The 230,686-nt window shown below is 63.6% G+C and carries 182 protein-coding genes, 9 tRNA genes, 9 rRNA genes and 3 pseudogenes (2 of these 203 only partly in view); 120 read left to right on the top strand and 83 right to left on the bottom strand.

The features are described from left to right. The 3 genes in view from AC1MEM_RS01275 to AC1MEM_RS01265 are tightly spaced (at most 9 nt apart) and all read left to right on the top strand, a layout consistent with a single transcriptional unit that may run on beyond the window. Positions 1-2,414, top strand: the 3' portion of a protein-coding gene (locus AC1MEM_RS01275) for a DUF3683 domain-containing protein (RefSeq protein WP_499474887.1). It extends 1,597 nt beyond the left edge of the window; 2,414 of the gene's 4,011 nt are visible here — the last part of the coding sequence; its start codon lies off the left edge, out of view; the stop codon is at positions 2,412-2,414. Further along, entirely contained in the window at positions 2,411-2,854 is a 444-nt protein-coding gene (locus AC1MEM_RS01270; protein WP_499474886.1) for an HIT family protein, read from the top strand. Before AC1MEM_RS01275 ends, AC1MEM_RS01270 begins: the two co-directional genes overlap by 4 nt. Positions 2,855-2,863: 9 nt before the next feature. Beyond that, positions 2,864-3,289, top strand: a complete 426-nt coding sequence (locus tag AC1MEM_RS01265) for a gamma-butyrobetaine hydroxylase family protein (RefSeq protein ID WP_499474885.1) — start codon at positions 2,864-2,866, stop codon at positions 3,287-3,289. Between the two features lie 225 nt (positions 3,290-3,514). Here the strand turns inward: AC1MEM_RS01265 and AC1MEM_RS01260 are convergent, their stop codons facing one another. Continuing rightward, positions 3,515-3,718, bottom strand: a complete 204-nt coding sequence (locus AC1MEM_RS01260) for a cold-shock protein (protein WP_435760705.1) — start codon at positions 3,716-3,718, stop codon at positions 3,515-3,517. A gap of 240 nt (positions 3,719-3,958) precedes the next feature. Next, positions 3,959-6,169 carry a hybrid sensor histidine kinase/response regulator gene (locus AC1MEM_RS01255; protein ID WP_499474884.1) on the bottom strand — a complete coding sequence of 737 codons (2,211 nt, stop codon included), beginning with the start codon at positions 6,167-6,169 and terminating at the stop codon, positions 3,959-3,961. Between the two features lie 152 nt (positions 6,170-6,321). Here AC1MEM_RS01255 and ubiE point away from each other — a divergent pair, with 152 nt between their 5' ends. The 5 genes from ubiE (at position 6,322) to AC1MEM_RS01230 (ending at position 11,035) form a co-directional block, all read left to right on the top strand. Continuing rightward, positions 6,322-7,056 carry a bifunctional demethylmenaquinone methyltransferase/2-methoxy-6-polyprenyl-1,4-benzoquinol methylase UbiE gene (gene ubiE, locus AC1MEM_RS01250; protein ID WP_499474883.1) on the top strand — a complete coding sequence of 245 codons (735 nt, stop codon included), beginning with the start codon at positions 6,322-6,324 and terminating at the stop codon, positions 7,054-7,056. 10 nt (positions 7,057-7,066) lie between these two features. Next, positions 7,067-8,071: a Tim44 domain-containing protein gene (locus tag AC1MEM_RS01245; protein WP_499474882.1), complete on the top strand. Its 1,005-nt coding sequence runs from the start codon at positions 7,067-7,069 to the stop codon at positions 8,069-8,071. Between the two features lie 105 nt (positions 8,072-8,176). After that, entirely contained in the window at positions 8,177-8,866 is a 690-nt protein-coding gene (locus AC1MEM_RS01240) for a ubiquinone biosynthesis accessory factor UbiJ (RefSeq protein WP_499474881.1), read from the top strand. After that, complete coding sequence (gene ubiB, locus AC1MEM_RS01235; RefSeq protein ID WP_499474880.1) at positions 8,866-10,437, top strand: ubiquinone biosynthesis regulatory protein kinase UbiB; 1,572 nt, start codon at positions 8,866-8,868, stop codon at positions 10,435-10,437. Before AC1MEM_RS01240 ends, ubiB begins: the two co-directional genes overlap by 1 nt. Then, entirely contained in the window at positions 10,421-11,035 is a 615-nt protein-coding gene (locus AC1MEM_RS01230; RefSeq protein ID WP_499474879.1) for a methyltransferase domain-containing protein, read from the top strand. The genes ubiB and AC1MEM_RS01230 overlap by 17 nt, the downstream gene beginning before the upstream one ends. A gap of 41 nt (positions 11,036-11,076) precedes the next feature. Here the strand turns inward: AC1MEM_RS01230 and AC1MEM_RS01225 are convergent, their stop codons facing one another. Continuing rightward, on the bottom strand, positions 11,077-11,334 hold the full coding sequence (locus AC1MEM_RS01225) for a Txe/YoeB family addiction module toxin (protein ID WP_499474878.1): 258 nt from the start codon (positions 11,332-11,334) through the stop codon (positions 11,077-11,079). Further along, on the bottom strand, positions 11,309-11,608 hold the full coding sequence (locus tag AC1MEM_RS01220) for a type II toxin-antitoxin system Phd/YefM family antitoxin (RefSeq protein ID WP_499474877.1): 300 nt from the start codon (positions 11,606-11,608) through the stop codon (positions 11,309-11,311). The genes AC1MEM_RS01225 and AC1MEM_RS01220 overlap by 26 nt, the downstream gene beginning before the upstream one ends. Positions 11,609-12,096: 488 nt before the next feature. Between AC1MEM_RS01220 and AC1MEM_RS01215 the strand changes: the two genes are divergently transcribed. From AC1MEM_RS01215 to nudB, 4 genes are all read left to right on the top strand, one after another. Beyond that, on the top strand, positions 12,097-12,417 hold the full coding sequence (locus AC1MEM_RS01215; protein WP_499474876.1) for an FmdB family zinc ribbon protein: 321 nt from the start codon (positions 12,097-12,099) through the stop codon (positions 12,415-12,417). 55 nt (positions 12,418-12,472) lie between these two features. After that, positions 12,473-13,060, top strand: coding sequence for a DUF502 domain-containing protein (locus AC1MEM_RS01210; RefSeq protein WP_499474875.1), 588 nt, complete (start codon positions 12,473-12,475; stop codon positions 13,058-13,060). 103 nt (positions 13,061-13,163) lie between these two features. Continuing rightward, positions 13,164-14,957, top strand: coding sequence for an aspartate--tRNA ligase (gene aspS / locus AC1MEM_RS01205; RefSeq protein ID WP_499477535.1), 1,794 nt, complete (start codon positions 13,164-13,166; stop codon positions 14,955-14,957). Positions 14,958-15,098: 141 nt separating this feature from the next. Further along, entirely contained in the window at positions 15,099-15,500 is a 402-nt protein-coding gene (gene nudB, locus AC1MEM_RS01200; protein ID WP_499477534.1) for a dihydroneopterin triphosphate diphosphatase, read from the top strand. 143 nt (positions 15,501-15,643) lie between these two features. On the opposite strand, the gene AC1MEM_RS01195 is transcribed toward nudB, so the two are convergent. From AC1MEM_RS01195 to AC1MEM_RS01185, 3 genes are read right to left on the bottom strand one after another with little or no spacing between them, the layout of a single operon-like run. Then, positions 15,644-16,327, bottom strand: coding sequence for an ABC transporter ATP-binding protein (locus tag AC1MEM_RS01195; protein WP_499474874.1), 684 nt, complete (start codon positions 16,325-16,327; stop codon positions 15,644-15,646). Then, positions 16,320-17,537 (bottom strand): ABC transporter permease, encoded by a 1,218-nt coding sequence (locus AC1MEM_RS01190; protein WP_499474873.1) that lies wholly within the window; start codon positions 17,535-17,537, stop codon positions 16,320-16,322. Before AC1MEM_RS01190 ends, AC1MEM_RS01195 begins: the two co-directional genes overlap by 8 nt. Before the next feature lies 1 nt (position 17,538). Continuing rightward, complete coding sequence (locus AC1MEM_RS01185) at positions 17,539-18,789, bottom strand: efflux RND transporter periplasmic adaptor subunit (protein ID WP_499474872.1); 1,251 nt, start codon at positions 18,787-18,789, stop codon at positions 17,539-17,541. 303 nt (positions 18,790-19,092) lie between these two features. On the opposite strand from AC1MEM_RS01185, the gene epsC reads away from it, so the two are divergent. From epsC to AC1MEM_RS01135, 10 genes are all read left to right on the top strand, one after another. Then, entirely contained in the window at positions 19,093-20,010 is a 918-nt protein-coding gene (gene epsC, locus AC1MEM_RS01180; RefSeq protein WP_499474871.1) for a serine O-acetyltransferase EpsC, read from the top strand. Between the two features lie 556 nt (positions 20,011-20,566). Continuing rightward, positions 20,567-20,770, top strand: coding sequence for a hypothetical protein (locus tag AC1MEM_RS01175; protein ID WP_499474870.1), 204 nt, complete (start codon positions 20,567-20,569; stop codon positions 20,768-20,770). A gap of 99 nt (positions 20,771-20,869) precedes the next feature. Continuing rightward, the gene (locus AC1MEM_RS01170) at positions 20,870-21,682 is read left to right on the top strand and encodes an endonuclease/exonuclease/phosphatase family protein (RefSeq protein ID WP_499474869.1); all 813 of its coding nucleotides are present in this window, start codon (positions 20,870-20,872) and stop codon (positions 21,680-21,682) included. A gap of 4 nt (positions 21,683-21,686) precedes the next feature. Further along, complete coding sequence (clsB, locus tag AC1MEM_RS01165) at positions 21,687-22,847, top strand: cardiolipin synthase ClsB (protein WP_499474868.1); 1,161 nt, start codon at positions 21,687-21,689, stop codon at positions 22,845-22,847. An 8-nt stretch (positions 22,848-22,855) separates the two neighbouring features. Beyond that, positions 22,856-23,242, top strand: coding sequence for an RNA-binding S4 domain-containing protein (locus tag AC1MEM_RS01160; RefSeq protein ID WP_499474867.1), 387 nt, complete (start codon positions 22,856-22,858; stop codon positions 23,240-23,242). 321 nt (positions 23,243-23,563) lie between these two features. Then, positions 23,564-24,178 carry a TetR/AcrR family transcriptional regulator gene (locus tag AC1MEM_RS01155; protein ID WP_499474866.1) on the top strand — a complete coding sequence of 205 codons (615 nt, stop codon included), beginning with the start codon at positions 23,564-23,566 and terminating at the stop codon, positions 24,176-24,178. A gap of 59 nt (positions 24,179-24,237) precedes the next feature. Further along, on the top strand, positions 24,238-26,028 hold the full coding sequence (locus AC1MEM_RS01150) for an acyl-CoA dehydrogenase C-terminal domain-containing protein (RefSeq protein ID WP_499474865.1): 1,791 nt from the start codon (positions 24,238-24,240) through the stop codon (positions 26,026-26,028). 16 nt (positions 26,029-26,044) lie between these two features. Beyond that, positions 26,045-28,441, top strand: a complete 2,397-nt coding sequence (locus AC1MEM_RS01145) for a 3-hydroxyacyl-CoA dehydrogenase/enoyl-CoA hydratase family protein (RefSeq protein WP_499474864.1) — start codon at positions 26,045-26,047, stop codon at positions 28,439-28,441. Between the two features lie 25 nt (positions 28,442-28,466). After that, on the top strand, positions 28,467-29,663 hold the full coding sequence (locus AC1MEM_RS01140) for an acetyl-CoA C-acyltransferase (RefSeq protein WP_499474863.1): 1,197 nt from the start codon (positions 28,467-28,469) through the stop codon (positions 29,661-29,663). A 148-nt stretch (positions 29,664-29,811) separates the two neighbouring features. Further along, the gene (locus tag AC1MEM_RS01135; RefSeq protein ID WP_499474862.1) at positions 29,812-30,585 is read left to right on the top strand and encodes an enoyl-CoA hydratase; all 774 of its coding nucleotides are present in this window, start codon (positions 29,812-29,814) and stop codon (positions 30,583-30,585) included. A 241-nt stretch (positions 30,586-30,826) separates the two neighbouring features. On the opposite strand, the gene AC1MEM_RS01130 is transcribed toward AC1MEM_RS01135, so the two are convergent. After that, complete coding sequence (locus AC1MEM_RS01130) at positions 30,827-32,857, bottom strand: MHYT domain-containing protein (protein ID WP_499474861.1); 2,031 nt, start codon at positions 32,855-32,857, stop codon at positions 30,827-30,829. A 165-nt stretch (positions 32,858-33,022) separates the two neighbouring features. Next, positions 33,023-33,421, bottom strand: coding sequence for a hypothetical protein (locus AC1MEM_RS01125; protein WP_499474860.1), 399 nt, complete (start codon positions 33,419-33,421; stop codon positions 33,023-33,025). 269 nt (positions 33,422-33,690) lie between these two features. On the opposite strand from AC1MEM_RS01125, the gene AC1MEM_RS01120 reads away from it, so the two are divergent. The 7 genes from AC1MEM_RS01120 to AC1MEM_RS01090 all read left to right on the top strand — a co-directional run bounded on the left by AC1MEM_RS01120 (position 33,691) and on the right by AC1MEM_RS01090 (position 44,110). Next, a complete protein-coding gene (locus tag AC1MEM_RS01120) occupies positions 33,691-36,102 on the top strand; it encodes a sensor domain-containing protein (RefSeq protein WP_499477533.1) in 2,412 nt (803 codons plus the stop codon). A 199-nt stretch (positions 36,103-36,301) separates the two neighbouring features. Continuing rightward, positions 36,302-37,948 carry an acid phosphatase gene (gene acpA, locus AC1MEM_RS01115; RefSeq protein ID WP_499474859.1) on the top strand — a complete coding sequence of 549 codons (1,647 nt, stop codon included), beginning with the start codon at positions 36,302-36,304 and terminating at the stop codon, positions 37,946-37,948. Between the two features lie 381 nt (positions 37,949-38,329). Then, the gene (locus AC1MEM_RS01110; protein WP_499474858.1) at positions 38,330-39,088 is read left to right on the top strand and encodes a DUF4142 domain-containing protein; all 759 of its coding nucleotides are present in this window, start codon (positions 38,330-38,332) and stop codon (positions 39,086-39,088) included. Positions 39,089-39,321: 233 nt separating this feature from the next. Then, a complete protein-coding gene (locus AC1MEM_RS01105; RefSeq protein ID WP_499474857.1) occupies positions 39,322-39,897 on the top strand; it encodes a DNA-3-methyladenine glycosylase I in 576 nt (191 codons plus the stop codon). Then, positions 39,894-41,549, top strand: coding sequence for an FAD-dependent 5-carboxymethylaminomethyl-2-thiouridine(34) oxidoreductase MnmC1 (mnmC1, locus tag AC1MEM_RS01100; RefSeq protein WP_499474856.1), 1,656 nt, complete (start codon positions 39,894-39,896; stop codon positions 41,547-41,549). Before AC1MEM_RS01105 ends, mnmC1 begins: the two co-directional genes overlap by 4 nt. Positions 41,550-41,645: 96 nt before the next feature. Further along, on the top strand, positions 41,646-42,383 hold the full coding sequence (locus AC1MEM_RS01095; RefSeq protein WP_499474855.1) for a sensor histidine kinase: 738 nt from the start codon (positions 41,646-41,648) through the stop codon (positions 42,381-42,383). Then, positions 42,380-44,110: a tetratricopeptide repeat protein gene (locus AC1MEM_RS01090; protein WP_499474854.1), complete on the top strand. Its 1,731-nt coding sequence runs from the start codon at positions 42,380-42,382 to the stop codon at positions 44,108-44,110. Before AC1MEM_RS01095 ends, AC1MEM_RS01090 begins: the two co-directional genes overlap by 4 nt. Before the next feature lie 181 nt (positions 44,111-44,291). Here AC1MEM_RS01090 and AC1MEM_RS01085 read toward each other — a convergent pair whose 3' ends face one another. Next, positions 44,292-47,579: a patatin-like phospholipase family protein gene (locus AC1MEM_RS01085; protein WP_499474853.1), complete on the bottom strand. Its 3,288-nt coding sequence runs from the start codon at positions 47,577-47,579 to the stop codon at positions 44,292-44,294. Between the two features lie 130 nt (positions 47,580-47,709). Beyond that, entirely contained in the window at positions 47,710-48,390 is a 681-nt protein-coding gene (locus tag AC1MEM_RS01080; protein WP_499474852.1) for a PhaM family polyhydroxyalkanoate granule multifunctional regulatory protein, read from the bottom strand. Between the two features lie 161 nt (positions 48,391-48,551). Between AC1MEM_RS01080 and AC1MEM_RS01075 the strand changes: the two genes are divergently transcribed. The 5 genes from AC1MEM_RS01075 to AC1MEM_RS01055 all read left to right on the top strand — a co-directional run bounded on the left by AC1MEM_RS01075 (position 48,552) and on the right by AC1MEM_RS01055 (position 55,586). Next, positions 48,552-49,616: a DUF3108 domain-containing protein gene (locus AC1MEM_RS01075; protein WP_499474851.1), complete on the top strand. Its 1,065-nt coding sequence runs from the start codon at positions 48,552-48,554 to the stop codon at positions 49,614-49,616. Positions 49,617-49,618: 2 nt separating this feature from the next. Continuing rightward, the gene (locus tag AC1MEM_RS01070) at positions 49,619-50,362 is read left to right on the top strand and encodes a DUF3108 domain-containing protein (protein WP_499474850.1); all 744 of its coding nucleotides are present in this window, start codon (positions 49,619-49,621) and stop codon (positions 50,360-50,362) included. 321 nt (positions 50,363-50,683) lie between these two features. Continuing rightward, complete coding sequence (locus AC1MEM_RS01065; RefSeq protein WP_499474849.1) at positions 50,684-52,054, top strand: hypothetical protein; 1,371 nt, start codon at positions 50,684-50,686, stop codon at positions 52,052-52,054. Beyond that, entirely contained in the window at positions 52,047-52,757 is a 711-nt protein-coding gene (locus AC1MEM_RS01060; RefSeq protein WP_499474848.1) for a hypothetical protein, read from the top strand. The genes AC1MEM_RS01065 and AC1MEM_RS01060 overlap by 8 nt, the downstream gene beginning before the upstream one ends. A gap of 6 nt (positions 52,758-52,763) precedes the next feature. Next, on the top strand, positions 52,764-55,586 hold the full coding sequence (locus tag AC1MEM_RS01055) for an ATP-binding protein (protein WP_499474847.1): 2,823 nt from the start codon (positions 52,764-52,766) through the stop codon (positions 55,584-55,586). A 175-nt stretch (positions 55,587-55,761) separates the two neighbouring features. Here AC1MEM_RS01055 and AC1MEM_RS01050 read toward each other — a convergent pair whose 3' ends face one another. Beyond that, complete coding sequence (locus AC1MEM_RS01050) at positions 55,762-56,277, bottom strand: CcdC protein domain-containing protein (protein WP_499474846.1); 516 nt, start codon at positions 56,275-56,277, stop codon at positions 55,762-55,764. Positions 56,278-56,380: 103 nt separating this feature from the next. Here AC1MEM_RS01050 and AC1MEM_RS01045 point away from each other — a divergent pair, with 103 nt between their 5' ends. After that, a complete protein-coding gene (locus AC1MEM_RS01045; RefSeq protein ID WP_499474845.1) occupies positions 56,381-56,548 on the top strand; it encodes a hypothetical protein in 168 nt (55 codons plus the stop codon). A 32-nt stretch (positions 56,549-56,580) separates the two neighbouring features. Here AC1MEM_RS01045 and AC1MEM_RS01040 read toward each other — a convergent pair whose 3' ends face one another. Next, positions 56,581-61,020 (bottom strand): translocation/assembly module TamB domain-containing protein, encoded by a 4,440-nt coding sequence (locus tag AC1MEM_RS01040; protein ID WP_499474844.1) that lies wholly within the window; start codon positions 61,018-61,020, stop codon positions 56,581-56,583. Continuing rightward, a complete protein-coding gene (locus tag AC1MEM_RS01035) occupies positions 61,020-62,942 on the bottom strand; it encodes an autotransporter assembly complex protein TamA (protein ID WP_499474843.1) in 1,923 nt (640 codons plus the stop codon). Before AC1MEM_RS01035 ends, AC1MEM_RS01040 begins: the two co-directional genes overlap by 1 nt. A 162-nt stretch (positions 62,943-63,104) precedes the next feature. Between AC1MEM_RS01035 and queC the strand changes: the two genes are divergently transcribed. After that, the gene (gene queC, locus AC1MEM_RS01030; RefSeq protein WP_499474842.1) at positions 63,105-63,815 is read left to right on the top strand and encodes a 7-cyano-7-deazaguanine synthase QueC; all 711 of its coding nucleotides are present in this window, start codon (positions 63,105-63,107) and stop codon (positions 63,813-63,815) included. Here queC and AC1MEM_RS01025 read toward each other — a convergent pair. Further along, positions 63,808-64,185, bottom strand: a complete 378-nt coding sequence (locus tag AC1MEM_RS01025; protein WP_499474841.1) for a hypothetical protein — start codon at positions 64,183-64,185, stop codon at positions 63,808-63,810. The two genes, queC and AC1MEM_RS01025, sit on opposite strands and share 8 nt — an antisense overlap. A gap of 194 nt (positions 64,186-64,379) precedes the next feature. On the opposite strand from AC1MEM_RS01025, the gene AC1MEM_RS01020 reads away from it, so the two are divergent. From AC1MEM_RS01020 to AC1MEM_RS01010, 3 genes are all read left to right on the top strand, one after another. Continuing rightward, the gene (locus AC1MEM_RS01020) at positions 64,380-64,613 is read left to right on the top strand and encodes a hypothetical protein (RefSeq protein ID WP_499474840.1); all 234 of its coding nucleotides are present in this window, start codon (positions 64,380-64,382) and stop codon (positions 64,611-64,613) included. A 132-nt stretch (positions 64,614-64,745) separates the two neighbouring features. Further along, positions 64,746-65,246, top strand: coding sequence for a hypothetical protein (locus AC1MEM_RS01015; RefSeq protein ID WP_499474839.1), 501 nt, complete (start codon positions 64,746-64,748; stop codon positions 65,244-65,246). Positions 65,247-65,498: 252 nt separating this feature from the next. After that, positions 65,499-66,884 carry an ATP-binding protein gene (locus AC1MEM_RS01010; RefSeq protein ID WP_499474838.1) on the top strand — a complete coding sequence of 462 codons (1,386 nt, stop codon included), beginning with the start codon at positions 65,499-65,501 and terminating at the stop codon, positions 66,882-66,884. A gap of 189 nt (positions 66,885-67,073) precedes the next feature. Here AC1MEM_RS01010 and AC1MEM_RS01005 read toward each other — a convergent pair whose 3' ends face one another. From AC1MEM_RS01005 to AC1MEM_RS00995, 3 genes are all read right to left on the bottom strand, one after another. Then, positions 67,074-67,520: a hypothetical protein gene (locus tag AC1MEM_RS01005; RefSeq protein WP_499474837.1), complete on the bottom strand. Its 447-nt coding sequence runs from the start codon at positions 67,518-67,520 to the stop codon at positions 67,074-67,076. A gap of 70 nt (positions 67,521-67,590) precedes the next feature. Further along, a complete protein-coding gene (locus AC1MEM_RS01000; RefSeq protein WP_499474836.1) occupies positions 67,591-69,093 on the bottom strand; it encodes an HD domain-containing phosphohydrolase in 1,503 nt (500 codons plus the stop codon). 195 nt (positions 69,094-69,288) lie between these two features. Next, positions 69,289-70,029, bottom strand: coding sequence for a DNA-formamidopyrimidine glycosylase family protein (locus AC1MEM_RS00995; protein WP_499474835.1), 741 nt, complete (start codon positions 70,027-70,029; stop codon positions 69,289-69,291). A 193-nt stretch (positions 70,030-70,222) separates the two neighbouring features. Between AC1MEM_RS00995 and AC1MEM_RS00990 the strand changes: the two genes are divergently transcribed. After that, positions 70,223-70,720: a DUF3016 domain-containing protein gene (locus AC1MEM_RS00990; RefSeq protein WP_499474834.1), complete on the top strand. Its 498-nt coding sequence runs from the start codon at positions 70,223-70,225 to the stop codon at positions 70,718-70,720. A gap of 293 nt (positions 70,721-71,013) precedes the next feature. After that, complete coding sequence (locus tag AC1MEM_RS00985) at positions 71,014-71,511, top strand: DUF3016 domain-containing protein (RefSeq protein ID WP_499474833.1); 498 nt, start codon at positions 71,014-71,016, stop codon at positions 71,509-71,511. Between the two features lie 40 nt (positions 71,512-71,551). Here the strand turns inward: AC1MEM_RS00985 and AC1MEM_RS00980 are convergent, their stop codons facing one another. The 5 genes from AC1MEM_RS00980 to mepK form a co-directional block, all read right to left on the bottom strand. After that, positions 71,552-71,995 carry a thioesterase family protein gene (locus tag AC1MEM_RS00980; protein ID WP_499474832.1) on the bottom strand — a complete coding sequence of 148 codons (444 nt, stop codon included), beginning with the start codon at positions 71,993-71,995 and terminating at the stop codon, positions 71,552-71,554. Between the two features lie 19 nt (positions 71,996-72,014). Then, entirely contained in the window at positions 72,015-73,463 is a 1,449-nt protein-coding gene (locus AC1MEM_RS00975; RefSeq protein WP_499474831.1) for a PQQ-dependent sugar dehydrogenase, read from the bottom strand. 82 nt (positions 73,464-73,545) lie between these two features. Continuing rightward, the gene (locus AC1MEM_RS00970; RefSeq protein WP_499474830.1) at positions 73,546-73,848 is read right to left on the bottom strand and encodes a hypothetical protein; all 303 of its coding nucleotides are present in this window, start codon (positions 73,846-73,848) and stop codon (positions 73,546-73,548) included. Beyond that, positions 73,845-74,663, bottom strand: coding sequence for a hypothetical protein (locus AC1MEM_RS00965; protein ID WP_499474829.1), 819 nt, complete (start codon positions 74,661-74,663; stop codon positions 73,845-73,847). The genes AC1MEM_RS00970 and AC1MEM_RS00965 overlap by 4 nt, the downstream gene beginning before the upstream one ends. Positions 74,664-74,668: 5 nt before the next feature. Further along, positions 74,669-75,205 carry a peptidoglycan L,D-endopeptidase MepK gene (mepK, locus tag AC1MEM_RS00960; protein ID WP_499474828.1) on the bottom strand — a complete coding sequence of 179 codons (537 nt, stop codon included), beginning with the start codon at positions 75,203-75,205 and terminating at the stop codon, positions 74,669-74,671. Positions 75,206-75,431: 226 nt separating this feature from the next. Here mepK and AC1MEM_RS00955 point away from each other — a divergent pair, with 226 nt between their 5' ends. After that, entirely contained in the window at positions 75,432-76,022 is a 591-nt protein-coding gene (locus AC1MEM_RS00955; RefSeq protein ID WP_499474827.1) for an isochorismatase family protein, read from the top strand. Positions 76,023-76,205: 183 nt separating this feature from the next. Here AC1MEM_RS00955 and AC1MEM_RS00950 read toward each other — a convergent pair whose 3' ends face one another. Further along, entirely contained in the window at positions 76,206-77,192 is a 987-nt protein-coding gene (locus AC1MEM_RS00950; RefSeq protein WP_499474826.1) for an LLM class flavin-dependent oxidoreductase, read from the bottom strand. A gap of 154 nt (positions 77,193-77,346) precedes the next feature. Here AC1MEM_RS00950 and AC1MEM_RS00945 point away from each other — a divergent pair, with 154 nt between their 5' ends. Continuing rightward, complete coding sequence (locus AC1MEM_RS00945; RefSeq protein WP_499474825.1) at positions 77,347-78,615, top strand: serine hydrolase domain-containing protein; 1,269 nt, start codon at positions 77,347-77,349, stop codon at positions 78,613-78,615. A 138-nt stretch (positions 78,616-78,753) separates the two neighbouring features. Further along, positions 78,754-79,416: a hypothetical protein gene (locus AC1MEM_RS00940; RefSeq protein WP_499474824.1), complete on the top strand. Its 663-nt coding sequence runs from the start codon at positions 78,754-78,756 to the stop codon at positions 79,414-79,416. A gap of 329 nt (positions 79,417-79,745) precedes the next feature. Here AC1MEM_RS00940 and AC1MEM_RS00935 read toward each other — a convergent pair whose 3' ends face one another. From AC1MEM_RS00935 to AC1MEM_RS00920, 4 genes are all read right to left on the bottom strand, one after another. Continuing rightward, on the bottom strand, positions 79,746-80,084 hold the full coding sequence (locus AC1MEM_RS00935) for a zinc ribbon domain-containing protein YjdM (protein ID WP_499474823.1): 339 nt from the start codon (positions 80,082-80,084) through the stop codon (positions 79,746-79,748). 77 nt (positions 80,085-80,161) lie between these two features. Next, entirely contained in the window at positions 80,162-81,106 is a 945-nt protein-coding gene (locus AC1MEM_RS00930; protein WP_499474822.1) for a bestrophin family protein, read from the bottom strand. Positions 81,107-81,336: 230 nt separating this feature from the next. Continuing rightward, complete coding sequence (locus AC1MEM_RS00925) at positions 81,337-81,915, bottom strand: lipocalin family protein (RefSeq protein WP_499474821.1); 579 nt, start codon at positions 81,913-81,915, stop codon at positions 81,337-81,339. Between the two features lie 147 nt (positions 81,916-82,062). Continuing rightward, a complete protein-coding gene (locus AC1MEM_RS00920) occupies positions 82,063-82,572 on the bottom strand; it encodes a host attachment protein (RefSeq protein WP_499474820.1) in 510 nt (169 codons plus the stop codon). A gap of 486 nt (positions 82,573-83,058) precedes the next feature. Here AC1MEM_RS00920 and AC1MEM_RS00915 point away from each other — a divergent pair, with 486 nt between their 5' ends. Further along, complete coding sequence (locus AC1MEM_RS00915; RefSeq protein WP_499474819.1) at positions 83,059-83,259, top strand: DUF2905 domain-containing protein; 201 nt, start codon at positions 83,059-83,061, stop codon at positions 83,257-83,259. Positions 83,260-83,393: 134 nt separating this feature from the next. Further along, entirely contained in the window at positions 83,394-84,554 is a 1,161-nt protein-coding gene (locus AC1MEM_RS00910) for an alpha/beta hydrolase family protein (RefSeq protein WP_499474818.1), read from the top strand. On the opposite strand, the gene AC1MEM_RS00905 is transcribed toward AC1MEM_RS00910, so the two are convergent. Further along, complete coding sequence (locus tag AC1MEM_RS00905; RefSeq protein ID WP_499474817.1) at positions 84,493-85,359, bottom strand: CAP domain-containing protein; 867 nt, start codon at positions 85,357-85,359, stop codon at positions 84,493-84,495. The genes AC1MEM_RS00910 and AC1MEM_RS00905 overlap by 62 nt on opposite strands. Before the next feature lie 76 nt (positions 85,360-85,435). Next, complete coding sequence (locus AC1MEM_RS00900; RefSeq protein ID WP_499474816.1) at positions 85,436-86,416, bottom strand: LysR family transcriptional regulator; 981 nt, start codon at positions 86,414-86,416, stop codon at positions 85,436-85,438. Between the two features lie 174 nt (positions 86,417-86,590). Here AC1MEM_RS00900 and AC1MEM_RS00895 point away from each other — a divergent pair, with 174 nt between their 5' ends. The 4 genes from AC1MEM_RS00895 (at position 86,591) to AC1MEM_RS00880 (ending at position 93,885) form a co-directional block, all read left to right on the top strand. Next, positions 86,591-87,682, top strand: coding sequence for an alkene reductase (locus AC1MEM_RS00895; RefSeq protein ID WP_499474815.1), 1,092 nt, complete (start codon positions 86,591-86,593; stop codon positions 87,680-87,682). 217 nt (positions 87,683-87,899) lie between these two features. After that, positions 87,900-89,051, top strand: a complete 1,152-nt coding sequence (locus AC1MEM_RS00890; protein ID WP_499474814.1) for a branched-chain amino acid ABC transporter substrate-binding protein — start codon at positions 87,900-87,902, stop codon at positions 89,049-89,051. Between the two features lie 247 nt (positions 89,052-89,298). Continuing rightward, positions 89,299-90,438, top strand: coding sequence for a glutathione-independent formaldehyde dehydrogenase (locus AC1MEM_RS00885; RefSeq protein WP_499474813.1), 1,140 nt, complete (start codon positions 89,299-89,301; stop codon positions 90,436-90,438). Positions 90,439-90,576: 138 nt separating this feature from the next. Next, positions 90,577-93,885, top strand: a complete 3,309-nt coding sequence (locus AC1MEM_RS00880; RefSeq protein WP_499474812.1) for a DEAD/DEAH box helicase — start codon at positions 90,577-90,579, stop codon at positions 93,883-93,885. A gap of 21 nt (positions 93,886-93,906) precedes the next feature. On the opposite strand, the gene AC1MEM_RS00875 is transcribed toward AC1MEM_RS00880, so the two are convergent. The 3 genes from AC1MEM_RS00875 to AC1MEM_RS00865 form a co-directional block, all read right to left on the bottom strand. After that, the gene (locus AC1MEM_RS00875) at positions 93,907-94,389 is read right to left on the bottom strand and encodes a hypothetical protein (protein WP_499474811.1); all 483 of its coding nucleotides are present in this window, start codon (positions 94,387-94,389) and stop codon (positions 93,907-93,909) included. A 50-nt stretch (positions 94,390-94,439) separates the two neighbouring features. Next, positions 94,440-94,901 carry a nuclear transport factor 2 family protein gene (locus tag AC1MEM_RS00870; protein WP_499474810.1) on the bottom strand — a complete coding sequence of 154 codons (462 nt, stop codon included), beginning with the start codon at positions 94,899-94,901 and terminating at the stop codon, positions 94,440-94,442. A gap of 79 nt (positions 94,902-94,980) precedes the next feature. Next, positions 94,981-97,281, bottom strand: coding sequence for a putative bifunctional diguanylate cyclase/phosphodiesterase (locus tag AC1MEM_RS00865; protein WP_499474809.1), 2,301 nt, complete (start codon positions 97,279-97,281; stop codon positions 94,981-94,983). A gap of 270 nt (positions 97,282-97,551) precedes the next feature. On the opposite strand from AC1MEM_RS00865, the gene AC1MEM_RS00860 reads away from it, so the two are divergent. The 6 genes from AC1MEM_RS00860 (at position 97,552) to AC1MEM_RS00835 (ending at position 106,121) form a co-directional block, all read left to right on the top strand. Beyond that, the gene (locus AC1MEM_RS00860; RefSeq protein ID WP_499474808.1) at positions 97,552-100,515 is read left to right on the top strand and encodes a bifunctional diguanylate cyclase/phosphodiesterase; all 2,964 of its coding nucleotides are present in this window, start codon (positions 97,552-97,554) and stop codon (positions 100,513-100,515) included. 295 nt (positions 100,516-100,810) lie between these two features. Then, on the top strand, positions 100,811-102,778 hold the full coding sequence (locus AC1MEM_RS00855; protein ID WP_499474807.1) for a PKD domain-containing protein: 1,968 nt from the start codon (positions 100,811-100,813) through the stop codon (positions 102,776-102,778). 225 nt (positions 102,779-103,003) lie between these two features. Further along, positions 103,004-104,113, top strand: a complete 1,110-nt coding sequence (locus AC1MEM_RS00850; protein WP_499474806.1) for a toxic anion resistance protein — start codon at positions 103,004-103,006, stop codon at positions 104,111-104,113. Positions 104,114-104,145: 32 nt separating this feature from the next. Further along, entirely contained in the window at positions 104,146-104,733 is a 588-nt protein-coding gene (locus AC1MEM_RS00845; RefSeq protein ID WP_499474805.1) for a TerD family protein, read from the top strand. Positions 104,734-104,771: 38 nt separating this feature from the next. Then, positions 104,772-105,662, top strand: coding sequence for a hypothetical protein (locus AC1MEM_RS00840; RefSeq protein ID WP_499474804.1), 891 nt, complete (start codon positions 104,772-104,774; stop codon positions 105,660-105,662). 72 nt (positions 105,663-105,734) lie between these two features. After that, positions 105,735-106,121 carry a hypothetical protein gene (locus AC1MEM_RS00835; protein ID WP_499474803.1) on the top strand — a complete coding sequence of 129 codons (387 nt, stop codon included), beginning with the start codon at positions 105,735-105,737 and terminating at the stop codon, positions 106,119-106,121. A 105-nt stretch (positions 106,122-106,226) separates the two neighbouring features. On the opposite strand, the gene AC1MEM_RS00830 is transcribed toward AC1MEM_RS00835, so the two are convergent. After that, on the bottom strand, positions 106,227-107,357 hold the full coding sequence (locus AC1MEM_RS00830) for a GGDEF domain-containing protein (RefSeq protein ID WP_499474802.1): 1,131 nt from the start codon (positions 107,355-107,357) through the stop codon (positions 106,227-106,229). A gap of 403 nt (positions 107,358-107,760) precedes the next feature. On the opposite strand from AC1MEM_RS00830, the gene AC1MEM_RS00825 reads away from it, so the two are divergent. Continuing rightward, the gene (locus AC1MEM_RS00825; protein WP_499474801.1) at positions 107,761-109,212 is read left to right on the top strand and encodes an amidase family protein; all 1,452 of its coding nucleotides are present in this window, start codon (positions 107,761-107,763) and stop codon (positions 109,210-109,212) included. A gap of 12 nt (positions 109,213-109,224) precedes the next feature. Here AC1MEM_RS00825 and AC1MEM_RS00820 read toward each other — a convergent pair whose 3' ends face one another. Continuing rightward, positions 109,225-109,971: a helix-turn-helix transcriptional regulator gene (locus tag AC1MEM_RS00820; protein WP_499474800.1), complete on the bottom strand. Its 747-nt coding sequence runs from the start codon at positions 109,969-109,971 to the stop codon at positions 109,225-109,227. A gap of 698 nt (positions 109,972-110,669) precedes the next feature. Here AC1MEM_RS00820 and AC1MEM_RS00815 point away from each other — a divergent pair. Then, positions 110,670-111,893, top strand: coding sequence for a gluzincin family metallopeptidase (locus AC1MEM_RS00815; RefSeq protein WP_499474799.1), 1,224 nt, complete (start codon positions 110,670-110,672; stop codon positions 111,891-111,893). 128 nt (positions 111,894-112,021) lie between these two features. Here the strand turns inward: AC1MEM_RS00815 and AC1MEM_RS00810 are convergent. Continuing rightward, a tRNA-Phe gene (locus tag AC1MEM_RS00810) sits at positions 112,022-112,097 on the bottom strand. Positions 112,098-112,106: 9 nt separating this feature from the next. Continuing rightward, positions 112,107-112,622 (bottom strand): peptide-methionine (S)-S-oxide reductase MsrA, encoded by a 516-nt coding sequence (gene msrA, locus AC1MEM_RS00805; protein ID WP_499474798.1) that lies wholly within the window; start codon positions 112,620-112,622, stop codon positions 112,107-112,109. Positions 112,623-112,864: 242 nt separating this feature from the next. Here msrA and AC1MEM_RS00800 point away from each other — a divergent pair, with 242 nt between their 5' ends. Continuing rightward, positions 112,865-113,302, top strand: coding sequence for a hypothetical protein (locus tag AC1MEM_RS00800; RefSeq protein WP_499474797.1), 438 nt, complete (start codon positions 112,865-112,867; stop codon positions 113,300-113,302). 83 nt (positions 113,303-113,385) lie between these two features. Here AC1MEM_RS00800 and AC1MEM_RS00795 read toward each other — a convergent pair whose 3' ends face one another. From AC1MEM_RS00795 to AC1MEM_RS00775, 5 genes are all read right to left on the bottom strand, one after another. Beyond that, complete coding sequence (locus tag AC1MEM_RS00795; RefSeq protein ID WP_499474796.1) at positions 113,386-114,270, bottom strand: alpha/beta fold hydrolase; 885 nt, start codon at positions 114,268-114,270, stop codon at positions 113,386-113,388. Positions 114,271-115,138: 868 nt separating this feature from the next. Then, on the bottom strand, positions 115,139-115,783 hold the full coding sequence (locus AC1MEM_RS00790) for an MAE_28990/MAE_18760 family HEPN-like nuclease (protein ID WP_499474795.1): 645 nt from the start codon (positions 115,781-115,783) through the stop codon (positions 115,139-115,141). Positions 115,784-115,791: 8 nt separating this feature from the next. Beyond that, the gene (locus AC1MEM_RS00785) at positions 115,792-116,895 is read right to left on the bottom strand and encodes a DUF262 domain-containing protein (RefSeq protein ID WP_499474794.1); all 1,104 of its coding nucleotides are present in this window, start codon (positions 116,893-116,895) and stop codon (positions 115,792-115,794) included. 1,010 nt (positions 116,896-117,905) lie between these two features. Next, positions 117,906-117,981 (bottom strand) — tRNA-Phe (locus tag AC1MEM_RS00780). Positions 117,982-118,042: 61 nt separating this feature from the next. Next, positions 118,043-119,038 carry an AraC family transcriptional regulator gene (locus tag AC1MEM_RS00775; RefSeq protein ID WP_499474793.1) on the bottom strand — a complete coding sequence of 332 codons (996 nt, stop codon included), beginning with the start codon at positions 119,036-119,038 and terminating at the stop codon, positions 118,043-118,045. Between the two features lie 160 nt (positions 119,039-119,198). Between AC1MEM_RS00775 and AC1MEM_RS00770 the strand changes: the two genes are divergently transcribed. Further along, positions 119,199-120,062, top strand: coding sequence for a class I SAM-dependent methyltransferase (locus tag AC1MEM_RS00770; protein WP_499474792.1), 864 nt, complete (start codon positions 119,199-119,201; stop codon positions 120,060-120,062). 78 nt (positions 120,063-120,140) lie between these two features. On the opposite strand, the gene AC1MEM_RS00765 is transcribed toward AC1MEM_RS00770, so the two are convergent. From AC1MEM_RS00765 to uvsE, 4 genes are all read right to left on the bottom strand, one after another. Beyond that, positions 120,141-121,628 carry a PA domain-containing protein gene (locus AC1MEM_RS00765; protein WP_499474791.1) on the bottom strand — a complete coding sequence of 496 codons (1,488 nt, stop codon included), beginning with the start codon at positions 121,626-121,628 and terminating at the stop codon, positions 120,141-120,143. Between the two features lie 2 nt (positions 121,629-121,630). Next, the gene (locus tag AC1MEM_RS00760) at positions 121,631-122,077 is read right to left on the bottom strand and encodes a post-PEP-CTERM-1 domain-containing protein (RefSeq protein WP_499474790.1); all 447 of its coding nucleotides are present in this window, start codon (positions 122,075-122,077) and stop codon (positions 121,631-121,633) included. Positions 122,078-122,143: 66 nt separating this feature from the next. Further along, positions 122,144-122,737, bottom strand: coding sequence for a choice-of-anchor J domain-containing protein (locus AC1MEM_RS00755; RefSeq protein WP_499474789.1), 594 nt, complete (start codon positions 122,735-122,737; stop codon positions 122,144-122,146). Between the two features lie 313 nt (positions 122,738-123,050). Then, the gene (gene uvsE, locus AC1MEM_RS00750; RefSeq protein ID WP_499474788.1) at positions 123,051-123,932 is read right to left on the bottom strand and encodes a UV DNA damage repair endonuclease UvsE; all 882 of its coding nucleotides are present in this window, start codon (positions 123,930-123,932) and stop codon (positions 123,051-123,053) included. A 182-nt stretch (positions 123,933-124,114) separates the two neighbouring features. On the opposite strand from uvsE, the gene AC1MEM_RS00745 reads away from it, so the two are divergent. Both AC1MEM_RS00745 and AC1MEM_RS00740 read left to right on the top strand, forming a co-directional pair. Then, positions 124,115-125,077: a MerR family transcriptional regulator gene (locus AC1MEM_RS00745; protein WP_499474787.1), complete on the top strand. Its 963-nt coding sequence runs from the start codon at positions 124,115-124,117 to the stop codon at positions 125,075-125,077. Positions 125,078-125,185: 108 nt separating this feature from the next. Further along, positions 125,186-125,722: a DUF2058 domain-containing protein gene (locus tag AC1MEM_RS00740; protein ID WP_499474786.1), complete on the top strand. Its 537-nt coding sequence runs from the start codon at positions 125,186-125,188 to the stop codon at positions 125,720-125,722. A gap of 362 nt (positions 125,723-126,084) precedes the next feature. Here AC1MEM_RS00740 and AC1MEM_RS00735 read toward each other — a convergent pair whose 3' ends face one another. Together AC1MEM_RS00735 and AC1MEM_RS00730 are read right to left on the bottom strand one after the other, a co-directional pair. Then, positions 126,085-126,528 carry a nuclear transport factor 2 family protein gene (locus tag AC1MEM_RS00735; RefSeq protein ID WP_499474785.1) on the bottom strand — a complete coding sequence of 148 codons (444 nt, stop codon included), beginning with the start codon at positions 126,526-126,528 and terminating at the stop codon, positions 126,085-126,087. A gap of 126 nt (positions 126,529-126,654) precedes the next feature. Next, complete coding sequence (locus tag AC1MEM_RS00730) at positions 126,655-127,098, bottom strand: EAL domain-containing protein (RefSeq protein WP_499474784.1); 444 nt, start codon at positions 127,096-127,098, stop codon at positions 126,655-126,657. 331 nt (positions 127,099-127,429) lie between these two features. Here AC1MEM_RS00730 and AC1MEM_RS00725 point away from each other — a divergent pair, with 331 nt between their 5' ends. After that, a complete protein-coding gene (locus AC1MEM_RS00725; RefSeq protein WP_499474783.1) occupies positions 127,430-128,263 on the top strand; it encodes an aldo/keto reductase in 834 nt (277 codons plus the stop codon). A gap of 16 nt (positions 128,264-128,279) precedes the next feature. Here the strand turns inward: AC1MEM_RS00725 and hpaR are convergent, their stop codons facing one another. Further along, positions 128,280-128,789, bottom strand: a complete 510-nt coding sequence (hpaR, locus tag AC1MEM_RS00720) for a homoprotocatechuate degradation operon regulator HpaR (protein ID WP_499474782.1) — start codon at positions 128,787-128,789, stop codon at positions 128,280-128,282. 240 nt (positions 128,790-129,029) lie between these two features. On the opposite strand from hpaR, the gene scpC reads away from it, so the two are divergent. After that, the gene (gene scpC, locus AC1MEM_RS00715) at positions 129,030-130,568 is read left to right on the top strand and encodes a succinyl-CoA:acetate CoA-transferase ScpC (RefSeq protein ID WP_499474781.1); all 1,539 of its coding nucleotides are present in this window, start codon (positions 129,030-129,032) and stop codon (positions 130,566-130,568) included. Positions 130,569-130,657: 89 nt separating this feature from the next. Here scpC and AC1MEM_RS00710 read toward each other — a convergent pair whose 3' ends face one another. The 4 genes from AC1MEM_RS00710 to AC1MEM_RS00695 all read right to left on the bottom strand — a co-directional run bounded on the left by AC1MEM_RS00710 (position 130,658) and on the right by AC1MEM_RS00695 (position 134,603). Beyond that, positions 130,658-131,428, bottom strand: a complete 771-nt coding sequence (locus AC1MEM_RS00710) for a hypothetical protein (protein WP_499474780.1) — start codon at positions 131,426-131,428, stop codon at positions 130,658-130,660. Between the two features lie 123 nt (positions 131,429-131,551). Next, positions 131,552-132,886, bottom strand: a complete 1,335-nt coding sequence (locus tag AC1MEM_RS00705) for a metal-dependent hydrolase family protein (RefSeq protein ID WP_499474779.1) — start codon at positions 132,884-132,886, stop codon at positions 131,552-131,554. Positions 132,887-132,916: 30 nt separating this feature from the next. After that, on the bottom strand, positions 132,917-133,714 hold the full coding sequence (locus tag AC1MEM_RS00700) for an alpha/beta fold hydrolase (protein WP_499474778.1): 798 nt from the start codon (positions 133,712-133,714) through the stop codon (positions 132,917-132,919). A gap of 16 nt (positions 133,715-133,730) precedes the next feature. Further along, positions 133,731-134,603 carry a fumarylacetoacetate hydrolase family protein gene (locus AC1MEM_RS00695; protein ID WP_499474777.1) on the bottom strand — a complete coding sequence of 291 codons (873 nt, stop codon included), beginning with the start codon at positions 134,601-134,603 and terminating at the stop codon, positions 133,731-133,733. 201 nt (positions 134,604-134,804) lie between these two features. Between AC1MEM_RS00695 and AC1MEM_RS00690 the strand changes: the two genes are divergently transcribed. Further along, the gene (locus AC1MEM_RS00690; RefSeq protein WP_499474776.1) at positions 134,805-135,689 is read left to right on the top strand and encodes a helix-turn-helix domain-containing protein; all 885 of its coding nucleotides are present in this window, start codon (positions 134,805-134,807) and stop codon (positions 135,687-135,689) included. Positions 135,690-135,795: 106 nt separating this feature from the next. On the opposite strand, the gene AC1MEM_RS00685 is transcribed toward AC1MEM_RS00690, so the two are convergent. Beyond that, a tRNA-Phe gene (locus AC1MEM_RS00685) sits at positions 135,796-135,871 on the bottom strand. 120 nt (positions 135,872-135,991) lie between these two features. Between AC1MEM_RS00685 and AC1MEM_RS00680 the strand changes: the two genes are divergently transcribed. From AC1MEM_RS00680 to AC1MEM_RS00655, 6 genes are all read left to right on the top strand, one after another. Then, the gene (locus AC1MEM_RS00680) at positions 135,992-137,221 is read left to right on the top strand and encodes an FAD-dependent monooxygenase (RefSeq protein ID WP_499474775.1); all 1,230 of its coding nucleotides are present in this window, start codon (positions 135,992-135,994) and stop codon (positions 137,219-137,221) included. Positions 137,222-137,242: 21 nt separating this feature from the next. Continuing rightward, positions 137,243-137,962, top strand: a complete 720-nt coding sequence (locus AC1MEM_RS00675) for a DsbC family protein (RefSeq protein ID WP_499477531.1) — start codon at positions 137,243-137,245, stop codon at positions 137,960-137,962. Positions 137,963-137,965: 3 nt separating this feature from the next. Further along, positions 137,966-138,424, top strand: coding sequence for a (2Fe-2S)-binding protein (locus AC1MEM_RS00670; RefSeq protein WP_499474774.1), 459 nt, complete (start codon positions 137,966-137,968; stop codon positions 138,422-138,424). Between the two features lie 12 nt (positions 138,425-138,436). Continuing rightward, complete coding sequence (locus tag AC1MEM_RS00665; RefSeq protein ID WP_499474773.1) at positions 138,437-139,054, top strand: nucleotidyltransferase family protein; 618 nt, start codon at positions 138,437-138,439, stop codon at positions 139,052-139,054. Positions 139,055-139,114: 60 nt separating this feature from the next. Then, on the top strand, positions 139,115-140,935 hold the full coding sequence (locus AC1MEM_RS00660) for a M61 family metallopeptidase (protein ID WP_499474772.1): 1,821 nt from the start codon (positions 139,115-139,117) through the stop codon (positions 140,933-140,935). A gap of 72 nt (positions 140,936-141,007) precedes the next feature. Then, positions 141,008-142,312 carry an amidohydrolase gene (locus AC1MEM_RS00655; RefSeq protein WP_499474771.1) on the top strand — a complete coding sequence of 435 codons (1,305 nt, stop codon included), beginning with the start codon at positions 141,008-141,010 and terminating at the stop codon, positions 142,310-142,312. A 172-nt stretch (positions 142,313-142,484) separates the two neighbouring features. Here AC1MEM_RS00655 and AC1MEM_RS00650 read toward each other — a convergent pair whose 3' ends face one another. From AC1MEM_RS00650 to rpe, 8 genes are all read right to left on the bottom strand, one after another. Further along, complete coding sequence (locus tag AC1MEM_RS00650; RefSeq protein ID WP_499474770.1) at positions 142,485-142,976, bottom strand: hypothetical protein; 492 nt, start codon at positions 142,974-142,976, stop codon at positions 142,485-142,487. Between the two features lie 2 nt (positions 142,977-142,978). Further along, on the bottom strand, positions 142,979-143,779 hold the full coding sequence (gene trpC, locus AC1MEM_RS00645; protein ID WP_499474769.1) for an indole-3-glycerol phosphate synthase TrpC: 801 nt from the start codon (positions 143,777-143,779) through the stop codon (positions 142,979-142,981). Between the two features lie 12 nt (positions 143,780-143,791). Then, entirely contained in the window at positions 143,792-144,427 is a 636-nt protein-coding gene (locus tag AC1MEM_RS00640) for a LysE family translocator (RefSeq protein WP_499474768.1), read from the bottom strand. A 10-nt stretch (positions 144,428-144,437) separates the two neighbouring features. Further along, positions 144,438-145,475: an anthranilate phosphoribosyltransferase gene (gene trpD, locus AC1MEM_RS00635; RefSeq protein ID WP_499474767.1), complete on the bottom strand. Its 1,038-nt coding sequence runs from the start codon at positions 145,473-145,475 to the stop codon at positions 144,438-144,440. Positions 145,476-145,534: 59 nt separating this feature from the next. Then, positions 145,535-146,101 (bottom strand): anthranilate synthase component II, encoded by a 567-nt coding sequence (locus AC1MEM_RS00630; protein WP_499474766.1) that lies wholly within the window; start codon positions 146,099-146,101, stop codon positions 145,535-145,537. Position 146,102: 1 nt separating this feature from the next. After that, positions 146,103-147,599 (bottom strand): anthranilate synthase component I, encoded by a 1,497-nt coding sequence (gene trpE / locus AC1MEM_RS00625; RefSeq protein ID WP_499474765.1) that lies wholly within the window; start codon positions 147,597-147,599, stop codon positions 146,103-146,105. Positions 147,600-147,796: 197 nt separating this feature from the next. Continuing rightward, the gene (locus tag AC1MEM_RS00620; protein ID WP_499474764.1) at positions 147,797-148,495 is read right to left on the bottom strand and encodes a phosphoglycolate phosphatase; all 699 of its coding nucleotides are present in this window, start codon (positions 148,493-148,495) and stop codon (positions 147,797-147,799) included. Beyond that, positions 148,495-149,166, bottom strand: a complete 672-nt coding sequence (rpe, locus tag AC1MEM_RS00615; protein ID WP_192051504.1) for a ribulose-phosphate 3-epimerase — start codon at positions 149,164-149,166, stop codon at positions 148,495-148,497. Before rpe ends, AC1MEM_RS00620 begins: the two co-directional genes overlap by 1 nt. A gap of 171 nt (positions 149,167-149,337) precedes the next feature. Between rpe and apaG the strand changes: the two genes are divergently transcribed. The 4 genes from apaG to AC1MEM_RS00595 all read left to right on the top strand — a co-directional run bounded on the left by apaG (position 149,338) and on the right by AC1MEM_RS00595 (position 152,780). Then, positions 149,338-149,712: a Co2+/Mg2+ efflux facilitator ApaG/CorD gene (gene apaG / locus AC1MEM_RS00610; RefSeq protein ID WP_499474763.1), complete on the top strand. Its 375-nt coding sequence runs from the start codon at positions 149,338-149,340 to the stop codon at positions 149,710-149,712. A 181-nt stretch (positions 149,713-149,893) separates the two neighbouring features. Then, positions 149,894-151,123, top strand: a complete 1,230-nt coding sequence (gene mltA / locus AC1MEM_RS00605) for a murein transglycosylase A (protein WP_499474762.1) — start codon at positions 149,894-149,896, stop codon at positions 151,121-151,123. 783 nt (positions 151,124-151,906) lie between these two features. After that, a complete protein-coding gene (locus AC1MEM_RS00600) occupies positions 151,907-152,188 on the top strand; it encodes a hypothetical protein (protein ID WP_499474761.1) in 282 nt (93 codons plus the stop codon). A 328-nt stretch (positions 152,189-152,516) separates the two neighbouring features. After that, positions 152,517-152,780, top strand: coding sequence for a hypothetical protein (locus AC1MEM_RS00595; RefSeq protein WP_499474760.1), 264 nt, complete (start codon positions 152,517-152,519; stop codon positions 152,778-152,780). A gap of 102 nt (positions 152,781-152,882) precedes the next feature. On the opposite strand, the gene AC1MEM_RS00590 is transcribed toward AC1MEM_RS00595, so the two are convergent. Continuing rightward, entirely contained in the window at positions 152,883-154,103 is a 1,221-nt protein-coding gene (locus tag AC1MEM_RS00590; protein WP_499474759.1) for an MFS transporter, read from the bottom strand. Positions 154,104-154,269: 166 nt separating this feature from the next. Here AC1MEM_RS00590 and AC1MEM_RS00585 point away from each other — a divergent pair, with 166 nt between their 5' ends. The 22 genes and pseudogenes from AC1MEM_RS00585 to rrf (AC1MEM_RS00480) all read left to right on the top strand — a co-directional run bounded on the left by AC1MEM_RS00585 (position 154,270) and on the right by rrf (AC1MEM_RS00480) (position 184,371). Further along, positions 154,270-155,046 (top strand): enoyl-CoA hydratase, encoded by a 777-nt coding sequence (locus AC1MEM_RS00585; protein ID WP_499474758.1) that lies wholly within the window; start codon positions 154,270-154,272, stop codon positions 155,044-155,046. A 488-nt stretch (positions 155,047-155,534) separates the two neighbouring features. After that, positions 155,535-157,069: ribosomal RNA gene (locus AC1MEM_RS00580) — 16S ribosomal RNA — on the top strand. Positions 157,070-157,145: 76 nt separating this feature from the next. After that, positions 157,146-157,222, top strand: a tRNA-Ile gene (locus AC1MEM_RS00575). A gap of 21 nt (positions 157,223-157,243) precedes the next feature. After that, a tRNA-Ala gene (locus AC1MEM_RS00570) sits at positions 157,244-157,319 on the top strand. 256 nt (positions 157,320-157,575) lie between these two features. After that, positions 157,576-160,451 (top strand): 23S ribosomal RNA (locus AC1MEM_RS00565). A gap of 126 nt (positions 160,452-160,577) precedes the next feature. Beyond that, a 5S ribosomal RNA gene (gene rrf / locus AC1MEM_RS00560) occupies positions 160,578-160,690 on the top strand. The 16S, 23S and 5S rRNA genes sit together here with 2 tRNA genes alongside, the layout of an rRNA operon. A 159-nt stretch (positions 160,691-160,849) precedes the next feature. Then, positions 160,850-162,385: a TIGR02677 family protein gene (locus AC1MEM_RS00555; protein ID WP_499474757.1), complete on the top strand. Its 1,536-nt coding sequence runs from the start codon at positions 160,850-160,852 to the stop codon at positions 162,383-162,385. Next, entirely contained in the window at positions 162,375-163,649 is a 1,275-nt protein-coding gene (locus AC1MEM_RS00550) for a TIGR02678 family protein (RefSeq protein WP_499474756.1), read from the top strand. Before AC1MEM_RS00555 ends, AC1MEM_RS00550 begins: the two co-directional genes overlap by 11 nt. Beyond that, the gene (locus AC1MEM_RS00545) at positions 163,649-167,812 is read left to right on the top strand and encodes a TIGR02680 family protein (RefSeq protein WP_499474755.1); all 4,164 of its coding nucleotides are present in this window, start codon (positions 163,649-163,651) and stop codon (positions 167,810-167,812) included. Before AC1MEM_RS00550 ends, AC1MEM_RS00545 begins: the two co-directional genes overlap by 1 nt. 20 nt (positions 167,813-167,832) lie before the next feature. Then, entirely contained in the window at positions 167,833-169,092 is a 1,260-nt protein-coding gene (locus tag AC1MEM_RS00540; RefSeq protein WP_499474754.1) for a TIGR02679 family protein, read from the top strand. Positions 169,093-169,440: 348 nt separating this feature from the next. Further along, positions 169,441-170,975, top strand: a 16S ribosomal RNA gene (locus AC1MEM_RS00535). Positions 170,976-171,051: 76 nt separating this feature from the next. After that, positions 171,052-171,128, top strand: a tRNA-Ile gene (locus AC1MEM_RS00530). Between the two features lie 21 nt (positions 171,129-171,149). Continuing rightward, positions 171,150-171,225 (top strand) — tRNA-Ala (locus AC1MEM_RS00525). Positions 171,226-171,481: 256 nt separating this feature from the next. Continuing rightward, positions 171,482-174,357: ribosomal RNA gene (locus AC1MEM_RS00520) — 23S ribosomal RNA — on the top strand. Between the two features lie 126 nt (positions 174,358-174,483). Then, positions 174,484-174,596, top strand: a 5S ribosomal RNA gene (gene rrf / locus AC1MEM_RS00515). 233 nt (positions 174,597-174,829) lie between these two features. Then, positions 174,830-176,473, top strand: coding sequence for a DUF418 domain-containing protein (locus AC1MEM_RS00510; protein ID WP_499474753.1), 1,644 nt, complete (start codon positions 174,830-174,832; stop codon positions 176,471-176,473). Continuing rightward, positions 176,383-178,829 (top strand): annotated as a pseudogene (locus AC1MEM_RS00505) (penicillin acylase family protein). Before AC1MEM_RS00510 ends, AC1MEM_RS00505 begins: the two are co-directional and overlap by 91 nt. Positions 178,830-179,255: 426 nt before the next feature. Then, a 16S ribosomal RNA gene (locus AC1MEM_RS00500) occupies positions 179,256-180,790 on the top strand. 76 nt (positions 180,791-180,866) lie between these two features. Next, positions 180,867-180,943, top strand: a tRNA-Ile gene (locus tag AC1MEM_RS00495). Between the two features lie 11 nt (positions 180,944-180,954). Next, positions 180,955-181,030 (top strand) — tRNA-Ala (locus AC1MEM_RS00490). Positions 181,031-181,256: 226 nt separating this feature from the next. Continuing rightward, positions 181,257-184,132 (top strand): 23S ribosomal RNA (locus AC1MEM_RS00485). Positions 184,133-184,258: 126 nt separating this feature from the next. After that, positions 184,259-184,371, top strand: a 5S ribosomal RNA gene (gene rrf / locus AC1MEM_RS00480). A gap of 196 nt (positions 184,372-184,567) precedes the next feature. Here rrf (AC1MEM_RS00480) and AC1MEM_RS00475 read toward each other — a convergent pair. From AC1MEM_RS00475 to AC1MEM_RS00445, 7 genes are all read right to left on the bottom strand, one after another. Beyond that, positions 184,568-184,912 carry a DUF1840 domain-containing protein gene (locus AC1MEM_RS00475; RefSeq protein ID WP_499474752.1) on the bottom strand — a complete coding sequence of 115 codons (345 nt, stop codon included), beginning with the start codon at positions 184,910-184,912 and terminating at the stop codon, positions 184,568-184,570. Between the two features lie 75 nt (positions 184,913-184,987). Further along, positions 184,988-186,538 (bottom strand): putative ABC transporter permease subunit, encoded by a 1,551-nt coding sequence (locus tag AC1MEM_RS00470; RefSeq protein ID WP_499474751.1) that lies wholly within the window; start codon positions 186,536-186,538, stop codon positions 184,988-184,990. Continuing rightward, positions 186,535-187,266, bottom strand: coding sequence for an ABC transporter ATP-binding protein (locus AC1MEM_RS00465; RefSeq protein ID WP_499474750.1), 732 nt, complete (start codon positions 187,264-187,266; stop codon positions 186,535-186,537). The genes AC1MEM_RS00470 and AC1MEM_RS00465 overlap by 4 nt, the downstream gene beginning before the upstream one ends. Further along, positions 187,266-187,781 (bottom strand): hypothetical protein, encoded by a 516-nt coding sequence (locus AC1MEM_RS00460; protein WP_499474749.1) that lies wholly within the window; start codon positions 187,779-187,781, stop codon positions 187,266-187,268. The genes AC1MEM_RS00465 and AC1MEM_RS00460 overlap by 1 nt, the downstream gene beginning before the upstream one ends. 51 nt (positions 187,782-187,832) lie before the next feature. Beyond that, positions 187,833-189,350 carry a YifB family Mg chelatase-like AAA ATPase gene (locus AC1MEM_RS00455; protein ID WP_499474748.1) on the bottom strand — a complete coding sequence of 506 codons (1,518 nt, stop codon included), beginning with the start codon at positions 189,348-189,350 and terminating at the stop codon, positions 187,833-187,835. Positions 189,351-189,460: 110 nt separating this feature from the next. Next, positions 189,461-189,973 carry an adenine phosphoribosyltransferase gene (locus AC1MEM_RS00450; protein WP_499474747.1) on the bottom strand — a complete coding sequence of 171 codons (513 nt, stop codon included), beginning with the start codon at positions 189,971-189,973 and terminating at the stop codon, positions 189,461-189,463. A gap of 329 nt (positions 189,974-190,302) precedes the next feature. Beyond that, complete coding sequence (locus AC1MEM_RS00445; protein WP_499474746.1) at positions 190,303-190,638, bottom strand: hypothetical protein; 336 nt, start codon at positions 190,636-190,638, stop codon at positions 190,303-190,305. Between the two features lie 500 nt (positions 190,639-191,138). Here AC1MEM_RS00445 and AC1MEM_RS00440 point away from each other — a divergent pair, with 500 nt between their 5' ends. Then, complete coding sequence (locus AC1MEM_RS00440) at positions 191,139-193,949, top strand: M16 family metallopeptidase (protein WP_499474745.1); 2,811 nt, start codon at positions 191,139-191,141, stop codon at positions 193,947-193,949. 290 nt (positions 193,950-194,239) lie between these two features. On the opposite strand, the gene AC1MEM_RS00435 is transcribed toward AC1MEM_RS00440, so the two are convergent. The 3 genes from AC1MEM_RS00435 to AC1MEM_RS00425 form a co-directional block, all read right to left on the bottom strand. Beyond that, positions 194,240-194,815 carry a DUF2239 family protein gene (locus tag AC1MEM_RS00435; protein WP_499474744.1) on the bottom strand — a complete coding sequence of 192 codons (576 nt, stop codon included), beginning with the start codon at positions 194,813-194,815 and terminating at the stop codon, positions 194,240-194,242. 125 nt (positions 194,816-194,940) lie between these two features. Then, the gene (locus AC1MEM_RS00430) at positions 194,941-195,465 is read right to left on the bottom strand and encodes an OmpH/Skp family outer membrane protein (protein WP_499474743.1); all 525 of its coding nucleotides are present in this window, start codon (positions 195,463-195,465) and stop codon (positions 194,941-194,943) included. 191 nt (positions 195,466-195,656) lie between these two features. Beyond that, a complete protein-coding gene (locus AC1MEM_RS00425; protein ID WP_499474742.1) occupies positions 195,657-196,208 on the bottom strand; it encodes a gamma carbonic anhydrase family protein in 552 nt (183 codons plus the stop codon). A gap of 219 nt (positions 196,209-196,427) precedes the next feature. Here AC1MEM_RS00425 and AC1MEM_RS00420 point away from each other — a divergent pair, with 219 nt between their 5' ends. The 4 genes and pseudogenes from AC1MEM_RS00420 (at position 196,428) to AC1MEM_RS00405 (ending at position 200,376) form a co-directional block, all read left to right on the top strand. After that, positions 196,428-197,357 (top strand): dihydrodipicolinate synthase family protein, encoded by a 930-nt coding sequence (locus tag AC1MEM_RS00420; protein WP_499474741.1) that lies wholly within the window; start codon positions 196,428-196,430, stop codon positions 197,355-197,357. Positions 197,358-197,418: 61 nt separating this feature from the next. Further along, positions 197,419-198,423, top strand: a complete 1,005-nt coding sequence (locus AC1MEM_RS00415) for a Bug family tripartite tricarboxylate transporter substrate binding protein (RefSeq protein ID WP_499474740.1) — start codon at positions 197,419-197,421, stop codon at positions 198,421-198,423. 74 nt (positions 198,424-198,497) lie between these two features. Next, positions 198,498-200,065: pseudogene (locus AC1MEM_RS00410) on the top strand (IS3 family transposase). Positions 200,066-200,244: 179 nt separating this feature from the next. Further along, positions 200,245-200,376 carry a hypothetical protein gene (locus AC1MEM_RS00405; protein WP_499474739.1) on the top strand — a complete coding sequence of 44 codons (132 nt, stop codon included), beginning with the start codon at positions 200,245-200,247 and terminating at the stop codon, positions 200,374-200,376. A gap of 64 nt (positions 200,377-200,440) precedes the next feature. Here the strand turns inward: AC1MEM_RS00405 and AC1MEM_RS00400 are convergent. Continuing rightward, positions 200,441-202,008: pseudogene (locus tag AC1MEM_RS00400) on the bottom strand (IS3 family transposase). Positions 202,009-202,139: 131 nt separating this feature from the next. Next, the gene (locus tag AC1MEM_RS00395) at positions 202,140-203,021 is read right to left on the bottom strand and encodes a LysR family transcriptional regulator (protein WP_499474738.1); all 882 of its coding nucleotides are present in this window, start codon (positions 203,019-203,021) and stop codon (positions 202,140-202,142) included. Between the two features lie 120 nt (positions 203,022-203,141). On the opposite strand from AC1MEM_RS00395, the gene AC1MEM_RS00390 reads away from it, so the two are divergent. Genes AC1MEM_RS00390 through AC1MEM_RS00380 form a run of 3 tightly spaced genes read left to right on the top strand, consistent with a single transcriptional unit; the run spans position 203,142 to position 205,580 of the window. Further along, the gene (locus AC1MEM_RS00390; RefSeq protein ID WP_499474737.1) at positions 203,142-204,365 is read left to right on the top strand and encodes an alpha-hydroxy acid oxidase; all 1,224 of its coding nucleotides are present in this window, start codon (positions 203,142-203,144) and stop codon (positions 204,363-204,365) included. Positions 204,366-204,423: 58 nt separating this feature from the next. Continuing rightward, the gene (locus AC1MEM_RS00385) at positions 204,424-204,846 is read left to right on the top strand and encodes a VOC family protein (RefSeq protein ID WP_499474736.1); all 423 of its coding nucleotides are present in this window, start codon (positions 204,424-204,426) and stop codon (positions 204,844-204,846) included. 32 nt (positions 204,847-204,878) lie between these two features. Beyond that, positions 204,879-205,580, top strand: a complete 702-nt coding sequence (locus AC1MEM_RS00380) for a fumarylacetoacetate hydrolase family protein (RefSeq protein ID WP_499474735.1) — start codon at positions 204,879-204,881, stop codon at positions 205,578-205,580. A gap of 27 nt (positions 205,581-205,607) precedes the next feature. Here AC1MEM_RS00380 and AC1MEM_RS00375 read toward each other — a convergent pair whose 3' ends face one another. Both AC1MEM_RS00375 and AC1MEM_RS00370 read right to left on the bottom strand, forming a co-directional pair. Further along, entirely contained in the window at positions 205,608-208,076 is a 2,469-nt protein-coding gene (locus AC1MEM_RS00375; RefSeq protein ID WP_499474734.1) for an adenosylcobalamin-dependent ribonucleoside-diphosphate reductase, read from the bottom strand. Positions 208,077-208,116: 40 nt separating this feature from the next. Continuing rightward, positions 208,117-208,365 carry an accessory factor UbiK family protein gene (locus tag AC1MEM_RS00370; RefSeq protein ID WP_499474733.1) on the bottom strand — a complete coding sequence of 83 codons (249 nt, stop codon included), beginning with the start codon at positions 208,363-208,365 and terminating at the stop codon, positions 208,117-208,119. Positions 208,366-208,617: 252 nt separating this feature from the next. Between AC1MEM_RS00370 and AC1MEM_RS00365 the strand changes: the two genes are divergently transcribed. The 4 genes from AC1MEM_RS00365 (at position 208,618) to gshA (ending at position 212,611) form a co-directional block, all read left to right on the top strand. Continuing rightward, positions 208,618-209,373, top strand: a complete 756-nt coding sequence (locus tag AC1MEM_RS00365) for a TorF family putative porin (protein ID WP_499474732.1) — start codon at positions 208,618-208,620, stop codon at positions 209,371-209,373. A gap of 13 nt (positions 209,374-209,386) precedes the next feature. Further along, positions 209,387-209,725 (top strand): P-II family nitrogen regulator, encoded by a 339-nt coding sequence (gene glnK, locus AC1MEM_RS00360; RefSeq protein WP_193687218.1) that lies wholly within the window; start codon positions 209,387-209,389, stop codon positions 209,723-209,725. 67 nt (positions 209,726-209,792) lie between these two features. Continuing rightward, complete coding sequence (amt, locus tag AC1MEM_RS00355; protein WP_499477764.1) at positions 209,793-211,154, top strand: ammonium transporter; 1,362 nt, start codon at positions 209,793-209,795, stop codon at positions 211,152-211,154. A 155-nt stretch (positions 211,155-211,309) separates the two neighbouring features. Further along, positions 211,310-212,611 carry a glutamate--cysteine ligase gene (gene gshA / locus AC1MEM_RS00350; RefSeq protein WP_499474731.1) on the top strand — a complete coding sequence of 434 codons (1,302 nt, stop codon included), beginning with the start codon at positions 211,310-211,312 and terminating at the stop codon, positions 212,609-212,611. A 177-nt stretch (positions 212,612-212,788) separates the two neighbouring features. Here the strand turns inward: gshA and AC1MEM_RS00345 are convergent, their stop codons facing one another. Next, the gene (locus AC1MEM_RS00345; protein WP_499474730.1) at positions 212,789-213,502 is read right to left on the bottom strand and encodes a class I SAM-dependent methyltransferase; all 714 of its coding nucleotides are present in this window, start codon (positions 213,500-213,502) and stop codon (positions 212,789-212,791) included. 180 nt (positions 213,503-213,682) lie between these two features. Here AC1MEM_RS00345 and gshB point away from each other — a divergent pair, with 180 nt between their 5' ends. The 8 genes from gshB to AC1MEM_RS00305 all read left to right on the top strand — a co-directional run bounded on the left by gshB (position 213,683) and on the right by AC1MEM_RS00305 (position 220,978). Continuing rightward, a complete protein-coding gene (gene gshB, locus AC1MEM_RS00340; RefSeq protein WP_499474729.1) occupies positions 213,683-214,627 on the top strand; it encodes a glutathione synthase in 945 nt (314 codons plus the stop codon). 1 nt (position 214,628) lies between these two features. Continuing rightward, positions 214,629-215,030 carry a PTS sugar transporter subunit IIA gene (locus AC1MEM_RS00335; RefSeq protein WP_499474728.1) on the top strand — a complete coding sequence of 134 codons (402 nt, stop codon included), beginning with the start codon at positions 214,629-214,631 and terminating at the stop codon, positions 215,028-215,030. An 89-nt stretch (positions 215,031-215,119) separates the two neighbouring features. Beyond that, entirely contained in the window at positions 215,120-215,389 is a 270-nt protein-coding gene (locus tag AC1MEM_RS00330) for an HPr family phosphocarrier protein (protein WP_499474727.1), read from the top strand. Between the two features lie 35 nt (positions 215,390-215,424). Next, positions 215,425-217,179 (top strand): phosphoenolpyruvate--protein phosphotransferase, encoded by a 1,755-nt coding sequence (ptsP, locus tag AC1MEM_RS00325; RefSeq protein WP_499477762.1) that lies wholly within the window; start codon positions 215,425-215,427, stop codon positions 217,177-217,179. Between the two features lie 100 nt (positions 217,180-217,279). After that, positions 217,280-218,398, top strand: a complete 1,119-nt coding sequence (metX, locus tag AC1MEM_RS00320) for a homoserine O-succinyltransferase MetX (RefSeq protein WP_499477760.1) — start codon at positions 217,280-217,282, stop codon at positions 218,396-218,398. Beyond that, positions 218,395-219,009, top strand: a complete 615-nt coding sequence (metW, locus tag AC1MEM_RS00315) for a methionine biosynthesis protein MetW (protein ID WP_499474726.1) — start codon at positions 218,395-218,397, stop codon at positions 219,007-219,009. Before metX ends, metW begins: the two co-directional genes overlap by 4 nt. 113 nt (positions 219,010-219,122) lie before the next feature. Beyond that, a complete protein-coding gene (locus AC1MEM_RS00310) occupies positions 219,123-220,016 on the top strand; it encodes a M48 family metallopeptidase (protein WP_499474725.1) in 894 nt (297 codons plus the stop codon). Between the two features lie 38 nt (positions 220,017-220,054). Next, the gene (locus tag AC1MEM_RS00305; RefSeq protein WP_499474724.1) at positions 220,055-220,978 is read left to right on the top strand and encodes a pseudouridine synthase; all 924 of its coding nucleotides are present in this window, start codon (positions 220,055-220,057) and stop codon (positions 220,976-220,978) included. A 1-nt stretch (position 220,979) separates the two neighbouring features. Here AC1MEM_RS00305 and AC1MEM_RS00300 read toward each other — a convergent pair whose 3' ends face one another. Further along, a complete protein-coding gene (locus AC1MEM_RS00300) occupies positions 220,980-221,750 on the bottom strand; it encodes an exodeoxyribonuclease III (RefSeq protein ID WP_499474723.1) in 771 nt (256 codons plus the stop codon). Between the two features lie 290 nt (positions 221,751-222,040). Here AC1MEM_RS00300 and AC1MEM_RS00295 point away from each other — a divergent pair, with 290 nt between their 5' ends. The 3 genes from AC1MEM_RS00295 (at position 222,041) to AC1MEM_RS00285 (ending at position 225,997) form a co-directional block, all read left to right on the top strand. Further along, a complete protein-coding gene (locus AC1MEM_RS00295) occupies positions 222,041-224,584 on the top strand; it encodes an ATP-binding protein (RefSeq protein ID WP_499474722.1) in 2,544 nt (847 codons plus the stop codon). 71 nt (positions 224,585-224,655) lie between these two features. Further along, a complete protein-coding gene (gene pyrE, locus AC1MEM_RS00290; RefSeq protein WP_499474721.1) occupies positions 224,656-225,318 on the top strand; it encodes an orotate phosphoribosyltransferase in 663 nt (220 codons plus the stop codon). A gap of 4 nt (positions 225,319-225,322) precedes the next feature. After that, positions 225,323-225,997 (top strand): DUF6624 domain-containing protein, encoded by a 675-nt coding sequence (locus tag AC1MEM_RS00285; RefSeq protein WP_499474720.1) that lies wholly within the window; start codon positions 225,323-225,325, stop codon positions 225,995-225,997. Between the two features lie 10 nt (positions 225,998-226,007). Here the strand turns inward: AC1MEM_RS00285 and AC1MEM_RS00280 are convergent, their stop codons facing one another. The 4 genes from AC1MEM_RS00280 to gatA all read right to left on the bottom strand — a co-directional run. After that, positions 226,008-227,363: a HipA domain-containing protein gene (locus AC1MEM_RS00280; protein ID WP_499474719.1), complete on the bottom strand. Its 1,356-nt coding sequence runs from the start codon at positions 227,361-227,363 to the stop codon at positions 226,008-226,010. Continuing rightward, entirely contained in the window at positions 227,360-227,647 is a 288-nt protein-coding gene (locus AC1MEM_RS00275; RefSeq protein ID WP_499474718.1) for a helix-turn-helix domain-containing protein, read from the bottom strand. Before AC1MEM_RS00275 ends, AC1MEM_RS00280 begins: the two co-directional genes overlap by 4 nt. Before the next feature lie 611 nt (positions 227,648-228,258). Then, the gene (gene gatB, locus AC1MEM_RS00270; protein WP_499474717.1) at positions 228,259-229,719 is read right to left on the bottom strand and encodes an Asp-tRNA(Asn)/Glu-tRNA(Gln) amidotransferase subunit GatB; all 1,461 of its coding nucleotides are present in this window, start codon (positions 229,717-229,719) and stop codon (positions 228,259-228,261) included. Between the two features lie 101 nt (positions 229,720-229,820). Further along, on the bottom strand, positions 229,821-230,686 hold the 3' portion of the coding sequence (gatA, locus tag AC1MEM_RS00265) for an Asp-tRNA(Asn)/Glu-tRNA(Gln) amidotransferase subunit GatA (RefSeq protein WP_499474716.1). The gene runs 610 nt beyond the window's last position; the window shows 866 of its 1,476 coding nt (coding positions 611-1,476); its start codon lies off the right edge, out of view; the stop codon is at positions 229,821-229,823.

Genomic DNA, 230,686 nt, shown 5'->3' with positions numbered 1-230,686 from the left:
TCGCCGTCAGCGCCGAAGCGCGTAAGAAATTCTGGCTCGATCGCGCCCGCACCGCGGCGATCGCGCGCCACACCAACGCCTTTAAAATCAACGAGGACGTCGTCATCCCGCTGAACCGGATGGGCGAATACACCGACGGCATCGAGCGCATCAACGTCGAGCTGTCGATCAAAAATAAACTGCAACTGGCCGGCGAACTGCACACGTATTTGTCGGGCGGCCACCTGCCGCTGGAAAAAAGCGACGACGCCACCGGCGATACCGTCGCGCGCGACGAAATCATGGGAGACAGGCCGGAGCAGGCCGTGGCCCTGGTCGACAGCGTGCAGGCGCGCTGGACCTATGTGCTGGCGAACCTCGACCAGAAGCTGGTCGATATCCATCACCAGCTCGATGAACTCGGCCTCGGTCATTTATCCAGCACCTTCGACCTGCGCATCGGCAGCCAGCCCGACGCCACCCTGTTCGACGTGGTGCAGGACCACACGCTGCGCATCTCGTGGAAAGCAGATTTGCGCGCGCCGCTGCGCCAGATCTTCAACGGTGCGGCTTATAAATGCATCCTCGACGAGACGACCGCGATCCACAAGCGGGTACTGCGCTCGCGCGTCTTCGTGGCGCTGCACATGCACGCCGGCGACGGCAACGTGCACACGAACCTGCCGGTGAATTCGGACGATTACGCGATGCTGCAGGACGCGCATAAAGCCGTCGAGCGCATCATGAAGCTGGCGCGCTCGCTGGACGGCGTGATCTCGGGCGAGCACGGCATCGGCATCACCAAGCTGGAGTTTTTGACGGACGACGAGATCCAGGAATTCCGCGACTACAAACTGCGGGTCGACCCGGAAGGCCGCTTCAACAAGGGCAAGCTGCTCAACCTGAAGGAAGCCCACGCCGACCTGCGCAACGCCTACACGCCTTCGTTTGGCCTGATGGGCCACGAATCGCTGATCATGCAGCAGAGCGATATCGGCGAGATCGCGAACAGCATCAAGGACTGCCTGCGCTGCGGTAAGTGCAAGCCGGTCTGCACGACGCACGTGCCGCAGTCGAACCTGCTGTATTCGCCACGCGACAAGATTCTCGCCACCTCGGCCCTGATCGAAGCCTTCCTGTACGAAGAGCAGACCCGCCGCGGCGTGTCGATCCGCCACTGGGAAGAGTTCGAGGACGTGTCGGACCACTGCACCGTGTGCCACAAGTGCGTGACGCCGTGCCCGGTGAACATCGACTTCGGCGACGTCTCGATGAACATGCGCAATTTGCTGCGCAAGATGGACAAGCGCAGCTTCAAACCGGCCAACCGCGCCGCCATGTTCTTCCTGAACGCGACCGATCCGACCACGATCAACGCCACGCGCAAGGCGATGGTCGGCGTCGGCTTCAAGGCGCAGCGCCTGGGCAACCAGCTCCTGCGCAAATTCGCGAAGGACCAGACCGCGGCGCCGCCGCCGACCACCGGCAAGGCGCCGGTGCGCGAGCAGGTGATCCACTTCATCAACAAGAAGATGCCGGGGAATTTGCCGAAGAAGACGGCGCGCGCGCTGCTCGATATCGAGGACGACAAGGTCATCCCGATCATCCGCAATCCGAAGGCAACGAATGCCGACAGCGAAGCGGTGTTCTACTTCCCTGGCTGCGGTTCCGAGCGCCTGTTCTCGCAGGTGGGCCTCGCGACCCAGGCGATGTTGTGGGAAGTCGGCGTGCAAACCGTGCTGCCGCCGGGTTACCTGTGCTGCGGCTATCCGCAACGCGGCGCCGGCCAGTACGACAAGGCCGACAAGATGATGACGGATAACCGCGTGCTGTTCCACCGCATGGCGAACACCCTGAACTACCTCGACATCAAGACGGTCCTCGTTTCGTGTGGCACCTGCTACGATCAATTGGCGACCTATGAATTCGACAAGATCTTCCCGGGCTGCCGCATCATGGACATCCACGAATACCTGCTCGAGAAGGGCGTGAAGCTCGAAGGCGTCGAAGGTACGCGTTACATGTACCACGACCCTTGCCACACGCCGATGAAGATGCAGGATTCGATCAAGACCGTGAACGAGCTGGTGTCCACTTTCGACAATGTGAAGATCGAAAAGAACGACCGCTGCTGCGGCGAGTCCGGTACCTTTGCCGTGACGCGTCCGGACATCGCGACCCAGGTCCGCTACCGCAAGGAAAGCGAGATGGAAAAGGGCGCCGCGAAACTGCGTGAAGACGGCTTCGAAGGCGAGGTCAAGATCCTGACCAGCTGCCCATCCTGCCTGCAGGGCCTGTCGCGCTACGACAATGACGCGAATACGTCGAGCGATTACATCGTCGTCGAAATCGCGAAGCACCTGCTGGGCGAGAACTGGCTGCCGGATTACGTGGCGCGCGCCAACAACGGCGGCATCGAGCGGGTGCTGGTATGAGCCTTGGGAACGGCGTCGTGCAGGACTGCGAGCTGTGCGCATTGCGCGTGCCGACCGTGGCCGAGAACGACAAGTTCTCGGTGATCATCGTGGACGATGCGCACTACCCGGGCTTTTGCCGCGTCATCTGGCGTGCGCACGTGCGCGAGATGAGCGACCTTTCACGCGCGGACCGCTCCCTGCTGAACGATGCCGTGATCGAAGTCGAGCAGGCGCTGCGCGAGGTGATGGCGCCCACCAAAATCAACGTCGCCAGCCTGGGCAACGTCGTGCCGCACATGCACTGGCACGTCATCCCGCGCTACACTGACGACGCGCACTTCCCGGCGCCCGTGTGGGCGAACGCGGTGCGCGAAACCGACGCCGCCGTGCTCGACGCACGGCGTGCGCTGTTGCCGCAACTAGCCGACGCCATCGCGCGGCGTTTGAATAAAGCCTGAAGACCCGCCATGCCGATTCCAACCGAACTGACCGTCCACCAGAAGTCCCGCCTGCTCGACATCGCCTTCGATGACGGCCGCGCCTTCTCGATTCCTTTCGAACTGATGCGCGTGTATTCGCCATCGGCCGAAGTGAAAGGCCACGGCCCAGGCCAGGAAACCCTGCAAGTGGGCAAACGCGACGTCGGCATCCGCGGCGTCGAGCCGGTCGGGAACTATGCGGTAAAACCGCTGTTCACCGATGGCCACGAAAGCGGCATTTTTACCTGGGATTATTTGTACAAGCTGGGCAGCGAGCATGAGGCGCTATGGCTCGATTACATGAATCGCCTGCACGCCGCCGGGTTCGAGGGCGACAGCGGGCGCGCGCCGGGTACGGTGTTGCCGGGCGCGCTGGTGCGTGGGGGTGTTTGCGGGAGTGGCCACAGCCACTGAGCTGCAGCGGATACGTACGACCCGCGCGGGCATGCCCGCCCTACGGTGCACCACTGCCCATTGCTAGTTGACGGAACCGCTGTGTAACGTAGGGCGGGCATGCCCGCGCGTTGCAACGCCACCGCATTCGCGCTCCATCAATTACCCATAAAAAAAGCGCCCCAAGAGGCGCTTTTTTATGACTCAAACCGCGTCAGCCGCCGAAGCAGCCACGCCGTCCGAACATCACTGCGGCTGGATATTGGCAGCCTGTTTGCCCTTCGGGCCAGTGGTGATCTCGAAGCTCACGCGCTGATTTTCGGCCAGGGATTTGAAGCCCGGGGCGTTGATTGCCGAGAAGTGCGCGAACAGGTCTTCACCGCCGCCGTCAGGCGTGATGAAACCAAAACCTTTTGCATCGTTGAACCACTTAACAGTGCCAGTCGTCATTTTATTCCCCAAGAGTTTATTGTAATGTGCCTTGTTTCAGCTTGTCGGGAACCACGAATGACGCCTGCGACTGTCTTAACAAAGCGAAATGATTATAGGCATAATTTCATCGATGTGAAGCACAATTCGGTGATCATTTTTACTGTCGCGTTGGAGTGGAACGACAGAAAAATGCCCTCGATACCGAGCCCGTTCTGAAGCGCAATAATAGTTGCCGGAAGCCGAGCAATTCGCCTCGAATCAGGCCTTCGCTGTCGCCTTCGACAGGATCGCCACCAGCGCTTCGATCGCATACGGTTTCGGTAGCACCTGCACGTCGGGCAGTGCGACCTGCTGCTCCGTGTAGCCGGTCGCCAGGATCACCGGCAGGCCGGGATGGCGCTCGCGCAGGATGCCGGCGAGGTCGATCCCGCTCACCTGGCCCGGCATGACGATATCCGAAAACACCACGTCCGGACGGCGCATGCCGTCGTCGAGCAGGCGCAGCGCCGCTTCGCCATCCTCGGCGACCAGTACCTCGAACCCGCTCTCCATCAGCGCGCGCATCACGGCCTCGCGCACCAGGGCGTCGTCTTCCACGAACAGGACGGTGCCGCTACCGTGCGCGAGCGTGGCGCCGCCGTCGACCTCAAGCGCGGTGGCGACCTCGTCGCGGGCGCGCGCCAGGTAGAGGTCGACACGGGTGCCGATGCCGGGAATGCTGTCGAGGACCAGGGTGCCGCCGGCCTGAGTCGCAAAGGCGTAGGCCTGCGGCAGCCCCAGGCCCGTGCCCTGGCCCGGCGGCTTGGTCGTGAAGAAGGGGTCGAGGGCGCGGCCCATGATCGCCGGCGTCATGCCGCTGCCGCTGTCGACCATGCTGACCAGCACATAGTCGCCGCGTTCGAGCGTGTCGTGGGCGCCGTCGATGGCGACGTTGCGCGCTTCCAGGCGCAGCAGGCCGCCGGCCGGCATCGCGTCGCGCGCATTCAGCGCCAGGTTCAGCAGCGCGACGTCGAACTGCAGCGGTTCGAGCGTCACCGGCCAGACATCGTCCGCACAATGGACTTCGACGGCGACGTCCCCGCGCAGCGAACCTTTCATCAGCTGGACGGCGCTGCGCAACTGCTCGCAGACGTCGACCGTGGTGAGTCTCGCTTCCTGCAGCCGGCCGAAGGAGCCGAGCTGGCCGGTGAGGGTGGTCGCGCGCGCCACCGTGCGCTGGCAGGTCTGGATCAGGCTGCGCGTCTTTTCCTCGCGCGTCGAAAATCCGGCCAGCTGCAGCGCCGTGGTCAGCGTCTGCAGCAGGTTGTTGTACTCGTGGGCGATGCCGCCGGTGAGGCGGCCGAGGGCTTCGAGCTTCTGGTTTTTCAGGAGCGCGCTCTGGGCCCGCTCGGTGGCGGCGATCGCCGCGGCGACGCGCGCTTCCATCTCGGCCTGGCCATGGCGGATGCGGGTGCTGGCCTCGGCCAGGTGGTGCGCCACGCTGTCGAGCTCGGCCCAGCCGGCCGGCGCATAGCGCACCTCGGCGCCGTCGCCCAGCGCCTTCGCACTGTGCCCGAGCGCTTCGATCGGTGCGATGGCGCGGTTGGCGAAGCGGTGCGCCGCGGCCAGGCCGGCGATCAGCAGCAGCGCCATCAGGCCACCGAGCAGGGCGGCCCCGCGCAGGGGCGCGGCCCGCAGTTCGCTGCTCGGGATGCTGAGCAGGATTTTCCAGCCGGCCGACGGGACGGTGCTGGCGAACACACGCGAGTCGATGCCGTCGAGCGTGCGCGATTCGTACACCTGGTCGCCGGGCACGCCCAGGCGCGCCAGCGTTGCCGCGCGCACCAGCTTGCCCATGAACAGGTCGGAATCGCGCGAGCGCGCAATCACGATGCCCTGGCGGTCGACCACGGTGGCGAGCCATTTCTCGGGCAGGCGCTGGCGCATCAGCATGCGCTGCAGCGCGCTGGCGTTCACGCCCGAGGCCAGCAGGTAGCGGATCCGCTCGCCCGACATGACCGGTACCTGCACCGCGAAATCGTAACGCCCGCCCACCTGCGACATGAACAGGTCCGACACCAGCGTGCGCCTGGCGCCGTAGCGTGCCGTCAGCTGTGCCAGGTTCGAACCGCTGCGCCCCGGCAGTGGGGCGCCGTAGGGCCGACGGGTATTGAGCAGGGGCCGTCCGTCCAGGCCGAACAGGATCACGGCCAATCCCGGCGGCGGCGCGGCGCGGCGCGCATGTTCGTAGAATTCAGGCAGGTCGCCGCGTTCGAGCGAGGGCGCCCTGGCCAGGGCCCGCAGCAGCGTTTCCTCCGTCTCGAGCTCGTTATCGATCAGCAGCGCCATCGCCCGCGCGGTCTCGGCCATGCTGCGGTTCTGCGCTTCCTGGGCATCGTGATAGACGTAGGCAACCGCAAGCGCCGCCGCGATGAACGAGGGGACCAGTATCGACAGCACAAGCAGCAGGAAGCGGGTCCGCGTTCGCATCGAAAATAGTTATTGCCGTAAGGTAAATGTATTGCGCAGGAAGGGATTATACAAGAGGCAACAAACTTCCGTCGCACCGATGCACGGGCGCGGCGGGCGCCCCGTGGCGGGCACGCTTGTATAATGTGGCAAGATCAAACAGCCATCGCCATATGACCAATACCACCCATTTCGGCTACAAGACCGTTTCCGAGGACGAGAAGGTCCACGAGGTCGCCAAGGTTTTCCATTCCGTCGCGGCCAAGTACGACGTCATGAACGACCTCATGTCCGGCGGCCTGCACCGCATCTGGAAGACTTTTACCATCGCCCAGGCGGGCGTGCGTCCGGGCTTCAAGGTGCTCGACATCGCCGGCGGCACCGGGGACTTGTCGAAGGCCTTCGCGAAGCAGGCGGGGCCGAGCGGGGAGGTCTGGCTGACCGACATCAACGAGTCGATGCTGCGCGTGGGCCGCGACCGTCTATTGAATAAGGGTCTCGTCACCCCCACCTTGCTGTGTGACGCCGAAAAGCTGCCTTTCCCGGACAATTATTTCGACCGGGTCAGCGTGGCCTTCGGCCTGCGCAACATGACGCACAAGGACCAGGCGCTGGCGGAAATGCGCCGCGTGCTGAAACCCGGCGGCAAGCTGCTGGTGCTGGAGTTCTCGAAAGTGGCTTCTCCGCTGCAAAAACCGTATGACGTGTATTCGTTCTCGGTGCTGCCATGGCTGGGCCAGCGCATCGCCGGCGACGCCGAAAGCTACCGTTACCTGGCCGAGTCGATCCGCATGCACCCGGACCAGGAAACCTTGAAAGGCATGATGGAAACCGCGGGCCTGGAGCGCGTGCAGTACTTCAACCTGACGGCGGGTGTGGCGGCATTGCACACCGGTATCAAACTTTAAGGGGACGATAATGAAGAAATTCCTGGTCACGATGGTGCTGGCACTGACCGCCACCGCAATGATGTCGGAGGCCATTGCGCGTCCGATGGGCGGCCGCCGCTCGTTCGGCCGCCAGTCGCAGACGGTGCGCCAGATGCCGGCCCCGGCGCCGGCCCCGATGACGCCGATGAATCGCCAGGCGGCCCAGCCGTCGCCCGCCGGGCCGATGGCCGGCGCCGCAGGTGCGCGTGCCATGCAGCCGAAGCGCCCGAGCATGTGGAAGGGCCTGCTGGGCGGCGCGCTGCTCGGCCTCGGCCTTGGCGCCCTGTTCTCGCACCTCGGCATCGGCGGCGCCATGGCCTCGATGCTGTCGACCCTGCTGATGCTGGCGCTGCTCGCCTTTGCCGTGATGTTTGTCGTGCGCATGTTCCGCCGCAAGGACACGCCGGCCAACGCCCCCTTCCAGGGCGGCGGTTTCAACCAGCCGGTACCGGCTGGCGGCACGCCTGAAATCGGGTCCGGCCTGCAGCAGCAATACCAGCCGCAGCACTACGAACCGCAGCAGTACCAGCCTCAGTCGCAGTCGTTCGGCCATTCCCAGCCTGCGTCGGGCATTTCGCTGGACAAGGGCGGCGTCGCTGCGCCGCACACCCCATGGGGCGTGCCGGCCGACTTCGATACCGAGTCCTTCCTGCGCCACGCGAAATCCTCCTTCATCCGCATGCAGGCCGCGTGGGACAAGGGCGACGTCGCCGACCTGCGCGAGTTCACCACGCCGGAAGTATTCGCCGAACTCAAGATGCAGATCGTCGAACGCGGCGGCACAGCCGACTTCACCGATGTCGTATCGGTCGACGCCCAGCTGCTCGGCATCGAATCGACGGCCACCGACTACCTGGCCAGCGTCCAGTTCAACGCCATGATCCGCACCGCCCCGAACGCCCCGGCCGAGCCCATGGCCGAAGTCTGGAACATGGAAAAGCCGCTGTCGGGCAGCACCGGTTGGGTGTTGGCTGGCATTCAGCAACTGGCGTGATTTTTTTGTAAAGTTTCCCGTGCGCTCGGGTTTGTCCCCGGCAAACTGGTAAGATCGAAACCGCCCGCGTAACAACCGGGCGGTTTTGTTTTTTAGCGACCCCTTATGTTCCCGAGCCCCTTACTCCTGACGCCGCAACGCGCCCTGACGGCCTCCGCCGTCGCCACGATCAACCACTTGCTGGCGGACGAGGCCTGGGCGCGCGCGTCGCTGCAGCGCCATGCCGGCAAGATCGCCGTCATCGATACCGGCCACCTGGCGCTGCGCCTGCGCGTGGCGGCCGACGGCCTGCTCGAAGCAGCAACGCCTCAAGCCGTGTCGAGCGTCACCATCCACGTCAAGCTGGCGGATTTGCCGCTGATCGCCCAGAACCGCGAGCGCGCCTTTTCCTATGTGCGCATCGAGGGCGACGCCGAGTTCGCCAACGCGATTTCCCAGCTGAGCCGTAGCCTGCGCTGGGAGCCCGAGCACGACCTGGAACGCCTGTTCGGGCCGATCGGCGCCAACCGGCTGGCCGGCGGCGCGCGCAGCGCCTTGAATAACGTCAACGCCACCGGGCGCCGCCTGGCCGAGAACCTGGCCGAATTCCTGGTCGAGGAACAGCCGGTGCTGATCCGCCCCGGCGAAGTCGATGTGTTCGGCGCCGATGTGGTGCGCCTGCGCGACGACCTCGAGCGCACGGCCAAGCGCATTTCGCGGCTCGAGCAATTGCTCAGGCAAGCCCCCACGCAAGCCCCCCAGCAAGCCCCCATTCCGACAACCCGCCCGAGCGGGGACCACACCCTGGATAGCTGATGATATTGAAATTCCTGCGCCTGCTTAAAATTTTCACGGTCGCAACCAAGTACGGTCTCGATGAAATTGCAATGTCCGGCTTCGATGCGCCGCGCACCGCACGCTTCGTCAGCGGAATGTTTTTCTGGCGCAAGCGGATCACCACCCCGCGTGCGATCCGCCTGCGTCTCGCCCTCGAAGAACTGGGGCCGATCTTCATCAAGTTCGGCCAGGTGCTGTCGACCCGGCGCGACCTGATGCCGCAGGACATCGCGGACGAGCTCTCCCTGCTGCAGGACCGCGTTCCCCCCTTTCCATCCGACCAGGCCATCGCCCAGATCACGGCCTCGCTCGGCGCCCATCCGGACCAGCTGTTCGCGAATTTCGATCCGGTGCCGGTGGCCTCGGCCTCGATTGCCCAGGTTCACTTCGCGACGCTGAAGAACGGCAAGGAAGTAGCGATCAAGGTGCTGCGTCCGGGCATGAAAAAGACGATCGACGAAGACATCGCGCTGATGTACATGGCGACCGGGTTGATCGAGCGCGTCTGGGCCGAAAGCCGGCGCCTGAAACCGCGCGAAGTCGTCGCCGAGTTCGACAAATACCTGCACGACGAACTCGACCTGATGCGCGAAGCGGCGAATGCGGCCCAGCTGCGCCGCAATTTCGCCGACTCCGAATTGCTGATGGTCCCGGAAATGTACTGGGACTATTGCTCCAGCAGCGTGATCGTCATGGAGCGCATGAACGGCATCCCGGTGTCGCAGATCGACCGCCTGGCAGCCGCGGGCGTCGACCTGAAAAAGCTCTCGAGCGACGGCGTCGAAATCTTTTTCACGCAAGTCTTCCGCGACGGTTTCTTCCACGCCGATATGCACCCGGGTAACATCCTGGTCTCGGTCGCGCCGGAAACCTTTGGCCGCTATATCGCGCTCGACTTCGGCATCGTCGGCACGCTGAACGACTTCGACAAGGATTATTTGTCGCAGAATTTCCTGGCCTTCTTCCGGCGCGACTATAAACGTGTCGCCGAGGCCCACATCGAATCGGGCTGGGCGCCGAGGAATACCCGCGTCGACGAACTCGAATCGGCCGTGCGCGCCTGCTGCGAGCCGATCTTCGACCGTCCATTGAAGGACATTTCCTTCGGTCAGATTTTATTGCGCCTGTTCCAGACCTCGCGCCGCTTCAATGTCGAGGTGCAGCCGCAACTCGTGCTGCTGCAAAAGACCCTCCTGAACATCGAAGGTCTCGGGCGCCAGCTCGATCCCGAGCTGGACTTGTGGAAGACTGCGAAACCGTATCTGGAGCGCTGGATGGGCGAGCAGATCGGCTGGCGCGGCCTGATCGAGAAGTTGAAAGCCGAAGCGCCGCGCTACGCCCATATCTTCCCGCAACTGCCGCGCCTGGCGCACCGCGCGCTCGAACACCAGGCCCAGCCGCATGCGGCCACGCAGGATTTATTGACCATGCTGGTGCTGGAGCAGCGCCGCACGAATCGCCTGATCGGCTTCGTTGCCTGGCTTGCCGGCGGCATCGCCTCGGGCATCATCTGCGCCGCTTTATTCGCACGCTATGGCCACGCGCTCTGAGCCGCCCACGTTCGCCAGCCGCGATCCGCTCACGCCCGGGTTCTGGGATGAGCGCTTCGAGCGCGACTTCACACCCTGGGATCTGAAAGGCGTGCCGCAGGGGCTGCGCGATTACGTGGAACGCGATCGCTCGCCACGCACGGTGTTGATACCCGGATGCGGCAACGGCTACGAACTTGCCTTCCTGGCGGATGCCGGCTGGGACGCGACGGCGATCGATTTTTCGCCGGCCGCGGTGAGCCGTGCACGTGCGCTGGTCGGGCAGTGGGCGCCGCGCGTGGTCGAAGCCGATTTCTTTGCCTGGCAACCGCAGGGAACCCTCGACCTGGTCTACGAACGCGCTTTCCTGTGTTCGATGCCCGCGGCCATGCGGCCGCGGGTGGCGGCGCGCTGGGCGGAACTGCTGGCGCCGGACGGCCAGTTGGCTGGTTTCTTCTTTTTTGGCACCTCACCGAAAGGGCCGCCATTCGGCATCGCGCGTGGGGGACTGGAGGAGTTGCTGACGCCCCATTTCGCGCTGGTCGAAGAAGGGGAGGTCGTCGATTCGCTGCCCGTCTTCGGCGGTCAGGAGCGCTGGATGGTGTGGCGTCGCCGCTGAGCGGGGACCAGGAAAAGGGAGCAAGGTACTCCCTTTGCCATTCAGTAGTGGTAACGGCAGGAGATAAAGAACAATTCTTCGTCGACAACCGTATAGACCAGACGGTTGGTTTCGTCGATGCGCCGCGACCAGCAACCGGCGAGGCCGTGTTTCAAGGGCTCAGGCTTGCCGATCCCGGCAAAGGGATCGCGCTGGGCGTCCTTGATCAGGTCATTGATGCGCCGGAGCGTCTTTTTGTCCGGTGTTTGCCAATAGACGTAATCGGTCCATGACTCATCCGTGAACTTCAGGCTGCGCATCTTGCTGTTTCTCAGTTTCAGGGATATCTACCAAATCACGTTGCCGGGCTTGACCGGCGCGCGCCTGGGCAAGTGATTTTGCCAGATGCGCCGCATTTGCTGGCGAGCTCAGCAAATGAACGGTTTCCATCAGGCTGCTGTAGTGATCGAAGGACATGACAACTGCATCGGGCGCGTCGCGCCGCGAGATCACGGTGACGTCCGCATCCTCAACCACCTGGTCGATGACAGTACGGAGACTGTTGCGTGCGTCTGAAAAGTTTATGATTCTCATTTTTCACTCCGGTTCGCTGTGCAGGGACATTGGTTGTGCAACTGGCGTTGCCTGTATCCGCAGTTGAGGCAGGGGATGATGGATTTGTACAGTATATTGTACATGTATGGGTATAGCGCGGAATGTACGAAGCGCAAGCGAAGTGGCGGTGCTGCTCGTTCAGTCAAAAAAAATGCCCGCATAAGCGGGCTTTGAACTGCAGCATTCTTGTACGGCCAGGCGGCGATGCGACATCGCGCCAACTTCTGTTTCTTGGACCCAGTCCCACGCGCCGGAGCACGTGGCAGCTTGCGCTGTCGAAGATGCTATTTAAACAGGCGTGTTGATTTTCGGCAAATGGAACCGCATAAAGGGTGATTAAAAACAACACTTCACCGAGCTGCTTCTTTCGCAGGCAGTGTCGCATCTTCCGGCAGGGCCATCATTCCGTCAGAGCCCGCCAAAACCTTTATAATTCAGGGTTTTGAAGATTTTTGCGGAGTCTCACAATGCCGATTTACGCTTACCGCTGCGACGAATGCGGTTTTTCCAAAGATGTACTGCAAAAAATTTCCGACCCGGTCCTGACGACCTGCCTGTCCTGCGGCAAGCCCGCGTTCAAGAAGCAGGTCACGGCGGCGGGTTTCCAGCTCAAGGGTTCGGGCTGGTATGTCACCGATTTCCGCGGCGGCAAGGCACCGGCGACGGGTACCGCGCCGGCTGCCGGCGCGCCAGCGGCCGACGCTCCGGCTGCGGCCAGTTCCTCGACCGAGAGCAGCACGCCTGCGGCTCCCGCGCCGGCGCCGAAGAGCGACACCAGCACCTCCTGATGCCGCTCCCTGCGAGCCCTCATCAAGCCGCAGTAATAACAACAATGAGAATGTGATGCGCAAATATTTCCTGACTGGCTTGCTGATCCTCGTACCGCTGGCGATTACCGCCTGGGTGCTGAGCATGGTCATCGGCACCCTCGACCAGTCGCTGCTGTTCGTGCCCGAGCGCTGGCAGCCACGCAACGTCATCGGCTTCGACATCCCCGGTATCGGCGCGATCCTGACCCTGGCGATCGTGTTCGTCACGGGCCTGCTGACGAATAACCTGGTCGGCAAGTACATCGTGCGCATCGGCGAGCGGCTGCTCAAGCGCATCCCGGTCGTCAGCTCGCTCTACGGCAGCGTGAAGCAGGTGTCCGATACGCTGTTCTCGTCGTCCGGCAACGCTTTCCGCCAGGCGGTGCTGATCCCGTATCCGCATGCACACTCGTACACCATCGCCTTCCTGACCGGCATTCCCGGCGGCGACGTCAAGAACCACCTGGTCGGCGAATACGTCAGCGTCTACGTGCCGACCACCCCGAACCCGACCTCGGGCTTTTTCCTGATGATGGAACGCAGCAGGGTCGTCGAGCTGGACATGACGGTCGACGCCGCGCTCAAGTACATCGTCTCGATGGGCGTCGTGGCGCCTGAATAACGCGCGAATAAGCCGAGACCCGAGCGGACTACAATAGCAAGAATCAAAGCCGCTGCACGCGGCAACCGATACACCAACCTGGAATAGAGAAAATATGTCCTCCATGCGTACCAACTATTGCGGCCTCGTCACCGAAGAATTGCTGGGCCAAACTGTCAGCCTGTGCGGCTGGGTACACCGCCGCCGCGACCACGGTGGCGTCATCTTCATCGACCTGCGCGACCGCGAAGGCCTGGTGCAGGTCGTCTGCCATCCGGACAATGCCGATGTGTTCAAGGCCGCCGAGCACGTGCGTAACGAGTACTGCCTGCGCATCACCGGCACCGTGACCAACCGCCTGGAAGGTACCGTCAACGCCAACCTGAAGTCGGGCAAGATCGAAATCAACGCGTCGCAAGTCGAAGTGCTGAACCCGTCGGTGCCGGTCCCGTTCCAGCTGGACGACGACAACCTGTCGGAAACCACCCGCCTGACGCACCGCGTGCTCGACCTGCGCCGCGGCCAGATGCAGCGCAACCTGCGCCTGCGCTACAAGGTGACGATGGAAGTGCGCAAGTACCTCGACAACCTGGGCTTCATCGACATCGAGACCCCGATGCTGACCAAGTCGACCCCGGAAGGCGCACGCGACTATCTCGTCCCATCGCGCGTCAACCCAGGCAACTTCTTCGCGCTGCCGCAGTCGCCGCAGCTGTTCAAGCAGCTGCTGATGGTGTCGAACTTCGACCGTTACTACCAGATTACCAAGTGCTTCCGCGACGAAGACCTGCGTGCCGACCGCCAGCCGGAATTCACGCAGATCGACTGCGAAACCTCGTTCCTGACCGAGCAGGAAATCCGTGACCTGTTCGAAGACATGATGCGCGTCGTGTTTAAAAACGCCGCCGGCATCGACCTGCCGAACCCGTTCCCGGTCATGGATTTCGCGACCGCCATGGGCATGTATGGTTCGGACAAGCCGGACATGCGCGTCAAGCTGGAATTCACCGAATTGACCGAGCTGATGAAGTCGGTCGAATTCAAAGTCTTCAACAGCGCCGCCAACATGGCCGGCGGCCGCGTGGTCGGCCTGCGCGTGCCGCAGGGGGGCTCGATGCCGCGTTCGGAAATCGACGCCTACACCCAGTTCGTCGCGATCTACGGCGCCAAGGGCCTGGCCTACATCAAGGTCAACGAGAAGGCAAAAGGCCGTGAAGGCCTGCAGTCGCCGATCGTGAAAAACCTGTCCGACGAGGTGCTGGCCCAGATCCTGGAACTGACGGGCGCGCAAGACGGCGACCTGATCTTCTTCGGCGCCGACAAGGCGAAAGTCGTCAACGACGCCATCGGCGCGCTGCGCGTGAAAATCGGCCACTCGGAATTCGGCAAGAAGGCCGGCCTGTTCGAAGACACCTGGAGCCCGCTGTGGGTGATCGACTTCCCGATGTTCGAGCACGACGAAGAATCGAACCGCTGGACCGCGACCCACCACCCGTTCACGGCCCCGAAAGACGGCCATGAAGACATGCTGGAAACCAATCCGGGCGGATGCATCGCCAAGGCCTACGACATGGTCCTGAACGGCTGGGAAATGGGTGGCGGCTCGATTCGTATCCACCGCGAAGAAGTCCAGAGCAAAGTCTTCCGCGCACTGAAGATCGACGCCGAAGAAGCGCAATTGAAATTCGGCTTCCTGCTCGACGCCCTGCAATACGGCGCGCCGCCGCATGGTGGCCTGGCCTTCGGCCTGGACCGCCTGGTCACGCTGATGACCGGCTCGGAATCGATCCGCGACGTGATCGCTTTCCCGAAGACCCAGCGCGCGCAGGATCTGCTGACCAATGCACCGTCCGAAGTCGACGAGAAGCAACTCAAGGAACTGCACATCCGCCTGCGCAACGAGCCGAAGGTGGGCTAAGTACGCTCGGCCGTATGGCTGGGTAGAATAGGGGCCGGAGTGTCGTCGTTGACGATGCTCCGGCCCTTTTTATTTGTTTCGGAGAAGCCCCGCGTGCACAAGATTCCTGAATCGGTCCTCGTTGTCATTCACACGGTGGACATGGACGTGCTGCTGATCGAGCGTGCCGACCGGCCCGGCTTTTGGCAATCGGTCACCGGCTCGCTCGACGCGCCCGACGAGCCGCTGCTGGAGACGGCGAAGCGCGAACTGTTCGAGGAAACGGGGATCGTGGCCGATGGCGAACAGATTCGCCTGCACGACTGGAACCTGTCGAACGTCTACGAGATCTACCCGAGCTGGCGCCACCGCTACGCGCCTGGCGTCACGCACAACACCGAGCACGTGTTTTCCGTCTGCGTGCCGCGCGGTATCCCGATTACGCTCAGTCCGCGCGAACACGTGCAGTACTTGTGGCTGCCGCTATTGGAAGCGGCCGACAAGTGCTTTTCGTCGTCGAATGCGGAGGCGGTGCTGCAGCTGCCGCGCCATTTTCCTGATTGAAAGCTGGGCTGGCGAAGCGGCTGGAGTGGCTGGGGTCAGGTCTGACATATGGACACGGCCTCAGCCTTGTTTACCTGGCTATTGTTGAGGTCGTGTCTAAATGTCAGACCTGACCCCCGTCGTTTGTGACCCCAGTCGTTTGATCAGGCCACGATGCGGCCGTCGACGAGTTCGACGATGCGGTCGCAGCGCTGTGCCAGCGTCAGGTTGTGGGTGACGAACAGGAAAGCGGTGCCGCCCTCGGCGCTCACGCGCCGCATCAGCTCGAACACGGCGGCGGCGGACCGGGTGTCGAGATTGCCGGTCGGCTCGTCGGCCAGCACCAGCGCCGGACGCAGTGCCAGCGCGCGTGCGATCGCCACGCGCTGCTGTTGTCCCCCGGAGAGATTGTTGGCCAGGTGATCGCGCCATTGTGCCAGGCCGACGTGCTCGAGCAGCTGCCGCGCATGCGCGCGCATTGCCTCGTCGGGACGGCCGCGGGCGAGCAGCTCGGGCATCATGACGTTCTCGAGCGCGGTAAAGGCCGAGATCAGGTAGTGGTACTGGAAAACGAAGCCAATGCTGTGCCCGCGCAGCCGGGTCAGGCTGTTTTCGTCCAGCATGCTGGTGTCGCGGCCGTCGATGAAAAGCTTGCCGCCGCTCGGGCGGTCGAGCAGTCCGATGATGTTGAGGAGCGTGCTCTTGCCTGACCCGGAGGGGCCCATCAGGGCGACGAATTCGCCGCGCCCCAGACGCAGGTCGATCCCGTGCAGCACCTCGGTAGCGGCCGCGGTGCCCACGCCGTAGGATTTGGTGATGCCTTCCAGGCGCAGGACGTCCTCAGCCACGAATCGCCTCCACCGGTTGCAGCCTGGCCGCGCGCAGTGCCGGGATCACCGCCGCCACCAGCCCGGTCAGGGTCGCCACCAGCGCCGCCAGCAAATACAGGCCCGGCCCGATCTGGAGGACAAACATGGGCGTGCCGTCCGGATTCCTGGCCGCCAGGCGCCAGCCGGCCACCAGCAGCGTCGCCATGACGGAGCCGAGGATCGAGCCGAGCAGGCCGACGATAGCGCCCTGCAGCAGGAAGATGCGCATGACCTGGCCGCGCGAACCGCCCATCGCGCGCAAGATACCGATTTCCTTCGAACGTTGGACTACCGACACCACCAATACGCTGGCGATGCCGGCCGCGACCGACATGCCGACGAACACGCGGATCAGCTGGCTGGTGAATTTCTGCGCATTCAGGCCGAGGAAGAACTGGTTGTTGGTGGCGATCCAGCTGAGCGCATCGAGCCCGGTCTGGCTGGCGATCGAGCGCGCGATCGTTTCGGCGTCGAAGGGATCGGGCACCGTCAGGTTGATGCTCGACACGCCGCCGGTCAGGCGCAGCAGGTTCTGCGCGGTCGCCAGCAGCACGTAGACGGCGCGCTGGTTGGCGCCGCGGCTGCCGAGGTCGACGATGCCGGAAATGTTGAGCGTGACGGCGCCGCCGGCGGCCGCCTGCAGGCGCAGCTTGTCTCCCAGTCGCAGGCCGAGGTCGCTCGCCAGCGTCTGCCCGATCAGCACGTCGGTGGTGGTCATGCGGTAGCTGCCGGCAATGATCTTGTCGGGCAGGGGGACGATCCGGGCGTATTGCTCGGGATCGATGCCGGTCACCGAGACCGACTGGCTGCTGGCGCCGCGCAGCACGAAGGCCGGCCCGCTGACGGTGGGCGCCACCGCCACGATGTCGCTGCGCATGCGCATCTCGTCGCGCACCTTCTGCCACTGGTCGATCACGTTCGGGCGCTGGGTCGGCGTCTGCAGGATGGCCACGCTGGCCTGCCCATCCCGCGCCGGGCGCAACGGACGCGCCACATCCTTCGGTCGCTCGAGCACGATGTGCGGCTGCGAGCTGAGTACGCGGCGAAACAGGTTCGCCTGCATCCCGCTCAACAGCGCCGACATGAACACGATGACCGCCACGCCGATCGCCGCGGCGACGATGATGAACAGCGATTGCATGCGGCCTTCACGCAGGAAGCGCACGGCGGCAATCCATTCGAAGGGCATGTCAGTTCCCGGCGCGCCGGCCGCCGGGCGGGCTCACGGTCGCGCGTATGCGGCTGCCGTCGGCGAGCGTGCCGGAGGCGGGCGCCACCAGGTCGCCCGGCCGCAGGCCGGACAGGATTTCGGTATTGCCGCCGCCGCTGATGCCGACCGTGACCGGCTGGCGGCGCAGGTGGCGGCCCGCCACCTTCAGGACCCAGGGCGATCGCCCCCCGCTGTCGTGCACGGTTTCAGCCGCCACCACCACGGCAGCGGGGCGCTGCGCGACGTCGATGTCGATCGATACCGTCATGTCCTGGCGCAGGTAGGGAGGAGGGCGGCCAACGTCGAACTTGACCTCGACCGAACCGCGCTGCGGATCGACGGCCGGGTTGATGTAGGCGAGCCGGGCAGTGAAGCGGTCGCGCGGGTAGGCATCCGCCGATGCGAGCGCGTCCTGGCCGATGCGCAACAGGGCAATGTTCTTTTCGTCGATGTCGACAACCAGCTGGGTCGGGCCGGCGGGCGACAGCACCATCAGCACCTTTCCCGGCTGTACGACATCGCCGCGCTCGGCCGCGCGGGCAATGAGCACGCCGCCGACGGGCGCGGCGATCGTGGTGTAGCCGAGCCTGACCTGCACCATGCGCAGGCTGGCGGCGGCCTGCTCGAGGGCAGCCCTGGCAGAGAGCAGCTCGCTTCCCTGTTCGCCAACGCTGGCCAGCTGGGAACGGGCGCTGGCAGCCTGGCTCTCGGCCACAAGCAGGCCGCGCTCGGCCTCGTCGAACACAGCCTGGCCGACGAAACCGCGCGCGAGCAAGGCCTTGTTGCGCTCGTACTGGCGGCGTGCATTGCCGAGATTCGTCTCGGCCTGGCGCAAGGCCTGCGCGGCCACCGGCAGCCCGACCTGGCGCACTTGCAGCAGGCGTGCCTGCGCCTGGCTGAAGGCGGCGCGTGCCTGCTCGAGCGCCGCGCGCGCTTCGGCGTGCTCAAGCTCGATCAAGACCTGTCCCGCCTTCACCGCTTGCCCTTCGGACACGGGAATCGCGGCGATGGTGCCGCTGACCTGGCTGCCGATGTCGACCCGCAGCGGTGTCTCGACGCGGCCGGTAGCAACCACGGTCTGGGTCAGCGCGCGCCGCTCGACGCGGTACACCGTCACCTCGGGGCCGAGCAGCAGGTCGCGGGCGGCGTAGGCCGTGCCCAGCACCATTGCGAGCACCAGTACGACGGTGCCCAGGTGCTTGATATGACCGGGTCGCTCGCTACCCCACATCGCTTTTTCCCGAACATCCGGCAATCCCGGCGATGCTCGGCATCGCATGGTCCAGAACGCAGGCTAGGCCAAGTCCCACGAATTTTATTTGCGGCAGATCAAATCGCTCACTGATGTGGTCCCTTGACCGCATTCCCGACGACGGCTTTCGACATCACGCTGCGGCGGCGGCGCCCGCCATGTCCCCGAACTTTCGAGACAAGCTGCGTCGCAATGTTGAAGCCTGCCGCCGCAAGCCGGCCTCTATAAAGAACTGTGATTAAAATCGTTCGCTTTTCTCCGACCTTCGGTTAGGCTGATCAAATGGACAACAATATCACGGAGCAGGCCGGCTCCAGCCACTGGCAACTCGGCCCCGTCATCGACGCCTTGCGCACCTCGCGCGAATCGACCCATAACATCCGCCACCAGGGACGCGTACGCGAACTGCCTTCGCGCGCGGTGCTGCAGCAGGTGATCGAAGGCGTCTCGGCGGCGCTGTTCCCGACGCATTACGGGCGCCCCGACCTGAACGACGAGAGCATCGATTATTTCGTTGGCGACACCCTGAACGTCGCGCTCGACCGCCTGGTTGAGCAGGTACGGCGCGCGCTGCGCTTTAATCCCGACCTGGAAAGCATCGGCGAACCGGAGCTGAAGGAGCGCGCGCGGGCGATCACGCACTGCTTCGCCGGCAACCTGCCCGAGATCCGCGCCTTATTGGTGTCGGACGTGCAGGCGGCGCTCGCCGGCGATCCGGCCGCCAGTTCGGTGGCGGAAATCATGCTCTGCTATCCGGGCACGATTGCCGTGCTGTACCACCGCCTGGCGCACTGCCTGCACCGCCTCGGCACGCCTTTCCTGGCGCGCCTGGCGGCCGACATTGCCCATACGCTGACCGGGATCGACATCCACCCGGCGGCGCAGATCGGCGCCAGCTTCTTCATCGACCACGGGACCGGCGTCGTCATCGGCGAAACCGCCATCATCGGCAAACACGTGCGTCTGTACCAGGCCGTGACGCTCGGCGCGCGCCGCTTCCCGACGGACGAAAGCGGGGCGCTGGTCAAGGGCGCGCCCAGGCATCCGATCGTCGAGGACGATGTCGTCATCTATGCCGGCGCGACCATTCTCGGGCGCATTACGGTGGGGGCAGGGTCTACCATCGGCGGCAATGTCTGGCTGACGCAAAGCGTGGGGCCGGGCAGCAATGTCAGCCAGGCGCAGATGCGTAACGGGTAGGCGGGGGCTTGGAGCGGCCCTTTGCACAGCGCAGGTTCAGAGGCGCCGCATCGAGGAATTGGTGCGGCGCCTGTATTTTTAGGCAGCGAGCGTTCATTGAGCTGTTGTTTGGCGTTTATCTTTTGTAAGCCAACATGTCAAAATTTTTTAATTATTCGGCAAAAATACAACAGTCACCTCCTTTTGTCTTACAAATCAGGCGCGCGAATTCGTACAAAAAGTTGCAATTTTGTATTAAAAGTATCTTTTAGATACCAAAAGACATTAATGATCGGGTGAAAGTTCGTTAGACCGTCGGGAAACCTCGGCTAACGTGCATACAAATTGATACAAATATGCGGGCAAGCTAAACAAATTATGTATGGAAACATTTCCTGTTACATATTGAAACAAGTTCCGCAAGGAAAAATTACTGAAGGAAATTCGCTATGTTAGGTGGCGCACAATAGAATCGGCGTTTGACAATCAGATACCAGTCGCCTATCGTCCGTGGTTCGCGTCAAGCGAGTTTGTGAACTGCAACACGTCCAACCAACGGATTCTGGGAGAAAAAAAGATGAAGCAATTCAAACCGAAGCACGAGGAAACAGTGAAAGCAGTGAGCGTGGATGACGATTGTTTTTACATCGACCTGCTCTGCGGAATGCGCCTGAGCGGCCCGCGTCTGGTATCCGTTCCCTTGTCCGAGGCCGAACACCTGGCGCCGCCACGCAATGCGGCCTTGCGCCAGCATTGGGAAGCAGCCCCTGCGTTCGAATAAGCTGCTGACGGGGTAGCGGTTCCCAGAGACTGCACCCCGTTCCGCACGATTGGAAATCTTATAAAAATGAACACGGACTGATGGGGTTAGAATATTCCCATGAAGATTCGTGTCGCAACTTACAATATCCACAAAGGTGTCTCCTCGCTGCGCAGTACCCCCCGGGTGCTGGCGCTGAAGAAGGCGATCGCCGAATTCCACGCCGATATCGTCTTCCTGCAGGAAGTGCAGGGGCGGCACGACCGCCATCACGCGCGCTACGGCCAGCACAAACGCGAGACCCGCATCTGGCCTGAAGCGGCCCAGCACGAATACTTCGCCGGCGATTCGCATCAATCCGCCTATGGCATGAACGCGGTTTACGACCACGGCCACCACGGCAATGCCCTGCTCAGCAGTTTTCCGATCGAAAACAGCCAGAACCACGACATCTCGGACCACGCCTATGAACAGCGCGGCATCCTGCACTGCGTGCTGGAAACCCCAGCCGGCAAGGTGCATTGTTATGTGGTCCACCTCGGCCTGTTCGAAGGCGGACGCGGGCGCCAGGCCGAGCAACTGATCGAAGCGGTCAACAAGTCCGCGCCGAACGGCGAACCCGTCATCATCGCCGGCGACTTCAACGACTGGCGCAATACCCTGAGCGAGCGCCTGCGCAATGCGCTCGGCGTGGTCGAGGTGTTCGACGAACTCGGGCCCAAATCGGCCCTCGGCGACATGGTGCGCAGTTGGGCCGGCCGCCAGCCGCGCCTGGCCCCGGCGCGCACCTTCCCGGCCGCGCTGCCCTGGTTCCGCCTCGACCGCATCTACGTGCGCGGCTTCAAGATCGACAATGCGCAGGTGATGGCCGGCCCGATCTGGGCCAAGCTGTCCGACCACGCACCGATCGTTGCCGAATTGCAGTTGGCCTGAAGCGATGCGCAGCGTTACCTATGTAGCGAACAACGACATCACCCTGCTGGAAACCGGACAACAGCTGTTCCCGGCAATGGTCGCGGCGATCGACGCCGCGGCGCACGACATCCTGTTCGAAACCTATATCTTTGCCGAGGATGAGGTTGCGCGCGGCATCGAAGCGGCGCTGATCCGCGCTGCCGGCCGCGGCGTCAAGGTGCGCGTGCTGGTCGACTGGTTCGGCACCGGCCACCGCGCCTGTTGCCGCCGCGCCGAAGCCTTTGCCGCCGCCGGCGTGCACTACCGCGTCTTCAATCCCTGGTTCAGGCGCGGCATCGCCCGCACCCATCGCAAGATCACGGTGGTCGATAACGAAGTCGCCTTTGTCGGCGGCATCAACATTAACGACGACCTGCTGTGCGACTACGAGCCGCACCGCCCCCTGCCGGCTCCGCGCTGGGATTTCGCGGTGCGCGTACGCGGGCCGCTGGTGGCGCAGATCCATTTCGAGGCGCAAGCCCAATGGATGCGGGCCGGCCGCCTCGACCTGTTCAGCCGCATCGAGCTGTTTCGCGAGGCCCGCCGCGCGCCGCCGACCGAAGGCGCCCGCCCGATGCGCGCCGCTTTTGTCGTGCGCGACAATTTACGTAACCGGCGCACCATCCAGCGCGCCTACCTGCAGGCAATCGGCCAGGCGAAGAAGAGCGTGCTGCTGGCCAATCCGTATTTCGCACCGGGCCGTAAATTCCGCGAGGCGCTGGCCCAGGCCGCGGGACGCGGCGTCGATGTCACGCTCCTGATCGGCGTCGGCGAATTCCGCCTGCAGGATGCGGTCGCGCGCTCCTTTTATCCGAAGCTGCTGGCCGCGGGCATCAAGGTCGTGGAATACCGCAAGACCCAGCTGCACGCCAAGATCGCCGTGGTCGACGACGACTGGTCGACGGTGGGCTCGAGCAATTGCGACGGGCTCTCCTTGTTCCTGAACCAGGAAGCGAACATCGTGGTGAAAAACGCCGCCTTTGCGCGTGCCGTGCGTGCCCATATCGAGCGCGGCATTGCCGACGGGGAAGCGGTGCACATGGCGGAATTCGAGGGCATCGGATGGGTGCGCCGTGTGCGCTATGAAATGGCTTACCTTCTCTATAAACTGACCATGAGAATTTTCGCGATTGGTTACGCTTAAGGATGGGTATGGACAAGGACAACGGCAGTGTGCGCATCGACAAGTGGCTGTGGGCGGCGCGTTTCTTCAAAACCCGGTCGATGGCGGCCGATGCGGTCGAGCGCGGGCGGGTGCGTATCGGCGGCGAGCCGGTGAAGCCGGCGCGGGCCGTGAAGGTGGACGACATGATTGCCATCGATAACGGGTCGGATCGCTGGGAAGTGGTGGTGCTCGGGATTTCCGATAAACGCGGCGCGGCGCCCATTGCGCGCCTGTTGTACAGCGAGACGGAAGAAAGCATCGCCAAGCGCGAGAACGATTCGGAGGCTCGCCGCTTGTTTCCGGAGCCGGGGAGTACGATCAAGGGGCGGCCGACCAAGCGGGACCGGCGGGCGATATCGAAGGCGGCGGGGTGATGCCAGTTACGGTGGATCGTCGTTTCGTAGGGTGGGCCGGGCCGCGATCGGACCCCGTGCCCACGCGGAACGCGATGTCATCGGCGGCGTCGGCATGGCAAGCATCGAGCCACGTGTACGTTAAAGCAAGTCAACACAGCTCACCCGTCCGCGTGGGCACGGGGCGCCCACCCTACCGTTCCGCGTGGGCACCGGCCGCCTCCACAATAGAACCCCACCTCTAGATTCCCGTTTGACATTCAACGCCCGATAGATAATAGTACGCTCGTTCGGATTTTTCGATTCACGCAGGGGAAACGTATCAACACTTCAGCAAAATTCATGCGCAAGGGCGAGCAGACGCGGGCAGCAATTCTCGACGTCGCGCTCGAGCTCGCCAGCCGTAACGGCCTGGAGGGCCTGACCATCGGCTTGCTGGCGGATCGCATGAACATGAGCAAGTCCGGCGTGTTTGCCCACTTCGGCTCGCGCGAAGACTTGCAGATGGAAGTACTCAAGCTCTACCACCACCGTTTCGAGCAGGAAGTCTTCTTTCCCAGCGTGAAAGAAGCACGCGGCTTGCCGCGCCTGGAATCGATGTTCGCGCGCTGGGTCAAGCGGGTATCGGTCGAAATCGCGTCGGGCTGCATTTATATCAGCGGCGCAGTGGAGTACGATGACCGGCCGGGCCCGATCCGCGAGTCGCTGGTGTCGATGGTGCGTGCCTGGCAGGGCGCCCTGCTGCGCGCCGTGCAGCAAAGCATCGACCACGGCGCCTTGCTGCCGGATACCGACCCGCAGCAGCTGGTCTACGAGATGTACGGGTTGATCCTGGCCCTGCACCACGACGCACGTTTCCTGCGCGTCCCCGGCGCGCTCGAACGCGCCAACCGCGGCTTCGCGCGGCTGATCGAGAACTACCGCAAGCCCGTTCAAAGCAATCATCAACGCAACTGAGCCGGCCTCGCGCCTGCTCTTCAGTTCCAAATAAATATCACCTTCATCAGGAGAACACCATGGGTCAGTACGTCGCGCCACTTCGGGATATGCAGTTTGTGCTGCACGAATTCCTCAACGTCACCGAAGAGTTCAAGAACCTGCCTGCATATCAGGAAATCGACGCCGACATCATCAACCAGGTGCTGGAAGAAGGTGCGAAATTCACCCAGGAAGTGCTGTTCCCGCTGAACCATTCGGGCGACCGCGAAGGCTGCCATTTCGACGCGGCCACCAAGACCGTGACCACCCCGAAGGGCTTTAAAGAAGCGTATAAACAGTATGTCGAAGGCGGCTGGGCGGCGCTGGCCTGCGATCCGGAATACGGCGGCCAGGGCCTGCCGGTCTCTCTGAACAATTCGTTCTACGAGATGCTGAACTCGGCCAACCAGGCCTGGACCATGTACCCCGGCCTGTCGCACGGCGCCTACGAGTGCCTGAAGGAACACGGCACCGACGACCAGAAGAAGTTTTATCTTCCAAAACTGGTCTCGGGCGAGTGGACCGGCACCATGTGCCTGACCGAAGCGCATTGCGGCACCGACCTCGGCCTGCTGCGCTCGAAGGCGGAACCGCAGGGCGACGGCACCTATAAAATTACCGGCTCCAAGATCTTCATCTCGGCCGGCGAACACGATGTCGCCGAAAACATCATCCACCTGGTGCTGGCGCGCCTGCCGGACGCACCAGAAGGCTCGAAGGGCATCTCGCTGTTCCTGGTCCCCAAATTCCTGCCGAACGCCGATGGCTCGCTCGGTGAGCGCAACCCGATCTTCTGCGGCGCCATCGAAGAGAAGATGGGCATCCACGGCAACGCCACCTGCCAGATGAACCTGGACGGCGCCGTCGGCACCCTGATCGGCCAGCCCCATAAAGGCCTGAACGCGATGTTCGTGTTCATGAACGCCGCCCGCCTCGGCGTCGGCATGCAGTCGCTCGGCCTGACCGAAGTCGCTTACCAGAACGCCCTGGTCTACGCCAAGGACCGCATCCAGATGCGCAGCCTGTCGGGCCCGAAAGCACCGGACAAGCCAGCCGACCCGATCATCGTGCACCCGGACGTGCGCCGGATGCTGCTGACCGCCAAGGCTTACGCCGAAGGCGCCCGTGCAGTGTGCTCGTATGTCGCGCTGCAGATCGACCGCGAACTGAACCACCCGGACGAAGATGTCCGGAAAGAGGCCGCCGGCGAGATCACGCTGCTGACCCCGATTGTGAAAGCCTTCATTACCGACAATGGCTGGATCGCGACTTCGGAAGCGATGCAGGTCTACGGTGGCCACGGCTACATCAGCGAGTGGGGCATGGAGCAGTACGTGCGCGATGCGCGCATCAACATGATCTACGAAGGCACCAACACGATCCAGTCGCTCGATCTGCTGGGCCGCAAGATCCTGATGGACAACGGCGCCAAGCTGCGCGCCTTCGGCGAGAAGATCAAAGCCTTCGTCGAAGAAAACGGCCTCGATGAATCGATGTCCGAATTCGTGACCCCGCTGGGCGAACTGGGCGACAAGGTCGGCAAACTGACCATGGAAATCGGCATGAAGGCCTTCACCAACCAGGACGAAGTGGGCGCCGCCGCCGTGCCTTACCTGCGTGTCGTCGGCCATATGGTGTTCTCGTACTTCTTCGCGCAGATGGCGAAGATCGCGCTGGCCAAGAAAGACTCGGACGACAAGTTCTATGAGTCGAAGCTGGCCACCGCACGCTTCTACTTTGCCCGCCTGTACCCGGAAACCGCGATGCTGATCCGCCAGGCACGCTCGGGTTCCGCCAACCTGATGGCGCTCGACGCCGACCTGTTCTAAGCAAGGGATAAAAACCATGACCAATTTCACCGTCAAGAAAGTCGCCGTGCTGGGCGCGGGCGTGATGGGCGCGCAGATCGCTGCGCACTGCGTCAACGCCAAGGTGCCTGTCGTGCTGTTCGACCTGCCTGCAAAGGAAGGAGCAAAGAACGGCATCGTCCTGCGCGCCATCGAGAACCTGAAAAAACTCTCGCCTGCACCGCTCGGCAACAAGGACGACGCCTCGCTGATCGAAGTGGCGAACTACGAAGACAACCTCGACGTGCTGGCTGGCTGCGACCTGATCATCGAAGCGATCGCCGAGCGCATGGACTGGAAACACGACCTGTACGCCAAGGTCGCGCCGCACATCGGCGCCAACGCCATCTTCGCCTCGAACACCTCGGGCCTGTCGATCAACAAGCTGGCCGAAGGGTTTAACGAAGAACTGAAGGCGCGCTTCTGCGGCGTCCATTTCTTCAACCCGCCGCGCTACATGCACCTGGTCGAACTGATCCCGACCACTAGCACAAGCCCGGAAATCCTTGACCAGCTCGAGACCTTCCTGACCTCGGTGCTGGGCAAGGGCGTCGTGCGCGCCAAGGACACGCCGAACTTCATCGCCAACCGCGTCGGCATCTTCGGCATGCTGGCCACCATCCACGAAGCCGAGAAATTCGGCCTGTCGGTGGACGTGGTCGACGATCTCACCGGCGCCAAGCTGGGCCGCGCCAAGTCGGGTACCTTCCGTACCGCCGACGTCGTCGGCCTGGACACGATGGGCCACGTCATCAAGACCATGCAGGACACCCTGCAGGACGACCCGTTCTTCAGCCTCTATAAAACGCCGGACGTGCTGGCCAAGCTGATCGAGAAGGGCGCCCTGGGCCAGAAAACCGGCGGCGGCTTCTACAAGAAGGTCGGCAAGGACATCCAGCGCCTCGACTTCGCCACCGGAGAGTATGTCGCCGGCGGCGGCAAGGCAGCCGACATCATTGCGCGCATCCTGAAGGAAAAGGACCCGGTCAAGAAGTTCAAGGCGCTGCGCGAATCGACCAATCCGCAGGCGCAGTTCCTGTGGGCGATCTACCGCGACGCTTTCCACTACATCGCCGTCCACCTCGACACCATCGCCGACAACGCGCGCGACATCGATTTCGCGATGCGCTGGGGCTTCGGCTGGAGCGTCGGCCCGTTCGAGACCTGGCAAGCCGCAGGCTGGACGCAGATCGCCCAGTGGGTCAAGGAAGACATCGACGCCGGCAAGGCGCTGACGAATACCCCGCTGCCAGCCTGGGTCTTCGAGGGACAAGTCGCCGAGAAGGGCGTCCACACCGTCGAGGGTTCCTACTCGGCCGCATCGAACAGCTATGTGCCGCGTTCCAACCTGGCCGTGTACGAGCGCCAGGCCTTCCGCGCACCGGTGCTGGGCGCAGGCGTGACGGATGCAAAAACCGCCGGCACCACCGTGTTCGAGGACGACTCGGTGCGCCTGTGGCACTCGGGCGATGAAGTACTCGTCATCTCGCTCAAGACCAAGATGCACGTCATCGGCGACGGCGTGATCCAGGGCCTGAAACGCGGCCTGGCGGAAGCCGAAAAGAACTTCAAAGGCCTGGTCATCTGGAATACGGATGCGACCGAAGGCGGTGCCTTCTCGGCCGGCGCCGACCTGCAATCGGCCCTTCCTGCCTTCATGGCCGGTGGCGCGAAAGCGATGGACCCGATCGTCAAGGAACTGCAAGACACCTTCATGCAGATGAAGTACTCGAACGTGCCGGTGGTGGCCGCAGTGGCCGGCCTGGCGCTGGGCGGCGGCTGCGAGATGGCCCTGCATGCCTCCAAGCGTGTGGCGGCGATCGAGTCCTACATCGGTCTCGTCGAAGTCGGCGTCGGCCTGGTGCCGGCCGGCGGCGGCCTGAAGGAAGCGGCGGTGCGCGCCTTTACGGAAGCGAAGGGCAACGACATCCTGCAATTCCTGAAGACCGGTTTCACCAACGCCGCCACCGCGCAAGTGTCGAAGTCGGCGCTGGAAGCCAAAGCCATGGGCTACCTGAAGGAAGACGACATCATCGTCTTCAACGCCTACGAGCTGCTGCACGTGGCGAAGGTGCAGGCGCGCGCGATGTTCGACGCCGGCTACCGCGCACCGTTGCAGCGTCCGGTGACCGTCACCGGCCGCTACGGCTGGGCGACGATCCGCGGCCAGCTGGTCAACATGCGCGACGGCGGCTTCATCTCGGCCCACGACTACAAACTGGGCGACATGATCGCCGAGATCGTGACCGGCGGCGACGTCGACCAGGGCAGCGTCGTGTCCGAGCAGTGGCTGCTCGACATGGAACGTAAAGCCTTCATCGAACTGCTGAACAACCCGAAGACGCAAGAGCGGATCATGGGCATGATGCAGACCGGCAAACCAGTGCGTAACTAAGCCGCGACAGAACAGGACTACTGACATGAGCAAACAACTTCAAGACGCATACATCGTCGCAGCGACCCGCACCCCGATCGGCAAGGCGCCGCGCGGCATGTTCAAGACCACCCGCCCGGACGACCTGCTGGTCGCCGCGATCCGCGGTGCGATGGCCGCCGTGCCGAACCTGGACCCGGCACTGATCATCGACGCCATCGTCGGCTGCTCGTTCCCGGAAGCCGAGCAGGGCTTCAATATCGCCCGTAACTCGGTGATCCTGGCCGGCCTGCCGAACACGGTCGGCGGCGTCACCGTCAACCGCTACTGCGCCTCGGGCATCACGGCGCTGGCCATGGCGGCGGACCGCATCCGCGTCGGCGAAGCCGACGTCATGATCGCCGGCGGTGTCGAATCGATGTCGATGGTGCCGATGATGGGCCACCACCCATCGATCAACATGGACACCTTCAAGGACGAAAACGTCGGCCTCGCCTACGGCATGGGCCTGACGGCAGAAAAAGTAGCCCAGCAGTGGAAAGTGTCGCGCGAAGACCAGGACGCATTCGGCCTGGAATCGCACCGCCGCGCCATCGCCGCCCAGCAGGCGGGCTTCTTCAAGGACGAGATCACGCCGGTCGAGATCGTCACCCGCACGCCGGACCTGGCCACTGGCGAGATCTCGGTCACGCGCCGTACCGTGGACCTGGACGAAGGCCCGCGCGCCGATGCCAACCCTGAGGGCATGGCCAAGCTGAAGCCGGTCTTCGCCGCGAAAGGCACCGTCACCGCTGCGACCTCGTCGCAGATGTCGGACGGCGCCGGCGCGCTGATCGTCGTCAGCGAAAAGATCCTGCGTGAGCACAACCTGACCCCGCTGGCCAAATTCTCCTCGTTCGCCGTGCGCGGCGTGCCGCCGGAGATCATGGGTATCGGCCCGAAGGTCGCGATTCCAGCGGCGCTGGCTGCGGCCGGCATCACCCAGGATCAATTGGACTGGATCGAGCTGAACGAAGCCTTTGCCGCGCAGGCGCTGGCCGTGATCCGCGACCTGGGCCTGGATACGTCGAAGGTCAATCCGATGGGCGGCGCGATTGCGCTGGGCCACCCGCTGGGCGCCACCGGTGCCATCCGCGCCGCGACCGTCGTGCACGCACTGCGCCGCAACAATCTGAAGTACGGCATGGTGACGATGTGCGTTGGCGCCGGCATGGGCGCGGCCGGTATCATCGAGCGCGTTTAATTGAGATGGTGGCCGTGTCAGCCTTCGCGTTGACTCGGCCGGTGCGTATCACCGCGTGGGCACAGGGCGCCCACCCTACGATTTGGTAGGGTGGGCGCCCCGTGCCCACCGTCTTTCGTGCCCCCGAAAACCCTGGAGACAAAAAATCATGAGCATTCAAACGACCAAGACCAACGGCATCCTCACCATCGAATTCAACCGCCTCGAGCGCAAGAACGCCATCACCGGCGCCATGTACCAGACGATGGCCGACGCCCTCTTGGAGGCCGAGCAAGACCCCGCCGTGCGCGCCGTCCTCATCACCGGCAAGCCCGAAATCTTCACCGCCGGTAACGACCTGGACGACTTCCTGAACAACGCCGGCGAAGGCGCCATGACCGAAGACCGTCCCGTCTTCCAGTTCATGAAAGCGCTGGAGGGCTGCACCAAGCCGGTCGTCGCGGCCGTCGCCGGCGCCGCCGTCGGCATCGGCACCACGATGCTGATGCACTGCGACCTGGTCTACGCGGCCGACAACGCCAAATTCTCGATGCCGTTTACGCAGCTCGGCCTGTGCCCGGAATTCGCCTCCTCGCTGCTGGTCGCGCAAGCCGCCGGCTACACCCGCGCCGCCGAAAAGCTGATGCTGGGCGAGGCGTTTACGGCCCAGGAAGCCTTCGAGATGGGCATCGTCGCGCGCGTGGTCCCAAGCGCCGAGCTGCTGGCCTTCGCCCAGGGCCAGGCCGCCAAACTGGTGGCCCTGCCGGCCGCCTCGATCCGCGCCACCAAGGCCCTCATGCGCCGTCCACGCGCAGCCGTTGTCGCCGAGACGATGGCAGTCGAAAATAAACAGTTCGGCGCGATGCTGGTCGGCGCCGAAGCGAAGGAAGCGTTTACGGCCTTCTTCCAGAAGCGCAAGCCGGACTTTTCGAAGTTCGATTGAAGGCAATCCGCCGCGGCGCCCACCGCGGACGATCGCCAGGAGTGCGGTTGCTCAGCGCGGCGACGGCACCGGTTGCATGCCCGCGGCGGAAATCGGCGCTGATGTGATGAGGAAATTGGTGCCGGTATATTTCCCGACCGCCGACGCCGGTAGGGCAGCGAAGCTGCCGTGTCCTTGCGAACGAGACCATCTTCGCTCGCCCGTATGACAGGCGTTTGACCGCTCCGTGACAGGCGGGTGACTACTGGACCCGCTTCGGCTCCGGCAGCGGCTGCGGCACCCGGCTGTCGCACAGCGTCAGCACCGCGCGCACCAGTTCGGCCGGCGCCACCGGTTTCGACAGGTATTCGTCGAAACCCGCTTCCAGCGAGCGCAGGCGGTCTTCGCGGCGCGAGAAGGCGGTCAGGGCCAGGGCGCGCACGCTGGCCACCTGCGGGTTGCCCGACGCACGCACGCGGCGGATCAGTTCCATCCCGTCCATGCCCGGCATGCCGATGTCGCTGACCATCAGGTCCGGTTTCAGGCGGTCGATCATCTGCAGGGCTTCGTAGGCGGTCGAAGCGGTGACGATGGTGGCGGCCATGTCGGCCAGCACGTAGTGCACGATGTCGAGCGAATCGCGTTCGTCGTCGACCACCAGGATCGTCCGCCCGGCCAGCGCGCCGCTGCTGGCGCGCACGGCGTCGAGGTCGTGCGGCTTGAGCAGGCAGTCGGGTAGGCCCGGGACGTCGGCGTCGCTGCCCGGCAGCGGCATGGTCAGCGTGAACGTGGCGCCGTGCCCTTCGCCGGCGCTGGCCGCGGTGAGCTGCCCGCCCTGGAGTTCGACCAGTTGCTGGGCGATCGACAGGCCCAGGCCAAGCCCGCCGTGGCGCCGCGTGGACGAGGAATCGGCCTGGCGAAAGCGGTCGAAGACATAGGACAGGAATTCCGGCTTGATGCCGATGCCGGTGTCGGCGACCTCGATGACGATGGCATCCTGCACCCGCTTCGAGCTGACGCGCACGGCGCCGCCGGCGGGCGTGAACTTGATTGCATTCGACAGCAGGTTCGTCATCACCTGCTGCAGGCGCCCGGCGTCCGCCGCCAGCGGGCCGGCATGGCTTTCGATCAGCATGTCGAGGCGCACGCCCTTGGCCAGGGCGATCGGGCGCACGGTTTCGACGGCGGCGGCGATGAAGTCGGACGGCCAGGTGCGGTCGACCTCGATGCGCACCTTGCCGGCGATCAGGCGGCTCATGTCGAGCATGTCTTCGATCAGTTGCGACTGCGCGCGCGCATTGCGTTCGATCGTCTGCAAGCCGCGCAGCAGCATCTTTTCGTCCTTGCCGCCGTCCATCAGCAATTGCGCCCAGCCGAGCATGGCGTTGAGCGGCGTGCGCAGTTCGTGCGACAGCGTCGAGAGGAATTCGTCCTTCATGTCGGACAGGCGCTCGGCCTCCACGCGCGCCTTCTGCTCGTGCAGGTACAGGGTCTGGCGTTCGGCCGAGGTGGCCAGCGAGGCGGCCAGGATGCGCGAGCGGTCCGCCAGGCGCGAGTCGTAGACGGCGACCAGGGTGGCGATCGTCAGCAGCAGCAGGGCCGTGACCGTCACCATTGCGGCCAGTAAATCCTGGCTGATGCCGATGTTCGCTTCGAGGCAGATGCTGCCCGGGTTGAAATGCGCCGCTTCCATGCCGGTGTAGTGCATGCCGACGATGGCGCCGCCCATCACGACGGCGGCGGCAATCTGGGCCAGCTTGCCGTGCTGCATGCGATGGCGCAGGTGGAAGGCCAGCCACAGGGCGCCGGCCGAGGCGCCGATCGCGATCAGGACCGAGAGCGCAAACAGCAGCGGGTCGTAGTCGATGCCCGGACGCATGCGCATGGCCGCCATGCCGGTGTAGTGCATGGCATTGATGCCGATCCCCATCAACACGGCGCTGAGCGCAAGGTGGGTGACCTGAGGGGTGGCTTGAGGACTGGACTGGGACGCCGGACCGCTGATCTGCGACAGCGCCAGCAGCGAGGCCAGCACCGGCAACAGCCAGGAAACGAAGGTCATTGCCACGTCATAGCCGACCGGGAAGGGAAGGCGGAAGGCCTGCATGCCGATGAAGTGCATCGCCCAGATGCCGCTGCCCATGGCAAAGGCGCCCCCGGCCATCCACCAGCAGGTGGCGCGGCCGTGCGAGTGGCGCACGCGTTCGGCCAGGCTCAGCGCGGTGTACGAGGCATACACCGCGACCAGGATCGACACCACGACAAGGGTGGGTTCGTAATGCCCAAGAGACATGGCAAATTGAAGAAAACGACGAGGGAACCAGTCTACACGGCGACGGCTCAGGACGCATTAGATTTCCCCTCGGCAACTTGCGCTTGGGGCGAGGACACAACAGGTGGTGGAATGGAGCGGTCCAGCTCGGGGAAACAGCGCCTTGCCTGGCGCGCGGGGGAAGGACTAGTGACGCAGGATCAGGGTTGCCATCGCCGCCACCAGGCCGGCCGCCGCCAGGGCCCAGGGACCGATGCGCATGATCTCGCCGGAATGCCCGGCCCGTAAGGCCAGTGGACCGTCGAGCGGGCGCCACCCTTCCTGCTTGGCGGCAGCGGCGCGTGCGGCGGCCGCTTCCTGTTCGTAGAGGGTCGAGAAGCGTTCGAGGTCGAGCGGATTGAGCGTCGCCATGTAGGCAACGACCTGGTCGTGCTGGTCGAGCCGCACCTGGTACCGGTTGCGTCCGTTTGCCACCGCATTGCGCAGGTGGGCGGCTTCGGTTTCGACCAGGTCGCGCACGCTTTCGCGCGTGATCGCGGCCAGCGCGATCCTCGGTCGTTCAACGCTTCGTCTGTCAGCTTGCACGTGCTGTCTCTCTTGGCATTTCCATCTGGAGGAACAGTCTACGCCGGCGCCCGCCAGCCTGCCAACACGCTTGGCTTGTTGGCCTGTGAGCAAGACGGCAACGATGCGTGAGGAAGCGTCTCAAAATTTCTACAAAGAAAGGAATATTTCGTCCGATTACCAGAATACCATTTAGTCCCCGCGCCAGGTGCGCTAACCTGAGCGGCTTGCCGCATTCGGCCGGACAGACGTGGTGGATACGGCAACACATGGAAACTGAATTGAACGACATGACAAAGACGGCGGACCTGGCGCGGCTGGCCGAAGAAAACACCGCCCTGATCGAAAATTCCCTGGACCTGATCGCCCTCATCGACGCCGATGGCCGTTTCCTGCGCCTGAACGCGGCGACCTTCGACATCCTCGGCTATCGGCCTGAGGAGCTCGTGGGGCGGTGCTACTTCGAATTGCTGGGCGTGGAAGAACGCGGCCTGTTCGAGAACCTGCGTTCCGAGCTGCGCGCCGGGATGTCGACCCGTCACGACCTGCAGAGCCGCTGGACGCGCAAGGACGGGCGCGCGATCATGATGTCGATCTCGGTGCGCTGGTGCGCGCTCAGCCAGGTGACCTATGCGACGGGACGCGACATCACCGAACAGCATGCCGCGCGCGCGGCGCTGGACAAATCGCAGCAGCAGATGCAGGTGATGCTGGAGAGCATCGGCGACGCCTTCTTCGCCGTCGACCGCAACTGGCGCGTCACCTATGCCAACCGCAAGGCCGGCAACTTCGTCAACGTCGACGCCGCCGTCGTCATCGGGCGCGACCTGCTCGAGGTCGCGCCCGACCTGCGCTACTCTCCCTCGCTCGGCTACTACCGGCAAGCCATGGAAACGGGCGTCGCCTGCGCCTTCGAGACTTATTGGGAACCGTCCGGCACCTGGATCGAGGCCCGTGCCTACCCGAGCGAGGACGGCCTGTCGGTGTACTTCCACGACATCAGTTTCAAGCACCACGCCGAACAGGCGCTGAGGAAGAGCGAGCAGCGCTTTCGCAGCCTGTTCCAGCAGGCCGCCGACAGCATCGTGATCGCCGACCGCGACCTGTTCATCGTCGCCGCCAACAGCCGTGCCTGCACTGTGTTCGGGTATACGGAAGAAGAGTTCCTGCGCCTGCGCGTGCCCGACATCGACAGCGGCTGCACCTACTCGACGGACCTGGCCCTCGCACTCGAAGATGGGCAGACGCAACTGCTGCGCATCAACAAGCGGCGCAAGGACGGCACGACCTTCCCGGCCGACGTGCACGTCTCGCGCTTCGAAGATAACGGGCAGGTGTACTTCCAGGCCATCATCCGCGACGTCACCGAGCGCGAGGAAACGCAAAACCGGCTGCGCGAACTGGCCACCCACGACACGCTGACCGGCTTGCCGAACCGCGCACTCCTGAACGAGCGCGTGCAGCACCTGCTCGATACCTGTCCGCACGAGGGCACGGTGGCGACGATGTTCCTCGACCTCGACCGCTTCAAGGAAGTGAACGACTCCTTCGGGCACGAGTTCGGCGACATCCTGTTGTGCGAAGTGGCGGCCCGGCTGCGCCGCGTGATCCGCCCGGGAGACGTGATTGCCCGCCTCGGCGGCGACGAATTCGTGATCGCCGCCCATTGCGGCAGCGGCCGCGCGGCAGCCGCGCGCATCGGCGAGAAACTGCTCGACGTGCTGACCGCGCCGATCACCATCGCCGGGCAGGACGTGATCATCGGCGCCTCGATCGGCATCAGCCTGTTCCCCGCCGATGGCCGCACGAAGGAACATTTGTTCCAGGCGGCGGACACGGCGATGTACCGCGCCAAGGCGGCGGGGCGCAACCGCACCCGCTTTTTCGAACCCGAAATGGCCTTCGCCACCCGCGAACGGATGGCGCTGGAAACCTCGCTGCGTCCGGCGCTGGCGCGCGGCGAGTTCGAACTGCATTACCAGCCGCGCATCAACTTGCGCAGCATGGACATGGTCGGCATGGAAGCGCTGATCCGCTGGAACCATCCCGAGCGCGGGCTGGTTTCGCCGGCGCAGTTCATTCCGATCGCCGAAGAGACGGGGCTGATCGCGCCGATCGGACGCTGGGTGCTGATGGAGGCCTGCATGCAGACGCAGCGCCTGATGACGGAGTTCAGGCGCGAGATCTGCGTCTCGGTGAATGTCTCGGCGCGCCAGCTGGCGCATGCGACCTTTGTCGGCGAAGTGCGCCAGGCTTTGCAGGAGTCCGGCATCGCGCCGCATTGCCTCGAGCTGGAACTGACGGAAAGCGCCCTGATCGCCGACATCGAGCGCACCGCGCTGATGCTGCAGGAACTGCACGAGCTGGGCGTGAAGCTGGCGGTCGACGATTTCGGGACCGGTTATTCGGGCCTGGCCTACCTGCGCAGCTTCCCGATCGACGTCCTGAAACTCGACCGCTCCTTCGTGCTGCAGGACGACGAGCGGATCAGCGCCTTCGACTTCGTCAAGGCCTTCGTCGACATGGCGCACGCCCTGAAGCTGGCGGTCGTGGCGGAGGGCGTGGAGACGGCGGAAGTGGTCGAGTTCCTGCGCTCGGCCGCCTGCGACGAAGCCCAGGGGTATCACTTTGCGCGGCCGCTGCCCTTGGCGGCATTGCGCGAGCGACTCGCGGCCGAAGCGCACCGTAGGGTGGGCTCTTGAGCCCACGCGTTCACGGCATGCGTCGTGCAGACCTTGCACGAAGCGCTACCTTCGCCGTCTCCATATTGCCGCGTTGACGCTACCGTCGCAACGCGTGGGCTCGAGAGCCCACCCTACGTTACGCAGCTGCCGTCAATATTTTCAGTGGGCAAGAAAAAAGAGATAATCGCGGCCTTACTCCTGGCAACGAAAGCATCCCATGCACGACCGCGACTCCGCCGACCCCTCCGCGCAAGCGCCCGCCAGCCCATCGCGCCGGCGCATCTTCCAGGCGGCCGCGGCCGTTGGTCTCGGCGCCGGGCTGGCGCCGGCCGCCGAGTCCGCGCCGCGCCATGCCGGCAAGCCGGCGTCCTCGCTCGATGCCAAGCTCAAGGCGCACGTGAAAAACGTGGTCGTGATTTATCTCGAGAACCGCAGTTTCAACAACCTGTTCGCCGATTTCCCCGGCCTGGCGGCGCCCTTGCCGGCCAGCGCGCCGCAGGTCGACCGCGACGGTTCCAGGCTGCCCGTGCTGCCGAAGATCTGGGGCGGCATGGTGCCGGGGCGCCAGGATGTCGGCGGCAAGGATTACCTGATCGGCGAAGACAAGATCGTCAACCTGCCGAACGGACCCTGGAAACTGAGCGACGGGGAGGGCAAGCCGCTGCCCGAAGCGCTCGTCACGCGCGACCTGGTGCACAATTTTTATCACAACCAGATGCAGATCAACGGCGGCCGGAACGACGGTTTCGTCGCTTGGGGCGATTCCGGCGCGCTGGTGATGGGCCATTACGGCGAGACGGGTAAAAACCTGGGCCTGTGGCAGATCGCGCGCGACTACACGCTGTGCGACAACTTCTTCATGGGCGCCTTCGGCGGCTCCTACCTGAACCACCAGTTCCTGATCAGCGGTCGCACGCCGGAATTCTTCAACGCACGCGAGACGCCGGCGAAGAAAAAGATCGCCGTGCTGGAGGACGGTCCGCTGGGCAAGCGCCTGGCGGTGGCGCCGGACTCGCCGAAGTCCGCGTTGGACGGCAAGCCGAAATTCGTCAACAACGGCCCGATCACGCCCGATGGCTATGCGGTCAACACGATGGCCCCGCCTTACCAGCCGAGCTGGGTGCGCCCGGCCGCGGGCGGCGACCTCCACGCCGCCGATCCGCTCGACCCCTCGGTACTGCCGCCGCAAAATTACGACACGATCGGCGATTTACTTTCGCGCGCGAAAGTGAGCTGGGCCTGGTATGGCGGCGCCTGGCAGGCGGCGATCGACGGGCGCGGCGCCGGCCAGCGCCCGAACTTCCAGCACCACCACCAGCCCTTCAATTATTTCCGCCAGTTCGCACCCGGCACCGACGCGCGCGCGCAGCACCTGCGCGACGGCGGCCTCGGCGACAGCCCGATCTCGAACCGCTTCATTGCCGACGTGGTTGCCGGCAAGCTGCCGGCCGTCGCCTTCTACAAGCCCCAGGGCAACCTGAACCTGCACGCGGGCTATTCCGACATCGAATCGGGCGACGCCCACGTGGCCAACGTGATCGAGCACCTGAAAAAATCGCCGCAGTGGAAGGATATGGTGGTCGTCATCACCTTCGACGAAAACGGCGGCTGGTGGGACCACGTGGCGCCGCCCGAGGGCGACCGCTGGGGCCCGGGTTCACGCATTCCGGCGATCATCGTCTCGCCGCATGCGAAGAAGGGAGCAGTGGACCACAATTTCTACGACACCACCTCGATCCTGCGCTTCATCACCCGCCTGCACGGCTTGCCGCGCCTCGAAGGTCTGGCCGCGCGCGACGCCGCGTTTGCGGCACGCGGCGCGCGCGGACCGGGCGACCTGACGGCTGCGCTCAGCTTCCGCTGATAAAGGCTGGGGTCAGGTCTGACATTTAGACACGGCCTCAACGATAAAGGCTGGGGTCAGGTCTGACATTTAGACACGGCCTCAACGATACCAGGTCGAGTAAGGCAGAGTTCGTGTCCGAATGTCAGACCTGACCCCAGGTCTGCAAAGCCGGCCCCTGCGCCGGTTTTTTTGCGCCTGTTGTTTTGTTGATATTGCCAAAAGGCTACCGCGCGCTAGGTTCCGGAACCCGGCGATACACTGCCCTTTGGCTCGAATGCGCAGCCAGGTCGCTGCTGTCTTCACGGCGCGGCAGTTGCGCAGAGTTGCCGAAGTCATTGAACAGGAGCGGCGCATCGGAGACGTGGCGCTGGTTCCTTCCCCAACCCCCAGGAGAGCATCATGCAAAAAAATAAAGCGTTGAAAGGACTGCTCGCCGTTTCGGCCGCAGCCGCCATGTTCGCCACCTTTGGCGTACAGGCCCAGACCCCTGTCGTCGGAACCAAGGCCGGCTCTGAAAAAATGACCGATGGCCGCCAGTCCGACATGGCCGGTAAAAACAGCGCGGGCATGGCAGGTCACTCGACGTCGGGCCAGAGCGGCGCCGGCATGAGCGGCAGCACCGGCACCCACGCAACCGGCATGGCGGAAACCTCGTCGGGCCAGTCGGGCACCGCGGGCGCCACCGCTTCCGGCGCCACGAAGATGAGCAAGACCGACAACAAGGCCATCATGGACATGGCGATGGTGAACATGGCCGAAGTCGAGATGGGCAAGATGGCGCAAAGCAAGAGCCAGAATGCCGAAGTCAAAACCTTCGCCCAGCAAATGATCGACGATCACACCAAGGGCCTGAGCGAAGTGCAAGCCGTGGCGCAAGCCAAGGGCATCACCCTGCCGACCGAACTCGACGCCAAGCACAAGGCCATGTCGGCCAAGCTGGCCAAGCTGGAAGGCGAGAAGTTCGACCGCGAATACATGAAGGTGGGCGGCACGTCCGGCCACAAGGAAGCGCTCGCGATGCTCAAGAAGAACGAGAAGAACGCCAAGGACGCCGACGTCAAGGGCCTGGCAACGAAGATGATGCCGACGGTGGAACAGCACCTGAAATCTGCCGAGCAAATGCCGGCGAAAAAGTCGGGCACGACCTCGGGCAAATAAGCGTAGGGTGGGCGGCTCCGCCCTGCTACTCGCGCATTGTTGGCGCGAACGCCGCCCACGCGTTCAACGCACGGATGAAATGGCGAGGCGTGTCACGAAGCCGCCGTGAAGTGCGGTGTCGTGATACATCGCGCCATGTCCGCGTGCGTTGAACGCTTGGGCGGCGCTGACGCAGCGTCAATTCGCATCGCCGGGTGGAGCCGACCACCCTACGTCTGACGTATACTTGCGCCATGACGACCCACCGCTGCAGCTGGGCCAACCCGGCCAATCCCCGCTACCTCGACTACCACGACCACGAATGGGGCGTGCCCTGCCATGACGAGCGGCGCCTGTTCGAAATGCTCAACCTGGAAGGCGCCCAGGCCGGCCTGTCCTGGGAAACCATCCTTAACAAGCGCGACAGCTACCGCGCCGCCTTCGACGACTGGGATCCCGAGAAAATCGCACGCTACGACGACGCCAAGGTGGCCGAGCTGCTGGCCAATCCCGGCATCGTGCGCAACCGCCTGAAAGTGGCGGCGGCGATTGCCAATGCGCGCGCCTACCTGGTCTTGCGTGCCGAAGGCCAGACGCTCGACAGTTACCTGTGGGCCCATGTCGATGGCGAGCCGCTGGTCGCGCACTGGCCGGACGGCACCCGTCCAACGAAAACGGCGCTGTCGGACCGCCTCTCGAAAGACCTGTCCAAACGCGGTTTTAAATTCGTCGGCTCGACCATCGTCTACGCCTACATGCAGGGCATCGGCATGGTCGACGACCACGCTCCGCAGTGCTTCCGTTTTTCGCATCCTGCAGGGCCGGCGTGAACCCGACGCGTCTCTGGCAGGGCCGCGAACGCTACACGGTATTCGATACGGCATATGGCGACGGGACGCGTGCCGCCGCGCTGATCAGGGCCTGGCGTAACGATGACGAGCGGCCCGCGCACCTGCACATCGTGGCCCTCGCCGACGGACTGCTGCCGGGCTTTCACCGCATTCCGCAGGCGCAAGAGGGTGTCACGCTCGACTTGCTGAGCGCGCCGTTGGACGCGGCGTTAACCCAGCTGGCGGCGCGCCTCGATTTCGTCCAATTGTCCGGCTTGCGCGGGCCGAACGCCGGTTTTGCGCGCGGCCTGGCGCGCCTGGCCGCGCCGGATGCCCGTCTCGCCTTCGACTGGCTCGAGCAGGAACAGGTGGCGGCCCTGATGGCGCAAGGCTTCGTGTTCGAAGCTGGCGGCGCGCGCTTTGCCAGCCGCAAGCCGCGCCAGCCCCTGGCGCCGGTGCCTGCACGCGAAGCCATCGTGATCGGCGCCGGCCTTGCCGGCTGCGCGGTGGCCGAGCGCCTGTGCGCGCGCGGCTGGCAGGTGACGCTGATCGAACGCCATGCCGGCCCGGCCCGTGAAGCATCCGGCAACCTGGCCGGCACCTTCATGCCGCTGCTCTCGAAAGACGACAACATCCCGACGCGCCTGACGCGCGCCGCCTACCTGTACGCGCTGCGCTACTGGGACCTGCTCGGCGGCGTCGGCACGGCCATCGAAGGCGCCGCCTGCGGCGTGATGCAGCTTGCGCGCGACGCCCAGCACGCCGCGGCTTCGCGCGCGATCGCCGCCGCCGGGCACTATCCGCGCGGGTTTGCCGAATGGCTGGAAGCGGAGCCGGCGGCGGCGCTGCTCGGCCTGCCGGCGCCGGATGGCGCCTGGCTGTTCCGCCAGGGCGGCTGGGCGCGTCCCGGCAGCGTGTGCGAGGCGATGCTCGCTGCCTGCGGCGAGCGCCTGACCCGGCGTTTCGGCGCCGGCAACGTGACGCTCGAACGGGTTGGCGACGAGTGGGAAGTGCGCGGCGCCGGCGGCACGATCGCGCGCGCGGCCACCGTGGTGCTGGCGGGCGGCGCGGCCTCGACGCAGATCGCACAGGCGTCGCGCCTGCCGCTGTCCGCACTGCGCGGGCAGGTGACGCACCTGGATGCCGCGACGCTGCCGCAGGTCCCCTTCGTGCTGTGCCGCGAAGCCTACCTGACACCGGCGGCCAAGGGCATCGCCTGTGCCGGCGCCACCTACGACCTGGATGACGATCCGGGGCTGCGCGCGTCGAGCCACCAGGAAAACCTGGAGCGCTTGCGCGCACTGGTTTCAAATCCGGCGGCGGGGCAGGGCGCGCCCTTGCGCGGGCGTGTCGGTTTTCGCAGCGTGGCGCCGGACCGGCTGCCGCTGGTCGGCGCGCTGCCGGACTTCGACGCCGCCGGCGGCGCCGAGCGCCTGCGCGACCTGCCGCGCCATCCCGGTGTATATAGCCTGCTCGGCTATGCCTCGCGCGGCCTGATCTGGGCGCCGCTGTGCGCCGAACTCCTCGTGGCGCGCCTGGAAAACGAGCCGCTGCCGCTGGAGGCAACACTGGTCGACGCCCTCGATCCGGCCCGCTTCGTGTTGCGTGCACGCCGCACCGGACGGGTTCCACCAATATTTGCGCCCGATTAAGCGGATTCGCGCCGGCGCAAGCCAAACCTCCGCCCAAGGTGTGCGTATAATTAACGCAAGGCAACTTTTCGCGCCACTTGATGGCGCCCCGCATGGATGAGACCCGTGGACGACACCGCACACTCCCAGGACTTGCTCCTGTTCCTGGCCTCGACTGCCCACGACATGAAGAACTCGATCAGCGTGCTCTCCGGGACACTGGAGCGCCTGCTGGCCGACGCCGGGCCACGGACCGAAGGGACGCACGTCCACGCCGATGCAGCCTATCCGCAAATGGCGCAGATGCTGTACCAGACGCGCCGCCTGAACGACAACCTGATGCAGCTGCTGGCGCTGTATAAACGGGTCGGGACGCCCGAATACCCGTTCGACGTGCAGCCGATCGAGGCCGGCCAGCTGCTCGACCAGGTCGTCGCGCTGGGCGGCGTACTGCTGGACGCCAAGGGCATCGTGCTCGAGGTCGAGGCGGACCGTGACCTGATCTGGCATCTCGACGAAGACCTGATCGTCGGCGTCGTCTCGCACGCGGTCAACAATGCCATGCACTACACGCGCGACCGCATCCGGCTGTCGCTGCGCGAGGTCGACGGCCAGCTTGACATCCGGGTCGAGGACAATGGCGCCGGATATCCGCAGCCGCTGCTGGCGGCCGGCGCGGCGGGCTTGCACGGCGCCGCCAGCGGCATCGACTTCCGCACCAACAGCGCGGGCCTCGGCCTGTATTTTTCGCGTGAAGTCGCGCGCATGCACCGCCACCGCGGCCGCGAGGGCAGCGTACGCCTCGAAAACGGCGGCGCGTTTGGCGGCGGCTGTTTCATACTGAGCCTGCCATGAACGCGCCCGGCACAAGCTCGCTCATCACGAACACGCCCGCCCAAACGAAGGCCGAGCCGATCGACTGGGCCGGCAAGAACTACCTGGTGGTCGACGACTTCATCGGCGTGCGCCAGCTGCTGCGCGAAAGCCTGCGCAGCCTGGGCGCCAGGAACATCGACCAGGCCGCGAGCGGCGGCGAGGCCATCGGCCTGCTGGCGAAGACCCGCTACGACGTCGTCCTGTGCGATTTTAATTTAGGCGACGGCAAGAACGGCCAGCAGGTGCTGGAAGAAGCGCGCGTGCGCAACCTGCTGCTGCCCTCGAGCGTGTGGATGATGGTGTCGGCCGAAAAAAGCGTCGAGTCGGTGATGGGCGCGGCCGAACACCAGCCCGACGCGTATCTCGTCAAGCCGATCACCGAAGGCGTGCTGCTCACGCGCCTGAACCGCGCCTGGCACCGCAAGCAGGTGTTCCGTCCGATCGACCAGGCATTCGCCGAGAGGGACTACCTGCGCGCGGCGCGCCTCTGCGACGAACAGATCGAAGCGAGCCGCGTGCACGAAGTCGAGCTGCTGCGCATGAAGGCGCGCCTGATGGAGAAGAGCGGCGAGCCGGAAAAGGCGCGTGAAGCCTATGAACGCGTGCTGGCCCAGCGCGAATACCAGTGGGCGCGCGCGGGCCTGGCCAAGATCCGCCTCGCGAACGGGGAGTTCGAGGCGGCGCGCCAGATGTTCCAGGGCGTGATCGCCGAGAACCGCTATTACATCGACGCCTACGACCAGCTGGCGCTGGCCTACCAGGGCATGGGCAAGTTTGAGGAAGCCTGCTCGATCCTCGAGCGCGCTGCAAAACTGTCGCCCAATTCCGTGCCGCGCCAGCGCAGCCTGGGGCAGATCTGCCTGAAGCTGGGGAACATCGGGCTGGCCGAAAAGGCCTTCCGCAAATGCATCGCGGTCGGCGAGTACTCGGTGCGGCGCACGCCCGACGCCTACCTGGGCCTGGCGCGCGTCTGCGGCCTGAAAAACGATCCGAAGGAAGCGCAGGCCTGGCTGGCGGCCGCGCAGCGCATGTTTGGTGAACTGAGCGGCGAAGCCCACCCCGACATCGACCTGCGCGCCAAGATCACCGAAGGCCTGGTGTATCACGAGAGCGGGGATTATCGCCGCGCACGCAAGGCCGGCGACGAACTCGAGGCCTTGCTCGGCGCCCGCGAAGAGCGTCCCGACACGGCGACCTGCCTCGAGATGGCGACCCTGCTGTTCGCGGTCGGCGTCAAGGAAGCACCGAGCGAGCTGCTTTGCTACGTCATCCGCAACAACCACGACAACGCGCTGCTGCTCGATGAGGTGCAGGCGATCTTCGACAAGGCGAGACTGGCCGACGAGGGCGGGGACTTGATCCGGGCCTCGAAGAAGGAAGCGGCGGATTTGATGAACCAGGGCGTGCTGCTCTGGAAGACCGGCAAGCTGCAGGAAGCCGTGGACTGGATGCGCGAAGCGCGCGCCAGGCTGCCGAACAACCAGCGCATCCTGTTCAACGCCGCCCAAGTGCTGATCTCCCACATGCGCGAGCAGGGCCATGACGAAGCGTTAGCGCTCGAAGCGAACGCCGTGCTGACCCACGTCGACCGCCTGCAGCCGGGGCAGCAGCGCTTTGCGCAGCTGATGGAGCAGCTGGTGGCGCTGGCGCCGAAGGAAGCGGCGGAGCCGGAGGCGGCCGACGCGCCGGTCGATACGACGGCGTAGGTGGGCGCCCCGCGCCCACGCGGTTACGTGCGCATCATGTGGACTCGTGCGGTGAAGCGTCGCTCGAAACGCCACGCCCGGCTGCGGGGCCGTTGCATACGCCGCGGAGCGAAAAATCCCCGCCGGTGGCAAATGGATACGTGCGTCCCGCGTGGGCGCGGGGGCGCCCACCCTGCAAAACCTAACGGAACTGATCGCGCATCTCGCGCTGCGGAACGGTGATCGGCGTCACCGGCTCTCCAGACAACCCCGCCGCCACCCCATGCTCGCGCAGCAGATGAGCGCACAGCTTCGCTACATCATGCCCGCCGCCGGCACGGCTTGAGGCCGCCGCCGCCTTTGCCAGCGCCGCCTTCGTGATGTGGTAGCCGAGCGCGCGGTAGCTCTCGAACTGCGCCTCGTCGAACCACTGGTCGGCCGTGCCCTGATGCGGGTAGTCCGGGTTCGCCTTGCGGTAATTGAGTACATCGGCGTTCTCGGAGCCGACGATCGCCGGCTTGATGTACAGGAGGGTGCCATCGAGGCCGTCCGGGTCCACATGGCTGTAGCGGATCGCGCCGACCGCGCAGCTGGCGCCGCACAGGCCCGTGGTTTTCACGATGTCCATCTTCGTCACATCGACCTCGATGCTCACGTGCAGGTCGGTCGCGCATTTGCGGATCGCGTTGCCGAGGTCCTCGAAGGCCATCGTCTTGTCGCTGGCGACATCGACCGCGACGATCAGGCGGCAGCGGCGGCGCACCAGTTCGTAGATGCCCAGGTTTTCGAAATGGCCGCCGTCCGACAGGTAGACGTAGTTGGCATCGGCATTCGTCATGCCGAACAGTTCCGCGATGAGGCTGAACAGGCCGATGCCGGGCGAGGAACGGGTCCAGTTCGATTTCAAGGGATTCGGGCACCAGCGCCCGAGGCGCACGTTAAACATCGTCATCAGGAAGTTCAGTGGCGGCGACGAGTGGGTGCCCATGTTCGGGCTGGCGGCGGCGCCGGACAGGGCGACCGCCATGCCGAGCCGCACGTGGGCGTCGTCGTCGCCGGCGTTGGGCCCCGAAGCGTATTCGCGCGTCGGCCGGTAGATGCCGCGGCGAGCGTCGTGCAGGCCGCTGCTTGCGCCCTGCGCCGGCATGCGCGGCATCTCGAAGCCGCAAAAGCGCGGCGTCAGCACGAACGAAGCGGCCTTCCGCGTCTGCCAGGCCAGTTCCTCGCCGCTGACCAGGTTCAGGGCCGTGTTGACGATGTGGTAGGGACGCTGGTTTTCCATCTCGGCCAGCTGCGGGTCGTCCGCGGGATCGAAACCGGTAAAGGGATGGGGTTTGCGGTGCGCGCTGCTGGCGCCGAAATAGGCGCGCACCAGGCGGTTCCGGTACAGCATGTAGAGCGAGAATTTGTTGATGTCGACGCGCCAGCCCAGCAGCAGGGCCGCGCCCAGGAAGCAGCAAAAGGCGACCACCAGCGTGGTGCCGTCCGTCGCCAGGGTCGCGTTGGCGTGGGCGGCGTAGACGCAGCGCAGCGAGACCGGCTCGGGGCAGGCGATCCGCGGGGTGGCGACCACCAGCTGCACCAGGTTCGACAACAGGGCGAAGATGCCGATCGTGAAAAAGTAGGGCGCCAGGCGCGCGGCGATCTCGCGCTTGGCGCAGTTGCCGTCGCGCGAACCGGTGGCGCTGCCGCTGCCGGCCTTCAGGCCGATCAGGGTCATCACCAGCCAGCCGATCGCGGTGCCGGCGTTGGCGATCGGATCGTAGGTCAGCCAGGCCCAGTGCAGCAGCGGGGCAAAAAAGAAGGCGACGCCGAACATGATCAGCCAGGCCAGCGAGAAGATCGAGGACCAGGCGCCTTGCCGGCTCCACCATTCGCGGCTGGCGTCGCTGTACAGGGACCCGATCAGGCCGATCATCAGCGTCATCGTCACCGAGAACAGCGTCATCATCAGCGGCATGCCGAAGGTGCCGAGCGCGATGGCGTTGTTGAGGATCGGGTGTTCCTGGGGATTGGGCAGCAGCGCCAGGCCGACCAGCAGCAGCAGGGTGCCGGCCGCAAGGGCGCCGATCGCGCAGGCGAAGTGGCTCAGGCCCTCGATCAGCTCGTTGCGCGAGATGTCGGGACTCGGGCGATGCAGGCGCAGCCGCTGTTCGAGCGCCAGCGCGGCACCGCACACCACCATGAACGCACACAGCGCCGGGCAGATGCGCCAGGCCAGCAGCTGCCCGACCTCGAGCGTCAGCAGGTGCGCCACCGCAGCGGGCGCGAACTCGAGCGCCGCCGCCAGCGACAGCCCCGTCACCAGGGCCGCGCCGGCACCGCACAGCACATAACCGGCCCCGCGATAGGGACTGGTGCGGTCGTGCGCCAGGTACCAGCCGCTGGCCCAGACGACGAAATACACCAGGCCCGGCACCAGCAGCCAGCCGGCGCCCCAGCCGCGAAAGCGCACCGGCAAGCCTTCTTCCCACAGCACCGGCACCACGCCGCCATGGCGCCACAGGCCGATGCTGACCAGGAAGCCGGCGGCGAGCAGCGGCAAATTAATGCAGCGCAGGACGGCGCCCTGCTCGAGCGGAAAACGGCGCAGGCCGCGCGAGCTTTCCGGTTTGCTCGAGATGGACAGCGCGATGCAGAACACGGCAAACAGGAACAAGCCCGTGCCGCCCAGCCAGATCGCGTCCGACCAGCTTGCCCACGGACCGCCCGGCTTGACGACGCGGTGTACGGCCCAGACCGCGAAGCGCGGCAGGATCAACAGGGCGCACAGCCAGGCCACCAGCATCGCGAGGTTCAGGCAGGTGTTGCGCACATAGGTGCCGATCAGGGTCCAGGTGTCGGCGCTGAAGGTGCCGCTTTTCGGCGACAAATAATTGCTGTACTGGCGCAGGAACTGGATTTCGACGGGTTCGGCCGCCACCGCCTGGCCGGCCGCGCCGGGCGTCAGCAAGGCTTCGACGGCGGCGACGTCGCCGCGCCGTTCGCGGATGCATTTGGAGAGCCAGCCGCCGATAAAACCGCCGCCCGAGACGGTCGACAGGTAATCGAAGTCGCGCAGCAGGCGCAGTTCGGCGAGCGCCTGCAGGGCGCCAAGATTGAACGTGGCGCTGCGCACGCCGCCGCCCGAGAGTGCCAGGCCGGCCAGGTGCGCCCCATGGGCCTGGGTCAGGAGGGCGCAGGTGGCGGCCGGCTGCACGTCTTCCGGGCCGCCGCTGGCACCCCCTGGGCCGGGGCGCAGCAGGCCGAGTTCATTTTGAAAGACTTCGCTGAAGACGCTGCCGCCGCAGGCGTTCAGGCGGCGCCAGGTCGCCTCGTCGAGCGGGCCGCCACATGGCAGGCCTTGCTGGCGGCGGAAGGCGGCGATGGCGCCGGTCAGTTCGTCGAGCCGGTTGGCGCCAGGGGGGACCGGGCAACCGGCGCTGTCGAGCTTGCGCCGCAGGTCGGCAACCTGCTCGGCTTTAAGACGGGAAAAATCGATGGTGGACATGCCGGTCTCCAACAGGGAACGCGGCGGCCGGCTGCCCCGGCCGCGCTCTCAAGTTCAGCACGGCGAGGGCGGGTGTGATGCCCGTCAAATCAAGACATGGGCTCGGCAGGAAGGTTTTCCTGCCGCGGGGTTACGCTTTGTCGGATTTCGTACGGGAAGGTTTCTGCGAGGAAGTGCCGGACGTGCCGCCGATGTCGCCGGTCGTGGCGCTGGCGGCCGGGTCCGCTGAGGGGCCCCTGGAAGCGTTCGCCGTATTGGCGTTTCCATTGTCCTTGTCGCCGGCCGTGCTGTCAGGCGTCCCGGCGCCTGCCGGTATGGCGCTGGCAACGGCCTGGCGGAACTGGTCCTGCAGAACATTCCACCACGCGACGGCGGCCGGCATCATCGCGTCGGGTGTGGGCGCCGCAGCGGCCGCCTGCGCGCCTGCTGGCGGCGGCGTGCCCGCCTGCTGCACGCCCGCTGCGTTGAAGAAGGCCGCGAAGGGCGGCAGCGAGGCGGTCTGGTCGCCTTTCTGGCCCATGGCCTGCGCCATGCTTTCGCTCATCGATTTCAGGGTCGCGAGCGTGCCGCGCTGCACCTCCATCGCCTGGATCGAGGTGCGCAGCATCGACAGGTTCAGGTTGAGCCAGCTTTCGACGGCTTTGAGATCGGTAATGCGCTTGTCGAGCTCGTCGGTGGAGAGGGTGGGGGTGCCGAGGCCCGGCGTGGCGGCCCCGGACATGCCGGGCACGCCCATGCCGCCCCAGAGATTCTTCACGAATTCGAGCGTATCCGTCATGCCGGGCACATTCTGCGAGGGAGGTTTGAGCATGGTGGTCTCCATTGACGATATTGGTTGTCGGCCTAGCGTAGCAGATAATTAACACGCGCAGCAAACATGGCCGCGGCGCGGCTGAGCAGCAAGCGTGCACGTGGGCGAGTACACTAGGCGGCATGGGTATTGTTGCCACTATCTCACGACAGCGGCGCGCCGTGCTGCTTGGCGCACTGGTTGTCCTGTTGCACGCCGCGCTGTTTTCCTTCGTCGAAGGGAAAGTCGCGCTGCCGCGCATGGCTGCCCCGCCGGCCATGGATTTCGTGCAGGCGCGGCTACTGCCCGCGCCGCCGCCGGTGGCGCCCGCCCCGCTGGCCTTGCCCGAGCCGGCGCCATTGCCGCCGCCCCCCTTGCCGACGCTCGCCCAGGACAGTGCCCCGCTCCTGAACGCGGATGCGGTCGGGCCGTCAACCGAACCGGGCAGCGGCGGCGCGGGCGAGGGGCCGCCTGCCGAAACGCCGGCCCCCGTCGCCGTCGCGGCCGCCGATCCGCCGCCCGCGCCGGCGCCCGCGGAACCGACGCCGCCGCCGGTCCCGCAAGCGCGCCGCTACAAGGTCGACGTGCCGCCGCCCGCCAACATCACGATGGACGTGGCCCGGGTCGACGCCGACGGCACACGCTGGAACGGCGAAGCGCAGCTGAGCTGGCTATTTCACGACGACAGCTACCGGATCGACTTCGAGGCCGGCATCCGCATCGTCTTCACGCGCGTGAACCTGGCGGTGCTGACCAGCGAAGGCGCGCTGGGCGCCACCGGGTTCGTGCCCGTCAAAATGACGGAAAAACGGCGCGGGCGGGCGCTGACCGCCACCCATTTCGACTGGTCGCACGACAAGATCAGCTTCTCGTCGGCGCAAAAGACGGTACCGTTGACGCCAGGCGCCCAGGACAAGGCCAGCGTCCCGCTGCAACTGGCGGCGATCGCCCGCGGCGACCAGGGGCAGCTGAGCGGCGACATCGACATCCAGGTCGGCGAAGACCGCGACGCCGTCGTGTTCCGCTTCGTCGTGGTCGGGCAGGAAGAGATCGATACCAAACTCGGCAAGCTGCAGACGGTGCACCTGTCGCGCCCGCCGAAAGAGGGCTCCTACCGCTCGCGCCTGGACGTCTGGCTGGCGCCGGGACGGGGCTGGTATCCGGTGCAGATTCGCAATACGGAGGCCAACGGTGCAGTGACCACGCAAACCGTGAATAATATAGCCCTTACCGATACAGGAAAATGATAATGCGAAGCAATCTTCTGAAGGGCGGCGTGCTGGCCGCCGTGCTGGCCCTGGGCCCCGCCGCCCACGCGGCGGCGCCTGTCAAACACGCGGTCGAGCTGCCGCCGCCGGCCGACATCGCCTACGAATTGAATGCCCAGCAGCGTGGCTTCGGCCTGAAGGGCGAGGCCCTGATCGCCTGGCGCGGCGGCGACGGCAAGTACGAGGTGAATGTCGAAGCGCGCGTGCCGCTGATCGGCAAGCTGACCGAATACCGCAGCCGCGGCGCAGTCGACCCCTACGGCCTCGCGCCCGACGAATTCTACGAAAAGCGCTACCGCAAGGACGCCACCACCACCGCGTTCAATCGCGACAGCAAGACGATCACCTTCACCGACGCCAAGGAGCCCTACGCCATGAAGGGCGGCGAGCAGGACCGCGCTTCGGTAACCTGGCAACTGGCCTCGGTGGCGCGCGCCGCGGGCGAAGCGAAGTTCAAGCCCGGCAGCGAGTGGAATTTCATCGTCGCCGGCCGGCGCGATGCCGAGCCCTGGACTTTCAAGGTCATGAAACGCGAAAAGATCCAGACCGGGATGGGCGAGCTCGACACGGTGCTGGTGACGCGCCAGCCGCGGGGCGAGGGCAAGACCGAGGGCGTCGATATCTGGCTGGCGCCGGGGCAGGAGTGGTATCCGGTCAAGTTGCGTTTCCGCGACGACGACCGGGAGGCGATCGAGCAGACGGTGACCAGGATTATGCGCAAGTAGAGGGCGCGCGGTTACGACAATTCGAATGGCAGCGATCACCGCGTGGACGGCGGAGCCGTCCACCCTACGGCCGATGCGTAACGTAGGGTGGGCCTCGGCGGCCCCGCGGTCCCCCGCCCACGCGGTGATACGCGACGCCCGCCCCTCGAAAACGCACCGCGACCGAATTGCAAGCCCGATCCAGCAACTGTGTCATTCCCGCCAAGCCGTCCGCTTCCCCTCCTAGTTGCCGGTTCTTAACTGTTATACTTGGCGCCCTCGCGGAAAAGCAGGGCCATCACAGGCCACCTGATATTCCGCGCTCGCAAACTGGTATCCCCTATGATCGACATACAGGCAGGCGCGGCCCTTGCCGCTGAATCCCATGGCACGGCGCAGGATGACGACCCGCTCGCCGCGCACTTCCAGCACGGCATCGCGCCGGACGAAATCGAGCAGGTGTTCCACCTCAAGCGCGCGCAGCCGATGCTGTCCGCGTTCACGGCCCTGTTCCACGGCACCCAGGACGGCGTTCTCGTGCGCCTGCTGGTGCTGCGCGAACTGGCGGCCGACACCGGCAGCTCGGCGTTTTCGCGCGCCGACATCAATACCAAACTGGCTTACCTCATCCCGGAAAGCCTGGAAACGGTGCTGAACCGCCTGCGTACCCACGGCCTGCTGGCCTGGGACGCGCCGAGCGCCGTCTACCGCATCACGCCGCTGGCCCGCAACGTGTTGTCCGCGCTGGACACCCTGATCGCGCTCGCCAAGCCGGAAGAAGACGATGCCGAGATGGGCTTCCTGCTGTCGCAGGTGGCCGGTGCCCAGGCGGTCGGCGGCGTCACGGTCGAACAGTTGCGGCACCTGCTGGGACGCCTGATCGAACTGACCGAGGAGTTCCGCGATGCGATCGCTTCCGGTTCCGAATTCAAGCTGCGCAATTCGCAGGCGAAGTGGCACATGGCCTGTGATTGGGTCGAGAAGGGCTCCGTGATCCTGCGCGCGATCACGTCGGACGAACGCGCGGATTCCGCGACCCACAAGGCGGCGCAGGCGATCGGCCGCGCCCAGAGTGCGCTCCTGAACATGCAGGGCATGTTCTCGCGCGCCCTGAACCAGATCGAGCGCCAGCGCGTGCACCTCGGCCAGTCCGGCCTGTCGACCACCGACGTCAAACGCTGGCTGCTGGCGCACGAAGACCTGGCCAGCCTGGCGGCGGACGCGATCGACCGCCCGGTGGTGCCGCTGTTCGGCACGCCGGCCGAGATGATCGACGTCGCCGAAACCGAACTGCTCACCGAGCGCGTGACCGTCATCGGGCCGAAGGGCCTGCCGAACGGCGAGGACGCGCCGCTGACGATCAACGACAACCCGGCGATGCAGGCCGAACTCGACGACTGGATCAACAAGCTGGCCGACTTCGCCAATCTCGGCAACTTCCCCGAGTTTTCCGAGACCGGCCCGAAGAAAGTGCAACTGCACGAGTCGCTGCTGCCGGCCGGCTTCGCGGTCGCTTCCTACCGCGCCTCGCTCTTGCCGCTGCTGGGCGACGCCTCCGAGGCGAGCCTGCAGGGCGCGACGGCCGAACTGGCGCGCCTGCCGATCCGCTTCGAGCCGCTTGATGAGATGGTCCAGCTGGACGATCCGGAAGTCGCGGCGATGTCGTTTGCAACCCTCTCACTGAACCTGGAACTGGGCCCGGAACATGAATGACGATGCACAAATCCTGATCGCGCGCCTGCTGACGCACCAGACGCTGCGCCGCGACGACAAGATGGTCAAGCGCGCGCTGTCGGACGAGCAGTTCCGCATCGAAGTCGACAAGCGCCTGCTGGAATGCGGCCTGAAACTGCTCGACAACGTGTATGCCGACCACGTGACGATCGCGCTGCACCGCAATGTCGAGCCGAAGATCTTCGGCGCCAAGGACATCTGGCAGAACAATAATTTCGGTCTGACGCGCGACGGCGTGGCCTTGTTGGTCGTGCTGTGGGCGCAGATCATTCTCCCGAAGCGCGAGCGCCAGGAGACCCACACCACGGTCATCGACGACCAGAACGACCTGTTCGACAAGGACAGCCCGATCCCGCGCGCCGAAGACACCTCGATCGGCATCTCGTACACGGCGCTGCTGTCGGACTTCGGCGACAAGCTGGGCAAGAAGACGCGCATGGACATGAACCTGGGCCAGCTCTCGAAACTCGGCTTCATCGAGCGCCGCGGCGACGTGATCCTGGAGGGCCCGCTGCTCGACCTGATGATGGACACCGACGTGCTCAAGGAACGCATCATCAACGGTGCCCTGTCCGACGTGTTCAAGCGCGCGCCGCTGGCCGTGGCGCCGCGCAAGGTCGCAGCTGCCAACGACTCCGCCAACGACGCAGACGCTGTAGAGCCTCTCGAACCATCGAACTGAGACACTATGTTCCACATCAAATCACTCGAACTGGTCCACTGGGATTACTGGCAGCGGATCAAGAACATCCCGCTCGACGCCAAGATCATCACCATCGCCGGCCAGAACGGCTCCGGCAAGACGACCCTGCTCGACGCGCTGCGCACCCTGTTCGGCCTCGATTGCTCGATGGGCCGCACCTATAAACACTATGCGCGCCACTCGGGCCAGCAAAGCGCCTGGATTCGCGCCGTGGTCGACAACAAGCCGGTCGGCCGCCAGCTGTCGAACCGGCCCTTCCGCCATTCCGGCTTTTTCGCCGACGACGAAGTCACGCTCTTCTGCCAGGTGCAGAAGAACGGCGGCGACTGGAAACGCCAGTACCTGATGCGTCCCGGGAACGTCAACATCGAGGAAGTGACCGAAGCGACTGACTGGCTCGGCGTCGAGAATTATCGCAAGCGCCTGGCCTCGGCAGGCCTGTCGCCGGCGATGTCGAAAGTGCTGGCGCTGGAGCAGGGCGAGACGGATAAACTGTGCGAATACGCGCCGCGCCAGCTGCTGGACCTGGTGTTCCAGGTCTTCGGCGACAAGGAAGTGCTGGACGCCTATGACGAAGCGAAGCGCCACCAGCGCGACACCGAGACGGAACTGAAGCGCTTCGAAGCCGAACTGGAAACCTCGCGCGTCAACCTCGAGGGCCTGCGCCTGCGCGTGGCCAACTACCACCAGTGGGAAGGGTTGCACAAGGAAAGGCGCGACCTGAAAGAAGAAGTGCTGCCCAGCCTCGAGTACCACGAGGCGCGCGAAAAGGCCGCCAACATCAGCCGCGCGCTGCACGAGCAGAGGAAACCACTGGCGCAGGTCGACAGCGTGCTGGCCGAGAAACGCCAGGCGCTCGCGCTTCAGCAGCGCGCGCTGACCGAGGCGCAGCAGCAGGAAACCCTGCTGGAACAGGAAGGCACCGCGCTGGCCAGCCGCCTCACCCAGATCAACAGCCGGATCAAACCGCTGGAAAACCTGGTCGAGCAAAAGGAACGCCTGCAAAAGCTGGCGGCGGAAGCCGGCGCCGACATGGCGCAAGTGGCGACCCAGCTGGAAGAAAAGGAAGCGGAGCTGGCGCGCCAGAAGGCCGCACGCGAAGCGCTGGGCGCAAAGATCGCCGCGGAGATGGCGACCATCTCCGCGCTGCAGGGCAAGAGCGCGATGCCGGAGCCGGAAGCCCAGCGCCTGATGCGCCGCGCGCTGCGCGACGAAGGCATCCCGCACGCCATGCTGTCCGATATCGTCGAAGTGACGGATCCGAAGTGGCAGGGGGCAGTCGAGGGTGTGCTGGGCGGTTACGCCTCGGTCGTGCTGCTCGAGCGCGCCAAGGATGCGCCGGCGGCGTATCGCCTGGCGGAGAAGGAGCGCTATCGCCACTTCATCGTCCCGGACTGCGTCGAAGCACCGAAGATGAAGGACGACAGCCTGCTGTCGGTCGTGCACTTCTCGGCCCCGGCGCCGGGCTGGCTGATCGATCAGCTGGCGCGCATCGACCGCGTCGACTCGGTCGATGCCGGCTTCAAATCGGGCACCGAAGAGTGGATCACCCCGGACGCCTATCACCGCGAACGCCGCGGTGGCCGCTCGCTGTTCGTCGAGCCCTCGCGCTACCGCTTCGGCGCCGCCGGTAAAACCCAACGTTTGGAAGCGATCCAGAAATCGCTGCCGGCACTGGAAGCGAAAGAGGACGCGCTGACGCTCACGATCAGCAAGCTGGCCGCCGAAGTGGGCGCGCTCAAAGCCCGTATCGCGGGTGTCGACGCAGCCAAGGAATTGGCGGCACGCCAGGCCGAGTTCGAGGAAGCGGCACGCTCGATCGCACCGATCAAGGCCGAGCGCCTGGAAGTCGGCGCGCGCCTGGGCGAGCTGCAGACGCTGACGAAAAACGCGACGGTCGCGCGCACCCGGGCCGACACCGTCTGGCAGAACGCGCGCATGGCGCTGTCGGAAGCGGAAGCGGGCCTGCGCCTGAACCACCGCCGCCAGATCGAGCAGCGCAGCGAGCACGCGCAGGCGCTGCTGGCGCTGCGCCGCGGCTGGAAGAATATTCCGGCGGCCTGGAAGCGCCCGGCACGCCGCGCGGCTTTGGTCGCGCAGCACCAGAACGCGCACCAGGTCAATTTGCGCGTCTCCTCGCTCGAGCACGCGCTGGCGCGCGACGACTGGGAACTCGACGCCACCGTGATCGACCAGTATGCGCGCCTGAACGACCAGCTCTCCGGGCGCCAGGTAGAAACGGAAGAACGCCGCTACCAGAACAACCGCGCGATCGAAGCGACGAGCAATGCGCGCGGCGCCTACATCGAGCGCCTGCGCTACACGATCAAGACCTATTCGAAGAACATCAAGGACCTGGGCGGCCTGGCCGGCATCGACGTGCAAGCCGACCCGGTGCGCCTCGAGAACGACGACGTGCAACTGGCGCAGGCCGGCCTGCACGTGCGTTTCAAGTTCGACGGCAAGGACCAGATCGGCATGAACGACGGCGAAGCTTCGGGCGGCCAGCAGGTGATGAAGTCGCTGGTGCTCTTGATTGGCTTGCTCAAGTCGGAAGAGGGCTCGGGCGGCTTCGTGTTCATCGACGAACCGTTTGCGCACCTGGATATCCGCAACATCCAGCTGGTCGGCGAGTTCCTCAAGAACACCGACGCCCAGTACCTGATGACGACGCCGCTGACGCACAACACCGACGTGTACGACCCTTCGGAACTGACGCTTATCACGAGCAAGAAGAAGAAGGACACGCAGTGGGCGCAGCCGATTTTCGTGCTGCAGCGAAGGAAGGAAGAGGCGAAAGCCGCGTAAGACAAAGGGGCCCGGCGGGCCCCTTTTTATTGGCTGTGTCCCTTTGTACCTATCGTATGAAACCTCTATCCGTAGGGTGGACTCTTGAGTCCACGCGGTACGGCGTATGCAGGTCGAAATGCTTTCGCGATCGGGAAGCGTTGCACCGCGTGGACTCAGGAGTCCACCCTACGAATCACGCCTTCTCGATCGCTTGCCGCAGCTTACGACGCCACAGCAGCAGCCCCACCGAATACGCTCCGAAGTACCCTCCTGTCAGCCCCACGCACAGCATGGTCAGCGGACTATCGGTGAACTTCGGCGCCGGCATTCCATTGCCTTGCTGGCTCGCATAAATCTCGACCCCGAGATAGAGCACGCGCGCGACCAGGATCATGGCCATCACGATCCCGAGCCGCATCGGCGGCGTGAAGAAATAGCCGCCTTCGGTATCTTCATACACCGTGCGCTTGAGCGCGAAGACGCCCCAGAACATGCCCAGCGCCGTGCCGGCCACGAGCGCGCCCAGCGCGTAAGGCCGCGTGAGCACTTCCGACAGCGACACCAGGATCATCCCGGCAAACACCAGCACGCCCGTGTAATGGCGCGACATGATCGAGCGCTGGCGCGCCATCTGCGTTTTGAGGCGCGTGTAGATGCGCCAGACGAGGATGGGCGTCAGCAGGAGCAGGGCGAGCGTGGTGATGGTCATCGAAATCGGGGAAGCTGGTTGAGTCGGAGCCGGCATTGTAACCGGGCGTCAGGCAGGAACGCGCCATGGTAAGGTGACAACACCGTTTTCAGGAGACCGACCCATGTTTGCAGCCACCCCCATCCCGGTACGCGCACATCGCGCGCCCGATCCCTTGCCCGCCGACGAGCCGGCCCCGGAACCTTTCGACCCGCCGCGCCCGCACCACACGCCGGTGCATACGCCGGCGAATGAGGATCCGGTGCCCGACCCAAAACCCAGCCTGCATTAAATAATCGAGGTCCCGCGGGACCTCGATTCACGTCAGTCGAACGCCCATGAGTACAACACATCCAGCGCCGAGTTCGTCCCCGCCTGGAACTGCAGCGTAAACTTCGGCGTCAACTTGTAGCGCAGGCGCACCAGGCTCGAAGCCGTCGTCGCACCCTGCTCGAAGCTCAGGTAGGCGCGCTTGGAAATGCGCTTACCCACCGTGACGACGGTATTCGCCAACCCTTCGGCGTCGCCGTTGCGGCCCTGGCCGATGCCCAGTTCGTCGACGCCGAGCGAATTGGCCAGCTTCGACTGGATGCCGCCCGTACCCCCTTTGCCGCCCAGCAGGGCGCCGGCCGCGGCGCTCAGCACGTCCTTCTCGTTGCCGCTCGTGCCTTCCATGCCGTGGCCCAGCACGAGCCAGGACAGCTTCTCGCTGTCGGGCACCGAGGGCGTCGACACCAGCTTCGCTTGTGGCGAGTGCGCCGTGCCGCGCACCTGTACGCCGGCTTCGACGTTCGTCTCGCTCAGCTGTTCGCCCTCGGGTCGCTTGCGCACGGCGAGGACGTCGAGCGACGGATTGTCGTACGGGCCGGCGAAGGTGATCACGCCGCGCTCGATCGCGAGCTTCTGGCCATAGGCCGCGTAGTTGCCGCTGGCGACACGGATGGTGCCGTTTACGCGCGGCGCCGCGCTCCCGACCATGCGCACGCGAGCGCTGCCCTCGAGCATGGCGTCGATACCGAGGCCGCGCAGGTGGAAGTTGTCGCCCAGGTCAGCCCGCAGGTCGACCGTCAAAGGCAGCTCGCGTTCCTTCTTCTGCGGCGGAATCGGTTTGCCGCGGCCGAGCACGATGACGTCGTCGGAGATCGTCGGCCGGCCCTGCGGGGCGAATTCGATCAGCGCGCGGTCGGCCTTGAAACGGCCCTCCAGCGAGAAGCGGCTGGCGTCGCGCACCAGCGCCGCAGTGCCCGAGACGATCACGGTGCGGTCCGGACGCGACAGCGCTTCCAGATTGTCGGCCACCAGGTTCAGCTGCATCGCCGGGTCGCCTGCGCCGAAGCGGATCGAGCCGTCGGCGGTGGCGCTGCCCGACAGGCCTTGCAGGTAGAGGCGCTGCAGCACCAGCCGGTCGCCCGCGAGCTGGGCGCGCAACTGGCCATTCTGCAGGCGCACGCCCTGTTCGGGCCAGCGCACGGCCATCGCGTCGCCGTTGACGCTGCCGTTCAACACAGGCGTGCCGATGGTGCCGCCGCCGGTCACGGCCAGTTTTACACTGCCATCGACTTCGAGGTCGCGCTGGCCGGCGAAGGGCGCCAGCCAGGCGATCGAGGGCATGTCGGCATTCGCCGTCATGCGCAGCGGACTGCCGCGGTTGACCTTCCCGCCGATCATCTGGACGGTGCCGTCGACCCGCGCCGTGCCGGTGCGGGTGCCGTCGAGCGACAGCTGGGTGCGCAGCGCGCTGCCCTGCACGTCGGCGCGCACGTCGAAGGTGCGCAGGCCGAGTGCGACCGGCGTGCCGGCGCCGACCAGGGCGTCGCCGCCTTCGCGGAATACGTGCACATTGCCGGCCAGCGCGGGCGCGCCGCCGGTGGCGCTGGCTGTGCGCAGGTCGAGCGCCCAGTCGGCGCCCAGCGTCAGGTTGCCCTGCACGTTCTCATGCAGCGCTTCCGAGAACTGGCCCAGGTAATTCAGCGGGACGCCGGCTGCGGCGCCGCGGCTGTTCCAGCGCGCGCCGGTTTTGCTCAAGGTATCGATGCGCACCGTGCCGGCCGGCAGGCGGATCACCGCGCCATTGAAGGCCAGCGATTCCGGTTTCGCCAGCCCGGCGACGCCGGCTCCGGGCGCAACGCCGATGCGCAGCGGTACCGGCTGCGCCAGCGTCATCGCGAAGCGGCCCTTGTTCTGCAAGGCGGCCAGCGTGCCGGCCCAGGCATTGCCGCTCCAGCCGCCGCGCACTTCGGTCGAGGCGTCGAAATCGTCGCCGCGTGCCGCCGCGCGCAGGCTGTGCGCCGCGCGGGTACCGCTCGTTTGCAGGCTGGCTTGCGCGATGCGGGTCTCGCCGCTGGCGAATTCGGTGACCTGGATATCGCTCACCAGCGGATCGGCGCCGCCGCGGCCCGAGCCGAGGTTCGCGCTGGCGCGCAGCGTTTTCACACTGTGCTTGCCGAGCAGGCGCAGGTTCTGGCCTTCGAGATTCGCCGTCAGCGAAGGCGTGTCCATCGTGCCGCTTACGGTGCCGGCGCCGCGCAGCAGGCCGCCGTAGTCGGGACCAAGTGCACCCAGTTGCGGCGCGTCGATGCGCCAGTCGAGCCGGTCGCTGCCCGCCCCAAAACTGCCTTTCGCCGCGACCACGTTGGCGCCGACGTGCAGGTCGACATCGGCGCCCGACACATGGCGTTTATCTGCCGCCAGACGCGCATAGCCCCACAGCGGAGATTTGGCCAGCGTCGATTCTTCGAGTTTCAGGTTCAGGGCCCCGCGCCAGTCCGCGCCGGAGCGGCCGCTGGCATCAAAAGCGCCGTTGATGGAACCGGGCAGCGGGCTGCCGAAAGCGGCCGGATCGAAGCGCGCCATGTTGCCGCTGCCCTTGGCCTCGACGAAACGCGCGCCTTCGCCGCCGGCCAGCCAGGCTTCGCCGCTCACGTGCAGCTTGCTGTTGTTGGCCTTGCGCTGGGCCGCGACCCAGCCCATGCCGGTCGCGTCGGCGACAAAGGTGGTGCGCGGATTGGCCATGGTGCCGGTGATGACGCCGCTGGCATCCACGGCGCCGTACAGGTCGGCGCGCAGGGTCGCCAGCTGGCGGCCGTCGACGCGCCAGGCCAGGCGTTCGCCCGGGGCGCCGAACGCGCCGTTCAGGTTGACCGTGTTCTGGCCCAGCGCCACATTCGCATCGACGCCCGTGACGTGTTTCGCATCGGCCGTCAGCTTGCCCTTGCCCGACAGCGGCTGGTCGAACAGCCGGCTCGGACGCAGCGCGAAATCGGTATTCACCTTCCACGCGGGCGCCAGCACGCCGTTCGCGTTGACGAGGGCATTGATGTCGGCCTGCGGATAGTCGCCCAGCGCAGCCGGATTGAAGCGGCTGGCATTCGCCGTGACCTTGAAAGCTTTATCGTCGTCCAGCTTCATGTTGCCGGCGAGGGCAACGCTGCCGCTGCCGGCCGACAGGTGGGCCTCGGAGACGTCGACCATATTGTTTTCGAGCTTCGCCTTGGCCGTCAGGCGCAGGCCGCTCTCGACCAGGCGCACGTCGAGCGACTGCACCTTGCCGACGTTCGCCACCGCGATGTCGCCGGCGATTTTGGTCGGCTTCATGCTGCCGTGGATGCCTTTCAAATCGAAGCGGTCGGTATGCAGGGCGAAGTTGGCGGTGCCGAGGCCCGCTTTATCTTCACCACGCTGCACGCTGCCGCTGCCCGTAAAACGTCCGGCCTGGCCGAAGTCGAGCACCACGTCGGCGATGCGCATCGCGTCCAGGTTGCCGCCCAGCTGGCCGCGGAAGGCGCGCAGCGGCAGGCGCTGCTGGTCGATGGTGCCGGCCGGGCCGTCGTTGACGAGGTTGACGCTGCCGGAAATGGCGCGCTGGTCGTCCAGCTTGCCCGCCAGCGACAGGGTCAGGTCCGCGGTCGGCAGGGAAGGATTGAAAAAGCCCGGATCGATATTGCGCGCGTTCAGGCTCAGGGTGCGCAGCGGGATCTCGGCAAACGGGGACAGCGTCAGGCGCGCCTCTCCGCCCGCGCGGCCCGCGTTGCCGCTGGCGTCGAGCGTCGTGAGATTGAGGTCGCCGCCGGCGCGCAGTTTCAGCTGGGCGGGCGTGGCACCCGGGCCCACATGCCCCTGCGACAGGCTGGCGTTGGCGTCCAGCTTGAACGGTTTTGTTGCGGCGATCGTGCCGGCGGCCGCGACCTGGCCCCAGGGCGTGGCGGCGGCGGCGTCGCGCAGCTCCCACTTCAGCTTGTCGCCATGCAGGCGCATGCGCACATTGGTGATTTCGGTGCTGGCGCCCTTGTTCACAAAAGTCGCTTTCGCCAGCCGCGCGTCGTCGAGCGAGATCGGGAAGGGAGACGCGAGCGAGTTCGGCATCGGCGTACGCTCGTCGGTTTGCTTCAGGGTCTCCATGCGCAGCTCGGCCGCATGCAGCGTGTTGATCTCGATGCCCTTCGAGAGCAGCTGGCGCGGTGACCAGGACAGGTCGATGTTGGTGACGGTCGCGAGCTGGGTGTCGGTGCGCCAGACGATGCGGTCGATGTGCATGGCGCCATAGATCGAGCCGCGCACGCCGGTCATCGTCAGCTTGCCGCCGGTCGAGCGCGCGGCGCGGTCGGCGATCATCTGCAGCGTCGTTTCGCGCCCCAGGTACCAGAGCGCGCCGCCGACGACACCGCCGGTAACCAGCAGGCCGATGGCGACGCGGCGCGGCCAGCGCCGTGCTTTCCGGGCGGGCGCCTGGGCCGGGGTGGGGGGAGTGGGGGTGTGATCGTCCATCAGAACGTGAATCCAAGTGAGAAGTGCAGGCGCACCTTGCGCACCGCCTGGCCGTAGGCGACGTCGACATTGATCGGGCCGACCGGGCTGCGCCAGCGCGCACCGACACCATAGCCGTATTCGGGTTTCAGGTCCTTCACCTTGTCCGCAGCATTACCCGCATCGACGAAGAAGGCCACGCCCCATGGTGGACGGAACCAGTACTGGTACTCGGCGCCGCCGGTGAGCAGGTAGCGCCCGCCGACGATGGCATCGCCTTCGCGCACGCCGAGCTGCTGGTAGCCGTAGCCGCGCACCGACTGGTCGCCACCGGCACGGAACAGGAAGGTGCTCGGCACGCCGACCTTGTCTTTCGAGACGACGGCGCCGGCCTCGCCCTTCAGGATCAGGGTGCCGCTCGTGCCCATTGGACGGTAATAGACGCCGCGCGTATAGCCGCGGATGAATTTTTCGTCGGTAAACAGCGGCAGCGGGGCGATGCCCAGTTGCCAGTTGAGCGCATAGCCGCGCGTCGGCTGCAGCAGGTTGTCGAGCTTGCGGCGGGTGACGCTGTAGGTGAGCGGAAGGCTCTTGCTGTATGCGGTGGCGATGCCTTCGACCTGGCGCTGCTCGGCCAGTGCCTCCAGGGTGATGCTGCGTTCGAGTTCCGGCGTGCCCCAGGCGCGGCGCGCGGTCACGCTGGCGGTCGTCGTCAGTTCGCCGCGCAGGTCGGTACGTTCGAAGCCGCCGCCGACGCTGTCGTTGTAGCCGTTCGGCTTCGTCGGCCAATAAAAATCGGCACGCGCCAGCTGGTGCTTCTGTTCGTAGACCAGGTCGCTCTTCATGCGCTTGCCGAACACGTTCAGGTCGTCATAGCCGAGCGAAGCGCGCCCGCCCGTATTGGTCGAGAAGCCGACGCCGATTTCGACGTTCTTCTGCTTGTTCTCGGTGACGCGCACCAGCACCGGCAGCACGGTCGGGCCGGGTGCGGTCGGGGGCTTGACGCCGGTGGCGGCGGCGCCGGGCACGGCATCCTGGCCAGTGGCGGCAGCCTGCGCGGCCGGCGCAGGGGCGCTGTCGTCGTCGTCCTTGAGCTCCTTGATCTCGGCATTGAGCACGGCGCGCATGTCGGCGCTGACTTCGACGCTGGCGAAATACCCGGTCTCCTGCAGGCGCGCCTGCAAGGCCTGCAAGGCGGCCTCGGTGTACATGTCGCCCGGCTTGATCTTGTTGAGGTTGGTGATGACCTCGGGCGGATAACGCTTCAGGCCGCGGATACGCAATTCCCCGAAACGCATTTCGGGGCCGCTGTCGATCACCACGCGCAAGGAAGCCTTGTAAGCGTCAGGGTCGACGGTGGCGCTGGTTTCGACCAGCTGGGCGCGCGGGAAGCGCGACTGCATCACTTCGCGCAGCAAATCGCGCTTGGCGCCTTCCCAGTCGGCCTGGCGGAAACGCGCGCCGACCGGCAGCGACCAGCGGTTGCGCAGGGCCGCCGCATCGTAGGGCGCGCCGCCTTTTTCGAAAGGAACAAAACCCTGCAGCACCAGGTCGATATCGCTCACCAGGGTCGGTTGGCCGGGATCGACGACGATGCGCGCGACCGCGGTGCCGCCGCTGGTGTCCAGCCCCGCGGTGACGCGCGGCGAATAGTAGCCTTCGGTGGCGATCAGGGTTTTCGCTTCCTCGGGCACGGCTTTCACCAGGCGCTGCAACTGGTCGAGGTCGACGCGCGGGTTGCCGCGCCAGCGCAGCAGGTCGAGGTTATCCTTCAGCAGGTCGTCGAGTTTGCCGGGCGCATCGATGCGCACCGTGTAATTGATCGGCCCGCTCTGCGGCTGCGGCTGCGGCTGCGCGCTTGGCGTTTGTTCGCTCAGTGCTTGCCCACCTTCCTGCTGGGCGAACGCAGTTTGCGTGCCGAGTACGGCGTACACGGACAGCATGATTTGTGCCAAAATCCGTGATTGTCCTGGCCCCGCCTGTGCGGTTCGAAGGGATGTTGCGGGAACCATGTTTCTCCGTCTCAGTATCAGTATCAATGCTGAGCGCATCTTAACGGAATTGCAAAAATGATGGCGAACGATTAACTACCGAAAATACGACACATGCACGCTCCCGACACCGCCCTCGTCCTCTTCAGTGGAGGACAGGATTCGACCACTTGCCTGGCCTGGGCCTTGCAACGTTATGCCCGCGTGGAAACCATCGGTTTCGACTATGGCCAGCGCCACGCGATCGAACTGACCGTGCGCCCGACCGTGCTCGCGCAGATGCGCGCCCTGTCTCCCGACTGGGATGCGCGCCTCGGCGAAGACCACATGATCGACCTGTCGCTGATCGCCCGTATTTCGGACACGGCGCTGACCAGCAATGTCGCCATCGAAATGCAGTCCAATGGCCTGCCGAACACGTTTGTTCCCGGCCGTAATTTGCTGTTCATGACGGTGGCGGCGACGGTGGCCTACCGGCGCGGCCTGACGGTGCTGGTGGGCGGCATGTGCGAGACCGATTTCTCGGGCTATCCGGATTGCCGCGACGACACGATGAAGGCGCTGCAGGTGGCCCTGAACCTGGGCATGGCGACGAGACTGAAAGTCGAGACGCCGCTGATGTGGATCGACAAGAAGCAGACCTGGCAGCTGGCCGAGCAGGCCGGCGGGCAAGCCCTCGTCGACCTGGTGCGCTTCGAGACCCACACCTGCTATCTCGGCGAGCGCGGCGCCCGCCACGACTGGGGCTATGGCTGCGGCACTTGCCCGGCCTGCGAACTGCGGGCGCGGGGTTATGCCCAGTTCGCGGCGGAAAAGCTTAAATAGCCACCTTGTGCACGGTGCGGTTGCGGCGTGCACGGCTGACCAGGTACCAGACCAGCGCCAGCGGCAGCAGGAGCGGGATCAGGAAGGGCACGATGGCGGCGGCCACCGCCAGGCCGGCGATCGCCAGTGCGCCGACGATCACGATCCCGACGCCCGCGAACACGACCGCCAGCACCACGCCGACCACCAGCACCACGAGCAGGCCGATCAGGGTGCCGCCGCCCGCCAGCAGGACGCCGAGCATGGCGCCAATCGGGCCATCGAATTGCTCGCCGTCGATGTGGAAACTGGCGTCGCCGAAGCTGAACAGCAAGTCCCACAGCAGCAGTGCGCACAGGAACAGGATGAGGTAGGGGACGATCTTTTTCATGGCGGGTCCTCGGTAGTGGAGTGGAATGCCTTTACTGTAGGCATGGGCGAGGCGCGATGCGAGCGGTGTGCGACGGGCGGCGTATCCGGCGGGCCGGAGCGCGGCTGGCGCCGACGAATGCCGTTCCGTTTCCGGCCTTGCAATGCACGGATCGCCGCCTATACTGACAGCCTGCTCTGTTGTAGGAGGGACCCATGCATGTCGTCAATTCAACGATGAAGGTGCATCGCAGCGCGCCACTCTCAATCCGGCTGCACACTCGCCTGGGCGGAGGACCGAAGGGTCCGCCATCGGCCCCGCCGGCCATCCCGCCCATCATCATCAACCCCTTCAATCGCGAAGCGCCGAAAGAGCGCATCATCGACCCGTTCCGCACGCCGCCGCCACCGCCGGCGCGCCCGCCCGGCCTGCCCAGCATGCGCATGTGAACCTGTGCCGCCCGGCATCCTGTTTCTGCAAAACCAATCCGCGCTTCTTAATCGTTTGCTATCGCGCCGGACCTGCTGTTCCTCTATGATCTTACCTTTAGGCGATAGCCTTACAGAAGGAAGCAGCGAGCGATGAACGACGAAGTATCTGACCTGGATCCGGGCGAGGACGATGCGCCGGTGCAGGAACCGCGCCTGTGGCAAGGCAATGGCTGGACCGCACGCGTAATCAAGAACGAGGACGACGAAGGCTGGGCCGTCGCCATGTACAAGGATGGCGAACGGGAGCCGGCGCTGGTCGGTCCGTGGACGATGGGCCGCGACAAGAAGAACCCGAAGCCGCTCGACGTCAACGCCTTCAATACGCTGATCAAGACGGCCTCGGAAGTCATCCGCCGCCATGAGCAGCACCTGCATGCGATGCTGCACAAAAGCACCGTGGTGTCGACCGAACAGGGCGAGCTGAAGGTCACGCTCGACATCAAGCCGGACGACGACGACCCGTATGCCGTGCTGGCCGCGACCGACGAGATGGGCGAGCAGGTGGCGCAGGTGCGCGTGGCGGCGAGCTTCAAGCTGACGCCGGGTTCGGCGCAGGCCTGGATCGAGAACGGGTTCAAGGCGCCGCGCTAAGCGCTATCCATCATGGTATCGCTCCCGCGACGCCGCTGTACGTAGGGTGGGCGCCTGTGCCCACCGAACCGTGGCGTCACGTTGGCGTGACAACGCAGCCAACACGACGCGAAATCCGGTGGGCACGGGGCGCCCACCCTACTCGAATTCAAGCGGCGCGGAACTTTCAAGCCACAGTTTCATGCGAGAAACGTGCGTTCCGGCCCGCCCACTGCTAATATTTCCCTTGAGAATTAATATCAAGGGAAGCCAATGGAACGTCTTGACCGGCTGGAAGCGGTTCAGTCGATGCTGCTCGAAATCGGGCAGACCTCGACCAGCTGCAGCGACATCACCGAATTCATCCGCGCCGTGCACGGCGCGCTGGGCCGCATCATGTATGCGGCGAACTTCTATGTCGCCTTGTCCGACCGCGACGAGGGCACGGTGCGCTTCGTCTACTTCGTCGACGAATCCGACGAAGGCCCGCCGCTGAACCATCCTGTCCAGCTCGCCTCTCCGGACGAATCGCCCACCGCCTGGGTCATCCTGAACCGCCAGAGCCTGGTCGTCACCGCTGCCGATTTCAAGGCGCGCCTGAACTTCGGCGCCGGCAGCGCGGCCGAACACTGGATGGGTTGCCCGCTGCTCGACCAGCAGCACCTGCCGCTGGGCGCGATCGTGATCCAGAGCTATACCCCGGAACACACCTACAGCGACGAAGACCAGGCCCTGTTCGGCGTGATCGCGAACCACGTCTCGGTCGCGCTGCAGGGCCTGCAAAGCATGGACCGGCTCGAGCGCGCCGTGCACGAGCGTACCGCGCAGCTGGAAGAACAAAACGCGGCCCTGAACGTTGCGCTGACCCAGCTGCAGCAGGCGCAGGGCGAACTGGTGCGCCAGGAAAAGCTGGCCTCATTGGGCCGCCTGGTGGCCGGCGTCGCGCACGAAATCAACACGCCGCTCGGCATCTGCGTGACGGCAACGAGCCACCTGGTCGAAGAACTGCGCCTGACGCGCGAAGAACTCGGCGCCGGCGAGATGACCGAGGACAGCCTCCATTCCTTCCTCGACATCGTCGATCAGTCGCTGCGCATCATGACCACCAACACCCAGCGCGCGGCAGCCCTCGTGCGCAGTTTCAAGCAGGTGGCGGTGGACCAGTCCTCGGACGACATCCGCAGTTTCAACCTGCGTAGTTATTTGAACGAAGTGCTGCTGTCGCTGCAGCCGAAACTGAAGGGCCGGCCGGTGAAAGTGACGGTGGACTGCCCGGCGGACCTGGTGCTGGAAAGCTATCCGGGCGCAGTGTCGCAGATCGTCACCAACATGCTGATGAATTCGCTGGTGCACGGCTTCGAGGAGCGCGAGCAGGCCGGCACGATCACGATCCGCGCGGCGCTGGAAGGCGATGCCGTCTCGCTCTCCTATGCGGACGATGGCGCCGGCATGGACCGCGACACGCTCGATAAACTGTTCGATCCCTTCTTCACGACCAAGCGCGGCAACGGCGGCAGCGGGCTCGGCGCGCACATCCTGTACAACCTGGTGACGGGGGCGCTGGGCGGCAGCGTGCACGCGGACAGCGCGCCGGGGGAGGGCTTGCGCTACGAATTGAGTTTTCCGCGCAGCCGGCGGGCGGAGAAGCTGGCGGCGTGATGTAGGGTGGTCGGCTCCACCCGACCAGCCGCATCGACGCGGCCGGTGCGCCGCCCACGCGTTCAACGCACGCAGGCAGGTCGCGAGGTTTCCGAAGCTGGTTGAACGCGTGGGCGGCGTTCAAGCCGCAGGCACGTCGTAGGCCAGGGTGTAGCCGCCCACCCTACGGCGTGCACCGGAATCGGGTTCCTAGCAGCCCAGCTCGGTGTAACGCGTGCGCAGCACGAACAGCTTGCGCTGCACTGCCGGCTTGTCGAGTTTGTCCGCTGCCGCTTCCATTGCTTCAGTGCGCAGCAGGACCGGGTCGAGCTGGCGGCATTCGGCCTGCGCTGCCGAATCGAGAAGTGTGCGGCGGCGATATAGTTCGAATTGCGCCGGCGTCATGCCGCTGATTGGCCTGAGGGCTTGCGCAAACAGTTCGCGACGGCGCTCCTCCAGCACGTCCGGCCCGATGCGTTCCTGGCCGCTGAGCTTGCTTACACCGCGGCTGGGAACCACGACGAGCCGCTCCGCGCCCAGGCAGGGCTTGTCAGAGTAGGAAGTAATCTTGCCGTTTGTGCACTTATACATCGTGCGCGATGGCGGCGGCAGCTGCTGGGCGATCGCAGGAATTGCGCACGAGACAAGCGCAATCAAGACGCCGATCCGGCCTCGTGCCTGCGAGCATGGCGTGCTGCCGGCGCATGTCCGGCGGCTCATGGCCGGATCAATCCGGCCACTGCCGGTTGATCTGCACCGCCTTGTCCATATTCTTGATCAGCAAATCGACATACACCGGATCGAGGTGGTGGCCGGCGACTTCGCGCAGGTAGTCGGTCACCTGTTGCACCGGCCAGGCATCCTTGTAGACGCGCTTGTGGCTCAGGGCGTCGAACACGTCGGCGACCGCGACGATGCGCGCGTACGGGTGGATGTCTTCACCCTTCAAACCCTGCGGGTAGCCGCTGCCGTCGTATTTTTCGTGATGCTGGTGGGCGATGACGGCGGCGGCTTTCAAAATCGGGCGGCTCGAGCCGTCCAGGATCTGCAGTCCGACCGTCGGGTGCTGCTTCATGACTTCCCATTCTTCCGGCGTCAGGCGGCCCGGTTTGAGCAGCACCGCGTCGGGCGTGGCGATCTTGCCGATGTCGTGCATCGGGGCCGCATGCATCAGCACGGCCGTCTCGTCCTCCGGCAAACCGGAGGCCTGGGCCAGCAGGTGGCAGACCTGCGCCATGCGGCGCACGTGGTTGCCGGCCTCGTTCGAGCGCGATTCGACCACGTCGCCCAGGCGCAGGATCAGTTCGGCTTGCGTGTCGGTGATTTCCTGGTTCAGCAGGATGTTGTCGAAGGCAATCGCCACGCCCGAGCAAAACACTTCCAGCAACTGCGCATCGATGTCGGAAATTTCCTCGACACCTTGCAGCACCAGCAGGGAGGCCTTGCCGCTATTGTTCGGGAAATAGCCGACATAAGTGTCGCCGTGGAGCTTCGAGATTCTGTTATGGCGCGCCTCGTCCAGCTGCGCTACCAGGGCCGGGTCGATGGCGTCGCCGAACTCGCCGATCTTGGCCAGCACTTCGTACTGGCTTTCGCCCGTGATCATGCTCGCGCCCTTCAGGCGCAGCAGCATGCTTTGCTCGAGGCGCAGCAGGGCGACCACTTGCTGCAGCAGGCCGCTGGCGAAATCCTTCAAATTGCGCTGCTTGAAGATGTGCGAGGAGGCGGCCAGCACGCGCTCGAGGCCTTCGCGATAGCTCACCTGCACGCGGCGGGCGTCCTCGACCTTCATGATGTCGCGGTAGGCGCGCAGGGCGGCGAAGGTCGTGGTGAACAGTTTTGTCCGGTCGAGCTCGGTCTTTTCCTTGTAATCGTTGATGTCGTAATCGACGATCACGCGCTCTTCCGGCGCCTGGCCGGGCTGGCCGGTGCGCAGGACGATGCGGCTGAACTGGTTGTCCAGGTCCTGGCGCATCCAGCGCGCCACTTCCAGGCCGCTGTCTTCGCGCTCCATCACCACGTCGAGGAAGACCAGCGCGATATCGCTTTCGCGCGCCAGGATTTCCTTGGCCTCGGCGCCGCTGTAGGCGTGCAGGAAGCTCAGAGCCCGGCCGTCGAGACGGAAGCGGTTCAGCGTGAGCTTGGTGATGTCATGGATATCCGGCTCATCATCGACGAGCAAAACTTTCCAGGGCGCGAGCTTGGGCGTGGCGGCAGACAAAAAAGACATGGTGCTTCCGATACCGTAAGGGAGTCGATACGAGCGAACAAGGGCAGCCCTATTGAGAGCGACGCTCTTATATACATGCGGCTTGAATCGATTGTAGTACGGCTACGCAGCATTAACAACAGGCAATATATTGGGACATAAGGTAAGGAATGCAGAAGTGTTGGGTGGATGAGTCAATAGCTTTTAGTTATATCTTCAGGTATATCGCTTCTGGCAGCGTTCACAGAAGAAGCTGCGCCGGTTGGTACGGCCGAGGTGGGCCTTGGTAAATGGAATGTCGCAGCGTGGACAAATCTTTTTGGCATGGGCCAGCCAATGCTTCTTGAGGACATATTCGCGCTTCCAGCCGAGGAAGTCGAAACTGTATTGACGCGCCTCCTCGACCAGTGCGCGCAGTTTCGGAGCGGGCAGGGCGCCGATCGTCGACGCCGGATGGACGCGGATGCGGAACAGCACTTCGTTCTTGATGATGTTGCCCACGCCCGAAAAGATGTCCTGGTTCAGCAGCGCATCGCAGGCCAGCATGTCCGGACAGGCGCGCAGCTTCTTGCGCGCCGCCTTCGGGTCCCAGGCCTCGCCCATGACGTCGGCGCTCCAGTCGTACTGGCTGTCGAGGTCGAGATCGATCTCGCGCACCGCGCAGGCATACAGGTTCAGCACATCGCCCTCGGCGGTACGCAGGTAGAGGCGCGGCGTTTTTCCTTCGCGCTCCTCGTTCACGCGGTAGGTGCCGAACAGCAGGAAATGGACACGGATCGCCATGTTCGGCAATTCGATGAGGAAGTGCTTGCCCCAGGTGCGTAGCGATACGATGGTCTGGCCGAGCATTCGCGTCGGGTCGACAGCCCGCACGTTGCCGCCGGCTTCGACGATCTGCTGGCCGACGAAGCGGGCCGTTTCTTCCTTCAAGATGACGAGCGATGGTCCTTCGGGCACGGGCATTCCTCCTTGAACCGAGTCTGCACCTGCCCGGCCGGCCCGGCTGTGCGAGGACTAACAAACGAAGGAAGAAACAGCCCACGGGTTACTAACAATCGGATACAGAATTTACTTGCCGTAGACGTCCCCAGATAGCAGGGCGCGTATATTCAATTCGTAAAAACCAGAAAATTCATAGAGAGGAATCGCCATGAAGAACGTGATCCAAACACTGGCCGCCGGTGGCCTGCTGGCGCTGGCCGCGGGCGCCGCCTCGGCCGATGTGACCGTGAACTATATCCAGCCGGAGCACTTTTCCGACCTGCCGTTTTCCCAATGGGAACGCGATGAAGTACTCAAGGACCTGACCGAGCATTTCGCCAGCCTCGGCGCGAAACTGCCGCCTGGACAGAACCTGCGCATCGATGTGCAGGACATCGACCTGGCCGGCCGCATGCACCCGGGCCGCGGCGCGCGCGACCTGCGCGTCATCAGGAACGGGGCCGAGTGGCCGCGCATGGACCTGCATTACACCATCGAAAGCAATGGGCAAGTACTGCGCAGTGGCGATGCGCAATTGCGCGACATGAATTTCATGGACCACATCAGCCGCTACGCGGACGGCGATCGCCTGCGCTACGAGCGGCGCATGATCGACGACTGGTTCTATTCGACGATCATGCCGCGTGAACGCGCCGGGCGGCACTGAGTCTTGCTGTTGCGCTGGGCGCTCGGCACCGGGCGCGATTGCATCGAATAAATAATGCCGGCATTTGCCGGCATTATTTATTATCTCCGGCTGTGCAGGAAACAAGCCGGGCGCCAGCATAATTCATCACCTTCGCATGAGCTTCCATGCATGCTGAATGAGATCGCCAGCTGCGCATTCAAATAAGCTGCGCAATTTACATACTGTCACATTCCGCTACCGGACAAGGCGTATATTTTGAGTCGCGGCACTCAACACAATTCATCGGGCAATAAAACAAACAAGGAGTCGTCATGAAGAACATGGTTCGAATGTTGGCTGTTACGGGTTTGCTGGCGCTGGGGGCCGGGACTGCATCGGCGGAAGTGATCGTCAATTATGTCCAGTCCGAGCGTTTCTCGGATTTACCAATGGACCAGCGGGAACGCGCGCAGGTGCTCGAGGAGCTGAGGGAGCACTTCACCAGGCTCGGCGCGCAACTGCCTGCGGGGCAGACGCTGCGCATCGATGTCGATGACATCGACATGGCCGGCCGCAGGGTGCCAACGAACGGAACGCGCGAGCTGCGCACCCTGAACAATGCGGTGGACTGGCCGCGTATCGAGCTGCAGTACGAGATCGAAAGCAAGGGGGAGATCGTGCGCAGCGGTGTCGTGCACCTGCGCGACATGGCTTTCCTGGACCGTGGCAATCGCTATTTCGATGGCGACGCCTTGCGCTTTGAAAAGCGCATGGTCGATGAATGGTTTTATTCGACGGTCGCACCCCGCGAACGCTCGGCAAGCCGTTAAATCCGTGTGCCAGGCCCGGTACGTGTTGCTTGTGCCGGGTTCAGTCGATCCAGTTCACGCGGTCGAATTTATTCCGAAAATCCTCGGGCATGGCGACGACCTGGCTGGTCTTGTAGTTGAAGAAGACGAAGCCGGACTTGGCCATGGCGACCAGGGCCTTGTCTTTCGGGCGCGTGATGCGGAAGGTGATGTCGCCGCCATATTTATTGAAATCCATGACGCCGACTTCGAACAGCAACTGATCGCGCGCATGGGCTTCGGCGCGGTAGGTGGTAGCGAGGTCGGTGACGATGATGCCAGTGCCGTCGCGCTCGGTTTCGGGAACGCCGAACTCGAACAGGAAGCGGGCGCGCGCCTCGGAGATCATCGAGATCATCGAGTCGTTGCCGAGGTGGTTCGCGCCGTTGATGTCGGTCACGCGCACGGTCAGCGGCGTGGAATAGTAATACTGGTCTTCGGGGAAGTGGAGTTGTAAGCGGGCCATCCGGTAATTTTACCCCGCCTCAGGTCATGCTGCCCCGAACGATCCTGAAGATGCGCCCACCGGCGCTGACCACATACAGTTCGCCGGCGCCGTCGCGCCCGAAGGAAACGACCTGCCCGGCGCTGTTCAGGTTCCAGTCGCGCTGCTCGACGATGCCGGCGCTGCTGGCGAGGAAACTTTTGATGAAGCCGCGGCAGTAATCGGAATAGACATAGCGGCCCGCGAGCTCGGGGATGGCGCTTCCCCGATAAACATAGCCGCCGGTAATCGAGCAGCCGTTCACCTCGTTCGCGCCGTGCTCGTATTCGAAGACGGGTAGCGTCAGGCCGGTGCGGTCGCAGGTAGCCGAGCCATAGCAGGCCGTGCCCTCGAGAATGTTCCAGCCGTAGTTCAGGCCGCTTTGCGCGTTCGTGGCGAGGTTCACTTCTTCGCGCGCATCCTGGCCGACGTCCGCGATGTAGAGCTGCTCGGCGTCGAAGGCGAAGCGCCAGGGATTGCGCAAACCGGAAGCCCAGATCTCGGGCCGCCGTCCGGGCTGGTTCAGGTAGGGATTGGTGGCGGGAATCGTGTACGGCTGGCCGGCGTTGGCCCTGCGCACGTCCACGCGCAGCAGCTTGCCGAGCAGGGAGGCCGGGTTTTGTGCATTCCCGGCAGGGTCGCCGGCGCCGCCGCCGTCGCCCGTCCCGGCATACAGCAGGCCGTCCGGTCCGAAGGCGACCAGGCCGCCGAAATGGTTGGTGAACTGCGGATGGGCAATGCGCAGGATGGTGAGCGCCGAGGTCGGATCAGCCATGTTCGGCGTGGGCGAGGTGGCATAGCGTTCGACGACGATGTTCTGGGCCGCATCGGTGTAGTACAGGTAGAAATAGCCGTTGCGGGCGAAATCCGGATCGAACGCCATCGACAGCAGGCCGCCTTCGCCGCCCGTAAACACATTCGCGCTGATGTCGAGCCAGGGCTGCGTCAGCACCGTGCCATTGCGCACGATGCGGATCAGGCCGCGCCGCTCGAGCACGAACAGGCGCTCGTCGCCGGGCGGCGCGGCGACAAAGGTGGGACTGGTGAAGGTCGGGCCGATGTCGGCCAGCGCCAGCGACAGCGCGCTACCGGCATAGGAAACAGTTGCCGTGGCGCTGGCGCCGGCCGTCACGACCACGCTTTGCGTGGCCGGCGTCGGCGCATACGTCGTGTTGCCGAGCGTGACGCTGGACGCGGCCACGCTGTAGCTGCCCGGCGCAAGGTTCGCCAAGGTCTGGGAGCTGGTCAGGTCTTGCGAGAAATTGTTGGGGCCGGTGACACGTACCGCGCCGTTCAGGCCGGCCGGCAAGGCGGTGATGGCGACCTGCAGCGAGCCGGTCGTTGCAGATGGGGGAGGGCCGATGGTGCCGGGATTGCCGCCGCCGCCGCCACAGCCGGCGATCAGGAGCAGCAGTAATACGACGAGCATCCGTACGCGATCGACCAGCATGATGGGTCTCCACAGAAAACGGAACATCTGTGAGGCCGATTTTGCCAGCCTTCCTGAACTACACGCGCACGCCAGCGCGCTCTTATTCGGGCGTCGAAGGGGCGCGCTGGCGGGTCTTGACCACGACCCCTTGCGGATCGATCAGGACCACGAATTCGGAAAAGCGCCCGCCGCCGGCCGGCGACTGATACAGCCAGGTTTCATAGCCGCTGTCGAAGACGATGCTTTTGGTCTTGCCGAAGGTGGCGAGCAGCTCGGCTTTGGTGGTGCGTCCCGGAACGACCGATGCAGCAAGGCGCCCGGCCGGCGCCAGGGTGCCGAGTGTGGCCTCGCCCGTGGCGCAGCCGGCCAGCAAGAGCGTCAGCACGAGCGCAGCGGTCTTCATTGGACGGTCTCCGGAACATGCGCGGCCGGCGCCGCATCCGTCATGTACTCGAACTCGACGAGCGTGTCGTCGGGCCAGCTCTTGTCCCAGATCGGCGCGTAATACGTGCGGTCGAGCAGTACCTGGCAGTCGCAGAAACGCAGCATCTCGGGCGTCTGGTTGCCGCCGGCGTACAGCATTTTAAAAGGGAGTTCCTCGACCCGGCCGCCGGCACGCAGGCGCACGCCGAACAGCGGGCGGTCGGCGAAAAACAGGTAGTTGCCCTCGGGGCTGTTGCAGACCTGGTCGGCGCTCATCAGCGCATTCGACAGCCAGGCGAACATTTGCGAGTTATTCGAGACCAGCCCCGCTTCGGTGCCGACGCGGCATTCGAGGCGCAGGTCGCCGAGGCGGCGCGTGTCCGGCGGCAGGCCGGGCGTGCGGATCAGGGCGCGCCAGGTCATGCTGACCGTCTTGCGGTTGGCGAGCACGGCGGCGTCTTCGCGCAGGGCCTGCTCATTGCGGGGGAGTACGAAACTGTTGTCGGCGGCGATCTGGACCGGCACCGACACCGTATCGCCGGCCACGCGCAGCTTGATGCCATCCATGTTGACGTCGGGAGTACGCGGCAGCAGCTGGAAGCGCAGCGGCGCGTCGGGGGCAAAGGCGTGTTCGCGCGCGAAGCGGTCCATGCCGGCGATCATCTTGCGGTAGGACTTGTCGACCGGATCGCGCGTCGTGCGCACATTCACGGTCGCGGCCGGCTGCTGCGCCACGCTGGCTCCTGCCGCCGACACGGCAAGGACGAGCAGGAGAGAGCGCAGGAGCGGCCGCATGGCGTTTACCAGTAGCGGACCCGGCCGGTGTCCATGTGGACGAACTGCGATTCCGGGTAATAGCCGACGCCGCCGGCCTTCATCGACATGGCGGCCTTGCGCAGCTGGGCCAGGTCCTTGCCGGGCATGCGGATGTCGATCGCCTTGCCTTCCATGTGCATGCTGTGCTTGGCCACGCCGCTCGAATTGGCGTGCAGCTTGGCGTTCGATTCGGGCGAACGGTAGCCGGAAATGATGTGCAGCACTTGCGAGTCGCCGAATTTGTCGCTGACATCGTTGAGCAGGACGATCAGTTGCGGATCCATTTCGGCGATCTTGTCGTTGCGGTGGTCGCGCAGCAGTTTGTTGATGTCTTTCAGCGCGTCCGGAATGAACTGGCCTTCGGCCCAGAAAACACTCCGCAGGCTTTCACCAGTATGCGTGTTGTACAGGCGCAGGGTGCGTTCGGCTGGCGCGGGCTGGGCGGCTTTGGCCAAGGCCGGCATGCCGATGGCGGATGCGAGCACAACAGAGCTTTTGAGGAAAGAGCGTCGCTGGTTCATTGAACATCCTTGCGCAGGTTCAGAAACGAAAATCATACTCCGATTTCGCTATCTTTGCAGCCAAAGCGCGGTTTTCGCGACACGATGACGGTTGATTAACAACTTTTAGAAGAATTTTGCATGCAATTCAGTCAACAGGAGTGCCGAACGTTAACGCTTGCTTTCCCTGCCGGCCGTGCGCCGCGGCGCGGGCGTTTGGCCGATACTCGGTCTGGAGGAGGTAGCTATGGACGACTTTTCGATCGATCTGGCCAGCACGGCCCTGGTGCTGGTGGACCTGCAAAACGGGAATATGGGGCGCACCCTGGCGCCGCATTCCGCCGAGGCCGTGCTCGGCAACTGCGTCTCGCTGGCGCAGGAAATGCGCATGCGCGGCGGCATGGTCGTGTTCGTGCGCGTGTTGTTGAACGAGCTGCAGTCGCCGCCGGCGGACGCGCCGCTGCGCACCCCTGGCGCGCCGCCGCCGCCCCCTGACGCCTCGCATTTCGCGCCGCAGGCGGGCGTCGAGGCGACCGATATCGTGATCACCAAGCGCCAGTGGGGCGCCTTCTACGGAACCGAGCTCGACCAGTTACTGCGACGGCGGCATATCAAGACGCTGATCCTGGGCGGCATCGTGACGAATATCGGCGTCGAGTCGACCGCACGCGCGGCCTATGACCTTGGGTATGCGCTGGTGTTTGCCGAGGATGCGATGAGCGGCATCACCGCCGAGGCGCATGAATTCGCGTGCAAGAACACGTTTCGGGTGATGGGGCGGGTGCGTACGACGGCGGAATTGATCGATGCGCTGCAGGCCGGGACCGGCGAGGCGTAGTTGGCGGCTGAGTAACGTAGGGTGGGCACTTGTGCCCACGCGGAATGTGGCGCCGTGTTTGCCCCGATTTAAGCCGCGTGGCAATCATTTGGAAGCGTGTCAAATAGCGCGGCCGCAACGTTCAAAGACCGGCAACACGATGCGTCATTCCGCGTGGGCACGGGGTGCCCACCCTACGGACGATTACGCCGCTTCGCGCACCTGCGCCGTAATCTCGTACGAGCGCAAGCGCGCCGCGTGATCGAAAATCTGCGACGTGATCATCAACTCGTCCGCCCGCGTGTGCGCAACGAAGGCCTTCAGTTGCGCCGCCACCGTCTCCGGCGAGCCAATTGCCGAGCACGACAGTACCGCGTCGAGCATCGACCGTTCCTGCGGTCCGAGCGCCTCGAGGTAGCCGCGCACCGGCGGTTGCAAACGGGTCGGGCGGCCGCTGCGCAGGTTCACGAAAGCTTGCTGCATCGAGGTCGCGCGGAATTGCGCTTCCTCGTCGGTGTCGGCCGCGAACACGTTAAAGCCGAGCATGACGTAAGGCTTGTCCAATTGCGCCGACGGCTTGAAGTTGGCGCGGTACAGTTCGATCGCCTGCATCATCATCTGCGGCGCGAAGTGGGAAGCAAACGCATACGGCAGGCCGAGGTGGGCGGCCAGCTGGGCGCCGAACAGGCTGGAACCGAGGATCCACAGCGGCACGTTCAGCCCGGCACCCGGCACGGCGCGCACCTGGCGCCGCGGCGAGTCGGCAAAATAATCCTGCAGCTCGATGACGTCCTGCGGGAATTCGTCCGCATCCGACGCCAGGTTGCGACGCAGGGCGCGCGCCGTGATGTGGTCGGAACCGGGCGCGCGGCCCAGGCCCAGATCGATGCGGCCTGGGAACAGCGACTCCAGTGTGCCGAACTGTTCGGCAATGACGAGCGGCGAGTGGTTCGGCAGCATGATGCCGCCGGCGCCGACCCGGATGGTCGAGGTGCCGGCCGCGACATAGCCCATCAGCACCGAGGTGGCGGCGCTGGCGATGCCCGGCATGCCGTGGTGTTCGGCCAGCCAGTAGCGGTTGAAACCCCAGCGTTCGCCATGCTGGGCGAGGTCGAGGGAATGTTGGAAAGAAGTGCGTGCGTCGCTGCCTTCGGCAATGGGCGACAGGTCGAGTATCGAGAAAGGAATCATGCGTTCAATGATACGCCGAAGGATTTTTTCGCGCTGGGCGGGTCCGGAAATCGTGACGCGCCCGCGCGCCAGCGTAAAGATTGACCGGCAGAATTCGCCTGCCTGTCATGGCCCGCTCCGTCGCCGACGCCACCTTCTGCTGCCCCGGTTTTCCATGCGCTCCAATTACTTTCGCAATCTGAGACAGCGGGGCGCGATCACCGCGGCTGGCCTTGCCATGCTTGCCGGCGGCTGCGCCCAGGCCCAGCCGCGCGCGGCGCCCGACCCGGCCTCCAGGCTCGACAGTGCACAGGTCGAACGCATCGACGCCGCCATTGCGGCCGCGATCGCCGAACACCGCCTGCCGGGCGGCGTCCTGCACCTGGAGCGGGGCAGCAACATCCGCGAGCGCGCCTATGGCCGCCTCAGCTACGAACCCGGCGCGGCGGCAGTGACCAGGCAGACCGTCTTCGATGTCGCTTCGCTGAGCAAGGTGCTGGTCACCGCGCCCTCGATCCTGCTGCTGGCCGAGGACCGCAAGCTCGACCTGGACGGCAGGCTGGTCGACTATTTCCCCGAATGCGCCGGCGGCGGCAAGGAGGCGATCACGATCCGCCACCTGCTGACGCATACCTCGGGCCTGGCCGCCGGGCTGCCGGCGAAACCCGCCTGGCAGGGCGACGCGGCCGCCCATGCGATGGCCTGCGCGCAAACCGTCACGCATGTGCCCGGAAGCTATTTCCGCTATTCCGACATCAACTACATCCTGCTCGGCCAGCTGGTACGCGCACTGTCCGGCACCACTGTCGACGCGTTTGCCCGGCAGCGCCTGTTCACGCCGCTGCGCATGCATGACACCGGCTACCTGCCGCTCGGCCGGGTACGCGTAGCGTGGATCGCGCCGACACACAAGACGCCTCCGGGCGCGGGCACGCCGGCCCTGCACGGCGACGTCGCCGCCGGCCAGCTGCTGCAAGGCGTGGTCCACGATCCGACGGTGCGCCGGATCGGCGGTGTGGCGGGCTCGGCCGGCGTATTCAGCACGGCCGGCGACATCGCCCGCTTCGCCCGCATGCTGCTCGCCGGCGGCGAACTCGACGGCGTGCGGGTGCTGTCGCCGGAGAGCATGCGGCTGCTCACCACCGCGCAGAGCCTGCCCGGCATCGCCGCGCTGCGTGGCCTGGGCATGGACATCGATTCGCCGTTTGCCGAGCGTCCGCGCGGCATGCTGTTCCCGGTCGGCAGTTATGGCCACACCGGATTTACCGGCTGCGTGCTGTGGATCGACCCCGGCTCGCGCACCTTTTATGTCTTCCTGTCGAACCGAGTCTACCCCGACGACAAGGGCAATGTGCTGCCGCTGTACACCGCGATCGCCACCCTCGCGGCACGGGCAGCGGGGCTGGGAACGGCTGAGCCTGCACGGGGCGTGGCGGCGCCCTGACGGGTGTCGGATATCTTTCCAAAAGGCTAGCGTGCGCTGCTCCCAGCGCGGCCCCTCTAAACTCGGCCACCTCAATCATGTCGGTATGTCATTGATATTGTTGAGCTTTTGTAAGCCCCCAAACATTAGGAGATGAACATGACAATGCATAAACTATTGAAAGGCCTGCTGGGCGCTTCGATCGCCGCCGCGATGGCGACTTCGTTCAACGCAAGCGCACAGTCGAGCAGCACCGCCGACCAGACCGGCAGTTCGCAGGCGACCAGCGCACAAAGCGGCGACAAGGCCACCACCAAGTCGAGCGCCCACAAGAGCTCGGCGAAAAAGCACAAAAAACAAAAGAGCAAGTCCAGCAGCAGCGGCTCGATGGGCAGCAGCGGCACGGGCGGCGCCTCGAGCAGCGGCTCGATGGGCACCAGCGGTAGCGGCAGCGCGAGCGGCACCAGCGGCAGCGGCACCACCGGCGGCAGCAGCGGCACCAGCGGCACCAGCGGTTCGATGGACAGCGGCACCAGCGGCACCAGTGGCTCGATGGGCACCGGTACCAGCGGCAGCAGCGGTACCAGCGGCTCGATGGGTACCGGTACCAGCGGCACCACCGGCGCAACCGGCACCTCCGGTTCGATGGGCAGCGGCGCCAGCGGCACCTCCGGTTCGATGGGCACCGGCAGCGGCACCGGCGGGAGCTCAGGCAGCTCGGGTACCTCGGATACCTCGGGTACGAGCGGTACTTCGGGCACCTCCGGCACCAGCGGCACCACGGGCACCGGCACCACCACGACTGGCACCAGCGGACGCTGATCCGGCGTACCCGGGCGTACCCCTAGGCGGATACGCCCACGCACCCAGCGTGCGGGCAATAAAAAACACCAGCCGCGGCTGTAATGCCGTTCAGTTAAGAAGGCCGCTTCGATTCACATCGGAGCGGCCTTTGTTCTTGACGTCGACGCGCGGGCATGCCCGCCCTACGTTACACAGCGGTCTCGACCAACAATGACGACGGTGGCGCACCGTAGGGCGGGCATGCCCGCGCGTTATGCTCGCCCGGGGCAGCTCATCCGCGCTTAACTGAACGGCATTACAGCCGCGGCTGGTGTTTTCATTCCTGCGATCGGCGCCGCTGCGCGGCCTTACACCTTGCGCACGAATTCCGTTTTGAGGCTCATCGCCCCGAAACCGTCGATCTTGCAATCGATGTCGTGGTCGCTGTCCACGAGGCGGATGTTCTTGACCTTCGTGCCCTGCTTGATGACGCCGCCTGAACCCTTCGGTTTCAGGTCTTTGATGACGGTCACCGTGTCGCCGTCCTGCAGGATGTTGCCGGACGCATCGCGGTAGACGCGCGCGGTCTCGGCAGCCGCGCCGCCCTCGGCCGGCCATTCGTGGCCGCATTCGGGACAGACAAGATTGGCGCCGTCCTCGTAGGTATAAGTAGACTGGCAGCTGGGGCAGGGCGGCAGGGAGCTCATGGAAACGTGGATGTATAAAAGGGCGAGTATATCGCCCCGGGCGGCGCCGGGGTGGAAACGATGCTGGGGCGTGAGGCTCAGCGCAGCCAGGAATTGACAGGCAGCAGCGGCGGCGGCAGCTCGGTATCGCCGAGGGCGTCGCGCATGTCGATCTCGATGGCGCGGCAGATGGCGTCGAGCGGCAGGTCGTTCGGCGACAGGCCGAACGGCTCCTCGATCTCGTCGCCCAGCGCATCGAGTCCATAGAAAGTATAGGCGACGATCGCCACTACCAGCGGCGTCAGGTAGCCGATTGAGTCGACCAGGCCGAAAGGCAGCAGGTAACAGTACATGTAGGCGGTGCGGTGCAGCAGCAGCGTGTACGAAAACGGCACCGGCGTGTTCTTGATGCGCTCGCAGGAAGCGGCGCTTCCGACCATCGCCGACATCGTGGTATCAATTGCGGCGGCGCGCACGCTGTCGAGCATGCCGGCGCGGCGGCAGTGCGCAAGGTCGACGCCCATTTCCAGCATCAGCGCGTGGCTCACGTTGGGGCGGTCGCGCAGCGCCGCCCATTCGGCGGGAGACAGGTGCGCGGCGATATCGTCGCCCGGGTTGGTGCGGCGCAGGAGGTGGCGCACGGCGTGGGCGAAGGCGATCCCGCGCCGGACCATGCGCGTGCGCAGCGCGGCGGCCTCCGCACGTGCCTCGGGCGTGTCCGCGGCGTCGTCGATCAGGCTCAGGCACTGGCGCGCGAAATTCCGGCTGCGCAGCACCAGTTCGCCCCACAGTTTGCGGCCTTCCCAATAGCGGTCGTAGGCGGAGTTATTGCGAAAGCCGAGGAAGATCGCAAGCGGCAAGCCCATCAGCGTGAACGGGATGATGGTCAGGTGGATCTTGTGCTCCCACAGCCGGCCGTGGCTCAGGGTGACGGCAAGGGCCAGCAGGGTCGTGATCGCCAGGCTTTTCCAGATGCTCGGCAGGACCGAGCCGCGCATGGTGAGGAACAGGCGCAGGCCGTTCGGACGCTCGCGGACGATCATGGCGCGCCCCCGGTTGAGTGGAGGGGCGTGCTGGCGATCTGGTGGCTCATGCTGGAATCTGGAATGGCTGAAGGAGGGCAGCCGCACGCAGGCGTGCGGCCGGTGACGCAAAAAACGGAACGGCCATTCTCGCCGCCCGGCGCGGCCTTGCCCAATTCACATTGCCGATGCCGGTTATTGATCCCGTGAATGTTTGTTTGAGGGGTAACATTGTCGGTGATCATTTACCACTACGCCTGGGGCGTGCGCACCAGCTTGCGCACATCGAGTCCCTGGCCAGACAGGCGCGCCACCAGCGCGTCGTAGGCAGGTTTGCTGACCGTCGGCGTGCGCGCCAGGATCCACAGGTAGTCGCGGCCCGGCTCGCTCACCGCGGCCAGGCCATAATCGCGGTCGAGGTCGATGATCCAGTAGTCGCCCCACACCAGCGGAATAAATGAGAGGGGCGCCGGGGCGAAGCGCACCTTCAGGCGCGGCGAGTTCGCGGCCCCGACCTGGCGCGCGACGCCGACGGCGACCTCGAGAGCGCCATCATCCCGGCGGCAGCGGTTCTCGACCTGCACCCGGCCATCGGGCAGGGCGGTGTAGGTCGCTGTCGTGAAGCCGGCACACTTGCGCTGGAACCGGTTCGGGAACTTCGCGATTTCGTACCACTGGCCGAGGTAGCGGGGCAGGTCGAGCGAGGGGATGGTCGCCAGGTCGCTGCGCGGGTTCGCCTCCTTGCTGGCGGCCCAGGCTTTCATGCCGACCAGGATCACGGAGGCCAGCAGCGTTCCCTTGATGAGGAGGGGCGTCAAACGCTTGTTCATGGTGGGTCCTTTGTCTTCGATAGCGCCATGGTAGGGCCCAACGGCGAACGCGGCCGCACGCATCGCAGCCTGGCGCCGGGACCCTGCGCGCGGGCGAAAAAAACGCCAGCCGGTGGGGCTGGCGTGACGGGACGAAACCCGATGCTCTTATTCTGCGGACTTGGCCTGGGCCGCCTGCAGCTGCTCGCGCAGCTGGTGGACGGCAACCTGCGTGTAGTCCTTGTTGAATTCCTGCTTGATCACGGCCTTGACGTGCGGATCGAGGTTGTTGCGCAGGGTGCCGAGGAACTGGGGCGAAGCCGAGAGCACGAGATGCTGGTAGCGGCCTTCCTGCTGGGCTTTGAGCAGGTATTGCGAGAGGTCCTTGGCGAACAGTTCGGTTTCGTGCTCCGCGGGCGTCTGGTTCGGTTCGTACTGGCTGTTCGGCGCACCGGCGTTGGCGTTGTGCGGTCCGGGGCCACCTTGTGCATGGCCGATGTTGTGGGCGCTTTTGCCCGCAGCCATCGTTCCGAGACGGTCGGTCTCGGCTTCGTTGGCGCGCAGGCGCGCGCCGTTGTTGACCATATCGTCCAATTCTTTCAGTGGTTCTGCTGGACCGTCCTCGGAGAAGAACCTTGCCCGGCCCGCATTGGCCGTGATAATCCAGGTTGTTGGCATGCTACCCCCTGTCAATGATGAATCGTGAATGATGTTCGATCCCGCGGCCAGGCAATGTTCGCCCTGGCCCAGGCGCAAACGCGATAGACCGGCGATCGCATACAGATGGGCCCTGTCAGGGTCCGCCGATGCCCGCGTACACCCGGCTTGGGCACTACGCACGGACCATCGGCCAACCGACCGCCATGACGGTGGGCGGAGCACGGATGAGCTTGACCAGCGGCCGTGAATGGCCGGGACTGGCCGGGCGCCCGATCAGCGCGACGCGATCCATCTGCATGCCGATCGTCGCGACAATCCAGTATAGCACCGGGGTCGCGAAGGCCGACGCACCCCTTGGCGCGTGCGTGCGCGCCCCGTTTTGCGCGCCGCCGTGCGCACTGTCCAAGGCAAAATAAGGGGGCGCATCCGGCGCCGACAGGAGAGGACGATGACAGGAAAACCAGCAGCACCGGCACCCAGGCCTGACGTTTGCGGAGTTGCGTCATGCAGCGCGCGCTGATCGTCCTCGGCGTCGTCATCGCCGCCATCGGCCTGGCCTGGCCCTGGTTGCGCCGGCTTCCTTTCGGGCGCCTGCCGGGCGACATCCACGTGGTGCGCGAAGGCTTCAGTTTTCACTTCCCGATCGTCACCTGCATCGTCATATCGATCGTCGTCTCGGTCATTCTCTGGCTGTTCCGGCGTTGACATCCGGTGGCCGGAGGCCGCTTCATCCGCACGGCGAAAGCGCGCCGGGTGGTGCAGGCCGCGCGTGACAATGCGCGCAATTTGGCACCCCCTGCGGATGCTACAGTTGGCGTTTCCATCGCCCGCCGACCCGCATGAAAACGCGCCCACTGCGCCCCCTGCCTGGCCTGGCCTGCCTGCTGATCCTGGCAGCGGCCGCCTGGTTCGCCTTCGACCGCCTCAAGCAGCCGGTCCGCCCGCAAACGCCGGCGGCGCCGCTGCCATATGAGGTCCGGCAGGTCGCCTTCGACAATGCCGGCATCGGCCTCGAAGGCACGCTCACCCTGCCGCGCACGCCCGGTCCCCATCCGGCGATCGTGCTCATTCCCGGTTCGGGCGAGGTGGACCGCGACGGTTCCCTGTTCGGCCACCAGTTCTACCTTGTTCTCGCGGACGACCTGACCCGGCGCGGCTTTGCCGTGCTCCGCAGCGACAAGCGGGGAATCGGCCGCTCGGGCGGCGATTTCGCGAGCGCGACCAGCGTCGATTTTGCGTCCGATATCCAGGCCGGCCTCGCGTTCCTGCGCGCCCGCCCGGAGATCGACGCAAACCGTATCGGGCTGATCGGCCACAGCGAAGGCGGCCTGATCGGCAGTATGGTGGCGGCCAAGGCGCCCGGCACGGCTTTCCTGGTACTCATGGCGGCAAACGGCATCCCGGCGCGCGACATGTTCCTGGCGCGCACACGCCGTCAAATCGGGCAGGGTGCCCCCGGGCGCCTGGAACAGGAGCTGGCCCTGCAACAGGCGGTATTCGCAGCCGTGGCCGCGCCGCGCAGCGACGGCGACAGCAAGGCAGCCGTGCGCAGCCTGTATCTCGCCGCGCAACGCGCACATGGCCGCGCGTTTTCGGAAGAGGAGTTCGCGCCGTTCCTGACCCCGTGGATGCGTACCTTGCTGCGGATCGATCCCGCGCCCCTGATGCGCCAGATCGACTGTCCCGTGCTCGCCCTGGTCGGAGACAAGGACCAGGTCGTGAGCGCCGACGACAACATCCCGGCGCTGCGGCGTGCGCTGGCAGGCAACCCACGGGCCCAGGTACATCGCCTGCCCGGCCTGAATCATTTCTTCCAGGGCGCGCAGACCGGTGACGTGTCGGAAGTGGCCGCTATCGAGGAAACGATCTCGCCGCGCGCACTCGCACTGATCGGCTCGTGGGCGGTGCAGCAAGCGAACATACAGCCGGGAGCAGTACTTAGCGCCGCACCGCGAACACCTGGGTCCAGTAGACAAAGCCCGGCAGCCTGGCGCGGCTGATCTCGTAGCCGGCGCCCATGTCGGTGAACGCCGGGTTCATCAGGTTGGCGCAGTGGCCCGGGCTCTCGATCCAGCCCGCTACCGCTTCCCTGGCGGACGGCTGTCCCGCCGCGATGTTCTCCCCGACGCGGCGCCAGTCGTAGCCGGCTCGCGTGGCGCGCCCCGCGACCAGGCTGCCGTCCGATCCTTCGTGCGCGAAATGGCGGTGCGACGCCATGTCGCGGCTGTGTTCCAGCGCCGCCGCGCCGAGCGCATCGTTCCACGCCACCGGCGGGGCGGCGGAGAAGGCGCGCTCGCCGCAGTTGCGCGGGACGGCGCGCGCGGCATTCACCGCGTCGAGGATCTCGCGGCCCACCACGGCTTGTCCGGGCAGCGTTAACGGCAGCAGCGGCCGGGCCAGCACGATCGTCCATTCGCTTTCCTGGCCGCTTCCCTGGCGAAAAGCGCCGATGTCGCTGTAGGCGGCGTTGCGCAGCACGCGGCAATAGGGCTGGCGGATCGACGCCAGCGCGGCCTCGGCATCCTGCGCGCCGCGCGTGAAAATGATTTCGACCTCGGCCGGGTGGTAGCCGACGCGTTCAAGCTCGTATTCGGGAAAGGCGCCGGGGCCGATGCGCACGCGCGCGAGCAGCGGGTGGCTTGCCAGGGCCGGCGCAGGCGAAGCGCGGGCGCCGCCGCACTCGCCGGGCGCCGCACGCAAGGCATTGATCAGCGCGACGAGGCGGGTGTCGTTCTGCGCATGGGCACTTCCCGCAAGCAGCAGGACGGCGAGGGCGAGGGCAGGGGTGACATGCGAACGGATCATGGCGGGCGGGCGTGTGGTCTGGTCTCCAGCATACCTGCGCGCCGCCGGCCATGGCGTTCCCATCGGCGAAGGCCGGCTACAGCGCGGGGTCCGCCGTAAAACCGCCGCCGAGCTTGCCCATCACGTCGTGCGGTGCCCCATCGCTTGCCAGCATCGGCGAGATGTCCGGATCGCGCGAGAACGCCTCCGCAAAGAAGGAGACGAAGTGGCTGATCTTCAGCGAGGGCCGGCGCGCCGGCTGGAACACGACGTTCAGCGGCAGCGGCGGCAGTTTATAGCGCGTCAGGATCGGTTTGACGCGCCCCGCGCGGATATCCTCCCCATACACCCACTGCGTCGTGTAGCAGATCCCCAGGCCCTCGACCACGGCCTGGCGGATCGCCTCCGAACTGTTCGACTGCAGATGGCCATTCACGCGCACGGCATGCTGGCCGCCGTCCTCGTCCTGGAAGTGCCACTCGTTCATCGTCGCGAGACCGGTGTAGACGATGCACTGGTGCTCGCGCAATTCGTGTGGATGCTGCGGCTCGCCGTGGCGCGCCAGGTAGGCGGGCGAGGCCAGCGCCGCGCGATGGGCGGTGCCGATGCGGCGCGCGATCAGGCGGCTGTCCTTCAGTTCGCCGACGCGGAAGGCGACGTCGATGCCGCCCACCACCAGGTCGACGAAGCCGTCGTCGAGCTGCAAATCGATTTTCAGCTGCGGGTAGCGCTCGAAAAAGGCGGACAGGCGCGGCACGATGTGCAGGCGTCCGAACGCGGCCGGCGCCGCCACGCGCAGCACGCCGGCGATGTCGTTTTCGGTGCGCTGGATCTCGACCCGCGCTTCTTCGAGCGTGTCGAGCACCTGGCGGCAGCGTTCGTAATAACGCTTGCCCGCTTCGGTCAGCGCGTGGCTGCGCGTCGAACGCACCAGCAGTTTCGCGCCAAGCAGGGTTTCGAGAGACTGGATCTGCTTGCTGATGCTCGATTGCGTACTGTGTTCCTCGCGCGCGACGGCCGAGAAGTTGCCGGTCTCGACCACCCGTACAAAGGTTTCCATCAGGCGCAAGCGATCCATATCTGTTCCATCCATTCCTGTCAGGAATAAATCATATCATTCGTTCGGCCTACCCAGTGCCTCTTGGAATACCTATAGTAGCTATTGTCGTGGCCGCCGGCCTTGGCTCGCGAATGTGCAAGGACCGGCGGCCCAGTGATTCCACATCGCTCCAATATTGAACAAGGACAGCACATGACGCACAAACTTTTTGAACCTGCCCGCATCGGCGACATCGACGTTGCCAACCGTGTCGTGATGGCCCCGCTGACCCGCAGCCGCGCCGACGAAGCCGGCGGCGATATTCCGGGCAGCCCGATGAACGTCGAGTACTATCGCCAGCGCAGCAACGCCGGCCTGATCATCAGCGAAGGCACGCAAGTTTCCGCGGTCGGCAAGGGCTACATGGCCACGCCCGGCATTTATTCGGACGCGCAAGTCGAAGGCTGGAAGCCGATCACCCAGGCCGTGCATGAAGCCGGCTCGAAGATCGTCGCCCAGATCTGGCACGTGGGCCGCGTGACGCACCCGCACCTGACCGGCGGCGCCCAGCCGATCGCCCCATCGGCCGTCGCAGCGAAGGTGGTCGCCTACACCCACGCCGGCAAGGTCGACGCGCCCGAGCCGCGCGCCCTGGCCCTCGATGAAATCAAGGAAATCGTCGCCGAATACCGCCGCGGCGCCGCAAATGCGCTCCGCGCCGGCTTCGACGGCATCGAACTGCACGGTGCCAACGGCTACCTGATCGACCAGTTCCTGCGCGACGGCGCCAACAAGCGCACCGACGAATACGGCGGCTCGATCGAGAACCGCGCGCGTTTTGCACTGGAAGTCGTGGACGCCGTGGTCGCCGAAATCGGCGCCGGCCGCGTCGGCATCCGCCTGTCGCCGGTGACCCCGGCCAACGACCTGGCCGACAGCAACCCGCAAGCCGTATTCGGTTACCTGATCGAAGAGTTGAACAAGCGCGGCATCGCCTTCATCCACTTCGTCGAAGGCGCCACCGGCGGCCCGCGCGATATCCCCGGCTTCGATTTCGCCTGGGCGCGCAAGACCTTCAAGGGCACGTATATCGCCAACAACGGCTACGACCGCCAGATGGCGATCGAGGCGGTGGAGTCGGGCCGGGCGGACGCAGTGGCGTTTGGACGCGCCTACATCGCGAATCCGGACCTGGTGCAGCGCCTCAAATTGAATGCGCCGTTCAATACGCCGAATCCGCAGACTTTCTATGCGCCGGGCGAGGCGGGGTATATCGATTACCCAACGCTGGATCAAGCCGCTTGATTGACTGAACCGCGGTAATGAAAAACGCCAACCCGAGGGTTGGCGTTTTTTTTGCGCGCGACAAACAGCAGAGCTGCAGAGCTGGGGTCAGGTCTGGCATTTAGACACGGCCTCAACAATAGCCGGTCGAAGAAGGCAGAGCTCGTGTACGAATGTCAGACCTGACCCCAGTTTTTGGCACGGTACAATCGAACGCACCGTCCACGGAAAACCCGCCATGCATCGTCCCGCCATCGTCGCCGCGTCCCTGCTCGCCCTTGCCGCCGCGCCCACGTCTCACGCCCAGCCGCCCGCTAAAGTCCTGCAAGTCAAAATCGGCACCGCCTCGCCCCTGTCCGGCACCGGCGCCCACCAGGGCAAGGACATCGAAAACGGCGCACGCATGGCGATCGACGAGCTCAATGCCAAAAACATCACGCTTGGGGGCAACAAAGTGAAATGGGTCTTGCAGCCCGAAGACGATGCGGCCGATCCGAAGACCGGCGCGGCCGTCGCGCAAAAGCTGGTCGATGCGAAGGTGGCGGCCGTGGTCGGCCACCTGAATTCGGGCACGACGGTGCCGGCCTCGAAGATCTACGCCAACGCCGGCATCCCGCAAATCTCACCGGCCGCGACCACGCCGCTCTACACCCACCAGGGTTTTAAAACCGCCTTCCGCGTCGTCGCCAACGACAACCTGGTCGGACGCACGCTGGCGACCTGGTCGATCGGCACCCTGAAAGCGAACAAGATCGCCGTGGTCGACGACCGCACGGCTTTCGGCCAGGGATTGGCCGACGAGTTCGTCAAGGGTGTGAAGGCAGGGGGCGCCACGGTGGTCAGCCGCCAGTTCACCAACGACAAGGCAACCGACTTCAACGCCATCCTGACCCAGATCCGCGCGCGCGATCCCGACGTGATTTTCTATGGCGGCATGGATGCCGTGGCCGGCCCGATGCTGAAACAAATGAAGGCGCTCGGGCTGCGCGCGAAACTGGTGTCGGGCGACGGTGTCTGCTCGGAAAAGATGCCGCTGCTGGCGGGCGATGCACTGGCCGACGACAAGGTCTATTGCGTGGTGGCGGGCGGGGTCACGGAAGCCCAGGAAGCCGGCCTGAATGCATTTACCCAGCGCTACCAGCAACGCTACAAGATCCCGCTGCAGACCTACGCGCCGTATGCCTACGATGCGGTGATGGTCTTCGCCAAGGCCATGCAGACAGCGAATTCAAGCGATCCGGCGAAATACCTGCCGGCGCTGGCTGCCATCAAGTATGAAGGCGTCACGGGCCACATTGCCTTCGACCAGAAGGGCGATCTGAACAATGCCGCGTTGACGCTGTACACCTATCGCAAGGGCAGGAAGACCAGGCTGCAGGTGCTGCGCTAAGTACTCAACCGGAAATAAACGTGAGTTCTGGCAGCCAGAAACACATTTATTTATGGGGGAGTGCTTGGCATCAGCAGGTTGCGTCGGTGCGATGCGCGGCGCCTGTTCAGCGATGCGCGGCAAACGTTAGATGGCGAACAGATAGTCAACAGTGTGGCACCCACAGTAGGGAACTTCGTTTCATTTCCGTAGTCATTGCAAGCCGGAAATGAATTAGTTCAACCCGTTTCTGGAGAGAGAGCCATCAATGAAAGCACTTGTCTATAACGGACCACGCGACGTCCAGGTGAAAAACATGCCGGATGCAAAAATCGAGAAGCCCACCGATGTTCTCGTGCGCATTACAACGACCAATATCTGCGGGTCCGACCTGCACATGTACGAGGGCCGTACCGAGATGGAAGCCGGACGTATCCTCGGCCACGAAAACATGGGCGAAGTGATCGCTGTCGGCAAGGCAGTCGACCGCGTCAAGGTAGGCGACATGGTATGCCTGCCATTTAACATCGGTTGCGGCTTTTGCGAAAACTGCGAGCGGGGATTATCGGGCTTTTGCCTGACCTGCAATCCAGGCACGGCCGGTGCGGCCTATGGCTTCGCCGGCATGGGACCGTACAGCGGCGGCCAGGCCGAATTGCTGCGCGTCCCCTACGGCGACTATAACTGCCTGGTGCTGCCGGAGGATGCGCGCGAAAAGGAAAACGACTATGTCATGTTGTCCGACATTTTTCCGACGGGCTATCACGCAACGGAGCTGGCAGGCATGAAACCGGGCGACTCGGTCGTCGTCTACGGCGCCGGTCCGGTCGGCCTGATGGCGGCCACCTCTGCTTTCGTAAAAGGTGCCAGCCGCGTCTTTGTCGTCGACACCCACAAGGATCGCCTGAAACTGGCCGGGAAGATCGGCGCGATTGCCATCGACGACACCGAAGGCAACGGCGTCGAGCAGATCAAGGAACTGACGCAGGGACAGGGCGCCGATTGCGGTTGCGAATGCGTGGGCTACCAATGCTGCAACATGCATGGCAAGGAAGTACCGAACCTGACGATGAACAACCTGGTACAGGCGGTCAAGCCGACCGGCGGCATTGGCGTGGTCGGTGTTTTCCTGCCGCAGGACCCTGGTGCGCAGGACGATCTTGCCAAGGAAGGCAAGCTGGCATTCGACTTCGGCCAGTTCTGGTTCAAGGGCCAGCGTATCGGCACCGGGCAGGCGAATGTGAAGGCGTATAACCGGCGCCTGGCGAACCTGATCCAGGCCGGCAAGGCGACGCCGTCGATGATCGTTTCGCACGAGCTGGCGCTGGAACAGGCGCCGGAAGCCTACGAAAAATTCGACAAGCGCGAAAAAGGCTGGACAAAAGTCATCCTCAAGCCGGGCAAGTAAATCCCGTGCGCCGGCAGCACCGAAGCAATACGGAATCGCAGTAAAAATACTTTCCTTCCGGAGTGCTGGGCCGGCGCGTTCCTCGGCGGTATGGGCATCGGCGATAATGGGGCTATCCATCCCATTTATTTTCAGCCCATGCATCTCGGCCGCGCGCACATCAAGTCTCAGTTTGATGCAGGCACCTTCGCCCGTGGCGAAGCCTATGCGCGCGAGGGCATGGTCATTGGCCTGAGCCGCGACGGCGACCTGATCGATGGCGAAGTGGCCGGCAGCGGTGCTGCTGTCTACCGGCAGCGGATCGAGCTTGCGGCGGGCCCGCACGGGATCACGTTCAAGAGTTACTGCACCTGCCCCATGCGCCATCACTGCAAGCATGTGGTGGCCGTACTGCTGGACTTGCTGGACATGGACGCATCCGTACCGGAGGGCGCGCAAGATGCGTTGCCGGTACAGGCCGAGCATTGGCTGCAGCTGCTGGCGAAGGCGCACGCGCCGGTGCCGGGCCCCAAGGCGAACCCGCCCACGGTGCAGTACCGGCTTGCTTACGTGCTGATCCCGGGCGGGCGCGACGGGACGCCGCGCCTGCAACTGTGCAAGGCCCGCCTGCGCAAGGATGGCAGCATTGGCGGCGCTACCATCCACAGCGATACCACCACGTTGCTGGCATCGGTGCCGGCCCATGTCAGGCCTGACGATGAAGAGCTGATCCGCATGGTGGCCGCCCTGCGTGCGGGCCAGGCCTGCGTGGAGGGCGCCACGCTGGCCGGCCGGATCGGTGCCCGCCTGCTGGACCAGTTGTGCGGGGAAGGGTGGCTGCTGTGGTCTGACAGCGAGGCCGGCCTGAGACGGGGCGATGTCGGTACGATCCGGCCAGGCCCCGTGCGGCGCGCCGAACCTGGTTGGCACGCGGACCGGGCCGACGCCGAATCGGTGGCGCTGGGCTGGCGCTTCGACGACGGCACGCCGGTGGAACACGTACTGGCGACCGATCCCATGGTCTACCTGGACGGGGGCCTGCTGGGCGAACTGGCGCTGCCGGAACAACTCGCGGCGCTGCCGCCGCGTGACCTGCTGAGCCTGGTCCAACAGGCACCGCGCCTGCGTGCCGAACAGCGCGCGCAAGTGGCAAACCGCCTGACAGCGCAAGGCATGGACCGCATCCTGCCCCTGCCGCAGGCAATGCAGACGCGCCGGCTATCCGACATCGCACCCACACCGCAACTGCTGCTCGACAGCCTCCCGCTGCGCATGCGCGGCGGCGATCTGCACTGGCATGATTACGTGGTGCTGTCCTTCGACTACGACGGCATGGAAACCGGCGCCGGCGACGAGCCAGTGCTGCGCAGGATGGTCGGCGACATGGTCGAACTGATCGAGCGCGACATGGGCGCGGAAGCGGCGGCGGCAGCCATCCTGGCCGGTCTTGGCTTTGCGGCGCCAGCCCCGGGTTCCCCGCTCGACGAGTGGGAAGCCAGCTTCGAGCTGCCGACGCAGGCAGCCTGGCTGGTATTCGCGCGCCAGGGACTGCCCCGCTTGCGTGCCGCCGGCTGGCAGATCGATATGAATGGCGATTACCGCTACGACATCGCCGAGACGCAAGAATGGTATGCCGAGGTGAACGAGGAAGGCGAGGGGGCGCAAGCCTGGTTCGCACTCGAACTCGGCATCGTCGTCGACGGCCGGCGCCATCCTTTGCTGCCTTTGTTGCTGGAACTGATACGCACGGCGCCCCGGGAGTTCAGCGCGGCGGCGCTGGCGGCGCGCGACGACAATGAGGAAGTCATTGTGGAATTATTGTCCGGCACGACGCGCGTCGCCTTGCCCTGGCAGCGCATCAAGCCGATTCTCGCTACCTTGGGCGACCTGTATTTCAACGAACGCGCCGGCGATGCGGTGCGCCTGCCCGTCACCGACGCAGCGCGCCTGGCGGAGCTGGAGCAGGCCGCGCAGCTGCGCTGGATGGGCGGCGAGCGCCTGCGCGAACTGGGCAGGAAGCTCGAAGGCTTCACCGGCATCCAGCCGGTCGCCGCTCCCGCCGGTCTGCAGGCGACGCTGCGCGCTTACCAGCAGGACGGCCTGGCATGGATGCAATTCCTGCGCGAGTACGGCTTCGGGGGCATCCTGGCCGACGACATGGGCCTCGGCAAAACCGTGCAGGCGCTGGCGCACATCCTGGCCGAAAAAGAGGCCGGCCGGCTCGACGCGCCGGCGCTGGTCGTGGCGCCAACCAGCCTGATGGGCAACTGGCAGGCCGAGGCCGCCCGCTTCGCGCCAGGTCTGCGCGTCTTGCTCCTGCATGGCAAGGAGCGGGCGGCGCTGTTCGACCAAGTGCCAGCTGCCGACCTGGTGCTGACCACCTATGCCCTGCTCGGCCGTGACGAAGAGGCGCTGCGCCAGCAAGGCTTCCACCTGCTGATCCTGGACGAAGCGCAATATATCAAGAACAGCCGCGCCAGGGCGGCGCAGGTGGCCTGCCTGCTCCAGGCCCGCCATCGGCTGTGCCTGACCGGCACCCCGGTGCAGAACCACCTCGGCGAATTGTGGTCGCATTTCCATTTCCTCATGCCGGGATTGCTGGGCGACGAAAAAACGTTTGCGAGCGGCTTCCGTAAACCCATCGAGAAGCATGGCGACGGTGCCCGCGCGCACCTGCTGACGCGGCGCCTGAAACCGTTCATGTTAAGGCGCACCAAGGACAAGGTCGCCACCGAACTGCCGCCCAAGACCGAGATCGTGTTGCCGATCGACCTGGGCGGTCCCCAGCGCGACCTCTACGAAACGGTGCGCGTGGCGATGGACCGCAAGGTGCGCGAGGAGATCGACCGCAAGGGCCTGGCGCGCAGCCAGATCGTGATCCTCGATGCCTTGCTCAAGCTGCGCCAGGTATGTTGCGATCCGCGCCTGCTGCGCCCAGGCAGCGTGGCCGGTTCGGCCAAGCTGGACACCCTGATGGACTTGCTCGACACCTTGCTGAGCGAGGGCCGCAAGGTGCTGGTGTTTTCGCAGTTCACCAGCATGCTGGCGCTGGTCGAAGACGAATTGCGCAAGCGCGCCGTCGACTACGCCCTGCTCACCGGCGCCACGGTCGACCGCGCCGCGCCGGTGGACGCCTTCCAGGCTGGCCAGGTCGCGGTGTTCCTGATCAGCCTGAAGGCAGGCGGGGTCGGCCTGAACCTGACGGCAGCCGATACCGTCATCCATTACGATCCGTGGTGGAACCCTGCCAGCGAAAACCAGGCGACCGACCGCGCCTGGCGCATCGGCCAGGGGAAGCCTGTGTTCGTGTACAAGCTGATTGCACGCGGCACGCTCGAAGAGAAGATCCAGGAGATGCAGCGCCGCAAAGGGGCCCTGGCCGACGCCTTGCTGGCGCCCGAGTCCGGAATGGCGGGCGGCCTGGGCGCGGACGACCTGCAGGCCATCCTCAGCCTTTCCCTGTCCTGAGACGCGTGCCCGCGCTGGCGATCAAAAGTTGTGCGAGCGCTCGCCCAGGCCGCAGGCAAGATAGGATTTTTTCCGCAGCGCTTCAATCTGGCGCAGGTTGCCCAGCGGTTTGGCGAGATACTCGTCGGCGTATTTGTTGGATGCGCAGGCGCAAAAGCTTTGCCAGTCGCTGCGCACATGCTGCACGTAATCGGTACATGACTGGTTGACCCAGTCATAGATGTAGGAGCGTGGAGCCGGGCAGGTCGCCAGCAGCGACTCGCTGGCCGCGGCCCGGTTGAAGCTGCCCGTGCGCAGCACCTCGTTGCGGTAGCCCGCGCTCAGGCAGGCGCAATCGTGGTGGGACGACATGAAATAATTGGCACGGCAATCCTGTTCGTAGGCGCCGACTTCCTGCTCGAGGGCTTGCGCGCTGCGTGGGGCTTCCTGCGCTCCCGGTGCGGCCATTGGCGGCGCCGCAAGGAAGGCAAGCACGAGCGCAGGTGTGCACTTCATTGAAACCATGTCGGCCTCCGTAAATCTCGGCAACGACCAATGAAAACCTGGACGTCTGTCTATGTGAGGCTTTGGTTACTGCCCGGGCCGAGTGCCGCTGCCGGGTTTGCGGCAAGCGGAAAGCACTGGAAGGCCTCCGCCGCGATATGGGCATCCATGAATTCCCGAAAGACCGCGATCCGGCCGTCCTGGATCGTGAAGATGTGGACCCAGTCGCTTTCGAAATCCTGGCAGGTATCCCTGGCGGTCCAGGCGCCGTGTCCGAGCACGACCACCTTGTCGCCCTGGGCGATGAATTCGTTTGGCGTGAATTCGCGCACCGCGAGGTGTTCGGCCGCCTGGCCGAAATATTCGGCCACCTGATCGGCCCCATGCCGCCTGCCGGTGAAGGAAAGAACGGCCGGGCCCGGTATTTCCCAGTCGATCTGCGGTGACATGCAGGCGAGCACGCCATCCACATCGCCGCGTCCGTAAGCGGCGTAGGCTTGCTTGACCAGCTCGGTATTCTGCTGCGCGTTCATCGTCGTCTCCCAGCCTGCGCCGATTGGCAGACCTGTTAGACCCGCGCCGCCTCGATCAGTTCGATTCGATTGCCTGCCGTCAGGCGGCCAGCGCCCGGGGCAGCGCCGCCAGCACCTGCTCCAGCGGCTGCGGCCGCGCAAACAGATAACCCTGCATCACCGGGCAGCCGTTTGCAGTCAGGAAATCGGCTTGCGCGCGCGTCTCGACACCCTCGGCCACGACGCGCAGGCGCAGGTGCGCGGCCATGGCCAGGATCGAGCGCACGATGGCGTCGCCATCGGCCTCGTCCGGCGTATCGCGGATAAAACTCTTGTCGATCTTGAGTTCGTAGAGCGGCATGCGTTTCAGGTAGCCCAGGTTCGAGTAACCGGTGCCGAAGTCGTCGATCGAAAAGCGGATGCCGATCGCGGCCAGCGCGTGCATGCGGGCAATCGTTGCGTCCCGGTCCTTGATCAGGAGGCCTTCGGTGAGTTCCAGGATCAGCGCTTCGGCCGGCACGCCGGTCTGCGCCAGCACGGCGCGCACCTGGTCGACGAAGTCCGGCTGGCCGAACTGCATCGGGCTGACATTCACCGACAGCGGCAGCGGGTGGCCCGCTTCATTCAGGCGCAGCCAGGCCAGGCAGGCCTGGTGCAGCGCCCATTGTCCCAGCGGCACGATCAGGCCGCTCGCTTCGGCGATCGGGATGAACACGTCCGGCGGTACGAAGCGGCCGTCGGCGCGTTGCCAGCGCATCAGCATTTCCGCGCCGCCCGGCCGGCCTGCGTGGTCGCATTGCAGTTGCAGGTGCATCGTCAGTTCGCCGCGTTCGATGGCGCCGGCCAGGTCGCGCTCGAGCGTCAGGCGCTGCTCCACCTCGGCGCGCATGGCCGCTTCGAACAGGGCGACGCCGTTGCGGCCGCGCGCCTTGGCGTGGTACATGGCGGTGTCGGCTTCGCGCAGCAGGTCGTCGGCGCTTTGTCCCGGATGCGGCAGCAAGGTCACGCCGAGGCTGGCCGAGGCGTTGTAGCGGTTGCCGTCCACCTCGACCGCGCTCGACAGCGCATCGCGCAGGCGGTCGGCGTGGGCCAGGGCGGCGGCGCGGGCGCTCTCGTGGTCGTGGCCGATGCGCGGCAGCAGCACGACGAATTCGTCGCCGCCGATGCGGGCCACGGTGTCTTCATCGCGCATCAGCTTCGACAAACGCGCCGCCACGCTGCGCAGCAGGGCGTCGCCGGTCGCGTGCCCGCGCGCATCGTTGACGAATTTAAAATGGTCGAGGTCGATGAAGATGACGGCGCCCCAGCCCTGGCCGGCTTGCGCCTCGGCCAGCAGCGTGTGGAGCCGCTCCATCAGGAAGCGCCGGTTCGGCAACTCCGTCAGCACGTCGTAATAGGCGAGCCGGTGGATGGCGGTGGCCGCCTTCTTGCGTTCGCCGATGTCGCGCGCGACCACGACCCAGTGGGTGTGCGCGCCGGTCTCGTCGAGGAAGGGCACGATCTCGATCTCGGTCCAGCAGCGCGTGCCGTCGCGGGTGTAGGTGATCACCTCGGCGCTGGCCGCCTCGCCGCGGTGCATCGCGGCCACCAGGCGCGCCGACTCGCCGGGATCGGTCTCGGCGCCGGCGAACATCAGCATGCTGCGTCCGAGTACAGCCTCACGCGGGTAGCCGGTACGGCGCACAAAGGCGTCGTTGGCGAACATGATCGGCCAGGGCACATCCACTGTTCCGCCCGTGCCCGCGATCAGCACCATGTCGTTGAGCTGGGCCACGGCGGCCGCGGAAAGGCGCAATTCGGCGTTCAGGCTGGACAGGGCATCCTTGCCTTCTTCCAGCGAACGCGCGACACCGTGCAGGTCGCCGAGCGAGGAGGCCAGCTTTTGCAGCAGGGTGCTGCAGGACACCGTGATCAGGGAGCCGACGAACAGGAAATTGAGCGCAATCGTCCACGCGGGCAGGACGGATACGTCCGGCGCTGCCCCGGCGCCGGCCGCGGCTTTGAGATAGCCCGCGACGCTCAGGACCAGGACCAGCAGGGTGCTGATCACGAGCGCGGCCAGCGCCGGGCGGCGTCCAAGCAGGACTGCCGCGAACACGGGTGGCGCGATCAAATAAAGCTGGGCTACGTCACCGACGTTGACGATCATCCCCACGGAAACGAGGAACACGATCGCGATGAAATGCAGGACCCGGTTCTGGTAGGACCAGCTGCGCAGGCGCCAGAGTGCGGACAGCCAGCCGATGGCAACCAGGTCGACCGCGACCAGCGACCACAGGCCTTGCTCGACGGCGAGCGCGATGCTGGGAATGGCGGTGCCGATGCCGAGCACGAGCACGATCGTCAGCAGGCGGGAGAAAATATGGGTGCGCCAATGCGCAATATCGGTCAGGGGCGCCACGCGATGCTTTCGGATCGCGGCAGCAAGGGATTGCCTGAGGCCACGATTAATTGCTGCAATGCATCACTATAGCCTAGTGAAACAGCGCTGTCGTGGTTTCGCTGTGCCGCTGTTGCGTCGTGACATCGCCGCGATTTGCCAGGATTCGCCGATCTTCCGGCGCGAGCGTCGGAACCAATGCTGATGGCGCTGGTCTAAATCTCGATTGGCCTCGATTTCGGTCCATGCCACACTGGCCAGGTCGATGCGGCATGAAAGGAGCGCCAAAGCATGAGCCCGGAGGGGCGTGACGACACCATCCCGGCGGAACTGGAACAATCCTGTTCACAGGAGCCGATTCAGCTGCTGGGCGCCGTGCAGTCCTACGGTTTTTTGATGGCAGTGGACATCGCGAGCCGGTGCATACTCCAGGTGTCCGCAGGGATCGTGCGCCATTGGCCGGGATTGCAGGAAGCAGCCACGCTGGTTTCCCAGCCGCTGTCCGATTGGGTCGCCGCGGTCGACGGGCCGGATGGCCTCGCTGATAGCCTCGCTGATGGCCTCGCTCATGGCCTCGATATTGCATCGCTGCCGGCATCCCACCCCGTGGTCCTGCCCTGGCGGCTCCGCTTCGAGCAGACCGGCGCCACCGGGGCCGCGCCCGATGGCGTGCAGTGGGAATGCCTTGGCCACCGCTCCGCGGGAGTGGCGCTGCTCGAATGGCTGCCCGAAAACGGCAACGCGGACGAAGCGCGCCGGCAAACCCAGATCTTTGCCGGTTTTGCGGAAGTCATCGCCCGCTTGCGGCGCGCCGAGGGACTTGACGCTTTCTTTCGCGAGTGCGTGAAAGTCATCCAGGAAGTGAGCGCATTCGATCGCGTCATGATCTACCGTTTCCTGGCCGATGGCTGCGGGGAAGTGGTGGCCGAGCACACCTCGGCGGATTACGAGCAGAAATACCTGGGCTTGCGCTTTCCGGCGACCGATATTCCGGCCCAGGCGCGCACGCTGTACCTGAGCAATAAATTGCGCGTGCTGGCCGATGTCGAAGCGGCGCGCGATACGCTGGTACCGCCGCTCCTGCCGAACGGGCAGCCCCTCGATCAAAGCCACTGCATGCTGCGCGGCCTGTCCGAGGTACACCTGTCCTATCTGCGAAACATGGGCGTGCGCGCCACCATGACCCTGTCGATCGTGTGCGACGGCAAGCTCTGGGGCCTGATCGCCTGTCACCACCACCAGCCCCGCACGCCGCCGCACCAGGTCCGGGAAGGCATGCGCCAGATCGCGGAACTGCTGGCGGAAATCGCCAACATGCGCATCGAGGCCCTGTCGCACCTGGAAGCGGTGCGCCATCGCCTGACGCTGGACCGTCTGCTGAACCAGTTCCACCAGGCGCTGATCCAGGATGGCGACATTCCGACCGTGCTCGAACTATGGCTGCCCAGGCTGCTGCCCGCATTTAACGCGAGTACCTTCGGTGTGCAGCTCGGTACGCTCGCCTGTGTCGGCGGGCCCGGCAAACGCCAGGGCTCGTCGCACCAGATCCTCGACGAAGTCGGCGCGCGGCTCGACCTGCGCAACCCGAGCCCGCAGGTATGCATGTGGGACGACCTGCTGACCTCCAAAAAACGCGCGCTGATGTTCCTGCCGGAAGCCGCGGGCCTGTTGCTGGCGCAACGGCACGACGAGGACATCATCTTCTGCTTCCTGACCCGGCCGGAAGTGGTGCGGCAGGTGCGCTGGGGCGGCGAGCCCGTCAAGGACGTCGTGTCCCTGCCCAACGGCCGAGTCCGGCTGGAGCCGCGGCGCTCCTTCGCCATGTGGCAACAATCGGTGCGGGGCCATTCCGAGCCGTGGCAGCAGCCCGATGCCGATGCGCTGCAAAACCTGCTGCGCATCCTGAGCGAGGTCAACAAGCTGCAGGTCAACCGCCAGATGCAGGAAACCCTGCACTGGCGCGCCCACCATGACCATCTCACCGGGCTGTACAACCGCCGCGCGATGGAGGACGAGGTGTCGCGGCGCCTGGAGGACAGCCACTACAACACAGCGCTGATGCTGCTCGACCTCGACCATTTCAAGAAGATCAACGATACCTACGGTCATGAAACTGGCGACTTGGTGCTGCAGCAACTGAGCCTGCGGCTGAAAGCGGTGATGCGCGAATTCGACCTGCTGGCGCGCCTCGGCGGGGACGAATTCATGCTGCTCCTGCAAGTGCCGCACCCGAATGCCGCCACGGCGCTCGCCTTTGCCGAGCGCCTGCATCAGGCGGTCGCGACACCGTTCGACATCAAGGGACAACAGTTCCGCCTCGGGATTTCGGTCGGCATCGCGCTCCCGCCCGGTCATGGCCGGACGGTCAGCGAATTGCTGCGCCACGCCGACCTGGCGCTGTACCAGGCCAAGTCGCTGGGGCGCGGGCGCAGCGTCGTGTTCGAACTGGCGATGGCGGCCAACCAGCGCGATTACTACCTGCTCGAGCGCGACCTCGACGAAGCGGTGGAGCGCAACCAGCTGTCGCTCGTGTTTCAACCGAAGGTCGATCTCATCAGCCGCAAAGTGGTGGGCCTGGAAGCGCTGGTCCGCTGGAACCACCCGACCCGGGGCCAGAACAGTCCTGCCGCCTTCATTCCGATCGCCGAGAACAGCGACCAGATCCTGCGCATCGACCGCTGGGTGATGCGCAGCGCCATCGCGGAACAGGCGCGCTGGCGCAGCGGCGGAATGACCCGCCTGCCGATCGCGATCAACCTCTCGATCGCGGACATCCTGTCGCCAAACCTGGTCGCGTACCTGACCGAATTATTGGACGAGTACCAGGTGCCGGCGACCGCCATTGAAATCGAGGTAACGGAATCGTGCTTCATGCGCGAACTTGGCGAGACCCAGAACGTGTTGCGGGCGCTGAACGAGACCGGCATCGCCACCGCGCTCGACGATTTCGGCACCGGCTTCTCCTCGCTGAGCTACCTGCGCCAACTGCCGCTGCAGTGCCTGAAAATCGACCAGTCGTTTACCCGAAGCATGCTGCAGGACCCGAACGCGGAGAAGCTGACGCAAGCCATCGTCGCGATGGGGATCGCGCTGAAGATGACCATCGTGGCCGAAGGGGTGGAAACGCGCGAGCAGATGAACTGGCTGCTGGCCCACGGCTGCCATATCGGGCAGGGGTATTACTTCAGTCCGCCGGTGCCGCCGGAGGATGTACAGCAGGTCATCGAGCGCCTCGAGGTGCGTTTGTCGGTATAAAAGCGACAACACGCCAAGGCTGGGCCAACACCGCGACAGGTCGGTGGCTGAAACAAAAAAGCCACTGAAAAGGTGGCTTTCTTAATTCCCGGTCGCGGGGCGGAATCGAAGCACCGACACATGGATTTTCAAGACGAGTGTTGAACTTGGTCGCTCCTTTACGTGTCTCATCACTGATCCGCCTCATGGCAGAAGTCATGGGCAGGACTCAGTCCTGCGCTTGCGGGTCAGGTGCAGCGCACTTTATTCGGTCGAAACAGGTTTCATCCTTTACTTGGGACAAAAAATGCGATTCATGAATAGAACAGACGCAACAGGAATACGCTCGACCTGGTTACTGCCGTGCTTGCTTGCCAATCTGGCGTTAGCGAATGCGGCGGGTGCCGGGCAGACCGGAACGCAGACCGCCGTCGAGGCCGACATGCAGGCCGCCGCACGGACCACCTACCGGGCGATTAACCTGGGCGCCGGCGATCTCTCCGAGCTGCCGGCAATTAATGACCGCGGCCAGGTTTCGTTCTCGCTGTACGCGGCGCCTGGCTCGCGCGGATTCTTTTATGACGGCAAAACCACTGTCGATATCGGCACCCTGGGCGGTTCGACCACCAATGCGGTTGGCTTGAATAACGCGGGGCAAGTGATCGGCAATTCCAGTCTCCCGTCCGGCCTCGAGCATGCATTCGTGTGGCGCGCCGGCAGCGGCTTTGTCGACCTTGGCACCCTCCCGGACGCGGCGAATTCATTTGCGTCGGCGATCAACAACCGGGGCGTGGTGGTGGGCACCTCCGAAGGGGTGCCGGCGACGCCTCCGCGCGCGTTTCGCTGGAGCGCCGCCAATGGAATCGAGGACCTGGGCGCGTTCACGTCCGGCATTGCCAGTTTTTCCAGCGGGGTGGCGCTCAACGATGCAGGCTTAATTACAGGCAATTCGGACACTCCCGCCTTCAATCGGGACGGATTCGCGTGGACGCGGGCGAGCGGGATGATCGATATCTCCGCTCCCGGCAGCGGCGACGCCTACCCTGTTGCAGTCGGCGCCGGGGGGCAGATCGCCGGCGCTGCCATTGGTCCCGCCAACGGCTTTCTTTACCACGCCTTCCTGTGGACCCGCGCCAGCGGCATGGTCGATCTCGGGACGGCGGGGGGCACGGAATCGTTGGTGATTGCGATGAGCCCGAACGCGCACGTGGCCGGCGTCATCGATTATGGCACCAGCCTGCAGCATGCCATGTCATGGACGCGTGGCGACGGAATGCGTGACCTCGGCACGCTCGGCGGGCCACAATCGAGCGCCCACGGCGTCAACAGCAACGGGCAGGTCGTTGGCGTGGCTGACGACGCGAGCGGTGATTCCCGCGCCTTCCTCTGGACCGCGAAGCAAGGCATGGTCGACCTGAACAAGCGCCTGCGCCACGCTCCCGCGGGACTCAGGCTGGACGGGGCATTGGCGATATCCGACAACGGTTCGATCGTGGCGAGCTCGAACGCCGGATTGGTGCTCTTGAAGCCGGGCCACGCCCACGAGGGGACCCATTCGGTCGGCCCGGTTGCCGCGGCCGACCTGGTCAAGGTGGGTGCGCCCCTGGACGCATCGGTTAGCTTTGCCGACGAAGACCTGGTTGGGACGCGCAGCGTCACCTGGTCATGGGGTGACGGCAGCAGCGACCAGGCAGCGAAGGTGCGCGAAAGCAAGGGCGTCGGCAATGCCAGTGCAAGCCACAGCTATGCTGCGCCGGGCATCTATTCGGTGAAGGCCACCGTTGTCAACGCTGCCGGAAGAAGCGCGGCAGTCAGCCGCAAGATCATCGCCTACGAGCCTTCCGGCGGCGTTGTCGGCGGCAGCGGCATGTTCATTTCGCCGCCGGGGGCGGTCCGCAAGGCGCCGATTCGCTCCGGCAAGGCGACCTTCAGTTTCATCGCGCCCTTGAACATGCGTGCACAGACGCCCGGAACCAGAGCCCAGCTGCACGTTGACCTTGCCGGGCTGAGTTTTCGCAGCAACAACCTGAGGCCGATGGCGGTGAAGGGAGCGCGTGGGCAGTTCGAGGGCAGCGGCGCGATCAATGGCGCAGGCGACTACAAATTTACCCTGAGTACGACGGTCGGTGCGATCACCGGCAAGGGCGAACGGGGGCGCTTCGGCCTGAAGATCTGGCATACCGATCCCGCGACCCAAAAGGAGCTGGTGGATTACGACAATCGGGGCGCTCGCCCGGATGTCGCCGGAGGTCCGCTTGTGGAAGGGCAGATTTTGCAACAGTAAGCAGCGTGATCCGCGACCGGCACCATGCGCGGCACGCAATAACAAAACCGCCACCCGAAGGTATCCGACGGTGGCGTTTTGCTTGCTTGCCTGTTTGCTGCCGAATTATTGGTGGCCGGAGGCGGAACCGAACCACCGACAAGGATTTTCAATCCCCCGCGCTGCCAGTCGGATTGTCCAGTGGTAAGCTATTCATGTTGTCACTTCAAACCTGAAGGAAACTTTATGAAACCGCTGTTCTCCTCCGACGACGAAGCGAAGGCGGCATCCGCGGCGCCCGCGCCCGCTTTGCCACCCTTACTCGATCCTGCCCGCACGCAGGACCTGCTGCCGGCATCGCTTTCGGAGGCGAGCCCGCCCCCACTGGTCCGTATCGATATCTCCGGTATCGATGACAAGGCCATCGAGGCCCTGGGCGGCTCCACCGGCGCGGGCGTGGCGAAGGTGTCGGCCAAGTTGCTCGGCACCGTGCGTGCGTCGGATGCGGATGTGTTCGGCACGCAGCTGAACGAACTGATTGCGACCTCCAAGGGCCTGGACCCGGCCAAGCTGCGCTCCGGCGGCCTGATGTCGCGCGTCACGAACATGTTCGGCTCGGTCAAGGAAAAGATGCTGTCGCAGTACCAGGTGGTCGAATCGCGCATGGACACCCTGGTCGCGGAGATGACGCGTCATGCCAACGTGCACAGGGCGCGCATCCAGGATTTCGACGAGATGTACAAGGGGCTGGAGGTTTATTATCAAGGCCTGGATGCCGACGTGAAGAAGGGCGAGGCCTGGGCCGTGCAGCTGCGGCAGGCGGTCGCGCAGCAAGCTGCCGCGGCCAATGCGTTCGAGGCGCAGCAGGCGACTGAGCTCAAGCGTCGTCTCGAGCGTCTCGAAAAACGCGTCGACGACTTGCGCCGCGCCATGCTGATGGCCACGCAAATGGTGCCGCAAATCCGCCTCTCGCAGGACAATGCCAGGGCGCTGACGGACACCTTCACCGATATCGTCAACGTGTCGATTCCGGCCTGGCGCAACGTGTTCTCCCTCTACTTGCTGCAACTGGAGGCCAAGCAGAGTGCGGCGGTCGCCAACGCTGCCTACGACGCCACCGACGCGGCATTCCGCGCCCAGGCGGACATGTTGCTGGAAAACACAGAGACGGTCGCCCGCGCCAAACAGCGTTCGCTGGTCAGCCTGGAAACCGCCCAGCACGTCCAGACGCAGCTGATGACCGCTTTCGACAAGCTCGAGCAAATCTCGAACGAAGGCCAGCAGCGCCGCAAGGACGAGCTGCCGAAACTGCAGGAACTGGAGCGCGAGCTGATTGCGCGCTTTTCGCCGACTTAACAAATACCACTCTCACGATCAAAGGAAAGTCCATGTCGACGACGCTCGAAACCGGCCATCGCATCAACCTCGAAAAAACCGCCCCGGGCTTGAAGCGTGTCCGGATCGGCCTCGGCTGGAAGGTCAACGCGGCCGAAGGCCAGGCCTTCGACCTCGACTCGTCCGTATTCCTGTGCAAGAAAGACGCGAACGACGACCCGGTCATGCTCAGCAACGCCCACTTCGTCTATTACAACCAGACCACCTCCCCGGATGGCGCCGTCGTGCACTCCGGCGACAACCGCACGGGTGACAAGGATGGTGACGACGAAGTCATCACCGTCGACCTGGGCAAGGTCGAAGCGGCAGTCGTGGAGATGCCGATTGTCGTGACCATCCACGAGGCCGAAGCACGCAAGCAGACCTTCGGCCGTGTGAATGACGCCTACGTCAAGGTGTACAACGACGAGACCGGCGAAACGCTCGCGCAATACGACCTGGACGAAGACTATTCGGACAAGACCGCGCTGCAGTTCGGCTCGCTGTATCGCAGGGATGGCGAATGGCGCTTCCAGGCCGTCGGCGCCGGCTTCAGGCTGAATCTGGCGACCTTCATCCGCAAGCTCGGCGGCACCGTCTGAGAGCGGCCACGCCTTCCTGCCGCGCGGCCTTGTGACCGATGACACACCAGACGCCCAAGGCATTCGATTTCGGCGGGGAGCCGGAGCCGCCCCCCGATCCGGTCGAGCGCACGGCTGTGCCGCAGGCGTTCGACTTCGGCGACGCACAGGGTAGCGCGGCGCCGCTGCCTGCCCGCGACAGCGCACCCAAAGCGCTGTCATTCGACGACCTTCCCGCAGTGCAGGCGCCTTCCAGCGTGACCCGCAAGGCCGTGGCCAGCGCGCTGTTCGAGAGCGAGGACCATCCTGCGGTGCGCGATGCCCTGGCGACCGCCAGGGACGACTATCCGGCATTGTTCGAGCACGCGGAGCAGCGCCTGGCAGCCCTGTTCCGCCGCATCCTGCCGGTCCGGCTGCTACTTGTCACCGAGTGGGCCGAGGGGCCATTGATGGAGCAGGCCGCGCTGCTCCAGCCGATAACAGAGCTGGTGTTGAAGTTCGCCCAAATGGCAGTGCCCGCGCTGCTTGACGCCGCGCTCGAGAGCACCAGGGCGCCGACCGGCCTGTTCGGCAAGCTTCTGCGCCGCCCGCCATCGCCTGCCCAGTACAAACCGGCGCTGACTTCAGTCCGTGCGCAGCTTCTGCAGCTCATGGCGGACAGCGAGGTCGCCACGCGCAAGCTCGAGGAATCGGCGCAGGACCTGAGCTTGCACGGGGCTGCGCTTGCCGTCGTGTCGACACTCGCCGGTAGCGCGGCGGATGCCACCTTGCTCGATGCGCTCCAGCAGCGCCGCACGCTGATCCAGCAGGCGGTGCGCCAGGCAGAGTTGTCGATACTGCAGATGGGGCAAGTGCGCCAGCAAGCCGCTGACCTGATCGGCCAGGTGTCCTCCTTCCTGACGGTCACCTTGCCCGCGCTCGAGATGGCGCAGGCGCAGGGCGGTAACTAAGCCAGTTCTGCTGCCAATCGATACCGACACGCTTGTCCAGTCAGCGTGCGCCTGCATCGCGTCGGTGCGCGATTGTCCATTGATGACGATCCCGTCGAGATCCTGATCGATGTGCTCAACCGTATAGCGCTTGTCGCCGGCTCGGCCGATGAAATACCCAACCCAGGTTCCGTGGAGATAGGTGCCTCCGAAAATCCATCTTCGCAGCCAGGCAATGTGGTGAATGGCAGCTTCCGCTCCCTGACTTGCCAGACGGTAGATGCCGACCGAGCCGGGGACGCCTGCAATGCTCGCAGCGGCGGCAGGGAACACGGACAAGTTTTGAATGATCGGCACTATCCATGCCATGAGGAAAAACATGGCCGCAACCGTTGCTGTGCTGACCAGCGCATAGAACTTGGCTGCAGGATGCATTTGATCCCCCGAATTGAAGACGGTGGTACCTGGTGCATGAGATAAGACTACTTATGTCGCCTGGCGTTCAACAAAAACCGGCGGCCGGAACGCGCAGCGTGGAGGCTTCGTCGGGGCCGGCGCCGCCCATTTGCCGGGCGTGCCCACCCGTCACGGATGCACCTGATTGCGCCCCGCGTTCTTGGCGGCATACACTGCAGCGTCCGCCGTGGCGAGCAAGTCGCCCACAGTCTGGCTCGGCGCCAGGGTGGCAACACCAATCGATACCGTAACGTGTACCGTCGGGGTCTGAAGAAGAGGCGACTGCGCCACGCCCAGGCGCAAACGCTCCGCCACTTCCCGGGCCTCCTCCAGCGTTGTCCTGGGCAGGACAACGACAAACTCTTCACCTCCGAAACGCGCGCACACATCGCCTGGACGCAGGTACTCGCGCACCCGTTGGGCGAAGGCGCGCAGGACATCGTCACCGGTCATGTGACCGAATCCATCGTTGATCGTTTTGAAAAAGTCGATGTCGAGCATCAGGATGGAAAACGATTTGCCGCTGGAAATGTACAGCTCCGCCTGCTGTCTGAGCAGTTCGTCCAGTGCCCTGCGGTTCCCCTGTCCGGTCAGCGCGTCGGTGGCAGCGTCCAGTTCGACCTTTTGCAGCGCCGCATGCAGTCGCTCGGCGAGTGAAGCATTGGCGCGTTGCAAGCGGATGCCTTCAAGCAGGCGTTTAGAAATTTCACGCGTGTAGTACGCGATCAAGGTAATAAAAACGGTTAAACCGATCGCGTAATCCGTCGCACTCTTTTGGTCAGTAACATGCAGCAACAAGCCCAGTACCGACACGCCAAAAATGCTGCCAATTTGCCGATAATAGGCCACCGTGTAGGTTGCATACGCTTGTGCATTGACCGCGATAACGCCACACAGCAGCGCCATGAGCGTAGCGTCCAGGATAGGGGCGTGCCCCATCAGAAACCATGCCATCAGGCCCCAGGCAAATCCGTCCATACCAGCGACCCAGTGGACGCGCGTGCGATGGCGCTCGAAGCACGAGCCGTCGCTGATTACAACCTGCAACGCCCACAGGCTGAACGCCCACACGACGGCAGCCGTGCCCAGCCAAAGCATAATCGAGGTTTGGGGGACAGTGCCCCAGCAAAACCACACGGCAAGCAGCCAGCCAACAGGCGTGGTCGTCAGCGCGCGGCGTAGCGCAATCACACACTCCGAAAAACCTGTTGCACGCGCAAGGGCTCGGTCAGATTCGCTGACAGGCAGAAGGGGACTCATGCCGTCCATGTGGCCGGATACAACACTGGAATTGACGCTACGACCGCGCCTGACTCTCGGCGCCGATACTGCTCCACAGTGCCATGCTCTGAGCGGGTTTGGGAAACGTCGCAAGGCATTAGATGTATCCTGATGGAAATTAAATAATAGAAGGCGAGCTTACCGCAAAAACCTGGCCTCATCAACGCGGCTTCATGATGAAAATCCGCCCGGCAGCGCCCCACTGGAGCGAAGCGCCATGACGGCATCAGTGGAACTTTGCAATTCTTGCGCCTGCTTCGCCAATCGTGCTGTGGCTGAAGAGCCGGCCCCTGTCGTCCCCTGTCTGTGTCGCCTACCATGACACGACCCTGCCGCCACATGAACCGCGAGCCGGGTTACACCAACAACAAGGAGACACGTCATGATCACACCAACCATTCCCACCCTGGACCGCCAACCAATCGAGCTCTGGCGCTGGAGCGCGACCGCTCTCGCCCATGGCATCCGTACGCGGGCGATCTCCTCTCGCGAGGCCACCATGGCCTGCCTCCGGCGCATAGAACAGGTCAATCCGGCACTCAACGCGCTGGTCGAGGTGTCGCCCGAGGAAGCCATCGAAGCAGCCGATGCGGCCGACCGTGCCGTGGCCGAAGGCGCTGTCCTGGGACCCTTGCACGGGGTACCAGTGTCAATCAAGGTCAACAGCGACGAACGCGGCCATGCCACCACCAATGGCGTCGCGGCTTTCAAGGATGTGCTCGCCGCCGAGGACGCACCCCATGTCGCCAATCTGCGCAACGCGGGCGCCGTGTTCGTCGGACGTAGCAATACCCCTGCATTTTCCTACCGCTGGTTTACAAGCAACGACCTGCACGGCCGTACGCTGAACCCGTGGAATCCGGAGCACACTCCTGGCGGTTCGAGCGGGGGCGCGGCGGTTGCCGCGGCAACCGGCATGGTTCCAATCGCGCACGGTAATGACATCGGCGGATCGATCCGGCATCCGGCCTATTGTTGCGGCGTCGTGGGGCTGCGCCCGACGGTTGGCCGCATCCCGAGCGCGTATGGACCGAGCAAGCTCGACCAGCCGCTATCCGTGCAGACCATGCTCACGCAGGGACCGCTAGCACGCAGCGTGGCCGACCTGCGCCTGGCCCTGGCGGCGATGAGCCGCTTCGACCCGCGCGACGGACTGCACGCGTCTGTGCCGCTGACGGGCGAACCCCTTGCGCGGCCAATCCGGATCGGGCTGCTGCGCGACGCCGCCGTGGCCCGGCCAAGCCCGGCGGTGAACGCCGCGCTCGACCAGGCTGCCGGCTGGCTGCGCGACGCGGGTTATCAGGTCGAGGAGATCGACGACCCGGTGTTCAGTGAAGCGTACCGGCTGTGGTATTTGCTCGCCATGGAAGAATTTCGCCAGATCATGCCGCTGGTCGCGCAGGTCGGGGACGACGGCATGCAGCGCGCGGCCGCACATTATTATGCAGTGGCGCGCGACTGGTGGGGCGACAAGCCGGGACTGACGGACTACATGAATGGCTACGCACGCAGGGGAACCCTCATTGCGCGCCTGCAGCGCTTCATGCAGGACTATCCGTTGATACTCATGCCTGTTTCGGCGGAACAAGCCTTCGAGCAGGATGCCGACATTCTCAGCGTCGAGGGCATGCGTCGCGTGATGGCGGCCAATTGGTCGATGATGGCAATTCCTGTGCTCGGCTTTCCAGCGCTCTCCGTGCCCACAGGCATTGCCCATGGGTTGCCGGTCGGAGTGCAGTTGCTTGGACAGCGCTTTCGCGAGGACGCCTTGCTCGATGTGGGCGACGTCATCGAGTCGCGGGCGGGAACGCTGACGCCAATTGATCCGCGTTGACGCCGCTTGCGCCTAGCGGCGCGCCTGGTCCCTGTATGCGCTGGGGGTGCAGCCTGCATGACGCCGGAATGCGCGGGTAAACTGGCTCGGGTGGGGAAAGCCGAGCCGTTGCCCGATACTCGCCACTGCGAGGTCGGTGCCGGACAACAGGTCCTTTGCACGCTGGAACCGCAACTCGTCATAGTAACGGTATGGCGAGCAGCCGGTGCTATTGCGGAAAAGGCGGCTGAAGTGGAACGGGGTCAGCCCGGCCTCTCTGGCCAACAGTTCGACCGAGATGCCGGTTGCCGGCATCTCATGCAGGGCCGCCAGCACGCGCTGCAGCACCGCGCGCCCCAGTTTCGGAAGTGTCCGCGTAGCGCCACTCGGCTTGCATCGGGAACGACGTGCCAGCGCGTGCAACACAGCGATGCGACAACTGCTGCCGAGCAGCGGGGAGGGGCCTACCAATGCTACTTCCTGCCAGAGCCGCACGAGGAGTTCGTGAACCAGCGGCTCGCTGAAACCGGAGCCCGCCAGGTTCCAGAGGCAGTCGCTGGGCTGATGTACGCCGAATTGCCGAAGCAGGCTATCTACATCGTCGCGTGGCAAGGCGAGATAAATACACTGTGAGTTCCCGTCAAGTCGCCAGCGTGCGTCGGCCTCCGCCGGGACGACGTAGACCGCTGCGGTTGACGCGCAGAAGTGCTCGCGCCAGCCAAAACCAAGATCGAACTTGACCGAGGTCGAGGCGATATTCTGCTGGGCAATGACCAGCATATCGGAGGATAGTCCACGCTCGAAGAGATGGGCGGGCGCGCATTGCCGTGCGAGGGCTATGCCGTCCATCAGCGGGGACGCCACATCGACGTCGCCCGCGGCGCGCCCAGGACAGTCCAGGACTGCAAGGAAGTGTGAAGGCAAACCCATCGGAAAGGCCTCGCATCAGGTACACGGTCTTCGACTTGTCCATCGCTAGCGCTTGCCCCATCAAGCGGCGAAGCCGCTGGAGCGGTCGGACGGCTGCCATGATGGCGCGGCAGAGCTGCATGGAAGATCGTACCAGATTCCGTCGCCGCAGCGGTCTTCCGCTTGCCACGGCTTTGAGCGCCTCGATTCCGACGCTGTCCAGTCGGGTGCGATGGCAAGCTGCGTGAGCTGGTGTGGGTTTGTGACCGGGCGGGAATGGACCGGCGACGAGAATTGCGAGTCCGGAAACGACAACGCCCACTTGCATGAGTGGGCGTTTCGTCGAAGATGTTCTTGTGGCCCGGGGCGAAATCGAACCACCGACACAAGGATTTTCAAGACGAGGCTCTCCAGTCCCCAATACGCCGGTCGCGAATCGAGCAATTAGTTGACTACCTGCCGGTTCAACTGATACTTTTCAAATAAGCAATCCTATTCGGCACGGTCGAGCGCAACGCCCAAGGTCCGAACCGGCTCCAAAAAAACGCGAATAAGCGGAGGTTCACCTGATGCGTCAACGTATTATCGGACTGTGCACCGTGCTTTTGATGTGCTGTGTTTCCCCTTTCCTCAACGCCAAGACACCGCCCGGCCTGGCCGTCACGATCGACGTGCATCATGTAGCAAGAGACACGTGGCGCGTCGACTACCAATTCGCCGAACCGGTCACCGCCTTCGAGTTGTATTCAGTTGGCGAATTTCGCCAGAAAGCTTGGAAAGTTCTTACGCCTGGGATGCGCATGAATGTTGAATCCGACCGCGACATCGTCGATTTCGGCGGCAAGCCGTTCAGGTCTTCCAGCATCGAGATCCGCACCTTCGACGGCTTGGCGCCGAAGTCCTATGCTCCCTTCAACCGCTTCTCGGATGGGGGAACGGCATTCTTCCTGGGCTTTCTGCAGGGGGAGGGGTATCAGGGAAAACGTCAGCTTCCGATGCTGGCCAACATCCGCCTGCATGGCCTCCCGCAGGAAAATGTGATCGCACCACCATCGAACACGCGGGTGGCAGGCGGCGAACGCGGCTATGCGTATTTCGGACCTGCCCGCAGCGTGCGCTCAGGTTCGACGCAATTCCTGATCGATCCGGCCACCCCGGCATGGATGCGCGAAACTTTCCTGGACGCAGGGGCGAAGCTGTCCGCCTATTACGAAAAAGCCTACCAGCGCCCGCTGAAGGACGAGTTGCTCATCATGTTGTCCGTGTCGGGATTCGACGCTTCCGGATTGTCAATCAAAGGCGGTGCGGTCATAGGGCAGTTGAGCTACCGCTTCGATGGCAAAGCGACGCTCGTCGATCACCCCAAATATCGCGAAGTGGTGGCCCAACTGGTCGGACATGAGCTGGCGCATCTCTGGCAAATGAACATTGCCCGCGGCGGCGTGGGCGAGGACGATCCCTGGATCCACGAAGGGGGCGCCGAGGCGATGTCCCTCGACGGCGTGCTGCAGACAGGACTATGGACCGAGGGTGCCGTGGCGGCTTACAACAAGCAGAAATCGACAATCTGCGACAAGCTTGGCAATTCCGTGGACTCGTATGACGGCATCTACGCTTGCGGCTTGGTCCGTTTCAACAATGTGGGCATCGCGATCGTTCCGCTGTGGCGCGCGATGATGGAGGTGTCGGAAACCAAAGGTGATGTGTATTCGGCGAGCATGATCGACGCCGTCGCGCTCAAACTGGGTGTGCCGCCGAGCCTGTCGCCGCCCGGTGCTGGCGGTGGTCACTAGATGAGACCCAAGGCGACTTCGACATACTAGCCAGGTACAGGACCGGCAATGTTGCCAGAGGCGCGGACTACGACTCCTCAAACCACAATGCCCACTTGCATGAGTGGGCGTTGCGTGAGCGATGTTCTTGGTGGCCCGGGGCGGAATCGAACCACCGACACAAGGATGTTCAATCCTGTGCGCGACCGCCCGCGCGATCCGGCCACGCCAGGCTCAGGCTGACTCCTGGCGAGTGGGCAGCTTCCAGCCAGGCCGGATGAAGTGGCAGGTGTAACCGCCTGGATTGCGTTCCAGATAGTCCTGGTGTTCCGGCTCGGCCTCCCAGAAAGGCCCTGCCGGGACGATCTCGGTGACAGCCTTGCCGGGCCATAGCCCTGAAGCGTCGACATCGGCGACGGTGTTTTCGGCTATCCGCTTCTGCTCGTCGCCGAGATAGTAGATGCCGGAGCGATAGCTCGTTCCACGATCATTGCCCTGGCGGTTGGTCGTGGTCGGATCGTGGATCTGGAAGAAAAATTCGAGTATCTGGCGAAAGCTGATCCGGCTCGGGTCGAACACCACCTCGAGGGCTTCAGCGTGGGTGCCATGGTTGCGATAGGTGGCGTTGGGCACGTCACCACCGGTGTAGCCGACGCGCGTCGACAGCACGCCGGGAATGCGCCGCACCAGTTCCTCCATGCCCCAGAAGCAGCCGCCTGCCAGGATGGCGGTTTCAGTTTGCTGTGTCATTGCTGTCCTTTTCCGGAATGGGTGCTGCGCCCAGGGAGCGCCGCAACGATGATGTCATACCCCACTATAAACGACTCGCATGACACGCACCGCGCGGCACGCGCCAAAAATAAATGCGCCGACCTGCTGTTAGAATTGGCGATCGCCTCACGTCGTCCATGTTCAGGAGTACAAAAATCCCAGCTTCCTTAGTCAGAGCGGCGATCCGTCAGCCGAAACTAGCGCTCGCCGTCGCGTTGGCAGTGCTGGCAGCATTGGCCAGCACATTGACCTACACCGGTTACCTGGTCGTCGGGGTGTTGGCTGATTATCTCGGCACGAGCCGGGCCGTGGCAGGCCTGCTTCTTGGCATTCTTTTTGCAAGATTCCCTCGGATAAGCGAAGGCAAGCTGCGCCTTGTTGGCCTGCTGCCTCAACCTGTCCGCCGACCACTCATCGTGAGCATCATCGCGCTGTGCGCGTTGACCTTTCTGGCGCGAGGCGACTATGTGCCCGCCGGATTTACAGGGTTCGCTACGGCTTTTCTTCTCGGCTTCCCTTGGTTGAGGCGGGCTGTTTTCGATCGAATGCTATCGTCTGTTTTCAAATTCACGGGCAAACACCCGCGCAAAGGCGCCGACGACATGGTGATCGATGCTGAGTTCAGGGAAAAAAAGAATGACGGGTTGATTGACCAATGACACGAGGATGTTAAGCTCGGAAACGACAACGCCAACCTGCATGGGTTGGCGTTGTCGTTTGAACCGCGGCGCTATCGAACAGGCTACCAGGCCAGGCCAGTGGATGTTGGCAGCTGCAGGCTGGAGGATTGTCCGGGACCGTCTGCCTGGCCTCCTTGGGAGCGCCCGACCGCAGTGTTGGCGCTCGCACCGGCAAGTGCGCTCAGAATCAGCTGTGCGGTTTCCGCCGGAGCATCCCAGTGCGGAAAATGGCCACAGCGATCGAACCAGTGCAGTTGAGCATCCGGAAACAAGGCCAGCGCGCGCTTGGCTTGACGCGGAAAGCAGACGCGGTCACGCCGTCCCCAGCCGATGACGAGCGGATGCGCGATGCTGTTGCGCGGCGCCCCTTGCTGCTCCTCACCGTAGGCGAGCTGGGCCAGCAGTTCATCAAAAGCCGGCGAGGCCACATAGCTGCACAATTCATCGCTCACGGTGTCCGGCGCCAGCTTTGTCGGCCGGGCAGAAAATTGTGCCAGCAACAAAGCGCGACCAAGCGGGTGGGCGCAGACCGCCGGCAATACCGGGCGCAGCAGCCGCAGCAGCCTGATCGACAGGTAGATCGAGCTGAAGAACGCGTGACGCTCCCATCCCTGCCAGAAACCACCTGGATTGAGCGCTACCACGCCGCCGACGATCCCACCGCGCCGCGCCAGCTCCAGCACCAGCCGCGCACCCATCGAGCTGCCGACTGCATCGATGCCGCTCAAGCCATGGGCATGGAGGAAGGCGGTGGTCTCATTGGCCAGGGTACGGATCGAGGTTTCGCCGGCCAGCCTCGGCGTCTGGCCAAAGCCGGGCAGGTCCACCGCGATGACTTCGCGCCTCGTCGCGAGATCGGCCAGAACTGGATTCCAGCTCTTCCAATGGCCGCCAAGGCCATGAATCAGTAGCAAAGGCTTGCCGGTGCCGCAACGAATGTGATGCATGATCGACTCTCCCATCGCACGGGCGTGCGTATGCTGCAAGCCTACCGTAGCGGGCACAACGACTGCGTTCGTCAGGAATCCAGAAACTGCATCGATCAGGGCACACAGCTTGATATAGTCGAGACCGTGCGGCCACTTGAGCCGACGCGTTGATCGAGGGATGAAGGTCCGGAAATGGGCCGGACACAAGGGCTGCGGAATCCACAAAGCAAAACGCCGATCTGCACGGATCGGCGTTGCGTGAACAGTGTTCTTGGTGGCCCGGGGCGGAATCGAACCACCGACACAAGGATTTTCAATCTTCGCGCCCCGCCTGCGATGACGTAATCGATCTGCCGGACTAAGGTTCTACGCCTGCCCGGGAATTAGCATGGATCGTTCCCGACACAAAACGATGCCAAACCCGCTCGGGCATCGTGCGGCGGTTCTGTCTGGTAATACCGTATTTCGTCAACAAATATCGTGGTCGCGCATGCCGCGAACCTGCACAGTCGACCGGCGACGGACCGGCCGGTTCCGGTGCATCGGAACGGATCCGGCGAGGTATCTTCCTGAGGCGATGGCTTAGGCTGTGCCTAATTTTCCGTGAATTCCATACGAATAGACCGGCGAGGGACAATCGCAATCATCTTATCAAGAATTTTCCTGGATCTTGAGCACCTGATCCAGTGCAGCTTCTGACTCGTCTTCCCAATCGTCATAGCCGTATATCTCATCTATGGTGGAGCGCTCATCTTCGCCATCTGGATTTTGTCGCCGTCACCAATGCCTTCGTCGTCGTCACCGCCAGCGTTATAGTCTTTGCCTCGGCTTCCTCGCGCTTGTTGCGCTGGAGTGGCGCTTGCACCAGGGAAGTGTCGACAATGGGTCATGCACCCCGGTCAAATCGCCTAAGTACGGAAGAGTTTTCAATCTCATTGCGATACGTCTCAATTAATACAATTACGTCATCATGCAACTGAAGATATTCAGCTACAGTCACATCGATTTCTTCTCCGTGTGCGATGTGGTTGCGTGGATTCACTAGGTTGGAGTCAATGAAATTTAAACGTGTCGCAAACGGGGCATGATCTAATCCCAACGCCGAAAGAATATCAAGCAAAACAGTAGATGAAAGATTGGATCTAGTATCTACGACATTCCGATATGGAACATTCGATTGCTGGTCTAATGAGGTGCAGAAAAAATCTGCCAGTAAATTTCCGCCTGAAATCTTTTCGCTAGCTGAAAGTTCAATAAATTTCGATTTAAGTTTTAGCGCTACGAAATTTGCGGTAAGACGTCGATATGGTAGGCGATGGGAGGCTACATATTCTAAATAATATGATGATACTTTTTTTACAAAGCCCTCCCAATGTGCATAAAGTAGTGCGACCGCTGATCGGATTATAACCCGTGATCGTAGCTGCCCGTCATATTCTTGAGCCATGGATCGCAGCTCCGTTAACTCTTTTCTTCGCCAGACGAGCTCCTCTGCAATTCGGTCAATAAGCTGATCAGTAGTACGAATCATTCAAAGCCTCATTTGTGGAAGAGATTTCTGCCGAACGGAATTAAACGAGGAAGGCGCCTTGAAGCATTTACTCCAGAACTCGCCCATTCCGTAAAGGACTTGTTGTTCCAAACCGAGCGAGCACGATCTACAATTTCATTCTCATCGCAGAGTGTGCCCGCGCCAATATTGTAGGCCACACCTAGTGCTATTACCTCAAAAAGGGACAAGAGAAATCCGCCTTCGTGTCGGCTCTTTTTGATGTTGTAACGCTTAAAGGCGTCGTCAGCCAGTGTCGCATCTAGGACTTTAAATGTTTCATCAAAGAGTTTCTTGACCGGCGCACGCTTAAACTTCTTATCTTGTGAAACCGCTGTCATTTTTTCAGTTAGGAAATCACCAACATCGCCAATTGCTTTTATTTCGGACTCTTGAATTTGCGCTAGCAATACAAATCGTAATGCAAGTTCGGTGTCATATGCTTGCTCCAGCGGGCGATCGCTAAGCGCCGTCGTGGTTGAAAATGCGTCTGATGCAGGAAGGCTCTTAAGCCATTCAAAGAAAACTTTGTTTATCATCACGAGCACGCAGTTCCTCACTTCTTGAGGACTTAATTCGGAGCCGCCTGTATTTAGTCGTTGAAAAAGATCATATTTCGCTGATTCGTCGCTTTCTTTTAGAATAATGCTGGTCGCGAGTTTTGATCGTTTAATTACAAGTTGCAATTCTTTTGGAAGAGACTTGGCTGGATCGTCGTCGTCCCATTTTTTATCTTTTAATGCCGGCAAATATTTCGTCGATTGAAGCACAAGAGGCTCGATCTTGTTACCTTTTTCATCTTTTAAAATACCGAAAAATTGAAAGATAGTGGACAGTCGTTGTAAGCCATCAACAACATCCCACACACCGTCAGTCCTCTGGCTTACGAAGATTGGTGGAAGTGGAATGCCGAGTAAAATTGATTCTATAAGGCCAGTTTTTTGCGACGGTGTCCACCGATAGAAGCGCTGAAATTCAGGATGAATATCTAGCTCTCCGTTTTCATACATGCTGGTCCATTCGCTAATTGACATTGGATAACCATCAGTCTTTATTTCGCGCCGTTTTTTATTTATTTGGTCGATGAGGCTCATCGGTAGTCCTTTAGATTAATATTGGTGGTAGCTCTGGCTTAATCCCTAAGAAAAATTGAGGCCGGTACGAGAAGCGCTTTACAATTTTTCGTATTCTTAAATTTTTTTAACGTCAATAAAATGGAAGAAACCGGGTGCTGGCAAGGTCATGCTTAAAGCGTGACCTGAACAGCGACTTGTGATGGAGCGGCTTCGTTAGCGCGGCTTCGAGCAGTACGAGCAGCCGTTTTCGGCTCTACTACGTCCCCGAGGAAGCTGTCGTTCGGGTCAACGTTCTTTGATGCCTCGCATTCATGGGTGACTATACTTTATTGCAGGGTCTCAATGTGGACCAATTGTAACTTTAGCTTAGATGCTAGTGTTAGGGCGACCGCTGTCACCCCAAATTATTAAAGTCTGCGCGAGGTGACTTTGTAATGGCTTGTCCGCCCTGGCTCGTAACATCGGCTAATGAATAAGTACTTCAGGCGACGATTTAGGTACGCAAACGTGGCCGCGATAACGGATATCGCGGCTGTACGAACGTCTTGCTGATCAAGTTTTTGTTGATGAGGTTCGGGACAAGCCGCGACGAATCGTGCAGTGTGCTTCATGAGAGTGAGAGGAATGCCTGCTGCTGCACAATGAACTGGAAGCGTGACCCAAGAGCTTCCTAATGCAGCGAAACCCTTTTTTCAACATCTTCGGACACATGTCGGCGGTGATTCAACCTGCACTTAGCCGCCTTTCGGTAACGAGAATGCGGTGCCATGCCTTCTGGGGTTGCTGAGGGGTTTCACCGCATCCTTATCGCTGTGAAGAATGCGGCGGCTGACAGTGTTGCAGTGTGGCAGTGTGGCAGTCTGACACGAGAATGTTTGAATCTTTGCGAGTTAAAGGGACACTTGAACGATCTTGTCCATCCGGCGCAGTTCGTCTCAAGTACCGAATATTGACCGGACACAAGGACTACGAATCCCAGAAACGACAACGCCCACTTGCATGAGTGGGCGTTGCGTGAACGATGTTCTTGGTGGCCCGGGGCGGAATCGAACCACCGACACAAGGATTTTCAATCCTCTGCTCTACCAACTGAGCTACCAGGCCAAGGCGGCGAATTTTAGCATGAACTGCCTGCTCGTCCATAATTTCTTGCGCGTGCGAAGGTTCAACCCGCGGCCTGCATGCGCCGCCAGCGCGCCGGCGACGTCCCCGTCTCGCGTTTGAAGGCCCGGGCAAACGCCGCTTCCGATTCGTAGCCCACCTCCAGCGCCACCGAGGCCACCGGTGCACGTCCGCCGCGCAGCAAACCGGCTGCCGCTTCCATGCGCCAGCGCGCCAGGTATTGCATCGGCGGCTGTCCCAGCAGGCGCAGGAAGCGGGCGCAGAAGACCGAGCGCGACAGCCCTGATGCGCGCGCCAGGTCGTCGATCGTCCAGGGCCGGGCCGGGGCACGGTGGATCAGCGCCAGCGCGCGCCCGATCTGGCGGTCGCGCAGGCCGGCGAGCCAGCCGGTGCTGCCGGCCGGCAGGCACTCCAGGTAGCGCCGCAAGGCGTCGATGAACATGGTTTCGCTGGCGCGCTCGAGCAGGGCGGCGGCGCCCGGCTGGCCGCGGTCGGCGCGCAGGGCCAAATGCCCCAGTTCGGCATGCGCCGCGGGGTTGCTGGAGGCGGGCAAATGCAGCAGGCGCGGCAGGGCGTCGAGGAGGGGATTGAAGGGGTGGCGGTCGCAGGAAAGAAAACCGCAGACCAGTTCGGTGTCGCCAGGCACCGCATGCTCGCCCCAGGAGAATTCATATTGCGAGTGGAACACGATCGGGATCGGCTTCGGGGCGTCGCGCGTGGCGGCCACCCAGTCGGGGTCCATGCGGGTCGGCTGCAGCGACGGGTCGTTCGAGAGCACGTGGGCATCGCCGTGCGGCAGGATGATGAGGTCGCCCTGGCGCAGGCGCACCGGGGGCAGGCCGGCCACGCAGGCCCAGCCGGCGCCCTTGGTCAGCACGTGGTATTCCATGACGTGCTCGGCGTCCGGGAACAGCAGCCGGCCGAGTTCGCACATCGGCGGCGCCTCGACGGCCCAGACGGCCGGAAAGCTGATCTGGTAAAAGACGGCGCTGCGCAGGCGGACCGAGCGCAGCACGTCGGACAGGGTGTCGGTTTCCATGGCGTTCAGGACGGCCGGTCAGGAGGGCCGCTCAGGACGGCCGGTCAGGATGCGCGGGCAAAACGGGCCGACGCCCGGTCAAGCGGGCCCCGGCTGCGCGCACCATACTGAAAATTCTTCAACTCTCGATCCCTCGAACTCGCAATGGGAGGATGACACCATGGACAAAACAACGCAATCGGCCCCGGGCGCTGCAAGCGCGCGACCCTCGGCACAACCGGACTACGCCGCCATCAAGTCGCGCCAGCAGGCGGCCTGGGCGAGCGGCGACTTCGCCATCATCGGCGTGACCTTGCAGATCGTCGGCGAGACCCTGGCCGAGATGGCCGATATCCGTGCCGGCGAGACCGTCATCGACGTGGCGGCCGGCAACGGCAACGCGACGCTGGCGGCGGCGCACCGCTTCGCGCGCGTCACCTCGACCGATTACGTGCCCGCCCTGCTCGAGAAGGGCCGGGCGCGCGCCGCCGCCGAGGGGCTCGACATCGAATTCCGGGTGGCCGACGCCGAGCACCTGCCTTACCACGACGGCAGCTTCGACGTGGCGATGTCGACCTTCGGCGTGATGTTCGCGCCCGACCATGTCCGCAGCGCAGGCGAACTGATGCGCGTGGTGCGCGACGGCGGGCGCATCGCCCTGTCGAGCTGGACGCCCGACAGTTTCATCGGCCAGCTGTTCAAGGTGATCGGCAAGGCGGTGCCGCCGCCGGCGGGCGTGATGTCGCCGCTGCTGTGGGGTACCGAGGCGTATGTGGGCGAATTGTTCGGGGATGCCGCGGCCGACATCCGCACGGCGCGCCGCCACTATGTTTTCCGCTATACCTCGGCCGCGCACTGGCTGCAGGTGTTCCGCGACTTTTATGGCCCGATGAACAAGGCCTTCGGCGCGCTCGACAGCCATGGACAGGCTTTGCTGGAACACGACATCCTCGAGCTGCTGGGGCGTTTCAATACGGCCGGTGGGGCCTCGCTGGTGGTGCCCTCGGAATACCTGGATGCGGTGATCGTCAAGCGCAGCGTGTGATCGGCAGAATAAAAGAAAACCGGGCGGTGACTTGCGTCATCCGCCCGGTTGGATTGACTGCTCAGCCTCGAGAACCGATTACCAGCCGATATCTTTCAGCAGCGGCAGCGTCAGGTCCTTCGGCGGCACCACGCTCAAGGTCAGGTCGTCGTTGATGTTTGGTTCCATCAGCAGGTTCGGGAACGCCGAAACATCCCAGTGCGAGACCGACGAACCGCCGATCAGCGGATTCGGCGTGTACAGCAGCGGACGGCCAGCCAGGTCGGCGCCGGCCTTGCGGTTCGGGTCGATCGCGAGCGATGCGGTCACGGCGCCGGCGGCGGTACGCGAACCGTAGGGCTTGGCTGCGGCAACGGCTGCCGACAGCGTCAGACCGTCGTCACGGGTGATGCCGATCGACGGGATGGTCACGGTTGGATCCGCGCCGCCCGGGGCGAAGCTGCCCGCCGCGTTGTTGTACAGCACGACTGCGACTGCACCGGCGTTCTGCGCGTTCTTCACCTTGACGGCGAAGGTGCAACCGCCACGGCTGATGAGCGGTACCTTGCCTTTGACGGCGGCGGCGTTCGCTGCGTTGAACGGCGAGCAGCCAGGGCCGAGTTCGCCGGCTTGGGTGGCGATCGTTGCCAGCACGCCGAGGTTGCCGGTCTTCGGAACAGCCGGGCCGAAGGTCGACGCGCTGTAGGGTGCGGTCGGCACGGCGCCGGCCGGGCTGGTCGATTTCACGACCGGCAATGGCGCCAGCATGGCGGCGCCGGCAACGGCGTTCGGACCGGTCCAGGCCAGTTGCAGCGGGTTGATCGCCGACGCGGCGCGTTCGGCCGAGGTCATAGTCAGCCAGGTCTTCTTGGCCGTGTTGTCGTACATGAAGCCTTCCCAGATGCTTGGCAAGCCGCCTTTTTCCACGTAATACGTGCCTTCGGCGTTGATGCGGTAGCCCAGCGGGGTGTACACGCTCACCACCGAGAAGCCCAGGCCGTGGCCGAGTTCATGCAGCAGGGTGGCAGCGAAATTGACTTCGTTGCCGGCATTGCCGTCCAGGCCCAGGTAGAACGGGCTTCCGGCCAGGCAATCGGATGCGCCAAGGCGTGCATTGAACTGGGTCTTGATGTCGACGCCGGCGTAGCCCGTGCCGTCGTCCGGCATGCCTTCGCTCAGGTTGACGCCGGCAAGCTTGTTGGCCAGGGCTTGCGGATACCAGGTGCCTGGTTTGCCGCCCGGGAAGTCGTGCCAGATGTTCCAGGCCGATGCGCTGCCCAGGGTGGCCGAGGTCGCATCGCAGCTCAGGTTGTCCCAGCCGGCCGAGACGGTGATCTCGACATCGCTCTGAAGGTTTTTTTCCCAGACGTCGGCGACATAACGGTAGACGTTCATGCGCTGCTGGCCGAGGGTGGTGCCCATGTTGCCACCGACCGGGGTAACCGGCGTCGGATCGTTGAAGCCGTAGCCGGCAGGATCGCGGCTCTGGATCGTGATGGTGGCGGCTTCGGCAGCCAGGCAGGTCAGGGCGCAGGCGGCGGCGATCAGCGAGCGCGCTGCGGTACGCGAAAATTGAGGGGTACGCATGTTTACTCCGTTTCAACCTTGTTGGTGTGGACGTGACCGGCGACAGCCGCGGACTGGTCTGCATCGTGCGACTCGAAGGTCGTGATGCTGCCGTCCGGCTGGCGTACTGCGCGTACCGAGCTGACGAACTCGTCGGTCAGGCGCACACCGCGGGCGCCGTTCGGGTGGAATTTCTGCAGCGTTGGCTTTGGTGCCGCGCGCATCAGGCTCATGCGCTTCGATGCTTTCGCCTGCAGCGTTGCCTGTTCTTCGGCGGTGGCGGCGCGCACTTTGCCGGTTTCAGGATCGCGCACGACGGTCATCGATTCGACCGATTGCAGCGGGATGCTCTGGACTTGCTGGTCTTGCGCTTCCTGGGCGACGGCGGACTGGCTGACGAGGCCCAGCAGGGCCAGGCTGATGCCGGCGGCGCACAGCAGGCGCTGGCCGGACTTGTGTTTCTGGGACATGACTATCTCCTGGTATCGAGGTATGCGAAGCGTTGTACGCTTCGGCTTGCAAAAACCGTGTCGCGATCAGCCGCGCTTGCGGCGGCGCGACATCGTCAGGCCCATCACGCCGGCGAACAGGATCATCATGGTCGACGGTTCCGGAACTGCGCTCACCACCAGGCTGTCGAGGCCGACATAGTTGGCGAAGTCGGCGGCGCCGGTGTATTGCAGGGCGAAGCGGGCCGAGCCGCTTGCGCCGACGCGCGTCTCATAACGCAGCCAGCCGTCGGTGCCGACGGTGACTGGCGAAGCCAGGGCGAAGTCGCTCAGGGCGCTGCTGCCGTTGCTGAAGCCGAAGGCGACCTGGTCGCTGTAGCCGTCGGCCGCGCCTGCGCGCAGCCAGAACGAGACGATGGCGCCGTTGACGCCGGTCGAAAACTCTGGGGTGATCAGCCAGTTGGCGAGGTTGCCGCCCACGGCGGCATTGTTGTAGTTGGCGGCGGCGTAGCTCTCTGCCGCGCCGGTGAGGGCAGGGAACTGCGATTGGTCGCCCTGGTACCAGCCGGTGCTGCCCGCCGGGGTGCTGGCGTTGTTCAGGACCCAGCCCTTGGCTGCGAGACCGCCGACGTCGTCGAAACCTTCCGACAGCAATGCACCGGCCTGAGCCGATAACGCCATACCCGAAAATGCCAATGCAACAAGTGCTTTCTTCATCATCTGATGCGCCTCCAAAGTTTTAGACATTGGTGCCGTGTCGGAATTTTATGAACTCCGCGCAGCGCCGATAGTTCGCGGCAATGTACCTCACCGACATTTGCACCAATGCATTAACCGTGCCAACAAACTATGTCGTTGATTACTTGGAAGAAAATGTATTTGCAGGAAAATTCTGAAAGAAAATGTAAGAATTTTCGACAAAAAGCGGACATGCGGTTACAACTTGCACCGTCTTGGTGCAATTTTTGCAACTATTCGTCAATACACCGCTTGTTCAGAGTGAAGCCAGCCAGGGGCGCAACCCGTCGATTGCCTCTTCCTTGCGCTTTGCTTCGATCTCGATCCAGGGCGCCTGGGCATAACAGGCCGGCATGGCCTCGATCAGGTCGGCGTGCTGGCGGTCGTTGAAACCGCTGCGCCCGTTCGAGATGTGCACCAGCTGCCGGGCCGGCTCGGCCCAGGTGTCTCTGGCCTTGTAGAACATTTCCTGCACGCTCGGGTGATCGTAGCTGGGCAGGTCTTCGTGGACGATGTGGTGGTGGGCATCGAAGACCATCGGCAGGCCGCTGCGCAGGCAGATGGCATGGATTTCTTCGGCGCTGTACGCGTATTCGTCGTTTTCCAGGCCGAGCCGGGACCGGATCGCATCGGGCAAGGCGGCGATGCACCTGACCAGTGCATCGGCACGGTTCGCCTTGCCGCCGTGGATTTCGAGCAGGGCCCAGGCCGAGCGCGGCTGTTCGAGCAAATCCATGATGTCGGCGTGCATTTGCAGGATTTTAATGCTGTTGGCGACGACATCGGGCGAGTCCGAACTGAGCACGACGAACTGGTCCGGATGCATGACGAGCCGGATGCCGGCCTCCAGGGCGCGCTTGCCGGAGCGCGCCAGGCTCGGGGCCAGGGTGCGCAGAAGCGCCAGGCCTTCCGCGGTGTCGGCAAAAGGAAAGATCGAGGAAGGGATGCGATACAGCGAGATGCCCTCGCGCTGGCAGTAGCGCAGGGCCGCGTCGAAGGTCTGGAGATTATCCCGATAGATGTCGTCCAGAATCTTGTTCTGGGCATCGGGAGATTGCGCATGCAGGCGCGTGCGCGTGACTGTGCGGTAGCGGACCTCTTTTGAATTCGTGATGCAGACCAGGCCCAGATTCGGCATGCAGACCTCTCAAGTAAGTGCGGAAAAGTATAGGCCGAAGCGTTTCATGCGCGTATTCAGTTGGCGCCGGACATAGAAAGCGGCACGGCCAGCTCCCCGCAATGTAAGACGTATCGTAGCGCTTGTCCAAGGGCGGCCGCGCTATACTGGCCCTTCAACGGGACAACATCGGGACAATATCCATGGCAACAGCAATCAAAACCGAACGCGACCGCATCATGTACCGCAGCGGGGCCGCCGCCCGGCTGGCGGGATTGCCGGTCGAAACGCTACGCATCTGGGAGCGCCGCTACAGCCTGTCGGAGGCCGAGCGTTCCGAGCACGGGCAGCGCCTGTACTCGGCCGAGCAAGTCGCACGCCTGAGCTTGCTGAAACAGCTGGTCGACCAGGGCCACGCGATCGGCGTGCTGGCGGGACTGGCGCGCGAACAGCTCCAGGCGATGCTGGCCGCCAACGCGGCGGATGCGCGCGTTGCCCCGGGCCCGGTGCCGGTCGTGCTGGTCGGGCCCAGCCTGGCGCGCCGCGTGGCGGCAGAGCGCCAGGCCCTCGGGCTCGAGGTGCGCGGCAGTTGCGCCCGGCTCGAGCAGGTCGCCGGGCTGGGCGCCATCAGCGGCGTCCGGGTCCTGGTGGCCGAGCTGTCCGAACTCGACGATAGCGCCATGCCCCTGCTGGCCGCGGCGCGCGAAGCCACCGGCGCGGCGGCGACCGTCGTGCTGTACCGGTTCTGCGCCAGCGCCACCATCCGCGCGCTGCGGGCGCAAGGCTACCTGGTCGCGCGCGTGCCGGCCGACCTCGGCGAGCTGGCGCTGCTGTGCCGCTCGGCGCTGGCCGGACAGCGCCTGCCGGCCCAGGAAGCGGCGCCCGCCAGCGTCGCGCCGCCCCGTTTCGACGAGGAGGCGCTGGCCGCCATCTCGGCCGCGGGCAACCGCCTCACCTGCGAATGCCCGCGCCACCTGACCGATCTGCTGCTGATGGTCGGCAGCTTCGAGCGCTACAGCGCCGGCTGCGCGAACCGCAATCCCGAGGACGCGCAACTGCATGCGCAGCTCGAGCTGGCGGCGGGGCAGGCGCGGGTGGTGCTGGAAAGCGCATTGATGGCGCTGGCGCTGGCCGACGGCCTGCCGCTGCCGCCAGGGCGCAACTGAAGTCGAACCGGATGCGCCCGGCGCTGGTTTCGCGCCGCGCTCCTTGCTATGCTAGCGGGTGACCAGCGCCGGCCCGTCCCGGCGCACTTAATTAATGGAGCGCCGACAATGGCATCGTTGCAGGATCAATTCTTGAAGGCCGGCCTGGTCAACAAGAACAAGGCAAAACAAGTTCAGCAGGACAAGAGCAAGCAAAAGAAGATCGAGCGCCGTACCGGCACGGAAAGTGTCGACGAGGCGAAGCTCGCGGCCGCCGAGCTGCAGCGCAAGAACGCCGAGCGCGCGCGCGAGCTGAACGCCCAGCGCGACGCCGCCGCCCGGCAAAAGGCGATCATGGCGCAGATCGTCCAGCTGGTGCAGAAGAACCGCCAGAGCAAGGGCAACGGCGACGTCGCCTACAATTTCACGCACGGCACCAAAATCGAGCGCATCCACGTCTCGAACGCGGTGCAGCAGCACCTGATGGCCGGGCGCCTCGTCATCGTGCGCCTGGGAGACAACACCGAACTGGTGCCGCGCGTCATCGCCGACAAGATTGCCGAGCGCGACGCCTCGCTGGTGGTACGGGTCAAGAAGAACGAGACCGCGGTGGAGGAGGACGATCCGTACGCGGAATTCAAGATTCCGGACGATCTGATGTGGTAACAGGCGCGCTTGCGCTTGCTCTGGACAAACTCACTCTTTTTTTCGTTGGCAGCCGCATAACGTAGGGTGGGCATGCCCACGCGTTATGTACACATGCTCCACCCTACGACCGTGGCAAATAGCTTGTACTGTGTCTGACAGCACGTATCAAGCGTTCCTGGCCACCGGATATCGTGTGATCGAACGATCGGCGTCACGTATGCAGGAGACGAACGTAACGCGTGGGCATGCCCACCCTACGTTACGCGACAGCCGACGGTGACGTAATGGCGGTGGTGCACAGCAAGAAGGCCAGTTTTCGGCTTAAGTGACCGGCATTCACCGCAAAGGTGGCGTTTTTGCTGCACCTTCTTGCAGCGTTTTCAATGGTGCATCGGCATCCCCGCCGCTGCCTGTCCCGGCTGGTCGGGCCGGAATGCGCGCTCGGCCGCGGCCGTGTCCTGGTAATTCTCGAAGCGGATGATCTTACCGTCGCGCAGCGTGAACACGTGGACCCAGGGACTGTCGTAGCTGCGTCCGGTGTTCTTGACGAGCCAGCTTGCTTCGCCGGAGACGACAACCCTGTCGCCTTCCGCGATGAATTCCTTCGGTTCGAAACGCAGCGCCTGCATCGCCTCGTCCAGGCCCTTGAAGAATCCGGCAATCTCGGCCTTGCCGGTGTGCGGACCGGCGAAGGGCACGTGCTCCACCTCCGGTTCGATCCAGAGCGCATCGTCGTGATAGCGCTCGAGCAGGTGTTGGATATCGCCGCGCTGGAACATCTGGTAGCCTTCCATCACCAGCCGCTTGTTTTCCTGTGCGTTCATGGCAGCCTCCTGTCAAAGTCGGCCGTCCACTGACAATCGCCCCACGCTCATGCCGCGGATAGTCGGTACTTTGAGCCTAGCGCGCGGCGCGCGGAAGTCAAGGCCGGCCTCAGAACTGCTCCGCCGTCACCGGCCGCCCGAACAGGTAACCCTGGAATGCACGGCAGCCGTGCATGGCCCTGTGCCGAAGTCATCGAGCGCGAAGCCGATCCCTTTCTCCTTGAGTGCGTGCATGGTGTCGATCGTATTCTCGATATTCGCTACCAGCAGGCTCTCGGTCAGCTCGAGCTTGATCCGCCGTGGGTCCGCGCCGGTGCGCTCGATGACCTGCACTACCTGGTCGACGAACGCCGGCTCGCGGAACTGGCGCGCGCTCACATTGATCGCCATCGTCAGGTGCGCGGTTTCCGGCCGGCTGCCCCAGGACACGAGCTGGCGGCATGCGGCTTCCATGGCCCACTCGCCCAGCTGCAAAATCAGTCCGGTCTCTTCGGCAAGCGGGATGAACACGGATGGCGACACCGGCTGGCCGCCCGGGCGCTGCCAGCGCAGCAGCGCCTCGGCGCCCATCGCGTGGCCGCTGCTGTCGCTCCGCAGCCTGCGGCCGGTGGGCCGCTCGTATGTCGCGCCGTCATCGCCCGAAGGCGGTGTCAGGCATAGCGTTAGAGTAAGACGGGTGCTGCGGAGCTAAGTTCCCCTCTTGTTTTCAGAAAGCAGGTGGATCCTGGCCAGCCTGATCCGGCACGCGATCCTGGACGACATGGCTGACCGCTGCGGTGATTTGTTATGCTTTCCTCAGTCCCGGATAGCTGAACGTCGCCTCCAGGCGCCGCGGCCATCCGCGCAAGCGCGCGATCACCGGAAACCGGCCATGAGCGACGCAAACACGACAGGAGCAATCATGCGCACCACTCAACTTCCTTCCGGGGAGCAAGTGCCAGTACTCGGCCTGGGTACCTGGCACATGGGCGAGCATCCGGCCAAGCGTCGGGACGAACTCGATGCGATACGGTTCGCCATCGACAACGGGATGACCCTCATCGACACCGCGGAAATGTATGGCGACGGTGCCAGCGAGAAGCTGATCGGCGAGGCCCTCAGCGGCCGCAGGACCGATGCCTTCATCGTCACCAAGGTGCTTCCCCACCATGCGACGCGGCGCGGAACGGTTGCCGCGTGCGAGAACAGCCTGCGCCGGCTTGCCACCGATTACGTCGACATGGTCCTGCTGCACTGGCGTGGCGCGGTTCCGTTTGAAGAGACGCTGGCGGCCTTCGATGAACTGCTGCGCGCGGGGAAGATCCGTTACTGGGGCGTCAGCAACCTGGACACGGCGGACATGGAGGAACTGGTCGCCCTGCCTGGAGGGAATGCCGTGGCGACCAACCAGGTGCTGTATAACCTGACGCGGCGCGGCATCGAGTTCGACCTGCTGCCCTGGTGCCAGCAGCGCACGCTTCCCATCATGGCGTATTCCCCGCTCGAGCAGGGCCGCCTGCTCGGCGATCCCGAACTGCTGCGCCTGGCGGCGCAATATTCCGCCACGCCCGCACAGATCGCCTTGCGCTGGGTGTTGCGCAACGACCGGATGATCGCGCTGCCGAAGGCCGGCACGCCAGGTCACGTCAGGCAGCTGCGCCTCGCGCTCGACCTGCCGCTGTCGCCGCAGGACATGGCCGCGCTCGATCGCGCCTTTGCGCCCCCCAAACGCAAGGTGCCGCTGGAAGTGATTTGACTGCGGATCCTGCCGGTCATACCGGATCAAGCACCCGCGCCTGCAACCCAGCGGGGGCGGGCAAGCCCACCGGCGGCAGCGCCACCCGCTGCACCGGTTTGACCTGGGCGGCGATGAAGCCTTCGAGCGCGGCCGACAGCGACTCCAGCGCATGTTTGCCGAACGCCTGCTCGAGGTATCGGTACTGCAATTCGATCAGCGGGGCCATGTCGTCGATCAGCGCATCCCCCTTCGGCGCAAGGCTGACCAGCACGCGGCGCTGGTCGGCTTCGACGCGAACACGCTGAACCAGTCCGATTTCTTCCATGCGCGCCAGGATGCCGGCCATGCTACTGCTGAGGATCTGGCATAGCGCGCACAGCTCGCGCGGTTCGAGTTGCGCGTGCTCATCGAGTGCGCGCAGGATGCGCCACTGCTGCTCCGTCAGGCCGTAGTGGTTGAGGATGGGACGGAAATGCCCCATCAGCGCATCGCGCGCATTCAACAGCTGCTGGGGCAGGTTGCGGTGGGTGAAGCGCTTGGCCACGGTAACTCCTGGGTCGTGAATCGGAACAATATGGGCGGGCGCACAGGCGGACAGACATGCCTTGACTTACTCACATGCAAGTGATTTAATCACTCATATGTTAGTGAATTGTGCTTCAACACCGTTCCACTTTGACACGAAGGATACAGCATGATCCTGCGCCATCGGCCATGCGAACCCCTCTGTTCTTCGCGCTGCGGGGATCGGTATTCCCACTCTTGCCGTTGAAAAGGATTTGCCATGCATGACGAGTACCAGGATCGCATCCGCCACCCGCTCTTGCGCGAGCGCATCAACAGCGCCGCCGCTGCGGCGGCGTTGATCGAAGACGGCATGACGGTCGGAATGAGCGGGTTCACGCGGGCCGGCGACGCCAAGGCAGTGCCGCTGGCGCTGGCCGAGCGGGCGCGCCATGACCCGCTGCAAATTACCCTGATGACCGGCGCCTCGCTCGGCAGCGACGTCGACAAGGTCCTGACGGAAGCGGGCGTCCTGGCGCGCCGCATGCCCTTCCAGTCCGATTCCACGCTGCGCGCGGCGATCAATCGCGGCGACGTGATGTTCATGGACCACCACCTGTCCGAAACCGTCGAGCTGCTGCGCACCGGCCAGATCGCGCCGATCGATATCGCCATCATCGAGGCCGTCGCCATCCTCGACAGCGGCGCCATCGTCCCGACCACCTCGGTGGGCAATAGCGCCAGCTTCGCGATCCTGGCCGACAAGGTGATCGTCGAGATCAACCTGGCGCAGCCGCTGGCGCTGGAAGGACTGCACGATATCTTTATTCCGAAACATCGTCCGCAACGCGAGCCGATTCCGCTGATGACGGTGAGCGACCGCATCGGCACCCCCGCCATCATGATCCCCCTGGAAAAGATCGCCGCCATCGTCATCACCGAAAGAAGCGACAGTGCTTCGACCATCCTGCCGGCCGATGAGGACACGGCGGCGATCGCCGCACACCTGGTGGCCTTTTTCGAACGCGAGGTCGCGCTGGGCCGGCTGACCGAGCGCCTGTTGCCGATACAGGCGGGGATCGGCACCATCGCCAACGCCGTGATGACCGGTTTCATCGACAGTCCGTTCCAGCACCTGAGCATGTATTCCGAGGTGCTGCAGGATTCGACCTTCGACCTGTTCGATGCCGGCAAGCTCGATTTCGCCTCCGGCTCGTCGATCACGCTGTCGGCGGCCAAGGGCGCGCAGGTGTTCGGCGACATCGGCCGCTACAAGGACCGGCTGGTGCTGCGGCCGCAGGAAGTGAGCAACCATCCGGAGGTGGTGCGCCGGCTCGGTATCATCGCGATCAACACCGCGCTCGAGGCCGACATTTACGGCAACGTCAATTCGACCCACGTGGGCGGCACGCACATGATGAATGGCATCGGCGGCTCCGGGGACTTCGCGCGCAATGCCTACCTGGCCGTGTTTGCGACCAAGTCGGTCGCCAAGGGCGGCAAGGTTTCCAGCATCGTGCCGATGGTGCCGCACGTCGACCACAACGAGCACGACGTCGATATCATCGTCACCGAAATCGGCCTGGCCGACCTGCGCGGCCTGGCGCCGCGCGAACGCGCCCAGGTCATTATCGACAACTGCGTGGCCGAACCCTACCGCCAGATGCTGCGCGAGTATGTGGCTGCGGCGAACCAGCGCGGCGGCCACACCCCGCACGTGCTGGAAGAGGCCATGTCGTGGCATGTCCGCTACGGCGCCACCGGCTCGATGCTGCCGGAACAGGGCAACGAGGCGTCCCGGCCAATGCCAGTCAGTTAAGCCGTTGCCGTCGCTTACCGTAGGGTGGGCTTCGCCCACGCGGGGATACGTAGCAGCAAGATCATCGCGCACGAACACGGAGCCGGTCCTTACATCGTCCACTTCGCCATCAGGGTGGGCGAGTTGCGCGAATAGTCCCGTCCCTCGATCTTGTAGCGATGGATTTCGTAGCGCAGGCCGGCCTGGAAGCTGCCCTTGGCGTCGATAGCCCACAGCAGTTCCGGGCGCAGGAATACCTCGGTGCCATTCGCACCCGCTCCATTGACCAGCGAGAGCAGGTTGAAACGCAGCCGTTCGCCCGCGAACGGCTTCGACATCAGGACCGAGCGCCACAGCGTCTCGCCCTTGTAGAAATTGGTATTGCGGCGCAGGATGCCCGATTCGACGTAAGCGAAGCCCGGCACGGTGAAGTTGAAGGAGACGCCGTGGTTGTAGGACCGGAAGTCGGCATAACTGGCGCGCTCGTAGCGCGCGATCAGCGACACGTCGGCAATCGGGCCAAAGGCCAGGTTGCGGCCGCTGATCTTCCCCAGGCTCAGGCGTGGATTGAAGACCAGCAGGCTCTGGTTGGGGCTGTCGCCGCCGAACGAGCCGGAGCCGGCGCCGCCGACGTTCTCGCCATTGAACAGCTCGGCATCGACGTACACATCGCCGTACTTGAACCCTGCGAAATATTCGAACTGGTAAGTTTTCAGCTTCTCATCGTCGGTCCCGGTGCCGAGCACGGGATCGGCCCTGGAACGGGTCGTGTACAGGGCGTTCAGGTTAGCCACCTGGAACTCGGCCGCCAGCGCGGTACCGGTTCCGGCCAGTGCGGCAATCGCGACCGCACTGCGCATCACATGTTTATTCAGACTCATTCAATCTCCATTGTCGACCAGCAGCCTCCGGCGCTGCCGCGGCATGGGGCCGGGGCGCTGTCGGTTTTCGTTCAGGTAGGGAAACGCCCGCAGCAGGACCGCTGCGGGCGCTGAAGCTGCGATTCAAGCCGGGACGGCTTCCTGCACGCCCTTGTCGAGCACCGGGTTTGCGCTCGCCGGGACGTGCATTGCCGCCGCGCGTGGACTGGTGTCCTGCAAGCTTTTGTGGATCACACCGTCCTGCATCACCATCGCAATCCTGGCGGGCTCGGTCAGGATGCGCAGGTCCTGCAACGGGTTGCCGTCGACCAGCACCAGGTCGGCGAGGAAACCGGGGCGCACCTGGCCCAGTTCATCCGGCCGCATCATGATGTCGCCGCCGAGGCGGGTCGCCGAGACCAGCGCTTCCGTCGGGGTCATGCCGATGTAGTCCACGAAATACTGGAGGTCGTTGGCATTGGTCCCGTGCGGCATCCACGCAAAGCCGTAGTCGCCGCCCGGCAGGATGCGGATGCCGCGCTTGTGCATCTTGCGCAGCGACGCCGCTGCCGCTTCCAGTTCCTGCGGATAGCCCATTTGCTCGGCGATCGCAGGCGTGATGCCGAATTCCGACGCGTTGAAGCTGGTGCGCACCAGCCAGCCGATGGCCGGCGCCACGAAGTGCCGCTCCTTGTTCGCCTCCAGCATGTCCAGTGTGTCGTCGTTCGCGAAACTGGCGTGGAAGATGATGTCGATGCCATGGCGCAGGCACTGGCGTACCGACTCGTCGGAGCGCGCGTGCGCCGCCACGCGCTTGTTGTTGCGCTTCGCCTCGCTCGTCAGCATGGCGACTTCTTCGTCCGAGAACGGCGACAGCTCGGCCGACAGGCCGGCAATATATTCGCCCGACAGGTTGATCTTGAGGTGGTCCACGCCGTACTTGATGAACATGCGTGCGGCCTTGCGCACTTCCTCGGGGCCGCTCACGATGTGGCCGAAACTCAGTTCCTGGAACGGCAGGTGGGGCAGGGTGTTGTCGCCGAGACCGCCCAGGGTGGCGATCTCCTGGCTGCCGGCCAGGTAGCGCGGCCCGACGCACTGGCCTGCCGTGATGGCATTGCGCAGGACGATGTCGAGCCGCGGCTTGGCGGCGGCCGCGCCAATGGCCGAGGTCCAGCCCATGTCGAGGTAGCGCTTGGCCACGTCGACGCACCACAGGATGTGTTCTTCCGGCGGCATGAACTGGATGGCCGACAGCGTCGGCTGGTCGTTCCACGAGAAGTGGGTGTGGGCTTCGGTCATGCCCGGCATCAGGAACTTGCCGCCGCCGTCGATCAGCTGGTCGGCGCTGCCCGACACCTTGTTCGGGAAATGCGCTACTTCAACGATCCGGCTGCCTTCTACGAGGACTTCGCCTTTGAATACGTCGTCGCCACTGCCATCGAAAATCGTGACATTGGTGATTGCAATCTTCTTCATTTTTATGTCTCCTCTGGCCCCCAGGCCTGGTTATTTTGAAGAACTCAGGAACGTCGTCAGCTGTTGCATGCACTCCTGCGGACGCTCGAAGGTGGTCCAGTGACCGCAGCCTTCCAGCACCACCATGTCGCTGCCTTTGATACGTTCCGCCATTGCCGCCACGTTCGCCGCAGGCGCAACCCCGTCCTGGTCTCCCGTGACCAGCAAGGTCGGCACCGAAATGTCGTCGATCGCCGCCGCCTGCGCCGTCGCCAGCGCCTTGCAGCTTTGCCCGTAGCCTTCGGGCGTCTGGCGCATCACGCTCTCGCGCACCAGGGCCAGCACTGCCGGCTGCTGCGCCCTGGTTTCCTTCGAGGTCGCGGCGCCCACGATGGCGTCCGCAATCTCCTGCATCGCGGCGGCACCGCCGGTGGCGGCCTTCTCGGCGCGCGCCAGGATGCCGGCGCGTCCCGCCTCAGGTGGGCACACGAGCGGGCCGAACAGCGCCAGGCCGGTGACCAGCCGCGGGTTTTGGGTCGCGATGTGCTGGCACACGATCGTGCCCATCGAGTGGCCCAGGAAAATTGCCTTGGTAATGTCGAGCTCGCGGCACACGGCCTGGACCGCGTCGGCCATGCTGGCGATGTTGAGTTCGCCGGAATCGGCTGGCGAGCGGACTGGCGAGCGGCCGCTGCCCGGCAGGTCGATGCGCACGATGCGGTGGCCTTGCAGCGCCGCCATCACCGGGGTCCAGGTATTGCTCGAGCCGCCCAGGCCGTGGACGCACACGATGGCGGCGCCTTCGCCTTCGACTTCAACGGTCAGTCCTGCAACGATGTGGGTAGTCATGTGATTTTTCCTTTTTTTAAATAAACTGGTTTTCGATGGCGCCGATGCCGTCGATCTCGACCCGCACCACGTCGCCTGCAGCCAGGAAGCGCGGCGGCTTCATGCCCAGCCCGACGCCCGCCGGGGTGCCGGTGGCGATGATGTCTCCCGGGTACAAGGTGATGCCGCGCGAAATCGTCTCGATCAGGGTCGGGATGTCGAAGATCAGGTTGTCGGTCGGTCCATCCTGGCGCAGGTCGCCGTTGACCCAGCAACGCACGCGGGTCCTGGTGCCATCGAGCTGGTCGGCGGTCACGATCCACGGGCCCATCGGGCAGAAGGTGTCGAACGACTTGCCCATGTCCCACTGCTGGTGGCGCATCTGGACGTCGCGCGCGGTGACGTCGTTGACCACCGTGTAGCCGAACACGTGCCCCATGGCGTCGGCGCGGGTGATGTTCTTGCCGCCTTTGCCGATGACCACCGCCAGTTCGGCCTCGTAATCGATTTGCGCGGAGATCGCGGCGTCCGGCAGCGTGACCTTGTCGAACGGCCCGACGACGCATTCGGGCACCTTGGTAAAGACGATCGGCCAGGCTTCGGGATTGGCGTCGTTGTCCTTGAATACCGAGGTTTGCAGTTCCCTGGCGTGGGCGTGGTAGTTGCGGCCTACGCACCAGACGTTGCGGCGTGGTACCGGGATCGGCGCCAGCAGCCGGACCGATGCGAGCGGCACCCCTTGCCCGGTGGGTGCGGGGAGCGCGCCGCCGTCGGCCAGCAGTTTGATGATCGCCAGGGCGCCTTCGGCCGCCTCGTTCGCGGGAAGCGCGAATGGCGTGACCTGCTCGCGGTCATCGGAAACAAGCCCGACGAAACGGCGTCCATCGAGTTGATATGTTGCGATTTGCATGTATTCCTCCAGGTATTCGGTCGGGACCGATTGAAGCTCGGACCGCTGACCGTGGGCGGAGTCTAGGAACAAACGGGCACATGCGCTTATCAACCCATGGCTGGGCTTATCGCCGGGTCCCACTGCTTATCAATGCGTCTGATATCTTTTTTCGAACGACAGATATCGCCCGCCTGCCACGATTACAATTTGGACATAAATATGACCAGCAATGCTGGCAAGGGAGACAAGATGGCAGAGTCGTATGCCTTCTACGAAGGAAGGTTTGGACAGGCGATCGTGCTGGAGACGCGCACCGACCTGGTGGCGCATGCGCATTCCGAATCGCAGATCGTGTTCTGGCTGGGCGGTGCGCGGGCGCAGGCCAACGTAGGCGCCGAGGTGGTCGGCTATGACGAAAATGTGGGCCTGGCGACCAATGCGTATCAGTCGCACGACATGACGCGGCTGGATGGAACCGGACCGGCGGTGTTCCTGGTGTTTATGATTTCGCGGCAGTGGCTCAATGAACTGCGGCGGGCGACCGGTCGTCCCTTCCTCTTCCCGTCATCGCGCATTCCGATCGATGCCGGCTTGCGCCAGGCCTGCTGGCAGGTGCTGGACCTGATCCTGTCGACGCGCGAACCCGGGGATGGCCTGAATGGCCTGGTCGAGCAGCTGATCAGCGCCACCATCGATGCCACCGCGCGCGGACGCGTGGTCGATCCAAAACGCTTTCTGCCGCCCTTGCTCGACCATCGCCTGCGTAGCGCGATCACGCTGATGCGCGAGCATGTCAGCGACAAGATCGCACTCGATGAGATCGCGCACCAGGTCGGTCTGTCGCGCGCGCACTTCTTTACGCTGTTCCGCGATCAACTCAACACGAGTCCGCAGGTGTTCTGGAGCGCCGTCCGGGTGGAAGAGGCGATGCGCCGGCTGATCGCCCAGGGCGCATCCTTGACATCTGTCGCACTCGACCTTGGATTTTCCGCGCCCAGCAATTTTTCCCGTTTCTTCAAGGAGCACACCGGCGTGTCGCCCTCGACCTTCCGGCGTGCCGCGGTGGGGGCGATGCCGGCGACCGTGACGGGCCTGGCGGCTTGAAAGACTTGCGGGGCTGGCAGGTGTGAAGCCGGAGAGGGACCGCAGCTGCGGACTCCAGAAACGAGAACGCCCACTGCATGAGTGGGCGTTTCCTGAAGCATATTCTTGGTGGCCCGGGGCGGAATCGAACCACCGACACAAGGATTTTCAATCCTCTGCTCTACCAACTGAGCTACCAGGCCAAGAGAGGCATGATTATAGCCAGCCGCCCGCGGCTCTGCAAGGCCCCGTTGCAACTTTCTTCGGCCAGGGCGGCGGCGGCACCTGAAGTGCGGGGTGGACATGCCGCTATAATGCCCTCCATGACGACTCCTACTTCCTCCATCGCATCCATTCGAAGCGACGTCTGCATCGTCGGCAATGGCGCCATCGCCAAGACGGCGGCGCTCGGCTTCGCCCAGGCCGGCCACAGCGTCACGCTGCTGGTGCCAGGCACCACTTCCGCGCAGAACGACGGCAGCGCCGGCAGCGGCGGCGAACGCCCCTGGGACGTGCGCGTCTACGCGCTGAACCATACGGCGCACGGCCTGCTGGACTCCCTCAAAGTGTGGGACGCGCTCGATGCGAGCCGGGTAGCCCCGGTCGATGCGATGGCGGTCAATGGCGACGGCAAGAACGGCGGCACGCTGGGCTTCGATGCCTTCGGCGCCCACACCGGGGCGCTGGCCTGGATCGTCGAGGACAGCAACTTGAACGCGGCGCTGGACGCGGCGCTGAAGTTCGCGCACAAGGTCGAGATCGTCAAGGGCTGCGGCACGCGCCTGCGCTGCGGGCCGGAAGGCGCGGCCGTGGAACTGGAAGACGGACGCCGCATCGATGCGAAACTGGTCATTGGCGCCGACGGCCGCGATTCCTGGGTGCGCGGGCAATGCGACATCGGCATCGATTACCGCTCCTACCACCAGAAGGCGATCGTCACCAATTTTTCCTGCGAAAAGCCGCATCACGGCGTCGCCCACCAGTGGTTCACCTGCAGCGACGGCATTATCGCGTTGCTGCCGCTGCCGGGCAAGCGCGTTTCTCTGGTCTGGTCGGCGCCGGAAACCCTGGCCGCGACGCTGATGGAGGAGTCGATGGGCGAACTGGCCGTGCGCCTGTGCGAATATGCGGACGAGCCGCTCGGCACCTTGAAGCCGCTGCAGCCGGAAGCGGTCAAAGCGGTGCCGCTGGCGCTGGTGCGCCCGCACGCGCTCACCGCGCCGCACGTGGCCCTGATCGGCGACGCCGCCCACGCCGTCCACCCGCTGGCCGGGCACGGCATGAACCTGGGTTTTGGCGACGTCGTCGATTTGCTGCGCGTGGTGGCCGAACGCGAGGAACACAGGGAGCTCGGCGACGAGCGCGTGTTGGCGCGTTACGCACGCGCACGCAAGGAAGATGTTCTTTTGATGCAACTTGCGACCGACGGACTCGAGCGTCTGTTCGGCGCCAACCTCGAACCTTTGCGCGTTGCACGCAATTTGGGATTAAACTTGCTCGATAAGTTGCCCTTCATTAAGCGTCGCCTGATGGCACATGCCCTCGGTCAGTAATTTTTAAGGAACAAGATAGTGATGTTGAAAACCAAGATCGCCGTACTGGCCGCGACTGCCCTGATGGCGTCGTGCGTGGGTGCCGAGAATACGACGGAAGCGGCCATCCGCAAGAACATCGAGCCGCGCCTCGGCGGCGCGAAGATCGATTCGATCACGGAAACCCCTTATGGCGGCCTGTACGAACTGCGCATCGGTTCCGACATCCTGTATGCGGACAAGAAGGGCGAATTCCTGTTCATCGGCCAGGTGTACGAGGCCAAGAGCTCGAAGAACCTGACCAAGGCCCGCATCGACGACCTCACCAAGATCAAGTTCTCCGACCTGCCGTTGGCCTCCGCGCTGAAGCAGGTCAAGGGCGACGGCAAGCGCACGATCGCCGTGTTCGAAGACCCGAACTGCGGCTACTGCAAGCGCCTGCGCCAGACCACGCTGAAGGACCTGGACAACGTCACCATCTACACCTTCATGTACAACATCCTGTCCGATGATTCGTTCGTGAAGTCGAAGAACATCTGGTGTTCGCCGAACCGGGTCAAGGCCTGGGACGACTGGATGGTCAACGGCAAGCTGCCGCCCGCGGCGCCGGCCAATTGCGAGACCCCGAACGAGAAGATCGTCGAACTCGGCCACAAGCTCAAGATCCAGGGCACGCCGGCGATCTTCTTCACCGACGGCACCCGCATTCCGGGCGCGGTCGACCTGCCGGCGCTGGAAGCGAAACTCGGCTCGATCAAGTAAGCAATGCTTCAGCTGAACGTCAATGGGCGCGACATGCAAGTGGACGCCGATCCGTCCACCCCGATTCTGTGGGCGCTGCGCGACAACCTGAACCTGACCGGCACCAAGTTCGGCTGCGGCGCCGCCCTGTGCGGCGCCTGCACCGTGCACCTGGACGGCGCCCCGATCCGCTCCTGCGTCACGCCGGCGTCCAGCGCGGTCGGCCACAAGCTCACTACCATCGAGGCAATCAGCCAGGATGCCGTCGGCAAGGCGGTGCAGGCAGCCTGGATCCGCCACGACGTGCCGCAGTGCGGCTACTGCCAGAGCGGCCAGGTGATGAGCGCGACCGCGCTGCTGCGAACCAACAAGGCGCCGAGCGACGCCGATATCGACAGCGCCATGAGCGGCAACATCTGCCGCTGCGGCACCTACCAGCGCATCCGCGCCGCGATCAAGGATGCGGCGCAGACGCTGGCCTGAGGTCACTCCCCGGTGAAGGCTGTCGCGAATGTTGTCGGCATCCTGCTGGCGGCGGGGCGCGGGCGGCGTTTCGATCCTCTTGGCGTACGCAACAAGCTGCTGCAGCCGCTCGGCAGCGGCGAGCCGGTCGTCGTTGCCAGCGCGCGCGCTCTGTTATCTGTTCTTCCCCGTGTAATCGCCGTCGTGCCGCCGCAGGATGGCGGCGTGGCCGACGCCTTGCGCGCGCTCGGCTGCGAAGTCACGCTGTGCGGAGAAGCCGACAGCGGCATGGCCGCTTCGCTGGTGCAGGGAATTACCTGCTCGCTGCCGCAGGCAGCCGGCTGGCTGGTGGCGCTGGGCGACATGCCGTACGTTGCGCCGTCGACGCTGCGCGCGCTGCTCGCCGCGCTGGAGGAGGGCGCGGACATTGCGGCGCCCGTATTCGAGGGACGGCGCGGGAATCCGGTCGCCTTTGGCGCGCGCCACTTGCCGGCGTTGCTGGCGCTGGAGGGCGAGCACGGTGCGCGGGCCTTGCTCAAGTCGGCGCCGGTCATCGAAGTCATGGTGCATGACCCGGGCATCCTGCGCGACATCGATACCCCAGCCGACCTGGCCCAGGGGGACGGCTCGGCCTTTCACCCTACGTGTTGACGTTGGCAGCGGGTACGAATCCGTTACACTACGGGAATCGGCCCGTCTCCCTTCGTGATCATGAAAAAAACAGCCCAGAAAAAGCAGAGCGCAGTTCACTACACTATCGTCCCGAAAGACCTGGCGGGCCACCTGTTCAACGTGACCCTCACCGTGGCGGCGCCCGCCCCTGAGGGACAGGTGTTCGCGCTGCCGGCCTGGATCCCGGGCAGCTACATGATCCGCGAGTTCGCGCGCAACATCGTGCGTATCCGGGCCGAATCGAACGGCGCAGCGGTGCCGCTCACAAAGCGCGATAAACATTCCTGGCTGGCGGCGCCCACTGCCGGTCCGCTGACGCTGCACTATGAAGTCTATGCCTGGGACCTGTCGGTGCGCGCCGCCCACCTCGACCAGACCCACGGCTTCTTCAACGGCACCAGCGTCTTCCTGCGCGTGCTTGGCCAGGACGAGGGCGCCCACGAAGTCGATATCCAGAGACCAGCCGACCCGGCCGCCAAAACCTGGCGCGTCGCCACCGCGATGAAGGAACTGGGCGCGAAGCGCTATGGTTTCGGCACCTATGTCGCGGCCAACTACGACGAACTGATCGACCATCCGGTCGAGATGGGCGACTTCGCGCTCGCCACCTTCAAGGCCTGCGGCATCGAGCACGACATCGTCATCACCGGCCGCGTGCCGAACCTGGACATGGCGCGCCTGCAGGCCGACCTGAAGGCGATCTGCGAAGCGCAAATCGCCCTGTTCGAGCCGGTCACGAAAAAGGCGCCGGTCGACCGTTATGTCTTCATGACGATGGCCGTTGGCGACGGCTACGGCGGCCTCGAACACCGCGCCTCGACCGCCCTGATCTGCGCCCGTGCCGACCTGCCGACCACCGCGGCCATCAACTCGGGCGAGCCGAACGAGGGCTACCTGAAATTCCTCGGCCTGTGCAGCCACGAGTACTTCCATACCTGGAACGTCAAGCGCATCAAGCCGGCCGTGTTCGCGCCCTACGACCTGCAGGTCGAGAACTACACGCCGCTGCTGTGGCTGTTCGAAGGCTTTACCAGCTACTACGACGACCTGATGCTGGTGCGCGCCGGGATCATCAAGGAAGCGACTTATTTCAAGCTGCTCGGTAAAACGGTCGGCAGCGTGCTGCGCGGCAGCGGGCGCACCAAACAGAGCGTGGCCGATTCGAGCTTCGACGCCTGGAGCAAGTACTACCGCCAGGACGAGAATTCGCCGAACGCGATCATCAGCTATTACAGCAAGGGTTCGCTGATCGCGCTGGCCTTCGACCTGACCATTCGCGCGAAAACCGGCGGCGCGAAGACCCTGGACGACATCATGCGCGCCCTGTGGGAACGCTACGGCCGCGATTTTTATCCGACGGTCGGGCGCGGCGTGACGGAAAGCGAGGTGGAGGCGCTGTTCGACGACGTCAGCGGCCTGAAGCTGCGCAACCTGTTCGACAAATTCGTGCGCGGCACGGACGACCTGCCGCTGGCCAAACTGTTTACTCCGTTCGGCATCAAGCTGGTCGACGAGCGCAAGAGCGGCAAGCCCTCGCTGGACGCCGGCATCGGGCGTGACGCCGTCGGCGCCAAGCTGACGCAAGTGCACGAGGGCGGCGCCGCGCACCAGGCCGGCCTGTCGGCGCTGGACGTCGTCATCGCGATCGACGGACTGCGCGTCAACGGCAATCCGTCGAACGTCGACGCGCTGCTGTCGCGCTACCGCGTGGGCGACAAGGTGACGGTGCACGCTTTCCGCCGCGACGAGCTGATGGCCTTCGACCTCACGCTGCAGGGCGATCGGGTGCCGGGAATTACCCTGGCGCCGGCCGTCGCCGGCAAGAAATCGGTGGCGCTGCCGCGCCCGAGCGCGGGCTGATTTTTACGTGGGTCCGGCCGGCGCGCCTGATCTGTCTCGTGTCTTTTCCGCTCTCCTTTAGAAAGGTATACCTTGAAAAAGCTTGCCGCAGCCGTCCTCGCCCTTGCCGCCGTCCCGGCACTGGCCCAGCTTCCCGCCCCGCTGAAAAACGATGTGACCACCCGCGTCAACGGCATGTACCCCTGGCTCGACACGGTCTACAAGGACTTGCACACGCATCCGGAGATCGCCTTCCAGGAAGTGCGTACGGCCGGCAAGCTGGCGGTGGAGATGCGCAAACTCGGCTTCGAGGTGACCGAAAAGGTCGGCAAGACCGGCGTCGTCGCCGTGTACAAGAATGGAGCGGGGCCGACGGTGCTGGTGCGCACCGAGCTCGATGCCCTGCCGATGGAAGAGAAGACCGGCCTGCCCTACGCCAGCCGGGCAAAAACGGTCAGCGATGGGCGCGAAAGTTTCGTCGCCCACAGCTGCGGCCACGACATCCACATGGCGAGCTGGCTCGGCGCGGCGCGCGCCCTGGTCGAAATGAAATCGCAGTGGAAGGGCACCCTCGTTTTCGTTGGCCAGCCGGCCGAGGAAACGCTTTCGGGAGCGAAAGCAATGCTCGACGATGGCCTGTTCAAGCGCTTCCCGAAACCGGACTATGCGTTCGCACTCCACTCCTCGCCGGTGGCCTACGGTACGGTGGGCTATAACGCGGGCGCCATCACCTCCAATTCCGATGCAATCGACATCGTGTTCAAGGGACGCGGCGGCCATGGTTCGGCGCCCGACAAATCGGTGGACCCGATTGCGATCGCCGCGCGCTTCGTGGTGGACGTGCAGACGGTGGTGAGCCGCGAAAAGGACCCGAAGGAATTCGGCGTAGTGACGATCGGCGCGATCCAGGGCGGCACGGTGGGCAACATCATCCCCGACAGCGTGCAGGTACGCGGCACGATCCGCTCGTACAGTCCGGCGGTACGCGCCAAACTGCTCGACGGCGTACGCCGCGTGGCGATGGCCTCGGCAGCGATGGCGGGCGCGCCGGCACCGGATGTACAGCTGATCAGCGGCGGCGCGGCGGTCGTCAACAGCGAAGCGCTGGTCGCGAAAACCGAAACGGTCCTCAAGGACGCGTTCGGCGACGCCAACGCCCAGCGCGTGGCGCCAATCACGGCCAGCGAGGACTTCTCGGAGTACGTCAACCAGGGCGTGCCGTCGATGTTCTTCTTCACCGGCGTGTATGACCCGAAGATGGTCGAGGAAGCGTCGCGCGAAGGCGGCAAGCCGATCGCCTTCAACCATTCGCCGTTCTATGCGCCGGTGCCGGAACCGTCGATCAAGACGGCCGCGCGGGCGATGAGCATGGCGGTGTTGAACGTGCTGGGGCGGTAAATTGCCACCGCGGACGCTGCGCGCTTGATCCGCGGTACGAACGCGCGGGCATGCCCGCCCTACGGTGTGCTACGTCCGTGGCAGTGGCGTAACGTAGGGTGGGCATGCCCATGCGTTTTCGTGTTCCGGCATACCCGACGTCGCGCCTCTGCCGCATCGGCGGAAAACCTGATCACTGCGGCCCGGCCAGCGACCGCAACTGAAACCGATACTGGTCGTCAAACAAAAACGTCTCCGAAAACGTCAGCGCCCGCATGTTCGCCGCCAGCAGGTTCACGGGCCGCGGCAGGCGCCCGCTGCGCCGCATCGAGGCCACCGCCACCTTCGAGGCATCGGGGTCGCGCGAGCGCTGCACGGCGACATCCTGCAACTCCCCGTCTTCCCCCACCGTGATATTGACCACGACGATCGCCGGCAGCATTGGCGGCAAGCGTCCGCTGAAGGTCTGTCCGCTGTTGGCGCGCATGACGTGCTGCGCCACTTCGGCCTTGTAGGCGTCGAGCGAAGGGGAGGGCCGCGCGACGGGCGCCTCGGTGTGGGGAGTGGGAAGAATCGCGGCGACGAGGCGCCTGGCAGTGGAAGCGACGGGCTGGACCGCGCTGCATCCGCCCAAAGCTGCCAGTAGTAGAAGGAAGCTAGCCGAGGTGCGGATGGAAGTGATCATGATTAGTCGAATAATCGTCGAAGTTCGTCACCAGGGCTAGCCGCACGCATGAACGCCTCGCCCACCAGGAACGCGTGCACGTTCGCCTCGCGCATGCGCTGCACGTCGCCCGGCACCATGATTCCCGATTCGGTCACGACCAGCCGCTCGCTGCCGATGCGCGGCAGCAGGCCAATGGTGGTGTCCAGCGAAACCTCGAAGGTGCGCAGGTTGCGGTTGTTGATGCCGACCAGCGGCGTTTTCAGCTTCAGGGCTGCGGTCAACTCATCACCGTCATGTACTTCGACCAGCACATCCATGCCAAGTTCCCGGGCACAGGCTTCCAATTCCGCCATCAGGCCGTGATCGAGCGCGGAGACGATCAGGAGGATGGCATCGGCCCCCATCGCGCGCGCTTCGTACACCTGGTACATGTCGACGATGAAGTCTTTGCGGATCACGGGCAGCTCGACGGCTGCGCGCGCCTGCTTCAGGTACTCGACGCTGCCCTGGAAAAAGTTCACGTCGGTCAGCACCGACAGGCAGGCGGCGCCGCCCTCCGCGTAGCTTTCGGCAATGGCCGCCGGACGGAAGTCGGGACGCAGCACGCCTTTCGAGGGCGAGGCCTTTTTCACTTCGGCGATCACGCCGGCGCGGCCGGCGGCGATGTTCTTGCGCAGGCTCGCTTCGAAGCCGCGGATGCCGGCACGCAGTTCTGCATCGCCTTCGACTTCGCGGCGCAGGCTGGCGAGATCGCGGTGCTTCCTGGCGGCTGCCACTTCATCGGCTTTGACGGCCAGGATTTTATTCAGGATATCGGACATGCTTAAAAACCTTTAGTGAGACTTGGCCAGCGCCAGCTTGACGCCGAGCCAGACGAACAGGCCGCCGGTGACGCGGTTGAGCCAGAGCGAGACGGCCGGGCTGAGCTTGATGCGTGCGCTGGCCCTGGCAGTCGCGAGGGAGAGGGCGCCGCACCACAGCATGCCGTTGACATTGAAAATGCAGCCGAGGACGATGAAGGCCAGTGCCTTGTTCGGCGCGTCGGCGGTGATGAATTGCGGGACGAAGGCGAGGAAGAAAATCGCGACCTTCGGGTTCAACACATTCGTGAGAAAACCCTGGGCGAAGATGGTGCGGTAGGGGAGGACCGGCAGCACCAGCGGCGGCGCTTCTCCATCCTGCCTGCGGCTGCGCAGCAGCCCGACCGCCATATAAAGGATGTAAGCCGCACCGACCAGCTTCACCACCGTGAACGCGGTGGCGGACGTCGCCAGCACGGCCGACAGCCCGAGCGCCGCGGCGAAGATGTGGACGAGGGTGCCGGTCCCGATGCCCAGCGCCGCCGCGCAGCCGGCGCGCCAGCCTTGCGTGGCGCTGCGCGTCATGATCAGCAGCGAGTCCGGCCCCGGCATGATGTTGAGGAGCAGTCCGGAAATCACAAACAGGGGAAGGTCGTGGATTCCGAACATGAAGGCTCCTTCAAGCTTGGGCGCCCAGCTGGCGCGTGACGTTGACGAACTGCTCGAGCTTGGCCATGGCCGCGCCGGACGCGATGGCAGCACGCGCCTTGGCCAAGCCTTCTTCGATCGACGCGGCCACGCCCGCCGCATACAGCGCGGTGCCGGCGTTGAGCGCCACGATGTCGGTGGCCGGTCCCGGCTCGCCGCGCAGCGCTTCCATCACGCGCACTTTCGATTCCTCGGTGTTCGCCACTTTCAGGTTGCGGCTGGCGATCATCGACAGGCCAAAATCTTCCGGGTGGATTTCGTATTCGCGGATCTCGCCGTTCACCAGCTCGCCGACCAGGGTGCCGGCGCCCAGCGACACCTCGTCCATGTTGTCGCGGCCCCAGACGACCAGCGCATGCTGGGCGCCGAGGCGCTGCAGCACTCGCACCTGGATGCCGACCAGGTCGGGGTGGAACACGCCCATCAGGATGTTCGGCGCGCCGGCCGGATTGGTCAGCGGCCCGAGGATATTGAAAATGCTGCGCACGCCCAGCTCGCGGCGCACCGGCGCCACGTGCTTCATCGCCGCATGGTGGTTCGGCGCGAACATGAAGCCGATGCCGGTCTGCGCGATCGATTGCGCGATCTGCTCGGGTTTCAGGTCGATGTGGGCGCCGAGCGCTTCGATCAGGTCCGCGCTGCCCGAGGACGACGAGACGCTGCGCCCGCCGTGCTTGGCGACGCGCGCGCCGGCTGCGGCGGCCACGAACATCGAGGCGCTGGAAATATTGAAGGTGTTGGCGCCGTCGCCGCCGGTGCCGACGATGTCGAGCAGGTTGGTCGTGTCGGCCATCGGCACCTTGGTCGAGAACTCGCGCATGACTTGCGCGGCGGCCGTGATCTCGCCGATGGTTTCCTTCTTCACGCGCAGGCCGACGGTCAGCGCCGCGACCATGGTCGGCGACATCTCGCCCGACATGATCTGGCGGAACAGGTGCAGCATCTCGTCGTGGAAGATTTCGCGGTGCTCGATACAGCGCAGCAGCGCCTCTTGTGGGGTGATCTTCATGGGCGTTCCAGTAGCTTGATGGTGTGCCGCACCGCGCTGGCGATACGGCCCGATAGGGACTAGCAACCTTCGAGGAAGTTCCTGAACAGCGCGTGGCCGTGTTCGGACAGGATCGACTCGGGGTGGAACTGCACGCCCTGGATATCGAACTCCTTGTGGCGCACGCCCATGATTTCGCCGTCGTCGGTCCAGGCGGTCACTTCCAGGCAGGCCGGCAGCGACGCACGCTCGATGGCCAGCGAGTGGTAGCGGATCACGGTGAAGGGACTCGGGATGCCCTTGAACACGCCTTCCCCGGTGTGCGCGATCAGCGAGGTCTTGCCGTGCATGACCTGCTTGGCGCGCACGATCTTGCCGCCGAAGGCTTCGCCGATCGCCTGGTGGCCGAGGCAGACGCCGAGGATCGGCAGCTTGCCACCGAACTCGCGGATAGCGGCGACCGAAACGCCTGCGTCGCGCGGCGCCTTCGGGCCGGGCGAGATGCAGATGCGGTCCGGCTTCATCTCCGCGATCGCCTGCAGCGTGATTTCGTCGTTGCGCACGGTGCGCACTTCTTCACCCAGTTCGCCGAAATACTGGACGATGTTGTAGGTGAAGGAATCGTAGTTGTCGATCATGAGCAGCATGTCAGATCTCCCCATCCAGTCCGTCTTGCACTTGTTCGGCGGCGCGCAGCACGGCGCGCGCCTTGGCTTCGGTTTCCTGCCATTCCATTTCAGGGATCGAGTCGGCGACGATGCCGGCCGCGGCCTGCACGTACAGGTTGCCGTCCTTGATCACGCCCGTGCGGATCGCGATCGCCACGTCCATCTCGCCGCCAAAGGAGAGATAACCGCAGGCGCCGCCGTAGATGCCGCGCTTGGTCAGCTCCAGCTCATCGATGATTTCCATCGCCCGCACTTTCGGCGCGCCGGTGAGCGTGCCGGCCGGGAAGGTCGCGCGCAGCACGTCCAGGTTCGACATGCCTTCCTTCAGCGCGCCTTCCACGTTCGAGACGATGTGCTGCACGTGCGAGTATTTTTCGATGACCATGCGGTCGGTCACCTTGACGGTGCCGGTGTCGGCGATGCGGCCGATGTCGTTGCGCGCCAGGTCGATCAGCATCACGTGCTCGGCGATTTCCTTCGGGTCCGCCAGCAGCTCGGTTGCCAGCTCGGCATCGCGTTCCGGCGTCGAGCCGCGCGGACGGGTGCCGGCGATCGGGCGCAACGTGACCTTGCGTTCGCCGGCGGCCGAGGTTTCGTTCCTCACCAGGATCTCGGGCGACGAGCCGACGATCTGCATGTCGCCGAAATTGTAGTAGTACATGTACGGCGACGGATTCAGCGACCGCAGCGAGCGGTACAGCGAGAGCGGCGAATCGACATACGGCTTGCGGATGCGCTGGCCGATCTGCACCTGCATCAGGTCGCCGGCCATCACGTATTCGTGGGCCGTCGCCACCGCTTTTAAATACGCTTCCTTGCTGAATTCGCGCACCGCTTCGGTACGCACCGACGCCGTCGTGACCGGCGCATCGACGCTCCGGCGCAGCATCACGCGCAGGTCTTTCAGGCGCTGGCGCGCTTTCGCAAAGGCTTCCGGGTGCGCCGGGTCCGCATAAACGATCAGGTAGAGCTTGCCGGACAGGTTGTCGATGACGGCCAGTTCTTCGGTCACCATCAGCTGGATGTCGGGCAGGCCGAGCGTATCGTGGGGCGCCTTGCCGGCCAGCTTGCGTTCGATATGGCGCACCGTGTCGTAGCCGAAGTAACCGGCCAGGCCGCCGCAGAAGCGCGGCATGCCCGGACGCAGCGCGACCTTGAAGCGCGCCTGGAATGCTTCGATGAAGTCGAGCGGATTGCCTTCGTGCGTTTCGGTGACGACGCCGTTGGTGACGATTTCGGTGAGGTTGCCGCTGCTGCGCAGCAGCGTCTTGGCCGGCAGGCCGATGAAGGAATAGCGGCCGAAGCGCTCGCCGCCGACGACCGATTCGAGCAAAAACGTGTTCTTGCCGGTGTTCTGCGACTGGGCCAGCTTGAGGTACAGGGTCAGCGGCGTTTCGAGATCGGCGAAAGCTTCGGCGATCAGCGGAATGCGGTTATGGCCCTGGTTGGCCAGCGATTTGAATTCGAGTTCGGTCATGTTCTTCTCCGGGCCGCCAGCGTTCGAGATGGAGGATGGGCGGCGGTGGTGTTAAAAAACCTGCCGGTGCATGTGCAGCCGGCAGCAATCAAGACGGGTTCAGTTAGCCCAGGATTGCCAGCGTCGCCACAGCCAGGCCTCAAGGGCGCCGGTCTGGTTGACGGTGTGTTTTTTAGTGAAGAACATGTATAGATGAGTTAGTTTTGGGTGCTGTTGTGCGCACGAAGGAGCTCGGCGGCATCCAGAAGCGAATTAACTATACCATCGGAATCGATGTCTTGCACAGGCCTTCCGTGGTTATAACCATATGGCACAGTGAGCACGAAGCAACGCGCTGCGCGCGCCGCTTCGGCATCGTTCGAGGAGTCGCCGATCGCCACCACGGAGGACGGCGCCAGGTCGAAATCCGCACACACCTGCAGCAGGGGCAGGGGATCGGGTTTTTTACGCGGCAGCGAGTCGCCGCCATAGACCAGCTCGAAATACGGCGCCAGTCCCTTTTGCGCCAGCAGCGGCGTGGCGAAGGCGATGGGTTTGTTGGTCACGCAGGCCAGGCGCAGGCCGAGGTCGCGCATGGCCTGCAAGCCTTCGATGACGCCCGGGTACAGCACACTGCGCTCGCCATTGATGGCGAGGTAGTGACGCTGGTAGGCGGCCATCGCCTCGTCGAAGACGGCGTCGATGCGCGCGCTGTCGTAGTCGAGCGCGAGCACGTCGCGGATCAGCTTTTCCGAACCCTTGCCGACCATGGGCTTGATGACGTCCTGCCCGATCGGCGCGAGTGCGAAATCGGCGCGCATGCCGTTCAGGGCCAGTTCAAAGTCGGGCACGGTGTCGAGCATGGTGCCGTCGAGATCGATGATGGCGGCCCGGATGGCCGCAGCGCCCGGACGCATTATTTGCCGACCGTGGCCAGTTCGGCGCGCATGGCGTCGATCACGGCCTTGTAGTCGGGCTTGCCGAAGATGGCCGAGCCGGCGACAAAGGTGTCGGCGCCGGCAGCGGCGGCGGCTGCGATGTTCTCGGCCTTGATGCCGCCGTCGACCTCGAGCATGATGTCGCGGCCCGATTCGTCGATCAGGCGGCGCGCGATCGCGATTTTTTTCAGCGCTTCCGGAATGAAGGACTGGCCGCCGAAGCCGGGGTTCACGGACATAATCAGGATCATGTCGATCTTGTCCATCACGTGCTCGAGGTAGTGCATCGGCGTGCCCGGGTTGAACACGAGGCCGGCCTTGCAGCCGTGGTCGCGGATCAGCTGCAGCGTACGGTCGATGTGTTCGGACGCTTCCGGGTGGAAGGTGATGATGTTGGCGCCGGCTTTGGCGAAGTCGGGGATGATGCGGTCGACCGGTTTCACCATCAGGTGGACGTCGATCGGCACCTGCACGTGCGGGCGGATCGCCTGGCAGACCAGCGGGCCGATGGTGAGATTTGGCACGTAATGGTTGTCCATCACGTCGAAGTGGATGATGTCGGCGCCTGCTTCGACGACGTTGCGGACTTCCTCGCCCAGGCGGGCGAAATCGGCGGACAGGATGCTGGGAGCGATGCGGTAGGTGGTCATAAGTAAGTTGCGCTGCGTGGCGCTGCGTGGCGCTGCGGTTGGGTGAAGCCGCTATTTTACGCCGAGCTGGCAGGGATGCGCGCAGCCCGCGCTTGCGACCCGATTTTCCCGCACGCGGTATCATGGCCCTTTGCGCACATGCGTCTCCACTAATAGAAGAAGAGGAAGCCGATGGCCGCCTACGATATGTCCGTTACCGTCCGCACCAAGTACTTGCCCGAGCAAAGCAAGCCGGAGCGGGACGAGTACCTGTTCTCTTACACGATCACGATCCGCAACACGGGAGAAGTGCCGGCCCAGCTGATCTCGCGCCACTGGATCATCACCGACGCCAACAACCAGGTGCAGGAAGTGGCGGGCCTGGGCGTGGTCGGGCACCAGCCTTTGCTGAAGCCGGGCGAGCAGTTCGAATACTCGAGCGGCACGCCGCTGGCCACGCCGCAGGGTTCGATGCACGGCGAATACTTCTGCGTGGCCGAGGATGGGCACCGCTTCGAAGTCAAGATTCCGGAATTCGTGCTCACGCTGCCGAGCATGCTGCACTGACAGCGTTCTGTTGCTCGCGCTTTACTGCTCGCGCGGCGGCTCGCCCAGGGCCTGTTTGTCCTCGCGCAGCGGCCGCTTGCGGTTCTCGGGCCGGCCCGAGAACATCGTCCACCAGACGATAAACACGAGCAGGAAAAACGCCGCGCCCACTTCCAACATCAAGATCCACATGGCTGTCCTTATGCAATCGATACGTCGCAGTGTACCAAGCTCGTTAGCCCTCGTCGCCCTTCTTTTGGCCGCCTGCAGCACGCCGCCGCCCGCGCCGGTGAAGCCGCAGCCGGTGCCGCCGGCGCCGCCGACGCCGACGCCATCCAGGCAGCCGGACATCGTCATGCCACCGCCGGTCGGCCCGGTCGCCATCCCCGTACCGCCCGTGCCGCCGATGACGCCGGTGTCGTTCGAGTCCTTGCCCGGCTGGCAGCAGGACGACCTGCGCCAGGCCTGGCCGGCGTTCACGGCTTCCTGTCGCGTACTGGCGAAGAAGCCGCAGTGGAGTGCGCCGTGTGCGGCCGCGGCGTCCGTCGACGCGGGCGATGGCAGTGCGATCCGCCGCTACTTCGAAACGTATTTCGTCCCGAACCAGATGCGCATGCCCGACGGCGCCGATACCGGCCTGATCACCGGCTATTACGAGCCGATGCTGCGCGGATCGCGCAAGCGCGGCGGCGCCTTCCAGACGCCGCTGTACCGGGTGCCGGACGACCTGATCACGGTCGACCTGGCTGGCGCTTATCCGAGCCTGAAGAACATGCGCCTGCGCGGACGGCTGGTCGGCAAGACCGTGGTCCCGTACAGCACGCGCGCCGACATCGAGCGCGCGCCCTTGAACGGCAAGGAACTGGTCTGGGTCGACGATCCGGTCGAGGCATTCTTTTTAGAGGTGCAGGGTTCGGGGCGCGTGCGCATCGACGAGACCGGCGAGACGGTGCGCGTCGCCTTCGCCGACCAGAACGGCCATCCCTATAAAGTCATCGGGCGCTGGCTGGTGGAGCAGGGAGAGTTGCCCGCCGACGGCGTCTCGGCGCAGAGCATCAAGGAGTGGATCGTGGCCCACCCGGCGCGGCGCCAGGAGCTTTTCAATATCAACCCGAGCTATATTTTCTTCCGCGAAGAGCGCCTGCCGGATCCGGGTGTCGGGCCGAAGGGCGCGCTCGGCGTTCCCTTGACGCCTGAGCGTTCGGTGGCGGTCGACCCGCAACAGGTGCCGCTGGGCGCGCCGCTGTTCCTGGCGACCACGCATCCGGCGACGAGTGCGCCTATCCAGCGCCTGATGATGGCGCAGGATACCGGCGGCGCGATTCGCGGTGCGGTGCGGGCGGATTTCTTCTTCGGCTTCGGTGGCAATGCGGCCGAGTATGCGGGGCAGATGAAGCAGCGCGGTAATGTGTGGGTGCTGTTGCCTAAGTAACGCGGTCGCTCTGTGGCGCCGGAAGCCGCTTGCCGGAGCCGGACATGGCCGGCGGCACGCGCGCCGCCCTCGACAAGCTCCCGGAGGACGTGGTGCTGATCGCTCAGGTCGGGCTGGATCTGACCAAATGCCACCGGACGTATTAGCACATGGCGTTCGCCGTGCGCGAGCATCTTCCGGTCGCTGGTCGGTCGTTCGCAAACTCAACAGCTGCGCTACCGCGGCTTCGGCCTGGTATGTCGACGGGCAGCTCAAATTTATCTCCGATCTCCTTTCGCTACCAAGCCGGCATCTGGCGCCCGGCGCCCGAAGCGCAGACTCGCTAAGGCCAATGTCACCCGTCGACGACCATCCGCCCGAGCTGCGTCGGAGAGGGCGGATCTAGACCATGTCCGTAGGTTCCGTGATCACTTGGCTGCCTACGCTGGCCAATGGTTTCCACGCGGTGGGTGCCTAGAGATGGGTGAGGCGTTGCTGGGCGCGGAAAATAGCCGGCGCATGGCTGAGCTGGCTCCTGTCGCAGCGACGTTGTTCACGTTACCATCGGCAATTTCCGTGCAAGCGCCACGGCGGCGGTGGATCAGTACTATCCCGCGGGGGCGCTCGCGCCACCAAGGCTAACGTCGCTGGAGCGGGTGATCCGGACCGTTACCGCCGACGCCACCCTCACGTGGGCTGCCCAGAGACCGGGTGCGCTTCAAAAAGCTGCGGGAGAGTCGACGTTCGGTATGCGTGGATCGCGATCACAACCAGTTCGTCGTGTCCAGCTACAAGGAGCAGAGCATGGAATGGATGATGTTGTTGGGCGGTTTTGTGCTGTATGCCGTACTCGCCATCTACGGTGTCCGCTACCTGATGCTCTGGGTTTCGCCGACGGATAGTTCCTATGGGGAAGCCGTCGCGTGGCTCCTGGCGTCGATCATCGGTGTTGTGTTCGGATTTGTCGGCATGTGCTCGGGCTACTACGTTTATAGAAAGGAGTATGGCGGCGCTGCCGCCGTTAGCATCCTGCTGACGTTTTCGATTGTCATCGCCATCGTGACCATGTTGTCTTCATCTCTATGATCATCTCCAGGTGACATGTGCTATTTGCACTCCCTCCCTCCGTTTGTTTGAGCCGCACTGGCGTATCAAAATTCCGATGGTGACCGTGAATACCCGTTACCCGACGGCTTCCTCGCAGGTCGAGCAGAGACAAGGGCTTGCCTGCAAACGCGCGCCCGGTTACCCCTTCAATCATAAAGGGCCGAGATTGTTTGATTTAATCGAACATATGTAGGGGAGCAACTATTACGCTTGAGCGCGACCCCTTTCATGCGCAGCAGTACCAGGCAGACGGTTCGTTGGGCATGCGGGCAACCGGCATTCAATCACCAATTATTAGGAGCTAGACATGAAATGGGCGCTTTTCTGCAGCTTCGTGCTACACGCCGTTTTTGGCACACTTGGGGTCGGCTCGTTGATGCTTTCGCAAATGTACAATTCTTACGGCTTGATAATTGTGATGTTTGCGGCACCAATGATCGGCATTGTATGCGGCATCGTGGGGATGGGATCAGGCTACTTTGCCTATAAAAAAGACTACATCAGTGCGTCGGCTACTACGATTGTGCTCGTCATTTCAATTGCGATCGTCTTACCGCGTCTACTTCACTGATATTCCGCTAAGCGTCAAGTGCAGACTTCTTCGTGCATTGCTAGCCCTCTCCTGACCGTGGACAGCGGCATTTAAGTCGTCTCGTAACTGGTGGTTGACCGTTCAATCATTCACATCCCGTAGCCGGGTCCCCACCACGGCTGCCACCGCCAGCACGAGCGCGCCGCCCGCAACGCACATCAACCCGGTGCGCACGCTGAAGCGCTCGGCCAACGCCCCGGCCGCCATCGCGCCGAGCGGGGCGCTGGCCACCGTCAGCGAGCGCATCGTCGCCACCATCCGGCCCAGTACCGCATCCGGCGTCACGCGCTGGCGCAGGGCGATATAGGGCACGAAGAACAGGGTCGCGCCGCAATCGAGCAGGAACACAACGCTGCCGTAGGCGCTGGCGGTGAGCGCGGTGCTGCCCGCCAGCGCTGCGGGAATTGCCGGCATCAGCGCGAAGCCGCAGGCCGACACGCACAGGCCGACCAGGATCGCGCGTCCGGTGCCGTAGCGTTTTGACAGTGGTTTGATCAGGACCGAGGCGGCCAGGATGCCGGCGCCACCCAGCATTTGCGCCGTCCCCATCACGCCCGGCGCCATGCCCAGCACGCGCGTGGCAAACAGCACGTGCAGGGCCAGGTAACCATAGAACAGGAAATGCCAGGCGCCGGCCGTCCAGGCCAGGGTGCGCAAGACCGGCTGGCGCCACACAAAGGCGAGCCCGTCGCGGATGTCGTGCAGCGGATGGGCGGTCGAGGGCGCGGGTTGCGGCTCGCGCGCACGGATGCGGCGCAGGTTGGCCAGCGAGACGACGAAAGCGCCCACATTGCACAAAATGGCGAGCGGGGCGCCCAGCAGCTGCACCATGGCGCCCGCCATGCCCGGACCGATCAGGCGCGCGGCCGATTCGGTGCCGGCAAGCCTGGCATGCGCATCGACCAGCCGTTCGCGCCCGACCACGAAGGTGAGGAAGACCTGCTCGGCGCTGCCGCCGACGACCAGTCCCGTGCCGAGCACGAAGCCGACCGCGTACAGCCAATGGATTGTCAGCGCCTCGAACCACCAGGCCAGCGGCACGCTCGCCAGGGCTGCGGCGACCATCGCGTCGCTGCACACGATGATCGGCAGGCGCCGGCAACGGTCGAGCAGCACGCCCGAGGGCAGGCCGAACAGCAGGAAGGGCAGGGACTCGAGCGCGGCGAGCGTTCCCATCTGGCTCGGCGTCGCATGCATCAGGAGCACCGCGCACATCGGCAGCGCGAGCAGCGTGATCTGGGCGCCGAACTGGGTCAAGGCGCTGCTCAGCCAGAGGCGGCGGAAGTCGCTGCTCTGCAGCATACCGTCCGCGGCCAGGCGAGTGAATGGATTGCGGTTCGTTGCGATGATCGGCTCGTTCGAGGGCTTGCTTAGTTCGCAATGATACATCGCAACGAGACCCGCCTTTCCCGGCCGTGAAGACGCTACAATCGCGGCACCATCAATCCACACTATATAGAGGTGTCCCATGGAATACGCTGACCTGCTGATCGAAAACCACGGCAAGGTGGCCGTGATTCGCCTGAACCGCCCGAAGGCGATGAATGCGCTGAACGACAACATGATGAACGAGCTGGGCGACGCGCTCTACAAGTTCGATGCCGACCCGGCCGTCAACGTCATCATCCTCACCGGCAGCGAAAAGGTTTTCGCAGCGGGCGCCGACATCGCGGCCATGGCGAATTACACCTATGCAGACACCTACCAGGGCAATTACATCGGCCGCAACTGGGAACACATCTTGAACGTGCGCAAACCGGTGATCGGCGTCGTCGCCGGTTATGCGCTGGGTGGCGGCTGCGAGCTGGCGATGATGTGCGATTTCCTGATCGCGGCCGACAGCGCGAAATTCGGCCAGCCGGAAATCAAGGTCGGCGTGATCCCGGGCGCGGGCGGCACCCAGCGCCTGCCGCGTGCGATCGGCAAATCGAAGGCGATGGACATGCTGCTGACCACGCGCATGATCGACGCCGCCGAGGCCGAGCGCACCGGGCTGGTGTCGCGCGTCTTCCCGGCCGACAAGTTGATGGAAGAAGCGCTGGCCGTGGCCAATACTATTGCCGAGATGCCGGTGTCGGTGGCGATGACGATCAAGGACTCGGTGAACCGCGCCTTCGAGACCACGCTGACCGAAGGCGTGCGCTACGAGCGCCGCTTCTTCCATGCGGCTTTCGGTACCCCGGCGCAGAAGGAGGGGATGTCGGCTTTCCTCGAGAAGCGCAAGGCGAAGTTCGAAGGCATGTAAGGCGTGTTTGGCGAGCTCTGGCACCTCGTATGTTGCGAAAAATCCGGTCGCGCAAAAACACTTGCGCGACCTGCATCCGGTTTGCTATAGTTCGCCTCCGCCTCGGCGGCAGCCGCAAAAACGACAACGAAATCAAGTAGTTGAAGTCGCAACGAGCGCCGCAGAATTTTGCGGTGTAGCAAAAAAGAAGTTGACGAGAATCATGAAACGCTTCATACTCTTCTTCCTCTGCTGCTGACGAACAAAACGATTCGCAGAACACAGCAAGGCAGTGCCGCCCTCGGCGGGAGCCCAAGTTCTTTAAAAATTAACAGTCGATAAGTGTGGGCGTTTGATGAAGGTGCCAGTGACTTCGGTCACTGATTACTTAAATTATCAAATGTTCACAAAAAAGAAATACGTTGTCTCAGCAATGAGATAACGGTCAGTATTTTGAGTGAGCGACCCGCTAGCAATAGCGGTGGCAGCAATGCCAACAAACAGAGATTGAACTGAAGAGTTTGATCCTGGCTCAGATTGAACGCTGGCGGCATGCTTTACACATGCAAGTCGAACGGCAGCACGGGGGCAACCCTGGTGGCGAGTGGCGAACGGGTGAGTAATATATCGGAACGTACCCAAGAGTGGGGGATAACGTAGCGAAAGTTACGCTAATACCGCATACGATCTAAGGATGAAAGCAGGGGACCGCAAGGCCTTGTGCTCCTGGAGCGGCCGATATCTGATTAGCTAGTTGGTGAGGTAAAGGCTCACCAAGGCCACGATCAGTAGCTGGTCTGAGAGGACGACCAGCCACACTGGAACTGAGACACGGTCCAGACTCCTACGGGAGGCAGCAGTGGGGAATTTTGGACAATGGGCGCAAGCCTGATCCAGCAATGCCGCGTGAGTGAAGAAGGCCTTCGGGTTGTAAAGCTCTTTTGTCAGGGAAGAAACGGTGGGGGCTAATATCCTCCACTAATGACGGTACCTGAAGAATAAGCACCGGCTAACTACGTGCCAGCAGCCGCGGTAATACGTAGGGTGCAAGCGTTAATCGGAATTACTGGGCGTAAAGCGTGCGCAGGCGGTTTTGTAAGTCTGTCGTGAAAGCCCCGGGCTCAACCTGGGAATTGCGATGGAGACTGCAAGGCTTGAATCTGGCAGAGGGGGGTAGAATTCCACGTGTAGCAGTGAAATGCGTAGAGATGTGGAGGAACACCGATGGCGAAGGCAGCCCCCTGGGTCAAGATTGACGCTCATGCACGAAAGCGTGGGGAGCAAACAGGATTAGATACCCTGGTAGTCCACGCCCTAAACGATGTCTACTAGTTGTCGGGTTTTAATTAACTTGGTAACGCAGCTAACGCGTGAAGTAGACCGCCTGGGGAGTACGGTCGCAAGATTAAAACTCAAAGGAATTGACGGGGACCCGCACAAGCGGTGGATGATGTGGATTAATTCGATGCAACGCGAAAAACCTTACCTACCCTTGACATGTCAGGAATCCTTGAGAGATCAGGGAGTGCCCGAAAGGGAACCTGAACACAGGTGCTGCATGGCTGTCGTCAGCTCGTGTCGTGAGATGTTGGGTTAAGTCCCGCAACGAGCGCAACCCTTGTCATTAGTTGCTACATTTAGTTGAGCACTCTAATGAGACTGCCGGTGACAAACCGGAGGAAGGTGGGGATGACGTCAAGTCCTCATGGCCCTTATGGGTAGGGCTTCACACGTCATACAATGGTACATACAGAGGGCCGCCAACCCGCGAGGGGGAGCTAATCCCAGAAAGTGTATCGTAGTCCGGATCGCAGTCTGCAACTCGACTGCGTGAAGTTGGAATCGCTAGTAATCGCGGATCAGCATGTCGCGGTGAATACGTTCCCGGGTCTTGTACACACCGCCCGTCACACCATGGGAGCGGGTTTTACCAGAAGTAGGTAGCTTAACCGCAAGGGGGGCGCTTACCACGGTAGGATTCGTGACTGGGGTGAAGTCGTAACAAGGTAGCCGTATCGGAAGGTGCGGCTGGATCACCTCCTTTCTAGAGTAGCACCGGGCCTTGAGCCCAGTCACCAAACGTCCACACTTATCGACTGTTGAACAAAGAACACAGTTTCGGGGCTGTAGCTCAGCTGGTTAGAGCACCGTGTTGATAACGCGGGGGTCGTTGGTTCGAGTCCAACCAGCCCTACCAAGTTATTTGCATGACCCAATCGGGGGATTAGCTCAGCTGGGAGAGCACCTGCTTTGCAAGCAGGGGGTCGTCGGTTCGATCCCGTCATCCTCCACCACCACCTTGGTGCAAAGTCTAAATATAAGTCAGCCATACTTGGTGAGATTTACGTTTAGTCTTTTCGAGATTAACTGTTGTTCCGTTCTTTAACAATCTGGAAGAAGTAAAGTTTTTTAAGCGTTCGATGCGTCAGCAATGATGTAGCGAACACTTAGGGTAGTAACAAATCAACAAACATGCAACAAGCTGTACTCTTATTTCTATGACCGCTTCCTGGCAGGTGGGTAACTGCGCGCCAGGAGCTAACGTTATAGGGACAAGCGAATAAGTGCACATGGTGGATGCCTTGGCGATTACAGGCGATGAAGGACGTAGTAGCTTGCGATAAGCTGCGGGGAGTGAGCAAACACACTTTGATCCGCAGATTTCCGAATGGGGAAACCCGGCCTTTTAGGTCATTGCATACTGAATACATAGGTATGCAAAGCGAACGCGGCGAACTGAAACATCTAAGTAGCTGCAGGAAAAGAAATCAACCGAGATTCCCAAAGTAGTGGCGAGCGAAATGGGAAGAGCCTGTACGTGATAGTCGATTGGATAGTGGAACAACCTGGAAATGTTGGCCATAGAGGGTGATAGCCCCTTACACGAAATTCAAACGGTGGTACTAAGCGTACGACAAGTAGGGCGGGACACGAGAAATCCTGTCTGAACATGGGGGGACCATCCTCCAAGGCTAAATACTCGTAATCGACCGATAGTGAACCAGTACCGTGAGGGAAAGGCGAAAAGAACCCCGGGAGGGGAGTGAAATAGATCCTGAAACCGTGTGCATACAAACAGTCGGAGCGGACTTGTTCCGTGACGGCGTACCTTTTGTATAATGGGTCAGCGACTTACATTCAGTGGCGAGGTTAACCGAATAGGGGAGCCGTAGAGAAATCGAGTCCGAACAGGGCGACAGTCGCTGGGTGTAGACCCGAAACCAAGTGATCTACCCATGGCCAGGATGAAGGTGCGGTAACACGCCCTGGAGGTCCGAACCCACTAATGTTGAAAAATTAGGGGATGAGCTGTGGGTAGGGGTGAAAGGCTAAACAAACTTGGAAATAGCTGGTTCTCTCCGAAAACTATTTAGGTAGTGCCTCAAGTATCACCATCGGGGGTAGAGCACTGTTATGGCTAGGGGGTCATTGCGACTTACCAAACCATTGCAAACTCCGAATACCGATGAGTGCGAGCTTGGGAGACAGACGTCGGGTGCTAACGTCCGGCGTCAAGAGGGAAACAACCCAGACCGCCAGCTAAGGTCCCAAAGATTGGCTAAGTGGAAAACGAAGTGGGAAGGCTAAAACAGTCAGGATGTTGGCTTAGAAGCAGCCATCATTTAAAGAAAGCGTAATAGCTCACTGATCGAGTCGTCCTGCGCGGAAGATGTAACGGGGCTAAGCCAGTCACCGAAGCTGCGGATATCCTTTATTGGATATGGTAGGAGAGCGTTCTGTAAGCCTGCGAAGGTGTCTTGTGAAGGATGCTGGAGGTATCAGAAGTGCGAATGCTGACATGAGTAGCGATAATGGGGGTGAAAAGCCTCCACGCCGTAAGCCCAAGGTTTCCTGTTCAACGTTCATCGGAGCAGGGTGAGTCGGCCCCTAAGGCGAGGCAGAGATGCGTAGCTGATGGGAAGCAGGTTAATATTCCTGCACCGTCGTATGATGCGATGGGGGGACGGATCGCGGAAGGTTGTCTGACTGTTGGAATAGTCAGTTTCTGCTTCATAGAAGGCACTTAGGCAAATCCGGGTGCGTAATTCAAGGGAGTGGGACGAGCGGCCTTGTGCTGCGAAGCAATCGGAAGTGGTTCCAAGAAAAGCCTCTAAGCTTCAGTCATACGAGACCGTACCGCAAACCGACACAGGTGGGCGAGATGAGTATTCTAAGGCGCTTGAGAGAACTCGGGAGAAGGAACTCGGCAAATTGGTACCGTAACTTCGGGAAAAGGTACGCCCTTGTAGCTTGACCACTTTACTGTGGAAGGGTGAACGGGTTGCAATAAACTGGTGGCTGCGACTGTTTAATAAAAACACAGCACTCTGCAAACACGAAAGTGGACGTATAGGGTGTGACGCCTGCCCGGTGCTGGAAGATTAAATGATGGGGTGCAAGCTCTTGATTGAAGTCCCAGTAAACGGCGGCCGTAACTATAACGGTCCTAAGGTAGCGAAATTCCTTGTCGGGTAAGTTCCGACCTGCACGAATGGCGTAACGATGGCCACACTGTCTCCTCCCGAGACTCAGCGAAGTTGAAATGTTTGTGATGATGCAATCTACCCGCGGCTAGACGGAAAGACCCCATGAACCTTTACTGTAGCTTTGCATTGGACTTTGAACCAATCTGTGTAGGATAGGTGGGAGGCTTTGAAGCGGGGACGCCAGTTCTCGTGGAGCCATCCTTGAAATACCACCCTGGTTTGTTTGAGGTTCTAACCTTGGTCCGTTATCCGGATCGGGGACAGTGCATGGTAGGCAGTTTGACTGGGGCGGTCTCCTCCTAAAGTGTAACGGAGGAGTTCGAAGGTACGCTAGGTACGGTCGGACATCGTGCTAATAGTGCAATGGCATAAGCGTGCTTAACTGCGAGACCGACAAGTCGAGCAGGTACGAAAGTAGGACATAGTGATCCGGTGGTTCTGTATGGAAGGGCCATCGCTCAACGGATAAAAGGTACTCTGGGGATAACAGGCTGATTCCTCCCAAGAGTTCATATCGACGGGGGAGTTTGGCACCTCGATGTCGGCTCATCACATCCTGGGGCTGTAGCCGGTCCCAAGGGTATGGCTGTTCGCCATTTAAAGTGGTACGTGAGCTGGGTTTAAAACGTCGTGAGACAGTTTGGTCCCTATCTGCCGTGGGCGTTGGAAATTTGAAGGGGGCTGCTCCTAGTACGAGAGGACCGGAGTGGACGAACCTCTGGTGTACCGGTTGTCACGCCAGTGGCATTGCCGGGTAGCTAAGTTCGGAAGAGATAACCGCTGAAAGCATCTAAGCGGGAAACTTGCCTTGAGATGAGATTTCCCGGAGCCTTGAGCTCCTTGAAGGGTCGTTCGAGACCAGGACGTTGATAGGCTGGGTGTGGAAGTGCAGTAATGCATTAAGCTAACCAGTACTAATTGCCCGTACGGCTTGTCCCTATAACCTTAGCAGGTCATAGAAATTCGAATACAGTGTGCTGTTTGTTGATCACACTACCCGAAACTTTACTTCCTCCAGATTCTGAGCACGTTGCCCATCAGGGAACGCCGCTCGTACAAGTTATGCCTGATGACCATAGCAAGTCGGTCCCACCCCTTCCCATCCCGAACAGGACCGTGAAACGACTTTGCGCCGATGATAGTGCTGCAACCAGTGTGAAAGTAGGTTATCGTCAGGCTAGTTATATAAGAAACCCCACCAAGTGATCTTGGTGGGGTTTTTTACTTTAGACAAGCGTTTGCAAGGCGCGGGCGACTGAGCGCGCAGCATCGGCACACGTTGACCTTTACGTAACGCCGCACTATAGTCGTCAATTGACCCTTCCCTCCTGAACCCGATGCCGCCGCTTGCCCAATCCGCCGGAGACCTGTTCCGCCATGTCGCGGCCGACAAGGCGGCGCTGTATCGGGCGATCATGGACACCTTCGCTGCCGCCAAACGACAGTTCAGGCTGCAGTTGCGGCCCGACGAAGTGCAGATGGAGGCCACTTGGCCCGGTACCACGCCATCGCTCGACGAGATCCAGCATGCGCTGTCACAGCTGGCCGACTGGGGCAACCTGGAGGCGCATCCGGACACGGCGCGCGTGTCGAGCGTCGAAGACTTTTACCGGGCACGCTTTCTGTACCGGCTATCACTGGGCGGCGAAGCGGTCGAGGCCGGCCTCGCCGCATTCGCGCGCACGCTGGCGCGCCAAAGCGAACTACAAACCGTCGCCCTCGAAGATATTCTTACCCAACTCAATGCGCTGCTGGCACTGGCGGGCGAATCCACACCGGATCCGGCCAAGGTGCATGGCGCCTTGCGCGATTTGGTGCGTGTCTTCGACAGCCTGGCCGACAATGCCCAGGCCTTCATGGCCAGCGTCGCCCGCACCATCGAATTACAACAGGCCGATGTGCAGGCGGTGATCGCCTTCAAGCAGCGCCTGATCGACTACCTGAACCGCTTCGTCAGCGACCTGGTCGGGCGCTCGGGCACGATCGCGCGCCGCCTGCACGAACTCGATGGCGGCATCGAGCCGCTGCTCATGCTGGCGGCGCAGCGCGAACGGCGCGATGCGGCGCCGGGCGACGCGCCGGAGCAGGCGGCGGCGCTTGCCGAGCGGGTCGCGACCTGGCGCGAGCGCTGGCGTGGCTTGTCGCGCTGGTTCATCAGCGATGGCCACATCCAGGCCCAGTCCGAACTCTTGCGCGCGAAGGTGAGGGCGGCCATCCCCCAACTGCTGGCGGCGGTGGCCAGCCTGAACGAACGGCGTAGCGGACGCAGCGACCGCTCGGCCGATTTTCGCATCCTGGCGCGCTGGTTCGCCGACACCTCCAGCGACGCCGAGGCGCACCGCCTGTGGCGTGCCGGCTTTGCGCTCAATCCCGCGCGTCACTTCAGCTTGCAAGCCGAGACCGCACATTCCGATCCGGTCCCTGCAGCTACCGCCTGGGCCGATGCGCCGCCGGTACGTGTGCATCCGCGCCTGCGCGAGCAGGGCGAGATGGCGCCGCGCGGCGCCGCGCCGCATGTACGCGCACGCGACACCGAGCGCGCCATGCTGGCGGCCCGGGTCGCGGCCGAACGCGCCCAGATCGATGCGGCGCGCGCAATCCTCACCACCGGCAAGGCCACCCGCCTGTCGGACCTGGGCAGGCTCGATGCGCAGGCCTTCCGCCTGTTCCTGAACCTGCTCGGCGAAGCGCTCGTGGTGCAGCCGCGCCCCGGCGCCGAGGTGAGTTGCCAGAGCGCGGACGGTCTGCTGCAGATCCGCCTGGTGCCCCTGGCCGCGGACAGCGTCGCCAGCATCGAGACGAGCTTCGGCACCTTCACCGGACGCGACCACCTGCTGACGATCACCGCCACCGGAGACCAGCATGGCGCGTGACGCTGCCATACGTGCGCCGGATGCCGTGCAGGTCAGGGACGTGCTGGCGCGCCATCGCGAAGAGGAGCGCCGCGACGCCTTGCGCGCACTCCTGATGTGCCCTCTGATGACGGCGGCGCATCCCGCCTTTCACGCCGTGCGCCGTCATGAACGCGAACTGCGCGACTGGTTCTCGCAGGCGGCGGGCTGGATCCTGCACGTAGAGCGCGACTGCGCGCGCCTCTACAAGCGGCCCGCAGACCTGGGAGATGCCACGCGCGGCGCAGCCGACTTCGACCGCCGCCGCTACATCCTCTTCTGCCTGGCCTGCGCGGCGCTCGAACGCGCCGAGCCGCAGATCACCCTGCGTACCCTGGGCGAAAAACTGCTGGCCCTGGCCGCCGACCCGGAACTGGGAACGCGTGGCTTCACGTTCACCCTCGACAGCCACCACGAACGGCGCGAACTGGTTGCGATCTGCCGCTACCTGCTGTCGCTCGGCGTGCTGCTGCGCGTGGCCGGCGACGAGGACGCCTTCGTCAGCAAGGTCGGCGACGCGTTGTACGATGTGCGGCGGCGCGCGCTGGCCGGCCTGCTCGCTGCTGCGCGCGGACCGTCGACCTGGGCGCCGGAGAACGCCCCGCTCGGCCTGGACGAGCGTCTCTCCGCCCTGACCGAAGAATTTACGCCCGACAGCGAGGAGGGACGCCGGACCGCGATGCGCCACAACCTGGCACGCCGCCTGCTCGACGATCCGGTGCTCTACCTCGAGGAACTCGATGATCGTCCGGCATTGCGCGCCTACTTCCAGAACCAGCGAGGCGCGCTCGCTGCCCGCCTGGGCGAAGCCACGGGCTTGAGCGCCGAGCAGCGCGCCGAAGGCCTGGCCCTGGTGGACGAAAGCGGTGAACTCACCGACGTCGCCATGCCCGCGGCCGGCACCGCATCGCACGTTACCTTGCTCGTTGCCGAGTTCCTGGCGAGCGTCGGCCGCGCGCAGGGCACCCTGCCGGTGAGCGAGGCGGCGGTCGCCGACGCGGTGCGCAGCCTGATTCCCGAGTACGGCCGCTTCTGGGCGAAAGCGGCGCGCGAACCGGGCGCCGAAACCGAACTCGCCAACAATGCGCTGGCGCGGCTGGAGATGCTGCGGCTGATCCGCCGCGACGCCGATGGCGTGTATCCGCGCACTGCGCTGGCGCGTTTTGCACTCGGCGACGCCGAACTGGTGGCCCGCAAGCGCACCATAACCAAGGGCGCCGAGCGCGCCCAGGATGCTCTCTTCTGATGCCCGACTCCCTGTTTTCGACCGGCGCCGCGCCCGCGCTGCCGGCACTTCCCGAGCCGCTCCAGGCGCGCTGGCAGCCCCTGCGCATCGGTCTGGTCGAGCTGTTCCACTACGATAGCGAAGAGTTCTGGTTCCGTGACGGCCATCTGCTTTTGCGCGGTAATAACGGCACCGGCAAGTCGAAGGTGCTGTCGCTCACGCTGCCCTTCCTGTTCGACGCCAGCATTAAATCCTCGCGCATCGAACCCGATGGCGACGCCACCAAGAAGATGGCGTGGAATCTGCTGCTCGGCAAGCACGAGCGCCGCACCGGCTATGCCTGGATCGAGTTCGGCCGCATCGGCGAAGACGGCCAGCCGCGCTACCTGACCCTGGGCTGCGGCCTTGCGGCGGTCGCGGCACGGCCCCATGTCGATACCTGGTATTTCATCACCGAGGGCCAGCGCGTCGGACGCGACCTGTGGCTGATCAACGAGCAGCGCGCGGTGCTCGGCAAGGAGCGCCTGGCACAGGCGCTCGACGGCAGCGGACAGTTGTTCGACACCGCGCAAGCCTACCGCCGCGCGGTGGACGAGCGCTTGTTCCACCTTGGCGAAGCGCGCTATGCGGCGCTGATGGACACGCTGATCCAGCTGCGCCAGCCGCAGTTGTCGAAAAAGCCGAATGAAGACAACCTGTCGAACGCACTGACCGAAGCACTGGCGCCGCTGCCCGACGAATTGCTGGCCGACGTGGCCGAGGCCATGAACCAGCTGGAGGAATATGGCCAGCAGCTGGCCGAACTGAACGCACTGGCGAAAGCGGTCGGCCAGTTCAACGGCCGCTACCGCCAGTACGCACGCGTGAATGCGCGGCGCCAGGCGCGCGTGCTGCGTACTGCGCAAACCGGCTTCGACAAGGCGAGCCGCGACCTGAACGAGGCCCGTACTGCCTTCGATGCCGACCTGCTCGGCGAAACAGGCTTGCGCGAGGCGCTCGAAGCGGCCGAAGCACAACAACTGCGCGACCGCGCCGCGCTCGACGAAATGCAGGCCGATCCGCTCATGCACGACGCCAATCGCATCGATGAGCTGGCCCGCAACCACGCCGCCCGCCAGCGCGAACTGGCGGCAGCCGAGGCGGCGCTGCGCGAAGCCGTGGAGCGCCAGGCGCGCGATGCCGAAGCGTTGCGCGGCTATGCCGACCGCGCCGATGCTGCCTGCGCCTCGCTCGCCCGCGCCCTCGCCGTATTCGAGGAAGCGGGCGATACGGCCGGCCTGGCGCGGCGCGACGACTTCGTGGCGGCCGTGTCCTGCTTCGCGCAAGCGGATGCCCTCGCTGGCCTCGGCAACGCCGAATACGAGCAGATACAGCGCGCACTGCGCAGCCTGAGCCAGCAGCGCCGGGCCGACATCGCCGTGGTGGCGGGACGCTTGCGTCAGCCCGACGCCGCCGTGCAGGTGCGCGACGCCGCGCAGGAGCGGCGCGACCAGGGCGCCGACGAATTGGCCGACGCGGCCGCCCGGGTCGCGGCTGGCGAGACCCACTTGCTTGCACAGGCCGACGCGTTGACGGACGCCTGGAGCACACATGCGGCCGGGCTGCGTGAACTGGCGATCGACAGCGCAGCGGTCCTGCCGGCGCTGGAAGAATGGAGCCGCAGCCTGGACGGCGAAAATCCGGCGCGCGATGCCCTGGCGCGCTCCCAGCACGAGCGCAGTGTGCAACTGGCACAAGACGAGGCCGCGGCGCTGGCGCGCCAGTCGGCGCTGGCTGCGCAAATCCTCGCATTGGAACAGGAGCGTCAACGCCTGCTGCAAGGCGAAGACAGCGCGCCGCCGGCGCCGTATTTCCGCGGCCATGCGGCACGCCCTGCCTCCCGCCCGGGCGCGCCGTTCTGGCAACTGGTCGAATTCCGCGCAGCCGTCGACACCGAAGCCGCGCGTGCCGGCCTCGAAGCTGCGCTGGAAGCAGCCGGCTTGCTGGACGCCTGGGTCGGTCCGGACGGCGTCATCGACGCGGGCGCAAACGCGCCCGCGTTCGACACGCTGCTGCGCGCGCGGGCCGCGCAGCCGGAATCTTTGGCCGCATGGCTGGCGCCGTCGCAACCTTGCGCGCTCGATCCGGCATTGGTCGAGCGCTTGCTTGCATCGGTTTCCTGCAGCGTTGACGACAACGGTGCCGAGGCCTGGGTCGCGCCGGATGGGCGCTTCCGCATCGGACCACTCAGCGGCGGCTGGGCCAAGCCGGCCGCCGAATACATCGGGGCGGCCAGCCGGGCCGAGGCGCGCCGGCGGCGCATCGCGGAAATTGGCGCCGTACTGGCCGCGCTGGCGTCGGAACAGGGCGCCCTGGCGCGCGCACTGGTGCTGCTGGCGGAGCGCCGCAGCCGCGCATCGGCGGAATGGGAAGCGGCGCCATCGGATACGGCACTGCGCAGCGCCCATGTGCAGGTCAGTGCGTTCGAACGCGAACGGCGCCAGGCTGCCGAACGGCTGACCGGCGCCGAGGTTCGCCTGGCCGCAGCCGCCGACGCCTGGCGCAGCGCGCGCACTGCACTGGAGTGCGATAGTGCGGATCTGCTGCTGCCGCCGGACGGTGTCGGGTTGGCGGCGGTATCGGCCGCATTGGATGCGGCTGCGCAGGCACTGCAAGACCTGCTGCTGCAGGCACAGCAGGTTCGGCACACCCTTCCCGAGCGCAGGCGCCAGCAGGAACGCTTCGACGAGCGCAATCGCGACCTTGCCGGCCGCCGCGAGCAGCAGGCGCGCTGCATCGAAGCCGTCGATGAGGCGGGGGCCCGCCTCGATACGCTGCGCGCGCGGGTCGGCGCGCAGGTGAGCGAACTCACGGCGCGCCTGGCTGCCGTGCGGCAGGCGGTGCAGGACGGCGAGGCCGCGCTGAAGCATTCCCGCGCCCTGCTCAATGCGGCCAGCGAGGCCCGGGCGCGCAGCGGCCAGCGCGCCGAGGACGCCGCCGCGACCCTGGACGAACGAACCATGCTGCGGCAGGGCGCCGTGCAGGGACTCGAGCAGTTCAATGCAACAGGACTGCTGGCCATTGCGCTTCCCGAACTGGACCTGCCGGCCACACCATGGAGTATCGAACCGGCGCTGGGCGTGGCGCGCCGCGCGGAACAGCTGCTGCACGAGGTCGATGCCGAGGACGCCGATTGGGCGCGCGTGCAAAGCGCTTACGCGCGCGACTTTTCCGAGCTGCAGAGCGCACTGACGGCGCTTGGTCACCAGGGCCAGGCCGAGCCGAGCGATCACGGCATGATCGTCACCATCATCTACCAGAGCCGTCCGCAGCGTCCGGACATCATCGAGGCGGCCATCAGCGCCGAAATAGCGCAGCGCCAGGAGCTGCTGACCGCGCGCGAAACCGAGGTTCTGGAAAACCACCTGCAGGCCGAAGTGGCGGCAGCGATCCAGCGCCGCCTGCAGGAAGCCGATCGGCGCGTGGCCGTCATCAACACCGAACTGGCCAAGCGCCCGACGTCGACCGGCGTGCGTTTCCGCCTGCAGTGGCAAGCGCTGGAGGAGGGCAGCGAAGGCGCGCCGGTCGGGCTGGAAGCCGCGCGCAAACGCTTGCTCAGCACCAGCTACGATGCCTGGTCGCCGGAAGACCGGCAAGTGGTGGGCCGGATGTTGCAGAACCGGATCGCGGCCGAACGCGCGCGCGACGCCGCCGGCCGCAGCGGCAGCCTGCTCGAATTACTGGCGCGCGCGCTTGACTACCGGCGCTGGCACCGATTCCGCGTCCAGCGCTGGCAGGACGGACAATGGCGCCCGCTGTCGGGTCCCGCCTCGAGCGGCGAGCGCGCGCTTGGCTTGACGGTGCCGCTGTTCGCGGCGGTGTCGAGCTTTTATACGCATGCGGGATCGCGCCATGCGCCGCGGCTGGTGCTGCTCGACGAAGCCTTTGCCGGCATCGACGACGCGGCACGTGCGCACTGCATGGCCCTGGTACGCGAGTTCGATCTCGACTTCGTCATGACCAGCGAACGCGAGTGGGCCTGCTATGCCGAGCTGCCGGGCGTATCGATTTGCCAGCTTCAGCGGCATGAAGGTATCGACGCCGTGTATGTGTCGCGCTGGACCTGGGATGGCCGCGCGCGCCGGCTTGAAGAAGACGGCGCCCGGCGCTTCCCGACAGCAGCCGATGCCCCGGTCGCCGAATGAGCGAGGCGGACGCAAGACTGGTGCGTCTGCTTGGCGGCGCCGCCCTGGCTTCGCTGCGGGCGCGGCTGCGCAGCCGGTATCAGCGTGGCCGTAGCGGCGGTGTCGTCACGCTCGGCAAGCTGAATGGGCTGGAGCGCGATGCCCTGGCCGGCCTGCTGGGGCGGCGTCCGAGCGATGCCGGATCGCTGCGCTTCGATATCGCCGAGCTGGATGCGCGCCTGATGGAGGCCGGCCTGGCGGCCTCGCTGCGCCACGCACTCGAGCTGCTCGACGGTCCGGTGATCGACCTGATGGCGGCGCGCGCGGAGACGGCGCGCCAATGGGAAGCCATGCGCGCACTGGCGACGGAGCCGAGGCTGGCCGCTTTCTTGTCCGATGGACGCGGCCTGGGTCTGCTCAAGCGGCTGGCCGCGCGCTTGCCGGCTGCGGCCCAGCTGATCGAGCAGGTGCAGGCCGTGCTGGCGCAGTTGCCGGCGGCAGCCGTCACGCGGTCGCACCTTGCTGCGCAGCGCCTGGGCGACGCGCACGCACTCGACTCCGGCAGCCCGGTTGCGACGCTGGTGCTTGCCGTGCTGCGGCGCGAACGGGCAAGCGAGGAAGATGACGATGCCGAGGAAACGGTACGCGAGCTGTGGGCGGCGGCCGGCGTACTGGTCAACGAGCTCGCGCGGCCGGTGCTGTTCTTGAACTTGCCGAGCAGCGCTGGGGGATTCGTTCTGAGCGGCGAGCCGGCCTACCTGTCGCTACGGGCGCTGATGCGGTCGTCGCCGGGATGGGCCGTCGCATCGCGCGATGTCTTTGTTTGCGAAAACCCGAACCTGGTGGCGATCGCAGCCGATGCGCTCGGTGCGCACTGCGCGCCACTGGTCTGCACCGACGGCATGCCTGCCGCGGCGCAGCGTGCGCTGTTGTCGCAACTGGCGATGGCCGGGGCGCGTTTGCGCTATCACGGCGATTTCGATTGGCCGGGCATCGTCATCGCAAATACGGTGGTAAGCATGTTCGGTGCGGAGCCCTGGCGTTTCGGCGCTATCGATTATCGCCGCGCGCTACATCAAGAAGCAGGCGCTACCCGTCCACTCGGCGGGACCGTGGTCGACGCCCGCTGGGATGGCGCGCTCACGAAAGCGATGCAAGAACATCGCCGGGCGATTGACGAAGAAGCGCTGGCCGCTGGTCTGATGTTCGATTTGGATACACGTAGCAAACAGGCCTTGCAGAACACCGGACCGGTTTGCTATGATTCGCCTCCTCGCGAAAACGACAACGAAATCAAGTAGTTGAACTGGCAACGAGAAGCCGCAGACTCTGCGGTGTAGCAAAAAAGAGGTTGACGAGAATCATGAAACGCTTCATACTCTTCTTCCTCTGCTGCTGACGAACAAAACGATTCGCAGAACACAGCAAGGCAGTGCCGCCCTCGGCGGGAGCCCAAGTTCTTTAAAAATTAACAGTCGATAAGTGTGGGCGTTTGATGAAGGTGCCAGTGACTTCGGTCACTGATTACTTAAATTATCAAATGTTCACAAAAAAGAAATACGTTGTCTCAGCAATGAGATAACGGTCAGTATTTTGAGTGAGCGACCCGCTAGCAATAGCGGTGGCAGCAATGCCAACAAACAGAGATTGAACTGAAGAGTTTGATCCTGGCTCAGATTGAACGCTGGCGGCATGCTTTACACATGCAAGTCGAACGGCAGCACGGGGGCAACCCTGGTGGCGAGTGGCGAACGGGTGAGTAATATATCGGAACGTACCCAAGAGTGGGGGATAACGTAGCGAAAGTTACGCTAATACCGCATACGATCTAAGGATGAAAGCAGGGGACCGCAAGGCCTTGTGCTCCTGGAGCGGCCGATATCTGATTAGCTAGTTGGTGAGGTAAAGGCTCACCAAGGCCACGATCAGTAGCTGGTCTGAGAGGACGACCAGCCACACTGGAACTGAGACACGGTCCAGACTCCTACGGGAGGCAGCAGTGGGGAATTTTGGACAATGGGCGCAAGCCTGATCCAGCAATGCCGCGTGAGTGAAGAAGGCCTTCGGGTTGTAAAGCTCTTTTGTCAGGGAAGAAACGGTGGGGGCTAATATCCTCCACTAATGACGGTACCTGAAGAATAAGCACCGGCTAACTACGTGCCAGCAGCCGCGGTAATACGTAGGGTGCAAGCGTTAATCGGAATTACTGGGCGTAAAGCGTGCGCAGGCGGTTTTGTAAGTCTGTCGTGAAAGCCCCGGGCTCAACCTGGGAATTGCGATGGAGACTGCAAGGCTTGAATCTGGCAGAGGGGGGTAGAATTCCACGTGTAGCAGTGAAATGCGTAGAGATGTGGAGGAACACCGATGGCGAAGGCAGCCCCCTGGGTCAAGATTGACGCTCATGCACGAAAGCGTGGGGAGCAAACAGGATTAGATACCCTGGTAGTCCACGCCCTAAACGATGTCTACTAGTTGTCGGGTTTTAATTAACTTGGTAACGCAGCTAACGCGTGAAGTAGACCGCCTGGGGAGTACGGTCGCAAGATTAAAACTCAAAGGAATTGACGGGGACCCGCACAAGCGGTGGATGATGTGGATTAATTCGATGCAACGCGAAAAACCTTACCTACCCTTGACATGTCAGGAATCCTTGAGAGATCAGGGAGTGCCCGAAAGGGAACCTGAACACAGGTGCTGCATGGCTGTCGTCAGCTCGTGTCGTGAGATGTTGGGTTAAGTCCCGCAACGAGCGCAACCCTTGTCATTAGTTGCTACATTTAGTTGAGCACTCTAATGAGACTGCCGGTGACAAACCGGAGGAAGGTGGGGATGACGTCAAGTCCTCATGGCCCTTATGGGTAGGGCTTCACACGTCATACAATGGTACATACAGAGGGCCGCCAACCCGCGAGGGGGAGCTAATCCCAGAAAGTGTATCGTAGTCCGGATCGCAGTCTGCAACTCGACTGCGTGAAGTTGGAATCGCTAGTAATCGCGGATCAGCATGTCGCGGTGAATACGTTCCCGGGTCTTGTACACACCGCCCGTCACACCATGGGAGCGGGTTTTACCAGAAGTAGGTAGCTTAACCGCAAGGGGGGCGCTTACCACGGTAGGATTCGTGACTGGGGTGAAGTCGTAACAAGGTAGCCGTATCGGAAGGTGCGGCTGGATCACCTCCTTTCTAGAGTAGCACCGGGCCTTGAGCCCAGTCACCAAACGTCCACACTTATCGACTGTTGAACAAAGAACACAGTTTCGGGGCTGTAGCTCAGCTGGTTAGAGCACCGTGTTGATAACGCGGGGGTCGTTGGTTCGAGTCCAACCAGCCCTACCAAGTTATTTGCATGACCCAATCGGGGGATTAGCTCAGCTGGGAGAGCACCTGCTTTGCAAGCAGGGGGTCGTCGGTTCGATCCCGTCATCCTCCACCACCACCTTGGTGCAAAGTCTAAATATAAGTCAGCCATACTTGGTGAGATTTACGTTTAGTCTTTTCGAGATTAACTGTTGTTCCGTTCTTTAACAATCTGGAAGAAGTAAAGTTTTTTAAGCGTTCGATGCGTCAGCAATGATGTAGCGAACACTTAGGGTAGTAACAAATCAACAAACATGCAACAAGCTGTACTCTTATTTCTATGACCGCTTCCTGGCAGGTGGGTAACTGCGCGCCAGGAGCTAACGTTATAGGGACAAGCGAATAAGTGCACATGGTGGATGCCTTGGCGATTACAGGCGATGAAGGACGTAGTAGCTTGCGATAAGCTGCGGGGAGCGAGCAAACACGCTTTGATCCGCAGATTTCCGAATGGGGAAACCCGGCCTTTTAGGTCATTGCATGCTGAATACATAGGCATGCAAAGCGAACGCGGCGAACTGAAACATCTAAGTAGCTGCAGGAAAAGAAATCAACCGAGATTCCCAAAGTAGTGGCGAGCGAAATGGGAAGAGCCTGTACGTGATAGTCGATTGGATAGTGGAACAACCTGGAAATGTTGGCCATAGAGGGTGATAGCCCCTTACACGAAATTCAAACGGTGGTACTAAGCGTACGACAAGTAGGGCGGGACACGAGAAATCCTGTCTGAACATGGGGGGACCATCCTCCAAGGCTAAATACTCGTAATCGACCGATAGTGAACCAGTACCGTGAGGGAAAGGCGAAAAGAACCCCGGGAGGGGAGTGAAATAGATCCTGAAACCGTGTGCATACAAACAGTCGGAGCGGACTTGTTCCGTGACGGCGTACCTTTTGTATAATGGGTCAGCGACTTACATTCAGTGGCGAGGTTAACCGAATAGGGGAGCCGTAGAGAAATCGAGTCCGAACAGGGCGACAGTCGCTGGGTGTAGACCCGAAACCAAGTGATCTACCCATGGCCAGGATGAAGGTGCGGTAACACGCCCTGGAGGTCCGAACCCACTAATGTTGAAAAATTAGGGGATGAGCTGTGGGTAGGGGTGAAAGGCTAAACAAACTTGGAAATAGCTGGTTCTCTCCGAAAACTATTTAGGTAGTGCCTCAAGTATCACCATCGGGGGTAGAGCACTGTTATGGCTAGGGGGTCATTGCGACTTACCAAACCATTGCAAACTCCGAATACCGATGAGTGCGAGCTTGGGAGACAGACGTCGGGTGCTAACGTCCGGCGTCAAGAGGGAAACAACCCAGACCGCCAGCTAAGGTCCCAAAGATTGGCTAAGTGGAAAACGAAGTGGGAAGGCTAAAACAGTCAGGATGTTGGCTTAGAAGCAGCCATCATTTAAAGAAAGCGTAATAGCTCACTGATCGAGTCGTCCTGCGCGGAAGATGTAACGGGGCTAAGCCAGTCACCGAAGCTGCGGATATGCATTTATGCATATGGTAGGAGAGCGTTCTGTAAGCCTGCGAAGGTGTCTTGTGAAGGATGCTGGAGGTATCAGAAGTGCGAATGCTGACATGAGTAGCGATAATGGGGGTGAAAAGCCTCCACGCCGTAAGCCCAAGGTTTCCTGTTCAACGTTCATCGGAGCAGGGTGAGTCGGCCCCTAAGGCGAGGCAGAGATGCGTAGCTGATGGGAAGCAGGTTAATATTCCTGCACCGTCGTATGATGCGATGGGGGGACGGATCGCGGAAGGTTGTCTGACTGTTGGAATAGTCAGTTTCTGCTTCATAGAAGGTACTTAGGCAAATCCGGGTACATAATTCAAGGGAGTGGGACGAGCGGCCTTGTGCTGCGAAGCAATCGGAAGTGGTTCCAAGAAAAGCCTCTAAGCTTCAGTCATACGAGACCGTACCGCAAACCGACACAGGTGGGCGAGATGAGTATTCTAAGGCGCTTGAGAGAACTCGGGAGAAGGAACTCGGCAAATTGGTACCGTAACTTCGGGAAAAGGTACGCCCTTGTAGTTTGACCACTTTACTGTGGAAGGATGAACGGGTTGCAATAAACTGGTGGCTGCGACTGTTTAATAAAAACACAGCACTCTGCAAACACGAAAGTGGACGTATAGGGTGTGACGCCTGCCCGGTGCTGGAAGATTAAATGATGGGGTGCAAGCTCTTGATTGAAGTCCCAGTAAACGGCGGCCGTAACTATAACGGTCCTAAGGTAGCGAAATTCCTTGTCGGGTAAGTTCCGACCTGCACGAATGGCGTAACGATGGCCACACTGTCTCCTCCCGAGACTCAGCGAAGTTGAAATGTTTGTGATGATGCAATCTACCCGCGGCTAGACGGAAAGACCCCATGAACCTTTACTGTAGCTTTGCATTGGACTTTGAACCAATCTGTGTAGGATAGGTGGGAGGCTTTGAAGCGGGGACGCCAGTTCTCGTGGAGCCATCCTTGAAATACCACCCTGGTTTGTTTGAGGTTCTAACCTTGGTCCGTTATCCGGATCGGGGACAGTGCATGGTAGGCAGTTTGACTGGGGCGGTCTCCTCCTAAAGTGTAACGGAGGAGTTCGAAGGTACGCTAGGTACGGTCGGACATCGTGCTAATAGTGCAATGGCATAAGCGTGCTTAACTGCGAGACCGACAAGTCGAGCAGGTACGAAAGTAGGACATAGTGATCCGGTGGTTCTGTATGGAAGGGCCATCGCTCAACGGATAAAAGGTACTCTGGGGATAACAGGCTGATTCCTCCCAAGAGTTCATATCGACGGGGGAGTTTGGCACCTCGATGTCGGCTCATCACATCCTGGGGCTGTAGCCGGTCCCAAGGGTATGGCTGTTCGCCATTTAAAGTGGTACGTGAGCTGGGTTTAAAACGTCGTGAGACAGTTTGGTCCCTATCTGCCGTGGGCGTTGGAAATTTGAAGGGGGCTGCTCCTAGTACGAGAGGACCGGAGTGGACGAACCTCTGGTGTACCGGTTGTCACGCCAGTGGCATTGCCGGGTAGCTAAGTTCGGAAGAGATAACCGCTGAAAGCATCTAAGCGGGAAACTTGCCTTGAGATGAGATTTCCCGGAGCCTTGAGCTCCTTGAAGGGTCGTTCGAGACCAGGACGTTGATAGGCTGGGTGTGGAAGTGCAGTAATGCATTAAGCTAACCAGTACTAATTGCCCGTACGGCTTGTCCCTATAACCTTAGCAGGTCATGGAAATTCGAATACAGTGTGCTGTTTGTTGATCACACTACCCGAAACTTTACTTCCTCCAGATTCTGAGCACGTTGCCCATCAGGGAACGCCGCTCGTACAAGTTATGCCTGATGACCATAGCAAGTCGGTCCCACCCCTTCCCATCCCGAACAGGACCGTGAAACGACTTTGCGCCGATGATAGTGCTGCAACCAGTGTGAAAGTAGGTTATCGTCAGGCTAGTTATATAGAAAAACCCCGTTGAGCTGATGCTCGGCGGGGTTTTTTGCTTTGTGCGCCGCTTTGTCGGCCGCTTTTTTGTCCATTTGTCGCCTGTCTCCCCGTTCTTCCTCTCGACCACACCGCCCCGGATTGCATTTCAGCCGTGCTTTCCGACGTTTCGTCGCAAACAACCGGCCCTCTGGCGCCCTCGGGAATACGATTTGTCGATCGATAACCGGAAAGGGACTGCGATGGACACACCAACTGGCAGGGCGAACCTGGCGCCCGTGGTAGAGAACGAACGGATTCAATCGCTCGACGTCGTGCGCGGATTTGCCCTCATCGGCATCCTCATGATGAACGTCGAGTATTTCAACCGCGCCATTTCCCAGCTCGGTTCGGGAATGCCGGCAGGCCTCACCGGCGCAAATCTCTGGGTGACTTATTTCGTCCAGTATTTCGTCGTCGGCAAGTTCTGGACGATCTTCTCGCTCCTGTTCGGGATGGGCTTCGCCGTGATGCTGAGCCGCGCCGAACGCGCGGGACGCAACTTCCTCGTTCCCTACCTGCGCCGCATTGCGGCACTGGCCATCTTCGGCGCCCTGCACAGCATCTTGCTGTGGTCCGGCGACATCCTGTTCAGCTACGCGGTCGGTGCTGCAGCGCTCCTGATCGTCCTCTATGGCCGCCCGAAGTGGGTGGCAGCGGCCATCGTCCTCTGTGTCGGCGGCGCCTTCATTCCTGGAATGAACTGGCTCGGCGGCGTCGCCGGCGGCCTGGCATTCTTCAGTCTCGCCGGCTGGTGGCTGCGCGGGGAGCAGCGCCTGAAACGCTTCGGACGGCCGCCGGTCATCGGTGTTGTCCTGCTCGCGTGCGGCGTGGTCGCGCTGATTGCGGGCGTCGTCATGTGGGTCTTGCCGAACACCCCGCGCGAGGCGCGTATCGGCCTGCCGGTCTTGTCCATCGCGCTGCTCGCGCTTGGCTACCTGACGAACCGGTTTCATCAAGACCAGTCTGCGCGCCCCTGGCGCCTTGGCGTCGGCATCTATTGCTTCTCGTTTTTCATGATGACGGCAGCCGGCGCCTCGATGTACTTCTTCCCCGAGAAGCCGGCCGCGGTGGTGAGCAAGGCGGAAGCGAAAAAGCTCGAGGAGCGCGCGGCCGAGCGCGCCAAAAATCTCAAGGAGCGCAAGGAGCGGATCGAGAAAGAGACCAAAGTGCTGACGACCGGGACCTACGCCCAGGGCGTCGCCATGCGCGCCGAGCGCTTCGCCCAGCATGCGCCCGGCGAAGTCGGGTTTGCCACGATCCTGATCGGCATGTTCCTGATCGGCACCTGGTTCGTCCGCGCCGGCATCATGGACAATGCGCGCGCCCACTTGCCGCTGTTTCGCAAGCTGGCGACGATCGGCCTGCCGCTCGGCATCGGCCTCGGCCTGCTCGGTTCCAGCATTGCCGTGCGGTCGGTGCCCGGTGCGAACGGTGCGGACGGCTGGCAACTGGCATCGGGCCTGCAAATGCTGGGTAACCTGCCGGCCTCGCTCGGCTATGCCAGCCTGGTGATCCTGATGCTGCACAGCGCGAGCCTGTTCAACAAGGTCAGCGTGCTCGCTCCTTTCGGCCGCATGGCCTTGACCAACTACCTGTCGCAGTCGCTGATCGCGTCGATCTTTTACTTCGGCTATGGATTCGGCCACTGGGGCGCGTCGCGTGTCGACCAGATGCTGTTCGTCGCCGTCGTCGTCGTGCTGCAGATCGCGTTCAGCCACTTCTGGCTCTCTCGCTTCCGCTACGGACCGATGGAATGGTTGTGGCGCGCGATCACCTACTGGACCATCCCTCCGATGCGCATCACCAAGGCGGCGCCGCTCGCACCGGCGGAGATGCCGGCTTGAGGTGGCGTCTCCGGTATGCCTGCGCGGCGCTGTTGATTGGCGCCGCATTGCCGGCGAGCGCGCAGCCGGTCAAGGTCGCCGGCTTGCGCCAACCGGCGCGGATCCTGGTCGACCAGTGGGGCGTGCCGCATATCTACGCGGCGAGCCAGGACGACGTCTTCTTCGTCCAGGGTTTCAATGCGGCGCGCGATCGCCTGTTCCAGATCGACCTGTGGCGCCGCCGGGGGCTGGGCGAGCTGTCGTCCGTGTTCGGGCCCTCGTATGTCGAGCAGGACCGGGCCGCGCGGCTGTTCCTGTACCGCGGCGACATGGCCGCGGAATGGGCCGCCTATGGCAAGGATGCGCAAAACACCAGCACCCGCTTTGTCGCCGGTATCAACGCCTATATCGACACCATCGCGCGCAAGCCCGAACTGCTGCCCTTCGAATTTCGCCAGCTCGGCTACCAGCCCGCGAAGTGGCAGCCGCAAGACGTGGTGCGGATCCGCAGCCATGGCCTCACGCGCAACCTGACCCAGGAATTCGCCCGCGCACATGTGGTGTGTCATGCCGGACTGGCCGCCGACGCCGTGCGTGCGCAGCTGTCGCCCGCCTGGACGACACGCGTGCCGGCGGGACTGGACCCCTGCCTGCCGGACGAGGCGCTCGACGTTTTTACGCGTGCCACCGATAACGTGCGGTTCAGCCGCGAAGCCGTCCAGCTGGCACGCACGATGCCCAATGAAGAGACGCTCGAGGGCAGCAATAACTGGGTGATCGCGCCCTCACGCACGCGGAGCGGCAGGCCGATCCTGGCTAACGACCCACACCGCGCCTACGGTGCGCCTTCGCTGCGCTACATCGTGCACCTGACTGCGCCCGGGCTCGACGTCATCGGTGCGGGCGAGCCCTCGCTGCCGGGAGTATCGATCGGCCATAACGGCAAGGTCGCCTTTGGCCTGACCATTTTCAGCATCGACCAGGAAGACCTGTACGTCTACGAAACCAATCCCGCCAATCCGATGCAATACCGCTACCAGGGCGGCTGGGAAACCTATCGCATCGTGAAGGAACAGCTGGCGGTGCGCGGCAAGCCGCCGCAGACGGTCGAGCTGCGCTTTACCCGCCACGGCCCGGTGATTTACGAGGACCCCGGCAAGCACCGCGCGCTGGCGGTGCGCACCGCCTGGAGCGCGCCCGGCATGGCACCTTATTTCGGCAGCATCGACTACATGAAGTCGCAGGATTTCACGCAGTTTCGCCAGGCGATGCGGCGTTGGGGCGCGCCGACCGAAAACCAGGTCTACGCCGATACCGCCGGCAACATCGGCTGGGTGGCCGGCGGCCTCGCCCCGGTGCGTCCCAACTGGATGGACTGCTGCCGGTGCCGGGCGACGGCCGCTATGAATGGAAGGGTTTCCTCGACGGCGACAAGCTGCCCTTCGTGCTCAATCCGCAACAGGGCTGGTTCGCCTCCGCCAACGAGATGAACCTGCCCGACAGCTTTCCCTACCGCGCGCACAAGCTCGGCTTCGAATGGCCGGACAATGCCCGGGCGCGCCGCATCGCCGAGGTGTTGTCGAAAACGCCGAAGGCGAGCATGGAGGATATGCAGCGCTTGCAGAACGACGTCGTCTCATTGACGGCGCGGCGCCTGGTGGCCCTGCTGAAACCCTTGTCCTCGCGCGAGGCGAAGACGCAGGCGGCACTGAACCTGCTCCGGGGCTGGAACGGCGAGGAGGGCGCCCAGTCTGCGGAAGCGGCGCTGTATGAAGTATGGTGGTCGCGTCATCTCGGCAGGATGTTCCTGGACGCGACACTCACACCTGACGCGGCACGTGCCGTGGGCGCCCCGCATACCAGTGTCCTGCTCGCGGCGCTCGAGCAGCCTGGCGCCCGCTTCGGTGCGAACGCACAGGTCAAGCGCGACAAGCTGATGCTGGCCAGCCTGGCTGCGGCCTGGGCCGACATGGAGCGGCTGCAGGGAAGAGATGCGAAGCGCTGGCAGTGGGGCAATATGCAGTTCAGCTACTTTGTCCACCCGATGGCGCCGATCCTCGACAACGCCGCTCGTGCGCGCGTGAATGTGGGGCCGCTGCCGCGGGGAGGCGGCGCCTATACGGTCAACGTGTCCGGCTACCATCCTGAAAATTTCTGGCACGCGCATGGGCCATCGTTCCGCATGGTGCTCGACGTGGGGAACTGGGACAACTCGCGTGCGATTAATACCCCAGGCCAATCCGGCAACCCGGACAGTGCCCACTACCGCGACCTTGCAAGGAGCTGGGCTGAAGGCAAATATTTTCCGCTGCTGTACTCACGCGCGGCGATCGCAAAGGCAACGCAGGAGACGATCGAGCTGGTCCCGGCACCTTGATGCGCGTGAGGCCTTGCGCGGCGCGGCCAGCTTTGTTATAGTTCGCCTCCTCGCGAAAACGACAACGAAATCAAGTAGTTGAAGTCGCAACGAGAAACCGCAGACTTTGCGGTGTAGCAAAAAAGAAGTTGACGAGAAACAGAAATTGCCTCATACTCTTCTTCCTCTGCTGCTGACGAACAAAACGATTCGCAGAATACAGCAAGGCAGTACCGCCCTCGGCGGGAGCCCAAGTTCTTTAAAAATTAACAGTCGATAAGTGTGGGCGTTTGATGAAGGTGCCAGTGGCTTCGGTCACTGATTACTTAAATTATCAAATGTTCACAAAAAAGAAATACGTTGTCTCAGCAATGGGATAGCGGTCAGTATTTTGAGTGGGCGACCCGCTAGCAATAGCGGTGGCAGCAATGCCAACAAACAGAGATTGAACTGAAGAGTTTGATCCTGGCTCAGATTGAACGCTGGCGGCATGCTTTACACATGCAAGTCGAACGGCAGCACGGGGGCAACCCTGGTGGCGAGTGGCGAACGGGTGAGTAATATATCGGAACGTACCCAAGAGTGGGGGATAACGTAGCGAAAGTTACGCTAATACCGCATACGATCTAAGGATGAAAGCAGGGGACCGCAAGGCCTTGTGCTCCTGGAGCGGCCGATATCTGATTAGCTAGTTGGTGAGGTAAAGGCTCACCAAGGCCACGATCAGTAGCTGGTCTGAGAGGACGACCAGCCACACTGGAACTGAGACACGGTCCAGACTCCTACGGGAGGCAGCAGTGGGGAATTTTGGACAATGGGCGCAAGCCTGATCCAGCAATGCCGCGTGAGTGAAGAAGGCCTTCGGGTTGTAAAGCTCTTTTGTCAGGGAAGAAACGGTGGGGGCTAATATCCTCCACTAATGACGGTACCTGAAGAATAAGCACCGGCTAACTACGTGCCAGCAGCCGCGGTAATACGTAGGGTGCAAGCGTTAATCGGAATTACTGGGCGTAAAGCGTGCGCAGGCGGTTTTGTAAGTCTGTCGTGAAAGCCCCGGGCTCAACCTGGGAATTGCGATGGAGACTGCAAGGCTTGAATCTGGCAGAGGGGGGTAGAATTCCACGTGTAGCAGTGAAATGCGTAGAGATGTGGAGGAACACCGATGGCGAAGGCAGCCCCCTGGGTCAAGATTGACGCTCATGCACGAAAGCGTGGGGAGCAAACAGGATTAGATACCCTGGTAGTCCACGCCCTAAACGATGTCTACTAGTTGTCGGGTTTTAATTAACTTGGTAACGCAGCTAACGCGTGAAGTAGACCGCCTGGGGAGTACGGTCGCAAGATTAAAACTCAAAGGAATTGACGGGGACCCGCACAAGCGGTGGATGATGTGGATTAATTCGATGCAACGCGAAAAACCTTACCTACCCTTGACATGTCAGGAATCCTTGAGAGATCAGGGAGTGCCCGAAAGGGAACCTGAACACAGGTGCTGCATGGCTGTCGTCAGCTCGTGTCGTGAGATGTTGGGTTAAGTCCCGCAACGAGCGCAACCCTTGTCATTAGTTGCTACATTTAGTTGAGCACTCTAATGAGACTGCCGGTGACAAACCGGAGGAAGGTGGGGATGACGTCAAGTCCTCATGGCCCTTATGGGTAGGGCTTCACACGTCATACAATGGTACATACAGAGGGCCGCCAACCCGCGAGGGGGAGCTAATCCCAGAAAGTGTATCGTAGTCCGGATCGCAGTCTGCAACTCGACTGCGTGAAGTTGGAATCGCTAGTAATCGCGGATCAGCATGTCGCGGTGAATACGTTCCCGGGTCTTGTACACACCGCCCGTCACACCATGGGAGCGGGTTTTACCAGAAGTAGGTAGCTTAACCGTAAGGGGGGCGCTTACCACGGTAGGATTCGTGACTGGGGTGAAGTCGTAACAAGGTAGCCGTATCGGAAGGTGCGGCTGGATCACCTCCTTTCTAGAGTAGCACCGGGCCTTGAGCCCAGTCACCAAACGTCCACACTTATCGACTGTTGAACAAAGAACACAGTTTCGGGGCTGTAGCTCAGCTGGTTAGAGCACCGTGTTGATAACGCGGGGGTCGTTGGTTCGAGTCCAACCAGCCCTACCAGTCATACCCATGGGGGATTAGCTCAGCTGGGAGAGCACCTGCTTTGCAAGCAGGGGGTCGTCGGTTCGATCCCGTCATCCTCCACCAAAAAGCTCAAACGTAAGCACGTAGATGTTTAGGTTTGATCTTTTAGAGATTAACTGTTGTTCTGTTCTTTAACAATCTGGAAGAAGTAAAGTTTTTTTAAGCGTTCGATGCGTCAGCAATGATGTAGCGAACACTTAGGGTAGTAACAAATCAACAAACATGCAACAAGCTGTACTCTTATTTCTATGACCGCTTCCTGGTTAGTCGCCAGGAGCTAACGTTATAGGGACAAGCGAATAAGTGCACATGGTGGATGCCTTGGCGATTACAGGCGATGAAGGACGTAGTAGCTTGCGATAAGCTGCGGGGAGTGAGCAAACACACTTTGATCCGCAGATTTCCGAATGGGGAAACCCGGCCTTTTAGGTCATTGCATGCTGAATACATAGGCATGCAAAGCGAACGCGGCGAACTGAAACATCTAAGTAGCTGCAGGAAAAGAAATCAACCGAGATTCCCAAAGTAGTGGCGAGCGAAATGGGAAGAGCCTGTACGTGATAGTCGATTGGATAGTGGAACAACCTGGAAATGTTGGCCATAGAGGGTGATAGCCCCTTACACGAAATTCAAACGGTGATACTAAGCGTACGACAAGTAGGGCGGGACACGAGAAATCCTGTCTGAACATGGGGGGACCATCCTCCAAGGCTAAATACTCGTAATCGACCGATAGTGAACCAGTACCGTGAGGGAAAGGCGAAAAGAACCCCGGGAGGGGAGTGAAATAGATCCTGAAACCGTGTGCATACAAACAGTCGGAGCGGACTTGTTCCGTGACGGCGTACCTTTTGTATAATGGGTCAGCGACTTACATTCAGTGGCGAGGTTAACCGAATAGGGGAGCCGTAGAGAAATCGAGTCCGAACAGGGCGACAGTCGCTGGGTGTAGACCCGAAACCAAGTGATCTACCCATGGCCAGGATGAAGGTGCGGTAACACGCCCTGGAGGTCCGAACCCACTAATGTTGAAAAATTAGGGGATGAGCTGTGGGTAGGGGTGAAAGGCTAAACAAACTTGGAAATAGCTGGTTCTCTCCGAAAACTATTTAGGTAGTGCCTCAAGTATCACCATCGGGGGTAGAGCACTGTTATGGCTAGGGGGTCATTGCGACTTACCAAACCATTGCAAACTCCGAATACCGATGAGTGCGAGCTTGGGAGACAGACGTCGGGTGCTAACGTCCGGCGTCAAGAGGGAAACAACCCAGACCGCCAGCTAAGGTCCCAAAGATTGGCTAAGTGGAAAACGAAGTGGGAAGGCTAAAACAGTCAGGATGTTGGCTTAGAAGCAGCCATCATTTAAAGAAAGCGTAATAGCTCACTGATCGAGTCGTCCTGCGCGGAAGATGTAACGGGGCTAAGCCAGTCACCGAAGCTGCGGATATCCTTTATTGGATATGGTAGGAGAGCGTTCTGTAAGCCTGCGAAGGTGTCTTGTGAAGGATGCTGGAGGTATCAGAAGTGCGAATGCTGACATGAGTAGCGATAATGGGGGTGAAAAGCCTCCACGCCGTAAGCCCAAGGTTTCCTGTTCAACGTTCATCGGAGCAGGGTGAGTCGGCCCCTAAGGCGAGGCAGAGATGCGTAGCTGATGGGAAGCAGGTTAATATTCCTGCACCGTCGTATGATGCGATGGGGGGACGGATCGCGGAAGGTTGTCTGACTGTTGGAATAGTCAGTTTCTGCTTCATAGAAGGTACTTAGGCAAATCCGGGTACGTAATTCAAGGGAGTGGGACGAGCGGCCTTGTGCTGCGAAGCAATCGGAAGTGGTTCCAAGAAAAGCCTCTAAGCTTCAGTCATACGAGACCGTACCGCAAACCGACACAGGTGGGCGAGATGAGTATTCTAAGGCGCTTGAGAGAACTCGGGAGAAGGAACTCGGCAAATTGGTACCGTAACTTCGGGAAAAGGTACGCCCTTGTAGTTTGACCACTTTACTGTGGAAGGATGAACGGGTTGCAATAAACTGGTGGCTGCGACTGTTTAATAAAAACACAGCACTCTGCAAACACGAAAGTGGACGTATAGGGTGTGACGCCTGCCCGGTGCTGGAAGATTAAATGATGGGGTGCAAGCTCTTGATTGAAGTCCCAGTAAACGGCGGCCGTAACTATAACGGTCCTAAGGTAGCGAAATTCCTTGTCGGGTAAGTTCCGACCTGCACGAATGGCGTAACGATGGCCACACTGTCTCCTCCCGAGACTCAGCGAAGTTGAAATGTTTGTGATGATGCAATCTACCCGCGGCTAGACGGAAAGACCCCATGAACCTTTACTGTAGCTTTGCATTGGACTTTGAACCAATCTGTGTAGGATAGGTGGGAGGCTTTGAAGCGGGGACGCCAGTTCTCGTGGAGCCATCCTTGAAATACCACCCTGGTTTGTTTGAGGTTCTAACCTTGGTCCGTTATCCGGATCGGGGACAGTGCATGGTAGGCAGTTTGACTGGGGCGGTCTCCTCCTAAAGTGTAACGGAGGAGTTCGAAGGTACGCTAGGTACGGTCGGACATCGTGCTAATAGTGCAATGGCATAAGCGTGCTTAACTGCGAGACCGACAAGTCGAGCAGGTACGAAAGTAGGACATAGTGATCCGGTGGTTCTGTATGGAAGGGCCATCGCTCAACGGATAAAAGGTACTCTGGGGATAACAGGCTGATTCCTCCCAAGAGTTCATATCGACGGGGGAGTTTGGCACCTCGATGTCGGCTCATCACATCCTGGGGCTGTAGCCGGTCCCAAGGGTATGGCTGTTCGCCATTTAAAGTGGTACGTGAGCTGGGTTTAAAACGTCGTGAGACAGTTTGGTCCCTATCTGCCGTGGGCGTTGGAAATTTGAAGGGGGCTGCTCCTAGTACGAGAGGACCGGAGTGGACGAACCTCTGGTGTACCGGTTGTCACGCCAGTGGCATTGCCGGGTAGCTAAGTTCGGAAGAGATAACCGCTGAAAGCATCTAAGCGGGAAACTTGCCTTGAGATGAGATTTCCCGGAGCCTTGAGCTCCTTGAAGGGTCGTTCGAGACCAGGACGTTGATAGGCTGGGTGTGGAAGTGCAGTAATGCATTAAGCTAACCAGTACTAATTGCCCGTACGGCTTGTCCCTATAACCTTAGCAGGTCATAGAATTCGAATACAGTGTGCTGTTTGTTGATTCACACTACCCGAAACTTTACTTCCTCCAGATTCTGAGCACGTTGCCCATTAGGGAACGCCGCTCGTACAAGTTATGCCTGATGACCATAGCAAGTCGGTCCCACCCCTTCCCATCCCGAACAGGACCGTGAAACGACTTTGCGCCGATGATAGTGCTGCAACCAGTGTGAAAGTAGGTTATCGTCAGGCTAGTTATATAGAAAAACCCCGTTGAGCTGATGCTCGGCGGGGTTTTTCGCTTTGTACACCCGATAAGCTTATTCGCCCGCTCGATAAAGAAAAAAGCCCGCCAGCGGTGCTGACGGGCTTTCTCTTTTTCCTGAACGGTCCCCACGGCCATGCCGGCACAGAGAGACCGCTTCACTTCACCGGGCCGGATCCAGGCTCAGACACCCCAGAGGATGTCGCAGCCGTGGTCACGTGCCGCGCGCAGCATCTCGAGCAAGGGGTAAGCGCGCGTCGAGAAGCTGACCATCTGCGCCTGCTCGTGATCCGGATCGTCGTCGTCATCGCCGCGATGCGCCTTGATATCCTGCTCGACCACGTCGGTCGGCGGGTGCTTGCGGCTCTCTTCGATTTCGTGCTCGAGCAGCTCGACGGCACGTCCGGCTTCCGCCGAGGTAATGACGCCGATTTCCGGCTCCTTGTGGAGCAGGTCCAGGATGCGCTTGGCGTGGTCCTGGTACATCATTACGTCTTGATAAGCCTTGCATTTGAAAGTGATTAACATAGTGCGTTTCTCGTGTTTTTCGTCGTAACTAAACGATAACACGAGTGCCCCCTGCGGTCACCCCCGCGCACGCCCCTAGCGGACACGGTGCCGCAGCAACCAGGCCAGCGGCAGCGTGCCCAGCGCGACGGTCGCTGCCGCCCCCAGGCCTGCGGCAAGGGCGGTGCCAAGTGGCGCGCCGCCCAGCACGCGCGGCAGCAGTACAGCCAATCCCGCCCATGCCAGCAGGCTCGACAGTTCGAACAGGCGCGTCGCGACACTGCGCTGTGCGCGGTTCTTGAATTCGCCCCGCGCCGCAGGCCGGCCGGTCCACAGATTAATCAATGCAGTGCTGAGCACCGCGCCGCAGACGGTCACCGTCGTCAGCACGCCGGCAGGCGGCGCGCGCAGCGTCAGCCAGAGCAAGGGGAGGGCCACCAGCCCAAGCACCGGAGCGACCGCAGCCGCCAGCTTCGCCATGCGCACTGTCGCAGCCTTCGCGGGCGCGGTCTGCAGCAGGTCGGGCGCATCTTCCGCCAACAGGATAATCCACGACAGCGAGGCGCTCAGCGAACCGCACAGCATCGTCAGGCCGCCCGCAACGGCGGGCAGTTGCAGCTCGTTTTTTCGAAACACGATCAGGCACAGCGGCAGCAAGTACAGCAGCTGCAGCAATACTTGCGAGACCAGGTGCGGATCGCGCCACATCAGGCGCCATTCCTTGACGATGACAAGCTGCGCCAGGCTGCGATCGAAACGGTAGCGCACCTGGCCGGAGCGGCGTACCGCCCGTTCGCTCCCGGCCGCCTGTTGCAGGCCTCGCACAAAAAAACGGTGGGCCAAGCGTACCGTCAGCAGGGCGGCAAGCAAGCCCAGGCCCGCGACGATGGCGACGGCGCGGCCTTCGCCAAGCGCGGCACGTGCCGGCAGGAACAGCACGCTGCTTGCGTCCAGGGTCTGCACCGACGCCATCACGCGTGCGATCGCCGTCGGCGCCGGGCCATCGCCTTGCGAGAGCAGGCTGCCGGCCTGCGACAGCAGGAACAGCAAGGCGCCCGCCAGTGCGCCGACGACCTGGGCGACGACGCGGGTACGGCGCGCGCCGAGCAGGCGCACCAGCGCCAGGGTGAGCAGCATCGCCATCGATGCCGCCAGCACCGCCATCGCGAACAGGACCGGATACAGCGCCAGCCAGCGCAGTTGCCCCAGCAACAGGCCGACGTGGGCAAAGGGCGCCAGGAAGAACAGGTACAAGGCGGCGACGCCGAAGGCCATGCCGGCCAGTTTCACCGTAAAGACACTGCGCGAAGGCAGTGGCGACGACAACAGCAAGTCCATGTCGCCCCGGTCGAACAGCGTTTCGACGCTGCTTTTAAGCGCACTCGACAGCATGAAGAGGAAGGTCGCCAGCAGGATCGCGGTGACCGCAGCCAGGAACTGGCGCGGCGCCAGTCCGGCGGCCGGGCCCATGGCATGCAGCAGGGCGAAGACGAGGGCATGCAGGCCCAGCCAGATGAGCAGGGCGCCGCCGATCGCACGCCACTTCGGCCGGCGTGGCGCACCGGCCTTTCCGCTGGCCAGGCTGAACCAGAACAGCCTCAGCTCATGGCGCAGCAGCCAGGGCGCACTGCCGGGCTGCAGTTTCACGCGGGTCCCGTCAGGCGCAGGAACATTTCCTCCAGGGTTGCGCCGGGCGTGGCCACGCGCAATTCGTCGAGCGTGCCTTGGGCAATCAGGCGGCCATGCTGGATGATGCCGATGCGTTGCGCCAGGCGCTCGGCCACTTCCAGGATGTGAGTCGTCAGGATCACCGTGCCGCCCCTGGCGACATGCGACAGCAGCAGGTCCTTGACCTGGCGTGCGGCGCCCGCGTCCAGGCCGGTCAGCGGTTCGTCCAGGATCAGCAGTTCGGGGTCGTGGATCAGCGCGCCGGCCAGTGCCAGCTTTTGCTTCATGCCGCGCGAAAAGCCCTCGGTCAGCTCGTGGGCGTGCTTCTCCAGGTCCAGCCATGCAAGCAGTTCGCGTGCGCGCGGCTCCGCCGCCTTGCCGTCGATGCCCCACAGGCCGGCGACGAATTCCAGGTACTCGACCGGTTTGAGCTTCCCATACAGCATCGGGTCGTCCGGCAAATACGCGATCCTGCGCTTGGCCGCCGCCGGGTCGGCAGCGAGATCGACGCCCAGCACTTCGATCCGCCCCGCATCCGGCGCCAGCAGGCCGGCGACCATGCGCAAGGTGGTGGTCTTGCCGGCGCCGTTCGGCCCCAGCAGTGCATAAAATTCGCCACGCGCGACGGTGAGATCGAGGCCGTCGACTGCCGGGCGGCCGAAGTGCTTGCTCAGCCCGGTGAGCGCCAGCGCAGGCGTTTCAAGCATCACAGCAAGGTAAATGAAGAAATGAACTGGTCGGCGTGCTCTGAGGCCACCGCATTCGCCTTGCCCATCACGATCACCTGGTAGAAGCGCTTGCCGTGGGCCGTGAAATGGCCGCGCAGCTTCATCGGCTGGCCATTTGCATTGCCGGCCGCGTCGATGTCGATGGCGCTGTCCGCACCGGCCGCGGCCGTGCTTTCGCGCTCGACCCTGGCGTCGATATTGCGCACCAGCGCCGTCTTCATGGCAGCGAGCGCAGCCCGGGCCTGGGCCGGATCCTGCGCCTCGCCGGTCCCGACCGCGAACATGACGCCTTCGACCTCCGCCGCCGTCATCGTCATGTCCACCCGCACGCCGTCCAGGTCGACGCTGCGCGTGTGCGTCGCCGGCTTGGCCGGGAACATGATCCGGTAGGGCGCCTCCGGACTGCTGTAGTCGCGCCAGTTATAGGTCGGGTTGCAAGCGGAAAGCAGCAGCGCGGCGGCAAGGGCGAGGGCGGGAAATGATCGTTTTTGCATGGGCCGATGGTAGCAGGGCGGCGGTCCCTGCGCCACCTCGGCCATGGAAGCCTAGCGCTCCTGCAGCCCGCGCCGGTATTGCACCGCTTCCGCCATGTGCGGCCCCTCGATGGCGGACGTACCGGCCAGGTCGGCGATGGTGCGGGCCACCTTCAGCACACGGTGGTAAGCCCGTGCCGACCAGTTCATCAGCGACATGGCCGAGCGCAGCGTACGCTCGCTCAGCGGATCGAGCGCGCAATGGCGTTCGATCTCGTGCGTGGTCAGGCGCTGGTTCGGCTTGCCCTGGCGCTCCAGCTGCAGCGCATGGGCACACGCCACCCGCGCGGCAATGCTTGCGGTGCTCTCGCCGTCGGCACGCGCGCTCATGGCCTCGGGCGACATCGCGTTCACCTCGATCTGCATGTCGATACGGTCGAGCAAGGGACCGGAAATGCGGTCGCGGTAGCGCAGCGTGCTCTCATTGGTACAGTGGCACTTGCCCGACGGGTGCCCTTGCCATCCGCAAGGGCAGGGATTCATCGCGGCGATCAGCTGGAAGCGTGCCGGGAACTCGGCCTGGTGCGCGGCCCGCGAGATCGTGATGCGGCCGGACTCGAGCGGCTGGCGCAATACCTCCAGCACCTTGCGGTCGAATTCGGGAAGTTCGTCGAGAAACAACACGCCGCAGTGTGCCAGCGAGACTTCGCCCGGACGGGGGACACCACCGCCACCGACCAGCGCCACGCCCGAGCTCGTATGGTGGGGGCTGCGAAACGGACGCACGCGCCAGCGTTCCGCCGAAAAGCTGCCGTTCAGCGATTGCACCGCCGCCGCTTCCAGCGCTTCCTCGTCCGTCATCGGCGGCAATAAACCCGGAAAGCGCGAAGCCAGCATGCTTTTACCTGCACCCGGCGGCCCCATCAGCAAGAGCGAATGATTGCCGGCCGCGGCGATCTCCAGCGCCCGCTTGGCATGCTGCTGGCCTTTCACGTCGGTAAAGTCGGGATAGCGCACCGGCTGGCCTGGCCGCTCGTTGCGATAACGATCCAGCCGCCCAGAATCGTCCGTCGCCGCGAAGTGGGCGCACACCTGCAAGAGCGTATCGGCCGGATAGATGGCCGCGTCGGACACCAGCGCGGCTTCGTCGGCATTCCCTTTGGGCAGGATAAAGGCGCGCCGTTTGTCCGCGCCCGCGCGCCCGATGGCAAAGGTCATTGCCAGTGCGCCGCGTACCGGACGCAATTGTCCGGAAAGCGACAACTCTCCCGCAAACTCGTAGCGGTCCAGTTCCTTTGCGGGAATCTGTCCCGACGCCGCCAGGATGCCGAGCGCGATCGGCAAGTCGAAGCGGCCCGATTCCTTGGGCAGGTCGGCCGGCGCCAGGTTGACGGTAATGCGCCGCGACGGCATCTCGAAGCCGACATTCTGCAAGGCCGCGCGCACCCGGTCTTTCGCTTCGCGCACCTCGGCATCGGGCAAACCGACGATCGTGAGCGCGGGCAAACCGTTGGCAAGATGAACTTCGACGCTGACGGCGGGCGCTTCCATGCCGGACAGGGCGCGGCTGCGTAGAACGGCGAGGCTCATGGGGTTCCTGGTGGGTGAGGACTCGCAGGATGGTGGCACCGCTTCGGAGTCCACTTGTTGAGCGCACCCAAGCCTGCATCGTCTCCAGGTTCAGGTGCCTGTAGGGAGTTTCAGACGTCGCGCAAGGTCACGACTGGCATCGTCAGCGTGCGCTTTTCCTTGAAGAAAGCGATATCGAACAGGGCCGCCGCACCGACGACCTCTTTTCCAAGTTGGCGCAGCAGGGACGCTGCCGCTTCGATGGTGCCGCCGGTGGCCAGTACGTCATCGACGATCAGCACGCGCTGGCCCTTGATGCGCTCCGGCTGGATCTCGATGGTCGCGCTTCCATATTCGCGCTGGTAATCGATGCTGATCGCCTTGCCGGGCAATTTGCCCGCCTTGCGCGCCATGGCGAAGCCGACCTTGTGTTCGAGGGCAAGGGCGCCCGCGATCATGAATCCCCGCGCGTCCATGGCTAGGATGAAGTCGAAGTGCAACCCCTCGGTCTCCGCGTGCAAGGTATCGATGGCGAGGCGCCAACGGTCAGGATGATCGAAAATGCAACCGACATCGATAAAATTGACACCCGGTTGCGGGTAATCCTGAAAAAATTCCAGCGGAACGCTGTCGAAATCATTCATGTGAAGTATATGGTCGTGTGGGTGAAGCGAATGCGGGGGGACGAGATTATCGCAGGTCTGCGCAAAGGCTGCGCGGCCCTTGCCGCATCAGCGCCTGATTGCAGCGTGCTCTTCTTTCTTATTCGGCGCCGCACGCTGGCCCATGGTAAAGGCACTGACGAGTGGCAGTTCGAGATCCGACGGGCGAGCGCCACGTCCTTGGGGGCCGGGCGCTCGCTTGCATTAAGCCTTTAGAGCGCCTGACAAAAGCGCCATGGCCGCGTTGCAGCGCCTCGCCCTACCTTAGTATTGGCGCTGCGCCTTGCCCTGACGGTGTTTGTTCGACGCTCTTAGCCAGTAGCTTGCTCATCATTATTTTTGTAATTGAGCGAGACGGTTTTCTCATCGGGGAAGGTGATCGTAATGGTGGCACGCCCATCGGGTGGATCAACGCGCACCTTTGTGCCGCCCGGCAGTGAAATTGTGATATCCATTAACTGTTTGGCTTCTTGCTTCGGGCACAGCTTCGCCACAATGTAATTCGCGGCTTCAACGAGCGCAAGGTCGATGCCCTTCTCTGCAAGCTTCGTTCCAAGCCATATGAGACCAGGAACGACGGCAGAGGACGCTGGCGGCGGGGCTTCCGTGCCGGCGAGGGCGCAGCTGCGCAAGACGGCGAGACGCATGGCACCGCTGGCGAATGTTGGACTCGCACGATGGTGCGCCCTCGCGCGGGCGCGCCCTTGAGCCTTGCCAACCGAGCGCGGAACGGGGACGGGCACGCCGCGCCGGCCGGCCCAGCAGAACCGGATGCTGCACACCAGGAATGCCCGATAAGCAGGGCAGGGAATATCCAATATCGACGCCATTCAAACTGGATTGCGAATCCACATAAACCTAATATCGTGGTTTTTGGTGAGATACCTTCCACACATATGCATGCATTTCCCGTATGTCGCCAAATCGCATCGCCGAATGGTTTAATTTATTCCCTTTGAATCGATTTCATTTTGGTATTGACTTTAAGCAAGGCCCGCTCCATTGTTGTAGATCAAATTGGGGAATGCGATGGACCGCGTTTTTGCATAAATCACCGACCGGTGCAGTTTTGTTGTGCTATGGGGCAGGAGCGGTTGGATACACCGTTTTTGTTCGTTCAACTATGAATATATGGGGATATAAAGACGTGAAAGTTCTCGTTGCGCTCATGATCAGTGCCGGCATCCTGTCGCCGGTGTTCGCTGCAGACAAGATCCCGGCCGCGCCTGCCAGGGCCAGGTCCGCCACTCAACACACCCCTGCGAAGGTCACGTCCGTCGAAGGCATTACCGAATACCGCCTCGCCAACGGCTTGCGGGTCCTGCTGTTTCCGGATGCGTCCAAACCGACGCTGACGACCAATATGATTTATATGGTCGGTTCGCGCCACGAGAACTATGGCGAGACCGGCATGGCGCACCTGCTGGAACACCTGCTGTTCAAGCCGACCGCCAATTTCGGCGTCAGGAAGGGGACTAAAAATCCGGTCGAAATCCTCAACGGACTGGGCGCCGACTTCAACGGCACCACCTGGTACGACCGCACCAATTATTATGCGACCTTCCCGGCGAGCGACGCCAACCTGAGTACCATGCTGGCGCTCGAAGCCGACCGCATGATCAACTCGCCGATTTCGCAGGACGACCTGTGGAACACGAAGACCAACAAGGGCGAAATGACGGTCGTGCGCAACGAATTCGAGATCGGCGAGAGCGATCCGATCGGTGTCACGACCGAGCGCCTGCAGGCGGTCGCCTACGATTGGCATAACTACGGCAAGTCGACCATCGGCGCACGGTCCGACATCGAACAGGTCAACGTCCCGCGCCTGCGCGCTTTCTACAAGAATTACTACCAGCCCGATAACGCGGTCCTGATCGTTGCCGGCCGCTTCGACGAAGCCAAGGTATTGCCGCAGGTGAATACCCTGTTCGGCAAGATCCCGAAACCAGCGCGCGTGATCCAGCCCACCTACACGGCCGAGCCGGTACAGGATGGCGAACGTTCCGTGACCGTGCGCCGCAGCGGCGGCACCCAGTTCGTCGGCGCCGGTTATCACGTTGCGCCGAGCGGACACCCGGATGCGGCCGCGCTGCAGGTCCTGGGCCGCGTGCTGGCCGACGCGCCATCGGGCCGCCTGCACAAGGCCCTGGTGGAAACCAGGCTGGCGACCCGCCTCGATGTGAGCGCGGTCAGCAACCTCGAGCCTGGCTACCGCATCTTCGGTGCGGTGGTGCCGAAGGACCAGCCGCTGGCGCCGGCCCAGGAAGCCCTGCTCAAGGTGCTGGAAGACCTGAAGTCCAATCCCGTGACCGAAGAAGAAGTGGCGCGCGCGAAGCAGGCCATCGCCAAGAACATCGAACTGGCGATGAACGACAGCGCACGCCTGACGATCGGCCTGACGGAAGCCATGGCGGCGGGCGACTGGCGCCTGTTCTTCGTGAACCGCGACCAGGTCGAAAAGGTCGATGCGAAGGCCGTGCAGGCAGCTGCCGAGAAATACCTCAAGGCCTCGAACCGCACGCTCGGCGTGTTCGTGCCGACCGACACCCCGGACCGCGCCAATGTGCCGGGCGTGGCCGATATCGCCGCCATGGTCAGGGACTACAAGGGCCGGGCGGTCGTGGCCCAGGGCGAGGTCTTCGACCCGAGCCCGGCCAACATCGAATCGCGCACCCAGCGCTTCAAGCTGGCCAACGGTTTGAAAGGCGCACTGCTGCCGAAGACGACCAAGGGCAACCTGGTCACTGCGACGATCCGGCTGCGCTTCGGTAGCGAAGAAGCGCTGCGCAACAAGGCGACCGCTGGCAGCTTCGCGGCGGGCCTGCTGAGCTACGGCACCCAGGACAAATCGCGCCAGCAGGTAAAAGACCTGTTCGACAAGCTCAAGGCGCAGGTTCGCATCTCGGGCGGCGCCGAAGGCGTCACTGCGGCGGTGACCACGACGCGCGAGAACCTGCCGGCAGTGATGGACCTGATGGCCGAAGTACTCAGGAAGCCGGCCTATGCGCCGAGCGAATTCGGCGAGTTCCAGCGCGCGAACGTGAATGCGACCGAACAGTCGATTCCGGAACCGGATCCGCAAGCCAGCGTCGCGCTCTTCCGCCTGCTCGACACGACGCCGGAAGGCCACGTCAAGCATGCGATGACGCTGCAGGAGAAGCTGGCCGCGCAGAAAGCGGAGACGGTCGAGGAAGTGAAAGCCTTCCACGCCGCCTTCTACGGCGCGGACAACGCCACCTTCGCCGCTGTCGGCGACTTCGATCCGGCCGCGCTCAAGGCGCAGGTCGAGCGCCTGTACGGCAGCTGGCACGCGCAGCAGAAATATGTGCGCGTGCCTTCCGCCATCAAGCCGGTCGCGGGCCAGAAGCTGGCGCTTGAAACCCCGGACAAGGCCAGCAGCATGCTGCTGGCGGTGCACCCGGTGCCCCTGAAGGACGATGCGCAGGCCTATCCTGCGCTGCTGATGGCGAACTACATGCTCGGTGGCGGCGCACTGCGTTCGCGCCTGGCGGACCGCATTCGCCAGAAGGAAGGCCTGTCGTACGGCGTCGGCACCCAGCTCTCGGTCCCGATGCGCGACCCCGCCGGCTTCTGGCTGGCCTACGCGATGAGCGCCCCGCAGAACACGGCGAAGGTGGAAGCGGTCCTGCGCGAAGAGATGGAGCGTGCAGTGGCCGAGGGTTTCACCGAAGCCGAACTGGCGGAGGCGAAAAAGGGCTGGCTGCAGGGCGAGGAAGTCTCGCGCACTTCCGACGAGGCGCTGGCAGACGCCCTGTCCGAGTACCTGACGCTGGACCGCACGATGGCCTTCGATGGCGCCATCGAAGACCGGGTGCGCAAGCTGACGCTCGCACAGGTGAACAGTGCCATGCGCGAGTTCATCAAGCCGGCTGCCATCTCGTTTGTTGCGGCGGGCGACTTCGCCAAGGCGAAAGAAAGCAGCGGCGTCAAGTAAGGGCCGCCATGCTTCTCATGAAAAACGCCCGGTGACCCGGGTAACGCCGTTCAGTTGAGCGCGGATGAGCTGCCCCGGGCCAGCATAACGCGCGGGCATGCCCGCCCTACGGTGCGCCACCGCCGTCATTGCTAGTCGAGACCGCTGTGTAACGTAGGGCGGGCATGCCCGCGCGTCGACCTCGAGAACAAAGGCCACTCCGATGTGAATCGAAGCGGCCTTCTCAACTGAACGGCATTACGGTGATCCGGACGTTTTTTGAGCGCTGCAGGGAGGTCAGGACAAGGCGTTCAGGCGCCGGCCGCCGCGGGTCCGCTCCCGAAGGCCGGCGCCGCCAGCTTCAGCAAATGCGCGCGCACGCCCTCCGGCCAGTCCGCGACCAAGCCCGCAAAACGCTCGCCATCGCCCGCAAACAGCGCCCGCGAGGCCTCCTCGAATCCCGCCGCATCCCCCATCAGCTCGTGCATGAAGCGATACGCCGCATCGCGCGCTTCGCGCATCGTGTCGGCCTCGCGCGCATCGCGCGACGCATGTTCGACCAGCTTGCGCAGCGCCACCGAAGCGCCGCCGGGCTGGTTCGCCAGCCATTCCCAGTGGCGCGGCAGCAGCGTCACTTCGCGCGGTACCACGCCCAGCTTGGGACGGCCGGCGCTGCGCCCGGGCGCACGCGGGATCCGCTGCAATACTTCTTCTTCGGTGCCGGTGAAATTGATTTCGACGGGCTTGCTGGTGGCTGCGTCGAGCAAGGCGATCGAGCGCTCGCTGCCGCGGTCGAGCGCGGCCTTGACCGCGCGCACGACGTCGACGAGCTCGCCCTTGGCCAGGAGTTCGGTGCCGGCAAAGGCGATGCAGTGGCTTGGCAACATGGGGTCTCCTTCGTGTAGCGCGTCCGGAAGGAGCGCACGGGGAGATATTACCCGGACAAAAAGGGCGGCGCAATAAGGTCCGGGTGAAATCCTGGGACGGGCGCCGGATCGACGCCACTGCTGCCTTAGCGGTCGAGCAGCGCCTCGACCTTGTCGGTGACGTCGATCTGCGGCCGGTGCCAGATCGTGCGCGTCAGGACCAGGTCCACGCCCTGCTGCGCGGGCAACTGCTGCAGGATGGTGTGGATCCGTGTCGCGATCGCCGCGCGTTCGGCGGCCGTGCGCTCCGCGAAATCGTCGCTGATCCGTTCCTGGGCGCGGCGGATGGTCCGTTCGAGTTCACCCACGGCGCGCGAACGCACGAGCTTTTCGCGGTCGTCGAGCGTCAGCGCGTCTTGCTCCAGCTTGTCGGACATGGTGCGCAGCTGGCGCAGCTGGGCCACGATCTGCTCGCGCCGCGGCGCGAACTCGGCCTCGATCTTCGCATTCGCAGCGCGCGCGCGTTTCGAGTCGACCAGCAGGCGCTCGACGTTGACGACCACGACCCGCGCCTCGGCCGCGGGCCTGGTTTCCTGGGCGGCGCACGAAACGCTCAAGCCCGTGCCCAGTGCGAAGAGGGCAGCCGCCGCGTACTTCTGATGCTTGTTCAATGGTTTCCCCTGCCGGTCATGCGGCGCTGCGACGCCTGTGCGCCAATCAAACGACATGCTGCGATCTTGCTTCACGTATCCGGCCGGCCGGGATGCGCCGCGGCGTGGCCCGCGCTCATCGGTTGCCGGATGACCCCGATGTTATCACCCTGCCGCTCCACCGATGGAAGGAAAGAGCGGATCGGGACACATCAGGAAGCAGGGCTTGCGTCCGGCGCCAGCAGGTAGTTGTCCTTGACCCGCACATAATGCTCGGCCGAATAGCGCAGATAGGCGATCTCTTCCTGGCTCAAGGCCCGCACCCGCTTGACCGGCCGTCCCACGTACAGGTAACCGCTTTCCAGTACCTTGCCCGGCGGAACCAGGCTGCCGGCGCCGACCATCACCTGGTCGCCAACGTTCACGTCGTCCATCACGATCGAGCCCATGCCGACCAGGCATTCGTTGCCGATGGTGCATCCGTGCAGGATCACCGAATGGCCGATCGTCACGTAATCGCCGATGACCAGTGGCGCGCCGAGCGGATTGTGCTCGTTCTTGTGCGACACGTGGCCCATCGAGAAGTCCTGGACATTCGAGCAGCGCCCGATATGGATGTGGTTCACGTCGCCGCGCAGCACGGCGTTGCACCAGACGGAACTGTCGTCGCCGATGCGCACGTCGCCGATGAGCTGGGCCGACTCGTGCAGGTAAACGCGCGCGCCGAGCGCGGGAAGGGAGTTCAGGTAGCGAGTGATGGGCATTGCTGGGCTCGGTATGAAATTGTTCGGGGTTGCGGTCGCAAAGGCGGCCATCACCTGGGAGTATATTGCCCCTGCGGACTTAAAAGGCGGCACAAGCCGGCATGGCCATCAACTTTTACTGGATTCTGAACTGTCAAGAATGCTGTTTTTGTTGAACGAGAGCCTCACTAGAATGGGTTCCATGTAATGCCTCGTGCGCAACGGACAACCAGGATTTTCATGACCACCACCACTCGTCTTCGCGGCGTATTTTCGCCGGTTCTCACGCCCTTCAATGCCGACCTGACGCCGTCCATCGAGCGTTTTACACGGCACTGCAAATGGCTGTTGAAGCAGGACGTCGGCCTCTCGGTCTTCGGCACCAACTCCGAGGCGACCTCGCTCACGCTGACGGAAAAACACCGCCTGCTCGACGCCTTGCTGGACGCCGGCCTGCCGGCCGCACGCATGATGCCCGGCACCGGCGCCTGCGCGCTGGGCGACACGATCGAACTCACCCGGCATGCGGTGGCGGCGGGTTGCGGCGGCGTGCTGATGCTGCCGCCGTTCTACTACAAGGGCGTCAGCGACGAAGGCCTGTTCCGCAGTTTCGCGGCGGTGATCGACGCCGTTGCCGATGAGCGCCTGAAGATCTATCTTTATCATATTCCGCCCGTCACGCAGGTGCCGATCAGCCTGGCGCTGATCGAACGCCTGCTCAAGGCCTATCCGGGCACGATCGCCGGCGTCAAGGACAGTTCCGGCGACTGGAGTAATACCGAAGCGATGCTGAAGAACTTCCAGCCGGAAGGTTTTGACGTGTTTGCCGGCAGCGAGACTTTTCTCCTCGCGAACATGCGCGGCGGCGGCGCCGGCTGCATTACCGCCACCGGCAACGTCAATCCGACGCCGATGGTCGAGCTGTACAACAGCTGGCAGCAGGAGGGCGCGGACGAGAAGCAGCGTGCGCTGGACGGAACGCGCGCCGTGTTCCAGCAATTCCCGATGATTCCCGCGATGAAGGCAGCGATTGCCTGGAAGACCGGCGACGCCGCCTGGCGCGCCGTGCGGCCGCCGCTGGTCGAACTGAATGCGGAGCAGGCGCGGAAACTCGAGAGTGGACTGGACGCGCTTGGCTTCAGGATGCCGTATGTCGAAGACCTGATGTGAGCATCAGAACGCCGGACGCATGAACGGATTTACCTATAATTATTCATTGGAGACAAGTTCCATGGCAGTCAAGAAAATTGGTATCACGAAGCGCAGCCTCCTCAAGTTCGCGTTGTGCGCAAGCCTTCTTCCGGCAATGGCAGTGACGCAAAACGCATCGGCGCAAAATTATCCCAGCAAGCCGGTCAGGATGCTGGTCGGCTTCTCCCCGGGCGGCGCGGTCGACAACGTCGCGCGCCTGCTGTCGCAGAGCATGAGCAAGGACATGGGCGGCTCCTTCATCGTCGAGAATCGCCCGGGTGCGACGGGCATCATCGCCGCCGAGCAGGTGGCCAAGTCAGCGGCGGACGGCTACACCCTGCTCATGGCCACCCAGTCGACGATGGTGGTGGCGCCGAGCGTATTTCCGAAGATGAGCTTCGATCCGGTCGCCGATTTCACACCGATCTCGCTGGTCGCATCGGTGCCGATGGTGCTGGTCGTCGCCAATTCGGTGCCGGTCAAGAATGTCCAGGAACTGATCGCCTACGCCAAAGCCCAGAAGGGCGGCCTGCCGTACGCGTCGTCGGGCCAGGGCGGCCCGCAGCACGTCGCCACCGAACTGTTCGCGTCGATGGCCAAGGTCGACATGGTCCACGTTCCCTACAAAGGCGAGGCGAATGCGATTTCCGACCTGCTCGGCAACCAGGTGCCGGTCATGTTCGGCAACCTGCCGTCCCTGCTGCCGCATATCAAGAGCGGCAAGCTGCGGGCCATCGCGGTGAGCAGCCTGCAGCGCAGCAGCGCGGCGCCGGATATCCCGACGGTGGCCGAGTCCGGCCTGCCGGGCTTCGAAACCCTGACCTGGTTCGGCCTGTTCGCACCGGCCAACATGCCGCAGCCGATCGTCGACCGGCTGAACGCCGAAGTCAAGAAAAGCCTGGCATCGCCCGAGGTGCACGCCAAGCTGGTCCAGCAGGGCCTGACCGTGGTCGGCGGCAGCTCGGCCGAGTTGAAGGCCTACATGAAGCAGGAAGTGCCGAAGTGGGCCAAGCTGCTGAAGAATGCCAACATCAAGCCGGAATAAACTAAAGGCTGGGGTCAGGTCTGACATTCCCCCTCTGTCAGGCTAGTTGTCACCTTATATTTTTAGGAGACAACATGAGTAAAATGTATTCTGACGCCTTCATCGAACAAGCCTTGGTGAAGGTGTATTCTCGCGGAAAACGCACCATACAAGACGTTGCAGACGATTTGCACGTCAACGTCTACACGGTCAAGAACTGGATACGCAGAAAGAATTTGTATATGTTGAAAGCCTCTTCCGACAGGGAAAAGCGGCCGCAGGACTGGAGCCGAAGCGAGCAGCTGGTGGCCCTGCACGAAACGCACGCATTGGATGAGGAAGCGCTGCAGGCATGGTGTCGTGAGCGTGGGCTGTTCGTGCACCATCTCGAAGCATGGCGTACGGCCTTCTGCCTGGATGCAAAGCCGGCCGTGGCCACCGATGCACGCGAGGTGCGCAGCTTGCAGCAAGAGAATGACAAATTGAAGCGGGAGTTGGATCGGAAAGAGAAAGCACTGGTGGAGGCCGCAGCGCTGCTTTTACTGCAAAAAAAGTTCAATGCGCTGTGGGAGGACGAGGTCAAATGACCTTGCCCGCAGCGCGGGCCGATATCGTCGCGATGGTCGCCCAAGCCGTTTCCTCGGGAGCGCGCCATACCAAAGCATGTGAAATCATCGGCTTGAGCTTGCGCACATTGCAGCGCTGGAAGCTAGTCGGTGCTGCGCCCGATGGGCGTACGACGCGCGTCCAACAACCAGTTCATGCGTTGACGGCGCGAGAGCGTGAAGAGATTCTCGCTATCGCCAACTCGGCCGAGTTTGGCCAGATGCCGCCTAGCCAGATCGTGCCGCGCCTGGCCGACCAGGGCACTTACCTGGCCTCCGAATCGACGTTCTATCGGGTGTTGCGAAGCGCTGGCCTGGTCAAGCATCGGCAGGCGGCGCGGCCGGTTCAAGAGCGCAGCAAACCGCGCGCCATCTGTGCCACGGCGCCTAACCAGCTCTACAGTTGGGACATTACCTATTTGCCGAGCGGGGTAAAGGGAATCTATTTTTACCTGTACATGTTCATCGATATCTACAGCCGAAAGGTCGTTGGCTGGCAGGTTTATCGGGACGAGCATAGCAACCTTGCGGCCGAGGTCATGCGCGACATCTGTGCACGTGAAAAAATCCAGCCCAACCAGGTGATTCTACATTCCGACAATGGCAGCCCGATGAAGGGCGCGACTATGCTGGCGACCTTGCAGGCACTGGGCGTGATGCCTTCGTTCAGCCGGCCGGCCGTCAGCAATGACAACCCGTATTCGGAGTCGTTATTCAAGACCTTGAAGTACCGTCCCGACTATCCCGGTAAAGCATTTACGGACCTCGCACACGCACGCAACTGGGTGGCCAGATTCGTGCGCTGGTATAACAACGAGCACCGTCACAGCACCATCAACTTCGTGACGCCGACCCAACGTCACGCGGGCCTCCACCACGTGTTGCTGGCAGCCCGCACAGCCGTCTACAACGCTGCACGTGAGGCCAATCCGCTGCGTTGGACCGGGGCCATACGCAACTGGTCGCCGATCAGGGAAGTGCATCTCAACCCCGACCACGCGATCAGCGAAACCACAGCGCCGGCGACCAATATGCCGGCTTTTAGAAGAGCAGCTTAACGGCTGCTCACGCGACAACTAGCTTGACAACCACCGCATTCGGACACGACCTCTGCCTTAATCGACCCGGTATCGTTGAGGCCGTGTCTAAATGTCAGACCTGACCCCAGCTTTTTCTGCCGCAGCCGATCGTCGACCGGCTGAACGCCGAAGTCAAGAAAAGCCTGGCATCGCCCGAGGTGCACGCCAAGCTGGTCCAGCAGGGCCTGACCGTGGTCGGCGGCAGCTCGGCCGAGTTGAAGGCCTACATGAAGCAGGAAGTGCCGAAGTGGGCCAAGCTGCTGAAGAATGCCAACATCAAGCCGGAATAAACTAAAGGCTGGGGTCAGGTCTGACATTCGGTGGTTGTCAAGCTAGTTGTCGCGTGAGCAGCCGTTAAGCTGCTCTTCTAAAAGCCGGCATATTGGTCGCCGGCGCTGTGGTTTCGCTGATCGCGTGGTCGGGGTTGAGATGCACTTCCCTGATCGGCGACCAGTTGCGTATGGCCCCGGTCCAACGCAGCGGATTGGCCTCACGTGCAGCGTTGTAGACGGCTGTGCGGGCTGCCAGCAACACGTGGTGGAGGCCCGCGTGACGTTGGGTCGGCGTCACGAAGTTGATGGTGCTGTGACGGTGCTCGTTGTTATACCAGCGCACGAATCTGGCCACCCAGTTGCGTGCGTGTGCGAGGTCCGTAAATGCTTTACCGGGATAGTCGGGACGGTACTTCAAGGTCTTGAATAACGACTCCGAATACGGGTTGTCATTGCTGACGGCCGGCCGGCTGAACGAAGGCATCACGCCCAGTGCCTGCAAGGTCGCCAGCATAGTCGCGCCCTTCATCGGGCTGCCATTGTCGGAATGTAGAATCACCTGGTTGGGCTGGATTTTTTCACGTGCACAGATGTCGCGCATGACCTCGGCCGCAAGGTTGCTATGCTCGTCCCGATAAACCTGCCAGCCAACGACCTTTCGGCTGTAGATATCGATGAACATGTACAGGTAAAAATAGATTCCCTTTACCCCGCTCGGCAAATAGGTAATGTCCCAACTGTAGAGCTGGTTAGGCGCCGTAGCACAGATGGCGCGCGGTTTGCTGCGCTCTTGAACCGGCCGCGCCGCCTGCCGATGCTTGACCAGGCCAGCGCTTCGCAACACCCGATAGAACGTCGATTCGGAGGCCAGGTAAGTGCCCTGGTCGGCCAGGCGCGGCACGATCTGGCTAGGCGGCATCTGGCCAAACTCGGCCGAGTTGGCGATAGCGAGAATCTCTTCACGCTCTCGCGCCGTCAACGCATGAACTGGTTGTTGGACGCGCGTCGTACGCCCATCGGGCGCAGCACCGACTAGCTTCCAGCGCTGCAATGTGCGCAAGCTCAAGCCGATGATTTCACATGCTTTGGTATGGCGCGCTCCCGAGGAAACGGCTTGGGCGACCATCGCGACGATATCGGCCCGCGCTGCGGGCAAGGTCATTTGACCTCGTCCTCCCACAGCGCATTGAACTTTTTTTGCAGTAAAAGCAGCGCTGCGGCCTCCACCAGTGCTTTCTCTTTCCGATCCAACTCCCGCTTCAATTTGTCATTCTCTTGCTGCAAGCTGCGCACCTCGCGTGCATCGGTGGCCACGGCCGGCTTTGCATCCAGGCAGAAGGCCGTACGCCATGCTTCGAGATGGTGCACGAACAGCCCACGCTCACGACACCATGCCTGCAGCGCTTCCTCATCCAATGCGTGCGTTTCGTGCAGGGCCACCAGCTGCTCGCTTCGGCTCCAGTCCTGCGGCCGCTTTTCCCTGTCGGAAGAGGCTTTCAACATATACAAATTCTTTCTGCGTATCCAGTTCTTGACCGTGTAGACGTTGACGTGCAAATCGTCTGCAACGTCTTGTATGGTGCGTTTTCCGCGAGAATACACCTTCACCAAGGCTTGTTCGATGAAGGCGTCAGAATACATTTTACTCATGTTGTCTCCTAAAAATATAAGGTGACAACTAGCCTGACAGAGGGGGCATTCGGACACGACCTCTGCCTTAATCGACCCGGTATCGTTGAGGCCGTGTCTAAATGTCAGACCTGACCCCAGCTTTTTCATGTCTAAATGTCAGACCTGACCCCAGCTTTTTCACGCAGATCGAGCAGCTCTTCGAGCATGCGGCTGTACGGGGACTTGGCGCGCCACAGGAGCCCGAGTTTGCGTACCGGCGCCTCGCCCGGCAGGGGGATGATCGTCACGCCTTCCGGCAGCGGCCAGGCCCGGGGCCAGTCGGGCACGAGCGACACGCCCAGGCCCCGTTCGACCAGCAGCGCGATCGCATCGAGGGCGTCGAGTTCGAAGCGCTCGCGCGGGAAAATCTGCTGTTCCTGCAAATAGCGCTCTGCCAGCTGGCCGCCCCAGTTGTTCCTGTCGTAGCGGATCAGGGGCTGGGTGGCCAGCAGGTCGAGCGGCGGCAGGTGCGCCAGCGAGGTCGGCGCCAGCACCACCAGCGGCTCGGAACGCAGCACGTGCCAGACCAGCGATTTGGGCAGCGCGAACTGCGGTTCGATGATCAAGGCCGCGTCCAGCGTTTCGCTCACCACCTGGTGGTACAGCAGGCGCGAGACCTCCGCCGCAATGAACACGTCCACCTTCGGATGGCGCTCGGCCAGTGTGGCGAGGATCGCCGGCAGCATGCCGGTCAGCGCCGTGGAGATCGTTCCCAGCCTGAGCTCACCCGCGAACGACTCCTCGGAGGCGGCCGCCTTCAATTCCCGCACCTCCCGCTGGAAGCGCCGCGCGCGCGCCAGCACCCGGGCGCCGCCCTCGGTCAGCTGCACGGTGCGACCCGAGCGCTCGATCAGCTTCACGTTCAGTTCATCCTCCAGCACCCGCACGCGCTGCGCCAGCGCGGTCGGCGTCACGTTCAGGCGGCGCGCCGCTTCGGCCATCGAACGGCATTCGGCGATGGTCACGAAACTGTCCAGGAACCGCGTCTCCATAATGAACTTCCTCTTCACTTTGAATATTCGAAGATGAAATTGTCCTTTGTTCCCAGCCTGAGCACAATAGGGCTTACCGAGCGCCTGCCCCTGCCTCCAACGCACCATGCACCACGCACCATGACCACTGCCATCGCATCGAACGAGCTTCCATCCCCTGCCAGCCGCGCCGCGCCCTTGCCGCTGCCCGCGCGCCTGCGAAACCTGCGCTGCCTCGACGATTTCGAGGATGCCGCACGGCGCCACCTGCCGCGCCCGGTGTTCGGCTACATGGCCATGGCGGCGGAGACCCGGCGCAGCTTTCGCGGCAACCGCGAAAGTTTCGACGACTATGGTTTCGTCACCCGGGTATTGAAGGACGTCTCGCGCCGCAGCACGTCCTGCACGCTGTTCGGCCAGGCGTATGCGGCGCCGTTCGGCATTTCCCCGCTCGGCATCAGCGCGCTGTCCGCCTACCGCGGCGACCTGGTGCTCGCGCGCGCCGCGGCACGCGCGAACATCCCGATGATCATGAGCGGCTCTTCCCTGATCCGGCTCGAGGAGGTGGCGCAGGAAGGGCTGGGGGCCTGGTTCCAGGCCTACCTGCCGGGCGATATCCCGAACATCACGGCCCTCGTGGAAAGGATCGGCAATGCCGGCTTCCAGACCCTGGTGCTGACGGTGGACACGCCGGTGACGCCCAATCCCGAAAATTTCGCCCGCACCGGTTTCAGCACACCCTTGCGCCCCAGCCTGGACCTGGTGTGGCAGGGCGTGTCGCATCCGCGCTGGCTGTTCGGCACCTTCCTCAGGACGATCGCGCGCCACGGGCTGCCGCATTTCGAAAACAACTATGCGCGGCGCGGCGCGCCGATCCTGTCGAAGTCGGTGACGCGCGACTTCGCCGACCGCGGGCACCTGAGCTGGGAACACTTCGGCCTGATCCGCAAGATGTGGCCGGGCCGGATCGTCGTCAAGGGCATCCTGCACCGCGACGACGCCCGGATTGCGCGCGAGATGGGCGCGGACGGCATCATCGTGTCGAACCACGGCGGCCGCCAGCTCGATGGCGCCGTGTCTCCGCTGCGCGTCTTGCCGGGGATCGTCGCGGCCTGTCCCGACATACCGGTCATGATCGACGGGGGAGTGCGACGCGGCTCGGATGTCCTGAAGGCGCTGGCGCTGGGCGCGAAATTCGTGTTCGTCGGGCGGCCCTTCGGTTACGCGGCCGCGGTCGGCGGCGAAGCCGGCGTGGGGCACGCGGTCGGCCTCCTGCAGCAGGAGGTATGGCGCAATATGGCAATGTTGGGCATTAATGGCATCATGGAGCTCGATGCGCACACGCACCTGGTTTACAACCGCTGACGAACACACGAGAAGCAAACAAGCACCGACCTTTCAACGATTTTTTGCGGAGATTTCCATGCAATCGATTCCCCTGTTCCACCTGGCCTTCCCGGTCCGCGACATTGCCGAGGCGCGGCGTTTTTATGGCGACCTGCTCGGCTGTGCCGAAGGCCGCAGCTCCGATGAATGGGTCGACTTCAATTTCTATGGCCACCAGGTCGTCGCCCACCTGGCGCCCGACGAAGTCAGCGCGGCGCCGACCAATGCGGTAGATGGCCACAACGTCCCGGTGCGCCACTTCGGCGCCATCCTGCCGATGGAAGAATGGGACGCCCTGGCCGACAAGCTGCGCGCGGCGGGCACCCGTTTCGTCATCGAGCCGCACGTCCGCTTCAAGGGCCAGGTCGGCGAGCAGGCGACCATGTTCTTCCTCGACCCGTCGGGCAATGCCCTCGAATTCAAGGCCTTCGGCGACATCAGCCAGGTCTTCGCGAAGTAACTCCTCAATCAATCATCTACTTGATCACCGCCATGTCCGATTTCGTCTTTACTCCCGCACCACAAGCCTCGAACGCCGTTGCCGGCAGCGATGCGCGCTTCCCGATCCGCCGCGTCTTCTGCGTCGGCCGCAACTACGAAGCGCATGCCCGCGAGATGGGCAATGATCCCAACCGCGAACCGCCGTTCTTCTTCATGAAGCCGGCCGATGCGGTGGTCGCCGCCGCCGGCACCGTGCCTTATCCGCCGCTCACCGACGACCTGCACCACGAGGTCGAACTGGTGGTCGCGATCGGCAAGGGAGGATCGAACCTGTCCGTGGACGAGGCGCTCGGCCACGTCTGGGGTTACGCCGTCGGCATCGACCTGACGCGCCGCGACCTGCAGGCGGTGGCAAAGAAAATGAGCCGCCCCTGGGACTGGGGAAAAGGTTTCGATGCGTCGGCACCCTGCGGCGCTATCGTTCCCGTGGCCGTCAGCGGCCATCCGCAGGCCGGCAGCATCAGCCTGTCGGTGAATGGCGAAGCGCGCCAGCAGGGCGACCTGAATGAACTCATCTGGCCGGTCGCGGATGTCATCGCCATCATCTCCCAAAGCGTCGTGCTGGCGCCGGGCGATTTGATCTATACCGGTACGCCGGCCGGCGTGGGCGCACTGCAGCCGGGCGACAAGGTAAGCGCGCAGGTAGAGGGCGTCGGCAGCATCGAGTTCACGATGGGACCGCGCCCGGCGTAAGGAAAGCAGGGCAGGGCTGGGGACAACTCAGCCGCATTCGCCCACATACTGGCAGTTGTCGCAGCGGGTACATCCCTCGGCCTTGCGCAGCGCGCGGGCGCCGCATTCCGGGCATTTCGCACCGAGGGCCGGCGGTGGCGCACTGACCGGCATGGCGGCGGGGTCCGGCGTCGTGATGCCGGACGCCGCGCCGCGTGCGGCGAGCTGGCGTGCCAGTTGCACCACCGGTACCTGGTTTCCCTGGCTGTCGAGGAAGCCGCGTCCAATCAGGATTCGCTGCAGCATGAAGCCGACCGCCGCCGCTTCCGAATCGTGGAACACCGGCACCTGCGCGCCATCCTCGCGGGTCAGGAAGCCGCAGCGCACCGGCCCCTTTTCCCAGACCACGTCGCGCATGTCGGCCAGCGCTTTCGCGATCGGCCCGCCGGCGCGCGCCAGCATCGACAGCAGGCGCATCGACGAGGTGATCCACTGCTGGCCGTCGCTTCGCTGGTTGGCCGGCATGAAGAATTCGAAGGGACGCTCGATCGTCACCGGCCGGCCGTCGACCACGCCGTCGACCCGGATAAAGCTCACCGTCAGATACAAGGTCTTGCGGCCTTCCTGGGTCGAGTACTCGACCTTCGAGGTCACCGAATCGAGCTCCCCGAGCGGGCGGCCGTCGAAGCGCTTGCGCAGCGGGTCGTCGTCCAGCGCCGCGCTGGCCGGCACCGTGCCGAGCACGCTGCCGAGCACCGCGTTCGGGCGATAGGTCGCCAGGCCCTTCAGGCCGGCGCGCCAGGCTTCTAAATAGAGGCCACGAAAATCGTCGTAGGGATAATCCACCGGCACGTTGACCGTCTTCGAGATCGACGTGTCGATGAAGGGCTGCACGGCTTCGAGCATGCGCAGGTGGTCGCTCGCGCTCATCTGCAGGGCGGTGACGAAGGCGGGCGGCAGCGGACCGTCGGGCGTGGCCCCGGGCTTGCTGCGCAGGTAGAGCCGCCAGGCATGGTCCTGCACCTCGTAGGCGCGCATCGAATCGTCCGGCATGCGCTTTTTGCGTTGATAGGTCCAGGAATAGGCCGGCTCGATGCCGTTCGAGGCATTGTCGGCAAAGGCCAGCGCGATGGTGCCGGTCGGCGCAATCGACAGCAGATGCGAGTTGCGGATGCCGTGCACGCGGATCGCTTCGCGCAATTCGTCGGGCAGGCGCGACGTAAAAGCGCCTTCCAGGTAGCGCGCCGCGTCGAACCGGGGAAAGGCGCCTTTTTCGCGCGCCAGTGCGCAGGAAGCGGCATACGCGGCATCGCGCAGGCCTTGCGCGATGCGCGCGGCCAGTGCGCGGCCCTCGGGCGCATCGTAGCGCAGTCCCAGCATGATCAAGGCGCTGCCCAGGCCCAGGAAGCCGAGGCCGATGCGGCGCTTGGCGCGTGCTTCGGCCGCTTGCTGCGGCAGCGGCCATTCGGTGGCGTCGAGCACCAGGTCGAGCATGCGCACGGCGACCGCCGCGACCTCCTGCATGCGCTCGACATCGAAGCGGGCATGTTCGCTGAACGGCTCATCGACGAAGCAGGTGAGGTTGAGCGAGCCGAGATCGCAGCAGCCGTAGGCCGGCAGCGGTTGCTCGCCGCAGGGATTGGTCGCGCGCAGCTGTTCGCAATACCAGAGGTTGTTTTCGGCGTTCATGCGGTCGATGAACAGCACGCCCGGCTCGGCATGGTCCCAGGTCGAGGCCATGATGCTGTCCCACAGCGTCTTCGCGCGCACTTCACGGTAGACCCAGAGTCCATCGCCGCGTTGGTGGGCGCCCGCCGCCACCGCTTCCTCTCCCGGTTCGGCGCGGTGCACGAGCGGGAAGTTCGCATCCGCTTCCAGTGCCTGCATGAAGGCGTCGCTGACCCCCACCGAGATATTGAAGTTGGAAAGGGCGCCGCGGTCTTTGGCGCTGATAAAACGTTCGATGTCGGGATGGTCGATGCGCAGCACGCCCATCTGGGCGCCGCGGCGGGCGCCGGCCGATTCCACCGTGCGGCAGGAGGCGTCGAAGAGTTCCATGTACGAGACCGGGCCGGAGGCGCGCGAGCGCGTGCCGTGCACCAGGCTGCCGAAAGGACGGATGGCGCTGAAGTCGTAGCCGACGCCGCCGCCGCGGCGCATGGTTTCGGCGGCTTCCGCGAGCGCGGTGTAGATGCCGGGCAGGCCGTTCTCGAAGCCGGTGACGGAATCGCCGACCGGCTGGACGAAGCAATTGATGAGGGTGGCTTTTAGCTGGAGGCCGGCGGCGGAGTTGATGCGGCCGCCGGGAACGAAGCCGTTTTCCATGGCCCACAGAAAACGGTCGGCGAATGCGGCGCGGCGTTCCGGCGCCTCGTGCGCAGCCAGGGCCTGCGCGACGCGCCGGCGCACGTCGGCGACCGAGGTTTCATCGCCTTTCGCGTATTTCTCGCGCAGCACGTCGATCGATACCTCCTGGGGAGGCAAGCTCATGCCGGGCAGTTGGTCGTTTGCATTCATGGCCGCTCATCGAATGATTGAAGCGTGCCGGCAAGCGCAATCAGACTTTGGGAGCCGTCTCCGTCAGCCGCGCTTCCAGCTCGGCCACGCGCAGCTCGAGCGCTTCGAGCTTCGCGCGCGTCTTTGCCAGCACTTGCGCCTGGATGTCGAATTCTTCGCGGGTCACCAGGTCGAGCTTGGAAAAGCCCTGGGTCATCATCGCCTTGACGTTGCGCTCGATGTCCTTGGCGGGCGAGCTTTCCATCGCCTGATTGATCTTGCCTTGCAAGTCGTTGAAGAAACTATTCATGTCCGTAAGTCCTGGTCAGCGAGGCGGCGCACCACGCTGGTGCGCGGCGACCTCGTTTAGTGCGTGACGGCGCGTCTTGCCGCTGCTGCGCACTTATTTGTGGTGATCTCCACCAGAAGTGGGGCGGATGGGCGAAAAATCAAGCACATGGGATGCCCCCATAAGCTGGCACGCATTCTGCTACAGGATGGATAAAGCTGCAACTCAGGGCACCAGAGACACCACATCCGTCCATCCAACAGGGGAAGCATCATGAAGAGCAAGTTAGCAGGCAACGCAGCGGCGAGTTCAGCGGTATTTGCGCTGGCAATGATGGGCAGCCCGGCAGCACAGGCGCAGGAAACGCCCGCCGCCGAGCACCAGGTCAGCTACAACGCGGCGCTGACCAGCGAATACCGCTACCGCGGCCTGTCGCAGACCCGCTTCGACCCGGCCGTGCAAGGCGGCGTCGACTACACCCACAGCCCCAGCGGCTTGTATGTGGGCACCTGGCTCTCCACCATCAAGTGGACCAAGGACCTGGGCGGCGACGGCAATGTCGAAGTCGACCTGTACGGCGGCAAGCGCGGCCAGATCACGGAGGCGATCAGCTACGACGTCGGCGGCCTGTACTACTGGTATCCGTCGAACGGCCTGAGCCCGAACGCCAATACCTTCGAGCTGTACGGGCAGGTCGGCATCGGTCCGGCCTACCTGAAGTATTCGCACGCGACGACCAACCTGTTCGGCACGCCTGACAGCAAGCAGAGCGGCTACCTGGACCTGGGCGCCAACGTGCCGGTCCCGGCGGTCGAGGGCCTGGTGCTGAACCTGCACGTGGGCCGCCAGCGCGTGAAGAACAACGGCGCCTTGTCGTACACCGACTACAAGGTCGGCGTCACGAAAGACTTCGGTTTCGCCAGTGTGGCGCTGGCCTGGGTCAAGGCCGATACCGCAGCCTATCTGGTTCCCGGCGGGCGCAACCAGGGCAAGTCGGCCGCCGTGCTGTCGGTCTCCAAAACTTTCTGAAAGAGGCAATGCGATGAAACTGATTACCGCCATCATCAAGCCCTTCAAGCTCGACGAAGTGCGTGAAGCGCTGTCCGAAATTAACGTGCAGGGCATGACGGTGACCGAAGTCAAAGGCTTCGGCCGCCAGAAGGGCCATACCGAGCTCTACCGCGGAGCCGAGTACGTGGTCGACTTCCTGCCAAAAATCAAGATCGAAGCGGCCGTCGATGACGACATCGTCGACCAGGTCATCGACGCCATCCAGGGCGCCGCCCGCACCGGCAAGATCGGCGACGGCAAGATTTTCGTCTCCGACCTCAGCCAGGTCATCCGTATCCGTACCGGCGAGACCGGCAACGAAGCACTGTAAGGGGATCCCGATGAAATCCGCAGTCAAATCGCTACTAACGAACAAAGTCCTCGCTGCCGCACTGGCAATGGGTGTCGTGCTGCCGGCCTGGGCCGCACCCTCCATCAACAAGGGCGATACCGCCTGGATGTTTATTGCCACCATACTCGTGATCATGATGTCGATCCCGGGCCTGGCCCTGTTCTACGGCGGCCTGGTGCGCGCGAAGAACATGCTCTCGGTGCTGCTGCAGGTCTTCATGATCTTCTCGCTCATCATCGTGCTGTGGTGCCTCTACGGCTACTCGCTCGCCTTCACCGGCGGCAGCCCCTTCATCGGCGGTTTCGACCGCGCCTTTCTGAACGGCATCTACGATCCGGTCGCCGGCGTCTTCAGCATGGCCGGCACCTTCAGCAAGGAGACGATGATCCCCGAGTTCATCTTCGTCGCCTTCCAGGGCACCTTTGCCGCCATTACCTGCGGCCTGATCGTCGGCGCCTTTGCCGAGCGCGCGCGCTTTTCCGCCGTGATGCTGTTCGTGGTGTTGTGGTTCACCTTCGGCTACCTGCCGGTGGCGCACATGGTCTGGTTCTGGGCCGGTCCTGACGCGATCAAGGACGCCGCCACCCTGGCCACCGTGACCGATGGCGCCGGCTGGCTGTGGCAGAAGGGCGCGCTCGACTTCGCGGGCGGCACCGTGGTGCACATCAATGCGGCGGTTGCCGGCCTGGTCGGCGCCTATGTGATCGGCAAGCGCGTCGGCTACGGCCGCGAATCGATGGCGCCGCATTCGATGACCATGACCATGATCGGCGCCTCGCTGCTGTGGGTGGGCTGGTTCGGTTTCAACGCCGGTTCGGCGCTGGAAGCGGGCGACGTCGCAGCGCTGGCCTTCATCAACACGCTGCTGGCCACCGCCGGCTCCACCGTCGCCTGGACCATGGGTGAATGGTTCACCAAGGGCAAGCCATCGATGCTGGGCGCTGCGTCCGGCGCCGTGTCGGGCCTGGTCGCCATTACGCCGGCCTGCGGTTTCGTCGGCCCGATGGGTGCACTGGTCATCGGCATTGTCGGCGGTTTTGTCTGCCTGTGGGGCGTGAACGGCCTGAAACGCCTGCTGCGTGTCGACGATTCGCTCGACGTGTTCGGCGTGCACGGTGTCGGCGGTATCGTCGGCGCACTGCTGACGGGCGTCTTCGCTTCGCCGCAACTGGGCGGGCAGGGCGTGTGGGATTACGTCACCAACAAGGCCTCGACCGACGTCTACTCGATCGGCCACCAGGTATGGGTGCAGGCCGAAGCGATCGGCGTGACCATCGTCTGGTCGGCCATCGTCGCCTTCGTCGCCTTCAAGATCGTCGACGTCGTGATCGGACTGCGCGTGCCGGAAGAGCAGGAACGCGAGGGCCTGGATATTACCAGCCACGGCGAATCGGCGTACCATTCGTAATACCGCGACCCGATCAGCATAAAGCTTCACAAAGGGCGCCCTGCGGGGCGCCCTTTTTGTTTAGGTGCGGCGCAACATGAGCCTTTACAATAGGGCTTATTGCCCCAAGATATGGGACATTCATTGCCAAGAAGCCAATAAGGACGCCCACTTTCATGGTTCCGCACCTCGCTACCGCCCTGACCGGCCCGCTGCTCGATTTAGAAAAAAAGATCCTCGACGCCACTCCGGCCATCGAGCGCTGGTTCCGCCTCGAGTGGCAGGAACACACGCCGCCGTTCTATTGCTCGGTCGACCTGCGCAATGCCGGCTATAAGCTGGCGCCGGTCGATACGAATTTATTCCCGGGCGGCTTCAACAACCTGTCCACCGAAATGCTGCCGCTCATCGTCCAGGCGGCAATGGCGGCGATCGACAAGTATTGCCCGGACGCGCGCAACCTGCTGCTGATTCCGGAAACGCATACGCGCAACCCGCACTACCTGCAAAACGTGGCGCGGTTGATGCAGATCTTCCGCCAGACCGGCCTGCACGTGCGCCTGGGGTCCCTCTCTCCCGAGGTCACCCAGCCGACGCCGCTGGCGCTGCCTGACGGGAACATGCTGGTGGTGGAACCGCTGGTGCGTTCGCCCAACGGCCGCCGCCTCGGCCTGGCGGACTTCGACCCGTGCACGATCCTGCTGAACAACGACTTATCAAGCGGCATCCCCTCGATCCTCGAAAACATCCACGAGCAGTCGCTGCTGCCGCCGGTGCACGCCGGCTGGGCGCTGCGCCGCAAGAGCAACCACCTGAAGGCGTTTGACGAGGTCGCGAAGAAGTTCGGCAAGCTGATCGACATCGATCCATGGCTGGTCAACCCATTGCACGCGAAGGTGGGCGAGATCGACCTCGAGCACGACCAGGGCACCGAGGCGCTGGCCGACGCGGTCTCGGCCTTGCTCTCGAAGATCAAGAAGAAGTACAAGGAATACGGCATGAAGGAGCAAAAACCCTTCGTGATCGTGAAGCCCGACGCCGGCACCTACGGCATGGGCGTGATGACGGTGAAGGATGCGAGCGAAGTGCGCGACCTGAGCCTGAAGCAGCGCGCGCGCATGTCCGTCATCAAGGACGGTGTCGCCGTGACCGACCTGATCGTGCAGGAAGGCGTGCCGACTTTCGAAAAGATCGACGACGCGGTGGCCGAGCCGGTGGTCTACATGATCGACCGCTATGTCGTCGGCGGCTTCTATCGCGTGCACGCCGAGCGCGGCATCGACCAGAACCTGAATGCGCCGGGCTCGCAGTATGTGCCGCTGGCGTTCGCGCAGCAGCACGCGGTGCCGGATTTGAAGGCGAAGCCGGGGACGGCGGCGCCGAACCGGTTTTATGTGTATGGCGTGGTGGCGAGGCTGGGGCTGTTGGCGGCTTCGCTCGAGATGGAGCGGACCGATCCGAATCCCGAAGTCTATTGATTCGTAGGGTGGGCGCCCCGTGCCCACCAAAAACCATGCGCCGCGTTGGCCGCTGTTGGACTGCAACGCTGCGCAACTTTGAAAATATGGCGCGTCTGCTCATCATTTGCGCGTGGGCACGGGGTCCGATCGCGGCCCGGCCCACCCTACGCGTAACGCTTGGGCCGCTTGCCTTGCTCAGCGCTCCTTCTGCACCATGTAAATGAAATGCGAGCGCAGCGGCGGCGCCAGGCCCGCCAGCGCTTCCGTCACCAGCGCGGGCAGGGCGGCCAGCGCGCGACCGACGGGCGGGGCCAGCAGCAGGGTCTGGTATTGCTGGCGGTGGCCGGGCCAGTAACCGTCCAGCTCGGCGCGCGTCACCTTGCGTACGTGCGGATTGCGCGGGTTGTTGTAGCGGAAGTCGAATACGAGGCACCAGCCGCCCGGCTTTAATACGCGCCACATGTCGGCGGCCATGCGCTGGCGCAGCTCCTGATCGAGGAGCGAGGACATCACGGTCTGCGCAGTGACGAGGTCGGCGCTGGCGGCAGGCAGGGGGCTGAGCGAACCGCAATGCCAGTGCACTTCGGGCGCCGAGCGCGGGCGGGCGAGGTCGAGCCGGTCCTGCTGCAGTTCGATGCCGGTGAGGTTGGCCGGCGTTGCACCCCAGTCGATCAGCTGGCGCAGGAAGCCACCGGTGCCGCAGCCGACATCGACGACGCGTATGTTGCCGAGGTCGGTGCCGAGCGTGTTGGCCAGCATGCGCGACAGTACCCGCGTGCGCATGGCGTCCTGGAACACGATGTCGGGCCGGTGCCAGGCATAACGCGCCAGCGCGGCGCCTCCATGCCAGCCGCGGTACACGCGGGCAATGCGTTCCTGTTCGGTCTTATGGTCTAGTTGTGCGTCCATCCGATCATCGTCGCCCACACAATTGCGCCCGCGTTTGCGCACGCTCAGGCCTCACACCGATCGGGCGCAATTTGCTCATCAGCATTATGTGCCCCGCCGAACTATTCGGCTGCGGGCGGTCGGCCGCGCGCATTCGGGATTCCGGCTAAAATCGAGGGCATTACCCAGACAGGACCCTCCATGAAAATCGCCTTCCTCGCCGATCCGCTCTCCGGTTTCAAGATCTACAAGGACTCGACCTTCGCGATGATGCGCGAGGCGGCGCGGCGCGGCCACGAAGTCTACGCCTTCGAACAGCGCGACATGGCGCTCGAGCTGGGCGTCGTCTCGGCCGAAGTGCGGCGCATCCACCTGACCGGCGATGCCGACGAGTGGTACCGCGCCGACGAGGCGCGCGACCTGCGCCTGTCCAGCTTCGACGCCATCATCGAGCGCAAGGACCCGCCCTTCGACATGGAATATGTCTACGGCACCTATCTGCTGGAACTCGCCGAAAAGCAGGGCGCGCGCGTTTTCAATCGTCCGTCGGCGATCCGCGACCATAACGAAAAGCTGGCGATCGGCCAGTTCAGCCAGTTTACCTCGCCGACCCTCGTCACCTCGTCGGAAAAGCGCCTGCGCGCCTTCCACGCCCAGCATGGCGACGTGATCTTCAAGCCGCTCGACGGCATGGGCGGCACCGGCATCTTCCGCGTCAAGCACGATGCGATGAACCTGGGCGCGATCATCGAAACCCTGAGCGATAACGGAAAACGCACCATCATGGTGCAAAAATACATTCCCGAGATCGTCAAGGGCGACAAGCGCATCCTCGTCATCGGCGGCAAACCGGTACCGTTCGCGCTGGCGCGCATTCCGCAAGGGACCGAGGTGCGCGGCAACCTGGCGGCTGGCGGCATCGGCGTCGCCCAGCCGATCACCGAGCGCGACCGTGAAATCGCCGAGGCCCTCGGGCCGCTGCTGGCCGAGCGTGGCCTCTTACTGGTAGGATTGGACGTGATCGGCGATTTCCTGACCGAAGTAAATGTGACTAGCCCGACCTGCTTCCAGGAGATCACCGACCAGACCGGCTTCGACGTTGCGGCGATGTTCATCGACGCCATCGAGCAGGCAACGGGAAAATGACATGGTAGGTATTTTGCTCCTGACCCACGCACCGCTGGGCCAGGCATTCATCGCGGCAGTGGCCCACGTGTTCCGCGGGCCGACCGAGCGCTTCGAGGCGATCGACGTGACCGCCGATGAGGACACGCAGGCCGTCAACCTGCGCGCGCGCGATGCGATCGAACGCCTGGACGAGGGCGACGGCGTGCTCGTGATTACCGACATCAAGGGCGGCACGCCGGCCAATTGCTGCAATTCGCTGGCGATCGCCGGCCACGTGGAAGTCATCGCCGGCATCAGCCTGCCGATGCTGCTGCGTGCCATCACCTATCGGCGCGACACGCTCGACGTGGTGGTGGAGATGGCGCTGGCCGGCGCCCAGAATGGCGCCGTACGGGTCGATAACCGCATCCGGGTCGGTTGAACGGGATGCAAGAAGGTGAGGGCGCAGGTGAGGACGCCAAGCGTCCTGTGGCGCAGCGCAGTTCTGACGATTGAAAAGAAAACGAGAACATGATTCAACAAGAACTTGAAATTATCAACAAACTGGGCCTGCACGCCCGCGCATCCGCCAAATTCACCCAACTGGCCGCCAAGTACAAAAGCGAAGTCTGGCTCACCCGCAATGGCCGCCGCATCAACGCCAAATCGATCATGGGCGTCATGATGCTCGCCGCCGGCAAGGGCGCGAAAGTGACGCTCGAAGCCGACGGCGCCGACGAACAGGACGCGATCACGGCGCTGTCCGCCCTCGTCAACGACAAGTTCGGCGAAGGCGAGTAATGCCGGAATCGGGCCGCTACCGTTCGGGATCCTCGATGGCGTCGTTCACGCTCCATGGCATCCCCGTTTCGCGCGGGATCGCGATCGGGCGCGCGCACCTGCTGACGCCCGCCGCGCTCGACGTCAAGCACTACCTGGTCCCGGAAGAGCAGGTCGAAGCCGAAGTCAAACGCCTGCAGGACGCGATCGCCGAAGTGCACCGCAACCTGCAGGAGCTGTGGACGGATCTGCCGAAGGATGCGCCGACGGAACTGGGCGCCTTCATCGACGTGCACGCGCTGATCCTGTCCGACCCGATGATCTCGGAGGCGCCGCTCGACATCATCCGCATGCGCCACTACAACGCCGAATGGGCGCTGGTGACGCAGATCGACGAGCTCTCGGCCCAGTTCGACGAGATCGAGGACGCCTACCTGCGCGAGCGCAAGCACGATATCCAGCAGGTCGCCGAACGCGTCCTGAAAGTCCTGATGGGCACCGCTTTATCCGTGCCGCCGCTGCTGGCGGGCGACGAAGGCTACCAGCCGCAGATGGTCGTCGTCGCCCACGACATTTCTCCGGCCGACATGCTGGCCTTCCGCGACCGCTCCTTCATCGGTTTCGTCACCGACGTCGGCGGCCAGAACTCGCACACGGCCATCGTCGCGCGCTCGCTCGACATCCCGGCTTCGGTCGGCATGAGCCAGGCGTCGCGCCTGATCGAGCAGGACGACTGGGTCATCGTCGACGGCGACGCCGGCGTGGTGATCTGCAATCCGAGCCCGCTGGTGCTGGAGCAGTACCGCGCGCGCCAGCTGGCGCTGGTGAAGGCCCGCAAGCGCCTGCTGAAGCTCAAAAAAACGCCGGCCGTCACCAAAGACGGCACCGCGATCAAGCTGATGGCGAATATCGAGCTGCCCGACGACTGCCCGCACGCGCTCGAAGCCGGCGCCACCGGCATCGGCCTGTTCCGCTCCGAATTCCTGTTCATGGGCCGCGGTGCGCCCGGCCTGAAGGTCCCCGACGAGGAAGAACAGTTCGAGCAGTACCGGCGCGCCGTGGTGGCGATGAAGGGCCGTCCGGTCACGATCCGCACGCTCGACGTCGGCGCCGACAAGCCGCTCGACCCGACCGAACACACGGCATTGAATCCGGCACTGGGCTTGCGCGCGATCCGCTACTGCCTGGCCGAACCGCAGCTCTTCCTGACCCAGCTGCGCGCGATTTTGCGCGCATCGTGCTTCGGCAAGGTGCGCATCCTGATCCCGATGCTGGCCCATGCCTTCGAGATCGACCAGACGCTGAACATCCTCGAGCAGGCCAAGGCGCAGCTGCGCGAACAGAACATCAAGTTCGACGAAGCGGTGGAAGTGGGCGCCATGATCGAGATCCCGGCCGCCGCGCTGGCGCTGCCGCTGTTCGTGCGCCGCATGAACTTCCTGTCGATCGGCACGAATGACCTGATCCAGTACACTCTGGCGATCGACCGCGTCGACTACGAAGTGGCGCACCTGTACGACCCGCTGCATCCGGCCATCCTGCAGCTGATCGGCATGACGATCGCGGCCGGGCAGAAGGCCGGCATCGACGTTGCCGTGTGCGGCGAGATGGCGGGCGACATCAAACTGACGCGCCTGCTGCTGGGCATGGGCTTGCGCGAGTTCTCGATGCACCCGGCGCAGCTGCTGTCGGTGAAGCAGGAAATCCTGAACGCCGACCTGACCCAGATCGCCCCGCGCATGCGGCGCATCATGCGCTCGATGGAGCCGGGCGAGATCGCGGAAGCGGTGGCGCAGCTCCAGCTCACGTAAGATCGAAGATCGAAGGCGGCCCTGATGTAAAAAGCGGCCGCCAACAACACAAGTACAAGAAAGTCTCATGGGATCCATTGGAATCGTTTCTCCCTCAGCGATGCAGTTCGCCGAACCTTTGCAGTTGCAAAGCGGCGCGCAGCTCGGCGACTACACGCTGATGTATGAAACCTACGGCACGCTCAACGCCGACAAATCGAACGCGGTATTGATCTGCCACGCGCTGAACGCCTCGCACCACGTTGCCGGCAGCTATGCCGACGCGCCGAAAAACCTCGGCTGGTGGGACAACATGGTGGGCCCCGGCAAGCCGGTCGACACCGACCGCTTCTTCGTCATCGGCGTCAACAACCTCGGTTCCTGCTTCGGCTCGACCGGCCCGATGCACACGAATCCCGCCACCGGCAAGCCGTATGGCGCGGCCTTCCCGCTGCTGACGGTGGAAGACTGGGTCGGCGCCCAGGCGCGCCTGGCCGACCGGCTCGGCATCGACCAGTTCGCCGCCGTGATGGGCGGCTCGCTCGGCGGCATGCAGGCGCTGTCCTGGGCCATCCGCTTCCCGGAGCGCCTGCGCCACTGCATCGTGATCGCCTCGACGCCGAAACTCTCGGCACAGAACATCGCGTTCAACGACGTCGCGCGCCAGGCCATCCTCACCGACCCGGACTACCACGGCGGCGATTTTTATGAACACGGCGTGGTGCCGAGGAACGGGCTGAAGGTCGCACGCATGGTCGGCCACATCACGTATTTGTCGAACGACGACATGGCCGAGAAATTCGGCCGCAAGCTGCGCAACGCGGCCGAGACCAACGACTACAAATTCGACTTCGGCATCGACTTCGAGATCGAATCCTACCTGCGCTACCAGGGCGACAAGTTCTCGGAATATTTTGATGCGAACACCTACCTGCTGATCACCAAAGCCCTGGATTACTTCGACCCGGCGCGCGAGCACGGCGGCGATTTGACCAAGGCCCTGGCCACGACGCGCGCGCAGTTCCTGGTCGCGTCATTCAGTACCGACTGGCGCTTTTCTCCCGAGCGCAGCCGCGAGATCGTGGAAGCATTGATCTCGAACCGGCGCCAGGTGACCTATGCAGAAATCGACGCGCCGCACGGGCACGACGCCTTCCTGCTGGAAGACGCGCGCTACATGGGCGTGGTGCAGGCCTATTACGACCGCATCTGGGAACAAACCGCAGGAGAGCCGGCATGAAATTCGAAGACCTGGCGACACTGCGTCCCGACCTGGCATTCATCGCGGATTGGGTGGGCGATGGCGCCCATGTGCTCGACGTCGGCTGCGGCGACGGCGCCATGATGCGCTACCTGGAAAAGGGCAAGCGCTGCACCGGCTACGGCATCGAGATCGCCGACGACAAGGTACTGGAAAGCACCCGGCGCGGCATCAACGTGATCCAGCACGACATGGAAGCGGGCCTCGGCCTGTTCGGCGACAACTCCTTCGACACGGTGCTCTGTCTCTCCTCGCTGCAGATGATGCAGCACGTGGAAGCCCTGCTGCGCGACATCGTGCGCGTGGGCTCGGAGGCCATCGTCTCGTTCCCGAATTTCGCGTACTGGCCGCACCGCGTGGCGCTGCTGAAGGGGCGGATGCCGGTCTCGCGCTCGCTGCCTTACCAGTGGTACGACACGCCGAACGTACGCTGCGCGACCATTGTCGATTTCAAGGAGTTGGCCGAGGAGTGTGGGCTCGAGGTGATCGAATACGTGGCGCTGGCGGAGGGCAAGCCGGTGACGTTTTTGCCGAATTTGCGGGGGAGCCTGGCGGTGTTCAGGCTGAGGAAGAAGGCGAAGCGCGGGTAATACGTCGAACAATCGCGCATGTGATTTCGCCCCATCGTTCCCCTTATCGTGCGTACCCATCCACGCTTTTCTGCGACGATACCGCTGACAAAAACAGCACACCGGCCACCACCATGAAGAAACTCAAACACCTCACCGTCTGCCTCGCGCTGCTGACCAGCCTCGCCGGGGTCAACACAGCGCATGGCGCGCAGGACAAGGTCGTCCAGGACGGCATCGCCGTCAAGCCGCTCTCGCGCGTGCGCGTGCTCGTGCCGGAAGAAGAACTCAACCAGCAGGCGGCCCAGCAGTACCAGGCCATGCTGTCGCAGGCGCAGCAGAAGGGCGCGCTGGTGCCGGCCACCGATCCGCAAACGCGGCGCGTGCGCGCCGTCGCCCAGCGGCTCATTCCCTATACGCCGCGCTGGAATGCGTCGGCCAAAAACTGGGACTGGCAGGTCAACCTGTTCGACGTCCCGCAGGTCAACGCCTTCTGCATGCCGGGCGGGCGCATCGGTGTCTTCACCGGCATCATCAGCCAGCTGAAACTGACCGACGACGAAATGGCCGCCATCATCGGCCACGAAGTCGCGCACGCGCTGCGCGAACATGGCCGCGAGCGTGCCGCCAAGTCGGGCATCACCTCGATGGTTGCGCGCGGCGCCGGGGCGCTCGGCGCGGCCATCTTCGGCATCGACCCGAGCATCACCAACACCGTCACCGGCATGATCGGCCAGGGCGTCGTGTTGAAATTCTCGCGCGACGAAGAGCGCGAAGCCGACCTGGTGGGCCTGGACATCGCCGCCCGCGCCGGCTACGACCCGCGCGCCGGCGTGGCGCTGTGGCGCAAGATGGCGATGCTGAACAAGGGCGCGCCGCCTGAATTCCTGTCGACCCACCCGGGCGGTGAAACCCGGATCAAGGACATGGAGCAGCACATGAACGTGCTGCTGCCGCTGTACGCGCGCAGCAAGGGCACCAGCGTGAACCGCTTGCCGGCCTACCGCACCAACGTCGCCGCGAAGTGATGGACAACGAGTGATGGACACGTGATGGAGCCTTGTTGATGGGCCGCCAGGCAGAAGCCAATTCCTACGTCCCGCTGCCGGTGCGCGGCGGCGTCGCGCCCAGCTACCTGTGGCTGACCGAGACGCTGGCCGGCGGCATGCTGCGTTTTCTCGCCGAACGCTTCCCGGACGTGGCGCCCGCGTCCTGGGCCGCGCGCCTGCAGCGCGGCGAGGTGGTCGATGCGACAGGCCTGCCCCTGCGAGCGGACAGTCCTGTCCGCAAAGGCATGCGCATCTGGTATTACCGCGAACTCGACGAGGCTGAAACGCCGATCCCCTTCAAGGAAACCATCCTGTTCCAGGACGCGCACCTGCTCATCGTCGACAAGCCGCATTTTTTACCGATGATCCCGACCGGGCGCTTCCTGCACGAGACGCTGCTGGTGCGCCTGAAAGCGCAACTGGAATTGCCGCACCTGACGCCGATCCACCGCCTCGACCGCGAAACGGCGGGCGTCGTGATCTTCTCGCACAACGTCGAGACGCGCGGCAAATACCAGTCGATGTTCCAGAAGCGCGTGGTGAAAAAGGTGTACGAGGCGCTGGCCGGCCCGATCGAGGGCCGCGACTTCCCCTTTACCTATCGCAGCCGCATGGTCGATGGCGACAAGTTTTTCGTGATGACGGAAGAGGAGGGCGCGCCGAATTCGGAGACCTTCATCGAGGTGCTGGAGCGCCGCGGCGACGTCGTGCGCTACCGCCTGCACCCGCACACGGGCCGCAAGCACCAGCTGCGGCTGCATTTGTCGTCCCTCGGCGCGCCGATCCTGAACGACGCCTTCTATCCGGTGGCGCTGCCCTGCAAGGGCGACGATTTCAGCGCACCGCTGCAGCTGCTGGCGCGTTCGATCAGCTTTGACGACCCGCTGACGGGAGAAAAGCGCACGTTCACGAGCGAACGCACGCTGGACTGGCCCGGGTAAATTACAGGTGGTAGTCGATGATCAGCGGTGCGTGATCGGAGAAGCGCTCGTCCTTGTACACCGACACGCTGTGCGCCTTGGCGGCGATGCCCGGGGTCGCAACGTGATAGTCGATCCGCCAGCCCACGTTCTTCGCCCATGACTGGCCGCGGTTGCTCCACCAGGTGTAATCGGCGGCTTCCGGCGCCACCACGCGGTGCACGTCGACCAGGCCCAGTTCGTCGAACAGGCGCGTCATCCACGCGCGCTCTTCCGGCAGGAAGCCCGAGTTCTTCTGGTTGCTCTTCCAGTTTTTGAGGTCGATTTCCTTGTGCGCGATGTTCCAGTCGCCGCAGATGACGACTTCGCGGCCCTCGGCTTTCAATTCTTGCAGGTGCGGCAGGAAGACTTCCATGAAGCGGAACTTGGCCAGCTGGCGCTCGGGCGAGGAGGAACCCGATGGGCAGTAGACCGAGATCACGGTCAGGTTGCCGAAATCGCAGCGCGTGTAGCGGCCTTCAGCGTCGAATTCCTGGCAGCCGAAGCCGATGCGCTTGTTGTCCGGGGCGAGGCGGCTATACACGCCCGTGCCCGAATACCCCTTCTTTTCGGCGTAGTGGAAATGGCCGTGGTAACCGTGCGGACGGAGGAATTCCTCGGTCATGTCGGCTTCCTGGGCTTTCAGTTCCTGCACGCAGACGAAGTCGGCGTCGATCGACGCCAGCCAGTTGAAAAAACCTTTCTTGTGCGCCGAACGGATGCCGTTCAGGTTCGCGGAAATAATTCGTGGCATGAAATTTGAGAAGAGTCAGAGAGAGAAAAGCAGGGAAGAATCAGAGCAGAAAACCGGACCGGACGGTCCGTGCCTGGGGCCGCATCAACGTGCCCGGAGTTGCTTGCGTCACAGGAATGACGCACGCCGCTAGTGTAGCGCTTTTTCCGCGTTGTCGACATGCAATGGCCTGTTGCTCGATATGTACAGCGTGGGATGCCCGAAGCATTCCATGCGGCATCATCTGTTAAACTTGGCCTTTTCGGCCGTACATACCTGGTTCGTGCCGGCAATCCAAAGGAAGGAAATCAGTGCTCATTCACGCTGACGCAGCGCCGCCCGGGAACCATGGAGAAAACGCGCATATCGTGCGTTTCTACGACGACAACGCCCTCCTGATGGAGGAGGTCGCCGGGTTCCTCGAAGCTGCGCTGTCTGCCGGCGGCGCAGGCATTGTCATCGCGACACCCGAACACACCCAGGCGCTGCGCGAACGACTGCAGCTCGACTGCGCCACGCGCATCGTCTTCCTCGACGCACGCGCCTCGCTCGAACGCCTGCTGGTCGACGGCGCGCCCGACGGCCAGCGTTTCCGGGCGCTCATCCGCGACGCGCAGGCGCAACTGGGCGCATATGACGGCCCCTTGTACGCGTTCGGCGAAATGGTCGCCCTGCAGTGCGCCGACGGCCATTACGGCGCCGCGATCCGGCTTGAGCAGCTGTGGAACGCACTCTCGGAAGAGCTGCGCTTTTCCCTGTTCTGCGCCTATCCATGGCAAGCCTTCCCGAGCGCCGAATTTGCCGCGCAGTTCGACCAGGTCTGCGCCGAGCACCAGCATGCCTGCACCCAGGCGCCGGGCGGCGGCCTGCAGGACGTGATGGGCAAGCCGCTGCAACTCCTCAGGCTCGAGCGCAAGGCACAGGCGCTGGACGCGGAAGTGGCGCGCCGCCAGGAAGCCGAGCGCGCCCTGTTGCGGCGCGAACGCGAATTGGCCGACTTCGTCGAGAATGCCGCCGAAGGCCTGCACCGGGTCGGCCGCGACGGTATCATCCTGTGGGCCAACAAGGCCGAGCTGGAGATGCTCGGCTACGCCTGGGACGAATACGTCGGGCGCCATATCGCCGAGTTCCACCTCGATGCGCCCGTCATCGACAGCATCCTGGCGACGCTGCTCTCGGGCGGCACCCTGATCGACCAGCCGGCGCGCCTGCGCTGCAAGGACGGCTCGGTCAAGCATGTACTGATCCATTCGAACGGCAGCTTCGAGGACGGCAAGCTGCGCTACACGCGCTGCTTCACGCGCGACGCCACCGAGCGCCGCCAGCGCGACGAAGCGCTGGCCCAGCGCGACCGCATGCTGCTCAACGCGCCGATGGCGGCAGCCCTGCTGGTGGGGCCGGAATTCACCTTCCGCCTCGCGAACCGGCGCTACTGCGCACTGGTCGGGCGCGGCGAACTGGATGGAAAAAATTATGCCGAGGTGTTCCCTGAACTGCGCGATAGCGAGACGATGCGCCTGCTCGAGCAGGTCTACCGCAGTGGAGAACCCTGCAGCGTCGACGAACTGCGCGTCGAACTGGTGACAGCGGATGGTGCGCGCGAGGAGCGCTTCCTGCAATTTAACCTCGAGCCGCTGACCAGTACCGCAGGCGAAGAGCAGGGCGTGATCGTGGTCGCGGTCGACGTCACCGACAAGGTACGCGACCGCCGCAGCCTCGAGCGCGCCCACGCCGAACGCGAGCGCCTGCTGGACGAACTGACCACCGCGAACCGTGCGAAGGACGAATTCCTGGCGATGCTGGGGCACGAGCTGCGCAATCCGCTGTCGCCGATCGTCACCGCGCTGCAGCTGATGCGCATGCGCGGCGAGACGGGCGCCATGCGCGAGCGCGAAATCATCGAGCGCCAGGTCGAGCACCTGGTACGCCTGGTGGACGACCTGATGGATGTCGCACGCGCCACGCGCGGCCAGATCGAACTGAAATCGGAACGCGGCGACATCGCCGTCCCGCTGGCGAAAGCCGTCGAGATGGCCGGGCCGCTGTTTGAACAGCGCGGCCACCGCCTCGTCGTCGAGGTCGAGAAAGGCATGCAGTGGGAGGGCGACCCGATGCGCCTGGCGCAAGTGGTCTCGAACCTGCTCACGAACGCCGCCCGCTACACCGGGAACGGCGGCGCGGTCACGCTGTCGGCGCGGCGCGATGGCGCCGGCTGGCTGCGCATCGGCGTGCTGGATAACGGCATCGGCCTCGCGCCCGAGGTGCTGCCCCAAATCTTCGGCCTGTTCTTCCAGGGCAAACGCAGCGTCGACCGCGTCGAGGGCGGCCTGGGCATCGGCCTGGCGCTGGTAAAAAACATCATCGAGCTGCATGGCGGCACGGTCGAAGCGCATAGCGAAGGCCTCGGGCGCGGCAGCGAATTCGTCGTGCGGCTGCCGGTGCACGCGGTCGCGCCGGCCGTTGCGCCGGCAGCCGCCGCGGTCCCGGCGCTGCCGGCCGTGGGACGGCGCATCATGATCGTCGACGACAATGCCGACGCGGCCGAAACGCTCGGCATGCTGCTGTCCGCGCACGGCCACACGGTCGCGGTATTCAAGGACCCGGTGAGCGCGCTGGAGGCGGCAGTGCGCCTGCAGCCCGACATCGCGGTGCTCGACATCGGCTTGCCGGTGCTGGACGGCTACGAACTGGCCACGCGCCTGCGCGCGCTGCCCGGCTTTCAAACCTGCCGCATGATCGCGCTGTCCGGCTATGGGCAGGATGCCGACAAGGCCGCCAGCCGCGCCGCCGGCTTCGAGCGCCACCTGGTCAAGCCGATCACGCCCGACCAGGTCGCGCGCCTCGCCGAGGGCTGAAAACGGCGCCGTTCGTCACGAGAGGGCGCCGCGGATTAAAATACGTGCTTTCGAAACAGAGGGAGAGCTGCGTGAACAATCTGCGCCAGGAGTTTATTGCGTTTTCGGTCGAGACCGGAGTACTGAAATTCGGTGAGTTCACCACCAAGGCAGGACGGCTCTCGCCGTACTTCTTCAACGCCGGCCTGTTCCACGACGGCGCGACGCTGGGCCAGCTGGCACAGTTCTACGCCCAGACCCTGCTCGACTCCGGCGTCGAATTCGACATGCTGTTCGGCCCCGCCTACAAGGGCATCACGCTGGCGTCCGCCACTGCCGTCGCCCTCGCCGGCAAAGGGCGCAACACGTCCTACGCTTACAACCGCAAGGAAGCCAAGGACCACGGCGAAGGCGGCACCATCGTCGGCGCCGGCTTGAAAGGCAAAGTCGTCATCGTCGACGACGTGATCTCGGCCGGCACCTCGGTGCGCGAATCGGTCACCATGATCCGCGCCGCCGGCGCCGAACCGGCCGCCGTGCTGATCGCGCTCGACCGCATGGAGCGCTCGGGCAAGGACGGCGCGCTGTCCGAGAACTCGGCCGTGCAGGAAGTGGCGCGCGAGTTCGGCATCCCCGTGATCTCGATCGCCAGCCTCGATGACCTGTTTGCTTACCTGTCCGGTGACGCTGCAGGTGCGCAGCTCGGCCAGCACAAGGATGCGGTGGCGGCATACCGGACGCGCTACGGCGTCTGAGCCAGTGAAGCGCTGGGCTGCCGCCGCGATGGCGCTGCTGTGGCCTGTGCTGTCGCTGGCCGCCGAGGGCGCGCCATGCCCCGGCGCCGCGGCCTGGGCCACGGCCCATCCGCAGGAATCGGATGAAGCGCGGGTCCAGCGCGATGCGGCACGCAGCTTCACCAATCCCCCATTGCGCGCCGAACTGGCCGAACGCGCCGCGCGCGACCAGAAGGCGCGCATCGCCATGCTCGCCGACCGCAAGGACCGCGATGCGCAACGCGCGGTCCTCGACATCGACGACGAGAATATCCGCTGGCTGTACGCGCTGGTGCGCGCCCAGGATTTCCCGACAGCGGGCCAGGTCGGCGAGCGCGGCGTCAAGGATGCCTGGCTGCTGGCCCAGCACGCCGACCGCGCGCCGAAATTCCAGGCGGCGCTGTTGCCCGTGATGGAGCAGCGCGCGGCGCAGGGCGAGCTGCCCTTGAGCGACCTGGCACGCTTTACCGACCGTGTCCTGAAAGCGCAGGGCAAGCCACAGCGCTACGGCACCCAGTTCCCGCCCGAAGAATGGGCCACGCCACACTTCGGTTTGCCGGACGAGGCGAGCGTGCAGGCCGTCGAGGCGAACCGGCGCGCACTGGGCGTGATGCCGCTGGCGGATTATGTGTGCATGATGAGCGAGGCGAGGAAGCGCTAAGCAGGCGCGATCAAAGCAAGCCGGCAGGAATCGTCGCCGCTTCGCGCGCCAGGTCCGCCAGGCGGCTTGCTTGCCTGCCGATGAAGGCCGCCACCTGCGTGACGAACGCGCGTTCATCATCCCGGTAGTCGTTCGAACGCGCCAGTTCGACAGCTGCGGTATTGGCCGCATTCGCCAGGCGCTGCGCCTCGCGCCGCATCAGCTTGCGGTCGATGCCGCAGCGTCCTGCAAAGTCGGCGAGGGCAAATGGCGTGACCTCGTCCAACGTGAATGTATCGCCGAATGCCATGGCCAGGTCGTTATCGAAGTGCGGATATTGGACGACGCTGACCAGGTCGTACCAGGGCGTCGGTTCGAGATAGCCTCCAGGGCCGACAAAAAACGAAAAGTTCTTGCCGTGCGCATCGCTGTTCCCGATCAGGAACTGGAAGAGTGCCCAGTGCAGCATCGCCAGCTTGGCCTGGGCCTTGTTGGCTGTCAGCTCGCCAAGGCCGAACAGGCGCTCGAAGCTCATGCCTTCCCGGATATCGCGTACTGCATCCTGTTTCCCGTAATTGCGCTCGTATTTGAAATTGACCGGCAAATCGCAGGCTTGGCAAGCGTCGACCATGTGGCGCCGCGCGACCCGGATTTCTTCCTCCTGCTTCTGCACGATACGGTCGAACCGGCGTACGACGAGCACGGGGCGGGGTGTCCGCAGCAAGTGTACTTCCGCCCCCGGCAAGCCGATGCGGCGGGCAAGCGTCATGCAGAAGTGTTCGTTCACCGCGAGGTGCGGCAGCTTAAGATGGCCGAGATCGGGTTTGAGAATATGGGTCGATGCCAGGCGCGGACCTTCGACCAGGAACAGCCGTCCGCCCTGTTCCGGCGGAGCGTCGAGGTAGACCAGCAGCTTGTCTTGTACCCCTGCGACCGACATGCGCACTTTGCCGTCCCACACCGTGAACGGCATGTTGCGGTCGGCAATGCGCGCATCCAGTTCCGCGATCGGGATTTCGCGCAGCGCGTGCGCGGCAGGAGCCGCAGCAATGCCTTCCTGCGCGTCCCGGAAGCGCAATACGCCGGCGGTTTCCTGGCCGAGTGCGCGGATCAGGCCGAATACATTGGACCTGGCCAGGCCATTGGCTGCAATAGCGACATCCAGTACATGCCCTTCCGGCAGCAAGTGTTCGATGAAGCGCTTGATCGAACGGGAATCATGGCCTTGCCCAGGTGGTGCGAGCGGCAAGGATGGCGACAAGGGAAACGCTTGCGGATCGTCGAGCCAGTCGTGGACATAGGCCAGCGACCACACATCCCCCATGGCGTCATGTCCAATGTGCGCCATCAAGCGCTCGTCAGCGAAGACCTCAAGCACGAAGTTCACCGGGTCTCCCCTGGCTCGCGTAAGACCGGCGTCGAGCGGGCGAGGTGAGCCCAGGGGTGCTCCTTGGGTACGACGAGCAATGCCAGCCCGAGGCCGTCGAGGACTGCCATTGCCTTGTCCAGGCGTACGCTGCCTTGACCATTTTCCAGCCGCGACATCAGATCAACGGATACGCCGAGAAGTCCGGCAGCGTCATCGATACGCAAGTTCTGCGCACGGCGACGCTGGCGTACCAGAGGTCCCAATGCATCGGGCGCTATCAGAAGAGTAGGAATAGCTTCCATGGTCTGTCCTGTTTCGGATATTCAGAAAATATGGCAAGGATACGCTGATATATAACAAAATTTCTGAAATTCCGAAATTTATCCAAATTTGTTGATTTTGGAGCGTGTATTTCTGAAATTCCGAAATAAGTCGGGCAAAGTACCCAGGGTTGCTGAATCTTCTGATATTCCGAAACAGGCAAGGGCGCTTCATAGTTGAAGCGTAAAAAAACCGGAGCATGCTCTAATGCCGTTCAGTTAAGCTCGGTGCGACCATTTTTCGCCGTACTGAGCAGCGTCGCGCAGCCTGAGTTTCGCGGTCCGTAGGGTGGACTCGTCATTGAAGCCCCCGGCTTCAATGACTCCACGCGGTACTACGCATGCACATCGAAACGAACGCAAAGTTCAAGGAGCATACGTCAAGCGTTGTTCGCAAGCGCTGGGGTATGCAAGGGTACGGCCGCGTGGACTCAAGAGTCCACCCTACGGATCGCGCCATATCGAGCGTTGCCATCCGACGCCGTCTTCAAGAGCCAACAAAAAAGGCCGCTCCGATGCGAATCGAAGCGGCCTTTTTAGCTTAACTGAACACCATTAGGAGCATGCTCCGGTTTTTTGTTGAGATGGACTAATCAGCCCGCCAGCTTCTTCTTGAGCAGCTCCGTCACCTGCGCCGGATTTGCCTTGCCCTTCGACGCCTTCATGGTCTGGCCGATCAGCGCGTTGATCGCCGCTTCCTTGCCGGCGCGGTACTGCTCGACCGACTTGGCGTTCGCCGCCAGCACTTCGTCGACGATCGCTTCCAGCGCGCCGGTGTCCGAAATCTGCTTCAGGCCTTTTTGTTCGATCACGGTATCAGCCAGGTTTTCGTCGAGCGATTTGGCTTCCCACATCGCCGCAAACACTTCCTTGCCGGCCTTGTTCGAGATCGTGCCGTCGGCGATGCGCCTGATCAGCAGCGCCAGCTGCGACGCTTCGACCGGCGACTCAAGGATGTCGACGCCTTCGCGGTTCAGGGTCGACGAGACGTCGCCCATCATCCAGTTGGCGATCGCTTTCGCGTTCTCCTTGCCGGCCTTGGCCACCACGGCTTCGTAATAATTCGCCATGCCCTGCGAGGAGGTGAGGATCAGGCTGTCGTATTCCGGCAGGCCGTAGTCGCCGGTGAAGCGCGCGCGCATGGCTTCCGGCAGTTCCGGCATGTCGGCGCGCACGCGCTCGATCCAGTCTTCGGAAATCATCAAGGGCGGCAGGTCCGGGTCCGGGAAGTAGCGGTAGTCCTGCGCGTCCTCTTTCGAGCGCATGGCGCGGGTTTCCTTCTTGTCCGGGTCCCACAGGCGGGTCGCTTGCTGGACCTTGCCGCCGTCTTCGATCAGCTCGATCTGGCGCCGCACTTCGTAGTGGATCGCCTCTTCCATGAAGCGGAAGGAGTTCAGGTTCTTGATCTCGCAGCGGGTGCCGAATTCCTGCTGGCCCATCGGACGCACGGAGACGTTGACGTCGCAGCGGAAGGAACCTTCCTGCATGTTGCCGTCGCAGACGCCGAGCCACATCACCAGGCCGTGCAAGGCCTTGGCGTAGGCGACTGCTTCGTTCGCGCTGCGCATTTCCGGCTCGGAGACGATTTCCAGCAGCGGCGTGCCGGCGCGGTTCAGGTCGATGCCGGTCATGCCCGCGTAGTCTTCGTGCAGCGATTTGCCGGCGTCTTCCTCGAGGTGGGCGCGGGTCAGGTTGACGGTTTTCGTTTCGAGCTTGCCGTCTTTCTCGTAGCCGAAGGTGATCGTGCCGCCCTGGACCACCGGGTCTTCGAACTGGCTGATCTGGTAGCCCTTCGGCAGGTCGGGGTAAAAATAGTTTTTACGGGCGAAGACCGACTGCGGCGCGATCGTTGCGCCGACCGCCAGGCCGAAGCGGATCGCGCGCTCGACGGCGCCCTTGTTCATCACGGGCAGCACGCCCGGCAGGGCCAGGTCCACGGGGCTCGCCTGCGTGTTCGGCTCGGCGCCGAACTGGATCGAGCTGCCGCTGAAGATTTTCGAATTGGTCGTGAGCTGGACGTGGTTCTCAAGACCGATGACGACTTCCCATTGCATGGTGTTCTCTCTTTGTATTCTCTGTTCAAGCACTGGTTGAACGCGTGGGCGGGATTTTAGTCCCCCGGACTGAAATCCCCCGCCCACCCTACGTCCCTTGCTTAGATATCGGCCGGGGCGCGCGCGTGCCAGTCGGTGGCTTGCTGGTACTGGTGGGCGACGTTCAGCAGCTTCGCTTCGCTGAAATAATTGCCGATGATTTGCAGGCCGACCGGACGCTTGCCGTTCTTTTCGCCGCTGCCGAAACCGCAGGGGATCGACATGCCGGGCAGGCCGGCCAGGCTGGTCGACAAAGTAAAAATGTCGGCCAGGTAGTTGGCGACCGGGTCGTTCGTTTTCGACCCCGCGTCCCATGCCACCGTCGGCGCGACCGGGCCCATGATCACGTCGCATTTGTCGGCAAAGGCGGCCTGGAAGTCGTCGGCGATCAGGCGGCGGATCTTTTGCGCCTGCACATAATAGGCGTCGTAGTAGCCATGGCAGAGCACATAGGTGCCGACCATGATGCGGCGCTGGACTTCGCGGCCGAAACCTTCGGCGCGCGTTTTCTTGTACATGTCCGCCAGGTCCTTGTACTCGCTGGCGCGGTGGCCGTAGCGCACGCCGTCGAAGCGCGACAGGTTCGACGAGGCTTCCGCCGGCGCAATGATGTAGTAGGTCGGGATCGACAGCGCCGTTTTAGGGAGCGAAATATCAACCAACACCGCACCCAGGGCCACGAATTGATCGAGCGCGGCGCGCACGGCGGCTTCCACGTCGGCCGCCAGGCCTTCGCCGAAGTATTCCGACGGTACGCCGATGCGCAGGCCAGTCAGGGGCTTGTCCAGGTCGCGCGTAAAATCTTCGTGCGGGTTGCCCTGTTCAGGCGTCAGGCTGGTCGAATCGCGGGTGTCGTGGCCGACCATTTCGTTCAGCAGCAGGGCGCAATCTTCCGCCGTCTGGGCCATCGGGCCGCCCTGGTCGAGCG

The sequence above is a fragment of the Telluria sp. AIW5 genome, from assembly GCF_056680575.1.
The sequence above is the reverse complement of the archived record's forward strand: the minus strand, read 5'-3'. Positions and strand labels throughout refer to the sequence as shown.

Bases quoted from the DNA above. Each gene is read 5' to 3' on its own strand.
- AC1MEM_RS01270 (WP_499474886.1), top strand. From the start codon at position 2,411: ATGAGCCTTGGGAACGGCGTCGTGCAGGACTGCGAGCTGTGCGCATTG.
- AC1MEM_RS01265 (WP_499474885.1), top strand. From the start codon at position 2,864: ATGCCGATTCCAACCGAACTGACCGTCCACCAGAAGTCCCGCCTGCTC.
- AC1MEM_RS01260 (WP_435760705.1), bottom strand. From the start codon at position 3,718: ATGACGACTGGCACTGTTAAGTGGTTCAACGATGCAAAAGGTTTTGGT.
- AC1MEM_RS01255 (WP_499474884.1), bottom strand. From the start codon at position 6,169: ATGCGAACGCGGACCCGCTTCCTGCTGCTTGTGCTGTCGATACTGGTC.
- ubiE (WP_499474883.1), top strand. From the start codon at position 6,322: ATGACCAATACCACCCATTTCGGCTACAAGACCGTTTCCGAGGACGAG.
- AC1MEM_RS01245 (WP_499474882.1), top strand. From the start codon at position 7,067: ATGAAGAAATTCCTGGTCACGATGGTGCTGGCACTGACCGCCACCGCA.
- AC1MEM_RS01240 (WP_499474881.1), top strand. From the start codon at position 8,177: ATGTTCCCGAGCCCCTTACTCCTGACGCCGCAACGCGCCCTGACGGCC.
- ubiB (WP_499474880.1), top strand. From the start codon at position 8,866: ATGATATTGAAATTCCTGCGCCTGCTTAAAATTTTCACGGTCGCAACC.
- AC1MEM_RS01230 (WP_499474879.1), top strand. From the start codon at position 10,421: ATGGCCACGCGCTCTGAGCCGCCCACGTTCGCCAGCCGCGATCCGCTC.
- AC1MEM_RS01225 (WP_499474878.1), bottom strand. From the start codon at position 11,334: ATGCGCAGCCTGAAGTTCACGGATGAGTCATGGACCGATTACGTCTAT.
- AC1MEM_RS01220 (WP_499474877.1), bottom strand. From the start codon at position 11,608: ATGAGAATCATAAACTTTTCAGACGCACGCAACAGTCTCCGTACTGTC.
- AC1MEM_RS01215 (WP_499474876.1), top strand. From the start codon at position 12,097: ATGCCGATTTACGCTTACCGCTGCGACGAATGCGGTTTTTCCAAAGAT.
- AC1MEM_RS01210 (WP_499474875.1), top strand. From the start codon at position 12,473: ATGCGCAAATATTTCCTGACTGGCTTGCTGATCCTCGTACCGCTGGCG.
- aspS (WP_499477535.1), top strand. From the start codon at position 13,164: ATGCGTACCAACTATTGCGGCCTCGTCACCGAAGAATTGCTGGGCCAA.
- nudB (WP_499477534.1), top strand. From the start codon at position 15,099: ATGGACGTGCTGCTGATCGAGCGTGCCGACCGGCCCGGCTTTTGGCAA.
- AC1MEM_RS01190 (WP_499474873.1), bottom strand. From the start codon at position 17,537: ATGCCCTTCGAATGGATTGCCGCCGTGCGCTTCCTGCGTGAAGGCCGC.
- AC1MEM_RS01185 (WP_499474872.1), bottom strand. From the start codon at position 18,789: ATGTGGGGTAGCGAGCGACCCGGTCATATCAAGCACCTGGGCACCGTC.
- epsC (WP_499474871.1), top strand. From the start codon at position 19,093: ATGGACAACAATATCACGGAGCAGGCCGGCTCCAGCCACTGGCAACTC.
- AC1MEM_RS01175 (WP_499474870.1), top strand. From the start codon at position 20,567: ATGAAGCAATTCAAACCGAAGCACGAGGAAACAGTGAAAGCAGTGAGC.
- AC1MEM_RS01170 (WP_499474869.1), top strand. From the start codon at position 20,870: ATGAAGATTCGTGTCGCAACTTACAATATCCACAAAGGTGTCTCCTCG.
- clsB (WP_499474868.1), top strand. From the start codon at position 21,687: ATGCGCAGCGTTACCTATGTAGCGAACAACGACATCACCCTGCTGGAA.
- AC1MEM_RS01160 (WP_499474867.1), top strand. From the start codon at position 22,856: ATGGACAAGGACAACGGCAGTGTGCGCATCGACAAGTGGCTGTGGGCG.
- AC1MEM_RS01155 (WP_499474866.1), top strand. From the start codon at position 23,564: ATGCGCAAGGGCGAGCAGACGCGGGCAGCAATTCTCGACGTCGCGCTC.
- AC1MEM_RS01150 (WP_499474865.1), top strand. From the start codon at position 24,238: ATGGGTCAGTACGTCGCGCCACTTCGGGATATGCAGTTTGTGCTGCAC.
- AC1MEM_RS01145 (WP_499474864.1), top strand. From the start codon at position 26,045: ATGACCAATTTCACCGTCAAGAAAGTCGCCGTGCTGGGCGCGGGCGTG.
- AC1MEM_RS01140 (WP_499474863.1), top strand. From the start codon at position 28,467: ATGAGCAAACAACTTCAAGACGCATACATCGTCGCAGCGACCCGCACC.
- AC1MEM_RS01135 (WP_499474862.1), top strand. From the start codon at position 29,812: ATGAGCATTCAAACGACCAAGACCAACGGCATCCTCACCATCGAATTC.
- AC1MEM_RS01130 (WP_499474861.1), bottom strand. From the start codon at position 32,857: ATGTCTCTTGGGCATTACGAACCCACCCTTGTCGTGGTGTCGATCCTG.
- AC1MEM_RS01120 (WP_499477533.1), top strand. From the start codon at position 33,691: ATGACAAAGACGGCGGACCTGGCGCGGCTGGCCGAAGAAAACACCGCC.
- acpA (WP_499474859.1), top strand. From the start codon at position 36,302: ATGCACGACCGCGACTCCGCCGACCCCTCCGCGCAAGCGCCCGCCAGC.
- AC1MEM_RS01110 (WP_499474858.1), top strand. From the start codon at position 38,330: ATGCAAAAAAATAAAGCGTTGAAAGGACTGCTCGCCGTTTCGGCCGCA.
- AC1MEM_RS01105 (WP_499474857.1), top strand. From the start codon at position 39,322: ATGACGACCCACCGCTGCAGCTGGGCCAACCCGGCCAATCCCCGCTAC.
- AC1MEM_RS01095 (WP_499474855.1), top strand. From the start codon at position 41,646: ATGAGACCCGTGGACGACACCGCACACTCCCAGGACTTGCTCCTGTTC.
- AC1MEM_RS01090 (WP_499474854.1), top strand. From the start codon at position 42,380: ATGAACGCGCCCGGCACAAGCTCGCTCATCACGAACACGCCCGCCCAA.
- AC1MEM_RS01085 (WP_499474853.1), bottom strand. From the start codon at position 47,579: ATGTCCACCATCGATTTTTCCCGTCTTAAAGCCGAGCAGGTTGCCGAC.
- AC1MEM_RS01080 (WP_499474852.1), bottom strand. From the start codon at position 48,390: ATGCTCAAACCTCCCTCGCAGAATGTGCCCGGCATGACGGATACGCTC.
- AC1MEM_RS01070 (WP_499474850.1), top strand. From the start codon at position 49,619: ATGCGAAGCAATCTTCTGAAGGGCGGCGTGCTGGCCGCCGTGCTGGCC.
- AC1MEM_RS01065 (WP_499474849.1), top strand. From the start codon at position 50,684: ATGATCGACATACAGGCAGGCGCGGCCCTTGCCGCTGAATCCCATGGC.
- AC1MEM_RS01060 (WP_499474848.1), top strand. From the start codon at position 52,047: ATGAATGACGATGCACAAATCCTGATCGCGCGCCTGCTGACGCACCAG.
- AC1MEM_RS01055 (WP_499474847.1), top strand. From the start codon at position 52,764: ATGTTCCACATCAAATCACTCGAACTGGTCCACTGGGATTACTGGCAG.
- AC1MEM_RS01050 (WP_499474846.1), bottom strand. From the start codon at position 56,277: ATGACCATCACCACGCTCGCCCTGCTCCTGCTGACGCCCATCCTCGTC.
- AC1MEM_RS01045 (WP_499474845.1), top strand. From the start codon at position 56,381: ATGTTTGCAGCCACCCCCATCCCGGTACGCGCACATCGCGCGCCCGAT.
- AC1MEM_RS01040 (WP_499474844.1), bottom strand. From the start codon at position 61,020: ATGGACGATCACACCCCCACTCCCCCCACCCCGGCCCAGGCGCCCGCC.
- AC1MEM_RS01035 (WP_499474843.1), bottom strand. From the start codon at position 62,942: ATGCTGTCCGTGTACGCCGTACTCGGCACGCAAACTGCGTTCGCCCAG.
- queC (WP_499474842.1), top strand. From the start codon at position 63,105: ATGCACGCTCCCGACACCGCCCTCGTCCTCTTCAGTGGAGGACAGGAT.
- AC1MEM_RS01025 (WP_499474841.1), bottom strand. From the start codon at position 64,185: ATGAAAAAGATCGTCCCCTACCTCATCCTGTTCCTGTGCGCACTGCTG.
- AC1MEM_RS01020 (WP_499474840.1), top strand. From the start codon at position 64,380: ATGCATGTCGTCAATTCAACGATGAAGGTGCATCGCAGCGCGCCACTC.
- AC1MEM_RS01015 (WP_499474839.1), top strand. From the start codon at position 64,746: ATGAACGACGAAGTATCTGACCTGGATCCGGGCGAGGACGATGCGCCG.
- AC1MEM_RS01010 (WP_499474838.1), top strand. From the start codon at position 65,499: ATGGAACGTCTTGACCGGCTGGAAGCGGTTCAGTCGATGCTGCTCGAA.
- AC1MEM_RS01000 (WP_499474836.1), bottom strand. From the start codon at position 69,093: ATGTCTTTTTTGTCTGCCGCCACGCCCAAGCTCGCGCCCTGGAAAGTT.
- AC1MEM_RS00990 (WP_499474834.1), top strand. From the start codon at position 70,223: ATGAAGAACGTGATCCAAACACTGGCCGCCGGTGGCCTGCTGGCGCTG.
- AC1MEM_RS00985 (WP_499474833.1), top strand. From the start codon at position 71,014: ATGAAGAACATGGTTCGAATGTTGGCTGTTACGGGTTTGCTGGCGCTG.
- AC1MEM_RS00980 (WP_499474832.1), bottom strand. From the start codon at position 71,995: ATGGCCCGCTTACAACTCCACTTCCCCGAAGACCAGTATTACTATTCC.
- AC1MEM_RS00975 (WP_499474831.1), bottom strand. From the start codon at position 73,463: ATGCTGGTCGATCGCGTACGGATGCTCGTCGTATTACTGCTGCTCCTG.
- AC1MEM_RS00970 (WP_499474830.1), bottom strand. From the start codon at position 73,848: ATGAAGACCGCTGCGCTCGTGCTGACGCTCTTGCTGGCCGGCTGCGCC.
- AC1MEM_RS00965 (WP_499474829.1), bottom strand. From the start codon at position 74,663: ATGCGGCCGCTCCTGCGCTCTCTCCTGCTCGTCCTTGCCGTGTCGGCG.
- mepK (WP_499474828.1), bottom strand. From the start codon at position 75,205: ATGAACCAGCGACGCTCTTTCCTCAAAAGCTCTGTTGTGCTCGCATCC.
- AC1MEM_RS00955 (WP_499474827.1), top strand. From the start codon at position 75,432: ATGGACGACTTTTCGATCGATCTGGCCAGCACGGCCCTGGTGCTGGTG.
- AC1MEM_RS00950 (WP_499474826.1), bottom strand. From the start codon at position 77,192: ATGATTCCTTTCTCGATACTCGACCTGTCGCCCATTGCCGAAGGCAGC.
- AC1MEM_RS00945 (WP_499474825.1), top strand. From the start codon at position 77,347: ATGCGCTCCAATTACTTTCGCAATCTGAGACAGCGGGGCGCGATCACC.
- AC1MEM_RS00940 (WP_499474824.1), top strand. From the start codon at position 78,754: ATGACAATGCATAAACTATTGAAAGGCCTGCTGGGCGCTTCGATCGCC.
- AC1MEM_RS00935 (WP_499474823.1), bottom strand. From the start codon at position 80,084: ATGAGCTCCCTGCCGCCCTGCCCCAGCTGCCAGTCTACTTATACCTAC.
- AC1MEM_RS00930 (WP_499474822.1), bottom strand. From the start codon at position 81,106: ATGATCGTCCGCGAGCGTCCGAACGGCCTGCGCCTGTTCCTCACCATG.
- AC1MEM_RS00925 (WP_499474821.1), bottom strand. From the start codon at position 81,915: ATGAACAAGCGTTTGACGCCCCTCCTCATCAAGGGAACGCTGCTGGCC.
- AC1MEM_RS00920 (WP_499474820.1), bottom strand. From the start codon at position 82,572: ATGCCAACAACCTGGATTATCACGGCCAATGCGGGCCGGGCAAGGTTC.
- AC1MEM_RS00915 (WP_499474819.1), top strand. From the start codon at position 83,059: ATGCAGCGCGCGCTGATCGTCCTCGGCGTCGTCATCGCCGCCATCGGC.
- AC1MEM_RS00910 (WP_499474818.1), top strand. From the start codon at position 83,394: ATGAAAACGCGCCCACTGCGCCCCCTGCCTGGCCTGGCCTGCCTGCTG.
- AC1MEM_RS00905 (WP_499474817.1), bottom strand. From the start codon at position 85,359: ATGATCCGTTCGCATGTCACCCCTGCCCTCGCCCTCGCCGTCCTGCTG.
- AC1MEM_RS00900 (WP_499474816.1), bottom strand. From the start codon at position 86,416: ATGGATCGCTTGCGCCTGATGGAAACCTTTGTACGGGTGGTCGAGACC.
- AC1MEM_RS00895 (WP_499474815.1), top strand. From the start codon at position 86,591: ATGACGCACAAACTTTTTGAACCTGCCCGCATCGGCGACATCGACGTT.
- AC1MEM_RS00890 (WP_499474814.1), top strand. From the start codon at position 87,900: ATGCATCGTCCCGCCATCGTCGCCGCGTCCCTGCTCGCCCTTGCCGCC.
- AC1MEM_RS00885 (WP_499474813.1), top strand. From the start codon at position 89,299: ATGAAAGCACTTGTCTATAACGGACCACGCGACGTCCAGGTGAAAAAC.
- AC1MEM_RS00880 (WP_499474812.1), top strand. From the start codon at position 90,577: ATGCATCTCGGCCGCGCGCACATCAAGTCTCAGTTTGATGCAGGCACC.
- AC1MEM_RS00875 (WP_499474811.1), bottom strand. From the start codon at position 94,389: ATGGTTTCAATGAAGTGCACACCTGCGCTCGTGCTTGCCTTCCTTGCG.
- AC1MEM_RS00870 (WP_499474810.1), bottom strand. From the start codon at position 94,901: ATGAACGCGCAGCAGAATACCGAGCTGGTCAAGCAAGCCTACGCCGCT.
- AC1MEM_RS00860 (WP_499474808.1), top strand. From the start codon at position 97,552: ATGAGCCCGGAGGGGCGTGACGACACCATCCCGGCGGAACTGGAACAA.
- AC1MEM_RS00855 (WP_499474807.1), top strand. From the start codon at position 100,811: ATGAATAGAACAGACGCAACAGGAATACGCTCGACCTGGTTACTGCCG.
- AC1MEM_RS00850 (WP_499474806.1), top strand. From the start codon at position 103,004: ATGAAACCGCTGTTCTCCTCCGACGACGAAGCGAAGGCGGCATCCGCG.
- AC1MEM_RS00845 (WP_499474805.1), top strand. From the start codon at position 104,146: ATGTCGACGACGCTCGAAACCGGCCATCGCATCAACCTCGAAAAAACC.
- AC1MEM_RS00840 (WP_499474804.1), top strand. From the start codon at position 104,772: ATGACACACCAGACGCCCAAGGCATTCGATTTCGGCGGGGAGCCGGAG.
- AC1MEM_RS00830 (WP_499474802.1), bottom strand. From the start codon at position 107,357: ATGAGTCCCCTTCTGCCTGTCAGCGAATCTGACCGAGCCCTTGCGCGT.
- AC1MEM_RS00825 (WP_499474801.1), top strand. From the start codon at position 107,761: ATGATCACACCAACCATTCCCACCCTGGACCGCCAACCAATCGAGCTC.
- AC1MEM_RS00820 (WP_499474800.1), bottom strand. From the start codon at position 109,971: ATGCTGGTCATTGCCCAGCAGAATATCGCCTCGACCTCGGTCAAGTTC.
- AC1MEM_RS00815 (WP_499474799.1), top strand. From the start codon at position 110,670: ATGCGTCAACGTATTATCGGACTGTGCACCGTGCTTTTGATGTGCTGT.
- msrA (WP_499474798.1), bottom strand. From the start codon at position 112,622: ATGACACAGCAAACTGAAACCGCCATCCTGGCAGGCGGCTGCTTCTGG.
- AC1MEM_RS00795 (WP_499474796.1), bottom strand. From the start codon at position 114,270: ATGCATCACATTCGTTGCGGCACCGGCAAGCCTTTGCTACTGATTCAT.
- AC1MEM_RS00790 (WP_499474795.1), bottom strand. From the start codon at position 115,783: ATGATTCGTACTACTGATCAGCTTATTGACCGAATTGCAGAGGAGCTC.
- AC1MEM_RS00785 (WP_499474794.1), bottom strand. From the start codon at position 116,895: ATGAGCCTCATCGACCAAATAAATAAAAAACGGCGCGAAATAAAGACT.
- AC1MEM_RS00775 (WP_499474793.1), bottom strand. From the start codon at position 119,038: ATGGAAACCGACACCCTGTCCGACGTGCTGCGCTCGGTCCGCCTGCGC.
- AC1MEM_RS00770 (WP_499474792.1), top strand. From the start codon at position 119,199: ATGGACAAAACAACGCAATCGGCCCCGGGCGCTGCAAGCGCGCGACCC.
- AC1MEM_RS00765 (WP_499474791.1), bottom strand. From the start codon at position 121,628: ATGCGTACCCCTCAATTTTCGCGTACCGCAGCGCGCTCGCTGATCGCC.
- AC1MEM_RS00760 (WP_499474790.1), bottom strand. From the start codon at position 122,077: ATGTCCCAGAAACACAAGTCCGGCCAGCGCCTGCTGTGCGCCGCCGGC.
- AC1MEM_RS00755 (WP_499474789.1), bottom strand. From the start codon at position 122,737: ATGGCGTTATCGGCTCAGGCCGGTGCATTGCTGTCGGAAGGTTTCGAC.
- uvsE (WP_499474788.1), bottom strand. From the start codon at position 123,932: ATGCCGAATCTGGGCCTGGTCTGCATCACGAATTCAAAAGAGGTCCGC.
- AC1MEM_RS00745 (WP_499474787.1), top strand. From the start codon at position 124,115: ATGGCAACAGCAATCAAAACCGAACGCGACCGCATCATGTACCGCAGC.
- AC1MEM_RS00740 (WP_499474786.1), top strand. From the start codon at position 125,186: ATGGCATCGTTGCAGGATCAATTCTTGAAGGCCGGCCTGGTCAACAAG.
- AC1MEM_RS00735 (WP_499474785.1), bottom strand. From the start codon at position 126,528: ATGAACGCACAGGAAAACAAGCGGCTGGTGATGGAAGGCTACCAGATG.
- AC1MEM_RS00730 (WP_499474784.1), bottom strand. From the start codon at position 127,098: ATGGGCGCCGAGGCGCTGCTGCGCTGGCAGCGCCCGGGCGGCCAGCCG.
- AC1MEM_RS00725 (WP_499474783.1), top strand. From the start codon at position 127,430: ATGCGCACCACTCAACTTCCTTCCGGGGAGCAAGTGCCAGTACTCGGC.
- scpC (WP_499474781.1), top strand. From the start codon at position 129,030: ATGCATGACGAGTACCAGGATCGCATCCGCCACCCGCTCTTGCGCGAG.
- AC1MEM_RS00710 (WP_499474780.1), bottom strand. From the start codon at position 131,428: ATGAGTCTGAATAAACATGTGATGCGCAGTGCGGTCGCGATTGCCGCA.
- AC1MEM_RS00705 (WP_499474779.1), bottom strand. From the start codon at position 132,886: ATGAAGAAGATTGCAATCACCAATGTCACGATTTTCGATGGCAGTGGC.
- AC1MEM_RS00700 (WP_499474778.1), bottom strand. From the start codon at position 133,714: ATGACTACCCACATCGTTGCAGGACTGACCGTTGAAGTCGAAGGCGAA.
- AC1MEM_RS00695 (WP_499474777.1), bottom strand. From the start codon at position 134,603: ATGCAAATCGCAACATATCAACTCGATGGACGCCGTTTCGTCGGGCTT.
- AC1MEM_RS00690 (WP_499474776.1), top strand. From the start codon at position 134,805: ATGACCAGCAATGCTGGCAAGGGAGACAAGATGGCAGAGTCGTATGCC.
- AC1MEM_RS00680 (WP_499474775.1), top strand. From the start codon at position 135,992: ATGACGACTCCTACTTCCTCCATCGCATCCATTCGAAGCGACGTCTGC.
- AC1MEM_RS00675 (WP_499477531.1), top strand. From the start codon at position 137,243: ATGTTGAAAACCAAGATCGCCGTACTGGCCGCGACTGCCCTGATGGCG.
- AC1MEM_RS00670 (WP_499474774.1), top strand. From the start codon at position 137,966: ATGCTTCAGCTGAACGTCAATGGGCGCGACATGCAAGTGGACGCCGAT.
- AC1MEM_RS00660 (WP_499474772.1), top strand. From the start codon at position 139,115: ATGAAAAAAACAGCCCAGAAAAAGCAGAGCGCAGTTCACTACACTATC.
- AC1MEM_RS00650 (WP_499474770.1), bottom strand. From the start codon at position 142,976: ATGATCACTTCCATCCGCACCTCGGCTAGCTTCCTTCTACTACTGGCA.
- trpC (WP_499474769.1), bottom strand. From the start codon at position 143,779: ATGTCCGATATCCTGAATAAAATCCTGGCCGTCAAAGCCGATGAAGTG.
- AC1MEM_RS00640 (WP_499474768.1), bottom strand. From the start codon at position 144,427: ATGTTCGGAATCCACGACCTTCCCCTGTTTGTGATTTCCGGACTGCTC.
- trpD (WP_499474767.1), bottom strand. From the start codon at position 145,475: ATGAAGATCACCCCACAAGAGGCGCTGCTGCGCTGTATCGAGCACCGC.
- AC1MEM_RS00630 (WP_499474766.1), bottom strand. From the start codon at position 146,101: ATGCTGCTCATGATCGACAACTACGATTCCTTCACCTACAACATCGTC.
- trpE (WP_499474765.1), bottom strand. From the start codon at position 147,599: ATGACCGAACTCGAATTCAAATCGCTGGCCAACCAGGGCCATAACCGC.
- AC1MEM_RS00620 (WP_499474764.1), bottom strand. From the start codon at position 148,495: ATGCGTCCGGGCGCTGCGGCCATCCGGGCCGCCATCATCGATCTCGAC.
- rpe (WP_192051504.1), bottom strand. From the start codon at position 149,166: ATGACCACCTACCGCATCGCTCCCAGCATCCTGTCCGCCGATTTCGCC.
- apaG (WP_499474763.1), top strand. From the start codon at position 149,338: ATGGCCGCCTACGATATGTCCGTTACCGTCCGCACCAAGTACTTGCCC.
- mltA (WP_499474762.1), top strand. From the start codon at position 149,894: ATGCAATCGATACGTCGCAGTGTACCAAGCTCGTTAGCCCTCGTCGCC.
- AC1MEM_RS00600 (WP_499474761.1), top strand. From the start codon at position 151,907: ATGGAATGGATGATGTTGTTGGGCGGTTTTGTGCTGTATGCCGTACTC.
- AC1MEM_RS00595 (WP_499474760.1), top strand. From the start codon at position 152,517: ATGAAATGGGCGCTTTTCTGCAGCTTCGTGCTACACGCCGTTTTTGGC.
- AC1MEM_RS00590 (WP_499474759.1), bottom strand. From the start codon at position 154,103: ATGCTGCAGAGCAGCGACTTCCGCCGCCTCTGGCTGAGCAGCGCCTTG.
- AC1MEM_RS00585 (WP_499474758.1), top strand. From the start codon at position 154,270: ATGGAATACGCTGACCTGCTGATCGAAAACCACGGCAAGGTGGCCGTG.
- AC1MEM_RS00555 (WP_499474757.1), top strand. From the start codon at position 160,850: ATGCCGCCGCTTGCCCAATCCGCCGGAGACCTGTTCCGCCATGTCGCG.
- AC1MEM_RS00550 (WP_499474756.1), top strand. From the start codon at position 162,375: ATGGCGCGTGACGCTGCCATACGTGCGCCGGATGCCGTGCAGGTCAGG.
- AC1MEM_RS00545 (WP_499474755.1), top strand. From the start codon at position 163,649: ATGCCCGACTCCCTGTTTTCGACCGGCGCCGCGCCCGCGCTGCCGGCA.
- AC1MEM_RS00510 (WP_499474753.1), top strand. From the start codon at position 174,830: ATGGACACACCAACTGGCAGGGCGAACCTGGCGCCCGTGGTAGAGAAC.
- AC1MEM_RS00475 (WP_499474752.1), bottom strand. From the start codon at position 184,912: ATGTTAATCACTTTCAAATGCAAGGCTTATCAAGACGTAATGATGTAC.
- AC1MEM_RS00465 (WP_499474750.1), bottom strand. From the start codon at position 187,266: ATGCTTGAAACGCCTGCGCTGGCGCTCACCGGGCTGAGCAAGCACTTC.
- AC1MEM_RS00460 (WP_499474749.1), bottom strand. From the start codon at position 187,781: ATGCAAAAACGATCATTTCCCGCCCTCGCCCTTGCCGCCGCGCTGCTG.
- AC1MEM_RS00455 (WP_499474748.1), bottom strand. From the start codon at position 189,350: ATGAGCCTCGCCGTTCTACGCAGCCGCGCCCTGTCCGGCATGGAAGCG.
- AC1MEM_RS00450 (WP_499474747.1), bottom strand. From the start codon at position 189,973: ATGAATGATTTCGACAGCGTTCCGCTGGAATTTTTTCAGGATTACCCG.
- AC1MEM_RS00445 (WP_499474746.1), bottom strand. From the start codon at position 190,638: ATGCGTCTCGCCGTCTTGCGCAGCTGCGCCCTCGCCGGCACGGAAGCC.
- AC1MEM_RS00435 (WP_499474744.1), bottom strand. From the start codon at position 194,815: ATGTTGCCAAGCCACTGCATCGCCTTTGCCGGCACCGAACTCCTGGCC.
- AC1MEM_RS00425 (WP_499474742.1), bottom strand. From the start codon at position 196,208: ATGCCCATCACTCGCTACCTGAACTCCCTTCCCGCGCTCGGCGCGCGC.
- AC1MEM_RS00420 (WP_499474741.1), top strand. From the start codon at position 196,428: ATGACCACCACCACTCGTCTTCGCGGCGTATTTTCGCCGGTTCTCACG.
- AC1MEM_RS00415 (WP_499474740.1), top strand. From the start codon at position 197,419: ATGGCAGTCAAGAAAATTGGTATCACGAAGCGCAGCCTCCTCAAGTTC.
- AC1MEM_RS00395 (WP_499474738.1), bottom strand. From the start codon at position 203,021: ATGGAGACGCGGTTCCTGGACAGTTTCGTGACCATCGCCGAATGCCGT.
- AC1MEM_RS00390 (WP_499474737.1), top strand. From the start codon at position 203,142: ATGACCACTGCCATCGCATCGAACGAGCTTCCATCCCCTGCCAGCCGC.
- AC1MEM_RS00385 (WP_499474736.1), top strand. From the start codon at position 204,424: ATGCAATCGATTCCCCTGTTCCACCTGGCCTTCCCGGTCCGCGACATT.
- AC1MEM_RS00380 (WP_499474735.1), top strand. From the start codon at position 204,879: ATGTCCGATTTCGTCTTTACTCCCGCACCACAAGCCTCGAACGCCGTT.
- AC1MEM_RS00375 (WP_499474734.1), bottom strand. From the start codon at position 208,076: ATGAATGCAAACGACCAACTGCCCGGCATGAGCTTGCCTCCCCAGGAG.
- AC1MEM_RS00370 (WP_499474733.1), bottom strand. From the start codon at position 208,365: ATGAATAGTTTCTTCAACGACTTGCAAGGCAAGATCAATCAGGCGATG.
- AC1MEM_RS00365 (WP_499474732.1), top strand. From the start codon at position 208,618: ATGAAGAGCAAGTTAGCAGGCAACGCAGCGGCGAGTTCAGCGGTATTT.
- glnK (WP_193687218.1), top strand. From the start codon at position 209,387: ATGAAACTGATTACCGCCATCATCAAGCCCTTCAAGCTCGACGAAGTG.
- amt (WP_499477764.1), top strand. From the start codon at position 209,793: ATGGGTGTCGTGCTGCCGGCCTGGGCCGCACCCTCCATCAACAAGGGC.
- gshA (WP_499474731.1), top strand. From the start codon at position 211,310: ATGGTTCCGCACCTCGCTACCGCCCTGACCGGCCCGCTGCTCGATTTA.
- AC1MEM_RS00345 (WP_499474730.1), bottom strand. From the start codon at position 213,502: ATGGACGCACAACTAGACCATAAGACCGAACAGGAACGCATTGCCCGC.
- gshB (WP_499474729.1), top strand. From the start codon at position 213,683: ATGAAAATCGCCTTCCTCGCCGATCCGCTCTCCGGTTTCAAGATCTAC.
- AC1MEM_RS00335 (WP_499474728.1), top strand. From the start codon at position 214,629: ATGGTAGGTATTTTGCTCCTGACCCACGCACCGCTGGGCCAGGCATTC.
- AC1MEM_RS00330 (WP_499474727.1), top strand. From the start codon at position 215,120: ATGATTCAACAAGAACTTGAAATTATCAACAAACTGGGCCTGCACGCC.
- ptsP (WP_499477762.1), top strand. From the start codon at position 215,425: ATGGCGTCGTTCACGCTCCATGGCATCCCCGTTTCGCGCGGGATCGCG.
- metX (WP_499477760.1), top strand. From the start codon at position 217,280: ATGCAGTTCGCCGAACCTTTGCAGTTGCAAAGCGGCGCGCAGCTCGGC.
- metW (WP_499474726.1), top strand. From the start codon at position 218,395: ATGAAATTCGAAGACCTGGCGACACTGCGTCCCGACCTGGCATTCATC.
- AC1MEM_RS00310 (WP_499474725.1), top strand. From the start codon at position 219,123: ATGAAGAAACTCAAACACCTCACCGTCTGCCTCGCGCTGCTGACCAGC.
- AC1MEM_RS00305 (WP_499474724.1), top strand. From the start codon at position 220,055: ATGGGCCGCCAGGCAGAAGCCAATTCCTACGTCCCGCTGCCGGTGCGC.
- AC1MEM_RS00300 (WP_499474723.1), bottom strand. From the start codon at position 221,750: ATGCCACGAATTATTTCCGCGAACCTGAACGGCATCCGTTCGGCGCAC.
- AC1MEM_RS00275 (WP_499474718.1), bottom strand. From the start codon at position 227,647: ATGGAAGCTATTCCTACTCTTCTGATAGCGCCCGATGCATTGGGACCT.
- gatB (WP_499474717.1), bottom strand. From the start codon at position 229,719: ATGCAATGGGAAGTCGTCATCGGTCTTGAGAACCACGTCCAGCTCACG.